Source organism: Kitasatospora sp. NPDC059795 (genome assembly GCF_042732175.1).
Lineage (GTDB): Bacteria > Actinomycetota > Actinomycetes > Streptomycetales > Streptomycetaceae > Kitasatospora.
This window is the reverse complement of sequence record NZ_JBHWID010000001.1, coordinates 2,078-228,177: the sequence shown is the minus strand read 5'-3', so window position 1 is coordinate 228,177 and position 226,100 is coordinate 2,078. Positions and strand designations below refer to the sequence as shown.

Genomic DNA, 226,100 nt, shown 5'->3' with positions numbered 1-226,100 from the left:
GGCCAGGGCGGCGGCGTCCCCCGCGGGTGCGCGGTGCGAGCGGGCGAGTCGCCGCACCAGCCGGTTGACGGGCAGGGTCGCGGCCACGGCGGCCACCAGGAGGATCGTGAAGAGCCGGTCGCTCGCGCGTCGCCGGTCCGCGTCCACCCGACCGTCCCGGCGCAGGTGGACTATCGGCTGACGGAGACCGGCGCGGGTCTGACCCATCTGGTGAAGGCGCTCGCCGACTGGTCGTCGGCCCATCGCGCGGTGATCGCGCAGGCCCGGCACGCCTACGACCTGGAGCACCCGGAGAACGAGCTCCGCCGGCCCGGGAGGGCGTCGACTTCCCACCCTCCCGGGCCGCTCGGTCGGACGTGGATCAGGCGGGGATCCGCCGGAGCGCGCCGCCCGCCGCCGGGACCTGGAGCGGGTCGGAGACGGACTTCGCGGTCATGCTCGGGAACTGCCCGCCGTAGCCGGCGGTGTTGAGCGCGACCACCCGGTAGGTGGACGCGTTCGTCGGCGAGGAGGTCATGTCGACGAAGGTGCGGTCCTGGTGGACGTTGGGCTGGTCCAGCGGCGAGGCGATCGTTCCGACGTCGGTCCAGGTCGTGCCGTCCGTGGAGCGTTGCACGGTGAACGAGGTCTCGGTGATCGAGTTGTCCCGCCACCGGAGTTGGACGCGTGCGCTGCCGCCCTGGCCGACCACGGAGGCGCTCAGCCCGTCGGCCCTGGCCGGGGGCAGGACCAGCGACTCGGGCCGCATCATGTCCATCTCCTCGTGGCTGAGGATGTGGCAGTGGATGACGTACTCCCAGCCGAAGTTGACCAGTTGGTTGGTGATCGGCGCGGTCCCGTTGCCCTGGGGGTCGACGTTGTTGAACATCGAGGTGTCACCGGCCGGCATCGCCGGGTCCAACAGCCGTACCGAGTTGGGCACTTCGAAGGGCGCGGTCGGCACCACCGGGCGCAGCGCGACGATGGTGTCCTCCAGTGGGCTCATCCGTACGGTGTCCTTCCAGCCGAGTTCGTTGGCGTCCGGCCGCAGGATGATGTTGTCCCAGGTGACCCGGTTGAGCACTTGGACGTCGTAGAGGTGGAAGTGCATCGGGTGGGTGTCCACGCCGTTGTGGGTGAACCGCCAGATCTGGGTGCCGTCGGCGGTCGAGCCGATCGGCGTGACCTTGGTGTCCGCTCTCGGCAGCGCGGTGCCGTCGATCAGTTCGGTCTGCGGGTTGATGTACGGGTAGAGGGTGACGTTCTGGGCGCCGGGTGTGGGTGGTTGGGCTTCGACGCCGAGGGTGGCCTGCATGCGGCCGTAGGCGTCGAAACCGGTGGCGTTCATCTCGTCGTGGATGGCCTTGGGTTGCAGCGTCAGCGTGCTCTTCGCGGCCGGGGCCTTGAGGGTGTTGAAGTTGAACGCGGTGGTGTCGTTGACCCGGACCAGTCCGTCGCAGGTGTTGACGGTGGTGTTGGCGGTGTTGCAGTTGCTGCCGTTCGCGAAGCCGGTGCCGTAGGCCGAGTTGTACGCGGCCTGCCCGACGATGATCGGGTTCTGGCCGGATTCGAAGACGCCGGAGCCGTCCGCGTGGTGGCGGAACGCGGCCTGGAGTTTGGCCAGGTTGAACGCGGGGGCGGGCTTGGTGTCGGCGACGGTGACCTGCATGACGGTGCGGGTGTTGGGGCCGTAGCCGGGCAGGATCTCGGGCGCTCCGGCGGGGGCGAGGTCGGGGGCGCCGGTGTAGTAGTCGTAGGAGGCAATCCGGGCGGGGTAGGCGGCGGGCGCGTCGTTGTAGAGGATCAGCGTCCTGCCGGCGAACTTCGAGAAGTCGACCAGCACGTCGGCCCGTTCGGCGGGGGCGAGGGTCAGCGAGTGCTTGTCCACGTTGCCGACGTCGAAGCGGGTCGGGTCGGTGATCCAGGTGGTCGGCTGCTGTCCGTCGATGACGGCGGGGGCGGGCAGGAAGCCGCCCTCGTTGGCGATCTGGATCCAACTCGGCCCGGCGGACGGGTTGTTGGCGTCCACGGGAGTGGGTGACACGTTGGGGTCGGTCTGTGCGGCCTTCAACTCGTCCGGTTTCAGGGCGACTTCGGTGGTGCCGTCGCCCTGCTTCGAATCGGCGGTGTACCACTGGAAGTTGAAGAAGCGGTCGTTGGCGGCGTTGAGCATCCGCAGCCGGTAGGTCTTGGGCTGGACGGTGGTCTTCGGGTAGGCGACGCCGTTGACGATCGGGGTGTCGTTGAACTGCTCCATGCCCATGGAGATGTTGGGGGTCCCGGGGATCTGCTCGGGCTCGCAGTAGGGCGCGGCCCGGTACTGCCAGGTGGTCGGGTCGTCCAGCTTGCAGTGCGGGTCGTGGTAGGGGTTGGGGATCGGCCCGTAGGTGGTGTCGCCGGCCGGTGGCCAGAACCACGGCCCGTACATCCAACGCCCGTACGAGCTCATGCCGGTGGGGTCGCCGGGGTTCTGCGCCGGCATGTAGACGTGGTGGTACCAGAAGCTGCCCTTTCCGCCCCAGCGTTGGGCGTCCCAGGTCGGGTCCTGGCCGTAGGAGACCCGGTCGCCGCCCGCGTCGAACTGGTCCTTGAGCTGGGCGTCGTCGGGCACGAAGGTGCGGTCCTGGACGAGCAGCGGGAGCGTCGACGAGGCGTCGGGGATGGTGCCGCTGCTGATCAGGGCCTTCTCGGTGTCGTCGGTGACGGTGTAGCCGGCGGCCTCGCCCGCGTAGACGTTCAGGCGGGTGATGCCGTAGGAGTGGTCGTGGTAGAACATCAGCCGCGCGCTCTGCTGGTTGGTGTAGTAGAACGTCGAGCAGCCGTCGTCGGCGGCGGCGCACAGCGTCGCTCCGGCGGGGTCGACCATGTCGGGCACGTTCTGCACGCCGACGCCCTGCGGCCAGTCGGTGTGCTCGCCGGCGGGGGTGATCCACTGGTGCGGGGTGCCGTCGCTGATCCACGGGGTGATGCCGCCGTGCAGGTGCAGGGTGGCGCGGTTGTCCGTGTAGCAGCCGGACTTGGCGTCGGTGCAGGACGGGTTGCGGACCTCGTCGGTGACGGTGGAGCTGTTGCCGGGCGCGGGCATCGTCATCGGTCCCATGCCGGCGCCCATGCCGGTGCTGTCGACCGGCAGGAACAGGTCGCCGGCGGCGCCGGTGGGCAGCAGGTTGCGGAACACGACCCGCACCGGCCGGTCCTTGGTGGCGGCGATCAGCGGGCCCATCCACTGCGGGGCGGCGACGCCGGTGTACGGCAGTTGCTGCCGGGTGCCGTCCATCAGTTCGTTGTACAGCGGGACTCGGCGGCCGGGCACCGCGTCGGTGGAGAGCTGGACGTAGCCGCGCACCAGGGTGGGCGGCAGGTCGGAGGAGAACCGGGTGCGGTACTGCACCAGGCCGATGACGTACTGGTCGGCCTGCCTGCCGTCGGTGGTGACGGTCTCGGGCACCGCCTCGGGGATGAACTTCGCGGCCGGATCGGTGCTCGGGTCGGCGACTTGCTGGACGTCCGGGCAGCCGGCGCCGTTCGCGCCCGGGTTGCAGGTGGTCGGCAGCCTGTCCTGGAACTTCTTCAGGCCGGGCGTCAGGTATCCGGCGCCGGGGCTGGTGACGGTGATCGAGCTGATCGCGCCGAGGTTGGTCACGGCGCTCGCCTCGGCGCCCGAACCTCCGTTGCCGGTGGGGTCGTTGACGGCGACGTCCGGGGTGGAGGCGTAGCCGGAGCCGGGGGTGTCGACGGTGAGCGCCAGCAGCTTCAGGCCGCTGGCGGCGGCGGCCGGGGTGGCGCCGGGGACCGGGTCGGCCAGGGTGCCGTTGCGGACGGTGACGCCGGGCGCGGCGGTGTAGCCGCTGCCGGGGTCGTCGACGATCACCTTGGCGATGCCGCCGCTCGGTGTCAGGTCGGCGGGGTCGACGTGGCCCTTGGCGACGGTGCCGTCCGACTGGGCGGGCAGGTCGAAGTCGACGGTCGGCATGGTGTAGCCGGCTCCGGCGTCGGTGACGGTCACGTTCGCCACCCCGCCGGAGGCGGTGGCCGCGGCGCCGCTCCCGCCGCCGCCGGTGACGGAGACCGCGAAGCCGCCGTAGCCGCTGCCGCCCGCGCGGACGGTGTACTCGACGACGCTGCGGGTCTGCTGGATGGCGGCGGTGGCGGTGGCGGCCGTGGTGCCGCCCTCGACGGTGACGGTGGTCGCGCCCTCGGCGTAGCCGTGGCCGGGCGTGGTCACCTCGATGCTCGCGATGCCGCCGGTGCGCGGGTCGACGGTGGCGGTGGCCTCCGCGCCGCTGCCGCCGCCGGCCGGCGCGACCTGCGCGCCGAAGGAGTACGTCCGGTCCTGCGTGGCGTAGCGCTCCCAGCCGGGGGCGCCGACGGTGAGGGTGGCGTCCTTGGCGGGGGCGGCTCCGGTCGGCGGGCTGGTGCTGTCGTCCGCGCCGGCCGGGTACACCAGGGTGTCGGTCGGGTGCTCCACGCCGGTGTCGACGGGGACGCCCTCGCCGTAGAAGGCGATCAGGTCGCCGGCCTGGACGGGTGTGTCCGGCATGTCGTAGGAGGTGACCTCGCCGCCGGCGCTGCCCGGCGCGGGCACCGTGCGCAGCCCGCTGTCGGCGATGACCGTGTACTGGTCGGCGGTGCCGGTCGGGTGCAGCACGTAGCCGTGGAACAGGCCGCCGGCGGAGCCGGTGGGGCTGCCGCCGGGGGTGGTCTGGTTCCAGGTCCGGAAGCCCTTGAGGGTGCCCTCGGGCAGCGGGGTGCCGGCCAACAGGACGAACACCGGGGCGAGTTGGCCGGGCGGGGTGGCGTAGTCGGTGGCGTAGGCCCGGGCGGCCAGTGGGTTGCCCACGGCCACGGTGCTGGTGCTGCTGTGGATGGCGACCTTGGCCCGGGACGTCGTGAGCGGGCTGTTCGCCCAGTTCGGCCAGGGGCCGAAGTAGTGCGGGACCCTGGCCTGGTCGGTCGGCCCGGCCGGGGTGGCGGCCGCCTGCTGGGGCTGCGTCGGCGGCAGTCCGAGCAGGGCCGCCGCCACCATGGCCCAGACTCCGGCCGTCGCGACGAGGTGCCGTCGGCCCCTCCTGGTGTGGCGCGTGAACACGCCGTCCCTCCTCCCTCTCGGCACCCGGCCGCGTCGCGCGGGTCCGTCCCTTCCGGTGCGGCGGGAGCGGCGGTCGTCACGGGGGGTGTGGACGGCCGTGCCGCCGGCCGGTCACGAGCTGCGGCGGTTGCGGGCCCCAGTGTGCGGACGGCCGCCGGGCGGGCCCGGGAAGATGACAGTCTTGTCATGAGGCCGTCATGACGCCCCATCAGCTCCGCAGACCGCACACAAAGTGCGATAATCGTGCGCAACTTGAGGTGGCGGCTCCGGGCCTTGAGGCGGCGGCTCCGGGCGGAGTCCGGGACGCGGGAAGGCAGCACCGAGCATGGCGCGACTGCTGGTCGTCGAGGACGAGGCACGCCTGCGGGCCTACCTGACCCGCACGCTGAGCACCGACGGCCACCTCGTCGACGGCGCCGGCACCGGCCCCGAAGCCGTCCGGCGCCTGCGCGAGGACGCCTACGACCTGATCGTGCTCGACCTGATGCTGCCCGGCTTCGACGGCTTCGAAGTGATGCGCCAGGCCTTCGAACTCCGCCCCGAACAGCGCATCCTGGTCCTCTCCGCCGTGGTGGACGTCGCCACCCGGGTGCGCTGCCTGCGCACCGGCGCCGTGGACTTCCTCGGCAAGCCGTTCGCCACCGCCGAGTTGATCGAACGGGTCCGCTCCCGGCTGCGCACCGCCCCCGTCGGCGCGCCCCAGCGCTGGCTGCGGGTCGGGAACGTCGCCCTCGACCTCGAACGGCAGGCGCTCGGCATCGACGGGCAGCAGATCCCGCTCTCCCACCGGGAGTTCATGCTGCTCGGCCACCTGATGCGACAGGCCGGACAGGTCTGCAGCCGGCACGAACTGCTGGCCGGCGTCTGGGGCTACAGCGACGACCTGGCCAGCAACGTCGTCGACGTGACGGTCCGCCGGATCCGCGGCAAGGCGCCGCGGCCGATCATCGAGACGGTGCGCAACGTCGGGTACGCGTTCAGTGCCTGCTGACCGCCGTGGACGCGACCGCGCGCTCTTCGCGGGCTGGGTGCTGTTCGTGGCCTGCACCCAGCTGGTGCTGCTCGTCGAACCCCGCCTGGAGACGGTGGCGTTCCACCTGGTGTGGATCAGCATGTCCATCGTCTACGGCTTCCAGTCCTGGTCCGCCCGCCGGACGGCCGCGGTGCTCACCACCGTCACCCTGGTCACCGGCGGCACCATGGCCGCCTACGCCTGGCACGGCCACCTCGGCTGGGACGAACTCGCCGAAGTCCCGCTGATGGCCCTGGTGTTCCTCGCCATGGCCTGGCACGTGCGCCGCCGCGCCGCCGCCCTCGCCGAACTCCGCGCCGCCGCCGAACGCGAACGCCGCGCCCAGCAGGACAAGGAGCTGTTCGTCCGCACCTGCTCGCACGAGATGCGCACCCCCCTCACCGTCGCCCGCTGCTACGCCGAACTCGTCCAGGGCGAACTGCCCGCCGGGGCCGGGCGGGAGGACCTCGACGTGGTCCTCGACGAACTCGACCGGCTCGCCCGGCTGTCCGGCCGGCTGCTGGTCCTCGCCGACGCCTACCACCCCGCCGAACCCGAGCACGGCCCCGTCGACCTCGACGCGCTGGTGCACCGCACCGTCCAGCGCTGGCGGCCCGCGACCGACCGCCACTGGCACCTGGACGCGCCCGCCGTCCGCATCGAGGGCGACGAATCCCGCCTGGAGGCCGCCCTCGACGCCCTGGTGGAGAACGCCGTCAAGTACACCGCCCCCGGCGACGCCATCACGCTGCGCTGCCGCACCGCCCGGCACGGCGCCGAACTCGACGTCGAGGACACCGGCATCGGCTTCGCCCACGCCCCCGCCACCGGCCTGGCCGGCACCGGCCTGGGGCTGGCCATCGTCCGCGCGGTCCTCGACGCCCACGCCGGCGAGCTCACCATCTCCCCCGCCCCGCACGGCGGTTCCCTGCTCCGCATGCGCCTGCCCGCGCCGCGCCCCGCCTGACCGGCCGCCGGACGGTGCGGGCGGCTCCGTCGGTGGCGGGGCGCGGGTGCGGACGGGTCGGGTCGGGCGGGTCAGTTCAGCGGGCGGCACAGCAGCGCGTCCGGCACGCCGCCGTGGTTCCACTTCCAGGTGTAGGCGACGCCCGCCAGGTACTCGTTGTCGGCGCACTGGCCCTTGTAGAAGCCGGGCGCCCAGTCGCTGCCGGTCGAACCGCCGCCGGCGGGCCGGTTGTCCCCGCTGTCGAACCACACGTTGCGCCCGGTCAGGGGCAGCGCGGTGGCGGCGGGCGCGCACAGCAGGGCGGACATCGCATTGCGGTTGACGCTGTAGCCGACGGCGAAGGTGTTGTCCGGGCACTGGAGCTTGTTGTAGCCGCTCGCCCAGTCCCCGTGGGTGACGTAGCGCTCGTCGGTGACGGTGGTCCAGGCGCCGGTGCCCTTGGCGGGCCGGCCGGCGTCGGTGCACAGGCCGCGGCTGTCGCTGCGGCCGAGGCCGGCCAGGCGCTGGGTGTCGGGGCAGGTGCCCTTGCGGTTGCCGGAGGACCAGTCGGGCCGGGCCAGCATGGTGGCGGACAGGTTGGCGTCGTAGTGGTCGAGGTTGAGCATGTTCCAGCGCGGGCCGTCGGCGACCGGTCCGCTGCGGGCGGGGGCGTCGATCAGCTTGTTCCAGTCGGCGGCGCGCCAGTCGCCGGTGTCCATGACGCCGAGCCGGGTGCCGTCCGCCGTGTAGTTGACCATCGCCCAGTTGTCCTGCGGCGTGCCGGTGGAGTCGCTCCAGCCGACCAGCGGCCAGATCGCGAAGTCGGTGTCGTTGCGCACCAGGATGTCGGTGAAGGTGTCGAACCAGGTGCGTTCGCGGGCGTCGGCGGGGCCGCGGCCGGCGGCGCCGAACTCGCTGATCCACACCGGTGCGGTGAAGTGCTGGCCGGTGCGGGTGACGAACAGCGCTTCCTCGTCGACGGCCTGGGCGAGCTGGTCGGGGGTGAGTTCCTCGTAGCGCGGGTCGTGGGTCTCGCCGGTGCCGGTGGCGCCGGTGTGCCTGGGGCCGGTGTAGCCGTAGAAGTGTGCGGAGTAGACGAGTTTGTCGGAGCGGATCAGGGTGTTGGACAGGGTGGCGACGGGGGTGAGCATCGGGCGCCAGTGCGAGGTCAGGTCGGTCGGGATGCCCTGCCAGTTGATGCCTTCCATGACGATCAGCAGGTCGGGGTCGGCCTGCAGGATCCGGTTGCCGGCGTCCTCCAGCGCCTGGTTGAGGTCGTGGTCGTCGCCCCAGCCCCAGTTGGCGTCGTTCCAGGTGTCGCGGCGGACCTCGTTGCGCAGGTCGGCGCCGACCACCCGCTTGTTGTCCTGGTACCGCTTGGCCAGGAACACCCAGTCGTCGATCCACTGCTGGGTGGACTGTCCGCTGTTCCAGCGTTCGTTGCCGTCCAGGCCGCAGCAGAACCGGTAGCTGGTGGTGTGGTTGTTGAGGATCACCGCGAAGCCGTCGGCGGTCAGCGCCGCGACGACGGCGTCCATCACCTGTAGCGGGGTCTTCCCCCGGAGCTGCGGGTTGGCCGCGACGGCCGCGTCCGGGACGGCGGCGGTGTCGTGGACGAGCGCGTTGGCGAACGGCAGGCGGACGCTGTTCAGGCCCATGGTGTGGAAGTCGGCCAGGATCCGGGCGATCGGGGTCCGGTCCAGGCCCAGCGGAATGTTGTTCGACAGCTGCCGGGCCTGGTGGTTCGCCGGGTCGCGGACGTCGCCGCTGCCCTGCCAAGTGCCTTGGGCCCCGGCCCAGTTGCCGGACTTGAGCTTGAACCGGTCGCCGTTCGCGTCGACGACGTACCGGCCCCGGGTGGACAGCGGGCCGGCCCAGGAGGCGGCGAGCTGCGGGCCGGTGAGGACGGGCGCCGCGGTCGGGCCGGCCGCAGTGGGAACGGTCGCGGCGGCCGCGGTGGGGGCGAGGGTGCCGAGCAGCAGGGCGCACGCCGCCACGAGGGCGGCGGACGCACACCGGAGCACGGTGGTGCGAGGTTTCACGGAACGCTCCTGACGAGGGGGGAGAGGTGCGTCTGTCCATAGGCGGTGCGTGGTGCGGGTGGTGACACCGAGTCAGTCCCTGAGGCGGCTGGAGGCGGTGTCCCCGACCATGTACCGCCGGGCGAGCAGAAACATGACAACCGTCGGTGTGACGGTGACCACAGCGCCGCCGGACAGCGGTACGACCTGACACGCGGCGCCGTTGCGCGTCCCGCCCGACCGGTGGCCGCCGCACGGTGTGGCGACCCGCCGGGTGGCCCTCTCCCACGGGAAGCTTGGGGGTCGTGCGCGCAGCGGTGTGCGGGCGGGTGGGAGGGAGAGCGGGGTGCGGACCGACCGCAGTGAGGACGGCGCGGGCTACGGGGTCGGCAGGGTGGGGCGGGCGGTGTCCTTGGGGGCCGCCGCCCTGATGTACTGCGTGATGGTCGGCCTCCAGTTCGCGCCGGACGGCTGGCAGACGCCGTCGGTGGTGGTCGCGGTGCCGGCCCTGGTGTCGATGGCCTTCCCGCCGCCGATGATCGTGGCCTCGGCGGTTCTCGCGATCGGCACCCGCTGGGCCTTCGTGCCGGGCGAACCGGGCCGGGTCGGCGCCGCGATCGGCACCACGGCGGTGATCGCCGTCATCGCCGCGCTGGGCGTCTATCTGGCGCACCGCCGCGAGCAGGCGGCCGCGCACCTGGTGGAGATCAATTCGGTCGCCGAGGCCGCGCAGCGGGCGATCCTGCGGCCGCCGCCGCCCGTGGTCGGCCCGTTCCGCATCGCCGCCGCGTACCGGGCCGCCGCGCAGTACGCCCGGGTCGGCGGCGACCTGTACGCGGTGACCGACACCGCGTTCGGCGTCCGCGCCCTGATCGGCGACGTCCGCGGCAAGGGCCTGGACGCCGTCGCCACCGCCGCCGTGATCCTCGGCTCGTTCCGCGAGGCCGCCCAGGACCACGCCCGGCTGACCGACCTCGCGGACCGGATGGACACCAGCCTGCGCCGCCACCTGACCGACTCGGAGGCGTTCGGAACGGCCTTCCTGGTCGAGATCGCCGCCGACGGAACCGCCCACGGCCTGTCCTGCGGGCACCCGCCGCCGCTGATCCTGCGCGGCGCCCGCGTCGCCGAACTCCCGGTCTCGCCGCGACCGCCGCTCGGCCTGGGCGGCCCGGGCGGACTCGGCGACGTGGACGACCTGCCGCTCGCCCCGGCCGTCCGCCTGTACCCGGGCGACACGCTGCTGCTGTACACCGACGGGCTCACCGAGGCCCGCGCCGCCGACGGCGCCTTCTACCCGCTGCTGCCCCGCCTGACCGCCCACCTGGAGTCGCACCCCGACGGCCCCGACCCCGCCGCCCTGCTGGAGTGGCTCCACCGCGACTCCCGGGCCTTCGCCACCGGCGGCGCCGACGACGACGCGGCCCTGCTCGCGCTGGCCTGGCCGCCCGGCGCCGCACATCCCAGAAACCTGGGATACCCCGGGTGCGCACCGCTCTGACAGGCTGGTCTGTCATGGACGCACACAGCGATGGTGCGTCGTGCGCATGAGGAGGTTTCGTGGTCGCCGGGCTGAATGGCCGCTCCGTCACCGTCCCCGCCACCCTGCACCCGGGGTTGCGGTTCCGCCTTCTGGGGCAGCTCGTCGCCGAGAGCGACGGCGGCCCGGTGCCCCTCGGGTCGCTCAAGCAGCGGGCCGTCCTGGCCGCGCTGCTCGGCCACCCCAACACCCTGCTCTCCACCGACCTGCTGACGGAGGCGGTCTGGGAGGACGAGCCGCCCCGCTCGGCCCGCAAGAACCTTCAGGTGTACGTCTCCGGGTTGCGCGGTGCGCTCGGCGCGGAGCGGCTGGCGCACCGACCCGGCGGCTACGAACTGCGGGTCTCGGACGGGGAGTTGGACACCCTGCGGTTCGACGCCCTGGTGCGCGAGGGCCGCGAGGCGGCCGCCGGGGACGCGGACGGGAAGGCCGCCCGGCTGCTCGGCGAGGCGTTGCGACTGTGGGACGGCCCGCCGCTGCCGGACCTGCGGCACTCCTCCGCGCTGCGGGCCGTCGCCGAGCGGCTCACCTGCCGCTACCTGGGGGCCGTCGAGGACTGGGCGGAGGTGGAGTTGCGGCTCGGCCACGCCGGCCAGGTCGCCAACACCCTCGCCGACCTGGCGGACCGTCACCCGCTGCGCGAACGCCTCCAGGCCGTCCACCTGCTGGCCCTGCACCGGGCCGGGCGGCGCGCCGAGGCGCTGGCCGCGTTCGGGCAGCTGCGCCGGCAGCTCTCCCGGGAGCTGGGCCTGTCGCCCGGTCCGGAGCTGGAGGCGTGTCACCGCGAACTGCTGGCCGACCGTCCGACGCCGCCCCCGCGGGTCGCCGCGCGCCACGGGCGCAGCGTGCTGCCGCCGGACACCACGGCGTTCACCGGGCGGGAGACGGAGTCGGCGGAGCTGGTCCGCGCGGTGCGCGGCGCCGGGCGGCCGGTGGTGCTGACCGGGCCGGTCGGTGTCGGGAAGACCGCGCTGGCGATCCGCGCCGCCCACGCGCTGCGCGACGACTTCCCCGACGGCCGTCTGTTCGTCCGCCTGCGGGACGCCGCCGGCCACGCCCGCGACCCGCAGGCCGTCGCCGCCGACCTGGCCCGGCTGCTGGCCGGCGACCCCGCCGGCGCCGATCCGGTCCACACACCGGCCCGTTGGCGCGAGTGGCTGGCCGAACACCGGGTCCTGGTCGTCCTGGACGGCGTCGCCGACGAACGCACCGCGCACGCCCTGCTCCCGCCGGGCGGCCCCGCGACCGTCCTGGTCACCGGCCGCACCCCGCTGCCCGGCCTCGGCGCCGCCCACCGCATCGACCTCGCCCCGTTCACCGTCCCGGAGGCGCTCGCCCTGCTGTCGCTGCTGGTCGGCGCGCACCGGGTGGACGCCGCCCCGGCCGCCGCCGAGCGCATCGTCACCGGGTGCGGCCTGCTGCCCTCGGCGGTCCGGCTGGCCGGCTACAAGCTGGCCGCGCTCCGCCACCTGCCACTGGACGAGTTCGCCGACCGCCTCGCCGACCCGCACCGCGCCCTCGACGAGCTCGCCGTCGGCGAGACCCGCCTGCGCGACCGCCTCGACACCCAGTGGCGCGCCCTCGCCCCCGACCAGCGCACCACCCTCGCCCGGCTCTCCCGCCACCCCTGGGCCGCCACCTTCGACCTCGCCCACGCCCGCCGCGCCCTCACCCTGGACGCCGCCCCCGCCCTGGACGCGCTCGAACGCCTCATCATGGCGGGCGTCCTGCTCTGCCCCGCCGAGGAGACCTCCGCCCACACCGCCCGCTACGCCCTCCCCCGCCTCACCCACCTGCACGCCCGCCTCCAGCCCGCCGCGGCCTGACGGGCTGTCGGCACGGCCGTTCGCGCTATGCGGCGTCGTCGTCGCCGGCGTTCAGTCGCCCGGCAATGTCCGGAATCATCGAATTCACCGGCGTCGATATCAGGCTCAGCGGATCAACGAAATTCGGATAGGCCCCGGCCGGGGATTCGACTTCCACGAACACCCTTCGCTCCGTGCAGGTGAACCGGTATCCGCCGTGGCCGTCCTTCTCCATGTACCAGGTCACGTTGTCGACGCTCGGCGATTCCGCACGCTGGTTCTCCGCGTCGTCGAGGCTCTCCGGCCGCGGCACTCCGCACCGCAGTACCGTGCGGGGAGAACTCCCCCAAGTGGCCACATTGGGGGACGGATCGGGGTCGGTCCGGGCATGGCCGAACAACTCCGTCGGCAGGGACTTCATGAGAGTCTCGCAGTACTTCGCGGCCTCGCCCCTCGGGCCGGGATCGCCCACCGGAGGCTGCCAGGTGGCGCTTGCGTTCACCGCGAGGACAACGACGCCGACGGCGAGAACGGACGGCAGGGCCAGCAATCGGACGGATTCCGGAAACCTGTCGAAGAAGCGACGAGAACGCTCTAAACGCATACGCATTGCTCGATGCTACTGACCCTTACAGACGAACCGCGCCCGGGTGTTCGGGCGCCTGTACCGCCCTTTAGGCGTTCCTGTACCGGCCCGCAACCGCCGCGGCCCACAGTGCTGTTGGCAGCCACGCGGAGGGGAGGGACGGACATGGAACTGTCGGAGATCCTCGGCCTGCGCCCCGAGCCCGCCGCCGGGCTGCTGCTCGCACTGACCCGCCGTTGCCCGCTGGCCTGCGCGCACTGCTCGACCGCCTCGTCGATGGACTCCCCCGACCATCCGGACCGCGCGCTCCGGTCCCAACTGCTGCGCTTCGTCCGGTCGTTCACGCCGGAGCAGCGACCGGACGTGGTGCTGCTGACCGGCGGCGAACCGCTGCTGCTGCCCGACCTGGCACACGCGCTGACCCGGGCCGCACAGGGCGCCGGGTCCCAAGTCGCCGTGCTGAGCGGGCTGTTCTTCGCGCGCGACGGCGGTCGGATCCCGCCGCCGATCCTGCGGACGATCACCGCGCTCGACCACTTCTCGGCCAGCCTGGACGCCCCGCACGAACGCGAGGTGCCGCGCGCGGCCGTATTCCGGGTGCTGGCACGGGTGTTGGACGCGGGCGTGCCCGTCAGTCTGCACCTGACCGGCGCCGGGCCGGACGATCCGTACCTGGCGGACGCGACGGCGGCGGTGCTCCGCGCGTTCGGCGAGCGGGTGCCGATGCTGGTCAACGAGGTGCGCGCGGTGGGGCGTTCCACCACCGGCCGGACGGCGACCGGGCCGGGCGGGCCGTGCGCCATGGCGGCGTGGCCGACCGTCGCGCCCGACGGGACGGTGCTGGCCTGCTGCAGCCAGCGGACCGTGGACCGGCGGCCCGTCCCGCCGCACCTGCGGCTCGGCCACATCGCCGAGGACGACTGGCCGACCGTCCGCCGCCGCACCCTGGACTCGCCGCGCCTGCGCCTGATCCGCGTCCTCGGCCCGGACCACCTGCGTGCCCGCGCCGGCGGCGGCCCCGCCGAGGGCGGCTACTGCGCCGGCTGCCGCGCCCTGCCCGAACAGCCCGGCCCGGACGACGCCGCCGCGGCGGGCGCGGCCGGCCGCCTGCTGGACCAGCTGTCCGCCGCCCGCCTCCGCGCCCAGGGCCCGATCGCCCTGCTGCGCCGCCACGGCTGCGCCCCGTACGCCCACCTCGCGCAACCCGGAGCCCCGGCATGAGCGCCACCGCACGGCGGGTGGCCGCGTGAGCACCCCGCCCTCCGGCACACCGGGCGCCGGGCCGCCGTCCCCGACTCACAGCTACCGCACGGCCGGTGACCTCATGAGCATCCCGTTCTCCCGCGCGCTGAACGCCCGGCTCGCCCTCGTCGCGCCCGCGTTGCACCGGGCCAGTGCGCGGCTGTGGCGGCCGGACGGCGACCTCACGGGGCGCTACCGGCGCTACCTGTGGGCGATGCACGCGGTGACGACCGCGTCCGTGCCGCTGCTGGAGCGGGCGGCGAGCGCCTGTTCGCGGTGGGACGACGGCTGGGCGCCGTCGTTGGCGGCGTACTTCGCGGGGCACGCGGAGGAGGAACGGGGCCACGACGCCTGGCTGTTGGCGGATCTGGTCGCGGCGGGCGAGCCGACCGGGGAGCCGAGGCCGCTGCCGCCGCCGCTGGTGGTGGAGCTGGCGGGGGCGCAGTACTACCGGATCGAGCACCGCCATCCGGCGACGCTGCTCGGCTACTTGGCCGTCCTGGAGGGCCATGCCCCGTCCCCGGTGCTGGCGGGGGTGCTGGCGGCCCGCACCGGCCTGCCGGAGGCCGCGTTCCGCACCCTGCGCGAGCATGCCGACCTGGACGCCGACCACGTCGCGGAGGTCGAACGGCAGCTCGACCGGCTGCCGTTGACGGCGGATCAGCGGACCGAGGTCGCCGTCAGCGCCCTGCACACCGCGGGCATCCTCGCCCGGCTCTTCGACCAGCTCGCCGCGGACCCCGGAGGACACCGATGACCGACCGCACCGAAGCACCCGGAACCGCCGGCCCCGACCGGGCGCTGGCCGCGCTGGCCGCCGCCGGGTTCGACCTGAGCGGCCTGACGGAGGAGCAGCACGCCGTGCTGCGTGCGCTCACCGACCAGGAGCTGGCGCTGCTGGCCGACCTGAAGGGCCGGCTGGAGGAGGCCGGGCCGGAGGTCCAGGGGCATGCGGAGGTGGCGGGCGGTGCTCTCTTCTGACGCGTTCGGACCGGGCCCGGCCGGCGACCGCTGCCCGGGCTGCCACCGTCCGCTGCCCGCCGACGCCCGGTTCTGCGCGGCGTGCGGCACGGCGCGCGCGGACCTCCGCCGGCCGACGACCGCCGGCCGCAAGATCGTCACGGTGCTCTTCTGCGACCTGGTCGGCTCCACCGCCCTGTCGGGGACGCTCGACCCGGAGGCCCTGCGCGGGGTGACGCTGCGGTACTTCGACGCGATGCGGGCGGCGATCGAGGAGCACGGCGGGACGGTCGAGAAGTTCGTCGGGGACGCGGTGATGGCGGTCTTCGGGGTGCCGTCGGTCCGCGAGGACGACGCCCGGCGGGCGGTGGCGGCGGCGCTCGGCATGCGGGCGGCGCTGCGGGCGCTGAACGCGGAGCTGGACGCCGAGCTGGGGCTGCGCCTCCAGGTGCGGATCGGCGTCAACACGGGCCGGGTGGTGACGGGTTCGGACGCGTCGGCGCGGCAGGCGCTGGTCTCCGGCGAGGTGGTGAACATCGCGGCGCGGCTGGAGCAGCACGCGGGCCCGGGCGAGGTGCTGCTCGGCCCGGACACGGTGCGGGCGGCGGGCGCGGGCGTGCGGAGCGTCGAGGTCGGGCCGCTGCGGCTGAAGGGCGTGGCGCGGGAGGTGCTCGCGCACCGGCTGCTCGGCCTGGACCGCGGCGACCCCGGGGACACTCGACCCGATCCGCCGTTCGTCGGCCGACGCCCCGAACTCGCGCTGCTGGAAACCGAGTTGGGGAAGGCCGCGGAGCGCCGAGAGGGCCGGCTGCTGGTGCTGGGCGGCGAGCCGGGGCAGGGCAAGACCCGGCTGCTGCGGCACTGGCTGGAGCGGGCCGGCGGGGTGCGGTTCGGTGCGGGCCGCTGCCGTCCGCCGGGCGAGCAGGCGGGTCTCCAGCCACTGGCCGACGCCGTCGCGTCGCTGCTGGAGAGGTCGCCGGGGCACCCGCACCCGCCCGGCCTGGACGTGTTGGCGCGGGGCCTGCTGGCCGACGGCACGCCGACGCCGTCGCCGGAGGACACCTGCGCGGCGCTGGCCGAGGTGCTGGGCGCGCTGGCCGGGCCCGCGCCGGTGGTGCTGGTGATCGACGACGCGCACCGGGCGGCCGCGCTGCTGCTGGAGCTGCTGGAGCGGGTGGTGGCCGCCCTGGCCGGCGCGCCGGTGCTGGTCGTCGTGGCGGGCCGGCCCGAGCTGCTGGACGTCCGGCCGGCGGGCGCGCACCGGGTGTCGACGCTCGGCGGGCTGCCCGACCGGGACGCGGAGGAGCTGGCGCGGGCACTCGCCGGGGAGGTGCCCGCGCACCTGCTGGAGCGGGCGGGCGGCAACCCGCTGCACCTGGAGCAGCTGCTCGCGGCCCCCGCGGACGCGGCGGGCGACGGGGTGCCGCTGTCGTTGCAGACCCTGATCGGGGCCCGGCTGGACGCGCTGGATCCGGCGGAGCGGCGGGCGGTGGACCTGGCGTGCGTGCTGGGCCGGGAGTTCGCCGCCGAGGAGTTGGCCGCGCTGGCCGACGACGGAGCGGACCTGTCGGCGGCGCTGCGGCGGCTGGGTCGGCACCGGCTGGTGGTGGCGGACGGGGCGGCGTTCCGGTTCGCCAGCGGCGTGGTGCAGGAGGTCGCGTACGAGTGCCTGTCGAAGCAGGGCCGGGCCGAGCGGCACGAGCGGGCGGCCGCGCTGCGTTCGGTGCGCGCGGGCGGCCCGGCGGCCGTCGGCGGACACCTGGAGCGCGCGCACCGCTTCCGGGCCGAACTGGGCCGGCCGGGCGAGCACACCGAGGAACTGCGCCGGGCGGCGGCCGCGGCGCTGGCGGAGGCGGGCGCGCGGGCGGCGGCCCGCACCGACCCGGGCTGGGCGGTGGACCTGCTGACCAGGGCCACCGGGCTGCTGCGCCCGGGCGAGGAGGGCCGGCTGCCGGCCGCCCGGCGGCTCGGCGAGGCGCTGCTGGCGCTGGGCCGGATCGAGCCGGGCCGGGCGCTGCTCGCCGAGGTCGCGGCGGGCGCGGACGACCCGGTGGAGGCGGCGCACGCCCGGCTCAGCCTGGCCGCGGTCGGCCAGCAGCAGGCGCCCGCGCCGGTGGCCCGGCAGACCCTGCCGGTGTTCGAGCGGGCGGGCGACCAGCTGGGCCAGGCGCGGGCCTGTCTGCGGCTCGCGCAGCAGGAGCAGGTCGACGGCCGGCACGCGGCGGCGACCCGGCTGCTGGCCCGGGCGCTGCGGCACGCCGAGCGGTCCGACGGCGAGCAGGAGCGGGCGTCGGCGCTGGGCGCGATCGGCGTGTCGCTGTGGCGCGGTCCGCTGCCGGCGGCCGCGGCGGTGGCGCGCTGCCGGGGGCTGCTGGCCGCGCAGGGCCCGGGGCGGCGGGCAGTGCCGGTGACGTTGAACTGTCCGCTGGCGGTGCTGCTGGCGCTCGGCGACGACGGGGTCGGGGCGGCGGCCTGCCTGGCGGAGGCCGGGCGCCATGCGGAGCGCCTGGGCTACGCGGAGGCGGCGGCGTTCCTGCCGCTGTTCGGCGCGACGGTGGCGGCGCTGGCCGGCCGGTCCCGGGAGGCGCTCGACCTGCTGGCCCAAGCGTCCACCGCCGCCAAGGAGTTGGGCGGCGGCGCACTGCTGAGCAGCGCACTGCTGGACACCGCGCGGCTGCGGCTGGACCTGGGCGAGCGGGCGCCGGCCCGGGCCGCGCTGGCGGCGCTGGAGGAGGAGCGGGCCCGGACCGGCGGACGGCTGTCGTTCGCGGCGTTGGCCGAACGCGACGGCCTGCGGGCCCGGCTGGCGGCCGCCCGCGGCGACCGGGACGGTGCCCTGGAACTGGCCCGCGGCGCGGTCGCGGAGGCCGCCCGGACGGACTCGCCGATCCTCCAGGGTCTGGCCGCCGCCGACCTGTCCCGCACCGCCGCGCTGCTCGGGCTGGACCGGGAACGTGCGCTGGCCGCCGACGCCGCCCGCAGCCGATTCGCGGCCAAGGGGCACCGTCCGGGCGTGCGGCTCGCCGACTCCCTGGCCGGCCGCCACCATTCCCCCAGAGAGGCGATCTCCTGATGACGACCGTGCCCGACGCCGCGCCCGACGCCGCGCCCCCGCGCGGTCTGACCTGGCGCCTGACCGACCGGACCGTCGAGGACGTCCGGCTGGAGGCCGATGCGCTGCCGGAGCGTCCGGCGCCGGGCGCGCTGGTCGGCGGCTCGGGCCGGGGGGTGCGGGTCTGCGTGGTGGACTCCGGAGTCGACGGCACCCATCCGCTGGTCGGCGCGGTGGCGGGCGCGCACGTGGTGCGCAAGGACGAGGACGGGACGATCCGGGTCGATCCGCTGAAGGCCGACGACCGGGGCGACCTGTGCGGCCACGGCACGGCCTGCGCGGGCATCGTCCGCCGGGTCGCGCCGGACTGCGAGATCCACAGCGTGCGGGTGCTCGGCGAGCGGTTCTCCGGCACCGGCGACGTGCTGCTGGCCGGGCTGCGCTGGGCGATCCGGGAAGGCTTCGAGGTGATCAACCTGAGCCTGTCGACCACCCGCACCCGCTTCTTCGAGGGCCTGCACACGCTGGCCGACGAGGCGTACTTCGGACGCAGCGTGATCGTCGCCTCCGCCCACAACACCCCCGTGGAGAGCTTCCCCTGGCGGTTCTCCTCGGTGGTGTCGGTGGGCAGCCACCTGGAGGAGGACCCCGATCTGCACCTGTACAACCCGGAGCCGCCGGTGGAGTTCTTCGGTCCGGGCGCCAACGTCGAGGTGGCCTGGCTCGGCGGCGGGACGGTGCGCAGCAGCGGCAACAGCTACGCGACGCCGTTCGTCGCGGGCCTGTGCGCGCGGATCCTGTCCGAGCGGCCGCGGCTGACCCCGTTCCAGCTCAAGCACGCCCTGTACCTGTCCGCAGCGAACGTCCACCTCGGCGGCGACCGGTGAGCGCCGGCCCGTACGTCGTGAGAAAGGGACCGTGGTCGAGATGACCCAGTCAACCGCCCCCGCCGCGCCGCCCACTGATCCGGTGGTGGCGGAACTCCTTCAGTCGGTGGTCGATGTGGCCCGCGCCATCTTCGGCGCGCAGGCCGGCTCGATCCTGCTGCTCGACCACCAGTCCTTCGAGCTGGTCTTCCAGGCGGTCTCCGGCCAGGGGCAGGAGTTCCTGATCGGCCGCCGCTTCCCGGCCGGTCAGGGCATCGCCGGCTGGGTGGCCGGCTCGGGCGAGCCGATGATCGTCGACGACCTGCGGCGCAGCGCGTCCTTCGACCGCACCGTCGCGGAGTCCACCGGGTACGTGCCGGACGCGCTGATGGCGGCCCCGCTGATCCACGGCGACCGGGTGCTGGGCGTCCTGGAGGTGCTGGACCCGGCCCCCGCGTCGGCCCGGGCCTCGCTGCCGGAGCTCGACCTGCTGGCGCTGTTCGCCCGCCAGGCGGCGGTGGCGCTGCGGGTGGCCGTGGACGGCTCAGCGGCGGCGGCCGACGCGGACGAACGCGACCGCGCGGTGCGGCTGCTGACGGAGGTGCAGCGGCTGATCGGCGACCACCCCGACCGGTGACGGCCGGTGGTCTGTACCGGCGAGCGGTGGTCTGTACCGGCGCTGAACCGGGCTCGTACCGGCTTTGAAGCGGACACAACTAGCTTTGTTCTCAAGGCAGTTGAGCCGCAGTTCCGCCAGCGAAGGAGACCACGATGAGCGTCGAGCAGACCCCCGAGGAGAACGCCGCCGAGACCGAGGCCGTTCTCTCGCTCCAGGAGACCGAGACCGGCGACGAGGTCGAGGCGCACGGGGCCAGCACCTACAGCATCTTTGCCTGCACCGGCACGGTCACCCCCACCAAGACCCAGGCCTGACCCTCACGGGGCCGGGTCCGCACCGACCTGGCGCGGACCCGGCCCCGGGCCCTCCCGGCGACCGCCGAGGAGACCGGCATGAGCATCAGCCCCGCCCTCCCGGACGCGGCCGAGACCGCCGCTGTGCTCTCCCTCCAGGAGACGCCGGCCGTCCACGACGGCGCCGAGGACCAGGACGCCTACACGAGCACCCTGAGCCTCGCCGCCTGCCACCCGACGACCGTGCCCCCGACGCGCACGGAGATCTGAGCCGGCCGGGCCGAACACCCGCTCCCGCCGAGCCCGGCGGGACCAGCCATCGGGAGACCGCCATGAGCACCAGCCCCACCGTCACGGACGCCGCCGAGACCGCCGCCGTGCTCTCCCTCCAGGAGACGCCCGTCGCCGAGGCCGGCCACGAGGGCCCGGAGCAGGCCTACAGCTCCTGGAGCGTCGTCACCTGCCACATCCGCCTGCCCGGGACGAACACCCAGCCCTGAGCCGTGCGGAGCCACCGCCGTGTCCCGCCGGGCCGATCGGGCCCGGCGGGACCACCCATCGGGAGACCACTGTGAGCACCGATCCGATCCGCGAGAACGACGCCGAGACCGAGGCCGTCCTCTCCCTCCAGGAGGCGCCCGCCGTCGGCGACGACGACGTCCAGGCGCACGACGCCATGAGCGCCACCAGCGTGGTGCTGTGCGGCCCGCCCACCCACCCGACCCACCCCACCGAATCCTGACCCGGAGGCCCGGATGAGCACCGACCGCACCCCCGAGAACGACGCCGCCGAGACCGAGGCCGTGCTCTCCCTCCAGGAGACCGAGACCGGTTCCGAGGTCGAGGCCCACGAGGCCAGCACCTGGACCATCGGCTGCAACATCACCGTCACCAAGACCATCAAGTCCGAGTAATGACGCACCCGACGGGAGGCCCCGCATGAGCACCGACCGCACCCCCGAGGACAGCAGCGCCGAGACCGAAGCCGTCCTCTCCCTCCAGGAGACGCCCACCGCCGACGACGACGTCGAGGCCCACGCCGTCAGCAACACCAGCGTGGTCATGTGCCCGACCACGCCCACCAACCCGACCCACCCCACCCTGTCCTGACACCGGGAGGCCGCAGATGAGCACCGACCGCACCCCCGAGAACGACGCCGCCGAGACCGAGGCCGTCCTCTCCCTCCAGGAGGCGCCCACCGCCGACGACGGGGCGGAGGTGGAGGCGCACGGGGCCAGCCTCTACAGCACGTGGAGCATCGCCTGCGTCGTCAAGCCGCCCGTCACCACCGCCAGCTGACACCCCGCACCCACCGGACAAGGAGCACGTTCATGGCCGAGGCGCTGGCGGAATTCGCCGTCGCGGACCGGGAGTACTACGAGCCGCTGGACACCGCCGCGCCGCAGGGCGACCCGTTCACGCCGGGTCGGCCCGCCGAGGGCTGGCGCGGGAAGGTGGGCGGGATCTGGACCATGTGGCGCCGGGAGGGGATGCCGGAACTGCCCGACGACGGCTGGAAGGTGCACGTCTCGGCGCGTCGGTCGCGGGCCGCCGCCGTGCTGGACACCGTCGCCGAGATCTGCTTCGCGCAGGACGTGGCCTTCAAGCACCTCGCCACCGACCACTGGTACTGGTGGCTGCACCGCAAGCACGCCTCACGGCCGCAGAGCGGCAAGTTCATCGCCGCGTACCCGGTGGACGCGAAGGCGGCCCGCCGGCTGATGGAGGCGCTGCGGGAGGCGCTGGACGGTGAGCAGGGTCCGCTGATCCTGACCGACCGGCGCTTCCCCGGCAGCGACACCGTGCAGTACCGGTACGGGGCGTACCTGGGCCGCGACGAGGTCGACGCGGACGGCACCCGCACCTCGCTGACCCGGGACGCCGACGGCAAGGCCGTACCGGACAAGCGCGGTGCCTCGTTCCACCTGCCGGACGGCTTCACCGACCCGTTCACCGCGGCCGCCCCCGACACCGTGCCCCGCCCCGAGGGGCCGGTCGTGCTGCGCGGCTTCGCGATCGAGGGCGCGATCGTCCACTCCAGCGGCGGCGGCACCTACGAGGGCCTGGAGGTCGCGACCGGCCGCAAGGTGTTCCTCAAGGAGGCCCGGCCGTTCCACGGCCTGGGCGACGGCGAGGACGACGCGGTCGCCCGGCTGCACCGGGAGTGGCGGACGCTGACCACCCTGCACGAGCTGGCACCGGGCCTCGCCCCGGAGCCGATCGCCCTGTTCACGGCCGGCGGGCACGAGTTCATGGTCACCGAATTCGTCGAGGGCAAGTCGCTGAACCGGATACCGCCGACCAGCCACCCCTTGATGAAGGCCGACAGCACCCCCGACAAGTACGCGGCCTACTACGCGCGCTGCGAGCGCATCCTCGCCTCCGTCGAGGCCGCGATGGAGCGCCTGCACGCCCTCGGCTGGACGTTCCAGGACGTCAGCCCGGCCAACGTCCTGGTCACGCCCGAGGACGACATCCGGTTGATCGACTTCGAGACCGCCTGCGGCCCCGACGACACACCCGACCAGATGGGCACGCCCGGGTTCGTCCCGCCGCAGCACATCGTCGACCGCGACGGCCGTACCGCCAAGGACGACTTCGGCGTCAGCGCACTCGCCCAGACCCTGGTGGGCTGCCTGCCGCTCACCGTCGGCCGCGCCCCCGACACGCTCACCCACTTCCACCACGACCTGGCCGAACTCGCCCCGGTCGCAGAGACGTTGTGGAAGCGCGCCACCCACTACCACCCGCCGAGCGAGTCCCCGGCGCTGCCGTCGCCGCAGGAGGTCGCCGCCGACCCGCTGCGCCACCTCGCCGACCTGCGCGAGGCCGTCGCGGCGGGGCTGCTGGCCGCCGCCGACCCCGAGCACCCGCAACGGACCTTCCCGACCGTCCCGCAGGGGTACGCCAGCAACACCCGGTGCGTGCTGTTCGGCGCGGCCGGCGTGCTGCACACCCTGAACCGCTGCGGCATCGCCGCCCCCGAGGGCGCGCTGGAACGGCTGCGCCGCGACGCGCTCGCCGACGCCGACCAGCTCGCCCCCGGCCTGTACGTCGGCCTGGCCGGGATCGCCTGGGTGCTCGCCGAACACGGGCTGCTGGACGAGGCCCGGAGCCTGCTGGACACCGCCGACGCGCACCCGCTGGTCGGGCAGAACGCCACCCTGCAGGGCGGCGCGGCCGGCCTGGCGATGGGCCACCTCGCGCTGTACCGCCGCACGGGCGACGGGCACCACGCCGAGCGCGCGCACGCCCTGCTGGCCGCCCAGCCGCACGGCGCGGACCTGGTGCCCGGGCTCGGCCGCGACGACGCCACCGGCCTGCTGCACGGCCGCGCCGGACTGGCCCTCGCGTACCAGCAGTTCGCCCGGGTCACCGGCGACACCTCGCTGCTCGCCCGGGGCGTGGAGCTGCTGCACGCCGAACTCGACCGGGCCACCGACCCGGACGCGGCGGGCCTGCTGTTCCCGGTCTCCACCGAGGACAAGCGCGCCATGCCGTACCTGTACTGCGGCTCGGCGGGCCTGGCGCACGTCGCCACCCGGTACCTGCGCGCCGGCGCCGACGAACGGCTGACCGAGACCCTGCCGCGCCTGCTCGCCCCGCTGCACGGCGGCCACACCGCGCTGCCCGCGCTGTACGCGGGCGCGGCCGGGTTCGCGTTCGTCCTCGCCGAGCACGCCCTGCTGACCGGCGACGAGGCCTCGCGTGCCGGGGCCGTCCGGGCCGCCCGGCAGCTGTACAAGCACGCGGTGCCGCACGACGACGGGTCGGTGCGCTTCCTCGGGTTCGGCCTGCTCCGCTTCAGCACCGAGCTGTGGACCGGCTCGGCCGGCATCCTGCTGGCGCTCGACCAGGTCCTCGCGCCGCGCACCGACCTGCTGTTCACCCTCGACGGACCTGCGGAGTGAACCGGTGGCCCGCGATCTGAAGCTGTACTGGTGGGGGCAGACCGCCTCCACCATGGGCTCCCTGTTCACCGCGGTCGCACTGCCCGTGGTCGCCGTCGTCCACCTGAACGCGTCCCCCGGCCAGCTCTCGCTGATCGGCGCGGCGGGCACCCTGCCGGCCCTGCTGTTCGGGCTGCCGGCCGGGGTGCTGGCCGACCGGATCCGGCGGCCCCGCCGCGCCCTGGTCCTGCTCGACGCCGTCTCCGCACTGGCGATCGCCGCGGTGGCCGCCGCCGTGGCGGGCGACGTGGTGTCGATCCCCTGGCTGATCGCCCTCGCGCTGGTGTCCGGCGGGGTGTCGGTGATCACCGAAGTGGTGTACTTCCTGCACCTCAACCAGCTCGTCGAGGCGGGCGAACTCACCAGGGCCCGGGCCCGGTTGCAGAGCGGCCAGCTCGGCGCGGGCCTGGTCGGCCGCCTGGTGGCCGGCCCGGCGATCGTCGCCTTCGGCACCGCGACGGCGCTGGCGATCGACGCCGTCAGCTACCTGCTCAGCGCGGCCGCGCTGCTGACGATGCGGCCTGTCGCCCCGCTGGACCGGCCACCGCACACGGGGCCGTCGACATTCCTGCGCGACGCGCTGGTCGGCGCCCAGGTCCTGTACCGCAACCGGTTCTACCGGGTGCTGATGCTGATGCTGTCCGTCCCGGTCTTCACCGGCGCCGGCAGCGGCGCACTCGGCGGGATCTACCTGCTGCACACCCTGCGCGTCCCGACCGGCGTGTTCGGCCTGGTCGGCATGGCGGCCGGACTGCTGGGCCTGCTCGGCTCGACGCTGGCCGGGCGGGTGCTCACCGCGCGGCGCGACCCCCGGCGGGTCGTCGTGCTGTGCTATCTCGCCGGCGCGCTGTGCGGACTGCTGTACCCCGCCGCCGGCGGTCCACTGCCGCTCGCCCTGGTGGTGACGGGCCTGGGCATCGGCGTGCCCGCCCTGTTCGGGGCCGTCGCCAACATCGCGCTCAGCCCCGTGCTGATGGCGGAGACCGGCGAGGACGCGCTCGGCCGGGTCACCGCGACGCTGCACGTCTACGTCGGCGCGCTCGGCCTGCTCGGCGCGCTCACCGGCGGTCTGCTGGGCGACCTGCTCGGCGTCCGGCCCGCGCTGTGGGCACTCGCGGGGACCGCCGCGGTCGGCGTCCTGCTGGTCGCCCCGCTCGCCCTGCGCGTCGTCCGCGACCGGCCACTGCCGGCCGAACCGACCGCACGCGAGGAGGCCGCCGCAGCCGCGCCGTGAGCATCCGGGCACGCACCGTCGCCACGAACCGAACACAGGTGCTAGCGTCCGGCTCATGGGATTACGCGGACCGCGGCGCGCCGCCGCGCGCGCAGCGATCGAGGGCCTGCGGGAGCTCACCGAACTCGGCCTGACCAGCAGTCAGATCTTCCGACGTGCCGACGAACTCCTGCGTCCCGCGCTGGAGTTCGACGCGGTGTGCTGGCACACCAACGACCCCTCCACCGGGCTGGTCAACTCGGTGCAGAGCGACGACCTCAACCTCGGCCAGTTCCAGGACGCGGTCCACCTGGAGGTGTGGGCGGACGACCTGGCCACCTTCCCGAAGATCCGCAACAGCGGGGTGTACGCCGAGACCCTCAGCCGGGCCAGCCGGGGCGTCCCGCAGCGCAGCATCCGCTTCCGCGAGCAGATCTCCCGGCACGGCTTCGGCGACGAACTGCGCGCGGTGTTCGACGCGGCGGGCGGCATGTGGGGCTGCGCGGCGTTCATGCGCGTCGAGGACCGCGGTCCGTTCCCGGCGCAGCAGCGCGAACTCGCCGACGCCGCAGCCAAGTTGCTCGGCCAGGCGCTGCGCGCCAGCCACATCCCGACGGCCGGGCCGCCGGGCGCCGACCCGACGCCGGCGGTGTTCCTGCTGGACCGGCACAACCGTCCGCGCGCGCTGTCCGGTCCGGCGGAGGAGCTGCTGTCCCGGCTCGCCGACCCGTCGCCGACCTCGCTGCGCGTCCCGACCGCGATCGCGATGGCCGCCGAGCACGCCCGCCGGGCCGCGCACGGCCTGCCCAGCCCGCACGTCCCGGTGCGGATCCGCACCCACGACGGCCACTGGTACCTGCTGCACGCCGCAGCCCTGCGCGACATGCTGCCCGCGGACCCGGCGGCCGACGAGGTCACCGTGGTCGCCACCCCCGCCTCGCCGGCGCACATCGTCCCGCTGCACCTGGCCGCTTACGGCCTCACCGCCCGGGAGCAGGAGGTCGCGCTACTGCTGATCCGCGGCGCCGACACCCGCGAGGTCGCCCAGCGGCTGGCGATGACGCCCTACACGGTGCAGGACCACCTGAAGTCGGTGTTCACCAAGACCGGGGTGGGCCGCCGCCAGGAGCTCACCGCGCTGATCATGCAGGCGCTCAACACTCCGGGCTGATCCCGCCCTCACCCCGGGCTGATCCCGCCCTCACTCCGGGCTGATCCCGCCCTCGTCCATCAGCCGGCGCAGCCACTCGCGCAGCAGGGCCGTCTCGGCGGCGGTGAACCGGTGCGGCAGCTCGGGCAGCGCGGCGTCCAGGGCGATGGCCAGGGCGGCGGGGGTGAGCGTGTCGGGCGCGGGGGCCGGGCGGCCGGTGATCGCGGCGAGGACGGTCTCGCGGGTGCAGCCGGACAGCGCGAGGTCGCGAGTGGCGGGCGGTTCGGCGATCAGGGTCAGGGTGACGCCGCGGGCGGTGGCCCGGATCATCTGCCCGGCCAGCTCCACCGGCAGGCGCAGCCTGCCCTCCCGGGCGGCGCGTTCCAGCATGCCGGTGAGCACCCGGGCGGACCGTTCGGCGGCCTCGACGGCCTCGCCGGAACGGGTGGCGCTGTACATCAGGGCGTAGAACGACGGGTGGGTCAGGCCGAACTCGACGTGCAGGTCCCAGCCGCGGCGCAGGTCGTCGACCGGGTCGGAGCCGGGCGGGCGAGCGGTCTTCTCGGCGAGGTAGCGCTCGAAGGCGTGGTTCACCACGGCGTCGATCAGGCCCTGCTTGTCGCCGAACAGCCGGTACAGGGTGGGGGCCTGCACGCCGGCGGCCGCCCCTACGGCCCGGGTGGACATGGCCTCGGCGCCGCCCTCGGCGAGGAGTTCGGCGGCGGCGGCGAGGATGCGCTCGCGGGGGTCGGCGGAGGTCTCTGCACTCATGCGAAGCAACGCTACCGGATCCTTGTTAGCAGTGGATTATCAGTGCTATGTTCCTCTCGTTACCACCGCTAACCACGAGCGAACGGGAAACCCCTCATGGACACGCGCATCCTCGGCACCGACGGACCAGTCGTCTCCGCCCTCGGCCTCGGCCTGATGGGCATGTCGGACGCCTACGGCGCGGCCGACGACACCGAATCGGTCGCCACCGTGCACGCCGCGCTCGACGCCGGCGTCACCCTGCTCGACACCGGCGACTTCTACGGCATGGGCCACAACGAACTGCTGCTGCGCGACGCCCTGCGCGGCCGCGACCGCGACAACGCCGTGATCAGCGTCAAGTTCGGCGTCCAGCGCGACGCCTCCGGCGGCTTCCTCGGAATCGACGCCCGCCCCGCCGCCGTCAAAGCCTCGCTGGCGTACTCGCTGCGCCGCCTCGGCGTCGACCACATCGACGTCTACCGCCCGGCCCGCCTCGACCCGGCCGTCCCGATCGAGGAGACCGTCGGCGCGATCGCCGAACTGGTGCAGGCCGGCCTGGTCCGCCACATCGGCCTGTCCGAGGTCGGCGCGGAGACCCTGCGCCGCGCCCACGCCGTCCACCCGATCGCCGACCTGCAGATCGAGTACTCGCTGATGTCGCGCGGCATCGAGTCCGAAATCCTGCCCGTCGCCCGCGAGTTGGGCATCGGCATCACCGCCTACGGGGTGCTCTCGCGCGGTCTGCTGTCCGGCCACTGGAGCCGTCAGCGGGCCGTCGGCGAACGCGACTTCCGCAACTTCAACCCGCGCTTCCAGGGCGAGAACCTCGACCACAACCTGGCCCTGGTCGAGGCGCTGCGGGCCGTCGCCGACGCCAAGGGCGCCACCGTCGCCCAGGTCGCCATCGCCTGGGTCGCCGCCCAGGGCAAGGACGTCGTCCCGCTGGTCGGCGCCCGCCGCCGCGACCGCCTCGCCGAAGCCCTCGCCGCCGAGACCCTCCACCTCACCCCCGCCGACCTCGCCGCCGTCGAACGGGCCGTCCCCGCCGACTCCGCCGCCGGCTCCCGCTACGCCGCCCCGTTCATGGCCCAGCTCGACAGCGAGCGCTGACCGGACCCGCGGCGGATCCCATGGCCGCCATAACAGCGAAGGGTATTCGGTTGATCAACTACCGCCCGTCCTCTAGTAATTGCCTGTGATGCGAGGCGAGACGATCGGGCTGCGGGCCCGGCACGACGATGACATTCCGGTACTCCACTCCGAGCTGTACGAGGACGTGGCCACCCGGTCGCGCGCCGACTCCCGCCCCTGGCGGCCCCTGTCCGCCGCCCACTCGCCGTTCGTGGTGGCGGGGCCGGAGGACGACGTGGCGTGGTTCTCCGTCGAGGAGCTGGCGTCGGGCGAGCTGGCCGGCGAGGCGGTGCTCTGGGGCATCGACACCCACAACCGCTCCGCCCACCTCGGGCTGGCCCTGCGCCCCGCCTTCCGCGGCCGCGGGCTCGCCTCCGACGCGGTGCGCACCCTCTGCGCATACGGCTTCGCCGTCCGGGGCCTGCAACGCCTGCAACTGGAGACCCTCACCGACAACGCCCCGATGCTGGCCGCGGCAACCGGTGCCGGATTCCTCCGCGAGGGAACACTGCGCAGGGCCGCCTGGACATACGACGGCTGGGCCGATCAGGCCGTCCTCGGCCTCCTGGTGGACGACTGGGAACCCCGCGAGAAGCAGCCCGCCCGGTAACGGAACGGCCCCACGTCGCCCCGGTCGCACTGGGTGACTCGGCTGTGCGGGTGGGCCTTTCGAGAGGTCGGCCGAGCATCGTCGACAACTACCCGATGTCCCAGTTCCTCTGACGCACCGGAGGAGAAGGACACCCCGGTGCTCCCAGCGCGTTGGCGGTGACCGGTGACCGAGTGCGCCCGCCCCCGACAGTGGCGGGCGCGCCCCGGGTGGTGCTGCTGCTACGCCCCAGGGGTGGTGCTGTCGGGACGGAAGGCGGTGGCGGCGGTCGTGCGCTGTGCGGTGAGCAGGACGGCCACAAGGGTGCCGGCCTCGGTGATCCGACCGTCGCCGCACATCGTCACTGCCTCCACCAGGGGGATCCACCGCAGTTCCATGTCGGCCTCACTGGCCTCCCGCTGGTGCTCGCCGGCGGTCAGGCCCGTGGCGAGGTAGAGGTGTTCACGGGTCTGCGCCCCGGCGGGCATCCGCCACATCGACGTCAGCAGCTCGACCTCGGCGGCCTGGAGCCCGGCCTCCTCCTTGAGTTCCCGCAGCGCGGCCGCCCCCGGGTCCTCGCCCTTCCCGCACCCGCCGCCGGGGCACATCAGCAGCCGCTCACCGCACACGTGGACGTTCTCCTCCACCAGCACGATCCTGCCCTGGTCGTCGAGGGCCAGCACGCGCACCCCGTCGACCGACTCGGTGTACTCGTACGTCCCCAGGCTGCCGTCCGCGCGCCGGACTTCGTCGCGGCGCACCACCAGTCGGCGTCCCCTGTACACGACGGTCGACGATTCCGTGGTCCAACCCTCGATCATGCCGCCCTCTCCTCCCAATCACGGCCGAACTGCCGCAGCAGAAGGGCCGGGGACATCGGCGTTCCGGAACGGCGCGGCAAGCGGTGCGCCGAGGCCGTACCAGGACGCAGTCTCCTCCAACCAGCAGCCGCCGACGAGGTGTTCGACCGCGGCGAGGCCAGGACGGACAATGCCGCCCGGGCCTCTCTCCACCGTGACAGTGGGTGCCGGGCCAACGAGGCTGGTGTCCCGATCGAAGATCCGGACGCTGCCTCAGGTGCCGGCCTGCTACTGGGGGCTGGCTCCCGGCATGTGGGTGTCCACCGTGACAACCACCTCGTCGTCCATCCCGACCATCGTGCCGACGTCAGGCGTGATCTTCACGATGATGTAGTCCCGGCTCACCGACAGGTCGTCATCAAGGACATCGTGCCCGTCCGGCGCCACCGCCGTCGTGACGTTGAAACAGTCCAGTTCGCCCATCACCGAGAACATGACCTTGTTGCCGATCGCTCGGGCCGGGATCGGCTGCGGCCACACCCTTTTCGGGCAGGGGATCAGCCGTTCATCAACGGACGGGCTGCTGCCGGGTGTTGCCGGCCCACCGGCGGCGGCCGTGGAGTCCGACCGGAGCCCTCACCCTCCGCAGGCCACCCGTTCCACGAGAGCGCCACGACCGACAACCCGGCCTCATCTGGCGCACTCTCACCTGCCCGGCGTCTCAACGTTGGTACCGTCCTGCTGAATGCCACCAGTTGGGCATCCCACCGTCATCGAAGCGCACCCCAGCAGCGCAGTCCGTCGGCGCAGAGGAGAAGACCGCTTGGCCCGCAACAAGGACGACGTCGGCCGGTTCCTCTACTGGTCGGACCGGCGGCTCCGCGGCATCGCCCGCGACAACGGCGTCACCCTCGGCCGCTGGAAACTCACCTCGGTGAGTCCACCGTCAACGGTCGGCCCGGTGCCGCTCCCCCAGACGTCGTTCAGCGCGCCCGCACAGGAGACGGACCGGCGCGACATGACGATCCGAATCCGCAAGGCCCTCAAGGCGCGAACCGTGGTGAGGTTCGACTCGCCGCCTCCTACCGACTTCGCCGAAGGGGTTGGCCGGGTCGAGTTCGCGCGCTTCATCGGCGGCTCCGCACAGGACAAGGGGGTGCTGCTGCACACGCACACCTCCAGCCCCGACGGGCGACGGGTCGACGTGATCCTGTTCGGCAGCCTCGACAACACCCCCGACTTCCGCACCACCGATGCGGCAGAGGTCGGATGGACATCGTCAGCGTGGATGGCGGTCTCCCAGTTCATGGAGGGCCTCCACCCCGACAGAGTCGGCTTCTGGGGTGACACGGAGGAGGCCGCCTTCGAAGTTCTGAAGATCGCTCTGCACCAAGGATGCACGGGCCCCGACAGTGAGCATGCCGGCCGGCCGTGGACGCGCGGATTCACTCTCGGCCGGGCTGAGAACTGCGAATGGTTCGCAGAGATCTACGCCGACGTCGTCCTGGACCACGACAGGTGGGCACGGCAGCTTCAAAGGGAGGGCCTGGACGGCCCGGAGCGAATCCTCATCGGCGCACCCGTGTGGGCTCGAACCGCGAGTCCACAAGCCCTTGTGCGGTACACCGAACTGCGTGCACGAGGAGAGCACTCGCGGCGGCGCTGGTCCCTGCCGTTCCTTCGCCGGGCCCGGACCGAAGTGGAACCGACCACCGTCCTACCAGAAGCCATCCCGACCGGTGCCGAGCCTTCCACCACACCCGAACAGGTCAACTGACCAGGCGCAGCAGGCCCGCAGGGCACTCGAAGAAGGCAACTCCCCGCGACGTAGCCACCTCAGCGGACGCCGCCCGTTCGCACCGGAGCTTCGATCTGCGCCATGAGCAGCAGCAACAACTAGGCGATCGCCCGTACTTGGCCATGTGCGGCCACGAGGGCCCGGTCGATACTCGCTCAGGTTCCAGTGTCGTTGCATCACCCCAGTTCAGCGGATGCAATGGACTTCGAGATCCGTGAAGACCGGACGGATCAGGGGCCGGTGAAACTGAGTGGGGAGCGAGCGGCGGGAGAGAAGGGTTTCCAAGCGGCTGTCGGCCTCGGCTCGGACTTCAGGCCCGCCCCGGACTCTCGCACCGCTCGACTGCTGCCCGTCCACTGAGGGGCAGCACCCGAGGGACGACATTCGTCACCCACCGCAGGTTGGCCTGGTCAATCTGGCGTCGGTAGGACGGTTCCTCGGCCAGGCCCAGGATGTAAGCGGCTACTGTTCGAAGTCGGGCCAGGCCACTGCCGTTTCGACGTCGACGCCATAGTCCACATCGGGCACGTCCCAGCCGTACAGCGCCCGGAACTGGCTGTAGAACCACTCGGCCCCGGCCGGCTCGTCGGCCAGCGCGGCGGCCGGGTCGGCCCACAGCTTGCGCACCTGCTCCTGGACCTTCTCGTCCAACTCCCAGCTGTCGAGCCGGATGCGGCCCTGTTCGTCGAGGACGAGGGGCTTCTCGCCGGTCAGTTGGGACCACAGGTCGACGGCCTGGTCGGCGGTGCTGTGCCAGCCGTCGGCGCCGAGGACGTTGTGCAGCAGCGAGGTGTACAAGGCGATGGACGGGATGGCGGTGGACGCCTGCGTGACGGCCGCGCCGGCGACCACGGTGAACGCCCGCCCCGCACCGTCGGCGAGGACGCCGTCGGCCAGGGTGCGCGCGGTGGCCTCCAGGTGTTCCTTGGCGGCACCGATGGTGCCCTGCCGGTAGACGGGGGCGGTGATGTCGGATCCGACATACGACAGCGCGACGGTGGTGAAGCCGTCGCCGAGCAGGCCGCGCGCGGCCAGCGCCTCGACCCACAGCTGCCAGTCCTCGCCACCCATCACCTTTGCTGTGGCGCGCTGTTCGTCCTCGCTCGCCGGGGTGAGCTGGACGGTGCCGACGGTCGCCACGTCGTCCGGGAAGACGAGGGACGCGGCTTCGTAGGGCTCGCCGATCGGCTTGATGACGGAGTGGTGGACCTCGCCGGTGGCGGGGTCGGTGCGGCGGGGCGCGGCCAGGCTGTAGATCAAGTAGTCGACCGGGCCGAACCGCTCGGCGACCAGGTCGAGCGCCTGCTCCTTCGCCTCGGCGGAGAACGCGTCGGCGTTGAGGAACACGAAGTCCGCGTCGGCGTCCAACTGAGCAGTGGCCGCGGTGCGATACCAGCCGGCGGTCCCGGTGCGGCGTTCGGTCGGCGCGCCCTCGTAGGCGACGCCCACGCCGCGGATGCCGTGTCGGCGCAGGCCGGCCAGCAGGATCGACATGCCGTAGCCCGCGCTGGAGCCCAGCAGCAGCACCACCGGGGCGCGGCCTTCGAGGGTGCCCGCAGGGATCGACTCCCAGGTGCGCTTCACGACTTCGGCGCAGCCGGCCGGATGGGAGTTGACGATCAGGTAGCCGCGCTGCTTGGGGGTGATCTGCTGGAGGCTCACTCGGGGTCCGTTCCGGTGGGGTGGCCGAGGCGGGCGAGGAGGTCGCGCAGGTCGGCGACGGTGGCCAGGCGGCCGACTTCCTCGTCCGGGACGGTCACGGTCAGCTGCTGTTCCAGGTGCACGACGAGTTCGTGCAGCGCGAGGCTGTCGATGCCGAGGTCGTGCTCCAGGTGCCCGTCTTCGGGGAGCGTATCCGGGTCGGCGCCCGCCGCCCGTGCGAGCGCGCCACGGAGGATCGGCGCGGTGCTTGTGGGTGTCGTCATTGCGGTGGTGTCCCTTCGTGGGCTACCGGACGGAGGCCGGGCTCAGGCGGCGCAGCAGGTCTTTGGGCGGGATGACCGGCAGGGGCTTCGCGGGCGGCAGGCCGCGCTCGGTGTGGAAGCGGTCGGAGAGCAGGCCGCAGGAGTCACAGAACCCGCCGCAGGTGGTGTTCTCGGTGAATTCGGCGGCGACCGCGCCATGCAGGCCCTTGAGACCGCCGCCGGCGGCGATGAACTGCAAGTACTCGGAGTCGTTGGCGCGTTCGACGATCCTGCGCAACGGCGTGGTGAGGATGTTCCCGAAGCCGAGGGATTCCGGGACGTCGAAGCTGGCGCAGGCGTACCAGCGGCCGTCCTGCTTGAGCAGCGCGGACGGCAAGATGTACGTGCCGACGGTCGGCGCGAAGCAGTCGAAGCAGGCGTCCATCCACCGCTTCACCGTGGTGTGGCCGGGCCGGTCGGCCTTCTTCTGCTCGGCCAGCCGGTCGTTGTTGAGGTAGACCCGCATCGTGGAGTGGACGCGGTCGTGCGGGAAGTCGCCGTACGCCTTCTCGTAGACCTCGATCAGTTGGTAGATCCGGTGGGTGCGGTCGGCCGGGTCGGCGAGGGAGGACACGGCGACGTTCAGCTCGCGGTCGCTGTACTGGGTGACGGCGTGGCGGAGGATCCGGGCGACGTACTCCAGCGGCATGGTCTGCTCGCCGACCGACAGCATGATCAGCGGCACGATCAGCTCGTTGTCGAGGAGCCCTGCCTTCTCCAGCCGATCGAAGGTCCGCTCGCACCGGCGCGGCGCTCCCCACACCCCGTTGGTGGTCAGCTTCGAGATGTCGATGCGGCGGGCCCGCAGCGCGGAGATCAGCGGGGTGAGGGCGTGGATCGCGACGAACGGCTCGCCGCCGGTGATCGCCGCCGTCGGCAGGCCGATCGAGTCGAACTGGTCGACGATGTGGGCGCGCTGGTCGGGGGTCAGCGTGACGCCCTGCGCCAGCGGCAGCGCGCCCATCCCGCAGGACGGGCACGTGTCGTTGCACTTCGTCGTGATCTCCAGCTCGATCCGCAGCGGCCGGTACCGCAGACCGGTCAGGCCGGCGACGGCGAACCGCCGCTCGATCACCTCGAAGACGTCCGCGCGCTTCGGCGCGTACTTCCCGAGGAACGGCACCACCGGGCCACGCCCGGTGATGAACGTGTGAGCCCCCTCCTTGATCACGATGCCACCCCCGGGACGAACGGCTCGACGGCGACGAGGCGCTCGACCAACTGGACGCCCTCGCGGTATCGAGGCTTACCGGCGCGCATTGGACAGCACGCTGGCCAGTACTACTGCCAGCGCCACCCAGCTTGAGGTCCTTGACGAGCAGGTCATGGACCTCCGGCAGGTCTACGTCTTCGCGCCTCCGGCCGAGATGTTGCTCCGGCTCCTGCGCACACTCGAAGATGTCCGTCTGCTGTCCGACGAACGGCAGCCGGCAGCCGTCCAGGTTCGCCTCTCGGAGATGATCGCGGTGCTCGCCGCCCTCGTTGCCGACGCACTGATGAAGTTGGGCCGTCTCGACCAGGGCCGCATGTGGTACGGCACTGCGCGAACCGCAGCAGACGACGCCGGCGGGATCGAACTGCGTTCCCGCGTCCGGGTCCAGGCCGCGATGCTTCCGTACTACTACGGACCACTCGAACGGGCGGCGAGCCTGGCCAGGGACGCCCGGCTGCTGAACCGCGGCCGGGCAACGTCCACCGGGGCGTTCGCTGCCGCCGCCGAGGCGCGGGCCTTGGCGCGGCTGGGCGATGCCGAAGGGGCGCGTGCCGCCGTCCGGCAGGCGATCGACCTGTTCGAGCGTGCCCCGAGCAGCACTGCTGACGACGCGTGGGCGTTCCCCCGACGTCGGCTCCTGCTGTACCTATCAGGTGCTTTCACCGCCTTGGGCGAGGTGCAGGAGGCACTCCGTGTACAGCAGGAAGCCTTGGCGCTGTACCCCGACCGTACCGGCATCGACCCCGCGCTCCTCCGGCTCGAAGAAGCGATGTGCTTGGTTCACCAGCGGAACGCCTCCGAGGCGTGCGAGCTTGCCAGCAGCACCTACCTGGCGGTACCCGAGGAGCTTCGAACGGAGATCCTTGACGTACGCACCATGGAGGTGATCCGGATAATGCCTGCGCAGATCCGCGAGACCCGTGCTGCTCGACAGCTCGGTGAACTTCTCGCTCTGCCCACCGGCCGGATGTGACAGGACCGGCCTCGGCCCGTCAGCCTTACGGGCATGACGACTGTTCCGGAAACCCGGATCGGCGGATTCGCCGAGTCCGAGGCGTGCGCCGTCCTCGAAACCGCCTGCCGACACGTTGGAGTCGACGCCTCCGATGCCAAGCTGCTGCGTGGCCACACCAACGCCGTCTACCTGCTGGAATCCGCTGGAGCGGTCGTCAAGATCGCCCGAGCGGGAACCGAAGTCGACGATGTCCGCCGGACCGTGGCGCTCGTAAAGTGGCTGATGGCCATGGAGTTCCCGACCGTTGAGCTGTTGCCCGTGGAGCAGCCCGTCCTGATCGGTCGGCACGCTGTCACGTTCTGGCGGTACCTTCCCCAACTCCAGCAAGCCGTACCGGCCGCCTACCTTGCCGACCCGCTACGCACCCTCCATCAACTCCCGCTCCCTCCCTTCGAAGTCCGCCCGCTCGACACCGTCGCAGCCATCCGGCGATCCATCGCCGCTACTGCTGAGCTGCCGGCAAGTGATCTGAACTTCCTCAGCACACACGTGTCCACGCTCGAAACCGCGCTTTCCCAGGTCCGGTACGTGCTCGAACCCGGGCTTCTGCAAGGTGATCCACAGCATCGGAACGCGCTGCACCGCCACGGCGCGGCGGTGTTGTGCGACTGGGACACCGCGTGCTTCGGCCCACCCGAACTCGACCTTGTGACGGTGGAGATCCATTGCAGGAGATTCGGGTACGGCCGGTCCCACTACGAGGAATTCGCGGACAGGTACGGCTACGACGTGACCAAGTGGGACGGCTACCCGGTCCTTCGTGACCTCCGTGAGCTGCGGATGGTGACGACGAACGCGAAACGTGCCCCGGCCGGAAGCGAGACCCTTTCGGAGGTCCGGCGGAGGATTGACGGAATCCGGGAAGCGGACGCCGAGATGCGATGGAACATTCTGTAGCGGATGCCTTGCACAGGTCGCTGACTCCCTGCCTCGGCTGCCTGCCCTGGGAATAGTTGCTCCTGTGTAAGGGTCAGGCGTGCACCGCACGAGCGGAGGAACGCCACGGCCTGCTCCGCGGTGAAGGCATGACGGCCGTCGCCGAAGGGGAATTCCGCCACCGTACGCCACCCGTGCTGCCGGGTCCGGCTGGTGCGGCTGGCCCGGCTCGTGATGCCGATCTTCAAAGCGTTCAGCTCGTCGGGTTCGGCAACGTACAGTACAGCGCCGGCCCCGGTCAGCCCGCCGCCTGTTCGCCGTTGGGCGGCCGGCAGTGGCGGCCGGCCATCTCAGGCCCCGACCAGGGCGCGAAGGTCCTCCGAGGCGCCCCAGCCGTAGGTGGAGAACCCGCGCCCGTCGCCGGCGAGGTAGGCGGTGAGGGCGGCGTGCGAGGTGGGGAACATCGGGGTGGGCAGCGCGGCGGCGTCCATCCACAGGACGGCGAGGTGCTTGTCCGGCTCCGTGTTCGTCAGCTCGCCCTGCCATGAGGTCGCGGCGAAGACCGAGAGGAGGAACGGGCCCTTGCCGTCCCACCCGGCCTTGACCTGGATGGTGTGGACCAGCCGCAGGTCCTCGGGGGCGACGACCAGGCCCGACTCTTCGTGCAGCTCGCGGGCGGCGGCCTCGTCCAGGCGCTCGCCCTCCTCGACCTTGCCGCCGGGGACGGTCCAGGCGGGCACCGTGGACCAGGAATCGTTGGCGTAGTGGATGCAGGCGACCTTGCCCGCTTTCTCATCGTGGACGATGACGCACACGGCTTGGCGCAGGGACTGCACGGGGACTCCAACCGGTAGTGACGAAGGGGGTGTTCACGCGACGGGGTTCGGGTGGCGCAGCAGGTCGAGCACGGTGCGGGCGTAGCCGAGGACCTCCTCGTCCCGGTGGTGGTCCAGGGCCCGGCGCAGGGCGGCGGGCAGTCGATCGCGGCTCACGCCCGGCACGCCGAGCGCTCCTCGGCGCCGAGTTCATGCCCGTACCCGGAGGCGAACACCGCATGCAGGTCGGGTCGGTGCAGGGTGAGCTGCATCGTGACCCGCATGAGGTCGCGGCGCACCGGCTCCTCGACCTGGCTGCGCTCGAAGTCGATCACCCCGACCACCAGGCAGCCGTTGCCGTCGCCGCGCACGATCCAGTTCCGCGGGCCGAAGTCGCCATGGCAGTAGACGGGCCCGGTACGCGGAGGCTCGGTCCGAGCGGCCTCCGCCAGGGCCGCGATGTCCTCGTTGGTGAGCTGGGCGTCGCGGGCACGGGCGAGTGCCCGCTCGCGCTCCTGGGACCAGGGCAGGCGCTCGCCGACGGGGGCGCCGGTCGTCGGCTGCGCGTGGATACGGGCCGCCAGTTGCCCGGCCTGCCGGTACACCTCCCGCTCCTCGGCGGTGGTGAGGCCGGTGTGGATGGCCGGGGTGCCGGGCAGTGCGGTGGTGACGATGAGCAGCGATCGCGCGTCCTCGGCCAGCAGGGAGGGAGCCCGGCCGGCACCGAGGGCCGGTGCGAGACGCCGGTATCCGGCGGTTTCCCGCTGGTGGAAGAGCGGATTCTTGTGGCGCTTGGCGAACAGCCGGCGCCCGTCGGCACCGAGGACCTCCCAGACGACCGGGTGGCCCGCACGGGCCAGGGACCGCACGCCCACCGGCTCGTAGTGGCCCGCGGTCGCGCGCAGCAGCTGGTCGACGTCGTCCGGAAGGGCGGCGGGGGCACTCACGCGGCCCACCCGACGGTGGACAGGGTGTTGCCGCGGGTGATCTCGGCGACCGCGTGGACGGTGTAGGGCACGGTGTCGGCCGGTAGTGAGTCGAGCGGCCAGGCGCGCAGTTCCTCGCACTTGTGCGGCTCGGCGTTGTGCACGTGGCCGCCGTAGCGGGTGGGGCGGAAGAACAGCTGGAGGCGGCTTCGGCCGTCGTCCGGGTCGAGGTGGTGCAGTGTGTGGACGAGGACGAGGTCCTCCTCGTCGATGCGGATGCCCAGCTCTTCGTCGGCCTCGCGGCACATTGAGCCGGTCACCGTCTCCCCAGTCTTCATGTGCCCGGCCGGCAGGTGCCACTGTCCGGCGGCGTAGCTGGTGTTGCGCCGCCGGCCGAGCAGGATGCTGCCGTGCTCGACAAGGACGAGGTGGACGCCGACGACGAGCGTCAGCGGGTCCTCGTCGGCGGCCGGGCGCAGGGCGTGGTCGTGGGTGTTCACGCGTTCCTCCCGGCCGGGGGCCGGATCCGGGTGCTGAAGGTCGGGGCTGTTCACGAGGCTCCTTCGGGCGCGGCTGCATTCGAGCACGTGAAGTTCCCATCGACTCCCGAGCGCATCAAGTGCACTGTCAGGTGGTCGAGTTGGATGGCTTCACGTGCGGGGAGGCGACTGATGATGGTGCTGTTCGAATGCGGCGCTCAAGCGGATTTCCACCAGGCGATCCCGGGTCGAACGGGGACATTTCGATCACCTTCCCGGCGCGGTCCAGCGATTCCTCCAGTCGGTCGCGGAGGGGACCGGGCAGGGCACCGGAGTCCAGTGCGCAGGCGGCGAGCGCCCGTTCGAGCGCCTTACGCAGACCCGGTTCGAGGTGGCTGCGGGTGCCGTCGTGGGTGAGGAGGTCACGCAGTACGTAGCCGTCGCCGGATTCACCCGTTCGGCTGGTCAGGTGGGCGAGGAGGTTTCGGGCGGCGGGCGTGTCGGGGTCGGCCGCGTCGATGGCGGTCAGCGTGAGGCGGGTGGTGAAGACGGCCATCCCCTCGTCGGGTTCGAAGGCGAGGCAGTGGTCGATCGCGCGCCCGGCGGCGCGCTGGTTGCCGGAACGGCAGAGCGCGGTGAGCACGGTGGTGACGGCGTTCTCCCACGGGTCGCCCGGTTCGGTTTCCTCCAGCAGCGCGAGGGCACCGGGCAGGTCGCCGGTGGTGGCGCGGGCGAGGACGGCGACCTGGCGGCCGTCGAGGATGCGTTGGCCGATGCCGTGGTGTTCCTCGATGTGGCGCAGGGCTTCGCTCCAGTGGCCGGCGGCGGTGAGGGCGCGGGTGCCGTCGGCGATCACGACCCGCCACAGCCAGGCTCGTACCTCGGCGCGCTGCTGGTCGGTCTCGGTCAGGTCGGCCGGGACGGTGATGCCGTCGAGGTCGGCCCAGGTGGCACTGGTGACGGCGCGGTAGAGGTCGAGGAGAAGCTGGTGGCCGTGCTGGTGTCGGCCGGCGCGGATGTGGAGGCGGGCAAGGTTGACGGTCGGCTCCAGACCGCGGATGGCGCTCATCGCCGTCAGCGGTCCTCGGGGCAGGTAGAGGTGGGCATGGCGGTGGCACAGTTCGCGGGCATACTCGGGCAGGCCGATATCGGAGGCGAGGAGCGCTGCCTGGTTGAAGACGGTGGATGCCCGGCCCGGATCCGCCTGCCGGGAGGCCGTGTCGGCCAGCTCGCGGAGCCGGCCGACACGGGCATTCAAGGGCAGGCACGCGGGCCGGATCCTGGCGACCAGCGGGAAGCGCCGGGCGATCGGTCCGGTCGGGTGCACGGCGGCTACTCCCAGGTGACGGTGATCGGGTGGTTCGGGCGCTCCACGACGAAGCGGCCGGCCGCCGGGTCGGCGTCGCCGGGGGCGTCGGGGAGGGCGATGCACAGGGTCCGGTCGCGGAAGCCGATGTTCCAGACGCGGATCTGCTCGGCCACGAGGTCGGCGAGCGCGGCGCCGTCGGGGCCGTGGCCGATCACGCCGGTCTCGTAGGTCTTGCGGCCCTCGGCGGTGGGCTCGCCCGGGCGCAGGGTGAGGTAGGCGAGGGAGCCGTCCTGGACCGTGGCCATGGAGCCCCAGCCGAACATCGGGGTGACGATGCCGCGCTCGCGCGCGGAGCCGGTGACGCTCATCCGCATCAGGGAGTTGGGCAGGGTCAGGGCCAGCCACAGGTCCTGGTACTCGTACGTGGTGCCGGCGAGGATGGTCACCCCGGTCCAGGCCTCGTGGCGCCCGCTGTCGAGGACACCGAGCAGCAGCGAGGCGTCGACCGCCGCGTCCTGGTCCTTGTGGACCTGGAGGGCGACGTCGCCCTCGGCGGTGAGCTGGACGGTTCGGCGGGCGTCGTCCATGCTGCCGCGCAGCGGCATGAAGACAGCGAGCTGGTCGTCGACCGACACCCAGCCGTCCTCGCCGCGCTCGAACGCGATCACCCGGCTGGCGGTGCCGCGAAGCCGCAGCGGCAGGACGATCCGGCCGGTGGGCTTGACCCGCTCCAGCCACGGGGTGGGCATCTCGCTGGTGCTGACCGTGGCGATCAGCCGGTCGAACGGGGCCGCGGCCGGGTGGCCGAGTGCGCCGTCGCCGAGAACCGCGTCGACGTTGGTGATGCCGGCGTCGGCGAGGTGCTTGCGGGCGCCGTCGACGAGGTCCTCGTCCACGTCCACCGCCACGACGTGTCCGTCCGGGCCGACGATGCGGCCCAGGTAGGCGGCGTTGACGCCGGTGCCGGCGCCGGCCTCGAAGATGCTCTCGCCGGGGCGGGCGTCGAGCTGTTCCAGCATCAGGGCGACAATTCCCGGCTGGGAGGCGGCGCTGATCCGGGTGCCGGAGCCGTCGGCCTTGGTGTAGGTGGGGTTGTCCGCGTATGCGGCCTCCAGGGGGAAGCCGGGCAGGAAGTGCTCGCGGGGCACGGCGCGGAAGGCGTTCTCCACCGTGGCGGTGCGGATGACGCCCTGTTCGAGCAGCCGGTCGGTGAGGGCGGCGCGCAGCTCCTCGGCGGTCGGTGCGGCGGAAGCGGTGTCGCTGCTGAGCGTAGTCATGTGGGTGACCCCAGGAGTGGTGCGGATGGTGGACATCGCGGGCGCGGGACCCTCGTCGGAGTGGAAGACGGCGTCCAACGCCCTTGCGGCCATGGCGGCTTGATGGTCGACCGGCAGGCCGGCGCGGTTGGCATGGAAGAGGAGGTGGTGCGCGAGGACCGCTCGCAGTCCGCGGGTGAGGTGGCCGTCGCGGGCGAGGCGGGCGAGGTCCTGGCCGACCTGTTCGAAGGCGTGGACCCAGCCGTCGTGGTGGGCGAGCGGGGTGGTGTCGCGGGTGAGGGCCCAGGTGTCGAGGCGCATCAGGTGGCGCATCGCGGCGGTCAGGGTGGCCGCACGGTCGGGTGTCACGGGCTTCGGGGCGTCGCGGAGCATCGCAAACTGGGCCCAGACGTCGCCCTGTTCATACCAGTCGAGTCCGGCCGCGCGGAGCATGGCGGAGACGAGGACGACGACGGTCTCGGTGCGGCCGAGGGCGGGCGGGTTCGGTTCGGCGGCGCGGGCCAGCAGGTGGCGGCTGTCGGCGTGGAAGAGGCGGTGGGCGATCTCCATGGCCTCGGTGCCGCCGAACGCCTTGGTTTCGCTCTCGTAGATCACGGTGGCCCAGCCGGTGAGGAGGCCTTGCTTGGCGAGGGTGTCCAGCAGGAAGGTAACGACGGGTATGGGGGCGGCGGCCCGGTAGCGCAGTCGCAGCCCCTTCTTGCGCATGTACCACCAGCCGTCCAGTTCGCCGTTGACCTGGGCGAAGGTGAGCACGGGGGCCAGGTGGTGGGCGGCGGCCTGTTCGACGGTGGCGGGGTCGGCGAAGGTGAGGTCGTGCTGGATCCAGCCGGTGGTCATCGGATCGGTCCTCGGTCGGGTGGTCAGGAGGTGAGCAGGCAGGCGTCCCAGCGGGTCGCGGGGGTGGCGCCGGTGGCGGGGGCGAGCAGGGCCAGGGCGGTGCCGGCGGCGCCTTCCAGGAAGGCCGGGCCCGCGGTTGCCACGAGGTGGTGGGCCTGTTCGTCGGGGTCGGCGTGCGGCGGGTGGGTGGTGTCCAGGAGCAGGGTGGCGGCCGAGCGCAGCCGGCCGGCGTTGCGCAGGGAGGCGTCGGCGGCGGCGCGGTGGGCGATGTGGGCGAGCCCGGCGTAGCCGTGGCAGACGGACATATCGGTGGTCGCGGTAAGCGCCTTCGGGTCCACCAGGGCGGTGGCCAGGGTGTTTTCGGCGTCGTGGCGTAGGTGCGGGTCGTCGAGGGCGAGGGCGGCGAACTGCTGGGCGCGGGCGATGCCGGCGGTGCCGTAGCACCAGCTCGGCCGCTGCCGGGGAAGCGGTCTACGGTCCGGGCCGGTCAGGTGTGCGGGGGTGATCCAGTACAGCCAGGCGTGGCTGTCGCGCCAGCGCTCCAGCCAGGCCAGGACGGTGCGGATCGCCTCACGCTGGCCGTCGACTTCGATGCCGCGTCGCAGTGCGAGGGCGAGGAGTGCGAGCGGTCCGGCGATGCCGTGGGCGAGTCCGTTGTTGGCGTGCCCGCCGGGGAACCGTTCGTCCATCTCGTTGGATGGACCGGCGAGGGTCCACCAGCCCGGCAGGACCTTCCCCTGCCGCGTGACGTTCTCGGTCAGCCGGACCAGACAGGTCAGGACCCGCCGGATCGCCTCGCCGTCTCGGGATCGGCGCAGCAGGATTGAGCCGATGCCGGCCAGCCCCCGGATCGTGTCGAACTCGGCGAGCCGTGGCAGGTTGCCGCGCTCGGTCCGGTTCTCGGCCTGCTCGCAGCGGCGCACCGCGTCGGCGGCCACGGTCTGGTCGAGGTGGTCGAGGGCGCGCTGGTAGGAGCCGGGGCGGGCCTGGGCGGCGCAGGTGAGGGCGTGGGCGAGCGCCGGGGCGCCGTAGTAGAGGTAGCTGTCCGTCCCGCTGGTGACCGGTGCGCCGGCGGCGACCGTCAGCCATGCACGTACCGGCTCCCACGGGCCGAGGCCCATGGCGGCGCGCTCGATGTGCAGCAGGGCGATGCCCGGGGCGCCGTGGGCGAGGGACTGGCGCCACTGTGGGCGCGACGACCAGGCTGCGGGGGCAGCTGCCGGGTCGGTGAGGAGCTCGGCGATCCGCTCGGACAGCCGAAGGGCCGGGTGCAGGCTGGTCATCGGTCACCGTCCCGGGCCAGACACGCGAGGGCCGCGGCGCGGGCCAGGTACAGGACCTGGGCCTCGTCGTCGAAGTCGATGCGGTGCGCGCGTACGTACGAGCTGTGAAGCAGTGAGCCGAGGACGTCGTCTGCGTCCACCCCGGTGGTGTGGGGGCCGGGGAAGAAGCGGCGGTAGGCGTCGAGGGCCTCATGGCGCTCCGCCCAGGCGTCGATGACGGCGGCGCCGCCGGGTTCGTCGCGCAGTGCGGCCCAGCGGTCGGTGGGGTCTGCGAGGCGGACCGCCTCGGCGAACACCGGCCGGGCGACGGGCGTCGGGGGCTTGGCTGGGACGTTGGCGACCAGCCAGCGCAGCCCCGCGCTGGCCGAGCCGGTGAAGCCGGCCACGATGGCGACCGCCTGCGCGGCGAGCAGCGCGTGCCAGCGGGGGCGGACGGGCTGGGACAACTGGGCGAGCACAGCGGTGGAGTCGGAGCGGAAGACCTGCTCGGCGGCGGCCCAGGCCGGGCCCTTGCCCCACCGGCCGGTCTCCGCGTAGGAGGTCGGGTACACGACCTCGGACAGCAGCCCGGCCTGGTGGAGTTCGGCGGTCCAGGCGCTGATCACGGCGGCGGTGGGGCCGAAGGCGTCCGGGTCGGGCAGGGCGATGCGGATCCGCAGGTGCTGGCGTGGGTCGCGGAAGCGGACGAACCACCACTTCGGCCGGCCGAGGCGCTGCAGGAGGTCGGGCAGGTGGTGGGCGAGAACGGTGTCCTGGCGTTCCAGGTCGCCGTAGAGGGAGGCGAGGAGTACCTGGGAGGTGCCGGGGGCGTCGCCGTGGCCGCGTCGCAGGATTCGGGCCGGGGTGGGCTTGGGCAGGCGTGGCCAGGCCGGGGCCCGGGTGGCCGTGACTGGGATGGCGACCTCGTGGGCTCGGCCGTCGGCCCAGCCCAGGTCGGCCGGGTCGGGGCGCTCGACGAGGACGGCGTGCGGGGCGGAGCGCAGGTGCTCGCGCAGCAGGACGCGGTGACCGGGACGGTCGAGGTCCAGGGGCAGGCCCTGGCTGTCGGCGGCCAGCGTGACGTGCCGGGTGACGCGGCGCCGCACCAGCCACGCCGAGAGCATCTCGTCCCACTTCGCGAAGTCGCTGGCGCGGGGAGGGAGTTCGTCGGCGGTCAGCCGCCAGGAGGCCGCGGAGATGATGACGCGGCCGTGCCGTAGCCGGGGCCGGAACGGCAGCGCGCCGAGGCTCCCCCAGGAGAAGTGGGTGACCTGGGCGGCGTGGGCGCGGGACAGCTCGGTGATCAGCCGGGCCAGCGGCGGGGTGTGGGTGCGCAGGTTCAGGGCGTGGGTCGCGGAGGCCTCGATCCGTGCCCCGAGCACCGGAGCGGCCAGATACATCCGCCGCCCGTCGCAGCCCACCGCCAGGTCCTCGGGACCGAGGACGCCGTCGGCCGCCCGGCGGTGTTCGGCGAGGCTGATCACCAGCTGGCCGGTCTCCATACTGCGGGCGACGTGCCCGGTGGCCGCGTCCAGCGGCGGATACGAAAGCTGCGCGGTGAGGGCGTGTTCGTCCATGGTCGGCAGGTTCGTCAGCAGGTCGGTGAACGCTGCCCGGTGTGCGGGTTCGAGGAGGTGGAGGAAGCGGCCGACCGAGACGCCGGCGGCGCGGGACGCGGAGACGACCTCCAGGCGGAAGGCGCCTCGGTCGAGGGCCTGCTGGGTGGGGGCGTGGATGCGGGCGAGGATTTCCAGGTGCGGGGGCCAGCGCGGTTCGTCGGGGCTGAGATCGAGCGAGCGGAGAACGGCGTCGTCGAGCAGGACTTCGCGCTCACCGTCGAGCGCGGCTTGCTGGGCGAGGGCGGCGAGACGTTCGTCGCGTTCGTCGAAGCGCGGTCGGTCGGCTGCCGGGGCGCCCGGGTAGCCGTCGGGCCAGCCGATCCCGCTGTCCGCCACCATGTCGAGCAGCGGCACCAGCGCGCCGCGGCCGTAGCGCTCGTAGAAGCGTTGATGGTAGGCCCGCCAGGCGGCGGTCCCCTTGCGAGCCGGGCTGAGACGGGTCAGGAGGTGGGCGGCGCGGGCGGCCTCGTCGGCGACGGTCTGGGGGAGGACGATGTCGGCGTCCAGCCGCAGGTCGACGGCCGACCCCGCAGAGTCGGTGCCCGTGGTGAGCAGGTTGTCCAGGACCGCGGTGACGCCCGGCAGTTCGGCGGCGGCCGTGGCGTCCAGGGCGGTGCGCAGGTGGGTGACAGGATCGGGGTCGGTGGCCGGCGCGTGCAGGTTGGTGATCAGGGCGCGGTGGGCGACGAGCTCGGCCAGGACCGCGGTGACCTGCTCGCCGGACGCGGCAGGAAACTCGGTGCGGACCTTGTCGGCGAGGTCGCGGAAGCGGACCGGGTGGCGGGCGGCCTCCAGGGCGATTACGACGGGGTGGGTGCGGCGCAGGGTCGTTTCGGCGGCTGCGGTGCCGAGACCTGGCCGGACGAGTGGGCGGTGCGGAACGACGAGGCGCTCGCCACGTATCTGGACGGTGTTGTTCGCGACCACGTCCAGCAAGTCCAGTAGGCCGGGGAGATGCTCCAGCTGTGCGGTCGCCTCGGTGAGTCGGTCCGCCGGGACCGTGCGTGCCACGCGGTGTCCGCAGCCCCATCGCAGAGTGGATGTCGAGGCGAAGGAGGCACCTTGCACGCCGGCGAAGTAGCCGTACGGGGTGGGGCGGCCGGCCGCGCGCAGCACGTAGCGGGCGGTGGAGAGTGCGGCGCGCCGCACCTCGCGGGGTGCGGCGCCGGCGGCGGTGGTGAGCTGCCGGACCTGCTGCGCGAGGACAGGGCTGGCCTGTTCGAGGGCCACGGCGAGAAGCTCGTCCGCCCATGCCTCGCGCAGCCACTGCATCTGACGGGCGGGCAGGCCTGCCTCGTCGAGGTCCGGCCAGGCGGGCACCGCGGGGGCGGGGTTCGCGACGGCGCGCACGAGGGCCACGTCGGCGGCGCGGTACGGGGAAGCGGCTGGGCGCATGGCTGGCGGACCTCGGGTAAGGGCGGGGGCGGAAGGGGACAGGGTGGAGGCCGGTGCCGCAGGAGGCTTTCCTGCGGCACCGGCCGGGTGTGTCAGTGCAGGCCGGTGGTGCAGGCGCCGCAGGTGCTGCCGCAGCCGTCGTCGGTCAGGACCTGCAGGCTGGCCGCGTCGGTGGTCTCGACGGTGTGGACGTCGAGGTCGAACTCGTCGCCGATGGCGGCCGTGGCGGCCTTGGTCTCGGCCGTGATCGTCTGGGCCATGAGTTCCTCCTGTGGGTTCTCCCTGTGAGGGACCTGGCGTCGGGGCGCGGGATGCGCCGCGTATCACCAGGAGTCGGTGGGTCCGGGGCCGATCGCAGGGCCGATCGGTGGGCTTGTGGGCGGGCAGCCGCCCGGCCGTTGTCGCCGTCAGCCGCGACCCGCCGGTGCGGGGGCGGGCCAGGGGGCCGGGAATCCTGGGTCCAGGCCGAGCGAGCGGTGAGCCTGCCCGAGTGCCCGGAGCAGGAGCCGTTCCCCGGTGAAGCCGGTACGGCCGTGCAGGAGACGGTGGTTGTCCAGCACGAGGCCTTGTCCGCAGGCCAGGCGCATGCGGACGGTGTGGTGCTCGACGGCGCGGTGCAGGGTGGGCAGGTGAGCTTCGGCCTCCGGTGAGAACCGGGCCAGCTCGTCCTGGCGCAGCCGCAAGCGCCATCGGCCCTCGGGCAGCTGTTCCAGGACGGCGGCGAAGTGTCCGTTCGATCCGCCGAAGTACGCGGCTCGCGGCGCCGAGAGGGCCTCCAGAGCCGCCGGGTGGAATGTGGCCAGTTCGGCGAGTACGGCGCGGCCGTCCACCACCTGGCTCTCGCCGCCCTCCTCGGCCGCCCGCGCGCAGGCCAGCAGCATCAGCCGCGGGGGTCCCGGCAGTTGGGCGCACTCGGTGTGCAGCGCGAGGTCGCCGCGTCCGAGGCCGGCGAATCCCACCCGGCCCGCGTGGCGGCCGGTGTCGCGGATGACGGTCAACCCGTCCGGATCGGCGTCGCGATGGTGCCACAGCGCGGACATCAACAAGGCGGCCGTGTCGAGCACATCGCTGCGACCGCCGAGGCGGCCGAGCCGCACCAGGCCGTGCTCGCGCAGCACGGACGCGGCCCGCTCCAACTCGCCGGTGATCAGGGCGCCGAGGGTGAACTCTTCGTCCGCGGTGGGCAGCGCGGTGCGGGAAGACGGCATGGAGGATCCCCCTTGTGAGAACGGGCGGATGGGAGAGGACACACTGTGGCGGGTGCACCCGCCACGAGTGAAGTGACAGATTGTCAAAGCCCGATCGCTGCACCGTGCGAGCGCTCGGCGGCAGTCGGCTGCTACGTTCGACGGGCCCGTGCCCCTCCGTGCGCCGTGGAAGTAGAAATGACCGGACCCTCTGAACTGCCCTATGTCCCGCCGACTTTCCCGATCTCGATCAAGGGCGTCGTCCTCGACCCACAGCAGCGGGTGCTGCTGCTGAAGAACGAACGCCAGGAGTGGGAGCTGCCCGGCGGAAAGCTGGAAGGCCTGGAGACCCCCGAACAGCGGGTCGAGACCGAGATCCGCGAGGAGAGCGGCTGGACGGCCACAGCCGGCCCCCTGCTGGACGTGTGGATGTACGAGCCCATCCCCGGCCGTAAGGTCTTCATCGTCGCCTACGGCTGCACAGCCACCGACGCCCACCGGCCACCGGTCGTCAGCCACGAGCACAAGGAAGCCGCGCTCTTCCATCGCGACGAGGTGCACGACCTGGTCATGCCCCAGGGCTACAAGGACTCCATCGCCCGCTGGTACGAGCTCCAGGACCGGGCCTGACCGGTGGCACGCCGAGACCCGCACGGCGGGATCCGCTGGCACTGGACCACCCCACGCGCCCAGGACATTCTGCGTCGCCGCAGCCTGCCCGAGATCCTCGCCTTCCACCGGCAGTTGAACGGGCTCCCGCAGGAGGAACTCGGCACCCTCCTCGGCTACTCCACCAGCTACATCTCCCGAGTGGAGACCGGAAACCGCTCCATCACCGATATCGGCGCGCTGCGGCACATCGCTCAGTGCCTCGGCCTGCCACCCCACGTCTTCGGCATCACCGACGACGCCGACGGAGACCACCACGCCATGATCCAGTTCGGTGAGAGCGTCCTGCGCCTGGCCGAGATCGCCCGCCAAGCCGGACAGGCCGCCGCCGCTGTCGACGAACTCTGGCCCCTCGTCGCCCGCCTCGAAGCCCGCGCCGCAGACGGACACACCGACAGCGACGTCCTGCGGCTGCTCGCCCGCGCCCGCGTCGGCCTCGGCGTCGCCCTCGGCCACGTTCTACCCGAAGAACGTCTCGCCACCGCAGCCCGCTGGACCGGCAAAGGCCTCGCCATCGCCCGCCGACTCGACGATCCGACCCTGCAGGCCCACGCCCTGCGCCACCACGGCAACGAGCTGCGCAAAGCCGGCCTGCACCACGCCGCCCTGGAACGCCTCGGCCGCGCCCGCGACCTCTCCCGCACCCCCGACGACCGTGCCGCAGCCGTCATCCTGCTCGCCCGCGCCGCTGGAACCGCCGGCGCAACGACCGTGTTCGACGACGCAGTCGCCGAGAGCCGACGCCTCCTCGACACCGCCAACGCCACCCCGCTGTTCTCCGAATTCACCCTCCACGAAGTGCAACTGCGCGGCCTCGCCGCGACCGGCCGGGTGCCGCGTGCCGTCGACCTCCTCGAACGCGCACCCACCCCAGGGCTGCAGACCAGCCCGCAGTGGCGCATCATCTCCGCAATCACCGCAGGCCAAGTCCTGCTGCGCCGCGGCGACCGGGACGCCGCCGGCGAACAGATGCGCGCGGCCCTGCACGGCGCCGAACTTCACCGCCTGCCGCATCAGGTCCAGCGGGTCATCCGCGCCAGCGACAGTCTTCCCAACATCCGTGAGCAGGCGCAGGGCGCTCTTGATCGGCTCCGGGCGGACATAGCGGCCTGACGCAGTGCGCCCGTGACGGGGGTTCCCCTGGAGAGAGTGGAGGTAGCCCGGCGGTGCCGGGCTACCAGTTGAGGCGGGGTGCTGGCGTTCCCACACCAGCCACACGATGGAGACGGTGCCACGGGTTCGGAAGCTCCCGAATAGCTCGGACCGCATCGAGCCAATCTTGTCTGTTGCCTACGAGGCGAGTTGGCTGGCTGGGCATCCTATGAACTCGTAACACGATCATGAGGGCAGGTTGTTGAGGCGTCGCCAGCAGATGAATGCGCAGGCAAGCGACACGAAGGCGTTGTGGAGGTCGAGGCGTCCTTCCCACCGGACGGCGAGGCGCTTGAACTGGTGGAGTTGGACGAAGGCCTGCTCGACAACGTAGCGGAGCTTGTCGAGGCCGATGATGTCGCGTTCTCCCCTGCGCCGTGCTGGCCGGCAGCGTGTACCGCGCGGTTCGGTCGACACGGTCGTATTCCTCGTCGATGCCGACCCCACTCCTCACTGCCGCCTTCAGCGACGGTGGGTAACCGGGGACGGTGGGTTCTGCGATACCGCCGGTCGGGTGATCCCCCGAGGTCAGGGTGGTGGGAGCGATAGGAGATCATGTCGCGACCGGTTGCATGGTCGCCCACCAGGGTTTCGCACGGTACAGCAGAGACGAGGCAAGGACATGAAGGTCGCGTTCGGGTGGAAGCTGCACGGGGACGGCCGCGCCCCGCAGCCCGGGGCGGTGGTGAAGCCGGACGAGCGACTGTCGTGGGGGCGCACGATCGGGCTGGGCGCGCAGCATGTCGTGGCTATGTTCGGGGCTACTTTCGTGGCCCCGATCCTTATGGGACTGGACCCGAACCTGGCGGTGATGGTCTCCGGTGTCGCGACGATCTTCTTCCTGCTGGTGACCAGCGGCCGGATCCCGTCCTACCTGGGCTCCAGCCTGTCGTTCGTCGGTGTGGCGGCCGTGATCAAGGCGCAGGGCGGGGACGCGGCGACGCTGACCGGTTCGCTGCTGGTGGTCGGTGCGGTGCTGGCGGCGTGCGGTGCGGTGGTGCAGGGCTTCGGCTCGAAGGTGATCCACGCGGTGCTGCCGCCGATCGTCACCGGCGCGGTGGTCATGCTGATCGGTTTCAACCTGGCGCCGGTCGCGGCCGGCACGTACTGGCCGCAGGACCAGTGGGTGGCGCTGCTGACGATGTTCTTCACGGGGCTGGCCCTGGTGGTGCTGCGCGGGTTCTGGTCGCGGATCGCGATCTTCCTGGGTCTGGTCTTCGGCTACGTGGTGTCGTTCCTGTTCGACCGGGTCTTCGGCCAGATCCACTCGCCGGTGGGCGGCGGCGCGGCCGTCGACCACTGGCGGCTGGACTTCTCGGGTGTCGGCAAGGCGGACTGGATCGGCCTGCCGTCGCTGCACGCCCCGAGCTTCTCGCTGTCCGCGATCCTGGTGGCGCTGCCCGTGGTGGTCGCGCTGATCGCCGAGAACGCCGGTCACGTGAAGGCGGTCTCCGAGATGACCGGTGACAGGCTGGACGACAAGATGGGCACCGCGATCATGGCGGACGGTGCGGCGACCGTGCTGTCCACGGCGGTCGGCGGCCCGGCGACCACCACGTACGCGGAGAACATCGGCGTCATGGCGGCGACCCGCGTCTACTCGACGGCGGCGTACTGGTGCGCGGCCGGCTTCGCGATCCTGTTCGGCCTCTGCCCGAAGTTCGGCGCGGTGATCGCGGCCATCCCGGGCGGTGTGCTCGGCGGCATCACGGTGGTGCTGTACGGCATGATCGGCCTGCTCGGCGCGCAGATCTGGATCCACAACAAGGTGGACCTGACCAACCCGCTGAACCTCGTCCCGGTCGCGGCGGGCGTCATCGTCGGCATCGGCAACGTCAACCTGAAGATCACCGACAACTTCGAGCTCGGCGGCATCGCCCTGGGCACCCTGATCGTCCTGACCGGCTACCACGCCCTGCGGGCGATGGCCCCGGAGCACCTCAAGCACCCCGGCCCGGCCAACGGCCCGCTGCTCGACGAGGGCACCAGCACCTACGACGACAGCAGGCCCGAGAGCTGAGCCGACGCCCGCCCGTCGAACCCCACCCGTTGAACCCTGCCCGTCGAACCCTGCCCGTCGAACCCTGCCGGACGCAGCGTGCTGGAGCACCTGCGGTCGGCGGCGTTCGACAAAAAACGCGGCCGAACTCCGCGCCGCCCAGGTAATGGGTGCCCGGGCTCCGGGCGCGGTCAGCCCGCCAGGCCCGAGTCCCTCGCCAGCAGGGCGGCCTGGACCCGATTGCTGACGCCGAGCGCCGTCAGAATCCGGCTGACGTGCGCCTTCACGGTGCTCTCCCGCATCGCCAGCCGCTGCGCGATGTCGGCGTTGGCCCGCCCCTCCGCGAGCAGCGCCAGCACTTCGCGTTCGCGCGGGGTCAGCCGCTCCCACCGCGCCCGGGCGGCGCTCGCCGCCGTGCGGCCGGTGGCGTGGTACCGGTCGATGACGCGGCGCGCGGCGGCCGGGTGCAGCATCGCCGAGCCGGCCGCGACCAGGTGGACGGCCCGCAGGATCTCCGCCGGATCGGTGTCCTTGAGCAGAAACCCGTCCGCACCGGCCGCGAGCGCGTCGTAGACGTACCGGTCGAGGTCGAAGGTCGTCAGCGTGATCACCCGCGGCGGCTCCGGCAGCGCGCGCAGCCGGGCGGTGGCGGTGATCCCGTCCATCCGCGGCATCCGGACGTCGACCAACGCGACGTCGATGCGGAAAGCGCTTGCCCGCTCGATCGCCTGAATTCCGTCCGCGGCCTGCGCCACCACCTCGATCCCGGGATCCCCGTCGAGCAGGTCCGTCAGCCCGAGACGCACCAACGCGTCGTCGTCGACCACCAGCGTGCGAATCATGCGCGACCGTCCTTCGGAGCCGGGTGCGGAAGCCTGGCCGCGAGCCGCCAGGAGCCGGTGCCGGCCGGGCCGGCGTCGAGGTGGCCGCCGAGGGCGGTCACGCGTTCGCGGAGGCCGACCAGGCCGTAGCCGGAGTCGACGGCGACGGTCGCGGCGGTGCCCGCGCCGTTGGTGACTTCCACCAGGGTGGCGGGCGGCCGGTAGTCGACCCGGACGTCCACCGGGGAACCGTCCGCGTGCTTGCGGGCGTTGGTCAGCGCCTCCTGGACGATCCGGTACGCCGCCAGCCGGTGCGTGGTCGGCGCGTCCGCCGCCCGCCCGGTGACGGTCAGCGCGACCTGCTGCCCGGCGTCCCGGGCGTCCGCCACCAGCGCGGCGACCTCGCGAACGGCCGGCGCGTCGGCGGGCGCCGCCTGCGGATCGTGGAGCGCGCCGAGCACCTCGCGCAGGTCGGTGAGCGCCTCGACCGAGGTGGCCCGAAGAATGGCCAGCCGATCGGCGACCGGGCCGGGCAGCGTCGCGCCCCGGGTGGCGAGGACTCCGGTGTGCAGCGCGATCAGGCTGAGCCGGTGGGCGAGGACGTCGTGCATCTCGGCGGCGATCCGGGACCTCTCGGCGGCCCGCGCCGCGTCCTCGCGCAGCCGGGTCTCCACCCGCAGTTGCTCGACCTGCCCGGCCAGGGTCTGCACCAGCCGCCGTCGGTTGCCCTGCCACAGGCCCAGCACCAGCCCGAACAGCAGCACCGTCAGCGTGGACAGCCACCGCTGCCCGACCCACACCGACGCGGCCCGCACCCCCGCCAGGTTCCCCACCAGCGCGAGCCCCGCGCACAGCAGCGCGAACCGGGTGCGGCGGGCGACCGCCAGGTCGAACATCACCACGCCCAGCAGCAGATCCACCAGCCAGCCCCAGCACGCCGTGACCCCCACCGCCAGCAACGGCGCGACCGACAACCGCAGTTGAGGCACCGTCAACGACATCGCACACAGCACCGCCGCCACCGTGACCGCCAACTGCTCCCGCCCGTCCCACAGTTGCCCGCTGTTGCGGTGGATCGCCGAGACCAGGAACGCCAGTACCAGCGCCCGCCCCAAGGTCGCCCACACCGGGCTCCGCCACCACGTCACGCCGTCCATGCTAGGCGGCCTTCCCGGCCCACGAAATCGACGAACGGCCGTACCCACCCCCGACTTTGGTAGGTGCACACGGCCGCCGGACGACGGATCCACGGGGCTCGCGCGCTTCCTAGCGTCGAAGCCATGACCGAGCAGACCACTCCCCCGCCGCGGCCCCGGGCCGACGGTTGGACGTTCCTCCGCGAAGCCGTCCGCGACCTGCGCACCACCGGCGCGGTCGCCCCCAGCAGCCGGGCCCTCGCCCAGGCACTGACCGCCCCGGTGCGGGCCCGCGCCCCGCACCCGATCGACGTCCTGGAGGCCGGCGCGGGCACCGGCGCCGTCACCCGCGTCCTGCTGCCCCAACTGCCGCGCGGCGCAAGGCTGGACGTGGTGGAGGCCAATCCGCGCTTCGCCGCCGGGCTGCGCGACCTGGTGGCCGCGCAGCACTGCGAGGACCGCGTGACGGTGCACCGGGCGTACGTGGAGGAGCTGGCCACCGACCGCCGCTACGACGTGATCGTCTCCGGCCTGCCGCTGACCAACTTCACGCCCGCCCAGGTCGACCGCATCATGGCCCGCTACCTCGAACTGCTGCACCCGGGCGGCACGTTGACCTGGTTCTCTTACCTGGGCACCCGCCGTGCCCGGGCCCTGTTCGCCACCCGCGCGGAACTGCACCGCCACGCGGCAGCCGAACGCGCCCTCGCCACCCACCTCCGCGCCGGCCGCACCGCCTCCCGCACGGTCTGGGCGAACCTCCCCCCGGCCCGCGCCTGGCAGCTCCACCCCACGGCCGGCTAGGCCGCCAGCAGCGGACCGAGTTCGGCGGCCCACTCCGGGTGGAGCGAGACCTTCTCGTCGTGCAGGGCGAGGATCTCCCGGCCGAGCGTGGGAGTCATGTCGTCGGACAGATCCGGGCCGATGGCGATCCTGGCCAGGTGCGGCATGATCAGGTCGGCGATTCCGCGCGCAGTGGGCATGGGTGAATCCGTCGGCGCGGTCCAGGTTCGCGCCGGACTCGGGGTCGCGATTCGCCGGCTCTCGCGCGCCTACCATGACGAAGAAGCGGGCGCAGTACGGCAGTTGGCCGGCGCCGAGGCGGGACGGTTCCCCGATCTGGCGGCGAGCGTGCGCGAGCGCACGATCCTGCGCATCCGGTCCGCACTCGCCGACCGTCTGGCCCGCCTGGCGCTCGCCGGCCGCCTGCGCCCATGCGACCCGGAGCTCGCCGCCGAGCACCTCCTCGCCCTGCTCACCGGCCCACTGGAGTACCGGCCCGACGCCGACCCGGCCGCGATCGCGGACGCGGCCGTCGAGGTCTTCCTCCGCGCCTACGGTTCGGACCGCGCCTGAAGGATCACAGCTGCTGCCAGGGCGTTGACCCGGGGCACGACCTCCTCGCCGACCCGGTACGCCTCCTCCAGGTGCGGGTAGCCGGACAGGACGAACTCGTCGATGCCCAGCGCGTGGTACTCGGCGAGCCGGGCGGCGACCTCGTCGTGCGAGCCGACCAGTGCGGTGCCCGCGCCCTCCCGGACCAGCCCGATCCCGGCCCACAGGTTGGGTGCGACCACCAACTCCCGTCCGGTGCCGGTGCCGTGGCCGTGCAGGGCGGCCATCCGGGCCTGGCCGGTGGAGTCCATGGCGGCGAACCGGGCCTGACTGGCCCGCACCGCCGCCGGGTCGATCCCGGCGAGAATCCGGTCGGCCTCCGCCCAGGCCTGCTCCGCGGTGTCCCGGCTGATCACGTGCAGCCGCAGCCCGTACCGCAGGGTGCGGCCCTGTGCGGCGGCCAGGGCGCGCAGCCGTCCGATCCGTTCGCCGATCGCCAATGGCGGTTCGCCCCAAAGGAGTTGGACGTCGGCCTGCCGCGCGGCGACCTGTTCGGCGGCCGGCGACGCGCCGCCGAAGTACAGCGGGACGGGGTGCTCGACCGCCGGATCGACCAGCTGCGCGCCCTCCACCCGCAGGTGCTCGCCCCGGTGGTCGACCCGTCCGCCGTCGAGCAACTCCCGCAGCACAGCCATCAGTTCGTCGGTCCGGGCGTAGCGCTCGTCGTGCGCGAGGTGGTCGCCGTAGGCGCGCTGCTCGACGGGGTCGCCGCCGGTGACCACGTTCAGCCGGATCCGTCCGTCGGCGAACCGCCGGAACGCGTCGGCCTGTTGGGCGATCAGGGTGGGGCTGGCCAGGCCGGCCCGGAACGCGATCAGGAACCCGATCCGGCTGGTGTGCCGGGTGAGCGCGGAGGCCAGGATCCACGGGTCGACGCAGCCCAGTCCGACGGGGGCGAGCAGCGAGACGAACCCGGCCTGCTCGGCGGCCTGCGCGACCTGCGCGAGGTAGCCGACGTCGGCGGGCCGCCGGGTCGCGGCGCCGGTGCGGCCCTGTACGGCGGTGACGCCGCCGGGGTCGCGGCCGTCCCCGCCGGTGGGCAGGAACCAGTGGAACACGGGGGCACGGTCGGACAACGGATCGATCCTCTTCTGGTGCCGAAGGAGACGGAGCGCAGCGCCGTGGAACGTCACACGGCGGGCGGGGAGAAACGGAGAAACGAGGAAACGGGGAAACGGGGAAGCGGGCGAAGCGGGAGAGCGGGGGCTCAGGAGCGGCGACAGGCAGCGGAGCACACCCGGAGGAGGTCGATGTGACCCCGGGTGGTCAGGAGGATTCGCTGCGGCACGCCGGGAAGCTACCACGTTTCCGCAGGACACGGCGGACCTGTCCGGCCAGACCCCTTGACCCCGGCCGGTACGCCGCTATCGTCTCCCTCGGCATCCGGTCTAGACCTATGACCGCCTCCCGGCACGCCCCACCGCCCGCCGGGAGGGACCGCCCTGACCCCACATCAGGAAAGGCACCGCAATGAAGGCAAACAGAAAGGTGACCGCGGCGATCGGCGCGCTGGTCGCCCCGCTGCTCGGTCTGACCTTGTCGGCCGGCACCGCCAGCGCCCACGGCTGGGTCACCGACCCGGCCAGCCGCCAGGCGCAGTGCGCCAACGGCGTCGTGGTCTGCGGGCAGATCAAGTACGAACCGCAGAGCGTCGAGGGCCCGAAGGGCCTGTTCAGCTGTAGCGGCGGCCACTCCGAGTACGCGGAGCTGGACGACGACTCCAAGGGCTGGCAGGTCACCAACGTCTCGTCCACCCAGACCTTCAGCTGGCACCTGACGGCCCGCCACGCCACCGCGAACTGGCAGTACTTCATCGGCAGCCAGCTGATCGGCCAGTTCTCCGGCAACAACACGCAGCCCCCGGCGGACGTCAGCCACCAGATCAACTTCGGCTCCTACACGGGCCGGCAGAAGGTCCTCGCGGTGTGGAACGTCTCCGACACCAACAACGCGTTCTACGCCTGCATCGACGTCAACATCGGCGGCACCGGCGGCGGCAACCCCGGTGGCGGCAACGGCAGTTGCACGGCCGCGGCGTGGGACCCGGCGCGGGTCTACAACAGCGGCGACGGCGCCTCCTACGGCAACCACAACTGGCGCGCCAAGTGGTGGACCCAGGGCGAGCAGCCCGGCTCCACCGGCCAGTGGGGCGTCTGGGAGGACCTCGGCGCCTGCAAGTAGCGCCCCGGCAGCGCATGTACCACCGGCAGTTCTCACTACCGGCCGTGCTCACCACCGGCAGTGCTGACCACCGGCACTGATCGCCCCCGGCAGTGACCGACGCCCGCCCGGCGGCCCCCTGTGGGGGAGGGTCCCGGGCGGGCGTCAGGTCAGCCGCGCAGCTTGGCCGTCAGGTTGGCCCACCAGCCGCGCCGCTGTGCAGGCACGGCGGGCGCGCCCTCGGCAGGGACGTGCGGCGCGAACGCCGGGGTGGAGATCACGGGCGCGCTGGCCGTGGTCGTCGGGTCCTGCGGCTGGAGCGCCGTACGCGGCGTGAAGCGCGCCGGCAGCCCGGTCAGGTGCCGCGACATCCAGTTGCCGCGCCAGTCCAAGTCCTCTTCCTCGACGGCGAGTTGGAGGTCGGGAAGCCGGGTGAGCAGGATGTCGATACCGGTCTCGGCGATCGCCCGTCCGATCTCCTGCCCGGGGCACTCGTGCGGCCCGCTGCCGAACGCCAGGTGCGAACGGTTGCCGAACAGCGGCTTGTTGAGGTCGGGCCGCACCGCCGGGTCGGCGTTGCCGGCGGCCAGGCCGATCAGCAGCATGTCGCCGGCCTTGATGTGGCGGCCGCCGAGTTCGGTGTCGCCGGTCGCCCAGCGTCCGGGGACGAGCATGAACGGCGGGGAGTCCCAGAGGACTTGGTCGAGCGCGTCCGGCAGGGTCATCTGGCCGCCGGACAGGTGGGCGCGGAAGCGGCGGTCGGTGAGGACCATCTTCAGCGTCTCGGAGATCAGGTTGATGGTGGTCTCGTTGGCGGCCAGCAGCACCGAGCGCAGGTGCTGGAGCACCTCGTCCTCGCTCAGCCCGGAGGGGTGCTGCATCAGCCGGGTGACGAGGTCGGCGCCGGGGTCGGCGCGCTTGCGCTCCATGGTGCGGCGCAGCGATTCGACGACGTACTCGTTGGAGGCGACGGCGGTCTCGGTGCCGCGGACCAGGTCGCGGGCGGCGGCCACCAGTCGCGGGCCGTACTCCTCGGGCATGCCGACGAGTTGGGTCATCACCAGCATCGGCAGGTGCTCGGCGAACTGGGAGACCAGCTCGACCTGGCCGGCGGCGCCGAACTCGGCGATCAGCTGGTCGGCGAAGCGGGTGACGTAGCGTCGCATGCCGCGCCGGTCGAAGCTGTTGAGGCCGTCGGTGACGGCGGTGCGCAGCCGGCGGTGTTCCTCGCCGTCGACGAAGGAGCAGGTCGGCTGCCAGGCGATGACGGGCAGCACCGGGGAGTCGGGGGAGACCCGGCCCTCCCGGAACTCGGTCCAGCGCCGGGAGTCGCGGGAGAACCGGGACGGGGTGCGCATGGCGGTGAGGTTGGCGGAGTAGCCGAGCACCAGCCAGGCCGGCAGGTCGCCGTGCAGCAGGACGGGCGCGACCTCGCCGTGTTCGGCGCGCAGCTTCTCGTACAGGCCGGCCGGGTCGGCCTCTGCCTCGGGCCCGAACAGCCGCCGCAGGTCGTCCTGGTGGAGGGGGGTCGCGCCGTGGGCCGGGCAGCCGGGCGGAGGGACGGCGCCGTTGTACGTGCGCTCTTCGGGGATCACTGAGGTCTCCGGGGGAGAAAGGTCGGGGCGGTGAGGGGGCGTCAGCCGACGGGCTGCGCGGCGAGTTCGTACAGGTAGCGCATCAGGGCCATCAGCACGTCGCGGCTGGAGTCCCGCAGGCGGGCGTCGCACTCGACGATCGGCACGTGCGGCGGCAGGTCGAGCGCGCCGCGCAGTTCGTCGAGCGAGTGCAGCGGGGACTCGGGGAAGGAGTTGACGGCGACGACGAACGGCACGCCGCGGTCCTCCAGCCGGCCGAGGACGTCGAAGCTGACTTCCAGGCGTCGGGTGTCGACCAGCACGACCGCGCCGAGCGCGCCTTCGAACAGGCCGTTCCACAGGAACCAGAAGCGTTCCTGGCCGGGGGTGCCGAAGACGTACAGCACGAGTTGGTCGCTGATGGTGATCCGGCCGAAGTCCATCGCGACGGTGGTGGAGCTCTTGCGTTCCACCCCGGCCAGGTCGTCGATGCCGACGCCCGCCTCGGTCATGGTCTCCTCGGTGGTCAGCGGGCGGATCTCGCTGACCGAGCCGACCAGGGTGGTCTTGCCGACTCCGAAGCCGCCCACGACGACGACCTTGACGGCCGCGGCCACCGTGGCCGGGAGCAGTTCGGCCTCGCCCGGCCCGCGCACCGGCTCAGAGCCGCTGAAGTCCATGGATCACTGCCTCCAACAGGGAAAGGTCGGGAAGGGCGGCCTGCGGGATGGGTGCGCGGGCCTCGATCTTGTGCGCGGCGATCAGGTCGGTCAGCAGGACGATGACCAGGCTGTTCGGTAGGCGCAGGTAGGCCGAGATCTCGGCCACCGACAGCGGCGAGCCGCAGATCCGCAGGATCGCGGCGTGCTCGGGCTGCATGGTGGGTTCGGGCCGGGAGCGGGCGATGATCAGCGTGACCAGGTCGAAGCCCGCAGCGTCCTGCTGCCGGTCCCGGCCCCGGGTGATCACGAAGAACCGCTCGGGGCCGCCCTCTTCCCAGTCCTGGTTTGTCATCGGGTGCCCCGACTCACGCGAGCTGTTCGCCGGTACGGGCGGGTGTGGTGAGGTGCTCGCCGATCCGCGCGACCAGGTCGCGCATCCGCTGGCCGACCAGTCCGGCGTCCACGCCCTCGTCCGCGAGCACCGCGAGGAAGGCCCGGGAGCCGGCGGCCATCAGGTAGAAGAAGCCGCCGCCGACCTCGATCACCACCAGCCGCATCCGGCCGTCGCCGTGCGGGAACTCGTTGCCGACCGCGTGCGCCAGGCTCTGCAGTCCGGCGCAGGCCGCGGCCAGCCGGTCGGCGGTGTCCGGGTCGGTGCCGTGCTGGGCCAGCCGCAGGCCGTCGGCCGACAGGACGATGGCGTGCCGTGCGTGCGGGACGCTCTCCGCGAGGTCCCTGAGCATCCAGTCCATGTTGGTCCGTTGCTGAATCACTTCTCGCCTTTCCCTGCTGAGTCTTCACTGGCGTGGCGGCCGTCCGCCGGGTCACCGGGCGTGCTGCCGTTGACGCCTTCGGTGAACGCGGCCAGCCACAGGCCGGGCTGGACCGGCTCGGCGGCGGCGGGTACGGGGGCCTGCCGCGACCGGGGGGCGGGTGCGCCCGGGCCGCCGCCGCGCAGCTGCGCGCCGTGGCGGCGGCGCTGCGGCAGGCCGGTGGAAGTGCGCTCGGTCACTACCGGGTAGTCGTCCTCGGCCGGGGACGGCGCGGGCACCCGCGGGGCGGCGCCGCCGGCGGGCGGGAAGGCCGCGGCGGCGGCGAATCCGCCGGCCGGCGTGTGGGTGGCGACCGGCTCGTCGGCCGGCGGGGTCCACGCCGCGTTCTCCGGGTGCATGGGTTGCTTCTGGTCCGCCATCGGGTGTCCGGTGGCCATCCGGCCGATGCCGTGCGCGCGGCTGGGCGCGGGCGCGGTGGTGATGTAGCGCTGCGGGACGATCAGCACGGCCCGCACGCCGCCGTACGCGGACGGGCGCAGCGAGACCTGGAAGCCGTAGGCGCGGGACAGTCGGCCGACCACCGCGAGGCCGAGCCGCGGGGTCTCGCCGAGGTCGTTGAGGTCGATGCCGGACTGCGCCTCTTCGAGCATCCGTTCGGCGCGGGCGCGGCCCTCCTCGCCGAGGCTGAGGCCGCCGTCCTCGATCTCGATCGCGATGCCGGTCTGCACCTCGACGGCGGTGAGGTGGACGTCGGTCTGCGGCGGCGAGTAGCGGGTGGCGTTGTCGAGGAGTTCGGCGAGCGCGTGGATCAGCGGTTCGACGGCGGAGCCGACGACGGCGACCTCGGACACCGGGTGCAGTTCGACCCGGCGGAAGTCGAGGATTCGGGAGATGCCGCCGCGCAGCACGCTGTACAGCGGGACGGGCCGGCTCCACTGGCGGCCGGGGCGGGCGCCGCCGAGGACGGCGATGGAGTCGGCGAGGCGGCCGATCAGCGCGTTGCCGTGGTCGAGGATCAGCAGGTCGTCGAAGACGGCGGGCAGGTCGCCGTGCCGGTCCTCCATCTGCCGCAGGTCGACGGCCTGGCGGTGGACGATCGCCTGCACGCGGCGGGCGATGTTCACGAACGCGCGCTGGGCGGCCTCGCGCATCGCCTCCTCGTTGTCGACGGCGTCGAGGGTGGCGCGCAGCACGGCGTGCCGGGCCTCGTGGAAGTCCTCGCCGGCGTTGGCCAGGTGGCGCTGTTCGTAGGAGCGGAGCACGTCGGTGATGAACTCGCCGCGCTGGAGCCGCTCGACGGCCTCGGGCAGTTCGTTCTTGGCGAGGTCGAGCATGCCGGCCTGCTGGCGGGCCAGCCGGGTGCGCAGCTCCTCCTCCCGGCGGACGCCCTCCGCGCGGGCGTCTTCCAGGGCGCGGCCCCGGCGGGCCGCCGAGAGGCCGGCCGCCGCCACGGCCGCGGTGCCGACCAGACCGCACAGCAGGATTCCCACGATCGTCTGCCCGGAACCGGCCGAGGCGGCCAGGGCCACCGTCGCGCCGATCACGACCGCGGGCAGCAGGCCGACGAGTACGGCTGCGGGCAGCCGGTTTCCTGGCGACGATCCGGGTCGAAGCATCGGTGTCCTCATACGTCAAAGGGATGGGAACGCGGTCCGGGCAGTGCGGCGGGGCCCGGGCGCGAAGCAGCATAGCCGGTGCACGACAGCTCCGACTGTTCGTCAGCATCCTTTTCCACCAGCCGAGTTGTGCTGGTGGGAGGAGGTGTCGAACAGTCGGCGGAACTCGCCGTGCTCCCCTCGCCGGGGCTCTTAGGCTTGTCGCACCGCGCACTCCGCAGCAGCCTCCCGCCCCGGATTCACCCGGACGAGCGGCAGTCGCGGCGATCCCCCGGCACCGGCCCTCGGGCGGTGCTAAGGCCTGCGGGCCTCGTTCGGGGACCGACAACGACACGGCCCGCACCTCCGACGAGGAGGAACGAGCCCTGTCCGGCATATTACTGACGGATGATCAATTCGTCATATTCATGCTGGTTGTTCACCTGATGCCCGCACCGCATCCGGCCGATCTTCACCGACTCTCCGCCCAGCCGTGGGCCGCACCTCATCACCGGTTCATCCCGCCGGGTAGGCAGCCGGGCGACCGGCCCGCCGCACCCGAGGAGATCGCGATGACCGACCAACTCCCCTTCCCCGAGCGCCCACTGCCGGCCCGCCGGACTCTGCTGCGGGCCGGCCTGGTCGCCGGTTCCGCCACCGCCCTGACCTCGGTCGCCGACCGGGCGCACGCCGACTCCGACACCACCCTCACCCTCACCGGCCGGCTACCCACCGGGGCACCGGACTTCCTCCACCTCCCCTTCGACGTCCCGCGCGGTGTACGGGAGATCGCGGTCTCCTACAGCTACGACCGGCCCGCCGTCCCGCCCGGCACCCCCGGCAACTCCTGCGACATCGGCATCTTCGACGAACGCGGCACCGCCCTCGGCGGCGACGGCTTCCGCGGCTGGTCGGGCGGCTTCCGCACCGAGTTCAGCCTCTCCCGCGAGACCGCCACGCCCGGCTACCTGCCCGGACCGATCAACCCCGGCACCTGGCACGTCGTCCTCGGCCCCTACCAGATCGCCCCCGCCGGACTCGCCTACACCGTCCAGGTCACGCTTCGCTTCGGCGCCCCGGGCCCCGCCTTCACCCCCGCCTACCCGCCGGAACGCGCCCGCGGCCGCGGCCGGGCCTGGTACCGGGGCGACTGCCACCTGCACACCGTCCACTCCGACGGCCGCCGCCTGCCCGCCGAGGTCGCCGCCGGAGCCCGCGCCGCCGGCCTCGACTTCATCGTCTCCACCGACCACAACACCTCGTCCTCGCACGCCGTTTGGGGGCCGCTGGCCGGACCCGACCTGCTGATCGTCCCCGGCGAGGAGGTCACCACCCGCAACGGCCACTGGCTGGCCCTCGGCCTCGCCCCGGGCCAGTTCGTCGACTGGCGCTACCGGGCCCGCGACAACCGGTTCCCGCACTTCGCCCGCCAGGTCCACCGAGCGGGCGGCCTGGTGATCGCCGCCCACCCCTACTGCCCCTACGTCGCCTGCCAGTGGAAGTTCGGCTACCAGGACGCCGACGGCGTCGAGGTCTGGAACGGCCCCTGGACGTACGACGACGAATCCGCCGTCGACACCTGGGACGCCGCCCTCGCCACCGCCCTCCGCGACGGCCGCGACTGGCTGCCCGCCCTCGGCAACAGCGACGCCCACAGCGCCCCGCAGGTCATCGGCTCCCCGCACAACGTCGTCCGCGCCGACGACCTCAACCGCACCGCCGTCCTCGCCGCACTCCGCGCCGGGCACAGCTGGCTCGCCGAATCCGCCGCCGTCCAACTGGAGTTCACCGCCACCGGCCACGGCCGCCGGGCCGACATCGGCGAACGCCTCACCGTCCCCGCCGACGCCCCCGTCGACCTCGCCCTCACCGTCTCCGGCGTCCCGAACGGCACCGCCCGCCTGATCACCGACGAGGGCCAACTCCACCAGTCCCCCCTCCCCGCCGACGGCGCCCCCGCCACCGTCACCTGGCGCACCACCGCCTCCCTCGCCACCTACGTCCGCGCCGAAATCCGCCACCCCAGGCCCGACGGCACCCCCGGCAAGGGCAACGCCATGGGCCCCGACCTCCCCTGGGGACCGATGGCCGCTCTCACCAACCCGATTGTTCTGCACGGTTCCTGACGATTCGTCACTTCCCGAATGGTCGAAGGCCCGCCGTCTTCCCGACGGCGGGCCGCCGGCGTACCGTCACGGCGAAGGCACCCGCCTCCACCCGCCGCCACCCGACCCAGGGAGCGCACCATGCCTCGTACCGACATCCGCGCCGCCCTCCACGACCTCGTCTTCTCCCCCGAGCTCGACCTGAACGAGGCCGCCGAGCGCCACATCACCCCCGACTACGTCCAGCACACCGACGGCAACCCCCTCGACCGCGACGCCTTCCTCGCCCACATCACCCACCTCCGCGAATCCGTGGCCTCCGGGGTGATCGAGGTGCACCAGGAACTCTTCGACGGCGACCAGTACGCCGACCGCCACACCGCCACCATCTCCATGAAGGACGGCTCCACCCTCCGCATGGAGGTCCACCTCTTCGGCGAGTTCGCCGCAGACGGGCGCTTCCGCCGCGTCGACGAGACCACCCTGGTCCTCGGACCTCCCGCCGACGCGCACTGACCCCCGCCACCGGACCCCACGACGGGGTCCGGTGAGCGCCGTGGAAGTCCGGACGACAGCACCGCTCCCGGCGCTACGTCAGCTCCAGCACCTTCCGGCCGCAGCGCAGGAACACCCGCCGCTGCGCACTGGCCCGCGCCAGCTCGTGGGTGCCGAGCAGGACGAGCAGGCGCTCGTCGGCGTCGGCGCGGGACAGCGGGACGGTGTGCTGCCGGCCGTCGGTGTGCTCCACCACCAGTTTCAGCCCGCCTGCCTCGGCGACCCGGCGGACCTGGTTGAGGCTGGGGAGTTCGGCCGTGACCTTCGCCAGCAGCTCGGCGGCCGTCGCCGCGCCGTGCCGGGCCGCGTCCACCGCGGGCAGCGGGCCGGCGTCGGAGAAGCGGCGTTGGGAGAAGCGGGCCCGGAAGGCGTCGCGGGCGGCGAGCGCGGCCGGGACGCCGTGCACGGCAGCGGTGACGGCGGCCGCCAGCAGGGTCTTCACCGCCATCGGGTGGCGGCGGCCGTCGGCGGCCTGGGCGAGCAGCAACTCGACCTCCTCGTCGAGGAGTTCGGTGAGCAGCCGGAGGTAGTCCGGCAGCAGTCGGTCCGCGCAGGCCATCAGGCGGCCGAACATCTCCTCGGCGGGGAAGGCCAGTCCGACGTAGTTGTTCTTCGACTTGCTCATCTTGGCGCCGGTGCCGTCGGTGCCCTCGATCAGGCCCGTCGCCAGCACCACCTCCGGCTCCTGACCGTGGACGGTCTGCACCCGGCGGCACATCTGGAGGTTCAACAGCTGGTCCAGGCCGCCGAGTTCGATGTCGGCGACCAGCTCGACGGAGTCCAGCGCCATCACCACCGAGTACACCAGCTCGGCCAGCGTCAGCCCGCTGCCCTCGGCCAGCCTGGTCCGGAAGTCCTCCCGCTGGAGCGCCGCCGAGGCCGGCAGCCGGGACAGCACGCCGAGGAAGTCGGGCAACTGCATCGCCCCCAACCACTCGCCGTTGAACCGGAATTCGGCCCGCTCGAAATCGAAGAACGGCCCGACCTGCGCACGGTAGGTCGCGACGTTGCGGGTCACGTCCTCGGCGGTCAGCGGCGGCCGCTCCGCACTGCGCCCGGACGGGTCGCCGATCCGCGCCGTCACGTCGCCCACCAGGAACACCACCCGGTGGCCCATCCGCTGCAACCGGCTGGCCAGGATCATCGGCACCGCATGCCCGAGATGCACCTCGGCGCCCGTCGGGTCGATGCCGTACTTGACCGTCAACACCCGGCCCTGCGCGAGCAGTTCACCCAACTGCCGCTCCCCCGGCAGCACGGCCGCCGCCCGCGACCCCAGCAGCGCGGCCTGCCGCGCCGGATCCAGCCCCGCGAGATCGGCGACCTGCCGCTCCGCCAGCACCTCCAACAGCCGGCCGAGCGCCGGTCCTTCCCTCAACTCACTTGCTTCTTCGAGCAGTTCACTCAGCACAACAACACTGCGGTCGAATGCGGTGGCAGCCATGGCCATCCTCTCGGGCGTACAGGAACAACGGACGTCGAACACACCCGCCCAGCACGCGAGGCACCACCAAAACAACGACGACCGCACCTGCACCCAGGCAGGCGGACATCACCACAGGTCGTCAACAATCCGGAGGCCCGGCCGCCGCTACTTCAGGCAGGCCGGAGGGCGGTGGGGACCGCCACTAATATCGCTTCACCACGCGAAACCTCCGGGAACAGGAACGGCAGAACTCCTCAGCCCCACCGTGACCGCCCATTCTGCCCCATCTTTTCCCCCACCCGCACCGGATTTATCCGCTCCCGCCCCCGCCCGATCCGATCTCCCAAGCCCGGCACGGCAGTTGGCGACACAGATCACCCATCGCCCCGGCCGCCGCCCGATCCCCGGCGCGCTGTCCGCCGCCCACCGCCCACCGCCCTCCGCACCCGCACCCGCAGCCCGACTCGAAGAGTCCGCGCGTCGCGGTCGGGCAGGGGTCTGGAGAGCTGCCATCGTGGGCACATCATCTCTTTGTCGGATCGTCACCGAGGGAGGATGGATGTCCATGACCGCACCTGTGCTGACGGTGGATCAGGTGGTCGACCGGATGGTGGGAATCGCCACGGGGTTGCCCCTCACCGACGGAGTGGCCGTCTTCAACGCGATGTACCTGACCGTGACCCGCCTGGTCCGCGACCATCTCGCCGTCGCCTACTTCGACGACCCGGCGACCATGGCGGAGCTCGACGCCGTGTTCGCCGCCCGCTACCTCGCCGCCGTCGACGACGACCGCACCGGACGGCGCCCGGCGGCATGCTGGCGGCCGCTGTTCGAACTGCGGGCCGCGCCGCACGTGCATCCGCTGCAGTTCGCGCTGGCAGGAATGAACGCCCACATCGAGAACGACCTGCCGCTCGCCGTCCTGGACACCTGCCGCCAGACCGGCCGCACGCCGGAGCGGCTGCACGCCGACTACCTGCGGATCAACACCCTGCTCGCCCAGGTGGAGGCCCAGGTCCGCGCCACCCTGCTGCCCCTGGGAGCGGCCGACCCCCTCCTGCACATCGTCGGCGTGTGGAGCATCGACCACGCCCGCGACGCCGCCTGGGCCTCCGTCCTCGCCCTCTGGGAACTCCACCGCCTACCCCCCGCCTACCACGCAGTCACCGACGCCCTCTCGGGTTCGGTCGGCATGGTCAGCCGCGCCCTGCTCACCCCGCTGCCCCTCGACTAGAACTCCGCACAACGTCCCGGGCGGCCGATCGCCGAGGCGGGAGACGGAGCGAGCGGGCTCCCCGGGGTGGGGGGCCCGCTCGGGTGGGGGGGTCAGGCCCAGCTGGAGTGCAGGGGCTTGCCCTCGGCGTAGCCGGCGGCGCTCTGGAGGCCGATGATCGCGTTCTGGTGGAACTCCTCGAGGTCGGCCGCGCCGGCGTAGGTGCAGGAGGAGCGGACGCCCGCGACGATCGAGTCGATGAGGTCCTCGACGCCGGGGCGGGTCGGGTCGACGAACATCCGGGAGTGCGAGATGCCCTCCTCGAACAGGACCTTGCGGGCCCGGTCGTAGGAGGACTCCTCGGCGGTGCGGTTGCGCACGGCGCGGGCCGAGGCCATGCCGAAGCTCTCCTTGTAGTGGCGGCCGTCGGCGGTGGTCTGGAGGTCGCCGGGCGATTCCAGGGTGCCGGCGAACCAGGAGCCGATCATCACGTTGGACGCGCCGGCGGCCAGTGCCATCGCGACGTCGCGCGGGTGCCGGACGCCGCCGTCGGCCCAGACGTGCTTGCCCAGGCGGCGGGCCTCGGCCGCGCATTCGAGGACGGCGGAGAACTGCGGCCGGCCGACGCCGGTCATCATCCGGGTGGTGCACATCGCGCCGGGGCCGACGCCGACCTTGAGGATGTCCGCGCCGGCCTCGACCAGGTCGCGGACGCCGGCGGCGGAGACCACGTTGCCGGCCACGATCGGGACCTGCGGGTCGAGGGCGCGCACCGCGCGCAGCGCGCTGATCATCGACTCCTGGTGGCCGTGCGCGGTGTCCACCACGAGGACGTCCGCGCCGGCCTCCAGCAGGGCCTTGGCGCGGCCGGCGACGTCGCCGTTGATGCCGACGGTGGCGGCGATCCGCAGCCGGCCGGAGGCGTCGACGGCGGGGGTGTAGAGGGTGGCGCGCAGCGCGTTCTTGCGGGTGAGGATGCCGACCAGGGTGCCGTCGGCGGCAACCACGGGGGCGAGCTTGCGGTGCGCCTCGTTGAGGCGGTCGAACGCGGTGCGCGGGTCGATGTCCTCGTCGAGCAGCAGCAGGTCGCGGGACATCACGTCGGACAGGCCGGTGAACCGGTCGACGCCCTGGCAGTCGCCCTCGGTGACCACGCCGACGGGCTTTCCGCCGTCGACGACGACCAGCGCGCCGTGGGCGCGCTTGGGCAGCAGCGCCAGGGCGTCGGCGACGGTGTCGCCGGGGGCGAGGGTCAGCGCGGTGTCGTGCACCAGGTGGCGCTGCTTGACCCAGCCGATCACCTCGGTGACGACCTCGATCGGGATGTCCTGCGGGATGGCGACCATGCCGCCGCGGCGGGCGACGGTCTCGGCCATCCGGCGGCCGGCGATCGCGGTCATGTTGGCGACCACCAGCGGGATGGTGGTGCCGGTGCCGTCGTGGGCGGAGAGGTCGACGCCCTGCCGGGAGCCCACGGCGGAACGGCTGGGGACCATGAAGACATCGTCGTACGTCAGGTCGTACGCAGGCTTGAGGTCGTTCAGGAAGCGCATGAAGGGGCTCTCTGGGTCGGGAGGAACGTTTCACCGGGGGCGCGGTGTACGGCGGTGCCGTGCGGCACGTTCCGGGCGCGCCGCACCCAGGGTTCAATCCTCACGGATTCCCCCGCCCGGAGCCAGCTCACGCGGGAATCCTGAAGATCGACACAAGCGGACGCCCGCCCTTCCACAAGCGGCTTGGAGGAAGCTACAAGATCGTCGAGGCGAGTCGGCGGCCCTCCGCCAGGAAGGACGTGGTCGCGGAGAGATCGCCCAGCTCGGCGAGGGTGCGGGCGGCCCCGAACGGGGCGTTCCAGAACCCGCCGGAGCGCGGCGCGGGCGGGCCGACGTACACGTACGGCTCGGCCAGGAAGGAATCGCCCGGTGACAGCCCGTAGTTGACGCCGTCCACGGTGACCGCCAGGTCGAAGTGCTCGGGCCACAGCACCGGGTCGGCCTGCGCGAACAGCGCCCGCAGCGCGGCGTCGCCGTGCGCGAAGCAGGCGGCGACGGCGTCCGCGCCCGCCGCGTCCAGCTCCAGCGGCTGGTCGAGGGGCACGCCCGAGCCGTCCGGGTAGAGGCCCTCGGGGCGGCCGGGGACGATCCCGGCGGCCGCGCCGAGCTCCGCGCAGCTCATCCCGGGGAGGTCCAATGCCCGTCCCGCGCTGAGAAGTTGGGCGCTGCGGACGCGCAGCCGGGGCTCGAAGCGGGTGGCGAACCCGCCGGGGTAGGCGCGCAGTCGGACGGTGCCGGCGACCCGGTACTGCGGGCCGGCCAGCAGGTGTTCGGCCACCGCGTGCAGCGCGGTGCGGGCCTTGGCGAACCGCTGCGCATCCATACCGCCATCCTCGCGCGCGGCGCGGGCGCGGTCCAGGGGCCACCGCCCCGGAGGCGGAGACCTCAGGTTCCCTTGAGGTTCCCCTCAGGCTCCGAGGTAGCGCAGCACGGCCAGCACCCGGCGGCTGTAGCCGGCCGTGCGGGGCAGCTCCAGCTTGTCGAACAGCGAGTTGAGGTACTTCTCGACGGCGCTCAGCGACAGGTGCAGCCGCTCGGCGATCGCGGTGTTGGTGTGGCCCTCGGCGAGCGCCTCCAGGACGGTGCGCTCGCGCGGGGTGAGCCGGGCCAGCGGGTCGGCGTGCTCGGTGCGCACCACCAGGCGGCGCACCACCTCGGGGTCGATCACCGTGCCGCCGGAGCCGACCCGGGCGAGCGCGTCCAGGAACTCGTCCACCTCGGCGACGCGGTCCTTGAGCAGGTAGCCGACCCGTTCCGCGCCGGACGCCAACAGCTGGGCGGCGTAACCGCGTTCGATGTGCTGGGAGAGCACCAGCACGCCGACCTCGGGCCGGCTGCCGCGGATCCGCACGGCGGCCCGCACGCCCTCGTCGGTGTGCGTGGGCGGCATCCGGATGTCGACCACCACGACGTCCGGCGGGTCGGCGTCGACGGCGGCGAGCAGCGCCTCGGCGTCGCCGACGGCGGCCAGCACCTGGTGGCCCTCCTCGGCGAGCAGCCGGACCAGGCCCTCCCGCAGCAGGGTCGAGTCCTCGGCAACGATCACCCGCATGGCAGCTCCGCAGTGACGACGGTGGGGCCCCCGGCGGGGCTGTGGACGTGCAGGGTCCCGTCGAGCGCGGCGACCCGGCCGCGCAGCCCGGACAGGCCGCCGCCCGCCGGGTCCGCGCCGCCCCGCCCGTCGTCCTCGACCCGGACGGTGAGCCGCGCACCGTCCCGGTCCACGGCGACCTCGATCGCGGCGGCGGCGGAGTGCTTGGCGGCGTTGGTGACGCACTCGGAGACCACGAACCAGGCGGCGGTGAGCACCGGCCCGGGCAGTGTTCCGGGCGCCCGGTGGCGGACCCGCAGCGGGATCGGGCAGCGTTCGGCGAGGCCGGCCAGCGCCTCGTCCAGGCCGAGGGTGTCCAGCGCGGACGGGTACACCCGCCAGGCGACCTCGCGCAGTTCGGTGAGCACCTCGGCAGCCTCCCGGTGGGCCTGGCGCAGCAGGTCGTCGGTGCGCTGCGGGTCGCCGCCGCGCCGGGCCCGGCCGAGCAGCAACCGCAGGGCGACCAGGCGTTGTTGGACGCCGTCGTGCAGGTCGCGTTCGATCCGGCGGCGTTCGGCGTCCACGGCGTGCAGCACGGCGGCCCGGCTGTCGGCGAGCTCGGCGATCCGGTGGCGCAGCAGTTCCGCCTCGGACGGGCCGAAGCAGTCCCGGGCCAGCCGGGCGTCCAGGTCGGCCAGCGAGGCCAGGCCCTGCACGGCGAGGAACAACAGGACGCCGCCGAGCAGCACTTGGCCGAGCAGGTCGGCAACACTCAACGTGCCGCGCAGCGCGCCGGCCGCGAGCAGCACCACCAGGACGCCGCCGAAGCCGATCAGTCCGAGCACCAGCCCCGAGACCAGCCCGGCGCCGCTGCGACGGGCCAGGTAGCGCAGCAACTCCCGTTCGCCGGCACGGTAGTGGGCCGGGAACCGGTCGCCGAACCACACCGCCCGCCGGGCCCGCTCCAGGCCGGCCAGCCGTGCGGCCCCGCCGTGGAACACCCTCCGCGCCTGCGGCCACGGCCCCAGCACCGCGCCGACCAGCACCAGGTACAACGCGGCGACGGGCGCGGTCAGCACCCCGAGCAACCCGCCGACGGCCCGGCGCGGCACGGGAACGGCCTCCACCACGATCGCTTCCTCCCCCATGGAACAAGATCCTACTGTCCGTCATGATCGGCTTTCCGTCGACGACTTGAGGCCACGCCGGACGGTCGGTTGGCCTGCCAGGCCGGAGACGGCTGCGCAGATCCGCACCCGGCGGTGCGACGAGGACTGCCCGCCCGCCGTCGTCGCCCGGCCCTGCACCGCCGTCCGCCCGGCCTGCCCCGATCACCCCGCCGTCCCCGGGCCCGGTGCCCGCCGCGGGCCCGGCGCCCGGCCGGTCAGCGGGCGCGGCGGTGGCGGGCGTCGCGGCCGCGCAGGCGGAGGCCGAGGTAGCCGGCGATCGCGATCAGGGCGAGGACCAGGACCACCTTGGAGAAGATGCCGACGTAGCCCTCGACCACGTCCCAGCGGTCGCCGAGCACGTAGCCGGCCATCACCAGCACGGTGTTCCAGGCCAGGCTGCCGACGGCGGTGAGGGCGGTGAAGCGGGGCAGGGCCATCCGTTCGACGCCGGCCGGGACGGAGATCAGGCTGCGGAAGATCGGGATCATTCGGCCGAGCAGCACCGCCTTGGTGCCGTGCCGGGCGAACCAGGCCTCGGTCCGTTCGAGGTCGGAGGTCTTGACCAGGGGCAGCCGGGCCCAGATGGCGTGCATCCGGTCGCGGCCGAAGACCGCGCCGAGCAGGTACAGGGCGAGCGCGCCCGCCACCGAGCCGGCCGTCGTCCAGCCGAGGGCGGAGAACAGGCTGAGGGTGCCGCGTCCGGCCGCGAAGCCGGTCAGCGGCAGGATCACCTCGCTGGGCAGCGGCGGGAAGAGGTTCTCCAGGGCGATGGCGAGGCCGGCGCCGGGTCCGCCGAGGGTGTCGACGAGGCCCGCCGCCCAGCCGGCGACGCCGCCGGTGGGGGCCTGTTCGGCTGCCAGGGAAACGATCTGCATGGCCGGGTTCTCCTTGAACGACGGGTGCTCCCGGGCCGCTCGCCCGGGGTCGTCACTCATCCTGGAATCCGCAGCTCAGCGGCGGTACGCGGTTTCCCACCCAGCCCGATTACGGGTTTCCGCACCCCGGCAGTCTTCGAACCGGCCCCGCCTCCGAGGGCTTCGGCCGCCCAACGGCTGCCTTGTCTCCGCACCTCGACGCTGGCTGCGCGGCGTCCGACAGGAGTGTCCGGGCGAGCGGCCATCATGGTCGGCGGCCATGAAGCGGAGGCATCGGGCGGTCTACTATCCCGCTGGAGGACACGTGTCTGACGGTCTGCCATGGGGTGGGTGGAGGAACGACTTTGGCCAACAACGGCGGCTATGGCGGGACAAGCGACCGACCGAAGATCGCAGTGATCGGTGGGACTCCCCCGGCAGGCGCTGACGACCGGTGGCCACAGACCGAAGAAGAGGTCACCCGAGTCGGCGAGGAACTCGGAGCGGCCCTCGCCGCCGCCGGCTGCGACCTCGTGGTCTACTCCAGCAACTCCCGTTTCATCGAGAGTTCCACCGTGGCGGGCTACCTCGCCAATGGTGCTGTACCGAGCGGCTCGATTCATGTCCGCCCGGCGTTCGGGAGTGACCGCGGCCGCTTCCCGCACACGCCGGGGCAGGAGGACGCCTTCGATGTCCGACACGAGGCGGGTACGGACTGGGAAGTCGCCTTCTACCGGTCGTTGCGCGAGGTGGACGGGGTGGTCCTGGTCGGTGGCGGGCGCACGACCCTGATCACGGCGATGGTGGCGATGGCCTTCGACATCCCGCTGGCACCCGTTGCCGCCTTCGGGGGCGGGGGCCGGAAGGCATGGGAGACCCTGGGCCGAGTTCGCAACCAGGTGGACGAGGACGAGATCTCGGCTCTGGGCGGGGAGTGGCACAGGAATTCGGCGACCCGAGTGGTGGCGACGCTCCTCAGCCAGCGCGAACGCTACCGCACGGCTGCCTTGGAGCAGGAACGACTGACCCGCCGCGCTTCGATGAGATCGGGCATCGGCCTGGCCTTCGGCGCGCTCCTCCTGCTGGCCGGCCTCGCAACGATTCCGCTGTCCTACGCGATCGGGTCGAACGCCGCGACCAACCTCGCCGCGTTGATCGCTGGATCACTACTGACGGCCACCGCCGGCGCCCTGACCCGCACCGCGGTGGATCGCGGCCACGACTGGGCGCGCGCCTCGGCGCTGGGAATGTCGGCCGGCGCCATCGCGGTGCTGTTGTTCGTGACTGCGCAGCTCGCCACCTCACCCGATCTGCTCACTACGGAAGGGGCCCGAAGGCTTCTGTTCTTCGTACTCTCGGTCGGTTTCATCGCGGGCTACACCTTCGACGCGGTATATGCCAAGTTGAGACAGCAGGACGTGGTGGACACTTCCGGAATCAAAGCGACCCCCGCCCCCGGCGAAGATGGCAGTAATGATGTCTGAACCCGCCCGAATGCGTCGTCCCAGCATTTTCCTGAGCCACCGGTACCGCTCACCCGAAGTCAATCTTTTCTTCTGGAGGCTCATCAGTGAGGTGCAGGAGACATCCTTTCGGGTCGACGAAGGACTGACCTTCACCAGCCCCACCCGACTGGAAAGAATGATTCGTGATGCCGATGCGTTCGTCGGCATCTACCCCCTTCCGGGCGGTATGCAGGAAAACTGGGATCTGGAATCGTTGCGAAAGGAGGCACGGTACTTCCTCCTGGAGTTGGGCATTGCTGCCCGCAGCCACCGCCCCGCCATCGTTTTCTGCGACCACCGGTACGGCCCGGTGCTTCGCTGCCCACCCGACATCTGGGTGATCGAGTACGATCCGCAGGAAATCACCGACGCCGAGGACTCCTCACTGAAAGCCAGGGCTGCCGAGGCATTCCGCACATTCATGTCCCGGCTGCACTCCAGCATCGCCGCCAGGAACGCGACCCGTTCCTCCTACCGGAAACGCTCGGTCGGCCTGCTGCTCCCACCTGGGACCCGATCGGAGGTGGGCTCGCTGCTGGAAAACTCACTCCACGCCGCCGCTTGGGAGCCGGTGAACCTGCCGTGGCCACCACGATTCGATCTGGCGTTCACCGCCCGACTTCGTGAGGTCGACTGGAGCGTGGTGGGCATGGACGAGCCGACCGCCGTCGCGGCGTCCGCCTTCGTGCTGGGCAGCGGAGTGCCGTCGCTCCACATTGGCCGCGAGTCGGCCGAGCCGGCGCCGGAGGCAGAGCTGGAAGTGCACGATGCGCGGGAGGAGCGCCATCCGAGGACCGTTCTGCGCTGGAGCGATCCGGCCAGACTGGTCCGTTCCTTCGAAGAAACCCTGCACGTCATCGGACGTCAGCCTCGACTCATTCATGACGCGGAACAGGCCGAAGGGTACTTCCAGGCGGCAAAACTCCGGAAGGAGCAGGTATTTCTCAGCTACGCCCGCGAGGACAGTGAGATCGCAGCCGTCTTCAGCAAGATTCTTCGAGGCACGTTCCAGGAGGTCTTCGACTACCGCCGGGCCGGTTCGATCCAGGCTGGGTCGAACTGGATGGAAGAACTCATCGGAAGTCTCGCCAAGAGCGCCGTCGGCGTCCTTCTCCTGTCACCCGACTATGTGGAGAGTAAATACTGTCTGCTGGAGGCGCAACGACTTTACCGGGCACAGATCGAGGGGTCGGCTCGACTGTTTCCGGTTCGGCTACGGCCGACCGAGCTACCAGAAATACTGCAGAGCCTTCAGTATCACAGGCTCGAACCGCAGACCGAGACCGAGGTCGAAGCCGCGGTCTCGAAACTGATCACCCAGCTCTAGTCATGCCCGGCGGACACTCCCGCACCTGCCGGAACAGCCGAAACGGCCCGCCGGATGAACCGGCGGACCGTCACGAAAGGAACAGCTGATTTAGTAGCCGCGCCAGTAGGCGCCGTAGCCGCGGGCGGCGGCCATGTTGTCCATGGAGCCGTAGCGGGCGTCGCAGTAGCGCGAGCTGGCGATCAGGTTGTCGACGGGGTTCCGGATGTCGGTGTGACCGGGCAGCGCGTAGGCGCGGAAGGTCGGCTGGATCATCTGGGTCAGGCCGATGGACGGGGTGCCGTTCTTGGCGTTGATGTCCCAGTTGTTGATCGCGTTCGGGTTGCCGGAGGACTCGGCGATCGCCGCGGCGCGCATCGCCTTCGCGGACGGGACGGGCTTGCCGGCGGCGCCCAGCACGTCGCGGGCCTCGGCGATCCAGCCGTCCAGGTTGTTGGCGTAGGTCGGCTTCGCGGGCTCCGGCGCGGGCTCGGGCTGCGGCGCGGGAGCGGGCGCGGGGGCCGGCTCGGGCTGCGGCTGCTGCTCGGGCTGGGGCTGCTCGGCGGGCTGCTGCTCCTGCTGCGGCTGCTGCTCCTGCGGCTGCTCGGCGGGCTGCTGCTGGTCCTGCTGCGGCTGCTGCTCGGCGTTCTGGCCGTCGGTGGCGACCGCGGCGGTCTCGGCGCGGGCGGGGGAACCGGCGAACGCCTGGGTGGCGGGCAGCAGGGCGCCGACGGCGATCGCACCGGCCAGGCCCACGCCGAGGAAGGCGTCGGGCATCCGGTGGTGGCCCATCCGGACGTGGCGGATCTGCGGCAGTCGGCCGAGGTTGTGCTTGATGCGTCGCATGTCGGGTACCTCCGAGAGTCGTGTTCCAGGTCACGCCGAACCCGGGTCGGGCAAGGGGGGACCGCCGCAGCACTGCGGGGTTTCCATCGGCCCAGGACGGCCGGCCCGGCGGCTCGTGCTCACCGGGGGCGCTGCGCCGCGTTGGATTCGCGGTCTGCTGCGCCGTGAGGCCCCGTGAGCATCGGAACGGCTCGGGGCACAACCACGAGACTGCCGGAGCCCCAACCCGGCGGCAAACACCCCGAAATGGGGCACATCGAGCCCCCCGACCGGCCCGCTGCCCTTGTGCGCCAAGGAAATCGGCCCTCCGCAGGGGCGGTTGTTCCCAGTCGCCTATGAGCGACCTCACAGGCTGCTCCCAGGAAGCGTCAACCCCGCCCGGCGGCAGGGAATTTGGGGCCGCGCCCAAGTGCCCCAAGGCCTCCGGGCCTCCCCCGGGTCGCCCGCGGCCCGTCTCGGCCCGCGCCGCCCTGTGACCCCGGCCACCGACCGTCCGCTGTGACCCGGCTCTCGCCCCGGCGACCCACCGCAGCCGCCCCGCCACCCGCCGCGCCCGGCCTGTGACCGGGGCCACCGGGCGGCCGACCGGACGGGCTGTGACCGGGGCCACCGGCGACCCCGCTGAACGACCGTTCGGGCACGCCTGGTTGACTGCGGCGGGAGGTCGGGGTGGAAGCGTTGGTCGCGGCGTTCGCGCCGATCTGGGTGTTGACGGCGGTCGGCTGGCTGGCCGCGCGGACGGGGCTGCTGGGCGCGGACGCCGAGGCGGTGCTCGGCCGGTTCGTGTTCCACGTGTCGATGCCGGCCGCGCTGTTCACGGTGGTCGCCCGCACCGATCTGGCGGGGTTCGCCAACACCTCGATGCTGGCGTTCGCCGCCGGCACCCTGGTCACCTCCCTGCTGGCCGTGCTCGCGGGCCGCCGGCTGCTGCGCCGCACGCCCGCCGAGCGGACGGTGGCGGTGATGGCGGCGGGCTACGTGAACTCCGGCAACCTCGGCATCCCGGTGGCCGCGCAGGTGCTCGGCGACGCGTCCTTCGTCGCGCCGGTGCTGCTGTTCCAGGTGCTGCTGGTGACCCCGGTCATGCTGGCCCTGCTGGACTCGGCCACCGGCTCCGCGGCCCGCCCGGCCGAGCGGCTGGGCCGGCTGGCGCTGCTGCCGCTGCGCAACCCGGTGATCCTCGGCGCGGGCCTGGGCGCGGTGTTCTCGGCAACCCACTGGCGGCTGCCCGACCCGCTGGCGCACTCGGTGGACCTGCTGGGCGGCGCGGCCGTCCCGGCGGCGCTGGTCACCCTCGGCCTCTCCCTGTACTCCCCGCCCGGTGCGGCGGCGCAGCGCCCGGACCGGGCCGAGCTGGCCGTCACGGTGCTGTTGAAGACCGCCGTCCAGCCGCTGGCCGCGCTGGCGGTGGGCGCGCTGCTGCTGCACCTGCCGGGGCCGCAGCTGCTGGCGGTGGTGCTGCTGTCGGCGCTGCCGACGGCGCAGAACGTGTACGTGTACGCCCGGCTGTACGGCGCGGCGCCGGTGCTGGCGCGGTCCTCGGTGCTGGTCTCGACGGTGCTGTCGATGCTCGGCCTGTCGGTGATCGCCTGGGCGCTGGGCGGGCATTGAGCGCCGGGCGCCTGTGCGGCAGGTCACAGGCTTCGCCCCGGCCGGGCCCGCTCACGTAGAGTTCGCGCGGTACCGATGGGGAGATTGAGGAAGCATCCGCAGTGACGAACGCGCAGACCGAGCCGGGCAGCACCCCGGTCGAGGACGACATCGACTACGGCAAGGGCATCGACCCCGAGCGCCTTGAGCTGTGCCTGAGCGTCATCGCCGAGCTGGACGAGATCCACGTGGACCACCCGGACGCGATCCGGATCCGGATGGCCGTCGGCGGGATCTTCCGCACCCTGAAGCAGCGCCGCCGCCAGGAGACCCGGGCCCGCAAGACCGCCAACGACCGTGCGGTGACGTCCCGGACGGCGACCGGCGCGCCGGGCCGGATCGACGACGAGACGGCGGGTGTGTTCGGCCTCAGCACGGAGACCACCTCCGAGCTGGCGGGCATCCTGGAGCGCGCCCGCTCCTGCTACATGTGCAAGCAGCGGTACACCGAGGTGGACGCGTTCTACCACCAGCTGTGCCGCAACTGCGCGGCGCTCAGCCGACAGCGGCGGACCGCCCGCGCCGACCTGACCGGCAAGCGCGCGCTGCTGACCGGCGGCCGCGCCAAGATCGGCATGTACATCGCGCTGTGCCTGCTGCGTGACGGCGCGCACACCACCATCACCACCCGCTTCCCGAACGACGCGATCCGCCGCTTCTCGGCGATGCCGGACAGCGCCGAGTGGATCCACCGCCTGAAGGTCGTCGGCATCGACCTGCGCGACCCGGCGCAGGTGATGGCGCTGGCGGACGAGGTCGCCGCGGACGGCCCGCTGGACATCCTGATCAACAACGCGGCGCAGACCGTGCGCCGCTCCCCCGGCGCGTACCGGGAGCTGATCGCCGCCGAGTCGGCGCCGCTGCCCGCGGGCGCACTGCCCGCGTCCACGGTGATCGGCCGGTTCGGCTCGGGCGCGGTGGACGTGCCGGCGCTGCCCGGGCAGAGCCGCGGCGAGCAGCCCGCGGTGAGCGCCGAGGAGGTCACCTCGCTGGCGCTGGTGACGGGTTCGGCCTCGCCGGAGCGGATCGCGGCGGGCACCGCGATCGACGCCGGCGGCCTGGTGCCGGACCTGGCGGACACCAACAGCTGGGTGCAGACCGTCTCCGAGGTCGGCCCGATCGAGCTGCTGGAGGTGCAACTGTGCAACTCCACCGCCCCGTTCATCCTGATCAGCCAGCTCCGGCCGGCCCTGGCCGCGTCCAAGGCGCGCCGCAAGTACGTGGTCAACGTGTCCGCGATGGAGGGCGTGTTCGACCGCGGCTACAAGGGCGCCGGCCACCCGCACACCAACATGGCCAAGGCCGCGCTGAACATGCTGACCCGCACCAGCGCGCAGGAGATGTTCGAGAGCGACGGCATCCTGATGACCGCCGTCGACACCGGCTGGATCACCGACGAGCGCCCGCACCCGGACAAGATGCGCCTGCACGAGGAGGGCTTCCACGCCCCGCTCGACCTGGTGGACGGCGCGGCCCGGGTGTACGACCCGATCGTCCGCGGTGAGCTGGGCGAGGACCTGTACGGTTGCTTCCTGAAGGACTACCAGAAGGGCAAGTGGTGACGGACGCTCAACTCCCGTTCGGCCCGCACCCGTTGCCGCCGCTGGTCGGCGCGGGCGTGATCGTGCCGACCGGGGACGGGCGGGTGCTGATCGGGCGGCGCACCACGGCCGGCGAGTCGCCGACCTGGAGCCTGCCCGGCGGCAAGGTCGACCACCCCGGCGAGTCGTTCGAGCAGGCCGCGGCCCGGGAGTTGGCCGAGGAGACCGGCATCGTGCTGCCCGCCGAGCAGATGCGGGTGCTGGCGGTGCTGCTCGACCACGAGCTCGGCCGCACCCGGGTGACGGCGGCGGTGCTGGCCCCGCCGAGCCTGGCCGAGGCGCTGGTCACCGAGCCGCACGCGTGCGCCGGCTGGGAGCGCTTCCCGGTGGACGCCCTGCCGGAGCCGATGTTCTACCCCTCCGCCCAGGTGCTGGCGGCCTGGCTGCCGGACCACCGCGCCCCCGACGGCACCTGGCACTACCCGGCGGCCGCCCCGCAGCACTGACGGCCCCTCGGTTCGGACCCGGATCGTCCGGATGCGTATTGTGCGGTTTTCCGCGCCGGCCCGTCGCCCCCTCCGGGCGGCGGGCCGGTGCCGTATCCCGCCCCCCGGCCCGCCCCGATCCGCCGCCCGGCGCGGACGGTTCGTCCACCCGCACACCCAAGGCGACCTGCTCGGAAGGCCGTTGACGGCTCCCCGACGCCCGAACCGGGCCTGACGGCCCGTCGGGAGGGCCGCGTCGGGCGGGTGCTACGGGCAGGTACCGATTCGCCGACGGTGCGGCAAACACTGAGGTTTGCGAGGTGGTCGGCGGCGTGCGGTATGTGTATCGTCGCAATGCGCTATCAGGGACTTACCGCGGGCAGCATCATGGGGGCGGGCAAATGGCGGTGCAACTTCCATCGGGGCTCAGTGGCCTAATCGGCCTTCTGGGCGTGCGTTTCCCCGGTGCCAACGAAGACGAACTGAACCGACTGGCAAGCCAGCTGGAGAAGTTCGCCGGTGCTCTGGACTCCGCCCAGATGGCGGCCGACAAGGCACTGACGATGCTCCACGAGGTCTACAAGGGCGCCTCGGCCGACCGGCTGTCGGAGCTGTGGAGCACCATCACCAAGTACTCCAAGGTGATCGTCGAGGCGTGCCAGACCATCGCCAAGGTGCTGCGCGCCGCGGCCGTGATCATCGAGGTGGCCAAGACCTCGTCGATCGTCCAGCTCTTCTCCATCCAGGCGAGCCTGGCGGCGGCGTCCTCCACCGGCCCGTGGAGCACCGCGGCGGTGCTGCGGCTCGGCCGCGAACTGATGAACCGGCTGCTGTCCGAGGCGGTCTCCAAGCTCGGCCACGCCCTGCTGCAGCCGATCGAGGACATGATCGTCAAGGCGGCGCAGCACATCGTGCCGACGCCGGCCAACAACTCCAACGGCCAGGGCTTCGACGTCGACGTCGCCCAGGTCGCGCAGTGCGCGGCCGACCTGCGGCGCGGCGCGGACGACATCGAGTCGCACGGCACGGACTTCAAGCGGATCGTGTCGGGCCTGAAGATGGGCGAGTCCGGCGACCCGTTCGGCAAGCTGGTGATCCAGGTCGCGGAGAAGATCCTGCAGACCATCGCCGAGGACGTCCTCAAGCGCATCCTCGGCTCGTTCCGCGACACCGCCGGCAAGATGGACAAGCTGGCCGGCAACCTCAGCGACAACGAGGACGCCAACCAGATGTCGCTGAACAGCATCTCCTCGCTGGTGTCGAACCCGCTCAGCCCGAACATGAGCAGCGGCACCGGCACCGGTCTCACCTCGACCGGCGGCTCGCGGTCCGGCGGCTCCTCGGACGCCGGACTCGGCGCGTTCGCCGCGCTGATGCCCAAGCTCGGCCCGGTCGGCAGCGGGGGCTCGCGCGGCGGCAGCGGCAGCGGGATCGACACGCTGGGCCTGAAGGGGCCGAACCTGAAGAACATCGGCTCCTCGTCCGGCGGCCACGGCGGCGGGGGCGGCGACTCGTCCGGCTCGGGCGGCGGCGTCGGCGCGGGCGGCTTCGCCACCCGACTCGCCATGCCCGGCGGCAGCGCCGGTGGCAAGAACGGCAGCACCCGGCTGGGCACCAGCCTGGAGGGCGGCCACGACGGCCCGGTCGGCGGCGGCACCGGTTCCGGCAGCGGCAGCGGCAGCACCGGCACCTCCACGGCGGGCGTGGCCCGTCCGATGCCCGCCGGCATGATGGGCGGCGGCATGCACATGGCCGGCGGCGGCAGCTACGGCCCCGTCGGTGGCAGCGGCATCCGCGGCGCCCAGCGTCGCGTCGCCCAGGCCGGCGGCTCGGGCGACGGCACCGGCGGCACCGGCGGCGGCGAGAACCCCGCCGACGGCGTGATCGCCGACGTGAACGCCACCGTGATGGGAGCCCACCCCGCCCTGCAGCTCGGCCGCGTCGCCCCCGTCCGGCGCGAGCCCGGCGAGGAGCGCGCCGAACGCGACGACCGGTACGACGACGACTTCGACGCCGACCTGTCCGACCTCCCGGAGTTCACCGAGTTCTCCGACCCCACCTGACCCCGCACCCCCAAAGGGCCCCGCGCCCGGGCACACCCGCCCGGGCCCGGGGCCCTTCGGCATGCCCAGCGAGCCCGACGGGCAAGGCAGTCGACACCCCGGCTGTTCCGTCTCCTGCCCGACCCAAGGCCCCTCCGAGGGCAGTTCGCCAGGCAGCCAGAGCAGTTCCCCATCGCCCTCCGCCACGGCCAGCGAGCCCGGCAGGTAATGGAATCCACGCCCCGGCCGCACCGCCCCGCCAGGGGCAGAAGGCCCGACGGGAGGCGATCGACCGCCCGACACCGCCCCCGCCGAACACAAGACGCCCGGCAGGCAAGACAGTTGGTGCGCCAGCTGCACCGCCCCCTACCCTGGCCAAGGCCCCTCCGGGGGGGCGGTGAGCCAGGTCAGTTGCCCACCGCCTTCCGCCAGGGGCAGCGAGCCTGGCGGGCAGGGCAGTTGGTGCGCTTTCCACGCCACCCCAACCAGGCAAGAAGCCCGACGGTAGGCAGTCGACGGCCCGCTGACACCGCCTCCCGCCCAGAGTAAGAAGCCCGGCGCGCCAGGCAGTTGAAGCCCCGGCCGCACCGCCGCCCACCCGAGCCGAGGCCCCTCCGACACACCCAGCCCCGCCGGGGGTGGTGAGCCAGGGCAGTGGCCCATCGCCTTTCGCTTGGGGCAAGAGGTCCGACGGGGGCGGCTGATGGCCCGGCGGCACTGCCTCGCGCCGAAGGCAAGTAGCCCGGCGGGCAAGGCAGTCGACGCCCCGGCCGCACCACCCCCGCCAAGGGCAGAAGGCCCGGCGGGAGGCGGTCGACTGCCCGAAACCGCCTCCGGCCGGAGTCAAGAGGTCCGACGGGCAAGGCAGTTGGTGCGCCGGCCGCACCACCCCGCCAGGGGCAAAGCGCCCGACGGGAAGCGGTCGACGGCTCGCCGACACCACCTTCCGCCGACGGCAAGGAGCCCGGCGGGAAGGGGAGTTGGCGTGCCGCGGCCGGGCTGGCCGCCGGTCGGCCGTCGGGGTGGGGTTATGCCCGTGCGTCGGTGGCCAGGGCCTGGGCGAGCGGGAGGTTGGGCTGCGGGTGGGTGACCAGGTGGACGGCTGCTGCGAGTGCGCCGCCGACCAGGGGGGCGAGCAGGAACAGCCAGAGCTGGGAGAGTGCGTCGCCGCCTGCGAACAGGGCGGGGCCGAGGCTGCGTGCCGGGTTGACCGAGGTGCCGGTGAGCGGGATGCCGACCAGGTGGACGACGGCCAGGGCGATGCCGATCGGCAGTCCGTCGAAGCCGACCGCGGCCAGGCGGTGGGTGACCGCCAGGACGACGTAGACCAGCAGGAAGGTGAGGACGACCTCGGTCAGGAACGCGCCGCCGGCGTTGATGTGCACCTGGGAGCGCTCGCCCCAGCCGTTGGTGCCGAGCTTGCCGTGGGTCTCCAGCCCGGGTATCTGCTTGGCCAGCAGCAGGACGAGCCCCGCGCCGGCGATGCCGCCGAGCACCTGGGCGATCCAGTACGACACCGCGGTGCGACCGTCGATCCGGCGGGCCAGCAGGAAGCCGAGCGTCACCGCCGGGTTGACGTGGCAACCGGAGATCGGTCCGAGCGCGTACGCCAGCGCGAGCAGGACGAAGCCGAAGGCCAGCGCGATGCCGACCGTGCCGATCGCGTCCCCCGCGAGCACCGCGGCGCCCACTGCCAGCAGAACCAGCAGCAGCGTCCCGAGGAACTCGCCGATCACCGCCCGCCTGTCCGTTCCACCCATGTGTCTGCTCCTCCTGGACGTCAGGGCAGGCGGTCCGGTGCCGCCCACGTCCGGCCAACCATGGTCGACCGTTCGAGGGACCGCATGTCGGCCGAACGGCAGAGCGCCGTATTTACGGCGCGTCCGCCTGCCGAATTACTCCGAACGGATGAAACGGTACGAAACTGCAAGGCTTAATGCAAAACGTAGGTAAAACGGACAGACGGGGCAGCTCGGACGACGATCAGCCAGCGAAGCGTCGAACCATCAGCACGACCCTCCCCCACCACGACGCCACACCCGAGCCTGCCAGGCGCAGCACACTTGGGAGACGCGGGAGTTGACTGATCGTTTCGCCCGGGCCACTTCCCTTGAATTGACCGTGAACGGTAAACTTTCGCTCTTGGTGGTGTGGACCACGAACGAAGGCGGCGGCTAGGGTCGTTCACAGCTCGCCCCCTCGAACCTGCGACGGGAAATGTCCGTGACCGACACTCTGGCGGCACCCGATGCCGACGGCTCTCGCTACGAGGCCGATCGGCTCGACGCGACCGCTGCCTGGGTGGCCCGGCACCGGCCGCCCGGGAGCGGGGCGCTGGCCGAACTCGGCGCGCGCGACGGGGCGTTGACCGGCCGGCTGCTCAGGGCGGGGTACACCGTGCACGCCGCCGAACCCGATCCGGCGTTGCGTCAGCGACTGCTCTCGGCGTTCGGCCGCCGCACCCGCCTGCGGCTGAGCGCGGCGGACCTCGCCGCCCCGCCCCCGGTGCGCCGACGCTTCGGGGCGGTGCTGCTGATCGAGGCCCTGAAGGCGGGCCACGACCTGGAGTTGCTGCACGCCCTGCGCACCGACCTGCTGTTCGTCGCGCTCGCCCCGCCCACGCTGGACGGGTGCCTGCGGCCCTGGCTGTCCACTCAGCAGGGCTGGCTGCTGGTCGAGGAGATCGATCTCGCGGCCGCCTGCCGCCCGGCCCCGGGCAGTCGCGGCGTCCTGCTCCGTCGCGCCGGCTGAACCCCCGCCGCGCTCCCCCCGAAACCGGCCGAACCCGCCACCGGCCGAACCCGCCGCCGCACGACCCCGCCGCCCACCGACTACGCTGCCACCGTGTCGATCTCCGGAACCGCCTCCTACGCCGATCTCGCCGCCACGCTCCCCCAACCCGTCTTCCGCGCAGTCGAGTTGGCCGAACGCCTCGGCTTCGGCCAGTCCTGCCGCCCCGAGCACGGCCGTCTGCTCCAGGCGCTGGCCGCCGGCGCCGCAGGCCGGATCGGCGAGACGGGCACCGGCTGCGGCGTCGGCCTGGGCTGGCTGCTGGCGGGCCGACGGCCGGGGGTGCGGGTGGTGAGCGTCGAGCGCGAGGCCGAACGGGTCGCGGCGGTAAGGGAGTTGTTCGCCGACGTCCCCGACCTGGAGATCGTCCACGGAGACTGGACGGCCATCGGCGCGCACGGCCCGTTCGACCTGCTGGTCCTGGACGGCGGCGGCAACGGCAAACAGTCCGCGCCCGCCGACCCGGACGCCCTGCTGACGCCCGGCGGCACCCTGGTGGTCGACGACCTGACGCCCCTCACCGCCTGGCCGCCGACCCACCTGGGCCGCCCGGACACCGGCCGCACCGCCTGGTACGACCACCCGTCGCTACTCACCACCGAGGTCCGGCTCGCCCCGGACCTGGCCACCCTCCTCGCCACCCGCCGACCCTGACGGTCCGTCAGTACCCGACGGCCTCCCGCAGCAGCAGCACGATGCCCTCGGTGAACCGGGTCGGCGCGTTGAACACCACCAGCTGGCTGACGGTGCTGGGCACGCCGTACGCGGCCTCGGTGCGGGCGGTCTCCAGCGGGAGGGCGTGCTCCTCCAGGCGGCGTATCGCGGCGGGCAGGTCGGGGACGATCTTCTGCGCGCCGACGATCCAGATCGCCCGGGCCGCGCCGCCGGTGTACGCGGGAAGCTGGCTGCCGCTGCCGGAGGCGACCACCAGGGAGCCGGTCTCGGTGAGTGCGACGGCGCTGCCGATGACCACGTCGGGGGTGGCGAGCAGGTGCCGGATCTCGTCGGCCTCGGCCTCCCGGTCCATGATCAGTACCTCCGGTTTGACGGCCCCGGGGTAGCGGTCGCTGTTGAGGTCGTCGTCGATGCCGGACAGCCGGAGCGTCTCGCTGGCCGTGGTGTACACGCTCGCGTCCTCGGCGACCAGTTCGCGGACCCGGGCCCGGGCGGCGTCGAGGTCCGCGAGGATCTCCACGCCGAAGCCGCGGTCGGCGAGCGCGTCGGCCGCCCGCTCCAGCCGCTCCGCGGAGGCCGGCTCGGTGTACGTCGCGCCCTGCTTCCCGCCCTGCACCCCTCCCTGTTCCCCCTGTTCCCCGCCCTGCGCCCCGGGAGCGGAGCCGCCGAGCGGGCTTGCGTCCAGGTAGCGCAGCTCGTAGACCCGTTCGGCAAACCGCCAGCCGTCCGCCGTGCGGTGGTAACGGTCGTGGTAGACGGCGTAGTTGAGTCCCTGCATGCCGTTGCGCAGGCGGGCGATCTCGTGCATGTGGGCGCGACCGGTGGCGGTGTCGCCGTCGACGGTGATCGCGCCGGGGTGGGTGTTCTGCACGAAGAACTCCCACTGCTCCTGGAGCTTCTCGCCGCCGATCCGGATCTCCTCGGGACCGGTCAGCTCGATCGGGATGTTGGGCATCCGCAGCACCCCGTCCGGGGTGAACAGCGCGGCGAGACGGGCGCGGTCGCGCATCGTCGCGGCGTCGGTGAACTCGGCCTGGAGCGCCTGGATCTCCACTCGGTCGGCGATCGCCTGGAACGTGGTCATCGGATTCTCCGTTCGTCTTCCGGATCAGTGCCGGTGCCAGTACGACAAAACGACCGCGCGAGACGTGAGGCGGCGGACGCGACGTCACATTCCGGCCCGCTGTCCGGTCGTACTGAGCAGAACCGCCCGCACCGACAAGGAGACGGACCCGGCATGAACAAGACCCACGGCAACGGCCTCACCAACAGACTCACCAACGACCTCGACACCGGCCTCGACACCGGCCCGGACGACGCGATCATGGGCGAGCGCCGCCGGCTGACCAACCTGGCGTACCGGCTGCTGGGTTCGCTGGCCGACGCCGAGGACGTCGTGCAGGAGACGTACGCCCGCTGGTACGCGCAGTCCGAGCAGCAGCGGGCCGCGATCGAGTCGCCCGGCGGGTGGTTGACGACGGTGGCGGGGCGGATCTGCCTCAACCAGCTGGGTTCCGCGCGGGCCCGCCGGGAGCGCTACGTCGGCCCGTGGATCCCGGAGCCGCTGCCCGCGCACCAGGAGGGCGGCGGCGCTGCCGACCCGGCGGACCGGATCACCCTGGACGAGTCGGTGCACATGGCGTTCCTGGTCGTCCTGGAGTCGATGACCCCTGCGGAGCGGGTCGCGTTCGTGCTGCACGACGTGTTCCAGTACCCGTTCGCCGAGGTGGCGGAGGTGCTGGGCCGCTCCTCGGCGGCCTGCCGCCAACTCGCCACCTCCGCTCGCCGCCGGATCCGCGCCGCGCCCGCGCCCACCACCGCGGCGAGCACCCAGGCGGGCATCGTCCGGGACTTCAAGCGGGCCTGGGAGGCGAAGGACGTCAAGGGCCTGATGGACCTGCTCGACCCGGACGCCACCGTGATCGCCGACGGCGGCGGCCTGGTCGGCGCCCTGCTGGAACCGCTCAGCGGCCGCGACAGCATCGTCGCCGCCTACCTCCACCTCACCCGCTTCGGCCCCGCCACCACCTTCCTGGAACGCACCGTCAACGGCCAGCCCGGCCTGATCGCCCAGGTCGACGGCGTCACCGTCACGGTCTTCGCCTTCCGCATCGTCGACGGCCGCATCACCCACATCTGGGGCGTCCGCAACCCGGAGAAGCTCCGCCCCTGGACGGAGGAGGACGACACGACGCGGGCCTGACGCCCCGGCAGGAGCCGGGCCCGGGCCGTCAGCGGCCGATGTGCAGCACGCAGATGTCGTCGCGGCGTGGGCGCGGGACGACCAGGGCCTGCTGGACGGCGTCCAGCAGGCGGGCGGGGTCGGTGCAGGCGGTGGCGGCGCGGGCGAGGCGGGCGAGGCCCTTGTCGAGGGTCTCGCCGGGGGACTCGACCAGGCCGTCGGTGTAGAGCAGCAGGTGGTCGCCGGGCTCCAGGCGCAGCGTGGACTGCGCGTAGTCGGAGCCGGTGGTCGCCCCGAGCAGGATGCCGTTGGGGGAGGTCAGGTAGCGGGGTTTGCCGTCGCGCAGCAGCAGGGGCGGCGGGTGGCCGGCCTGGACCCAGCTCAGCTCCGAGGTGGCGGGGTCGTAGCGGGCCATGATCATGGTGGCGGTGCCGAAGCCCCGGTCGGAGGTGTGCAGCAGCAGCGCGTTGAGGCGGGCCAGGATGGTCGGCAGCGGGGTGCCGGTGATCGCCATGCCCTTGGCGGTGAACCGCAGTTGGGCCATGGTGGCGACGGCGGCCAGGCCGTGGCCGGCCACGTCGCCGATCACCAGCAGGGCGCTGCCATCCGGGAGTTCGATCGCGCTGTACCAGTCGCCGCCGACGTTCAGGCCCTTCTGGAGCGGCTGGTAGGTGACGTCCACGGCGAGGTCCGCGAGCCGCAGCGACTGTTCGGGCAGCGGCAGCAGGGCGTGCTGGAGGTCGGCGGCCAGGCGGCGTTCGGCGGCCAGTTGGCTGCGCTGGGCGAGCGCCGTCCGCTCGTGTTCGAGGAGTTGCTGTTCGGCCCGGACGACGGCGGTGCGGTCCTGGAAGAAGCCGTGCACCTCGACGGGTTCGCCGTAGGTGTCGTTACCGCGTTCCGCGACGAGTCGGGCGTGCCTCAACTGCCCGTCCGGCGTGGGGAGTCGGAAGGCGTGGTCGACGGCCAGGCCGGCTTCGACGAGAAGTCGCAGCGCCTCGCCGAGCGCGGGCGCGTCCTCGGGGACGACGTGCCGGGGAAGGTCCTGGAGGGCGATCGGGCCCAGCGAACGGTCCCGGTCGAAGATCGCGTGGACCTGCTCCGACCAGGTGCTGGTGCTCCGCGCCAAGTCCCAGTCGGCCCAGCCGAGTTGTGCCAGCCGCTGCATGACGGCCAGCCGCCACCGGTCCCGTTCGCCGCCGTCCGTCCGGGTCCAGGAGGCCGTCACGCCTCCGCCCGTCGCGGCCGCCCGCACCGCGAGCAGGGACAGCGTTCCGTGCGCCACCCCCTCGTACCGGGCGCCGGTGGTCAGCGCGGCCACGCAGCCGTCCCACACCTCGCTGCCGACCACCCACGGGTACGTCTCCAGCACGCGCAGGCCGACGAGGTCCCGTCCCCGGCGGCCCGCGCCGTCGGTGGCCTCGGGCGACGCGGCCGCGATCCGGAAGTCGGCGACCTCGCCGTCCGACCCGAACTCCGCCAGCAGGAACACCGCCGAGCCGGGCAGGCCGTCCAGCACCTCCTGCACGGGCGCGGTCGGCGGCCGACGCCCCGCCGCGAACGCCGGTTCGACGGCCACACCCTGTCCTGGCACGGCCAGTTCTGCGCGGTCGGTCATACGACGAGCATGGCATGACGTGGCATCCGGGTGGCGTTCCCGCGCTACACGCCTGTCCGTCCGTCCAACAGTTCGCACAGGATGTCCAGGTGCCCGTTGTGGCGGGCGGTCTCCTCGATCAGGTGCAGCAGCACCCACCGCAGGTCCACGTGCAGCCCGCCGCGCCCCGGCCGCACGGCCTTCGCGTCCAGCTCGCGCTCGGCCACCAACTTCCGGTACCGGACGGCCTGTTCCTCGTACTCGGCGAGCAACTGCTCCAGCGGCACGTCGACGGCCGTCCGCATCTCCGGGTCCGGGTCCTCCTCGGTGGCACCGGCCAGCGGCCCGGTCTGCTCCGCGCCGAGGAACACCACCTCCAGCCACCAGTTCTCCACCCACCTCAGGTGGCTGATCAGCCCGCACACCGTCATCAACGGCGAGCCGGGCAGCGGCGACCGCCGCGCGTCCTCGGCGGAGATCCCCTCGCACTTGGCCCGCGCCGTGGCCCGCGTGTAGTCGAGGAAGGTGGTCAGCTGTGTGCGCTCGTCCCAGGTGGGAGGCGTATCGGTTCGCTCGGTCATCGCGCGCAGTCTTCCCCACCCCCGACCCCCCGTCGATCGGGTTTCCACCCCGCCCCCGACACCGTCAACCCACCGCCCCAACAACCACCCCCGAGTGGGCGCGTCGCCCAAGGACACGCTGACGTACCGGCCGCACCTCCCCGCCACGCCCCAACCGTCAACCCGCCACCCACAGAACCACCTGTGAGTGGGCGCGCCGACCAAGCCCGACGTCCCGTCAGCGCCCTCGGGCCGGTGCCAGTGCCGCCGGAACGGCGCCGAGCAGGGCGGCGCGCGGCGGCCAGGGAGCTGCGCGACGACGCCCCGGACCTGCTGGACCGCGCCCGCGCCCTCGGTCCGACCGCGCCCCTCACCGCCGAAGCCCGGCTCCCGGACGTCCCTGCCGCCGCGGGCCGGACGGTGTACCGGATCGTCCAGGAGTCGCCAACCGACATCACCCGGCACCGCTCCGACGCCCGGCGTCGGGCTGCTCGGCGGTGGCGGGTTCCGCACGCTCCTCGACCCGGAGGAAAACATCGAGGTGGCGGCCGACGCCGCCGATCAGGCCCCGGCGGGGTGCGCGCGGTCGTCCTCACCTCCTACGGCCTGGACGAGCACGTCCTCCACGCGCTGCGGGCGCGCCCGGCCACCCGTCCCCGCCCGCTCACCGCGAAGACCCGCGTCAACCGGGCGATGACCACGCACCACGCCCCCGACCGCCCCCGACCGCCCCCAACTCGCCGTCCTCGCCCACGAGTCGGGCCCGGCCACGCCGCTCCGCCGCTGCCCCTGCGGCTCCCGGTGTCGACGTGTCTTCCGAGCTCTTCCGTCATCGGCGATCGGCGGACAGAAGCTGTCCGGGTCTGCTCAAATGGTTCCCTCGATCGGCCCGGCGCTCTGTCCGGCCTTACTTCGTGCGGGGGACCACGTTGGCAGCGAGGGCTTTGGTGCATGGCGCGCCGGCGCTGCTGCCGGTGATCCCGGCCGTGGTGGATTTCGCGGGCTGGCAGGGCGAGTTGGACGCCCTGCGGGTCCCGCACCCGGCCCGGGCGCTGCTGCCGCCCGGACGCCTGGACGCGCCTCCGGAGTTCCGGGTGCTGGACGGCCTGTGGTTCCCGGCGCGCGGGCACCGCTGGCGGCGGGCGGACCCCGGCTACCTCGCCGAACTCGCCGACGACTGGCGGCAGTCGGCCGATCCCCGGGCCCGCACGGTGCTGGCCCTGCTGCGCCGTGCCGAGCAGGCCCTGCAACTGGACCCGATGGGGCTGCGCCGGCTGACGCTCTACCAACTGACCGAACTGGCGCTGACGGAGGGCGGATCGGCCGAGGAGACCCTGCGCCGGCTCGGCGTCCACCCGGCGGAGGCGGCGGCGCTGGCCGTGGCGACGACGGTGCGGCCGAGGGTGGACCGGACGGCGGCCGAAGCGCTGTGGGACGCCTGGGCTGGGCGCCGCCTGGACGAGGTGGGCGCCCTGCTGTCGCGACTTCCCGGCACGCCCAGCGGCGACCAGGTACTGGACGCGATACGCCACCACCACCGGAGCGAACTCGCCGACCGGGACGCGCTGTTGGGCGAGGCCGCAGTGCACGCCCAACACGGTGAGCGGGCCGCGGCGGTACGGTGCTGCCTGCGCGCGGCCAGGATCGACCGCACCGACCGGCGGCCCCTGCTGGAGCTGGTCCGGATCGCCGAGGCCGACGAACAGCCGCCGGGCCGCTCCCGGCTCCGGGCCGAACCGACCGCCACCGGAGTCGAGTTGCGGTGGAGTCCGTTCTCCCGCCGCCGCCCGGGCGGCGCACCGGTCGAATACCAGGTGTTCCGGCTGGACGCGACGGCTCTGCCGCCGGGGTCCCGTCCCGCCGATCCGGTCCGGCTCGGCACCACCGAACGCCCCGAACTGCTGGACGCCGCCGTGCCGTTCGGACACCGCGTGCGGTACGCGGTGGTGCCGGTGGCGGCAGACCTCCCGGTCGGCGCGGCCGTGCTCGGCCCGCCCGTCGTGGTGGCCCCTCCCCCGACGGGGCTGCGGCTCGACCCCGGGCGGAACGCGGTGGCGGTCTCCTGGACGGCTCCGGCGTCGGCCGAGGAGGTCCGGGTGACCCGCACCGGCCCGGCCCGGGCCGAGTGGACGCATCCGGCGGGCCCCGGCACGCTGTCCGACCTGGGCGTCGAACCCGGCGTCCACCGGTACGCGCTCACCGCCGGGTACCGGGCGGCGGACGGCGCCCGGGTGTGGTCGGCGGAGGTGGCGGCGACCGCGGTGGTGGAGCGCCACCCGGATCCGGTCGCCTCGGTGCGGCTGACGCCGGGGCCGGACGGGGCGGTGACGGTGGAGTGGCCGGCGCCCGCGCACGGCAGGTCGATGCTGACCGCCTGGGGCGACGACGGGCCGCTGCCGGCGCCCGGCGACGAGCTGCCCACCGGCCTCGGACTGTCGCCGGTGACCGCCGCCGACGAGGTCGAGGACGGGTTTCTGCGGGCCGAACTCGCTGTCGCTCCGGGCACGTTGAGCCGCTGCCTGCTGGTCACCGTGCTGGGCGGGCGGGCCGTGGCGGGCCCGGGCGTGGTGGTCGACGCGGTCGGCGCCGTCGAGCGGGCGACGGCCGGGCGGACGCCCGACGGCCGGGTCCGGCTGGCGTTCGTCTGGCCCGATCCGGCCGTGCAGACCGAGATCGGCTGGTCGCAGGGCGGCGAACGGCACCGCCGGGTGGTGGCCCGCAGCAGCTACCTGCGGGAGGGCCTGGTGCTGCCCGTCGACCGGCGGCCCTGCCGGATCGTCCTCACTCCGGTGGGCCGGGCCTCGGCCGACCTGGTGCTGAGCACGCCCGCCGAACTGGCGGTGCCGCCGCACCTGCGGATCGCCTGGCGGCTGGAACGCCCGGCCCGGCTGGGCCGTCGCCGCCCGTGGCAGCTGCGCCTGCACGCCGACCTGCCGACCGCACCGGACAGCGGCCCCGCCCCGACCGGCAGGCCCGCCCCGACCGACCGGCCTGCACCGACGAACCGGCCCACCCCGACCGACGGTCCCACCCCGGACGACCGACCCCCGTGGCCGTGCCCCGACTTCGTCCTGGTGGCCGCCCCCGGCGCGGTGCGCCCGCTGCGCCCCGAGCAGGGCGAGGAGCTGCTCCGGGTGCCCGGCGCCGCACTGCTCGACGGCCTGCCGCACCGCGCCGAGCTCGACCCGCGCCGGATCGTCCGGCCCGCGGTGCTGCGCGGCTTCCTGGTCGGCCCGCACGCCGGGGCGGCCGAGCTGCAGGATCCCGACCCCGACTCGCTGGTGGTGCGTTGAGATGACGGACGTGGTCTGCCCGTACTGCTTCACCCGGGACCGGTCGTCCCGGCTGCTGTTCCGCTGCCTGGCGCAGAGTTCCCGGGTCCGCGGCGCCGCGCCGTGCGGCGCGGAGTACGACGAGGTGTGGGCGGCGTTCGCCAACCCCGGCGGCAGCCGGCACACCGCGATGCGCGGTCCGCTGTTCGCCGCGCCCCGCCGGGTCGGACGCCCGCCGCGGCTGCGCGAGGAGTGCCCGGCCTGCGGGGTGACGACGCCGATCCGGGTCTGCCGGAGCTGTCACAGCGACCTGCCGAACGACTACGGCGACCAGCCGACCCGGATCATCGCGCTGGTCGGCCCGAAGACGGCGGGCAAGAGCACCGCGATGACCGTTCTGCTGCACGAACTGCGCGGCGCGGCGGGCCGCCCGTTCCGGGCCACCCTGACGCCGATGGGCGCGGCCACCCAGAGCCGGTTCAAGGAGCTGGAGGACGACCTCTACGACAGCCTGCGGCTGCCCGCGCCGACCCAGAGCGCCGCGATGAGCTTCAACGACCCGCTGATCTTCCGTCTCAGCCTGGAACGCGACGGCCTGGCCCGGCGGGGCAGCCGCGCCACCACCCTGGTGTTCTTCGACGCGGCCGGCGAGAACCTCGCCAGCGCCGAGGCGATGGACCGCTACACCGCCTACCTGGCCGCCGCCGACGGCATCATCCTGATGATCGACCCGCTCCAACTGCGGTCCGTCCGCGAGTCGTTGGCGGACCGCGGCTGTCGGCTGCCGGACCTGGAGGCGCCGCCGGACCAGATCGCGGCCGACCTGGCGTCCCAGCTGCGCGGCCACCGCCGCCGCGACCGGCACGGCCTGGTGTCCACCCCGCTCGCGGTGGCGCTGACCAAGAGCGACGAGCTGCTCGGGCAGCTGCACCCCGGCTCGCCGATCGCCCGGGCCGCCCGGCACGGCGCCGGGGAGCTGGACGAGGCGGACCGGATCGCAGTGCACGACGAGGTCCGGGCGCTGCTCGCGGAGTGGGACGGCGGCGCACTGCACGCCCAACTGTCCGCCGACTTCCGGACGTTCTCGCTGTTCGCGCTGTCCGCACTGGGCGCGCCGCCGCCGGACGACGCACCCGCGGACGCTCCCGGACGGGGCCCGCAGCCGCTGCGGGTGGCCGACCCCCTGCTGTGGCTGCTCGGCCGGCACGGGGTACTGAAGGTCAGGCGGCCGAAGTCCGGCGCACAGGAGGCACAGTGACACTCCGTCAACTCCACTACACGTCCGCGCCGCCCGGCCCGGACGGCTCCGGTTTCCGGTTCACCTCGGTCAGCGCGGGCGTCGGCCCGGAGGTGCTGCGGCTCGCCGAGCCGGTGCTCGGCTACGAGCCGCCCAGGGACGCGCCGCTGCGCCCCACCGACGCCGAACTCGCGGACTTCCCGGTGGCGTTCGCGCACACCCGACTGCCGGACGGCAGCGGCCTGGTCAGCCGCACGGTGTACACCGGGGTGGACTACACCGGCCGGTACGGCAACTTCCACGCGCACGCCGTGCACCTGGCGCCCGGCGAGTTCCTGCCGCATCCCGAGCGGCCCGAGCAGCCGCTGCGGCCGATCGAGCTCTGGGAGTCGCCGTCCTGGCGGCAGGAGTCGCCGGTCGGCCGCATCCCGGACGAACTCCCGTTCCTGACGCAGGGGTTCACGTTCGGGAGGGAGGTGCTGTGCCGGTTCGCCGCGGCCCGCGCGGACGCTCTGGCGCCGTTCCTGGCCGACGTCCGCGCCCTGTTCGCGGACCCGCCCGGCCCCCAGGTGGTCCTGGTCGAGCGCGATCCGCAGGCGGTGGCCCAGTGGGTGGCGCTGGCCACCGGCGCGCTGCCCGCCCGGCACGCCGCGGAGCTGACCTTCCTCACCTACACCCGCCGCCCGTACCGCTGCGGACAGTCGATCCTCGGAATCCGGCCGGACGCCGAATTCTCCTTCGGCCCGGTCGAGTTGCAGCACCACTACCGGGTGCGACACGGGCTCGGCGGGCCGTCCAGCCCGGCCGCCGACGACCCGTGGGCCGAGCTGGCGGCGGCGGTCTGGACGGCCGGGCGGGTCGAGCTGTTCGCCCGGGCGGCCGGGCCGGAGGGGGAGTTCGCGACCGGGCGGCTGGCCGCGCTGGCGCTGGCCGCCGGCGTCCCGGTCGGCCCGGCGGCGGCCCGCGAGGCCGCCGACTGGGTCTGCGCCCGTCCCACCGACCGCGCCTTCCTCCGCTCCCCCGACCCGGGCACCGGGTTCTGGGACGCCTTCACCGCCGGGCTGCTCGCCGCCGACGCCGTCGGCCCGGACGTGCTGCGCCGCCTGGCGGGCGCGCTACAGGCCGCCGGACTCGGCGCGGCGGCCGTCGGCACGCTGGCCGCGACCGCGCTCCGGGCGGCGGTCCTCGACCGGTCCGACGAGCTGGCCGCCCCCGCGCTGCCCACCGACCCGCAGGCCCGGCGGGACCTGGCCGAGTCCCTCCTGCCGCTGCTCGTCGCCGAGTTGGGCGACCCGGGGACCGGCCCGGCCCGGCTGCTCGGCCTGCTGGACCTGGCCGGGCGACTCGGCGTCGACCCGCAGGTGCCCGCCGGATCGCTCGCCGAGCGGCTCACCGACACCCTGATCGGCGCGGACCCGCGCCTGGCCGAGCGGACGCTGCGGCTGTTCGACGGGCCGGGCGGCGCGGAGCTGCGCGCCGCCGTCCTGGACCGGCTGAACGACCTGGCCCGGGAGGACGATCCGGCTCCGCTGGCCGCCGCCGTCGGCTCCCGGCTGCCGCTCTCCGACGCCGAGTCGAGGGACCATCCGCATCTGGCGGCCGTGCGGCGGGCCGGCCGGGAGCACGCGAGGCTGTCCGGCTACCGCCTGCTGACCGCGCTGCTCGACGACGCGCTCGGCGACGGCACCGCGCCGACCTCGGCCGCCGCCGGGAGCCGCCCGGAGGGCGACCCGCTGCTGCTGCGCACCGTGTTCCGGCTCGGCTGGCCGGGCGACTCCCCGCCGAGCGTCGTCGACGCCCGTCAGGTGCTGCGGGTCTGCCGCCACCGCCGGTTCCCGCCCGACCTGCTGCCCCGCTCCGGACTCGGCCTCGGCCTCGCCCGGGCCGCCCTGACGGCCGCCGCCGACGACCCGCACGCGCCCTCGCTCGCCGAGGAACTGCTCACCGGGTTCGCCGACCGCGGCCTGCCGCCCCACGAACGGGCCGCACTGGAGGCCCTGCACCTGGCCGGCGAGCTCCGGGCCGGTCGCGTGGAGCGCGGATTCACCCGGCAGGCCGTCGAACTGGCCCTGCGGGCAGAGCCGTTGGAGTCCCCCGTGGCCGCCCGGCTGAACCTCGCCCTCGCCGATCTGCTGCTCGGCGGGCGCAGCGGCCTGACCCGCGAACGCGCCTCCGGGGTGGCGGAGGTGCTGCTGTTCGAGGAGGTCGGCACGCTGGCCCGCACCGCCGGCCCGGCCGCCCTCGCCGCGTACCGGGCGCAGGCGGCCGGCCCGGTCGTGCGCCGCAGCCTCGACAGCGACGCGCGCTACCCGGCGGCGTGCTTCGTCGCGTGGTCCTCGTTCCCGGACGCCGGTGCCGGCTGGGACCGGATCAGGACCGAGCTCCTCGAACAGGTCCTGCGCCCCGTCCTGCGGGAGCTGCCCGCCGACGCCCGCGACCGCATCGGATCGCTGGTCGCCGCGGCGCCGTTCCGCGCCCCCGGGGACCTCACCTGGGCCACCCACTGGGCGCACTGGCACCGCGGCCGGACCTCGAACCTGGTCGGCCGCCTGCTCGGCCGCGGCCGAGCAGGCACGTCCCGGCGCGGCTCGTCCGAGCTGACGCCGCCGCACGACGACGGGAGACAGCGGTGATCCAGGTCGGGCAGGTGGTGCAGTGGGCCGGCCTGGCGCTCGGCGGCTTCGTCGCGGCGACGGCGGCGCTGACGGTGCTGCGCACGGGGCCGGAGTTCTACGGGGTGGCGGCGTTGACGGCAGGTCGGGCCCTCGGGCCGTGGCAGCCCGGCCCGGACGACGTGCGGGTGCCGCTGCCGGGCGGGTCGGGCGAGCCGGCCCACCGCTCGTACTGGTGGCGGCAGGTGTGGGTGGACGCCGGGCACGCGCTGCTGGTCGGGGCGGCGGCCGGCTGGGAGCGACTCGGCGAGGACTGGCTCGCGGAGCGCGCCTGGCGGATGATGCTGGGCCGCCGACCCTCGGGCGGGTCCGTGAAGAACGGGCTGGGCCGCAAGCTGCTCCGGCTGGTCGGTGCGGGCGTCGCCCTGGGCGCGGTGCTCGGTGCGGTGCTGGCGGCGGCGGTGGCGCTGGTGCTGGCGGCGCTGTTCGGCCTGCTGCTGGGCGTGTCCTGCCTGGGCGCGGGGGCGCTCGCCGGAACCCTGAACGGCCTGGGCCGCACAGTGCCGCGGCTCCGTGGGATTCGGCCGCACTGCCCGTACCCGGGCTGCTGGGAGGCCGTCCCGCTGCCGGTGTACCGGTGCCCGAACTGCCCGCGCACCCATCGGGCGCTGCGCCCGGGCCGGTACGGGGTGCTGCGCCGGGTCTGCCAGTGCGGGGTCCGGGTGCCGCTCGCGCTGTTCGGGGGCCGGCCCGGGCTGGAGGCCTACTGTCCGCACTGCGACCGGCAGTTGCCGGACGTGCTGGGCCGTGCGCCGCTGGTGCACCTGCCGTTGCTGGGGGCGGACTCGGCCGGCAAGACGATGTTCCTGATGGCGGCCGTCGGCGGGCTGCGGGCGCTGTCCGGACCCGGTGTCGCCGTCGAGTTCGGGACGGCCGAGGACCGCGACCGGTACGAGCACGCGGAGCGTCAACTGCTCGGCGGGGCCTGGGTGAACTCCACCACGGACCCGCTGCCGCAGGCCTTCCTGCTGCTGGTGTCGCGGGGGCGTCGACGGCGGCTGGTGTACCTGTACGACCCGATGGGCGAGACCGTCCGCAACGAGGCGTCGCTGCGCGACCAGCGGTACCTGGCGTACGCGGACGCCCTGGTGCTGGTGTGCGACGTGCTGGCCGAACCGGAGGTCCGCCGGTCGCTGACCGCGGACGACGCGGCGCTCGCCGGTGCGGCCCGCCCGGCCCGCGAGGGGCCCGGCGACACGGCCGGGCGGCTGGTCGGCGAGTTCGGGCCGCGCCCGCGGCGGCGGCGCACCCCGGTGGCCGTGGTGGTGACCAAGCGGGACGTGCTGGACGGCCTGTCGGCGCTGCCCGCCGCACCGCACGGTGACGTGCGGGAGTGGCTGGGCCGGATCGGCCTGGCGCACCTGGTGCAGTTGCTGGCCAACGAGTTCGGCGACCACCGGGCCTGGGCGGTGAGCGCCCGGGCCGCGACCTCGCCCGGCGCCGGACCGGAGCAGTCCCGGCCGGCCGCCGAACCCCTGCTGTGGCTGCTGGCCCGACGCGGCCTGCGGCTGACCGACGGACCCCGGACGATCGGAGGAAAGACATGACGCGACCTCACCCCGCCGGCCCGGAGCCAGTGCCGCGGCAGGCAGCCTTTGTCGCGACGGGGCGAAGGTCGCCTGCCGCGGCACTGGTGCCGCGGTGAGGCTTCCGGAGCACGTCGCACGGCAGCGGCGGGTGGTGGCGGCGCTGTTCGCCGTCGCCGCCGTCGCGGCAGGTCTCGGCGCGATCGGCGCGCTGTGGCTGCTCGGCGCCCGACTGCGCTGAGCGGCCGGTTCATTCGTTCCGGGGCGCCGCGTCCGCGCCGGCCCGGACCTTCACCAGGGAGCGAACACCATGAGTGACATGCCCGGCGGGCCGATGGCCACCCGCCCGGTCCACTTCTTCTGGATTCTGGACTGCTCGTACTCCATGGAACTGGAAGGGAAGATCGCCAGCCTGAACTGGGCGATCCAGGAGGCGCTGCCGGAGATGCAGGCGGTGGCCGACGACAATCCGTCCGCCGAGCTGCTGGTCCGGGTCCTGGCGTTCTCCTCCACGGCGCGCTGGCTGCAGCCCACGCCGACCCCGATCGACCAGTTCCGCTGGCAGCCGGTGCAGACCGACGGCGCGACCAACCTCGGCGAGGCCCTGAAGCTGGTGGCCCGCGAGTTGGAGGTGCCGCCGATGCCGCAGCGGGCCCTCAAGCCGGTGCTGGCGCTGGTCTCGGACGGGCAGCCCACCGACGACTGGCGGGCCGGGCTGCGCGCGGTGGACGCCACCCCGTGGGGCCGGCGGGCGGTCCGGGTGGCGATCGCGATCGGCAAGGACGCCGACCGGGCGCAGCTGAAGGAGTTCCTGGGCAATCCGGAGCTCGAACCGTTGGACGCGGACTCCCCCAAGAAGCTTGCGGCGGCGATCCGTTGGGCGTCCACGGTGGCGTTGAAGGCGGCCTCGACACCGCTCGCCCAGGCCGACTCGGCGGAGGGCGGGTACGGCCCGTACTCGCCGCCGCCGGTGGCCGCGGACGACGATGACGACGACGTCTGGTGAGCCCGATGGCACCTGAGCACGGTCCGGGCGGCGATCGGGGCGGGCCGGCCCCGGGCCGCATCCGGCTGGCCGACCTGGAGATCCGGGGGCCGCGCAAGGCCCGCTGTCAGGACCGGGCCACCGCGGAGGAGTTGCCGGGCGGCCCGGACGGCGGCCCGGCGGGCGTGCTGCTCGCGGTGGCCGACGGCCACGGCTCGGCCGTCCACAGCCGCAGCCACCTGGGCGCGGAGTTCGCCGTCGAGGTGTTCCTCCGGCTGGCCCGCCGGTTCGCCGCGACCGCGCTGGCCGAGGAGGCGGCGCTGCCGGCGCTGCGGGCCGAGGCGCAGCAGCGGCTGCCGTGGAACCTGGTCCGGGAGTGGGAGGACCGGTGCGCGCGGCACCTGCGCGCGGAGCCGTTGGACGGCTTCCCGGAGTTGTCCCCGGGCCGGCTGCCGGACCGCGGGCAGTTGGCGGCGTACGGCACCACGCTGCTGGGCGCGGCGCTGCTGCCGGGCCTGCTGGTGGCCTGGCAGCTCGGCGACGGCGAGGTGGCGCTGGTCGACCGCCCGGGCGAGCGGGTGCTGCTGCCGCTCGCCCCGGTCGCGCCCGAACTCGGCGACGAGACCGACTCGTTGTGCAGCAAGGACGCGGCCCGGCTGATCCGTACGCACTGGGCGCCGATCGTCGGCGCGGCCGAGCCGCCGGGCCTGCTGCTGCTGTCCACCGACGGCCTGTCGAAGAGCTTCGCGGAGGCGTCGGGCTTCGACCGGTTCGCCGCGGGCCTGTACCAGCGGTTGCGGGACGACGGCCACGAGGCGGTCGTCGGGCAGCTCGGCGGCTGGCTGGAGCGGGCGGCCTCGTTCTCCGGCGACGACACCTCGGTGGCGTTCGCCTGGCACGACCTGCGCCGGCCGTCCGCTCCCGAACCTCCCGCCGTCCCGGACGCCCCGGACGCCCCGGACGCCCCGGACGCCCCGCCGGACAGCGTGTACCGCCAGGACCCGACCGCCACCCCGGAGGAACCCTCATGAGCAACGGGATGCTCGATCCCGGCACCGTCCTGCACACCGAGGACGGCGATGCCGTCACGGTGCTCGAACTGCTCGGCTCGGGCGGCCAGGGCGAGGTGTACCGGGTGCGCACCGACCGCGGCGAGTACGCGCTGAAGTGGTACTTCCCGACCTCCGGCACCGAGCAGCAGCGCAGGATCGTCGAGGACCTGGTCTCCCGGGACCTGGACGATCCGCGTTTCCTGTGGCCGCAGCAGCTGGTGGAGGACGGGCCGGGCGGCGCGTTCGGCTACCTGATGGGCCTGCTCCCGGGCCGCTTCCAGAAGCTGCCCCAGCTGTTCAGCCGCAAAGTGCCGTTCACCGTACGGGCGTTGCTGATGTCCGGGGTGCACATGGTGGAGGGCTACAAGGTCTTGCACTCGCAGGGCGTCGCCTACCGGGACATCTCCTGGGGCAACGTGCTCATCGACCCGGCCGACGGCTCGATCCTGATCTGCGACAACGACAACGCCGTTCCGGAGACGGCGGCGGCCGGCATCAGCGGCACCATGAAGTTCATGGCCCCCGAACTGATCCGCCGCGAGCCGGGGGCACGGCCGTCCACCCAGACCGACCTGCACTCGCTGGCGGTGCTGCTGTTCATGCTCCTGATGAACCACCACCCGCTGGAAGGGCGGCTGGAGTTGGCGATCCGCTGCCTGGACGAGGCCGCCGAGCGGCGGCTGTACGGGGAGCGGCCGGTGTTCGTCTTCGACCCGGCGGACGAGTCCAACCGGCCGGACGAGTACGACCAGGCCGGGGTACGGGCGAACTGGTCGGTGACGCCGCCGGTGCTGCGCCGGCTGTTCGAGCAGAGCTTCACCGAGGGGCTGCACGACCCGGGCCGCCGGGTCCGGGAGTCGCAGTGGCGGGACGCGCTCGGCCAGGTGCTGGACACCGTGGTGGACTGCGCGTCCTGCGGGCGGGCCAACATGACCGAGCCGACCAGCACCAAGGCCCGGGCCTGCTGGAGCTGCAAGGCTCAACTGGTGCTGCCGGCCCGGCTGGTGGTGACCACCTCGGGCCCGCGGGTGACCCGCACCGTCCGGCTGGGCCGCACCGCCCGGCTGTTCCGGCACCACCTGGTCGCGGAGCCGCCCCGGCACGACTTCACCGACACCGCGCTGATCGCCCGGATCGGCGAGAACCCGAAGCGGCCCGGGCAGTTCGGCCTCACCAACGTCTCCGCCCGGGAGTGGACCGGCCGCCGCACCGACGGCCGCCAGGTGCAGGTGCCGCCGCAGAAGACGGTGCCGCTGCTGAACGGGCTCCGGCTCGACCTCGGCGACGGCGTCGAGGCCGAGGTCCACACCGACTGACCGCCGACCGGACCGGCCCGAGGACGGTCACAGGCCGAGGGCGCGCACCAGGCCCTCGGCCGCGGTGGCGGCCGCGCCGCCGGCGGTCACGCCGCGGACGATCAGCTCCAGCCAGCCGCGCAGCCGGCCGGGTTCGGCGGTGCGGCCCTCGTCCTCGGCCTGCGCCAGTTCGCCGTGCACCGCGTCGGCGGTCGGCGCCAGCTCGGGCGCCTCGCTCTGCACCAACTGGGCGAGCTGCGCGGCGAGTTCACGCACCGCCGGGGCCTGGTCGGCGGCCGGTCCGGCGTAGTTGTTCTGGACGTTTCCGGTGCCGCCGATCACGGACTGGCTGATCGGGGCGTTGAAGGTGAACTGGTCGCCGCCGGACACGGGCGCTCCCTCGGGGTTCGGTCTTCGGTCTTCGGTCTTCGGTCTTCGGTCAAGGACTGGGCGCGCCGGGCGGGTTGGTCCCGCCCGCGCTGCTGCCGCCGCCGGGCGGGGCGACGTAGTTGTTCTGCACGTTGCCGGCGCCGCCGACGAAGGCGTTCTGGATCGCGCCGTTGAAGATGGTGGTCTGGTGGGTGAAGATCTGCTGCTGCTGTCGGGCGGTCAGGTCGACGGTGTCGACGTGGTGGACCGCCAGGAAGTGCTCGGTGGCATCCAGCACGGCCTGCACCATCAGCTTGAAGTAGGTGGCGGAGTCCCGGCGTTCGGAGAATTCCACCCGCGGCCAGTACGAGGCCCGCTCGCGCAGGCTGTTGGTGGTGCCGTAGTCGATGGTGCCGTAGTTCTTGCGGATCTCCCGCCGGGTCTTCTCCAGGCGGCGGGCCCGGGCCGCCGCGTCCGCGACCCGCCCGAGCAGCGCGCCCACCGAGCCGAACAGCAGCCGCGGCGTGGCGTGCAGGGCGTCCTCCAGTGCCCGCATCCGCAGCCGGACCGGGCCCGCCACCTGACGATCGGGCAGGTCGAACCGCGGCCCGAGCGGCGGCAGGACGTAGGCGTTGACGTTCCAGGTGAGGGAGGTGCGGGTCAGCTGGGCGCGCAGGTGCATGGAGACCGCCACCCGGCCGCCGTCGCCGATCAGCCGCAGGCACAGGTAGGTCTCCAGCCCGGTGGTGGGTCCGGCCGCGCCGGCCTTCACCCACTGGCTGTCGACCACGGTCAGCGGCCGACCGGTCGGGTCGGGCAGCGCCCAGGGCAGGTTCTCCAGGAAGGTGCCGCGGGCGTAGAGCCGGTTGCGCACCGAAATCCCGTCCAGGCCACTGTCCTTGATGATCCATCGGGCGACCTGGTCGTGGATGTCGGCGGCGTCGAACGCGACCGGCTTGAGCGGGTTCCCTGCCGGGTCCTTGGCCGGGCGGGCGATGTTGATCGGCTCCCAGACCTGTTCGTAGATCCGCCAGCCGCTGCCGACGAACGGGTTCACCCCGGCGACGTCCTCGTGGTAGACCACCAGGTTGGCCCGCTTGAGCAGTTCCAGCCGCTGCTCCAACTCGGGCTCCACGGGCGGGGCCTGTCCGGCCGCCTTGCCCGCGCCGTCGCCGAGTTCACGGGCGATCCGCCAGGACGTCCACAGTTCCCGGTACACCGCCGTCAGCGCGGCCAGCAGCACCACCGGGACCGCCGCCGCGGCCACCGCCGCCACGGCCTCCTGACCGTTCGCCAGGCTCCACCCGGCGAGCACCAGCAGCGCCAGCAGCGCGGCCAGCAGGCCCGCCAGCACCCGGTCGCGCCGCAGCACCCGCGCCTCGGCCTGCCGGGCGTGCCGGACCACGGCGACGACGTTGACCCCGACGGGCAGCCCGACCGCCCGGATGCCGTCCTCCGCGTACTCGGCGAGCACCTCCCGCGCGAACCGCGGATCCAGCTGCGCCGTCCGGCACATGCGCCGACTGACCAGGTCCGTACGGTACTTGGGCAACGCGGGCAGCGGACCGATCGGCATCCACCCTCCCCCGGTGAGACGCACCGCGCGAACCCGCGCGTGGGGGCGAGTGTATGCCCCGCCCGGTCGGCCCGGCAGGGCTTCCGGCGGAATCGGTCCGGTGCCCGCGGGGCCCTTGTCAGGACGCCGCGGCGCCGCGGCTCGCCCCCGTCCCCGCCGCCCGGCTCCGCCGCCCGTGCCCGCCCGCGGGCCGCGATGCTCAGCCGAGTCGGGCGACGCCCGCGTAGCAACCCGCCTGGGCGTCGGTGGTGCCCGCGGCAGCTGCGTCCGGGTTCCACCGGGGGCTGGCGACGACGCCCGGGGTGAGCAGCCGCCAGTCCTGGAACAGCGCGGTGACCTCCTCGCGGGTGCGGGCCTGCAGGTCGGTGCCGGAGTTGCGGTAGACCTTCTCCATCCGGGCGGTCGCCTCGGGGTCGAAGTCCGCGGTGAAGTGGCTGATCACCAGGTAACTGCCCGGCGCGAGGCGCGAGATGAACGCGTCGACCACGTCGGCGGCGTTCTGGCCCGGCCGGTCGGCGATGAAGTGCAGCACCGCGACCATGCTGAGCGCTATCGGCCGCTCCAGGTCGAGGGTCCGCGCGGCGGCCTCCAGGATGGTCCGGGCGTCGCGGACGTCGCCCTGGACGTAGTCGGTGCGGCCCTGCGCGGTGCCGTCGAGCAGCGCCTCGGCGTGGGTGAGGACGATCGGGTCGTTGTCCGCGTAGACCACGCGGGCGCCCGCGTTGACGCCCTGCGCGACCTCGTGCAGGTTCGGCGAGGTCGGGATGCCGGTGCCGATGTCGAGGAACTGGTCGATGCCGAGTTCGGCGATGGCCCTGGTGGCGCGGCGCATGAAGGCCCGGTTCGCGTGCGCGGCCAGCCGCGCGTTGGGGAAGGCGTCGAGCGCGCGGCCGGCGGCCTCCCGGTCGGCGGGGAAGTTGGTCACGCCGCCCAGGTAGTAGTCGTACATGCGGGCCGAATGGGCCTGGTGGATGTTCAGGTTGATGCCGATCTGCGGCGTCTGCTGAGCGATCTCGTCAGCCATCGCGCGTCCCCCCTGGTCGCCGAGCGGTGTTCGTCTGCCCCGTGCGCGGGGGTGGCGCACCGTGGCGCTCCCCTGCGCGCAGCTCATCAGATCATGCCCGTGGAACGGCCGTGCAACCAGCCTGGTCGCGCCCTGCGGACTCCATGCCCGCCCGGGCCGCCGCCAACCCCTCTCGGGGCCCGCCGACCGGGTCCCGTCGCACTCGGCACCCCTACTGGCCGCAATGGTTCCGTTTCCGTGCTCCGAATGTTCGTGGAGTTCCGTTTTCACCACAGGGATCCCGATACGCTGAAATGGTGGTGTGAGGGGGGTGACAATCCCCAGGGCAGGGCGGACAGGGCAGGGCATCGGCGTCTGGCGCGAAGGGGGCGCGGGCCGGGATCCGATCGGTGCGGGAGCGCAGTGCTCCCGCTGGGAGGGGCGAGGGTGGACCCGGAGTTCCGATTGGCGGTACCGCAGCGGCGTGATCAGTTGACCTTCGACGCGTTCTGCGAGACGCACGAACAGGCGTGGCTCGCGGCGGCGCTGGCCTGCCGGCTCTCCGAGGAGCAGGCGCACGCGGTGGTCGACGCGGTCCGCGACTGGCTGTGGGGCGACTGGCAGATGCTGCTGCGCGAACCGGCCCCGGCGGCGTCGGCGTGGCGGGTCCTCAAGGAGGAGATCGCCAGGGCCGGCCTGGCCGCGAAGGCCCCCGACAGCCCGCCCGACCTCCAGGACCAGTGGCGGGCGGCGATCCGCACGGCCATCCACCGAATGTGCCTGAGCAGGGAGTTCGACCCGGACGTGCACGGCACGTACGAGGCCCTGCTGTCCCTGCCCGAACGCCAGCAGGACGTGATCATCCTCCGCTACGCGCTGGACCTGCGGGACGAGACGGTCGCCGAGTACCTGGACTCCACGGTGGTGACGGTGCGCTCGCACGCCCGCCACGCCACCGACCGTCTGAAGGAGAAGCTCGCCCGGAGGAACGTGTGAGCCCGAGATCCACCGCGGCGCACGTGGCGCACGTGGCACTGGAGCGCGACCGCGAGGCCGCCCCCGCGCCGCTGCGGCTGGCGCACCGTCAGGCCCGGCACGAACTCGCCATGCTGAGTTCGCTGATCCTGGCCAACCCGGCGTCGGCGAGCTCGCTGGCCAAACTCGTCGACAGCGAGGTCGAACGCCCGGACGGCGCGCTGGTCCTGGGCGTTCTGCTGCACCTCGCCGACTACCAGGAGGGGGCGCGCTTCTGGTGGGAGTTCGCGGCCGGCGGCGGCAGCCACCTGGCCGCGTCCTGCCTCTGGTTCTGGCACCAGTCGCGGGGCGAGCCCAAGGACGCGAACTTCTGGCGCCTCCAGGCCGAGTCCCTCGCCGAACTCCCGCAGCCGGAATGGAAGTTGCGCTCCCCCGACCGCCCACTGGTGCCGCACAGCGTCCGCGCGGAGATACTCGCCCTCTGCAAGCAGGGCCTGCCGCCGCGGCTCCCGCCCCGGCTGGCCGCCGTCCTCAAGTCGCTGCCCGTGGAGGACGACAACGGCGACTGGCCCGAGATCCCGCACTGGAGCCCGGACGTCGTCCACCACCTCCGCACCGCCGCCGAGGAACCCCACCGCTGACCCCCCGCCCCAGGGGGGGCCGGCGGGGCCGCGGGTCAGGCGCGGGCGGCGTCGGCAGCGTCGGCAGCGTCGGAGTCGACCGCGGCAGGATCGGAGTCGACCGCAGCAGCGTCGGCGGCGATGCCCTTCAGCACCGCCTCCATGCCCTCGCGCAGGATCGCGAGCCGGGCGTCGACGAGCGCCTCCTCCTGCTCCGGGTTCTGCTCCACGAAGCGGTGCAGCGGCGTGCGCAGGTTGCCCATCCGCATGCTGTGCCGCACCCGGGTGCCCTCGCCGTCCGCCGTCACCTCGTAGTGCCAGCGCGCGAACGCGTCGCCCTCGGCGGTGGCGGTGTCCGGCAGGACCTCCCAGGCGAACCGCTCCAGCGGTGTGAACTCGATGATCCGGTTGACGGTCTGCCACTTGGTGCCGTCCGGGCGGGCGTTATGTCCGGCGAAGTGGGCGCCCACGGCGGGCCCCTCGGCGCCGTCGAGCCACTCGGTGCGCTGGAGTTCCGGGCTGAACCGGGGAGAGGTGGAGATGTCCGCCACCAGGTCCCACACCCGCTGCGGCGGGGCCGGGATCGTCGCCTCGACCACCACGCCGAACTCGTCGGAGAGTCGCACTGTCGCCTCGTTCCTGTGTCGTGCCGATCGGCCCGGCTCACACCGGGCCCGTGTTCCCCACCAGAGTGTCATGTCCCTACGAAACGCCCGGAGTTGGGGTCTACCGCCGAGTAGCCACGGCACCTGCGCGCGCCGCCGGGCAGGCCGCTCGACTGCCCGGCGCCCGATTGCCCCCACCCCCGACGCAAGAACCACCGGGGTCCCGGACACAGACAGGGTGAAGGCCGAGGACGGGGGAGATCGTTGAGTGCTGAGAGGTTCAGCGCACTGTACGACGAGCACCACACGGCGGTGCTGCGCTACGCCCGCCGCCGGGCGGGCGCCGACAGCGCGGACGACCTGGCGGCCGAGGTGTTCGTCGTGGCGTGGCGGCGCTGGCCGGAGGTGCCGGCCGAGCCGCTGCCGTGGCTGTACGGGGTGGCCCGCAACGTCGTGGCCAACCACCTCCGCGGGCAGGGCCGCGCCGAACGGCTGGCCGCCCGGTGGGAGGCCGAGCCCCTGACGCCGGTGCCCGACGTCGCCGAGGAGGTGGCCGCGCGCGACGGCGCGTACGCCGCATGGGCGCGCCTCGGGGAACGCGACCGCGAGGTACTGGCCCTGATCGCCTGGGAGGGGCTCGGCGTCCGGCAGGCGGCCGAGTCCCTCGGCTGCAACCCGGCGAGTTTCTCCGTGCAGTTGTTCCGGGCCCGTCGCCGACTTCGCGCGGCGCTCAACGACCCTGCGCCGTCCGATGCCGATTCCGTCAGCCCGACCGTCCTGGAGGTGAGCCGTGCGAGCGGTTGAGAGTGTGCGAGCACTGCTGGCCGACAGCGACCCCGCTGCCGACCTCGTGGCGGACCCCGCCCGACGCCGACGGGACCTTCGGAACATCCTGGCCGACCCGGCCGGCGGCGCGCCGCCCATCGCCCCGACTCCAAGCCGCAGGCGGGTACTCGTCCCGCTCGGGGTGCTGGCGACGGGGGCCGCGGCCGTGCTCGCCTTCGGACTCCTTCCCGGCGGCACCACCGGCAACGCCCAGGCCGCCACCCCACCGCCGCTGCACTACCGGGCGCCGGCGACGACGAATCCCGCGCCCCAACTCCTTGAGGACATCGCGCAGCACACGGCGACACTGTCCGAGCCGGACGGCCCCGACACCGTCCTGGAGTGGCGCGAGTGGAACCTGTTCACCCGGATCGACGGCGACACCGCGACCTCCCGGGTCGTGACCGAGACCCACAAGGCCCTGCTGCACCCCGACGGCTCCGGCACCGACGTCCGCGCCTTCGAAGGGGAGAAGCCGAGGACCCAGCAACTCCACCGGGGCCTCTACCCCGATCCCCTCCCGACGGACCCGGCCGCCCTGCGCGAGACACTCCGCCGATCCACCCCCGCGGTCGACAACCCCTCCGGCGCGGCCGAGGCGATCCGCAGCGTGCTCCGCGCCCAGGCACTGGACCCGGCGCAGCGCGCGGCCCTGCTCCGGCTGATCGCCGCGATTCCCGGCCTGCGCCACGACGGGACGGTCGTCGACCGGGCCGGCCGGCCGGGCGAGGCGTTCTCCGCCGAGTCGGCCGGCAGCGGCCTGCCGACGCGCTACACGTTCATCGTCGACCCGACCACCGGCAGGGTCCTCGGCGACGAGGCCATGCTCACCACCTCGGCCGGCAAGCTGAACGTCCCGGTGCCGTCGGTGATCGGCTACACCGCCTACCTGGCCGCGTACCGGAAGTGAGCGGCGTCGACGGGACCGGCTACTTGGCGTCGATCTCGGCGATCAGGTTCTCGACCAGGGCCTTGATCTCGTCGCGGATCGGGCGGACGGCTTCGACGCCCTGGCCGGCCGGGTCGTCGAGCTTCCAGTCGAGGTACGTCTTGCCGGGGAAGTACGGGCAGGCGTCGCCGCAGCCCATGGTGATGACGTAGTCGGACGCCTGGACGGCCTCGGCGGTGAGGATCTTCGGCTTCTGGTCGGAGATGTCGACGCCGACCTCGGCCATCGCCGCGACGGCCGCCGGGTTGACCTGGTCGCCGGGCATCGAGCCGGCGGAACGGACCTCGACGCGGTCGCCCGCGAGGTGCTGGAGGAATCCGGCGGCCATCTGGGAGCGGCCGGCGTTGTGGACACAGACGAACAGCACGGAGGCTGCGGGGGAGGCGGTCATCTCGCTCTTCCTCGGAGACGGGGCACGGCACGGCACGACAGGGCAGGGCGGGGGCGGTCGATCCTGCGGTGCGGCATTGCGGCAGTTGTGGTGTCCGCAGACCGACTGCGTTGCGGACACCCGACAGCCTGCGCGGAGCGGCCGCCGACGCCGCCAAACGTATCACCAGATGATGATGTCAGTCGATAGTGATGCGAATGCGGCAACAGCCCCGCCTGCGGGGTGGACGGTCGGCGGCGTCGCACGCTCCTCCACGACGGACGCTCCGCTCCGAACGCGGGGAGCGAGGGGCCGTCGGGGCCGTCGGGGCCGCTCGCACGAGGGCCGTCACCAGCGCCGACGGCGTCGCCCTAGGATTCAAGGCATGGACGTGACCACGCTGCCGCAGGGAGAGCCCACACCGATGACGCCGCGACGAACCCGCTGGCAGGAGGCGGGAAACAGCGGAGGCTTCGGCAAGCGGTTCGCCGAGCTGATCGCCGCCGGCGAGGACGTCGACGGCGAGGCCCGGCTCGCCGACACGCTCCTGCCGCGCGGCGCGCGGGTGCTCGACGCCGGCGCCGGTATGGGCCGGGTGTCCGCCGCACTCCTGAACCGGGGGCACGACGTGGTCGCGATCGAGCCCGACGCGGCACTGGTCCGGCAGGCCCGGGAGACCTACCCCGGGCTGCCGATCGAGGAGCGCGACATCCTCGACCTCGGCCCCGACGACGGCCCGTTCGACCTGGTCGTCTGCGTGGGCAACGTCATGCTCTACCTGGCCGAGGGCACCGAACGCGACGCCCTGCGCGCGATGCGCGCCGCACTCGGAGACAACGGCCGGATCCTGGTCGGCTTCCACCTCCAGGACCAGCCGGCGCACGCCCGCACCTACACCCCGGCGGAGTTCGAGGCGGACCTGACCGCAGCCGGCCTGCGCGTCGACCTGCGGGCCGGCACCTACCAGCTGCACCCCGCGAACGACGCCTACAGCGTCTGGATCCTCAGCCGCGCCCAGCACTGACCCCACCCCCGGGGTCAGCACCTCGGACTGCCGCGGCCACATCGAGGCGTGCCGCGACCGCGTTGAGGCGTGCCACGGCCGCATCGAGGCGCGCCGCGACCGCGTCGAGGCGTGCCGCGATGCGGGATTCGGCGGCAGGCTTGGAACCGCCGCGAACATCGACTAACGTATCACCGCATGGTGATGTCAGCAGTTGGTGATGTGAACGGCGCGGTGGACGTGCTGAAGGCCGTGGCCGACCCGCTGAGGATGCGGATCCTCACGCTGCTCGCCCGCGAGGCCCTGTGCACCAGTCACCTGGTCGAGGAGACCGGCGCGAAGCAGACCAACCTGTCCAACCACCTCAAGATCCTCCGCGAGGCCGGACTGGTCGACACCGAGCCCTGCGGCCGCTTCACCTACTACAAGCTCCGCCCCGACGCCCTGGAGTCCCTCGCGGGCCTGCTCGGCGATCTCGCCGCCACCGCCCGCGCCACCGCGTGCGCCGATACCAAGAGGTCCTGCCCGTGACCCCGACCAGGACCACCGCCCCCTCGCAGACAGGCGAGGCCGGGCTGGTCGGCAAGCTCTCCTTTCTCGACCGCTACCTCGCGGTGTGGATCCTGCTCGCCATGGCTCTCGGACTCGGTCTCGGCCGCCTGATCCCCGGCCTGAACGACGCCCTCGCCAAGGTCGAGGTCGGCGGGGTCTCGCTGCCGATCGGCCTCGGCCTGCTGGTCATGATGTACCCGGTGCTGGCGAAGGTCCGCTACGACCGCCTGCACACCGTCACCGGTGACCGGAAGCTGATGGCCTCCTCCCTGGTGATCAACTGGGTGCTCGGCCCGGCCGTGATGTTCGCCCTGGCCTGGATCTTCCTGCCCGACCTGCCCGAGTACCGCACCGGTCTGATCATCGTCGGCCTGGCCCGCTGCATCGCCATGGTGATCATCTGGAACGACCTGGCCTGCGGCGACCGCGAGGCCGCCGCCGTCCTGGTCGCCCTCAACTCGGTCTTCCAGGTCGTCATGTTCGGCGTGCTGGGCTGGTTCTACCTCGACGTCCTGCCCGGCTGGCTGGGCCTGCATCAGGACGGCCTGCACTTCTCCGTCGCGAAGATCGTCGTCAATGTGTTGATCTTTCTCGGGATCCCGCTGCTCGCCGGGTTCCTGACCCGTCGCCTCGGTGAGAAGAAGCTCGGCCGCGAACGCTACGAGTCGAAGTTCCTGCCGAAGATCGGCCCCTGGGCGCTCTACGGCCTGCTGTTCACGATCGTGATCCTGTTCGCCCTCCAGGGGAGGACGATCACCTCGCAGCCGCTGGACGTCGCCCGGATCGCCCTTCCGCTGCTCGCCTACTTCGCGATCATGTGGTTCGGCACCTTCGCGCTCGGCAAGGGTCTCGGCCTCGCCTACGACCGCACCGCCACGCTCGCCTTCACCGCCGCCGGCAACAACTTCGAACTCGCCATCGCCGTGGCCATCGCGACCTTCGGCGTCACCTCCGGCCAGGCCCTGTCCGGCGTCGTCGGCCCGCTCATCGAGGTCCCCGTCCTGATCGCCCTGGTCTACGTCTCCCTCGCCTGGCGCAGGAAGTTCACCGCCCGCAGCGCCTCCGCGGTCGAGCAGTAGGAGTGGACCGCCCCGACCACGACCGGGCGTCGGCGTTCGACGCCGACTCCCGGCGGCGCGTCCAGGTACTGGTGATCGGCGGCGGCCAGGCCGGACTCGCCGCCGGCTACTACCTGCGCCGCGCCGGACTCGACTTCGCGATCCTCGACGCCAACCCCGCGCCCGGCGGCGCATGGCAGCACTACTGGGACAGCCTGCGCCTGTTCTCCCCCGCCGAATACTCCTCCCTCCCGGGCCGACCGATGCCCCACCAGACAGGTGCGCCGTACCCGAACGCCCGGCACGTGGCCGCCTACCTCGCCGCGTACGAGGACCGCTACCACCTGCCCGTCCACCGCCCGGTGCACGTGACGGGCATCGAACGCTCCCCCGACCACCTGACCATCCACACCAGCGCCGATACCTGGCACGCGCAGGCGGTGGTCTTCGCCACCGGATCGTGGCAGCGCCCCTTCGTCCCCGCCGTCCCCGGACGCGAACTGTTCACCGGCCACCAGCTCCACACCACCGGCTACCGCAGAGCAGCGGACTTCGCCGGGCAGCGCGTCGTCGTGGTCGGCGGCGGCAACTCGGGCGCGCAGATCGCCGCCGACCTCACCGCCGTCACCGAGACCCGCTGGGTCACCCGCCGCCCGCCGCACTTCCTGCCGGACTCCGTCGACGGACGCGCGCTCTTCGAACTCGCCACCCACCAGGTCCGCGCCCACGCCGCCGGCGACACCCACACCGGCGTCGCCTCGCTCGGCGACATCGTCGCCACCGCACCCGTCCGCGCCGCCCGCGACAGCGGACTGCTCGCCGCGCACCCGATGTTCGACCGCCTGTCCCCGACCGGGCCGGTCTGGACGGACGGCAGCACCTGGGACTGCGACACGATCATCTGGTGCACGGGCTTCCGCCCCGACCTGGCCGCCACCCGCGCCCTCGAAGACCCCCGCATCCACCTGCTCGGCTACGGCAATTGGACCGGCCCCGCCTCCGCCACCCTCGTCGGCGTCGGCCGCACCGCCCGCACCGCCGTCGAGCAGATCCGCACACTCCTCGGTTGAGTCCCATGAAAAGCCCCCGACGATCGGCGTCGGGTAGCATGTGCGGCTGCGAAGGGGAGTAGCCCCGCGAACCGGTCATCGACATGCTGGAACCCGCTGCCGGGTTCCCGGTGGCCGGGCCCGCCGTCGGTGATGGTGGTGGGCGGGCGAGACCTTCGGCCCATTGTCGACGACTGTTGCGCGTCGGCGGGCCGAAGTCGTGCTGCCCCCGTGCCGCTCGCCTCTCGGGTTCCCGCCGGTGCGGGAAGGCCTGACGAGTTTCGTGATTCATTTCGTTCTGCTCATCGTGTGCGCGGTGGCGATCTACCTCTCGTGCGAGTGGTTCGTCAACGCGGTGGAGTGGCTGGGTGAGCGCCTCAACGTGGGAAAGATGGCGGTCGGCACGATCCTGGCCGCGTTCGGCACGGCGCTGCCCGAGTCGGTGGTCACCCTGGTCGCCGCGACCACCGGCGGCACCGCCGAGGCGAAGAACCTCGCGGTCGGCGCCGCGATGGGCGGCCCCCTCGCGCTGGCCACCGTCGCCTACGGCGTCACCGGCGCGGCGCTGCTGATCAAGCGCCGCCGTGACCGCGCCGCCTCCGCGGTCGCCGCGGCCGCGGTGCCGGCGCCCCTTGAGGCGCTGGGCACCGAGGAGGAGATGAAGCACCTGGCCAAGGACCAGAGTTGGTTCCTGCCGATCTTCTTCGTCAAGGTCTCGCTCGGTCTGGTCGCGTTCGCCTTCAAGCCCGCGCTCGGCGTGCTGTTCTTCGCCGCGTACGCCGCCTACTTCTGGCGCGAGATCCGCTCCAGCCGCGAGGACGCGGCAGCCGGGGACGGAGACGAGGAGGAGTTGGAGGCGCTGAAGCTCCAGCCGAAGAAGGCCTCGCCCGACACCTGGGCGGTCGTCGTCCAGACCCTCGCCACCCTCGTGGTGATCTTCTTCGCCGCACACTGGTTCGTCGCCCAGCTCGACGTGATCGGCCCGATGCTCGGCCTGTCCGCGACCGTCACCGCGCTGCTGCTGTCGCCGATCGCCACGGAGCTGCCCGAGATCATGAACGCGATCATCTGGGTCCGCCAGGGCAAGGTGAAGCTCGCGCTGGCCAACATCTCCGGCGCGATGATGATCCAGGCGACCGTCCCGAGCGGCATCGGCCTGCTGTTCACCAGCTGGCACTTCGACGGCCCGCTGATCTGGGCGGGCCTGATCACCATGGCCGCGATCGTCTACCTCCTGCTGACCATGCGCGCCCACCGCCTCACCCCCGCCCGCCTGGCCGTCGCCGCCGGCTTCTACGCCGTCTTCGCCATCGGCCTGATCCCCCTCCTCGCCTGACCGACCGACCGCGCCTGCCCCGTCCCCTCCCCCGCCATGACACGCCGAACGGGCCGGTGCGTACGCCGCACCGGCCCGTCGAGGCGGTTCAGGCAGGTCAGTCGTGCCTGGCGTGGCGCCTGCGACTGACGAACACGACGGCCGCGCCCGCGCCGACCAGCCCGGCGCCGCCCGAGAACACCCAGCGGAGGCCCGAACTACCCGTGTAGGCAGGCGATCGCCGAGGCGGACGCCGACACGCTCGGGCTCGGCGACGGCGGCGACGGCGGCGACGGGAAGTACACGCCGGCGTCGATCGTGTGGTCGACCTCGCCCGCGTTCGCCGGCGCCATCACCGGCTCCGTCGACTTCCGGACGAAAACCGGCTACGGGGTGGTGCACGGCAGCGAATGCGACTCGTCCAGCGACGGGCCGATCCAGTGGACGCCCACCGCCGTCCTGGTCCGCCCCATGACCGACGCCCCGGCGACCGCGCCGGCCACCCCACCCACGTCCGGCTGGTCCACCCGCCCGCTCCGGACCTCCGGCAACGCCCTGGACACCTCCCTGTCCATCGCCCTCGACCTGGGCAGCGACCCCCTACACCCCCGCCCCACCGGCCCCAACCCCACAACCGGGCCACCGCCCGGGACAGCGCCGGCCGCTGGAGTGGTGGGTTGTCGAGTGCCGGCTCGCGGCCGTCCCCTGCGGACGTCCGGCCCCACTCGGTTCCGGTCGGTTCCGGCCGACCCTGCGGGGTCAGTGCGTGTCGTCGTGGGCGAGTCCGTGGTCGGGCGCGCTCATGTCGCCGGTGCGCGGGGTGCCGTCGGCGAGTGCGTAGCGCAGGTACACAGTGCCTGCGGGAGCGGCCACGGGCGGGCTCAGGAGGGTGAGGTTGGTGGGCACCGCACCGCCGTCGAACACCTTCTTGCCGACGCCGAGGACGATCGGGTGCACCCACAGGTCGAGGCGGTCGAAGAGCTTCTCCCGCAGGAGGGTCTGCACCAGGTCCAGGCTTCCGACGACCTTCACGTGCTGGTGCCGGTCGCGGATCTGGCGTACCTCCCGGGCCAGGTCCGCTCCGAGTCGAGTGGATCCGGCCCAGGGGAGGTCGGGCGTGCCACGGGAGGCCACGTACTTCGGGACGCTGTTGAAGAGTTCGGCAATCTCGCCGTTGTTCTGGTGCGGCCAGTAGGCGGCGAAGATGTCGTAGGTGCGCCGGCCGAGCAGGAGGGCGTCGGTGCCCTCGTACGCGGAGCTGATCTGCGCCCCGGTGACGTCGTCGATCAGGGGCGCCTGCCAGCCGCCGAACGGGAATCCCGACGGGTCCTCGTCGGGACCGCCCGGCGACTGCCCGACGAGGTCGAGGGTGGCGAACAATTCGATGTGGATCAGGCCCATGGTCTGCGCTCCCGGTGAGAGGTTCTGGTCGCCCTCGTCGAGATGTAGACCCGGCGGAACCGGAAAGCTCAGCGCCACGCCGACACCCGCTTCTCTGCCCTGACGGGCTTCTCCAGGACGTCGCAGCTCTCTCACGAACTGTTCGCGAACGCGAGCTGTGGCACCGACCGACTCCCTACCCCCACGGCATCCGTTCCGATCGTGATCATGCTGCCGCACCTGGGGTCATCCGCCTGGCCAGGGAACGGATGTCACCGAGCAGACCGGCCGGCTCCCGGTCGAGGTCCAGCGCGTGCTGGTGGATGACGATGCCCGCGTGCCGCACTCGGTGGCCGGCGTGCGGGGCGTTGCCCTTGGCGTACACAAGATGTCCCTCCCGCAGGCCGAGTGCCGTGCAGTAGGCCAGCGCCTGGTAGAGGTCGCCGTCGGGGTAGCCACCGGGCTTCTCGGCCTTGTACTTGGCGTCGGCCACGGCCTGTGGTCCGCCCTCCGGGCCGTACAGGACGAAGTCGGGCTTCATCCGGATCTCACCGGCCTCGTCGAGGTGGTGCGGGTCCTGGAACCGGCAGGTGCGGTCCGTGCCGCGGAATGCCTCACGCAGGGCGACCGTCACGAAGTCCTCGAAGAGCTTGTTCATGTTGAACAGGAATCCGTCGATGCGCAGTTCACCGGCCGCGTGCTCGGGTGACGATCCGTCGAGGATCACGCGGGCCAGGTGGAGCGCGTGCTGGTAGCGGGCGTTGAGGCGGCTGGCCTGCCAGGCGGGAAGCGCCTGACCACGAATCAGCGGGGAGACCTCCGCGAGGCGCACCCGCTGGTGAAGCAGGCGGCGGCGCACGTCCTGGGGCACGCCGGGCAGGCGGAGCAGGCGCTCGACCGCGGCCCGCAGGATGCGGTTCTCCGCGATGTCGGTGGTGAAGTCGTCGTACGCGATCTCCACGGGCAGGGCGGCACCGAACCGACGGCGTATCTGCTCGGCCTCGCGGATCCGGCCTCGGACTACAAGGGCGCTGTCCTCAACCGTGCGGTAGCCCTGGAGGAGGCCTTGGCGCAGCGCCCGGTCCATCTGGCGCTCCACTGCGTGGGCGAGGGCCGGCAGGAGTTCGTCGTGGTCGCCGATCTCGACGTCCCCGTCCCTCCAGCCGCGCGGGTCGAGGCTGTACCCGATGAGGAAGAAGAGGCGGGCGATCGGCACCTTGGGAGTGATCCGCAGGGCGACAGGATCGCCGCCCGGCACCGCCAGGCACACCGCGCCGACCTTACTGCCGGCCCGCAGTATCCAGTGCCCCGTCCGGTAGGGGTCGGGGGCGGCGGTGTCGAGGATGCGGGAGGCAGCGACGGCCCGGCCGGCCGCGTCCGAGAGAGGAACGGACACCGCCGGAGCGTGCTCGATCAGGTGGAGGACGGTCACGACTCGGCCGGGGACTGGTCGCCCCACACGATGTCGCCCGGCTGCACGGCGAACCTGGAGCGCTTCGCGGCCACTTCGGCCTGAAGCGCTGCGAGCCCGTAGCGCTTCTCGATGTCGACACCCTCGCCGTAGTGGTACTCCTCCAGCAAGGGGAGGATCTTGGTCCGCCAGGTGCGGTCCAGACCGCCGGCGCGGTAGACGCCCGGCTTCATCAGGTACGAGGGGCCGATCCGGAAGTCCGCGTCGTCGATCCGGGCGTTCAGTGCGTCCAGAAGGTCAGCCGGCTCGCTGTCACGCTCCTGCGCCGCGAGCCAGCGTCGGAGCAGACCGCTGGTCGGCTCCGTCCGCGGCGACAGCTCGACGAACGCGAACCGGCGCCGCATCGCCGCGTCGACCAGGGCGATGGAACGGTCGGCGGTGTTCATGGTGCCGATGATGAACAGGTTCGGCGGGAGGGCGAAGTCGTCGCCGGAGTACGTGAGCCGGACGGCCTTGTTGCGGTACTCCAGAAGGAAGTACAGCTCACCGAAGACCTTCGCCAGGTTGGCCCGGTTGATCTCATCGATGATCAGGAAGTGGGGAACGTGCCGGTTGCCCTCGCGGGAGGCGAGGTCGGCGAGTTCGCGCAGCGGGCCGGCGGTGAGGCGGAAAGCGACCTCGCGGGACTCCGGGTCCTCCTTGGGACGGAAGCCCTCGAAGAAGTCCTCGTAGGCGTAGGAGGGATGGAACTGGACCAACTTGACCTGCTCGGGGCCGCCGCCCAGGAACTCCGCGAGCTTCTGTGCGAGGTACGTCTTGCCCGTTCCCGGCGGCCCGTAGAACACCAACTGGCGTTCGTCCCAGAGGAGGTCTCGGACGTCCTGGAGCCACTCCGCCTCGTGGACGAGCAGGTCCTCGGCGAGTTCGGGGGTGGGCTCGGGCAGGGCGAGTTCGCGCCTCGCCACGAGGATCTCCGCACTGGGATCACGCTCTGTGGCCTCGGCTTCCTCCTCCAACTCCTGGTCGCTCAGCCCGAATCCCTTGATCAAGCCCTGCACGGAGGTGAGATCCACGACATCGTGCTGAACCGAAAGCTTCTGCTGGAGCTCCTCGGGCAGGTCGGAATAGGAGAACCCCTCGCTCTGCCAGTCCACCGGACGCCGCAGGTTGGACCGCCCGTCCTCCGAGGACGTCTGCTCCACCGGCCCGGTCACCTCGCCGACGTACAGCAACCCACCGGAAATGGTGCACACGGTGTCGCCGGGCTTGATCCGGGAGAGGAAGGCGTGCAGCTCCTCGACAAGATCCTGCTTCTGGCTGTACGTCGCCGTGGACTCGTAGTCCTCCCGAACGAACGCACTCAACTGCTCCTTGCTCGTGCCCTGCCCGACGCCCTGCCGCAACCGGGACGCGGCGAGGGTGACCCGCCCTTCGGGACGCCAGAGTCGCTGGACGAGATCGAGGCCCGCGACGTTGGACCCGCGGACCAGCCAGGCACGGTTGGGCCCGGCCCAGACACCCGACATGAATTCCGACAACGGCCGGTTGTCCTCCGTCCGCCACCGCGTCCAACCGTTGGCCGCGCGGCCCATCAGGATCTCGGCAGCAGCGGACGGCGAGCCGCATTCCACGTCCTCGACCAGTTCGAGGTGCCCGGGCCAGCGGTCGGAGGGCCGCAACCTCCCGTCATCGACCAGCTGAGTCCGAAGGCGGTTCGAGGACACATTCCGTACCGAGAAGGACGGCACCACGCTTCCCCGGGCCGGCGCCCCCGCGTACACCAAGAACTTCTGACTCCCGTTGCTGCCTTTCTCCGACAGCAGCCGACCCCGCGCCACAGGGCCACCGTTGGGCAGACGCAGCCGAAACTCCTGGTACTCGTCCTGCACGGACCGCTCCCGCCCCTCGTTCTCTGAGATCCTGTACGCACAATAGGCCCCACCGCTGACAGACAGGCCTACGGACCATGAGGTCGGACGACTTCCGAGCGGTCGCATCGCGGTGAGTCGACTGCACCAACGAGTCCTGCGAGCGTCGCCCGATCGATGTGGTCGGACTCCACACCCGGGACGACGGACGGCTCACCGAACAGGAGATCACCCAGGTCGAGCCGTTGCCAGACCCCGCCACCATCGGCCCGAACGCTGGCACTCCACCCCGACAACGGCTTGCGGGACACCCTGACCAAGCACCCCAGGCCCTGAACGACGACGAAGTCCCCCTGGTCGCGCCCGAAATACTCAGCCTTCGTACCTCGCTCGGCTTCCACCGCGCGACACCTGTTCTGCGCCACGGCCACGAGCACGTCCGCCCCGCGGGCTGCCAGATCGTCCGCGAGTGCCACGATCTCGCCGGCTGCGGGCTCGTCCCACTTGCAGGGGGTCTGCTCTTCGTCGCGTTCAAGCTCGGCGACGGCCGACGAACGACGCCGTGGCCGGAGGGACCTGAGGGGACAGCGACGACGCGCGCAAAAGAGTTCACGCAGCGTCGGTCCGGTCGAGATTCGGCGACATCACGCATCCCTGCACGAAGACCTGTTGAGACGTCGCTGATTCTGGCGGCCTCAGCGCGTCCTCCCCCGCGCCTTCAGCGGGAGGGCGGGGAGTTCCGGGGCGCGCAGCCTGGCCCCGGCGTAGCCGTGCACCTCGCCGAAGCGGGTGTTCTGTTCCCAGTCGGTGCGGGCCTGGGTGATCTCCTCGCCGGACCGGCCGATGAAGTTCCACCACATGACGAGGCGTTCGTCGAAGGGGGTGCCGCCGAGGAGGAGGACGGCGGCGTCGGTGCGGGCGCGGAGGGGGAGGTCGTGGCGGCCGCAGCCGAGGTAGAGGATCGAGCCGGGTTCGAGGGGGACGCCGTCGATCTCGGTGCTGCCGGACATGGCGAGGGCGGCGTATTCGAAGGACTCCTCGACGGGGAGGCGGTGGGCGGCGCCCTCGCGGAGGGTGAGGTCGGCGCCGGTGAGGGGCGTGTAGGTGGTGCCGGGGGAGGTCGCGCCGTCGAGGGTGCCGAGGATGAGGTGGGCGTCGAGGCCGTTCGCGGTGACGACGGGCAGTTCGGGGTGGTGTTCGAAGGCGGGCGCGGTGTGCCGGTGCGCGTCGGGCAGCGCGACCCAGAGTTGGGCGCCGTGCAGCAGGGGGGCGTGGTCGCGCGGCGACTCCTCGGAGTGCGAGATGGCCCGCCCGGAGGTCATCAGGCCGAGTTCGCGGGGGCGGACGGTCCGCAGGCTGCCGAGGCTGTCGCGGTGCAGGATGCTGCCCTCGTGCAGCCAACTGACGGTCTGCAGGCCCATGTGCGGGTGCGGCGGCACCTGCATGCCGGGTTCGTCGGCGATGTCGTCGGGCCCGTAGTGGTCGACGAAGCACCAGGCGCCGACCATCCGCCGCCCGAGGTTCGGCAGCAGCCGTCGCACCACCGTGGACTCCCCGAGCGGCACTTGACGGCCGGTCAGCAGATCCTTGACGGGTCCGGTCGTGGCCTGCTGCCCGCACACCGCGGGGGCGGGCTTGAGATCGAGGTTGCTCATGGCGGCCAGTATCGGCCGCCACCCCCCGCTCCCCCGGTCAGCGACGGCCCGACACGACGACACGGCGGGACGACCGGACGACGAGACGACGGGACGACGACACCCCGCGCCGAAGACCGAGCACCGGACCCGGGATCCGGCCGCCGACGGCCGCCGGTCAGCGTGCCCCGAGCAGCGCCACCGTGTCCGGCATGACGCGCCGCCAGAAGCCGCCGGTGTGCTCGCCGCGCGGGAAGTGGGCCTGGACGCCGCGGGTGCCGGTGAGTCTGCGGGCGGCGGGGCAGAACGGGTCCTCGGTGCCGCACCAGACGCCGAGCCGGTCGAACTCGCCGATCTCGCCGAGGTGTTGCAGGGGTTCGTGCGCGCGCCAGTCGGCCTGGTCGACGTAGGCGTCGACGGTGCGGGCGTCGCCCCAGCTGCGGAACAGCGCGGGGCTGAGCAGCGCGAGCGCGGACAGCCGCCCCCGGTGCGCGCGGGCGTACTGGAGCGCGCCGGAGCCGCCCATCGAGATGCCCAGGACGCGGCTGGGTTCGGGGAGTCGGCGGGCGGCGAGCCAGCCGGGCAGTTCGTCGGTGAGCATCGCCATCGGGTCGTCGGCGGGGCTGCGGGCGTGCCAGTAGCCGTCGCCGCCGTCGACGGCGACCACCCGGAACGGCGGGACGCCGTCGGCGACCGCGGCCGCCAGGAACTGCGGCAGGCCGAGGTCGACGAACGAGGTCGCGCCGCTGCCGCGGCCGTGCAGGGCCAGGCAGACCGGCAGTTCGGCCCGGTCCGCGCCGGGCGGGTCCATGACGACGATCTGCAGGTCGCGGCTGCGGGCCCGGGAGTGCTCGGTCTCGATCCGCACCTTCCCGGGCGCGAACTCCGGCACCGTGCCGTCTCGTCCCGTCATGCCGAGCGCACGGCGCAGACGGGCGCCGCCGGGCAGCACGTCCTCGACCATCGCCCCGCCGACCCCGCCCGCGCCGAGCACCGTGACGGCCAGCGCCCCGAGCAACCGCCGTCGCCCGAGGCTCGGCACGGCCGTCCCCCCGACGTCGACCGCCGCCGCCCCGGCGTCGTCCACCGTGCCGTCAACTTCCGTTCCCGCCCGCACCTTTGCCCGCCCCCTGGTCCAGCTCCACCGACAACGCGACGCCCGACGCGACGCCCAACGCGACGCCCGACTCAACGCCCAACGCGGCACCCATCTCGACGCCCGACGCGACGCCCGACGCGACGCCCGACGCAACGCCCGACGCAGCACGGGACGCCCGCCACGGGCGCCCCGGTTTCACTCCCCCCGGAGCGGTCAGTGCCGGTCAGTGCCGGCAGCCCCACCCGGCCGCCGCCGTCGCCGCGTCCGCCTGCGCACGCAGCGCGCGCACCGCCTCCGCCGGGTCGTCCGCGTTGTAGACGGCCGAGCCGGCCACGAAGACGTCCGCGCCGGCCTCCGCGCAGGCCTCGATGGTGGACGGGGCGACGCCGCCGTCGACCTGGAGCCACAGGTCGAGGCCGTGCTTGTCGATCAGCTGCCGGGTGCGGCGGATCTTGGGCAGCATGATGTCGAGGAAGGCCTGCCCGCCGAAGCCGGGCTCGACCGTCATGATGAGCAGCATGTCGAGCTCGGGGAGCAGGTCCTCGTAGGGCTCGATCGGGGTGGCGGGCTTGAGCGCCATCGACGCGCGGGCGCCCTTGGCGCGGATCTCGCGGGCGAGGCGGACGGGCGCGGCGGCGGCCTCCACGTGGAAGGTGACGGAGCCGGCGCCGGCCTCCACGTACTGCGGGGCCCAGCGGTCGGGCTGTTCGATCATCAGGTGGCAGTCGAGCGGGGTGCTGGTGGCCCGGGCGAGGGACTCGACGATCGGGACGCCGAGTGTGAGGTTGGGGACGAAGTGGTTGTCCATCACGTCGACGTGCAGCCAGTCCGCGCCGCGCACCGCCTCGGCCTCCTCGGCGAGGCGGGCGAAGTCCGCGGACAGGATGCTGGGGTTGATCTGCGCCATGACCGACTGCCTTCGTGCGAGGGGTGGAGCGCCGCGGGTCCGGGCACTGGTCACATCATCCCGTGCCGCGCGGCCGTCCCTCGCACGCCGGGCCCCCGGGTGACCGTCATCACACCGCGGCCGGGGTTACCGGGGCCGCCGCGGTGGCCATCAGCACCTGGACGGCCACCGGCACCCACCGCACCGTCCCCACGCACTGCACCATCCCTACCCACCGCACCGCACCATCCCCGCCCGCCGCACCGCACCGTCCCCACCCACCCGGCCGCCCCACCCGCTGCGGCCGTCCCCCCGTGGAGGTCCCCGATGTCCGCTCCCGTCCACCCAGCCCGCGCCCTGTGGCTGCTCTTCGAACCGGTGTACGCCGTCGCCTTCCTCCAGCCCGAGAGCCGGACGGCCTTCGAGGCGGCCGGGCTGGACAACGGCTGGCGCGGCTACTTCGCCGCCCGCTCGGCCCCGTTGGGCGCGGTGGACGCGCCTCCGGTGGTCGCCGCGTTCTTCAGCTTCGCGCCGCAGATGGTGGAGCAGGCGCTGCCGCAGGCGTGGACGCACGCGAGCCCGGCGCAGGTGCTGGCGGCCCGCTCGGCGGGTGCGACGGGGGCGCTGGCCCGGCTGCTGGAGCCGGTCGCCCCCGAGCGGGTCGAGGCCGCGGCGACCGCGCTGGAGGCGGTGACGGCCCGACTGGACTGCGCCGGCCGGGTGTTGGCGGCCGCCAACGCCGCGCTCCCGCGGGCCGCGGACCACTACGGGCGGCTGTGGCAGGCCGCGAACCTGCTGCGCGAGCACCGCGGTGACGGCCACGTGGCGGCGCTGGTCGCGGCGGGGCTGGACGGCTGCGAGGCGCCGGTGCTGCACTGCGCGGTGCACGCCGACCGCGCCGTGCTCCAGCCGATGCGCGGCTGGAGCGACCAGGAGTGGGACGCCGCCGCCGCGCGGCTGGTCGAGCGGGGCTGGCTGACGGCGCAGGGGGCGGTCACCGACCTCGGCCGCACCCGGCACGGGGCGATCGAGGCCGCCACCGACCGGGCCGCGGGCCGCCCGTGGGAGGGCCTGTCGGACGCCGAACTCACTCGCCTGGAAGCCGACTTGAGGCCGATCGCGGCGATCTGCCGGGAGCGCATGCCGATCAACCCGCTGGCCATGCCTCCCGTGGAGCGGTGACCGGTTCGCCCAACTGTTCACGCGCCCGAAACATCTTCCCTTCCCGCCGTCGACCCGCTCTGGCAGGCTCACCGAGCAGTGGGACCCGCAGCTCGACCCTCACCGAAAGGCGTCCGATGACCCAGGTCGTCCACCCCGCACGTGCCCTGTGGTGGCTTTTCGAACCCGTCCACGCGCTCACCTACTTCTCCCCCGAGGCCCGTGCCGCGTACGAGGCGGCGGGCCTGCGCGGCTACTGGCGCGGCTACTTCGGCGGACGCTCGGCCCCGCTGGGGGCGGTGGACGCGGCGCCGGTGGTCGCCGCGTTCTTCAACTTCGCGCCGCAGATGGTGGAACGGGCGCTGCCGGAACTCTGGGACCGGGCCACGCCCGAACAGGCCCTGCAGGCCCGGGTGGAGGGCGCGACGGGCACGCTCGGGCGGGTGCTGGCGGACGTGAAGCCGGATCTGATCGACCGTTCGGTCGAGCTGCTGGAGCGCGCCGTCGAGGGCCTGGACTGCGCGGGCCGGGTGCTGGCCGCCGCCAACGCCGCACTCCCCCGCCAGAACGAGCGCCTCGCCCGCCTGTGGCAGGCCACCACGGTGCTGCGCGAGCACCGCGGCGACGGGCACGTGGCGGCGCTGGTCGCCGAGGGGCTGGACGGCTGCGAGGCGCTGGTGGTGCGCTGCGCGCTGGACACCCGCCGGGAGACCCTGCAACCGCACCGGGGCTGGACGGACACCGAGTGGGACGAGGCCACCGCCCGCCTCGTCGAACGTCAATGGCTGGCCCCGGACGGCACGTTGACCCCCGAGGGCCGCCGCCGCCACCTCGCCCTGGAGGCCGCCACCGACCTGGCCGCGTCCCGGGTCTGGACGCACTTCCACCGCACCGAGCTCGACGAACTCGCCGACGCGCTCCGCCCGATCTCCACGGCCTGTCGCGCCGACCTGCCCCCGACCACCCCGATCGGCCTCCCGAACGCCTCCTGACGCCCCTCCCGGAAGCAGCCCCGAGCCGCCCGCCGCCGTCAGTACGGCGGCGGGCCGAGCAGCACGCCGCGGCCGGCGTAGAACCGTTCGAGGTCGCCCCAGGGGACGCGGGCGGCGCGCTGGGAGCCGTCGGGAAAGCCGGACGGGTTGTGGATGTACAGCGCGTCGTCGTCCGCGCCGACGGCCAGCACCAGGTGGCCGCCGGGGCGGGGCACCTCGGGCGCGAGGGTCCGGATCGCGGGGTGGACGGAGATCATCGGCAGTACGCCCCGGGCGAGTTCCTCCGGCAGCCGGTCGACGGGCAGCGGGCTGACCGCCTGCGCGTCCAGGCCCCAGCGGGCCCGCACGTAGGACGCGAACGGGGAGTGGATCAGCCCGTCGAGCCGCCCGTCGGGGTGCCGGATGTACGCGCCCGCCAGCTCGCACTCCTCGGCCAGCCGGACCTGCGCCGGGGCGATGCCCCACCAGTGGTCGAGGGCCATCCGCAGGCAGGCCATTCCGCACAGCCGCCAGGACCAGTACTCGTACTCGGACTCGTCCGCCGCGCCCGACCGTTCCCACAGCGGGTCGTCTGCGGCCCGCAGGGTTCCGTCCAGGATGTCGGGCACGAGTTCGGGCGACTCCCACTGGGAGTAGTAGGGCACCGCATGGCTGATCGGCTTCACCCGGTCATCCTGACGTACTTTCATCCCGTTCCCGCGCACCCTCGCCCGCGACACCGCGAACCCCCCTCCCACCTGCGGCGATGCCCCCTCCTCGGCAGACTTGAACACGTTCAACTTCTCTGGCAGGGTGGGCCCGTCACCACTCGGAGGGGAACGAACCATGCACCGCCACCACGCCCGGACGGCAGTCCTCGCGGCCGCCGCCCTGCTGCTGACCGCCTGCGCCGGCGTCACGCAGTACTACGAAGGCACCGGGCTGCACGACGCCACCACCGCCGAGGCCGTCGGCAGCTGGGACGGCGAGCAGCAGGCCCACCTGACGCTCCAGCAGGACGGCAGCGCACTGATCGAGCGCCTGGACGGCAAGGAGTGGGACTACGACCACGGCTGGCGGCTCTCCGGCACCGGCCGCTGGGAACTCGTCGACCGGGACGCGGGCCAGCAGCTCGTCGTCGACCTCACCACCCGCACCGGTACCGACGCCCGCACCGACAACCGCCCCGGCGTCACCCCCGACCCGTCGGCCAACGCCGCCCCCACGACCTACCGCTGGCGCTTCTACGTCAAGCGCGGCCAGCAGCAGCAGCTCGAACTGTTCACCTTCGTCGGCGACCCGGACACCGGCAACACCTACCTGCTCACCCGGAGCCCGAACCAGGACCCCACGCCCGCCCCCGCGACCGCCCCCGCGACCGTGCAATGATCGTCGCTCCCCAGCGAACGGAGCACGCCGTGAACGACGCACCGCAGGCCTCTCCCCCGGCGCCGACCCGGCAGGACACCGGAGGCGTCGTCAGCCTGTGGAAGGCCGGCCTCACCGCCGTCCCGGACCACGTGTGGCAGCACACCGACGCCGAGGTGCTGATCCTCGCCGACAACGAGCTGACCGAAATCCCGGACGCCATCGGCGACTTCACCGCGCTGCGCACCCTCGACCTGGGCCACAACGCGCTCACCGCCGCCCCCGACCGGCTCGGCGACCTCACCTGCCTGAGCGGGTTCCTCTACCTGCACGACAACCGGCTCACCCGTCTGCCGGCCACCCTCGGCCGCCTCCACCGCCTGCGCTACCTGAACGTCGGCGACAACCCGATCACCGAACTCCCGGACACCATCGGCGAGTTGACCTCCCTCCAGGAACTCCGGGCGCAGCGCTGCCAATTGACGCGCCTCCCGGAGACGATCGGCGGACTCTCCCGGCTCCGCGAACTCCTCCTCGAAGGCAACTCCCTCACCGCGCTGCCCGATTCACTCGCCGCCCTGCGCGAACTGCGCCGCCTGGAACTGCGCGACAACGCCCTGACGAGCCTCCCCCGCACCCTCGCCGCCCTCCCGCTGCTGCGCGAACTCGACCTGCGCGCCAACCCGTTGGGCCCGCTGCCGGACTGGCTGACCGAGCTCCCCGCCCTGGAGAAGCTCGACCTCCGCTGGACGCCCGCACCGGACCGGCGGCTGGTGGAGACGCTGGAGCGCCGCGGCTGCACCGTCTGGTACTGAGCCCCCGAGCCCGCACCCCCGAACCCCCGAACCCCCGACCGCGTGGATCGGGGGCCCGTCCGGCGTCACCAGGCGTAGTGCTCCGGCGCGGTGCGGTGGCCGGGGAAGATCTCGTCCAGCCGCGCCAGCGTCTTGGCGTCCAGCTCGACGTCCAACGACCGCACGGCGGCGGTCAGTTGCTCCTCGGTGCGCGGTCCGACGATCGGCGCGGTGACGGCGGGCCGGGTGCGCAGCCAGGCGAGGGCGACGTCGCCGGGCTGGTGGCCGAGCTCGTCGCACAGGTCCTCGTAGGCCTGGATCTGCTCGCGCCGCTCGTTGAGGGTGTCGACGGCCCGGCCCTGGGTGCGGCGGACTCCTTCGCGTTCCTTGCGCAGCACGCCGCCCAGCAGTCCGCCGTGCAGCGGCGACCAGGCGATCAGGCCGAGGCCGTAGTGCTGGGCGGCGGGGACGACCTCCAGCTCGACGGTGCGTTCGATCAGGTTGTAGAGCGACTGCTCGCTGGTCAGGCCGAGGAAGTGGCGGGCCCGGGCGGTCTCCTGGGCCTGCGCGAGGTGCCAGCCGGCGAAGTTGGACGACCCGACGTAGATGATCTTGCCCTGGAGGGTGAGCACCTCCAGCGCCTGCCAGATCTCGTCCCACGGCGTGGCCCGGTCGATGTGGTGCATCTGGTAGAGGTCGATGTGGTCGGTCTGCAGGCGGCGCAGGCTGGCGTCCACGGCGCGGCGGATGTTGAGCGCGGAGAGCCGGCCTTCGTTGGGCCAGTCGCCCATGGCGCCGTAGAGCTTGGTGGCGATCACCGTCTTCTCGCGCCGGCCGCCGCCCTTGGCGAACCAGTTGCCGATGATCGTCTCGGTGAGGCCCCTGTTCTCGCCCCAGCCGTAGACGTTGGCGGTGTCGAAGAAGTTGATGCCGTGCCCGTGCGCGGCGTCCATGATCCGGTGCGCGTCGGCCTCTTCGGTGTGCACGCCGAAGTTCATGGTGCCCAGGCACAGCGGCGAGACGGACAGGCCGGTACGGCCGAGGTGGGTGTACTCCATGCCCCAACCCTCTGCCGCACCGGCCCGGTTGTCCAGCACACCTTGCGCCGGATTGACGCCGCGTCAGCGCCCGGAGCGGGCGAAGTTCCGCACGGCGAGCGGCACGGCGACGGCCAGCAGCAGCGCGCACCAGCCGAACGTGGCGGCCACCGGGTGCTGGACGGGCCAGGCGTCGCCGGGCGCGGACGGGTTGCCGAACAGCTGCCGGCAGGCCTCCACCACGGCGCTGACCGGGTTCCAGTCGGCGATCGCGGCCAGCCAGCCGGGCATCCCGCCGGTCGGCACGAACGCGCTGGTGAGCATCGAGAACGGGATGGTGAGGACGGCGAGTTGACCGGCCGTCTCCTCCTTGCCGACGGCCAGCCCGAGCGCGGTGCCCAGCCAGCCGCAGGCGAACCGGAACAGCAGCAACAGCCCGAACGCCCCGAGCGCCGGCCCCAGCCCGTGCCGGATCCGCCACCCCGCCGCCAGCCCGACCAGCCCGGTCGGCACCAGCACCACGGCCGCCACCAGCAGGTCCGCCGCCGTCTGCCCGGTGAGCAGGCCCAGCCGCGACACCGACATCGACCGCAGCCGGTCGGTGACGCCCCGCCCGGCGTCCCGCGCGCCGCCGACCATGGCGGGCATCACCGCGTTCAGCGCGACCATCGCGAACAGCCCCGGCATCAGGAACTCCCGGTAGCCGCCGCCCGGCACGTCCATCGCGCTGCCGAACACGTACCCGAACACCCCGACCATGGCGACCGGCACCAGCAGCGAGGAGAGCAGCAGCCCGGGCGAGTGCCGGTAGACCAGCAGAATCCGCCGGGCCGAGGCAGCCGCGTCCACCGGCATCGTCATCAGTGCGCTCATGCCGCCAGTTCCTCCTTCACCCCGGCGGTCAGCGCCAGGAACACGTCGTCCAGCGAGGGAGTGCGCAGCGCCACGTCCAGTGCGACCACCCCGGCGGCGTCCAACTCCCGTACCAGGCGCGGAAGATTCAAGTCCCGGGCCGGCTCGGACACCGCGCCGACCCGCCCCCGCCCGGCGTCGACGGCCGGCGCCCCGCCGGTGAGCACGGCCAGCACGGCGCCGGCCCGTTCCAGGTCGGCGCCCTCGGGCAGGGTGACCTCCACCCGCGTGCCGATCGCGGCCTTCAGCCGCTGCGGGGTGTCGTCGGCGACGGCCCGGCCCCGGTCCACCACGGTGATCCGGTCGGCCAGCCGGTCGGCCTCGTCCAGGTACTGGGTGGTCAGCAGCACGGTCGAGCCCTGTGCGGCCAACTCCCGTACCGCCGACCAGATCTCCCGTCGGCTGCGCGGGTCGAGCCCGGTGGTCGGCTCGTCCAGGAACAGCACCCGCGGCCGGGTGATCAGGCTCGCCGCCAGGTCCAACCGCCGCCGCATCCCGCCCGAGTAGCCGCGCACCAGCCGATCCGCGGCCTCCTCCAACCCGAACTCCCCGAGCAGCTCCGCCGCCCGCGCCCGCGCCCTCGCCGCCCCCACGTGGTGCAGCCTGCCCAGCAGTTCGAGGTTCTCGCGGCCGGTGATCCCCTCCTCGACCGCCGCGTACTGCCCGGCCAGCCCGATGACCCGCCGCACCGCCGCCGCCTCCCCCCGCACCTCGTGCCCGCACACCCGGGCCTCTCCCCGATCCGGGCGCACCAGCGTCGCCAGGATCCGCACCAACGTGGTCTTCCCCGCCCCGTTCGGGCCGAGCAGACCGCACACCGTCCCTTCCGGGACGTCGAGTTCGAGCCCGTCCAGCGCGCGCGTGGCGCCGAACGTCTTGCAGAGGCCGCGAACGGCAATGACCGGGTCGCTCATGGCAGGCCCTTTCTGAGTACAGCGTACGTAGTAGCGCTGCGCACGAGACTACTGGGTACGCCGTACGGAGAAAAGGGCTCCGGGCATGCGAAGGGGGATCCGCCGCACGCGACGGATCCCCCACTGCCCCGACGGGGCGTCAGTCCGGGATGCGGTCCGAGGTGTCCCCCGGGCCCGACGAACGCGCCGGGTCGCCGTGCACCAGCAGGTCGCCGCCGTTCGCGGCACGCGGCGTGAGCGTGAAGGAGACCCGGTGGGTGCGGCCCCGGGACGCGCCGGCCTCGACCTCCGCACCGACCGCGAAGATCTTGAACCCGCCCTTCGCCTTGGTGTCGGCCCGCAGCTCGACCTCGAACTCCATCTCCACCGGCCCCACCGCGAACACCAGATCCGGGTGCTCGCCCCCGGCCCGGGCCGCCGCCAGCAGCTCGTCCCGCACCGCCGCCACCGCATCCACCAGCGGAATGTCCATACCCAGCCCCTTGTTTCCGACGTTCTGCCGTCTCGGCGTGCACCACCGTAGGCCACCGCCCCGATCCACCGCCCGACCCGCCCGCCACCTGCGTAGACTGACCGCCGAGGTGATCCCACGATGTCGTCCGGCGAGGAATCCGAGCTGATCTGGCTGCGCCCGGAGCACTCCGGCCGCGGCCCCCGACCGGCCCACACCCGGGCGTCGATCGCCCGCGCGGCAGTGGACATCGCCGACCGCGAGGGCCTGGACGCGGTGTCGATGCGCAAGGTCGCGGCCGAACTCGGCGCCGGCACCATGTCGTTGTACAACTACGTGCCGAAGAAGGAACACCTCTTCGACCTGATGCTCGACCTGCTGGCCGGCGAGTACGACCTCCCGGAGCAGCCCAGCGGCGACTGGCGGGCCGATCTCACCCTGCTCGCCCACCAGTTGCGGGCCGTCCTCGCCCGCCACACCTGGGCCACCACCCTGATCACCCACCGCCCCGGCCTCGGCCCCAACGGCCTGCGGGTGACCGAGTACCACCTCGCCGCCCTCGCCGAGACCCCCCTCGACGGCCCCGCGAAAATGGAAGCCTTCTCCCAACTGACCGGCTACGTCTGCCAGTTCACCGACTGGCAGCAACGCTCCGCCGCCGCCGGCCACCGCTGGCTCACCGACCTGGTCCGCTACCTCCAGACCGCCACCGCCACCGGCCAGTACCCCCACCTGGCCGCCGCCCTCACCCAGAGCGCCGCCCCACCCGCCCCGGACACCACCTTCGAACGCGGCCTGCAACGCCTGCTCACGGCCCTCGTAGCGGCCTGACGGAACGCCAACGCGAGCAGACGGTCGCGAAACCAGGGGCGCGGGGAACTGCGCGAAGCGGAAGGCGCTCAACCGCAAGATCGCGACGCACGACAATGACCTGCACGTGATCGCGACCTGGCCGGCGTTCACTCCCTGCCCGCGCAGTCCTCCCCAGCCCTGCCCGCGCAGTCCTCCCCAGCCCTGGCGGGCCGGGAGCTACCCCCTACGCGCCCCTGGTTTCGCGCCCAGCGCCGTCAGGCCGTACGCCGCAGCAGCGCCAGGTACATCGCGTCCGTCCCGTGCAGGTGCGGCCACAGCTGGACGTCGGGCCCCTCGCCGAGCTCCGGAACGCCCGGCAGCAGCGGGCGGGCATCGATCCACTCCACGTCCTCGCGGCCGCGCAGCACGTCGTCGACCACGGCCCGGGTCTCCGCCAGGTGCGGCGAGCACGTCGCGTAGCCGACCACGCCGCCGACCCGCGCCGCGTCCAGCGCCGAACGCAGCAACTCCCGCTGCAGCGGCCCGAATCCGGCGATGTCCTCCGGGCGGCGACGCCACCGCGCCTCCGGCCGGCGACGCAGCGCGCCCAGGCCCGAGCACGGCACGTCGACCAGCACCCGGTCGAACGCGCCCTGCTGCCAGGCGCCCTGCGTGCCGTCCGCCGTGATGACCGCGTACGGCCCGGGGTTGCCGTTCAGCGCGCGGGCCACCAGCCGGGCGCGGTGCGGCTGCTTCTCGGAGGCGACCAGCGCCGCGTCCCGCTCCGCGGCGAGCGCGCCGAGCAGTGCGGCCTTGCCGCCGGGGCCGGCGCAGCCGTCCAGCCAGAGCCGGTCGGGACCGTCCACGGGCGCGTTGGCGAGGGCCAGCGCGACCAGCTGGCTGCCCTCGTCCTGGACGCCGGCCCGGTTCTCGCGGACCGCGTCCAGCCCGGCGGGGTCGCCGCCCTCGGCGAGCCGCAGCGCGAACGGCGACCAGCGGCCGTCCTCGGCCTCCGGCAGCGCCTCGCGCAGTTCGGCGACGTCCGAGCGGCCGGGGCGGGCGACCAGCGTCACCTCGGGGCGGGCGTTGTCGGCGGCCAGCAGCCGTTCCATCGCGGCCCGCCCCGCGTCCTCCGGCTGCCAGCGGCCGAGCGCGTCCCACAGCGAGGAGACCACCCAGCGCGGGTGCGAGTGCACGACGGCGAGGTGGTCCTCGGCGTCGTCCTCGTACGGCGGCGCGACCTGCGCGACCCAGCCGTCCAGGTCCTGGGCGCTGATCTTGCGCAGCACCGCGTTGACGAACTTCGCCCGGCCGTCGCCGAGCACCACGCGGGCCAGTTCGACGGTCGCGGAGACCGCCGCGTGGGTGGGGATGCGGGTGCCGAGCAGCTGGTGCGCGCCGAGCGAGAGGACGTCCAGCACCGGCGGGTCGACCTCGCGCAGCGGCCGGTCCACGCACGCCGCGATGATCGCGTCGTACGTCCCCTGGCCGCGCAGCGTGCCGTAGACCAGCTCGGTGGCGAGCGCGGCGTCGCGGCGCTCCATGCCCTTGCGCTCGGCCTCGCGCAGCAGCGACGGCAGGATCAGGTTCGCGTACGCGTCCCGCTCGTCGACGGCGCGCAGCGCACGGAACGCGACGATCCGGGCCGGGTCCTTCTTGGGGCGACGGTGCGGACGGGGGGCGCGCTTGGCGCCGGCGGGGGTGCTCAACGGGTGCCTCGAAACAAAGTGCTGCGGATCAGGTCCGACCCGACGACGGCGGCCGGGTCTCACCCCGAAGTCTAGGACGAGACCCCCCCGAACCCGTCATCCCCCGGACGCCGGACGCCGGACGCCAGGCACCCTCGAAGCCCCCGAACCCCGTCAGCCCTCGAAGCGCTCCCCGGACTCGATCCGCGCGCCCCGCGCCCAGTCCGCCGCCGGCATCGCCTTCTTGCCCTGCGGCCGGACCTCCCCGAGCTCCACCTCGTGGCTCCCGGTGCCCACCCGCACGCTGTTCTTGCTCACCGCCAACTCGCCGGGGGCGAGCGCGACTTCACCCGTCAGCAGGCGCACCGGGCCGGTCACCTTGAGTCGCTCGCCGCGGAACGTGGTCCACGCCCCGGGCGCGGGCGCGCAGCCGCGCACCACCCGGTCGACCCGCAGCGCGGGGTGGCTCCACTCGATCCGGGCGTCCTCGACGGTGATCTTCGGCGCCAACGACACCCCGTCCACCGGCTGCGGCTCGGGCCGGGCGGTCCCGTCCTCGATCGCGTCCATGGTGCGCACCAGCAGCTCCGCGCCCGCGACCGCGAGCCGGCCCAGCAGGTCGCCGCTGGTGTCGGTGGGCTTCACCGTCTCGGTGAGGACGCCGAACACCGGGCCGTCGTCCAGGCCCTGCTGGATCCGGAAGGTGGACGCGCCGGTCACCTCGTCGCCCGCCATGATCGAGTGCTGGACGGGGGCCGCGCCGCGCCACGCGGGCAGCAGCGAGAAGTGCAGGTTCACCCAGCCGTGCACCGGAATCTCCAGCGCACCGGGCCGGATCAGCGCGCCGTACGCCACCACCGGGCAGCAGTCGGGGGCGAGCTCGGCCAGCCGGGCCATGAACTCGGGCTCGCTCGGACGGGCCGGCTTCAGCACCTCGATGCCCGCCTCCTCGGCGCGCTGCGCGACGGGGCTGGCCACCAGCTTGCGCCCCCGCCCGGACGGCGCGTCGGGGCGGGTCACCACGGCGACCACCTCGTGCCGGGAGGCCAGCAGGGCGTCCAGGGCGGGAACGGCGACCTCGGGGGTACCGGCGAAGACGAGACGCACGGGCATGGGCCTTTCTTGAAGTCCAACTGATCAGCAGGAAGTCACGCTGATCAGAACATCGGATTGCCAGAGAATGATCGTCGGTTCATCGGCCCCTCCGACAATCCCGCCGAAACACGGCGCACGGAAGAACGGTTCGCCACCGAGCTCATCAGCGAATGACACCGAACGTGGAATGCGGAGAGATCTTCACCGTCGGCGCCGGAGTCCCGTCCCAGTCCGCCTCCCGGATCGCCTTCATCGCCGCCTTCCGGGTCTCCCGGTCCAACCGGTCGATGAAGATGATCCCGTCCAGGTGGTCCGTCTCGTGCTGGATGCACCGCGCCAACAGCTCGGTGCCCTCCACCGTCACCGGATCCCCGTGCATGTTGAAGCCCTTCGCCACCACGCCGAACGCCCGCTTGGTGTCGAACCGCAGCCCCGGCAGCGACAGACAGCCCTCGGGGCCGTCCTGCTCCTCCTCCGTCAACGACAGGTCCGGGTTGATCAGATGACCCACCACACCGTCCACGTTGTACGTGAACACCCGCAACGAGACGCCCAGTTGAGGTGCCGCGAGGCCCGCTCCGGGCGCCTCCAGCATGGTGTCCGTGAGGTCCTTCACCAGCCTCCGCAGCTCCTTGTCGAAGGTGACCACCGGCTTCGCGGTGGACCGCAGCACCGGGTCACCGAAGATCCGGATCGGCTGAACTGCCAAGACTGCGACTCCCTCTTGCGGGTGGAAACAACGACCTACCGGGAAGTCTATGCAATCCCGGCCACCCGTTCGGAGCGGCCGCCGACAAATCCCGACTCGCACTCCGGGCGTGACCCAACGACCCGACGTGCGTTGGTCAATGCGAATTGACCGGGACGCGCGAGCGCCCCGAGCACGCGACCCGATCCGAGAGGTGGCAACGAGGCCATGGCCGAGCAGATCAACCACGACGCCCGGGCCAGGGCGTCCCTGCACCTGCTGGTACGAGACATCGAACGGGTCCGACGCCAGGTCGACGCCCTCCGCACGCTCACCGCCCAGTTGGGCAACGTCTACCGCCCCCGCCGCCCCAGCACCTCCGCCGGCTTCGTCGTCTACGGCCGCGCCCCCGCCCCCACCGTCCGCCTCGCCCAGGAACTGCGCGAAAGCGTCGAAACCCTGGTCGCCGCCGCCGTCGAGTTCGACCGCGCCCTCGGCTTCTCCTGGGACTCCGTCGGCTCCGCGCTCGGCGTCACCAAGCAGGCCGTCCACCGCCGCTACGGCGTCCGCCGCCCCACCACCGAACTCCTCCCCGCCCCCCGCGAAACCGAGACGGCGCCTCCGGCGCCCCCCACCCCGCGCCCCCCCATCCCCCAGGCCCGCCAAGCCAGCCCCCTGATGCCCCAGCGCACCAGGTAACAGAGCGCACAACCCAACCAGGGGCGCGGGGAACTGCGCGAAGGGGAACGCACCCGACCGCGAGATCGCGACGCAGCACAGCGACCTGCACGTGGACGCGACCTCACGGACCCGTCGGCGCTTGTCGCGCAGTTCCCCGCGCCCCTGTTCCCGCACCCCTCCGCCTTCGCGCAGCAGGTCTCACCCAATATCCGTCGGGTCCACCCGAATCCGCACGGTCTCCGCCCCCCGCAACGCCAACCGGGCAATCTGCGCCGCCTTGAGCGCCGAAGCCAACGCCGCCCCCTGCCCGGGAGCCACCCGCACCAGCGCCCGCTCGGCGGTCGTCTCCCCCTTCGGCCCCCCGTACACCGGCACCGGCCCCAGCACGTCCGCCCCCTCCGGCAGCCGCAGCAGCCCCAACAGGTCCTCGACCGCCTGCGCGGGCCCCGTCACCGCGGCCATCCGCGACACCGGCGGGAAGCGCAGCTCCTCCCGCTCGTCGAGTTCCATCCCGGCGTGCCCGGCGGGATCCCATCGCACCAGCGCCTGCACCGGCCGCGCCGCCGGCTCCGCGACCACCACCACCGTCCCGCCCTCCCCGGCCGGACGGACCAGCGAGGCCGCGGTCAGCCACCGCCGCACCGTCTCCTCCCCGGCCCGCAGGTCGGGCCGGTTCAGCAGCGCCCACCCGTCCAGCAGCAGCGCCGCCGCATAACCCGGCCCGTCCGCCACCGGCTCCGCGCCCGGCGTCGAGATCACCAGGGCGGGCGAGGAAGGCACGGTCGCCAGCACCGCGTCGCGCCCGGACGTCCGCACCGGCACCCGCGGGAACGCCTTCCCGAGCTCCTCCGCCGTCCGCCGCACGCCCACCACCTGCGCCCGGAGCCGGAACGACCCGCACTCCAGGCAGTGCCAGTCCCGTTCCTCCGTCCCGCACCACGTGCACACCAGCGCGGCGTCCGCCGCCGGGGACTCCAACGGGCCGCCGCACGCCCGGCACCGCACCGGCTCCCGGCAGCGCCCGCACGCCAGCCGGGGCGCGTAACCCCGCCGCGGGACCTGAATCAGCACCGGCCCGCGCGAAAGCGCCTCCCGCGCCGTCTCCCACGCCACCGAGGGCAGCCGCGCCGCCTGCGCCGCCGCATCCCGCGCCTGATCGTGCTCGGTGACGGTCCGCACCCGCGGCGCGACGCCCCGAACCACCTCACGCGGCGCCGCCAACGGACGCGCCCACCCGCTGCGCACCAGCTGCGCGGCCTCGACCGTCATCGAGACCCCGCCCAGCAGCATCGCCGCGCCCTCCTCCGCGGCCCGCAGCGACGCCACCTCCCGGACGTGCGGATACGGCGCGTTGGGATCGCTGTGGCTGCTGTCGCCGTCCGACCACACCACCACCAGGCCCAGGTCGCGGACGGGCGCGAACACCGCCGCCCGCGTCCCGATCGCGGCGTGCACCGAACCCCGGCTCACGGACAGCCACCGCCGGTACCGCTCCTGCGGCCCGGCCTCCGCGGCCAGCACCGCATGCCGGCCCTCGCCGAGCACGCTCCGCAGCGCCGCGTCGACCCGCGCGACCGACCGCCCGTCCGGCAGCACCACCAGCGCACCGCGCCCGGAGGACAGCGTCGCCGCCACCGCCCGCGCGATCTCGAACGGCCACTCCGGCCCGGGCAGCGCCGTCCATACGGCACGCGGCGCGTGCCCGCCCGCCAGCGAGGCCAGGAAGTCCGCCCCGTGCGCGTACCGCTCCCAGCTCCCCGCCGCCGGCGCCCCGGGCGGCGGCAGCGGCCGCGGCGACGGCTCGCCCTCCGCCCCGGCGTGCCGCGGCGGGACCGCCAGCTGAAGCACGTCCGCCAGGGTCCCCGCGTAGCGGTCGGCCACCGCCCGGCACAGCCGCAGCAGCTTCGGCGTCAGCACCTGCTCGGGCGACAGCACCCGCGCCAGCGGCGCCAGCGGGCCCGCGTAGTCGGAGTCGTCCCGCCGCTCGACGATGAACCCGTCGTGCAACGCGCCGCCCTCACGCCGCCCGTGTGCCCCGACCCGCCCCCCGAACCGCACCCGCACCCGGACGCCGGGCCGGGCGTCCTCGGACATCGCCTCGGGCACCGCGTAGTCGAAGTACTGGTCGAGGCTCAGCACGCCCTTGTCGACCAGCACCCGGGCCACCGGCTTCCGCTCCGCCAGGACGACCCCGCGCGCGGCCCTCGGCTTCGCCCGGCGCACCGTCTCCCGGATGAACGCCAACTGCTCCCCGGCCCCGTCCGTGCTGCTCACGCCCCAAATCTATCCGAGGCCACCGACACAACGACGAAGCCGCCCGTCGAGGGGATTCCCCTCGACGGGCGGCTTCGGAAGAGCCGGGAGTCCGGTCAGCCGGCGACAGCGGCCTTCAGCGCGTCCACCCGGTCCGTGCGCTCCCAGGTGAAGTCCGGCAGCTCACGGCCGAAGTGGCCGTACGCGGCGGTCTGCGCGTAGATCGGGCGCAGCAGGTCCAGGTCGCGGATGATCGCGGCCGGCCGCAGGTCGAAGACCTTGCTGACGGCTTCCTGGATCTTCAGCACCGGCACCGACTCGGTGCCGAAGGTCTCCACGAACAGGCCCACCGGCTCGGCCTTGCCGATCGCGTACGCGACCTGCACCTCGGCGCGGCTGGCCAGGCCGGCCGCGACGATGTTCTTGGCCACCCAGCGCATCGCGTACGCGGCGGAGCGGTCGACCTTGGACGGGTCCTTGCCGGAGAACGCGCCGCCACCGTGGCGGGCCATGCCGCCGTAGGTGTCGATGATGATCTTGCGGCCGGTGAGGCCGGCGTCGCCCATCGGGCCGCCGATCTCGAAGCGACCGGTCGGGTTGACCAGCAGGCGGTAGCCCTCGGTGTTGAGCTTGATGCCCTGGTCGGCGAGCGCCTTGAGCTCCGGCTCGACGACGAACTCGCGGATGTCGGGGGTGAGCAGCGACTCCAGGTCGATGTCCGAGGCGTGCTGCGAGGAGACCACGACGGTGTCGAGGCGGACGGCGCGGTCGCCGTCGTACTCGATGGTGACCTGGGTCTTGCCGTCGGGGCGCAGGTACGGGATGGTCCCGTTCTTGCGGACCTCGGTCAGCCGGCGCGAGAGGCGGTGCGCCAGGGTGATCGGCAGCGGCATCAGCTCGGGGGTGTCGTCGCAGGCGTAGCCGAACATCAGGCCCTGGTCGCCGGCGCCCTGCCGGTCCAGCTCGTCCTCGATGTCGCCCTCGACGCGGTGCTCGTGGGCGGTGTCGACGCCCTGCGCGATGTCCGGGGACTGCGCGCCGATGGAGACCGAAACTCCGCAGGAGGCCCCGTCGAAGCCCTTCTTCGACGAGTCGTAGCCGATCTCCAGGATCTTCTCGCGAACGAGCTGGGCGATCGGCGCGTACGTCTTGGTGGTGACCTCACCGGCGATGTGCACCAGGCCGGTGGTGATCAGGGTCTCCACGGCGACGCGCGAGGTCGGGTCGTCCTTGAGGAGGGCGTCCAGAATGGTGTCGCTGATCTGGTCAGCGATCTTGTCGGGGTGGCCCTCGGTGACGGACTCCGAGGTGAACAGGCGGCGAGACACAGCGCTCCCTGGGGTTGCAGCGGCTGCTGACTGAATGCACTCGGAAGTCCCGAGGCATCCGGAAAGACTTGATTCCTGATGTGGAGTGTAACGGTCGGCTACCGATCACGGACACTCTCTGTGGACCTCGAACATGTCCGGGATACGGATCACACCCGGATGAAACCGGCGGAAACGTTCCCGGAACACTCCGAGCCCGTCCCAACTCGTGGGACGACCCGGGGCGTTGTGGGACCGAACCGGCGAATCAGGCGGCCGGGTCGGCGAGTCGGGCGGCGACCTGGTCCCAGATCGCGTCGGCCAGCATCTCCTTCGGACCGTCCGCGATGTGGACCTCGGAGCCGTCGGCGCCGAGCAGCACCGCGCTGTTGGTGTCCTGGCCGAACGCCTTGCCGTCGCCGACCTCGTTGACCACCAGCAGGTCGCAGCCCTTGCGGGCGAGCTTGGCGCGGCCGTTGGCGAGCACGTCGTCGGTCTCGGCGGCGAAGCCGACCACCAACTGCCCGGGGCGCGCCCGGTCGGCGGAGATCTCGGCCAGCACGTCGGGGTTGCGGACCAGCACGATCGGCGCGGGCTCGACCCCGTCCACCTTCTTGATCTTGCCGGTGGCGTACTCGGCGGGACGGAAGTCGGCGACGGCGGCGGCCATCACCACCGCGTCGGCCTCGGCGGCGGCCTTCAGCACGGCGTCGCGCAGCTGCAACGCGGTGCCGACCCGGACCACGTCCACGCCGGCCGGGTCGGGCAGCGCGGTGTTCGCGGCGACGAGGGTGACCCGGGCCCCGCGGGCGGCGGCGGTCGCGGCCAGCGCGTAACCCTGCTTGCCGGACGAGCGGTTGCCGAGGAAGCGCACCGGGTCCAGCGGCTCCCGGGTGCCGCCCGCCGAGACCACCACGTGGCGGCCGGCCAGGTCCTGCTCCAGCGAACCGCGGGCCAGCACCCGCCGGCAGGCGGCGAAGATCTCGCCGGGGTCGGGCAGTCGGCCCTTGCCGGTGTCCACGCCGGTCAGCCGGCCCACGGCGGGCTCGATGACGATCGCGCCGCGCCGGCGCAGCGTGGCCACGTTCTCCCGGGTGGCGGGGTGCTCCCACATCTCGGTGTGCATCGCGGGCGCGAACACCACCGGACAGCGGGCGGTCAGCAGGGTGTTGGTGAGCAGGTCGTCGGCCAGGCCGTGCGCGGCCTTGGCGAGCAGGTCCGCGGTGGCGGGGGCGACCACCACCAGGTCCGCCTGCTGTCCGATCCGCACGTGCGGGACGTCGTGCACCCGCTCCCAGGTCTCGGTGGCGGCGGGCCGCCCGGAGAGCGCCGCCCAGGTCGCCTCGCCGACGAAGTGCAGCGCGGCGGCGGTCGGCACCACCTGCACCTGGTGCCCGGACTCGGTGAACCGGCGCAGCAGTTCGCAGGCCTTGTAGGCGGCGATCCCGCCGCTGACGCCGAGGACGACACGGGGCGCGGTCATGGCGGTCGATTCTCCTAACGACGGGTCAACCCGCCCACCTTACGACCCGCCGCCGCACCCCTGCGACGTGTCGCCGCGCACACGCCCGTACGCTCCTGCACCCACCCGAACACGCCGAAGGCCCGCCCGATGCACAGGGCATCGGACGGGCCTTCGAACGGAATGCGGGGGCTCAGACGCTCTCGACCGGCTCCGCGGTGAGCAGGCCGGCGTTGATCTCGCGGAGCGAGATCGACAGCGGCTTCTCGTGCACGTGGGTGTCGACCAGCGGGCCGACGTACTCCAGCAGGCCCTCGCCGAGCTGGGAGTAGTACGCGTTGATCTGGCGGGCGCGCTTGGCCGCGTAGATCACCAGGCTGTACTTGGAGTCGGTGGCCTCAAGCAGCTCGTCGATCGGCGGGTTGATGATGCCCTCGGGCGCGGTCATCGAAGAGGACACGCTAAACCTTCCGAAGTGGTTTTCAGATACCGGTTGGATCCGGTATGGATCGGCTGGATGCAGCCGATCCGGTCAGGCTACACCGAGCAAGGCTAGCAGTTCGGCCGCTACCTGCTCGACGGAGGTGTTGACAAGCGTCGTGTCGAACTCCGCCTCGGCGGCCAGCTCGATCCGGGCCGCTGCCAGCCGCTCGTCGATGACGTCCTGCGACTCGGTGCCGCGGCCGGCGAGCCGGCGGACCAGTTCGTCCCAGCTCGGCGGGGCCAGGAAGACCAGTTGGGCCTCCGGCATCGACTCCTTGACCTGCCGGGCGCCCTGGAGGTCGATCTCCAGCAGCACCGGCTCGCCCTTGTCGAGCTTGTCGACGACCGCCTGGCGCGGGGTCCCGTACCGGTTGCCGGCGAAGACCGCCCACTCCAGCAGTTCGCCATTGGCGACCAGCTTGTCGAACTGCTCGTTGTCGACGAAGTGGTACTGCACACCGTCGCGCTCACCGGGTCGCGGGTGGCGGGTCGTCGCCGACACCGACAGCCAGACCTCGGGGAACTGCTTCCTCATATGAGCGACGACCGTGCTCTTGCCGACCCCTGAGGGGCCGGAGAGCACGGTCAGCCGCGGACGCTCACTCATGTACCGATTATCCCGGATCGCGGAGGTTTCTCCGACACCGGCCTCCGTTCAGGAGGCGGCGCCGCCGAACTCCCGCTCCAGGGACGCGATCTGGTTCGTACCGAGACCCCGCACACGACGGCTCTCGGAGATGCCGAGGCGCTCCATGATCTGCTTGGCGCGGACCTTGCCGACACCCGGCAGGGACTCCAGCAGCGCGGAGACCTTCATCTTGCCGATGACCTCGTCGTCGGACTTGCCGGCCTTGATGACGTCGTGCAGCGAGGCGCCCGAGTGCTTCAGCCGGTTCTTGACGTCGGCACGCTTCCGGCGAGCCTCGGCGGCCTTGGCGAGCGCGGCGGTGCGCTGTTCGGGAGTAAGGGGCGGAAGAGCCACGCCGTTCACCTCAGGTGTGGATGGAAGGGATGAGCCATGACTGGGTTGTGCCCGGACGCCACAGGCTCTGACCTGCGACGGTGGCCGGAACCACCGCCAACTGGCGTCCTACCGCCGGACACTACCCAACTTGGGCCGCCGCGTCAGGAAAAGAACACGAAAAGTCCAGGTCAGCAGGGGCCGACCCGGGACTTTTCCGGGCAAATCAGCCGAGTTGACCGCTCTTGATTCACGCGTTTGTGACGGCCCTCACATCATCGACGAACACCTGCGCGGCCTGTCGCAGCGCCGCCACCGACGGTCCGTGCTTCAGCACGTCACGGCTCACGCTGGGCACCACGTTGCGCACCTGGTCGCCGAAGACCCGCGGCAGGTCCTGCGCGGTGGCGCCCTGCGCGCCCACGCCGGGGGCCAGCAGCGGGCCGTTGATCGCCAGGTCCACGCCAGCGTCCGCGAGGGTCGCGCCGACCACCGCGCCGAACGAACCCAGCGGCGCCGCACCGGAGTTCTCCGCCGCGAGCCGCCGCAGCACGGCCTGCGCGACGCTCTCGCCGTCCGCGCCGATCGCGCGCTGCACCTCGTGGCCCTCGGGGTTGGAGGTCAGCGCCAGTGCGAACAGGCCGCAGCCGTTGGCGTGCGCCAGGTCGACGGCCGGCTGCAGCGAGCCGAAGCCCAGGTACGGGCTGACGGTGAGCGCGTCGGAGAACAGCGGGCTGTCCGGGGAGAGGAAGGTCTCCGCGTAGGCGGCCATGGTGGAGCCGATGTCGCCGCGCTTGGCGTCCATCAGCACCAGCGCGCCGGCCTCCCGGGCCTCGGCGACGGTGCGCTCCAGCACCGCGATGCCGCGGCTGCCGAAGCGCTCGAAGAACGCCGACTGCGGCTTCAGCACGGCGACCCGGTCGGCCAGCGCCTCGACCACCGTGCGGGAGAAGCTCTCCAGGCCCGCCAGGTCGTCGTTCAGGCCCCAGGCGGTGAGCAGCGAGCCGTGCGGGTCGATGCCGACGCAGAGCTGGCCGCGGGTGTCGAGGGCGGTCCGCAGGCGGGTGCCGAACGGCGTGGTGTCAGTCATCGGTGTCTTTCCTCGTCTCAAGAATGTGGTCGCCGGCCCAACAGGCCCTAGCGGATGCCCTTGCCGACGGCCTCGCCGATCGACGCGTAGCCGGCGGCGCGCAGGCGCGCGGACAGGCCCTTGTGGACCTTGCGCATCCAGAACGGGCCTTCGTAGATGAACGCGGAGTAGCCCTGGACCAGGTCGGCGCCGGCCAGGATGCGCTGCCAGGCGTCCTCGGCGGTCTCGATGCCGCCGACCGAGACGATGGTGAGCCGGCCGTCGGTGCGCTTGCGGAGCCGCTCCAGCACCTCCAGCGAACGGGCCTTCAGCGGGGCGCCGGACAGGCCGCCCATGCCGATCTCCTCGATCCGCGCGGCCGGCGTCCTCAGACCCTCGCGGCCGATGGTGGTGTTGGTGGCGATGATGCCGTCCAGGCCGAGGTGCAGCGCCATGTCGGCGATCTCGTCGATGTCCTCGTCGGCGAGGTCGGGGGCGATCTTCACCAGCAGCGGCACGTGGTGCGTCGTCACCTCGTCGGCGGCCTTGCGGACGTCCCACAGCAGCGGGCCGAGGATCTGCACGGCCTGCAGGTTGCGCAGTCCGGGGGTGTTCGGCGACGAGACGTTGACGACCAGGTAGTCGGCGTACGGCGCCAGCGCCTTGGCCGACTTCAGGTAGTCCGCGGTGGCCTCGTCCTCGGGGACGACCTTGGTCTTGCCGATGTTGACGCCGATCACCGGGGTGCTGCTGGTGTGCGGGCGGGCGGCGAGGCGGGCGGCGACCCGGTCGGCGCCCTGGTTGTTGAAGCCCATCCGGTTGATCAGCGCCCGGTCCTCGACCAGCCGGAACAGCCGCGGCGCGGGGTTGCCGGGCTGGGCCTCGCCGGTGACGGTGCCGATCTCGACGTAGTCGAAGCCGAGCATCGACAGGCCGTCGATGCCGATGCCGTTCTTGTCGAAGCCCGCGCCGAGGCCGAACGGGCCGGGCAGGTCGAGGCCGAGCGCGGCGGTGCGCAGCTTGGGGTCGCGCGGCGCGAGGACGGCGCGCACCAGGGAGCGCAGGCCGGGCACCGAGTTCGCCAGCCGGATCCAGAAGAACGCCAGGTGGTGGGCCTTCTCCGGGTCCATCTTCTTGAACAGCAGGTTGAACAGCAGCTTGTACACGTGGCGCCTCCGACGGCTGGCTGGGCTCGGGCATGGACGTGGGGGGCACCCGACGTGCGGTGCCCCCCACGGTTGTCGACCTACTTGCGGCCGGAGTTGATCAGCGCCGCGTGCTCCTGGAGCGACATCACGCCGACCTCGCCGCGGTGCAGCGCGTCGATGCCCTGCACGGCCGCGCCCATCGCCTGCACGGTGGTCAGGCAGGGGACGCCGCGGGAGACCGCGGCGGTGCGGATCTCGTAGCCGTCCATCCGGCCGCCGGTGCCGTACGGGGTGTTGATGATGAGGTCGATGCCGCCCTCGTGGATCAGCTGGACGATGGTCTTCTCGCCGCCCGCGCCCTCGCCCTCGGAGTGCTTGCGCACCACGGTGGCGGGGATGCCGGCGCGCTGCAGGACCTCGGCGGTGCCGGTGGTGGCGAGCAGTTCGAAGCCGAGCTCGACCAGCGCGCGGGCCGGGAAGACCAGGTTGCGCTTGTCGCGGTTGGCGACCGAGACGAACACCTTGCCGCTGGTGGGCAGGGCGCCGTAAGCGCCGGTCTGGGACTTCGCGTAGGCGGTGCCGAAGACCCGGTCGATGCCCATGACCTCGCCGGTGGAGCGCATCTCCGGGCCGAGCACGGTGTCCACGCCGCGGCCGTGCACGTCGCGGAAGCGCGACCACGGCATCACGGCCTCCTTGACGGAGATCGGCGCGTCGGTGGGCAGCGTGCCGCCGTCGCCCTCCCGGGGCAGCAGGCCCTCGGCGCGCAGCTCGGCGATGGTCGCGCCGAGCGAGATCCGGGCGGCGGCCTTGGCCAGCGGCACGGCGGTCGCCTTGGAGGTGAACGGCACGGTGCGGGAGGCGCGCGGGTTGGCCTCCAGCACGTACAGGATGTCGCCGGACAGCGCGAACTGGATGTTGATCAGTCCGCGGACGCCAACTCCCTTGGCGATGCCCTCGGTTGCGGAGCGCAGCCGCTTGATGTCGAACCCGCCGAGGGTGATCGGCGGCAGCGCGCACGCGGAGTCGCCGGAGTGGATGCCGGCCTCCTCGATGTGCTCCATGACGCCGCCGAGGTACAGCTCCTCGCCGTCGTACAGCGCGTCCACGTCGATCTCGACCGCGTCGTCCAGGAAGCGGTCGATCAGCACCGGGTGCTCGGAGATCAGACCGGCGTGCCGCTCCAGGTAGGACGCGAGCGAGGCCTCGTCGTAGACGATCTCCATGCCGCGGCCGCCGAGCACGTAGGACGGGCGGGCCAGGACGGGGTAGCCGATCTCGTCGGCGATGGCCTTGGCCTCGTCGAAGGAGAAGGCGGTGCCGTGCTTGGGCGCGGGCAGGCCCGCCTCCTTCAGCACCCGGCCGAACGCGCCGCGCTCCTCGGCGAGGTGGATCGCCTCGGGCGAGGTGCCGACCACCGGCACGCCGTTGTCCTTGAGCGCCTGCGCCAGGCCAAGCGGGGTCTGGCCGCCGAGCTGCACGATGACGCCGGCCAGCGGACCGGCCTGCTGCTCGGCGTGGACGATCTCCAGCACGTCCTCCAGGGTGAGCGGCTCGAAGTACAGCCGGTCGGAGGTGTCGTAGTCGGTGGAGACGGTCTCCGGGTTGCAGTTGACCATCACGGTCTCGTACCCGGCCTCGGCCAGCGCGAAGGACGCGTGCACGCAGGAGTAGTCGAACTCGATGCCCTGGCCGATGCGGTTCGGGCCGGAGCCCAGGATGATCACGGCGGGCTTGGTGCGCGGCGCGACCTCGTTCTCCTCGTCGTAGGACGAGTAGAAGTACGGGGTCTTGGCGGCGAACTCGGCGGCGCAGGTGTCGACGGTCTTGAACACCGGGCGGATGCCGAGCGCGTGCCGCACCTCGCGGACCACGTCGGCCTTCAGGCCGCGGATCTCGCCGATCTGCTGGTCGGAGAAGCCGTGCCGCTTGGCGTGGCGCAGCAGCTCCGGGTCGAGCTTGTCGCCCTCGGCGAGCTCGACGGCGATCTCGTGGATCAGGAAGAGCTGGTCGACGAACCACGGGTCGATCCTGGTGGCGTCGAACACCTCCTCGGGGGTGGCGCCGGCCCGGATCGCCTGCATGACGGTGTTGATCCGGCCGTCGGTCGGAACGACCGCCTTGGCCAGCAGCTCGTCCTTGTCGCCCGGCTCGCCGACGAAGGCGAACTGCGAGCCCTTCTTCTCCAGCGAGCGCAGCGCCTTGTTCAGCGCCTCGGGGAAGTTGCGGCCCATGGCCATGGCCTCGCCGACCGACTTCATGGTGGTGGTCAGCGTGGCGTCCGCGGACGGGAACTTCTCGAACGCGAACCGCGGCACCTTGACGACCACGTAGTCGAGCGTCGGCTCGAAGGAGGCCGGGGTCTGCTCGGTGATGTCGTTGGGGATCTCGTCCAGCGTGTAGCCGACGGCCAGCTTGGCGGCGATCTTGGCGATCGGGAAGCCGGTGGCCTTCGAGGCGAGCGCGGAGGAGCGCGACACGCGCGGGTTCATCTCGATGACGATGACCCGGCCGTCGACGGGGTCGACGGCGAACTGGATGTTGCAGCCGCCGGTGTCGACGCCGACCTCGCGGATCACGGCGATGCCGATGTCGCGCAGGATCTGGTACTCGCGGTCGGTGAGGGTCATCGCCGGGGCGACGGTGATCGAGTCACCGGTGTGCACGCCCATCGGGTCGAAGTTCTCGATCGAGCAGACCACGACGACGTTGTCGTTCTTGTCGCGCATCAGCTCCAGCTCGTACTCCTTCCAGCCGAGGATGGACTCCTCCAGGAGCACCTCGGTGGTCGGCGAGAGGGTCAGGCCCTGGCCGGCGATCCGGCGCAGGTCCTCCTCGTCGTGCGCGAAGCCGGAGCCGGCGCCGCCCATGGTGAAGGACGGGCGGACCACGACCGGGTAGCCGCCGAGGGTCTCGACGCCGGCGAGCACGTCCTCCATGGAGTGGCAGATCACCGAGCGGGCGGACTCGCCGTGGCCGATCTTGGCGTTGACGGCCTCGACCACGCCCTTGAACAGCTCGCGGTCCTCGCCCTTGTTGATCGCCTCGACGTCGGCGCCGATCAGCTCGACGTCGTACTTGTCGAGGGTGCCGGCCTTGTGCAGCGAGATCGCGGTGTTCAGCGCGGTCTGGCCGCCGAGGGTCGGCAGCAGCGCGTCGGGGCGCTCCTTGGCGATGATCTTCTCGACGAACTCCGGGGTGATCGGCTCGACGTAGGTGGCGTCGGCGATCTCCGGGTCGGTCATGATGGTGGCCGGGTTGGAGTTGACCAGGATGACCCGCAGGCCCTCCGCCTTGAGCACCCGGCAGGCCTGCGTACCCGAGTAGTCGAACTCCGCCGCCTGGCCGATGACGATGGGGCCGGAGCCGATCACCAGGACGGACTTGATGTCGGTGCGCTTAGGCACGCTGGGCCTCCATAGAACTCACGCTGTGCTTGTTGTCGTCTCGCATGAGCTCGACGAACCGATCGAAGAGGTAGGCGGCGTCGTGCGGGCCGGCAGCCGCTTCGGGGTGGTACTGCACGCTGAAGGCGGGGACGTCGAGTGCCTGAAGGCCCTCGACCACGTCGTCGTTGAGGCAGACGTGGGAGACCTCGACCCGCCCGAAGGGGGTGTCGCTCACCTTGTCCAGCGGCGCGTTCACGGCGAAGCCGTGGTTGTGGGCGGTCACCTCGACCTTGCCGGTGGTGCGGTCCTGCACCGGCTGGTTGATGCCGCGGTGGCCGTACTTGAGCTTGTAGGTGCCGAACCCGAGGGCCCGGCCGAGGATCTGGTTGCCGAAGCAGATGCCGAAGAACGGGGTCTTCTTGGCCAGCACCTCGCGCAGCACCTCGACCTGCCGGTCGGCGGTGGCCGGGTCGCCCGGGCCGTTGGAGAAGAACACGCCGTCGGGCTGGACGGCGTAGATGTCCTCGGCGGTGGCGTTGGCGGGCAGCACGTGCACCTCGATGCCGCGCTCGGCCATCCGGTGCGGGGTCATGCCCTTGATGCCGAGGTCGACGGCGGCGACGGTGAACTTCTTCGCGCCGATCGCGGGGACGACGTAGGCCTCCTTGGTGGCGACCTCGGCGCACAGGTCGGCGCCCTTCATCTCCGGGGCCTGCTGCACCTTGGCGAGCAGCGCCGCCTGGTCCTCGACGGCCGGGCCGGAGAAGATGCCGACGCGCATCGCGCCGCGCTCGCGCAGGTGGCGGGTGAGCGCACGGGTGTCGATCCCGCTGATGCCGACCACGCCCTGGCGCTCCAGCTCCTCGTCCAGCGAGCGCTTCGAGCGCCAGTTGGACGCGACCCGGGAGGGGTCGCGGACCACGTAGCCGGCCACCCAGATCTGCTGCGACTCGTCGTCCTCGTCGTTCCAGCCGGTGTTGCCGATCTGCGGGGCCGTCATCACGACCACCTGGCGGTGGTACGACGGGTCGGTCAGGGTCTCCTGGTAGCCGGACATGCCGGTGTTGAAGACCGCCTCGCCGAAGGTCTCGCCGACCGCGCCGTAGGCCTGGCCGCGGAAGGTCCGCCCGTCCTCCAGGACGAGCACGGCAGGCACTCGCTCCCGCCTGGTGCGCTGCGTGGTGGGGGCAGGTGCGGTCATGTCGCGGCCTCTTCCGTCTTCTTCGTCTTCGTACGTGTTACCAGTGCCTCGACGGCCTCGACCCAGGCGTCGTGATCGGCGGCGGAGTCCAACCGGAAACCGCTTTCCAACTCACCGCTGCCGTGCGTCCAGCCGACCACCAGCAGGCCCGAGGGGACCACCTTTCCGGCGATGCCGGAGTCGGTGCGGGCGCCGGTGAGGGCTTCGGCGGGGATCCACAGGTCGTCCGCGCCGGTGCGGCGGGCCAGCAGGCCCTGCTCGGTGAGGGTGAGGTCGGCCAGGCTGCGGGTGCCCAGGCCGTGTGCCACGACCCGGTCCAGCCAGTTCCCGGCGGTGGTGGAGCCGTGGTACCGGCCGGGGCCGGCCAGCAGGGCCTCGCCCGACTGCTCCGGCGCCGCGGGCAGTTCCGGCAGGTCGGACTGCAAGGTCCGGCGCCAGTTCCAGCCCTGTCGCATCAGCCAGTAGACCAGCGCGACCAGGATCAGCAGGCCGACCGTCGCACCGATGTACCCGGGCCAGTCGGTCACCCGGCCCTTCTCGGCGGCGAGCAGCATCAGTGCTCGACCAGTTCGCCGGCGAGGACGGTGGCCTCACCGCGGAGGAAGGTGGCGTGCACCCGTCCGGGCAGGTCCATGCCCCTGTACGGGCTGTTGCGGGAGCGCGTGGCGAAGGTCTCGGGGTTCACGACTCCACGGTACGCGGGATCGAAGAGCACCAGGTTGGCGGGCTCACCCACCGAGATCGGACGGCCGTGGCCGGCCAGTCGGCCGATCCGCGCCGGGCGGTGCGACATGCGGTCCGCGACGCCCTCCCAGTTCAGCAGGCCGGTGTCGACCATGGTCTGCTGCACGACCGACAGCGCGGTCTCCAGGCCGACCATGCCCATCGCGGCGACCGCCCACTCGCACTCCTTGTCCTCCGCCGGGTGCGGGGCGTGGTCGGTGGCGACGGCGTCGATGGTGCCGTCGGCCAGCGCGGCGCGCAGCGCCTCCACGTCGGCGGCGGTGCGCAGCGGCGGGTTGACCTTGTACACCGGGTCGTAGCTGCGGACGAGTTCGTCGGTGAGCAGCAGGTGGTGCGGGGTGACCTCGGCGGTGACGTTCCAGCCCTTGCCCTTGGCCCAGCGGACGATCTCCACCGAGCCGGCCGTGGACAGGTGGCAGATGTGCACCCGGGAGCCGACGTGCGCGGCCAGCAGCACGTCCCGGGCGATGATCGACTCCTCGGCGACGGCGGGCCAGCCGCCGAGGCCGAGCTCGCCGGAGACCAGGCCCTCGTTCATCTGGGCGCCGGCGGTCAGCCGCGGCTCCTGGGCGTGCTGGGCGACGACGCCGTCGAAGGCCTTCACGTACTCCAGCGCGCGGCGCATGATCACCGCGTCGTCCACGCACTTGCCGTCGTCGGAGAAGACCCGCACGCCGGCGGCGGAGTCGTGCATCGCGCCGAGCTCGGCGAGCTGCTTGCCCTCCAGGCCGACGGTGACGGCGCCGACCGGCTGCACGTCGCAGTAGCCGTACTCCTGGCCGAGGCGCCAGACCTGCTCGACCACGCCGGCGGTGTCGGCGACCGGGAAGGTGTTGGCCATCGCGTGCACGGCGGTGTAGCCGCCCATCGCGGCGGACCGGGTGCCGGTCAGCACGGTCTCGGCGTCCTCGCGGCCGGGCTCGCGCAGGTGGGTGTGCAGGTCGACCAGGCCGGGCAGGGCGACCAGGCCGGTGGCGTCGAGCTCGATGTCCGCCCGGACGTCGAGGTTCTCGCCGATCGCGGCGAAGACGCCGTCGACGAGGTGGATGTCCTGGGGGGCGCCGCCGAGGATCTGGGCGTTGCGGATCAGGTAGGTGGTCACTGGGCGGCCTCCAGGGCTTCGGTGGTGCGGGGTGCGTCGGCCATGGTGGCTCCGCCGAGCAGCAGGTACAGGACGGCCATCCGGACCGAGACGCCGTTGGCGACCTGCTCGACCACGGTGCAGCGCGGCGAGTCGGCGACGTCGGCGGTGATCTCCATGCCGCGGACCATCGGCCCGGGGTGCATCACGATGGCGTGCTCCGGCATGGTGGCGAGGCGCAGCCCGTCCAGGCCGTAGCGGCGCGAGTACTCGCGCTCGGTGGGGAAGAACGCGGCATTCATCCGCTCGCGCTGCACCCGCAGCATCATCACGGCGTCGACCTTCGGCAGCACCGCGTCCAGGTCGTAGGACACCTGGCAGGGCCAGGTCTCGATGCCGATCGGCAGCAGCGTCGGCGGGGCGACGAAGGTGACCTCCGCGCCGAGCGTGGTCAGCAGGTGCACGTTGGAGCGGGCGACCCGGCTGTGCAGGATGTCGCCGACGATGGCGACCTTGCGGCCGGCCAGGTCCCGGCCGAGGCCGGGGTTGAGGTGGCGACGCATGGTGAACGCGTCGAGCAGCGCCTGGGTGGGGTGCTCGTGGGTGCCGTCGCCGGCGTTGATGACGCTGCCGTGCAGCCAGTCGGAGCCGGCCAGCCGGGCGGCGGCGCCGGACGCGTGGTGGCGAATCACCACGGCGTCGGCGCCCATCGCCTGGAGGGTCAGAGCGGTGTCCTTGAGGCTTTCGCCCTTGGAGACCGAGGAGCCCTTGGCGGAGAAGTTGATGACGTCCGCGGACAGCCGCTTCTCGGCGACCTCGAAGGAGGTCTTGGTGCGGGTGGAGTCCTCGAAGAACAGGTTGACGACGGTGCGGCCGCGCAGCGTGGGGAGCTTCTTGACGGCCCGTCCGGAGAGCTGGGCGAGCTCCTCGGCGGTGTCCAGGATCAGCAGCGCGTCGTCGCGGCTGAGGTCGGCGGCGGAGACGAGGTGGCGCTTCACGCGAGTTACTCCGGGAGCTGAGGGTCGGCGGCGAGGGCCTGGGAGGAGCGGGCGGCGTAGTCGCGGTCGCCGAGCAGGACGGCGTCGCGGCCGTCGGTCTCGGAGAGCTGGACCTGCACGGCCTCGCGCAGCGAGGTGGGCAGGTTCTTGCCCACGTAGTCGGCGCGGATCGGGAGTTCGCGGTGTCCGCGGTCGACCAGCACGGCCAGCTGCACGGCGCGCGGGCGGCCGATGTCGCCGAGCGCGTCGAGGGCGGCCCGGATGGTGCGGCCGGAGAACAGCACGTCGTCGACCAGGATCACCAGCTTGCCGTCGATGCCGTCGGCGGGGATCTCGGTGTGCTCCAGGGCCCGGGCGGGCTTCAGCCGCAGGTCGTCCCGGTACATGGTGATGTCCAGCGTGCCGAACGGGATCTCCCGGCCGGTGATCTGGGTGAGCTTGGCGCGCAGCCGGCGGGCCAGGTGGACGCCGCGGGTGTGGATGCCGAGCAGCACGACGTCCTCGGCGCCCTTGGCGCGTTCCACGATCTCGTGGGCGATCCGGGTGACGACCCGGGCGACGTCGGTGGCGTCCAGCACCTGGTGCGGGGCGCGGGGAGCAGAACTGGGTGTGGTCATGCCGAAGCGGACCTCCTTCCCCGCCTCACTGGACGGGCCTTAAAGGATGTCGGGAAGTGGTTTCCGGCCGCAGCCAGAACCTCGCTCATCGTAGCAGTGCGCTGATCTCGGCCCGTTCGACACGCGTTCGCACGAGTGCCCCATTCGGCTTGACGCGCAACCCTCACTCTACGTAACCTCACAGGGAGTTACGAACGTGCTCCGCAGTGAGCCTCGTCGCTCCCATTTCAGCGCACGCGAAATCTCGTCCGGGGAGATCCATGTCCAGCGACTACGCGAAGCAGCTCGGGGCCAAGCTCCGGGCGATCCGCACTCAGCAGGGTCTCTCCCTGCACGGCGTCGAGGAGAAGTCCACCGGCCGCTGGAAGGCTGTCGTGGTCGGCTCCTACGAGCGCGGCGACCGTGCCGTCACGGTGCAGCGCCTCGCCGAGCTGGCCGATTTCTACGGCGTCCCGGTCCAGGAGCTGCTGCCCGGCGGCACCCCGGGCGGCGCGGCCGAGCCGCCGCCGCGCCTGGTGCTCGACCTCGAGCGTCTGACGCAGGTCCCGTCGGAGAAGGCCGGCCCGCTGCAGCGCTACGCCGCGACCATCCAGTCGCAGCGCGGCGACTACAACGGCAAGGTCCTCTCGATCCGCCAGGACGACCTGCGCACGCTGGCCGTGATCTACGACCAGTCCCCCTCGATCCTCACCGAGCAGCTGATCAGCTGGGGCGTGCTGAACCCGGACGCGCGTCGTGCCGTCCGCGAGGAAGACGCCGGCTGATCCTCCGGCTTCTGAAGAAACGTCACAGCGGGGCGGGGGGGGGGGGGGGGGCCCCCCCCCCCCCCCCGGGGCGGCGCCCCCCCCCCGCGCCGCGGGGTCACCCCGGGGGGGGGGGGGGCCCCGGGCCCGGCGGGGCGTCCTCCTGTAGCCAGCGGCGGGTCTTCCTGGTTTTTTACCCACGTCTCGGCGGGGGGGGGGGGGGGGGCCGCCCCCCCCCCCCCCGCCCCGCTGTCGCATGCTCAGACCACGGTGCCGAGGCTGAACCCGGGGCCGGCCGGGACGCCGTCGACGGCGAGTTCGGCCGGCGTCCAGTCGAAGCCGGTGCTGCGCCAGGCCCAGGCGACCTGCTGGTACTCGCCGCAGACCGCGCCGGAGCCCTGGGTGCCGTGCAGAACGGCGGCGCCGGGCAGTTCGCCGTAGAGGCCGGCGCAGAGCACGGCGGTGATCAGGTCGAGGTCCTCGTCGTGGATCCGGACCGCGCCGTCCTCCCAGTGCAGCACCCGGGCGTGCGCCTCCAGCGGCCCGCCGGGGGCGTCGACCGCGATCCGGAACTCGTACGCCCCGCAGCCGGCGCCGACCAGCATCCGCCGGAACACCTCGGAGGCCTGCTGGTACGTCCAGCGCACCCGCGGGTCGGCGGCGGCCGTGGCCGCCTCGCACAGCGCGCCGTCCATCACCAGGTCCGCGTGGCGCAGCGTCAGGCCGCCCTCGCGGGCGCGGACCAGGCGGGGCACGAAGTCGGCGAGGTCCTCGCCGCGGTAGGTGACCAGCTGGGTCTGCAGCGGCGGGTTGACCAGGTAGCCGTCCCGGGCGGCCTGTTCGCCGGGGTCGACGCCGTGCAGCAGGCAGTAGTCCGCGAAGTCGTCCGGGTGGAACATCCGGGCGCGGACGGTCGCGTACCCGTCGACCGCCTCGGCGAGCAGGTCGCCGGTCTCGCGCAGGTAGGTGTCGTAGTCCGGTGCGTCGGTGAGCTGCCACTCCCGGGCGCGGGCGAAGTCGGCCTCGTCGGTCAGGATCCCGGTGACGAAGGCCTCGTCGCTGCGGCGCGAGGGCTCGGCACCGCAACGGCGCGGCCTGCGGCTGTTCCTGGACATCGGTGGCTCCCGGGGATCTCGGTCGAGCAACTGCTGACCGGTCTTCTCCCCTCCCACGCCCGCCCCACACGCACAGGCTGTCACAAGTCTGCAACTGACCGTCAGGTCCCGGCCGCCCGGCCCGGGAGGCCGATCCCCGCTCCGGGGCGCAGTGTTTTGACCAGTGACCTGCGGGGCTGTGCCACGGCGAGCCCCGGCTCACGACCGGGCGCGGCACTGGGGACGGGACCGGGAGCGGAAACCAGTCGAAGGAGCGGTTTCACGTGAAGGCTGCACGCTACTACGACCGCGGTGACATCCGTATCGAGGACATCGCGGAGCCCCCCGTCCGACCGGGCACGGTGGGCATCGACGTCGCGTACTGCGGGATCTGCGGCACCGACCTGCACGAGTACCTCGACGGGCCGATCTTCGTCCCGCCCGCCGGTCATCCGCACCCGGTCTCCGGCGAGAGCGCGCCCGTGACGCTCGGCCACGAGATGTCCGGCGTCGTGTACGCGGTGGGCGAGGGCGTCGACGACCTGAAGCCGGGCGACCGGGTCGTCGTCGAGCCCTACATCCTGCGTCCCGACGTCGACACCGGCGAGAACAATCCGGTCTACCACCTGTCGCCCGACATGAACTTCATCGGCCTGGGCGGCCGCGGCGGCGGGCTCGCCGAGAAGATCGTCGTCGAGCGCCGGTGGGTGCACCCGGTCGGCGACCTCCCGCTGGACCAGGCGGCCCTGATCGAGCCGCTGTCGGTCGGGTACCACGCGTTCCAGCGCTCGGGCGCGAAGGCCGGCGACTTCGCCCTGGTCGGCGGCGCCGGGCCGATCGGGCTGCTCACCTGCGCGGTGCTCAAGGCGATGGGCGTCGAGGTCGCGGTCTCCGAACTGAGCTCGCTGCGCCGGCAGAAGGCGCTGGACGCCAAGGCGGCCGACCACGTCATCGACCCGGCCGCTGCCGACGTTCCCGAGGAGGTCCGGCGCCTCACCGGCGGCCGGGGCGCGGACGTCGCGTTCGAGGCGACGTCCGTCAACGCCGTCCTCGACACGCTGTTCGACGCGATCAAGCCGGGCGGGGTGATCACCGTCATCTCGATCTGGGGCAGGCCGGCGTCGCTCGACATGCAGAAGCTCGTCCTCAAGGAGGTCGACCTGCGCGGCACCATCGCCTACGTCAACTCCCATCCGCAGACCATCAAACTGGTGCAGGAGGGGCGCATCGACCTGGCGCCGTTCATCACCAGGACCATCGGGCTGGACCGTCTCGTCTCCGAGGGCTTCGAGACCCTCATCCACCACAACGAGACGGCCGTCAAGATCCTGGTCGACCCCCGCCGTTGACCGGCCGTCGACCGACCCGGCCCCGCGTGCGCTAGCCGAGCGGACGCGGGGTCTTGGCGAGCTGGCGGGACTGGGCGACCAGGCGGCCGTCGGCGTCCCAGATCTCGCAGTCCTCCTCGAAGTAGCCGCCGGCCACGTTGCGGGTGGCGTGCGTCACGCGCAGCCAGCCGTCGGCGGGCAGGGCGCGCAGGTGGACGGTGAGGTCGATGGTGGGGGCCCAGCCGGGGCGGCCGAGGTCGAAGGTGACCGGGGGCAGCGCGTCGGCGGTGAGCAGCAGCGAGAGCGGGTCGGCGGGGCGGCCGTCGGCGAGCTTGAACCAGCCCTGGATGCGGCCCTCCTTGGACGGTTCGCCGAGCGCCCAGCCGACGGTGGCCGGGTCGAGGCGCAGATCCATCCGCTCCAACAGGGCGGCCTGGGCGATGAGTTCCTTGGGCGCGTGCTCGATGCCCACGCAGTGCTCGGGGGCGGGCAGCACGGGCGGGACGGCGGTGGTGGCGACCTCGGCGTCCAGGGCGGCGAGGTCGGTGAAGGCGGCGGTGATCCGCAGCCGCTCCTCGCCGTCCTGGGAGAGGATCGCGCTGCCGGTGGCGAGGCTGCGGCCGCGGCGCATGATCTCGGTGCGGACGGTGGCGGGGCCGGGACGGGACGGCGAGACGAAGGTGCCGCTGACGGTGAGCGGGTGCGGGTGGCCCGGGCCGGCCTCCAGCGCGAGGGCGTGCGCGGCGAAGGCGAGCAGCAGTCCGCCGTTGACGCCGCCGCCGATCTGCCAGCCCGCGCCGAGTTCGCCGTCGTAGCGGCCGGGTTCGTCGGGGTGCGGGGTGAGCGCGATGCCCCGGTCGAACTCGCTGGTGGTCTCCGGCATGGCTGAGGCCCTTCTGCGCAGACGCAAAAACACATTACTTGCCGGTAGCTTACGCGCGAAGGCCGCCGGACCAACAGGTCCGACGGCCTTCGAACAGGTACTGCGGGGCTCAGCGACGAATGGTCGGCTTGAGCTCCAGGAAGCGGGCGAGCAGGCCGTTCACGAAGGCCGGCGACTCGTCCGTCGAGTACTCCTTGGCGATCTCCACGGCCTCGTCCAGGACGACCGCGTCAGGGGTGCCGTCCTCCCAGATCAGCTCGTACGTGCCGAGTCGGAGAACGTTGCGGTCGGCGATCGGCATCCGGTCGAGCGTCCAGCCCACCGCGTAGGTGGAGATCAGGTCGTCGATGGTGCGCGCGTGCTGCGCGTAGCCCTCGACCAGCTGCATGGTGTACTCCGCGACCTGCGGAATGCCCTCGTCCGGACGGGGGTCGCGCGAGCGCGCGACCCAGTCGGCGAGCACCCGCTCGGGGGACACGCCGCGGTGGTCCGCCTCGAACAGGATCTGAAAGGCCCGGGTGCGGGCCTTGGTGCGAGCAGAGGCCACGATTACTTGACCCGGCCGAGGTAGCTGCCGTCGCGGGTGTCGACCTTGACCTTCTCGCCCGTGGTGACGAACAGCGGCACCTGGATCTCGGCGCCGGTCTCCAGGGTGGCGGGCTTGGTGCCACCGGTGGAGCGGTCGCCCTGCAGGCCCGGCTCGGTCTCGGAGATGACCAGCTCGACCGCGGCGGGGAGCTCGATGTACAGCGGGACGCCGTCGTTCTGCGCGACCAGGGCCTCGAAGCCCTCCAGCAGGTACTTGGCGGCGTCGCCGACGGTGGCGGAGTCGACCGGGACCTGGTCGTAGGTGTCCATGTCCATGAAGATGAACGCGTCGCCGTCGCGGTACGAGTACTGCATGGTCCGCTTGTCGACGTTGGCGGTCTCGACCTTGATGCCCGCGTTGAAGGTCTTCTCGACGACCTTGCCGGTGAGGACCTCCTTCAGCTTGGTGCGAACGAAGGCCGGGCCCTTGCCGGGCTTGACGTGCTGGAACTCGACGACGGACCAGAGCTTGCCGCCGTCCAGCTTGAGGACCATGCCGTTCTTGAGATCGTTCGTGGTAGCCACGGGCGCACTTACTCCTGATATGTCCGCTGTCAAAGAACACCAAGCAGTGCGCCGCCGCGACCCTTCGGGCCTACAGCGCGAGGAGCTCCTTGGTGGTGATGGTGAGCAGCTCGGGCCCGCCCTCCTCGGGAGGTCGCACCACGAGCGTGTCCTCGATCCGGACCCCGCCGCGACCCGGGAGATGCACTCCTGGACCGACAGTGACCGGCACGCGGTTGTCCAGTTTACCCATGTCGGCGGGCCCGAGGCGCGGTGCCTCCCTGTTCTCCAGGCCGATGCCGTGTCCCAGCGGGTGGACGGAGTGCTCGGCGTGCCCCGCCGCCTGCAGGATCGAGCGGGCCGCGTCGTCCGGCACGTGCTGCTCGACGCCCGGTCCGAGCGCCTCCCGACCGGCCCGTTGGGCGCGGAAGACCAGGCGGTGCAGCTCGACCTGCCAGGACGCGGGGGCGGCCCCGATCACGAAGGTGCGGGCGGTGGAGATGCCGTAGCCGCGGTACTGCGCGCCCAGCGCGACGGTGAGGAAGTCGCCCTCCTCGACCCGCCGGTCGGTGGGCTGGTGGCGCTCCAGGCCGGAGTGGCTGCCGGTGCCGACGGAGACCGGGAAGGCGGCCCGGTCGGCGCCGTGGTCGATCATCCGGCGTTCCAGTTCCATCGCCAGGTGGCGTTCGGTGCGGCCGACCAGGATCGATTCGAGCAGTTCGCCGAGCGCCTGGTCGGCGATCTCGGCGGCGATCCGCAGGTCGGCGAGCTCGTGCTCGTCCTTGACCACCCGCAGCCGCTCGACCGTCCGGTCCAGGTCGAGCAGCCGGGCGGGGGCGACCGCGCGGGCCACGGCGCGGTGGCGGGCCACCGTCAGGTCGTGCTCCTCGACGGCGAGGTCCTGCACCCGCAGCCGGGCGGCGGCCTCGGCGGCGGCGAACGCGGCGTCCGTCTCGGCGGGCACCGGCAGCCGGGTGACCTCCTCGTCCACCTCGCGCTCCACCGCCTCCTCGGGCGGCACGTCCTCCGGCAGCGCGAGCACCGCCCGTTCCCGGGTGAGCAGCAGGACGGAGCCGCACGGTGGGCAGCCGGTGAGGTAGCGGACGTTGGCGGCGCGGGTGATCAGCGCGGCGTCGGCACCGGAGGCGCTGCAGTACTCGCGGAGGCGTTCGCGTCGGGCGGCGTGCGCGTCGGACATGCTCCGAGCGTACGAACCGGGCCCCGGGGCCGCCCGTCGGGACGGGCCCGATCGGTGGCGGGAATGCGGCGGGCCCGGGCCGTGTTGTGGCCACATGAAAACGGCAATCGTTGCCGGGATTGGAAGGTTCGAGATGGCGCGCAGCGAGCTGCGACCGGTGATCACGCTCCGGTCCACGGCGGGCACGGGCTTCAGCTACGTCACCCGCAAGAACCGGCGGACCACCCCCGATCGGATCGTGCTGCGGAAGTTCGACCCGGTGGCGGGGCGGCACGTGGAGTTCCGCGAGGCCCGCTGACCACCCACACGTTCGAAGGCTTGCAGAAGGAGGAGCAGATGAAGCAGGGAGTGCACCCCGAGTACCGTCCGGTGGTGTTCCGGGACAGGACGGGCGGCCTGTCGTTCCTGACCGGCTCCACCGCGTCGAGCGGTCGGACGGTCGAGTGGACGGACGGGCGGACGTACCCGGTGGTGGACGTCGAGACGTCCTCCGCGAGCCACCCGTTCTACACCGGCAAGGCCCGCCTGCTGGACACCGCGGGCCGAGTGGAGCTGTACCGCCGCAGGTACGGCCTCTGACGCCAAGATGCCGAAGGGCCCCGGGAGTTGACGAGACTCCCGGGGCCCTTCGGCGTGCTCATCGGCCGGCCGGCGGGGGGACGGAGACCACCAGGGTGAGCCGGCAGTCGACGGCGCCCTCGTTGCGGTAGCTGTGCGCGACGCCGGCCTCGTAGGAGGCGGTGGAGCCGGCCCGGATGCGGTGGGCGCGGCCGTCGAGCATCAGGGTGAGTTCGCCCTCGTCGATCCGGGCGATCTCGACGGTCCCGGGCGGGTGCGGGTCGGAGGCGTGGGTCTCGCCGGGGCGCAGGTGCCAGCTCCACAGTTCCAGCGGGCCGGGGGCCTCGATGCCGTTGAGCAGGACGCCGCTGCCGCCGTCCGGGCCGCTCCACAGCCGGACGGCCTCCTCGGCGGGGACGATCCGCACCACTGAGGTCTCGTCGTAGTCGAGCAGCCGGGCGATCGAGACGCCGAGGGCGTCGGCGAGCCGGACCACGGTGCCGACGCTGGGGTTGGTGCGGGCCTGCTCGATCTGGACCACCATGCCGCGGCTGACGCCGGAGCGGGCCGCGAGGGCGTCCAGGGTGTGGCCGCGTTCGGTGCGCAGCCGTTTGAGGTTGCGGGCGAGGGCCTGGGTGACGAGATCGGGTTCCGGCACGCTTGAGTCCAATATTTTAGTTGGGTCGGTTCATTGGGTTGAACTATGCTGCGACCGCACAACAGATCCATCGACTGTACTGCGGAGTCCACCATGCTGACCTCTCCCCCGCTCTCGTGAGCGCCGCCTTCGCACTGCTCGCCAGCCTGCTCTGGGGCGTCGCCGACTACGGCGGCGGGGCGATCACCCGCCGGCTGCCCGCGCTCGGCGTCGTGGTGCTCTCGCAGACCGCGGCGGCCCTGGTCCTGGTGGTGGCCGTCACCGCCACCGGCGGCTGGGCGGACGCCGGACCCGGGCTCTGGTACGCCGTCGCCGCCGGCGTGATCGGGCCGGTCGCGCTGCTCGCCTTCTACCGGGCACTGGCGCTCGGGCCGATGGGCGTGGTCTCGCCGCTGGCCACCGTGGGCGTGCTGGTGCCGATCGGGGTGGGCCTGTTCCTCGGCGAACGGCCGGGCGCAGTCCAGGGGTTGGGGATCCTGGTGGCGATCGCCGGGGTCGCGCTGGCGGGCGGCCCGCAGCGCGGCGGGGCGGCCGTGAGCCGCCGGGTGCTCGTCCTCACCCTCTCCGCCGCGTTCGCGTTCGGCGCGGTGCTCGCGCTGATCGCGCACGCCGGCACCGGCGGCGGACTGCTGCTGGCGCTGTGCGTGCAACGACTGACCAACGCGGTGGTCGGCGTCGGCATGCTGGCCGCCGCCGCCCGCCGGGAGCCGCTCGAACTGCGCGGCGCGGCCCGCTCGTTGCCCTCGCTGACCGCCGTCGGCGTCGCCGACGTCGCCGCGAACGGCCTGTACGCCGCCGCCAGCCACCTGGGTTCGGTCGCGGTGGCGGCGGTGCTGGCCTCGCTCTACCCCGTGGTGACGGCGCTGATGGCGCGCGGCCTGCTCAAGGAGCGCCTGCTGCGGGTCCAGCTGGTCGGCGCGGGGCTGGCCGTCGCCGGAACGCTGATCCTTGCGGCAGGTTGACGCCGGATCAGGCCGCCCCGGCCCCGGCGAAGGCCTTGGAGCGCCGGGCGATCCGCCAGTAGCCGATCGCCGCCGCCCACACCACCACGAACAGGCCGACGATCACGAAGCCCACGTTGTCCAGGCCCAGTCCGGCGATCCAGCCGGACACCGGATCGTCCAGGCCGAACTTGTCGTGCAGCACCGCGACCAGCTCGATGGTGCCGATCACGAAGGCCACCGCGATCGACAGCCCCGTGATGGTCAGGTTGTAGTACACCTTGCGGACGGGGTTGGAGAACGCCCACTGGTAGGCGAAGTTCATGAACGTGCCGTCCAGCGTGTCGAACAGGCTCATCCCCGCCGCGAACAGCAGCGGCAGGCAGACGATCGCGTACCAGGGCAGGCCGGACGCCGCGCCCGAGCCCGCCATCACCATCAGCGTGACCTCGGTGGCCGTGTCGAAGCCCAGGCCCAGCACCATGCCCACCGGGAACATCTGACCGGGCCGGGTGATCGAACGGGTCGCCCGGCCCAGCACCCGGGCCAGGAAGCCCCGGGAGTCCAGGTGCTTCTCCAGCTCGGCCTCGTCGTACTCGCCGGCCCGCATCGCCCGGAACACCCTCAGGATGCCCAGCAGGGCCACCAGGTTGAGCGCCGCGATCAGGTAGAGGAACGCGCCCGAGGCGGTGGTGCCGACGGTGCCCAGCACCTGATGGGTCGTCGAACCCTCGTCCATCAGCGTGCCCGCCAGCGCCGCGCCGCCGGCCACCAGCGCGGCCATCAGCACCACCATCGAGGAGTGCCCGAGGGCGAACCAGAAGCCCACCGAGACCGGCCGGCGGCCGTCCGCCATCAGCTTGCGGGTGGTGTTGTCGATCACCGCGATGTGGTCGGCGTCGAAGGCGTGCCGCATGCCCAGGGTGTACGCCGTGACACCCAGGCCCACACCGAACACCTGGGTGCCGACCTGGTACTTCTCCGGCACCACCAGCAGCAGCAGCGTCCCGAACGCCACCACGTGCAGCAGCAGGATCACCGCCATCAGGCCGACGGTGCGCAGGGTGTCCTCCCGCCGCCAGCGGAAGGACGGCAGGGGGGAGCCCGGAACGTTTCCGGGCATGGTCGAATCGGACGCGGTCATCCGCGCATCACGCTCCAGCACCTCGTGGATCACTTCGTGAGATGCCGTGGCCGGTCTCCTGGCTGACGGGGTGTTCGGCGTCGGCGCCCGGCCTTCCCGGCCGCGAACGGCCAGTGGCACGAGGTGGGAGCCGACGACTCCCCGATCACAGTGGCGAGGGCCGCTCCGGACTCCTGTGACGAGCACAGTGCACCGGCTTCCCGAACACCACGGCCCGCCCACCGTAGATGCGCTCCCCCTTCGGCGGCAAGACGGCACCGTCGCGCAGGTGTCGAAGATCACCCCGCCCGGCGGGCCGACCGCCCGTCAGGCCATCCAGAAGAACACGCAGGTCATCCGCTTCTCCTCCAGCGTCCGGCCGTAGTACTCGGTCGCGGTGTGCATCAGGTTGGCGGTGTACAGCAGCAGCCGGTTGTAGCGGTGCGGGACGGCCAGGTCCTCGGTGAACGAGTCCGGCGGGACGAACCGGGTGCCGAGCGCGTCCACCAGGTTGTTGTGCGGCGCCACCACGGTGTTCCCGCCGAGCCGGCCGCCCGGCAGGCTCTGCCGGTAGAAGCTCGTCCCGCACCGCTTCGGCACGTTCGGGTTCAGGTACAGCACGGCCGCGTACCGGCACAGCGAACGCGAGTCGGTGTGCGGCCGCGGCTCGCACTCCCCCTCCCCCACCACCTGCACGCAGTTGTGGTTGAACGTCCCGCCCTCGGCCTCGCCCAGCGCCCACACCCTCGGCACCCCGACGGTCTCCCGCACCACCGTCTCGACCTGCGCCAACTCGTCCGGCTCCAGCCCCGGCATCCCCCGCAACCCCGGCCACGACTCCGGCTTGTGCGGGTACCCCTCGTCCCAGTCGGTACGCGCCAGATGCCGGGCACGCACCGCGTCCGGATCCGGGAGGACGTCGTCCAGCACCCAGTAGTCCCGACCCCTGGTCGGTTTGCGGTACGGCAGGACCGGAAGGGCCGGAGTCGGACGCGGACCCTGAAACGGCTGTACGGGCATGGACCCGACAATAGGAGCGCACCCGGGGGCCCTCGCCCAAGCCCCGGTCAACCTTCCGTCAAGGCTTCCTCCGGTGACGGAGCGTCAGCGCATTTGCCTGGAACTGGTCGTCGGCCTCCCAAGTACACAGCGGGCGCGCGTATCTCGTCAGCAGGTCGCCGAGTAGCGACCCCGGCCCTCCGGGCACTCGCCGACGCCTGTCTCGACTGCAGTACGAACTTCTGAACATACCCGCTGCCGCCACGCCAACGCACTATGCTCCCCCACTCGACCGTCACGAATCTCACACGACCCGACAGGTTTGAACGGAGTCACCTGCATGGCCTACCGCCAGTCCGGACAGCGCAGCACCGCCGACCCCTTGAAGCCGCTACTGGAGTCCTGGCAGAAGTCCCTCATCGACCTGGGCTTTCGAAACCGCCTGGTGCACTACCGGCGCGGCAGCAAGCAGGCAGGTACAGACATCATTGCCCCGGAACTGACGCAGGTGCTGGAAACACTGCCCAAGGGATGCCTGTTCGCCCCGGTGCTGGAGTCTCTCTCCGGTGGCGGATCACAGCCCGAACTGCCTGGACACACCGGTGTGCAACTCTCGAAGCCGACCGGCGGTCGGCCTGTCGACACTCCCAGTTCCCGCGCTGGTGGTGGCAGCACCCGGCTCGGTCTTCGCACCAGTAAAACGACCCAGGCCGAGCAGGACAGGCACCTCAAACGCCTGGCCACCGTCGCGCAGGAGAAGTACAACGACTTCGGACTCTGGGTTCTGCACCTCGGCGTCGGTTTCCTCCACTGGCGTCCGGCCGCCGACGCTGAACCTGTGGCCTCACCTCTGCTGTTGATACCTGTGCGGCTGCGCAAGTGGAAGGGCGACTCCTTCCTCCTGGAGCTCAACGGAGACGAGGAGTTGAGCTTCAACCCCGCGCTGGCCGTCAAGATGGAGGAGATGGGCATCGAGTGGCCCGCTCCCGAGCAGATCGAGCCCACCGACGCGATGGTTCTGCTGGACCAGGTTCGGCGGACCGTCTCGGACCGCGCCGGATGGCAGGTCAGTGAGCGCATCGTCCTGGACGCCTTCAACTCCAGCAAGGAGGTGATGTACCGAGATCTTCGGGACAACATGCACCGGATCCTGGCCAGCCCGCTGGTGCGCACCCTGGGTCTGGGCGCCGACACGGCAGGCACCGTGGACGCGTTCGACTTCGATCCGGTGCCACTCGACCTGATCGACCAGAAGCAGCCACCGGAACAGGCTCCACTCGTGCTGGATGCCGACTCCTCCCAACGTCAATGCATCGCCGCCGCGGTCGAGGGGCGCAGCTTCGTCATGGACGGCCCACCCGGCACGGGCAAAAGTCAGACCATCACCAACATCATCGCGGGCCTCCTGGAGAAGGGCCGCAGTGTCCTGTTCGTCAGCGAGAAAGCAGCTGCACTCGACGTGGTGCGCAACCGCCTTGAGCAGATCGGCCTGGACGACTACGTCCTTGCGCTGCACAGCAATACCGCCAACCGCAAGCAAGTGGCCCAGGATCTCGGCCGATCGCTCACCGCGCCCCGCAGGTCCTTCCCGACCTCGCGCCGCGATGAACTCCTCACCGCCCAGGAGCTGCGCCGAGAGCTCTCGGGCTACGCCATGGCGATGAACGAACACCACGACGGCATGAACCGTTCCCTGCACGACATCCTGGGCCGTGTCTCGCTGCTGCACTCGCTGCCGCAGCTCGCCCCGGAGCCGGAGTTCGACACCGCCGGCCTCACGGAGGAACGCCTTCGCGGCATCCTCGACAGCGCGCGCTGGGTGTCCCGCTCCTGGCGACCCGCAGTGGAGGGAGAGTCGTTCGTCTGGCGTCAGCTGAGCGGAACCGGCGGCGAGCTGGATTCCCTCGCAAGAGCCTTGGAAGACTTCGCTGCCCTGCGCAACGCCCTGGTGCAGCACACGTCATTGATAGAAGCCATGGGTTGGGACGGCCTCTACGACGCCGAATGCCTGATGAATGCGATACGACTGGGTGCCCACAGGCCTGTTGTCCCCATCGCCTGGTTGGAGACCGAGCCAACCGCTCTCACCGATGGCATCCGAACGTTCGAACGTCGGCTGGACGCAGTAGAGGCCGCCGAGCAGGCGGCGCACGACCTGCTCGGACCGCAATGGGCCGAACTTGCGAGGCCGGCCGCACCGGTTTCTCCCGAGCCCGGGCCGAAGGAGCAGGCACTGGGTGAACTCTCTCCGCCGGGTATGAGGCTGTCCGATGCCACCGCTCCGCAGGTCAGTGCGCTTGCGGACCGGATGGCCGCCGACGCGCAGAACCTGGAACAGGTACGGCAGCAACTGGCCCGCACCGCCCGCGTGTACGGCATCCCCGCGCCGGAGAGCTGCGCACAGGGCCTGCGCCTGACCCGTCTGACCGAGCTGTCTCTGCCGGAGCAGACGGACAAGCCTCCCGCGAGATGGCTCACCCCGGTGGGCGCAGCCCAGGCCCGCACTGCCCTGGATCAACTGTCCGACACGATCGCCAATCTGCGGGCGACGCGTGACAGAGCCAGCCGGCGGTTCACCGAACGAACCCTGGAGGAGTCCACGCTTGCGGATGTAGCCCAGCGCTTCGCCACCGTGCACCGTTCGCTCACCGCGCGCCTGTCCTCCGTGTACCGGGCCGACCGTCGCACCGTCCGGGGCCTACTCCCCGAAGGCGCCAAGTGCACGAAGGTCGTCATCGCTGCGCTTCCGGATGCGGTCGCCTGGCAACAGGCCCAACAACGGCTGGATCACGAGAGCCGCCGGGCAGGAGACCTCCTCGGCCACTTCTGGCAGGGCGAGGAGACTGATTTCGCCGCGGCGGAGAAAGCACTCGGCCATGCGGAGCAGGCCGCCGAACTGGCCCCACTGGTACTGGATCCCGAGGCGTTCCGCTCCCAACTCGCTCATGGCGGCGAGCCCCGCACGACGGCCCGCGAGGCAGCTCAGAGCGCAGGCGAGGCGCTCTCCACATGGCGCGACTCGCTGGTGTTTCCCCCTCACCTCGGCGCACCCTGCGAGTTGGAGGACGGCCCGTTGGCCGACGCCGCCCGCTGGAGCGGTGCGCACGTGACGCCGCTGCGAGAAGCCGCGCAGCTGCTCGAAACGGTCCGCGCCGTCTCCGGACGAGACGGCCGTACCCTGGCGGAGGCACGCTCCGCGATCGTGGCCGCTCTGGCCGCACGGGTCGCCGGTGACGAGTTCGCCGCCCACTCCGCGCAGGACGGTGCCCTTCTCGGTGTGCTGTACGCAGGTCGTGATACACAACGCGCTGCGCTGGACCAAGCCTCGGTCTGGCTGCGGCAGTTGCGGAAGAGCTGTCTGCTCGATGACGAAGCTTTCCCTTCCGAGGCGGCCCAGATCCTCCATCGGACGCTTCCGGACCCGGAGTTGGAAGAAGCCAAGGGGTACTGGGACCGCTCCTGCGCCAGGCTTGCCGGATTGTTCGACGAGCCGCGACGACGTGAACTGCGCGCCGCCCTGTCCGTGACGGCCTCGGCCGGACAGCTCCTTGCGCTGCTGGACGGCGACCGCGGCGGACCTGACGAGTGGGCGGCCTACCAGCGCGGCCAACAAGCGCTGGAGAAAGCCGGCCTGGGTGACCTGACATTCCGTGCCGTCCGGGCCGGAATCATGCCTGAGGACTTCCCGCAGGTTGTCGAGAAGTCTGTGCTGCACTCCTGGATCGACCGTGTGCTCCAGAAGGATCCCCGTCTGGTGTGGAACCGGGCTGAGGACCGCGACGACAAGGTTGCCGCCTTCCGCGACATCGACCTGTCTCTGGCCGAGCATGCCCGGAACCGGGTGGCACGGACCTGCGATCTGAATCGGCCTGCTGTGCTGAGCAGCCCCGGTACAAGGCTGATCCAACACGAAGGCAAGAAGAAAATCCGGCACAAGCCCGTGCATGTGCTCCTTCGCGAAGCCGGCGCTGAGGCACTGCGCGTCAAGCCTTGCTTCATGATGAGCCCCCTGACGGTCAGCCGGTTCCTGCCGCCCGACTTCACCTTCGATGTCGTGATCTTCGACGAGGCATCCCAGGTGCTGCCCCAGGACGCAATCAACTGCGTCTACCGGGCCAAGTCCCTGATCGTCGCCGGAGACGAGAACCAGCTGCCGCCCACCACATTCTTCACAGCCGGCGAGGACGAAGAGGACGACCCGTACGCCGAGGACGAGATTCCCCGGTACGAGTCCCTGCTCTCCCTCGCCAAGGGCAACGGGATGCTCAAGGAACTCTCGCTACGCTGGCACTATCGGAGTCGGCACGAACACCTGATTGCCTTCAGCAATAGGCAGTTCTACCGGGGCTCGATGACCACCTTCCCCGGGGCATTCGCCGAAGGTCCTGACGTGGGCGTGGCCTTCTTCACGGCCGAACAAGGCGTGTACCGCTCGGGTGCGGCGGCCCGCAACAACCCTGGTGAAGCCGCCGCGGTGGCCCGACGCGTCATCCACCACTTCCGTACCCGCCCCGGGCGGTCACTGGGTGTCGTCGCGCTCTCCCAGTCCCAGGCCGACGTGATCCGAGAGGCGGTCGAGCAGGAACGTCGGCGGAACCCCGGTCTGGACGAGCATTTCTCAGACGACCGGTTGGACGGATTCTTCGTCAAGAACCTCGAAGCGGTACAGGGGGACGAACGCGATGTGATCATCATGTCAGTTGGCTACGGCCCTGATGAGAACGGCAGACTCAACCAGAACTTCGGGCCTATCAACCGCAAGGACGGCTGGCGGCGCCTCAACGTCGCTGTCACCCGCGCCCGGTACCGGGTCGAGGTGATGGCTTCCTTCGAACCCGAGGCACTCAGGCCGTCCGAGAGCGCGAGCTTCGAACACTTCGCCCGGTACCTCAAATACGCAAAGCACGGGCCGGTCGCACTCGCTCAGGACAGCACCGACACCGACGCCGAACCCGAGAGCCCCTTCGAGGAATCGGTGTTGGAGGTATTGCGCGGCTGGGGCTACATCGTTCAGCCCCAGGTAGGTGTCGCCGGCTACCGCATCGACCTGGGAGTGCGTGACCCGCTGCGGCCCGGACGCTATGCCCTCGGCATCGAGTGCGACGGTGCCATGTACCACTCCTCCAAAACCGCCCGTGACCGGGACCGGCTGCGGGAATCCATGCTCGGCAGTCTCGGCTGGACACTGCATCGAATCTGGGGCACCGACTGGTACCGCAACCGGGCGGCGGCGGAGACCCGACTGCGAACCGCCGTCGAGCAAGCCGTCACCCGAGGTGTCGACGCTGCTCTGCGGCCCGTCATCGTGGCGGAGACCACCAGAACCGCAACAGACACAATCCCCCCGGCGCCCGCACCCACGCCACAGCAGTCCTCGCCCGGCTCCGAGCTTCCGGGCCCGAATGCCCTCCCGAGCTCCACGGAACAGCGCATCCGCCACGAATTGGAGCAGCTGCGCACACAGCTGGAGCAGCAGTCCGATCCGGCCGGCCACAACTCGCGTCCCCGGGCCCGCACCGACCAGCAGCGCAGGCAGCGCGAACTCACGGAACAACTGGAGGAACGCGCCGCCCTACTCAAGGCCTACTTGACCGGCGACCGCAAGGCTGTAACAGGTGCGGTGTGCCCCGGCCGACTGGTTCAGGTCGACTTCGACGGGGAGCAGGAGACGTACGAAATCACTTCGCAGGAACCGCACACCGCCGGCATCGAGAAGCTCAGCCCCTTCACCCCGCTCGGGCACGCTCTCGCCGGCCGCGCGGCAGGCAGCCACATCGAGTACGAGCGCGACGGGTGCCGCGTCGCCGTAGTCCTGCTGGCCGTGAGTGACTGACGGCACTTCAGTTCGTCCAGCCGGGCGGCCTCCGACACAGCAGGCTGCCCGGCAGAACGTTTCGGCCCGGACCTCGGCGCGTCCCAGCGTTGCCGATGTCAGATCGGAGGTGTCCCACAGCCGCCCCGGTCTTCTGGGTGCCGCGTCAGGACTGCTGGCAGCGCGGGCACCAGAACAGGTTGCGGGACGCCAACTCCTCCGTCCGCACCGGGGTTTCACAGACCAGACACGGCTGGTCCTGCCGCCGGTACACGTACACCTCGCCGCCGTGGTCGTCCACCCGCGGCGGACGCCCCATCGCCTCCGGCGTGTGCTCCGGCCGGACGGTGTCGATCCGGCCCGCCGCGACGCCGTCGTGCATCAGCGCCACCAGATCCGCCCAGATCGCGTCCCACTCGGCCCGGCTCAGATCCCGGCCCGCCCGGTGCGGGCTGATCCCCAGCCGGAACAGCACCTCCGCCCGGTAGACGTTCCCGACGCCCGCCAGCACCTTCTGGTCCATCAGCAGCGCGGCCACCGTCGTCCCGCTCCGCGAGATCCGCGACCACGCCGCGTCCCCGGCCTCCCCCGCCCGCAACGGATCCGGCCCCAGCCGCCGGTGCAGCGCCGCCTTCTCCGCGGGCGTCACCACCTCGCACGCCGTCGGCCCCCGCAGATCCGCGAACCCCTCCTCGTTCGCCATCCGCAACCGCACCTGCCCCACCGGCTCCGGCGGCTCCCCCACCCCGAACTCGTACTTCCCGTACAACCCCAGGTGCACATGCAGCCACGACTCGCCGAACCCCAGGAACAGGTGCTTCCCGTGCGCCTCCGCCACGTCCAACACCCGCCCGTCCAACAGCGCCGCCCCCTCCGCGAAGCGCCCCTGCGGCGAAGAAACCCTGACCGCCCGCCCCCCGAACAGCTCCCCGTTCAGCCCGGCCAACCGATGCACCACATGCCCCTCGGGCACCCGCGTCAACTCCTCGATCGATCTCGTCCAACACCCCTATTCTCCCCGCCCGCACCGACACATCGGCAGAGCCGAAAGTCCAGGAAGAGAGCCACAGGAGCACCGGCAACGATCGAGTTCGCCACCCAGCGGGGCCCCGCGCAGCGAAGGGTGTCGGCCGGCGGAACGTTACGGCAGGGCGGTCAGGCCTGGTGGAGGCGGGAGAGGATCGCCTGGTCGAGGGCGGCGGCCGTCTCGGGGACGGTGAGGTTGGAGTTGTCGATGATGGGGAGGCCGGAGGTGCGCCAGCCGGCCATGCGGCCGTGGATGCGGGCGACTTCGTCGTCGGAGAGGCGGCGGTTGCCGGAGCGTTCGGCGTTGCGGGCGAGGACGCGGTCGAGGCCGGGGAGGAGGACGACGGGGATCATGCCGGGGCCGATGTGGCGTTTCCAGCCGCCGAGGCCGATCGCGGGGCGGTCGGGGAAGACGGCGTCGTCGATGATGCAGGAGATGCCGTTGGCGAGGTAGTTGCGGCAGGCGAAACCGCAGGTGCGGCGGGCGAGCCGGTACTGGGCCTCGGAGGCGGTGTTCCAGCCGGACTGCGGGTTGGCGAAGCCGGCCTGGACCCATTCGCGGACGTCGTCGAGGCTGATGTGCGCGGTGGGGGTGGGCCGGCGTTCGGCCCAGTAGCGGGCGACGGTGGTCTTGCCGGCGCCGGCCGCGCCGATCAGCAGGACGGCGATCGGGCCGGTGGGCAGGGGCGCGGGCAGTGCGGGCATCGGCGGCGGCACGGCGGGGAGTTGGACGGTGCCGCCGCTGGGGAGCAGGAAGTGCCCGGTGCCGCCGGGGGCGACGGGCCCGACGGCCTTGAGCGGGACGGTCGGCCGATCGGGTCGGCCCGGGATCGGGCCGAGGGTGGGGATGGCCTGGGTGGTGGCGGGCAGTGCCGGTGCGGGGTACGGCGGTTGAGGGACCGTCGGATACGGCGGCGTCCCCGGACGGGGCGGCACCTGACCCCCCGGCTGGTGGCTCTGCGCGTACTGGCTCACCGTCACCTCCCTGCGCCGAATGTACACGTCGGCCCGGTGGCGGGCACAAGTCCGCGACCGGGCCGGCGAGGGGTTTCAGCGGGTGGTGAGCTGCTCGGCGAGGGCCCGCAGGGCGAGTTCGTACGAGCCGAGGCCGAAGCCCGCGATGGTGCCGGAGGCGACCGCGGCGATCACCGAGGTGTGCCGGAAGGTCTCGCGGGTGTAGGGGTTGGAGATGTGCACCTCGATGAGGGGGGCGGTGCGCTGCGCGGCGGCGTCCCGCATCGCGTACGAGTAGTGGGTGAACGCACCGGGGTTGATCACCACCGGGGTCTTGGCGTCCGCCGCCTCGTGCAGCCAACCGACCATCTCCGCCTCGGAGTTGGTCTCCCGCACCTCGACCGAGAGCCCGAGCTCCGCGCCCAGCGCGGCACACCGCGCGACCAGGCCCGCGTACGAGGTGGACCCGTACACGTCGGGCTCGCGGGAGCCCAGCCGGCCCAGGTTGGGGCCGTTGAGCACCAGCACCGGCACGGGGGCGGTCATCCGGAGACCTCCGCGTACGCGGCGACCAGCAGCGACGGGTCGGGGCCCTCCAGCACGGAGGTCTTGGCGAGGCCGTCCAGGACGATGAAGCGCAGCAGGTCGCCGCGCGACTTCTTGTCGATCTTCATGGCGTCCAGCAGCTTCGGCCAGGCGTCCGCCCGGTAGCTGAGCGGCAGGCCGACCGAGGCCAGCACGGTGCGGTGCCGGTCGGCGGTGGCGTCGTCCAACCGCCCGGCCAGACGGCCGAGTTCGGCGGCGAAGACCATGCCGATGGAGATCGCCGCGCCGTGCCGCCACTTGTAGCGCTCGTTGCGTTCGATGGCGTGGCCGAGGGTGTGGCCGTAGTTGAGGATCTCGCGGCGGCCGGACTCCTTGAGGTCGCCGGAGACCACGTCGGCCTTGACCTGGATGGCGCGCCGGATCAGCTCCAGGGTGTGCGGCCCGGCGGGGCTGGTCGCGGCGGCGGGGTCCTGCTCGATCAGGTCGAGGATGACCGGGTCGGCGATGAAGCCGGCCTTGATCACCTCGGCGAGGCCGGAGACGTAGTCGTGCTTGCCGAGGGTCTCCAGGGTGCCGAGGTCGGCCAGCACGCCCGCGGGCGGGTGGAAGGCGCCGACCATGTTCTTGCCCTCGGCGATGTTGATGCCGGTCTTGCCGCCGACCGCGGCGTCGACCATGCCGAGCAGCGTGGTGGGCACCGAGATCCAGCGCACTCCGCGCAGCCAGGTGGCGGCGACGAAGCCGGCCAGGTCGGTGGTCGAGCCGCCGCCCAGGCCGATGATCACATCGCTGCGGGTGAAGCCGGTCTGGCCGAGCACCGACCAGCAGTACGCGGCGACCTCGACGCTCTTGGCGTCCTCGGCGTTCGGCACCTGCAGGACGATCGCCTCGTAGCCCTGCTCGGCCAGGTCCTCGCGGATCGCCTCGCCGGTGGCCTCCAGCGCCTCCGGGTGGATGACCGCCACCCGCTTGGCCTTCGGGCCGATCAGCGGGGCGAGTTCGCCGAGCAGCCGGTGCCCGATCAGCACCTCGTACGGGTCGTGGCCGTCGCTGCCCGCGACCTGAATCCGGACGATCTCGTCAGTCATGGGGGTTCTTCAGCTCCAGTGCTTCGAGTACGGCGTCGGCGACCTGCTCGGGGGTGCGGCCCTGGGTGTCGACCACGGCGGTGGCGACCTCCAGGTACAGCGGGCGGCGGGCCTCCATCAGCTCGCGCCAGCGGGCCCGGGGGTTGACCGCGAGCAGCGGGCGGGGGGCGTCCAGGCCGACCCGCTTGACCGCGTCGGCGAGGGCGACCTCCAGGAACACCACCGGCAGGGGCGCGAGCACCTCGCGGGTGGCGGAGGCCATCACGGCGCCGCCGCCGAGCGCCAGCACGCCGGAGAAGTCCGCGGCGGCGGCGGCGACGGCCGCCCGCTCCAGCTGCCGGAAGTGCGGCTCGCCGTCGTCGACGAAGATCTCCGGGATGGGCTTGCCGGCCGTCCGCTCGATGTCCTCGTCGGTGTCGCGGAACGGCAGGCCGAGGCGCTCCGCGAGGACCCGCCCGACGGTGGACTTGCCACTGCCGGGCGGGCCGACCAGCACCACCGCGGGGCTGGTCATCGGACGATCAGGTTGTCGAGGTAGGACTGCACGTTGCGGCGGGTCTCGGAGACGTTGTCGCCGCCGAACTTCTCCGCCACCGCGTCGGCCAGCACCAGCGCCACCATCGCCTCGGCGACGATGCCGGCCGCCGGGACGGCGCACACGTCGGACCGCTGGTGGTGCGCCTTCGCGGGCTCGCCGGTGCGCACGTCCAGCGTCTGCAGGGCGCGCGGGACGGTCGCGATCGGCTTCATCGCGGCGCGGACGCGCAGCACCTCGCCGGTGGACAGGCCGCCCTCGGTGCCGCCGGAGCGGCCGGAGGCGCGCTTCACGCCGTCGGGGGTCGGCAGGATCTCGTCGTGCGCCTGCGAGCCGGGGACGCGGGCCAGGCCGAAGCCGTCGCCGACCTCGACGCCCTTGATCGCCTGGATGCCCATCAGCGCGGCGGCCAGTCGGGCGTCCAGCCGGCGGTCCCAGTGGACGTGCGAGCCGAGGCCGACCGGCACGCCGTACGCCAGCACCTCGACGACGCCGCCGAGGGTGTCGCCGTCCTTGTGGGCCTGGTCGATCTCGGCGACCATCGCCTTCGACGCGTCGGCGTCCAGGCAGCGCACCGGGTCCTCGTCGAGGCGGGCCTCGTCGGAGGGCAGCGGCAGCACCCCGGCGGGGGCCTTGGCGGCGGCCAGCTCGACCACGTGGCTGACGATCTCGATGCCGCAGGTCTCCTTCAGGTAGGAGCGGGCCACGACGCCGAGCGCGACCCGGGCGGCGGTCTCCCGGGCGCTGGCGCGCTCCAGGATCGGCCGGGCCTCGTCGATCGAGTACTTCTGCATGCCGGCCAGGTCGGCGTGGCCCGGACGGGGGCGGGTCAGCGGCTCGTTGCGGGCCAGGCCCGCGAGCACCTCGGGGTCGACCGGGTCGGCCGACATGACCTGCTCCCACTTCGGCCACTCGGTGTTGCCGACCATGATCGCCACCGGCGAGCCCATGGTCTCGCCGTGCCGGACACCGCCGAGGAAGGTCACCTCGTCCTGCTCGAACTTCATCCGCGCGCCGCGACCATAGCCGAGCCGCCGGCGGGCCAGCGCGTCGGCCACCATCGCAGTGGTGACCGGCACTCCGGCCGGCAGGCCCTCCAGCGTCGCGACCAGAGCGGGGCCGTGCGACTCCCCCGCCGTCAGCCAGCGCAAGCTACCCACCGAAAAGCTCCTTCGTCAGCGGCCCGCTCGCCGTGCACGGCGGCCGGTCCGGCGTCTCGTCCTGCCCCCGCTGCGAAGCGCGGCGGGGCAAGCACCGATCCTTTCACGTCCGGACGGCCGTCGTGGGCACGGTCCGCGTGACGGACACCGAACGTCCGCGATCGCCGCGCCGAAGCCGCAGCTCACGACCCCGGGCAGCTCACGACCCCGGGCAGCTCACGACGCCGGGCAGCTCAGGACGCCAGCGCCGCCTCGCCCGCGGCCCGCATCGCCGCCAGCGGGCCGCGTTCGACGCCGGTGAACCGCTCGAACTGGAGCACCGCCTGGTGCACCAGCAGGTCCAGCCCGCCGAGCACGGTGCCGCCGCGCTCCAGGCAGGCGGCGGCCAGCGCGGTCGGCCACGGGTGGTACAGCACGTCGAACAGCACCCCGGGCGTGCCGGTCAGCTGCGCGGCGAAGGCGTCGGTGGCACCGACCGGCGTGGTGGAGACGGTCAGCGGCCCGGCCAGCGCCTGCGCCCCGTCCGCCCAGTCGGCGGTGCGCACCGCCACCCCGAGCTTCTCCCCCAACTCCCGCATCTCGGCGGCCCGTTCGGCACTGCGCACGTACACCGTCAGCGGCCCGTCGCAGAGCTGCCCGAGCGCGGCCAGCGCGGACGAGGCGGTGGCCCCGGCGCCCAGCACCGCCGCCGACTCCACCCGCCCGACACCCCGCTCGCGCAGCGCGTTGACCAGCCCGGGCACGTCGGTGTTGTCGCCGTGCCGCCGCCCGTCCGGCCCGAACACCACGGTGTTGACGGCGTCCACGGACCGCGCGGTGTCGCTGACGGTGTCCAGCAGCGGCAGGATCGCCCGCTTCAACGGCATGGTCAGCGACAGGCCCGCCCATGCGGCGTCCAGGTCGGTGACGAACGCCTCCAACCCTGCCTCGTCGATCTCGTACCGGTCGTAGCTCCACCCGTCCATCCCGAGCGCGGCATAGCCCGCCCGGTGCAGCGCGGGCGAGAGCGAGTGGGCGATCGGCGAGCCGAGCACGGCGGCGCGGTGCGGGGTGGTCACGGGACGGCCTTTCGGGAGACGGGGGGACGGCACAGCCGGACGTCGATCGGATCCTCGGACGCGAACCCGAAGCCGTGCCGCTCGTACAGCCGGCGGGCGGGGCTGCCCTGCAGCACGACCAGCCGCACGGCCTGCCCGGCGGCGTCGACGTCGTCGAGCGCGGAGCGCAGCACGGCGGTGCCGAGGCCCCGGCCGTGCAACGCCGGGTCGAGGTAGAAGTGTTCCAGCACCACCGTGTCGGGCCGGTCCTCGTCCGGGCGCACCGCCAGGCAGCCGGCCGGCGACGGAAAGCCCGGCACCTCCACCACCGCGGTGTGCGCAGCCCGGTACGCGTCGCGCATCCGCTGCCGCACCCGGTGCTCGTCCCAACGGCCGAGCCGTTCCAGGTCGGGACGCATCGCCGCCGCCCGCAGCTCGACCAGCGGTTCCAGGTCGGCGTCGGTGGCCGGACGCAGCACCCAGTCCCGGACGCTCACGCGGCGCCCCGGCGGGTCCGGGCCGTCCAGCGGCCCTCGCTGTGGCCGATCCGGATCGGGTGGCGGAAGCAGTCGGAGACCAGCTCGGTGGTGAGCACCTCACCGGCCGGGCCGGCCGCGGTGGCCAGTCCGTCCCGCAGCAGCAGCGCGTGGCTGGTGGTCTCCGGCAGCTCCTCCAGGTGGTGGGTGACCAGCACCGACGCCACCTCGGGGAAGCGCCGGCGCAGCCCGTCCAGGCTCTCCAGCAACTGCTCGCGCGCGGTCAGGTCCAGCCCGGTGGCGGGCTCGTCGAGCAGCAGCAGCCGGGGTTCCGGCATCAGCGCCCGGGCGATCAGCACCCGCCCGCGCTCGCCCTGCGACAGCGTCGTCCAGGCGCTCTCGGCACGGTGCGCGACACCCAGCGCGTGGATCAACTCCTCGGCGTGGTCGAGCTGTTCGGCCGTCGGCTTGCGGAACGGGTCCGGCTCGATCGACTGTGTGACGCCGGTCAGCACCACCTGACGCACCGTCAACGGCGAACGCAGCGGATGCCGCGGATTCACATGCCCGAGATGCGCCCGCAACTCCCGCACATCCACCCGCCCGAGCTGCCGCCCCAGCACCTTCACACTGCCCGCCGTCGGATGCTCCACCGCCCCCAACAGCGACAACAACGTACTCTTCCCCGCCCCGTTCGCCCCGAGCACCGCCCAGTGCTCCCCGGCCCGAACGGTCAACGACACGTCCTTCAGCAAGTACCGCCCACCGCGGACCACATCGACGTGGGCGGCTTCCAACAGGGCCGGCTCAGAGGGCTGCAAGGTCTCCATCCGCATCACGCTACTCGCCACCCCCGGCCACCCCGCAAAGCCGTCCCGCCCACCGGACGCCCTGCGCCCCGGTCGGCCGGTGGGCCGGGAGTGGGCAACCGGAACGAGGCGGTCGACGGCAGCGGGTGCCGGTAGTACCGACACGGCGGCGCGGCCGGTCGCACCGACCGGCCGCGCCCACGACTCACTTGCAGACGACCTGCTTCGAGTCGTACTGCTTGCCCCGCGAGATGCACCAGTTCTCGGTGTTCTTCGCGTGCTCCTCGCCGGTCGCGGCGAACTTCGTCTCCGACGGCGAGATCGCCAGCCAGTACACCCAGTCGCCCGGGGTCGGGTTGAGGACCGCCCTGATCGCGTTCTCGCTCGGGTTGGAGATCGGCGTGGGCGGCAGGCCGGGATTCATGTTGGTGTTGTACTTCAGCGAGCGGTCGTTGATCTCCGCGTAGCTCAGCTCCTTGCGGCCCAACTGGTACTGCAGCGTGGTGTCCAGGCCGAGCTTGTGCCCGGTGACGTTGGTGGTCAGGCGGTTGGAAATGGCCCGGGCCATCTTGCCGAAGTCGTGGTCGTTGTTGCCCTCGGCCTGCAGGATCGACGCCTCGGTGATCACCTCGTAGGCGTTCTTCAGGCCGATCTTCTGCGCGGCCTCGTCCAGCTTGAGCTCGTTGTAGCGCTGGACGGCGTTCCCCACCATCTGCTTGAGCAGGTCCTCGGGCTTCATGCCGTCGGTGATGGAGTACCGGGTCGGGTACAGGAAGCCCTCGGGGTTGTTGTTGGCGTAGGCGGGCAGGCCGAGGTTGCCGGCCTGGTCCTTGGCCACCTTGGCGGTGGTGCCCTTCTCCAGCTTCAGCTTCTCGTCGATCTTGGTGTAGATGTCCGCGGCGATCATGCCCTCCGGCATGATCAGCACGTTGCCGCCGTTCGACTCCACCAGTTCCTTGACGGCCGCGTCGGCGGACATCTCGTGCTTCATGGTGTAGATGCCGGGCTGGATGCCACGCGCCTTCGGATTCTTGTCGTACGCGACGGTGAACGCCTTGATGCTCTTCACCACGCCGGCGTCCCTCAACACCTTCGCGATGTCGCCGCCGACCGCGCCGGAGGCGACGGTGATGTTGACGGAGCCGCTGCCGTCGCCGTTGAAGTCCGGCGGCGGGCCGAAGCGCTTCTGGTACTGGCCGTAGCCCCACCAGCCCGCGCCGCCGGTCGCGCCGAGCAGCACCAGGGCGACCACCAGGCAGGCGCCGCTGTTGCGGCGGCCCGACTTCTTGCCCTTCTCCTTGCGCTTGCGCTCGGCCTCGCGGGAGTTGTCCTGCTCGGAGAGGAACGAGCTGCGCTCCTCCTCGGCGTACTCGTCCTCGGCCCACGCCTCGGGCTCGTCCGCGCGCTGGTCGACCTCCGCGGCGGCCGACGCCGCCCCCGGGTTGTCGAGCGCGGCGGCCTCGGCCTCCCAGTCGATGCCGTCCGGACCGGGCCCGGCGGGACGCGCCTGCGGTGCGGGCTGCTGCTGCACCGGCCGCGGTGCGGCCTGCTGCGGCATGCCCTGCACCGGCTGCTGCATCCCCTGCATGCCCTGCGGCATCGGCTGCGACTGCGACTGCGACACACCCTGCTGCACGAACTGCTGCTGACCGCCCTGGGTCGCCCCGCGCTGCTGCGGATACCCCTGGCCGCCCATCGGCATCTGCGCCTGCTGCGGCGGCATCGCCTGCGGCATGCCCTGCTGCTGCATTCCCTGCTGCGGCATCGGCTGCCCGGGCGCGAAGCCCTGCTGCTGCCCGAACTGGTCCTGCCCGAACTGCTGTTGGCCGCCCTGCGTCATCCCGGGCCGGACCATGCCCTGCTGCTGCGGATACCCCTGCGGCTGCTGCTGGACGAACCCCTGCTGCTGCGGGTAGCCCTGGCCGCCCATCGGCATCTGCTGCTGAGGAACCTGCTGCTGCGGCACCTGCTGCTGGGGCATCTGCTGCTGCGGCCCCCCCTGCAAAGGCATCCCCTGCTGCGGCACGCCCTGTTGTGGCATGCCCGGCTGCTGCACATACCCCTGCGGGTACTGCTGCTGACCGAATTCCTGCTGCTGCCCGAGGTCCTGCTGCTGACCGTACTGCGGGGGCTGCTGCTGCTCGCCGGGGAACCACGCCTGGTCGCCCTGGGCACCGTAGCGCCCGCTCTGATCAGTCATCGATCCCCTTACCGCGTCCAGGGTGTCCGTCGAACCGGCGTGCTAGCGACGCCCGTGCTGGGAGACGTTACCGTACCGCAGCGTAGCCAACGGGCGTCACTCCCTGTTGTTCAGGGAACGACAGGTGACGGGTCGGAGGGGGTCGGCGACGGGTTCTGTGCGCGATGTGCGTTGAACTCGTCGACGTTCTTTCGCTGTTGGTCGGAGCTGTCGGTGAACCGGGTGTCGCCGGGTTGGACGGTCACGAAGTACAGCCAGTCACCGTCGGCGGGGTGGATCGCGGCACGCAGCGCGTCCCGGCCGGGGTTGCCGATGGGGGTGGGCGGCAGGCCGGGGTGGGCGTAGGTGTTGAACGGGGAGTCGAGCCTGGTGTCGTCCACGGTGGTGGTGAGGGTGGAGCGGCCGAGCGCGTAGTTGATGGTGGAGTCGAGTTGCAGCGGCATGTTCTTCGCGAGCCGGTTGTAGACGACGCGCGCGACCTTGGCCATGTCCTCGGGGTTGTCGGCCTCGGCCTGGGCGAGGCTGGCGACGGCGAGCAGCCCGTACGGGGAGATGTTGTTGTTGGCGGCGGCGTCCTTGACGGCGTCGCCGTCGAGCTGGGTGTCGGCCTCTTTCACCATCTCCTGGAGCAGGGTGAGCGGGGTGCTGTCGCCGGTGACGGGGTAGGTCGCGGGGAACAGGTAGCCCTCCGGGTGGCCGTCCGCGGAGGCGGGGAGGCCGAGGTCGGCGAGGTGCTGTTCGGCGATGCCCTTGGTGGTGCCGGCGGCCAGGCCGAGCCGGGTGTCGATGGCGGTGTAGACCTGGGTGGTGCGCCAGCCCTCGGGGATGGTCAGGGCGTTGGCGTTGGACGGGTCGAGCAGCATGTTGAGGGCGGCGACCGCCGGCATCTTCTCCTTGAGGGTGTAGGTGCCGGGGTGGATCCGGTCGCCGGCCGGGCTCTTGGCCGCAGCCTCGGTGAACGCCCGGACGGAGGCGACGACGTGCTTGGCGGTCAGCGTCCGGCCGATCTGGGTGATGCTGGCGCCCTGGGCGACCGACACCTGCACCCGACCGGTGCCGACGCCGACGAAGTCGGGGGCGGGCTTCTTGCCCTCGGGCCAGACCAGGAACAGCGCGACCGCGGCGGCCGCCAGCACGCCGAACAGGCCGGCCACGCTGAGGCAGCAGGCGGCGCCGGTGCGCAGCCGTCCCGGGTCGGGCGGTTCGACGCCGTACGGCAGGCCGGGCGGGGCGGCCTCGGGTTCGAGCACGGGGGCGCCGAGGTGGCCGGGGGTCAGTCCGGGCGCGGTGTACGGGTCGGTCACGGCGGGCCTCCGGCGGCGGGCATGCGATCGGGGCCCGTGGGGTGGCGCGGGCGCACGGGGCCCCCTAGGGGAACGAGAAACGGCCGGGGAGGGCCCCCGGTCGGCACACTGACCCGGGGGGGGGGCGGTGCACCGTTCGGTCTCAAGCGCGGCCTGGAGGATGACCACGGCCGCGGCCTGGTCGATCACCGAGCGGCCCTTCTTGGAGGACCGGCCGGAGGCGCGCAGCCCGGCGGCGGCGGTGACGGTGGTCATCCGCTCGTCGACCAGCCGCACGCCGACCGGGTAGACCAGCATGGCCAGTCGGCCCGCGTAGGCGCGGACCTTGGCGGCGGCCGGGCCTTCCTTGCCGTTCAGCGAGCGCGGCAGTCCGACCACGACCTCGATCGCGTCGTACTCCTCGACGATCGCCTTGAGCCGGGCCTGCGAGCGGCCCCCGGCGGGGACGGTCTCCACGGGCGTGGCGATCAGCCCGTCGGGGTCGCAGACCGCGACCCCGATCCGGGCGTCGCCCACATCGACGGCGATCCGCCGGCCCCGCCGGAAGACCTTCTCTTCGACGAAGCCCTCACTCACGCGCGCTCGGCCACCAGTGCCCGAACGGCCTCGATCGCCTCGCCGACCGCGGCCGGGTTGCTGCCGCCGCCCTGCGCCACGTCGTCCTTGCCGCCACCGCCGCCGCCGAGCGTCTTCGCCGCGGCGCGGACCAGTTCGCCGGCCTTGATGCCGCGGGCCCGGGCGTCCTCGCTGGTGGCGATGACGGTCAGCGGGCGATCGTTCGCGACGGTGAACGCGGCGACCACGGACGGGCGGTTGCCGAGCCGGGCGCGGATGTCCAGCACCAGCTTGCGCAGCTCGTCCGCACCGGTGCCGTCGCCGACCCGGGCGGCGACCAGGGCCACGCCCCGGACGTCCTCCGCGCCCTCGGCGAGGCCCGCGGCGGCCTGCAGCACCTTCTCGGCGCGGAACTTCTCGATCTCCTTCTCGGCGTCCTTGAGCTTGGCGAGCATGCCGGAGATCTTCTCCGGCAGCTCCTCCGGACGGCCCTTGACCAGCTCGGTGAGCTGGGCGACCACGGTGTGCTCGCGCGCCAGGAACTTGTACGCGTCGGCGCCGACCAGCGCCTCCACACGGCGCACGCCGGAGCCGATCGAGGACTCGCCGAGCAGCTTCACCAGGCCCAGCTGGGCGGTGTTGGCGACGTGCGTGCCGCCGCACAGCTCCTTGGAGAAGTCGCCGATGGTGACCACGCGGACGGCGTCGCCGTACTTCTCGCCGAACATCGCGATGGCGCCCTGCTTGCGGGCCTGGTCCATCGTCATGACCTCGGCGGTGACGTCGAGTTCGCGGGTCAGCACGTCGTTGATCTTCTGCTCGACGTCGACCAGCACGCTGCCGGGCACGGCGGCGGGCGAGCCGAAGTCGAAGCGGAAGCGGCCCGGCGCGTTCTCCGAGCCGGCCTGGGCGGCCGTCGGGCCGAGCGCGTCGCGCAGCGCCTGGTGGGTCAGGTGGGTCGCCGAGTGGGCGCGGGCGATGGCCCGGCGGCGCTCGGTGTCGATGGTGGCGTACGCGGCGGCGCCGAGCACGACCTCGCCGAACAGCACCCCGCCGGAGTGCACGATGACGCCCGGCACCGGCTGCTGCACGTCGCGGATCTCGACGACCGCGCCGGAGTCCAGGCGAATCCGGCCGTGGTCGGCGAGCTGGCCGCCGCCCTCGGCGTAGAACGGGGTGCGGTCGAGGATCAGCTCGACCTCGTCGCCCTCGCCGGCGGCCGGCGACGGGACGCCGTCCACCAGCAGACCGACCACGGTGGCCTCGCCCTCGGTGAGGGTGTAGCCGGTGAAGACGGAGGCGCCGGCGCTGTCGGCGACCTCGCGGTACGCGGCGACGTCGGCGTGGCCCATCTTCTTCGCCTTGGCGTCGGCCTTGGCGCGGTCGCGCTGCTCCTGCATCAGGCGGCGGAAGCCGGCCTCGTCGACCTGGAGGCCCTGCTCCTCGGCCATCTCCAGGGTGAGGTCGATCGGGAAGCCGTAGGTGTCGTGCAGCTTGAACGCCTGCTCGCCGGAGAGCACCACGCTGCCGCCGGCCTTGGTCTCGGTGACCGCGGCGTCCAGCAGGTTGGTGCCGGAGCGCAGGGTCTGCAGGAAGGCGTTCTCCTCGGCGACCACGACCGTCTCGATGCGCTTGCGGTCGTTCTCCAGCTCCGGGTACTGCGGGGCCATCGCCTTGATCGAGATGTCGATCAGGTCCTTGGCGACCGGCCCGGTCGCGCCCAGCAGGCGCATGTTGCGGATCGCGCGGCGCAGGATGCGGCGCAGCACGTAGCCGCGGCCCTCGTTGCCGGGGGTGACGCCGTCGCCGACCAGCATCAGCGCGGTGCGGAAGTGGTCGGTGACCACGCGCAGCGAGACGTCCGCCTTGTGGTCGGCGCCGTAGGTGTGGCCGGTGAGCTCGGCGGCGCGGTCGAGGATCATCCGGCTGGTGTCGATCTCGAAGAGGTTGTCGACGTCCTGCAGGACGGCGGCGAGGCGCTCCAGGCCGAGGCCGGTGTCGATGTTCTTGCTCGGCAGGTCGCCGAGGATCTCGAACCCGTCCTTGCCGTCGCCGTGGCCGCGCTCGTACTGCATGAAGACCAGGTTCCAGATCTCCAGGTAGCGCTCGCCGTTGACCGCCGGGCCGCCCTCCTCGCCGTACGCGGGGCCGCGGTCGTAGTTGATCTCCGAGCACGGGCCGCACGGGCCGGGGACGCCCATGGACCAGAAGTTGTCCTTCATGCCCAGGCGCTGGATCCGCTCGGACGGCACGCCGATGACGTCCCGCCAGATCTTCTCGGCCTCGTCGTCGTCCTGGTAGACGGTGATCCAGAGCTTCTCGGGCTCCAGGCCGTAGCCGCCGTCCGCGACGGAGCCGGTGAGCAGCTCCCAGGCGAACGTGATGGCGCCTTCCTTGAAGTAGTCGCCGAACGAGAAGTTGCCGCACATCTGGAAGAACGAGCCGTGCCGGGTGGTCTTCCCGACCTCTTCGATGTCCAGGGTGCGGACGCACTTCTGCACGCTGGTGGCGCGCGAGAACTGCGGCTTGACCTCGCCGAGGAAGTACGGCTTGAAGGGCACCATGCCGGCGTTGACGAGCAGCAGGGTGGGGTCGTCGGCGACCAGCGAGGCCGACGGTACGACGGTGTGGCCGCGCTCCTCGAAGAAGCGCAGCCAGCGGCGGCGGATCTCTGCCGACTCCATCAGTGGGGGTCCTTCCGATCGGTCGTGCTGCCCGGCAGCTCGCGCTGACGGGTCTTGGCAACGATGGTCTGGGGGGTGGTGCGGCGCGTGCCGCGAGACGTGGGCAGGGCGGCGGCCGGGGAGCCCGGGGCCGCCGAGATAGCTCGGTCCCCGCCGGAGCCGGCCGCGCCGCTGAGCGTGCGGCGGCGGGGCGGTTCGACGACCGCGGTGCCGTCCAGGCCGAGGTCGGCGCGCAGCTGCTGCTCGCGCTCGGCCATGCCGGACTTCACGTCGCGGGCGAACTGCCGGGCGGCGTCGCCGAGTTGGAGGGCGCCGCGGGCGGCGGTGCCGGACAGCGAGTCGGGCGTGAGGCGGTGCACCGCCTCGTTGGCCTTGTTCATGGCCCACACGGTCGCGCCTGCGCCGACCGCCATCCAGAAGATCCTGCGCACCATCGCGGTCAGCCCCTCACGGCCCGGCGGACCCGGGACAGCAGACCGCCGCGCGGCGCGGTCGCCGCACGCACCTCGGCCCGGATCAGCCGGGCCAGCTCCTCGCGCTCGCCGCCCTGCGGCGGCACCGCGAGGCCCGTCTGCTGCCGGTTCACGGCCCGGCGCACGCCGTAGCTGAACGCGGCCAGCTTCACCAGCGGCCCGCCGACGGTGGCGGCCACCGTGGAGGACAGCGCCTTGGCGTCGGCCGCGGCGTCCTGCACGTTGGCGGTGATCTCGTCGACCCGCTCCAGCTGCTCGTGCGCGCTGCGGACGGCGGCGTTCGCGTCCTGCAGCAGCGGCACGGCCTGTTCGGTGACGGCGGCGACCAGGACGGTGGCCTCCCGCAGCACCTTCGACAGCCGGACCAGGACCACGGCGAGCAGGGTGACCAGGACCGCCCAGAAGACGGCGACCAGCAGCCCGGCCAGCTCTCCCACGGACACCTTCGCGCGCTCCCTCGCCTGTGAGTTTCCCGTATCGAAAACCTCGGTAGTGAACCCTACCGTGACTGCCGGTCGCTCCCCGACCGGATATGTCGCCCGCCGCTCGACCCCGGGAACCGGTCGGATGTGCGAACACGGCGCGTAACCTACCGTCCGGTCACCTCGTTGGGGAGTTGGCTCGCTGGGCGCGGGCCCACCGGAGGAACGGGTTCACAGCGACGGGGGCGTCTCTTGGACAGCATGGCGGCAGCGTCTCGCGGGCCGGGCCGACTGCCCGCCGAGGTCACCGGCTTCGTCGGCCGGTCCGCCGAACTCGACGCCCTGGCCGAGCTGTTGGGCCGCTCCCGGCTGGTCACCGTGACCGGCCCGGGCGGGGTCGGCAAGTCCCGGCTGGCGCTGCGGGCCGCCTCCCGGCTGGCCGTCGGCTTCCCCGACGGCGTCCACCTCGCCGAACTCGGCCCGGTCCGGGACGCCGCGGCCCTCGGCCCCGCCGTCCTGGCCGCGCTGGGACCCGCCGACGACGCCGCCCGGCCGACGCTGGCCGGACGGCTCGCCGGCCGCCGCCTGCTGCTGGTGCTGGACGGCTGCGAGCACCTGGTCGACGCCTGCGCCGAACTGGTCGACGCCCTGCTGCGCGCCGCGCCCGGCCTGCGGGTGCTGGCCACCTCCCGGCAGTCGCTGCGCGCGGCCGGCGAGCACCTGCTGCCGCTGGCCCCGCTGCCGGTCGACCCGCCGGAGGGCCGGGCCGACTCGGACGCGATGCTGCTGTTCGCCGACCGCGCCGCCGCCGTCCGTCCGGGCTTCCGCCTGGACGGCGCCGACCGCGCCGAGGTGTCCCTGCTCTGCCGCCGCCTGGACGGTCTCCCGCTGGCCCTGGAACTGGCCGCCGGCCGCCTGCGCGCACTCTCCGTCGAACAGCTGCTGGCCCGCCTCGACGACCGCTTCCGGCTGCTCACCGGCGGCGGCCGGACCTCCCCCGCCCGGCACCGGACGATGCGCACCGCGATCGGCTGGAGCCACGAACTCTGCACCATGCAGGAACGTTTACTCTGGTCGCGCCTGTCGGTCTTCGCCGGCGGCTTCGACCTGGACGCCGCCGAGTACGTGTGCGGCGGCGAGGGCCTGGACCTCGACGACGTCCTCGAACTCCTCGACTCGCTGGTCGACAAGTCCGTCCTGGCACGCCTCGACGGCGAACCCGCCCGGTTCCGGATGCTCGACACCCTGCGCGACTACGGCGCCCACTGGCTGCGGGCCGGCCACGACCACCGCCGGCTGCTGCGCCGCCACCGCGACTGGTACCTGTCCGTCGCCGCCTGGGGCGAGGTCGAATGGTTCGGCCCCGGGCAGGCCGAGACCGCCGAACGCACCCGGCTCGCCCACCCCGACCTGCGCGCCGCCCTGGAGTTCTCGCTCACCGAACCCGGCGAACAGCAGCTCGCCCTCACCCTGGCCGGCACCCTCTGGTACTTCTGGGCCGGCGCCGGCCGCCTCCGCGAGGGCCGCCGCTGGCTGGACCGCGCCCTCGCCCTCGCCCCCGAACCCACCGACGCCCGCGCCAAGGCCCTCTGGGTCACCGGCCACCTCGCCACCCTCCAGGGCGACCCGGCCCGGGCCCGCACCGCCCTCGCCGAGTCCCACCGCCAGGCCCTCGCCACCGGCGACCGGCGGGCCCTCGCCCACGCCGTCCACCGCCAGGGCTGCGCCGCCCTGATCGGCGACGACCCGGCCGGCGCCGCCGCCCTCCTCGAACAGGCCCTGCGGCACTACACCGCCCTCGGCGACCTCGACTCCCACGTCCTGCTCGCCATGGCCGACCTCGCCCTCGCCCACCTCGTCCTCGACGACCGGCCGAACAGCGCCGCCTGGGCCCAACGCGCCCGCGAACACTGCGAACAGCACGGCGAGCAGTGGGCCCACGGCTACTGCCTGTACGCGATGGCCCGGGTCTGCCACCGGTCCGGCGAACCCCTCGCCGCCCGCGGCCTCGCCCGCGAGTCGCTCCGCCTCACCCACCCGCTGCGCGACCCGCTCGGCATCGCCCTCGCCATGGACCTGCTCGCCCTGCTCGCCACCGAGGACCCCGACCCCGACCCGTACGAGGCCCGCGTCCTCCAGGGCGCCGCCCACCGCCTCCGGACGGCCGCCGGCACCCCCTTCACCGGCTCCCGCACCCTGCACGGCCCCCACCACACCTGCACCCGCCGCACCCGCGCAGCCCTCACCGACCACCAGTACGACGAAGCCTTCCGCCTCGGCGCCCGGCTCGACCTGGACACCGCCGTCCACCGCGCCCTCGGCTCCTGAACCGACCGCGGGCGCCCGAAACCGGCCCGGAAAACGGGAAACGCCCCCGCGGTCCGAGGACCGAGGGGGCGTTCCGCTCGCGGGTCAGCGCGAGTAGTACTCGACGACCAGCTGCTCGTCGCAGACGACCGGAACCTCGCGGCGCTGCGGCGCGCGGTCCAGACGGAAGGCCAGGGCCTTCAGGTTGACCTCGAGGTACTTCGGGGTCTGGCCCTCGCCGGCGTTGCCACCCTCGCGAGCCACCTGGAAGGGGACCTTCTCCTTGGACTTTTCCTTCACCGTGACGACGTAGCCCGGCTTCATCTGGAACGACGGCTTGTTGACCTTCGAGCCGTTGACCTCGATGTGACCGTGCACGACCATCTGGCGGGCCTGGTAGATGGTGCGGGCGATGCCCGAACGCAGGACCAGGGCGTCGAGGCGGACCTCCAGCAGGGCGACGAGCGCCTCACCGGTCTTGCCCTCGACCTTCTTGGCGGCCTCGAAGGCACGCGCCATCTGCTTCTCGCTGAGGTCGTACTGCGCGCGCAGACGCTGCTTCTCGGTCAGACGGACCTTGTAGTCAGAGTTCTGCTTGCGGCCACGGCCGTGCTGGCCGGGCGGGTACGGGCGGGCCTCGAAGTACTTGACGGACTTCGGGGTCAGCGGAACGCCGAGAGCACGGGCGATCTTGACCTTGGGGCGCTTCTGGTTCGCCATGTTTCCTTTTCCTGTTCAGATACGGCTTTCACCAGGTGTTGACGGAGGACGCTTCTCGCGGTCCGGAGAAAAACCGTCCGTCGCCGGATGGTCAGCCGCTCTCCGCGACCGGGCACTATGTGCTTGCACACGAGAGGCCCGCCGACCCGCAAAGGTGGTGGGCTGCCCGCGACACCGAAGGCCGGTGCGCGCCGCTCCTGGAGAACTCCCTTGCGGGAGGCCTCCGTTGGTTGCCCCGCTGGTGCGGCCGGTCGTTCCTCGCGGAACCCCGGACCCGGGACACACTGCGGACAGTCTACAGGCAGTTCATTCGCCCTTGAGCCGGGCCCTGGTCCACTCCGCGATCTCCGCGTACCGGGCCTCGCCCCCGCGCCTGGTCGGCCGGTAGTACTCCTTGCCGTGCACCGCGTCCGGCGCGTACTGCTGCGCGGCGATGCCCTCCGGCAGGTCGTGCGGGTACTGGTAGCCCTTCCCGTGGCCGAGCTTCTTCGCCCCGCCGTAGTGCGCGTCCCGCAGGTGCGCCGGCACCGCGCCCGCCAGCCCCTGCCGGACGTCCGCCAGCGCGGCGTCGATCGCCAGGTACGCGGCGTTCGACTTCGGCGCCAGCGCCAGCGCGATCGCCGCCTGCGACAGGATGATCCGCGCCTCCGGGAACCCGATCAGCGCGACCGCCTGCGCCGCCGCCACCGCCGTCGACAGCGCCGTCGGGTCGGCCAGGCCGATGTCCTCGCTGGCCGAGATCATCAGCCGCCGGGCGATGAACCGCGGGTCCTCCCCCGCCTCGATCATCCGCGCCAGGTAGTGCAGCGTGGCGTCCACGTCACTGCCCCGGATCGACTTGATCAGCGCGCTCGCCACGTCGTAGTGCTGGTCGCCGTCCCGGTCGTACCGCACCGCCGCCTGGTTCACCGCCGTCTCGGTCGCCGCGAGCGTCAGCACGCGCTCGCCCTGCTCCAGCGCCGCCCCCGCCGCCGCCTCCAGCATGGTCAGCGCCCGCCGGGCGTCGCCCCCGGCCATCCGCACCAGGTGGTCCTCGGCCTCCTCGCCCAGCTCCACGCTCCCGCCGAGCCCCCGCTCGTCGACGGTCGCCCGGCGCAGCAGCGTCCGGATGTCCTCGTCGGTCAGCGACTCCAGCGTCAGCAGCAGCGAACGCGACAGCAGCGGCGAGATGATCGAGAAGTACGGGTTCTCGGTGGTCGCCGCGATCAGCGTCACCCAGCGGTTCTCCACGGCGGGCAGCAGCGAGTCCTGCTGCGCCTTCGAGAACCGGTGGATCTCGTCCAGAAACAGCACCGTCTCCCGCCCGGTCATCCCGACCGCCCGCCGGGCGCCGTCGATCACCGCGCGGACTTCCTTCACGCCGTGGCTGATCGCCGAGAGTTCGACGAACCGCCCCTCCACCGCCCGGCTGATCACATGCGCCAGCGTGGTCTTCCCCGTCCCCGGCGGCCCCCACAGGATCACCGAGCTCGTCGCGGCCGGCCCCTTCGCCCCCGCGACCAGCCTGCGCAGCGGCGACCCGTCCTTCAACAGCTGCTGCTGCCCGGCCACTTCGTCCAGGGTCCGCGGCCGCATCCGCACCGCGAGCGGGGCGCGCCCCGGCTCGGTGCTCTGGCGTTCCTCGGCTGCATGCGTGAAAAGGTCGGGCTCGTCCACGGAACGCAACCCTATGCGAAACGGGCGCGAAGACAGCGGCCGCCGGTTCGCTACGTCGCGAGCAGCGTCGCCGCGTGGTCGAACACGTACTTCTGGAGGTCCCGCGGCGGCCGCTGGTACCCCCGCGGCTCCGGCCGCGGCGGCAGCGTGATCGCCGGTCGGACCACCTCGTGGTACGGGACGGTCGAGAGCAGGTGCGCGATCATGTTGAGCCGGGCCCGCCGCTTGTCGTCGCTGTCGACCACGTTCCACGGCGATTCCGGGATGTCGGTGTAGACGAACATCTCGTCCTTCGCCCGCGAGTAGTCCTCCCACCGGGTGATCGACTCGACGTCCATCGACGAGAGCTTCCACTGCCGCATCGGATCGTCCAGCCGGTCCCGGAAGCGCCGTTCCTGTTCGACGTCGCTGACCGAGAACCAGTACTTCCGCAGCAGGATCCCCGCCTCGATGAGCATCCGCTCGAACGTGGGGCACTGGTGCAGGAACTGCCAGTACTCCTCGTCCGTGCAGAAGCCCATCACCTTCTCCACGCCCGCCCGGTTGTACCAGGAGCGGTCGAAGAGGACCATCTCCCCCGCCGCCGGGAGCTGCTCGACGTAGCGCTGGAAGTACCACTGCCCGCGCTGGCGTTCGGTCGGGGCGGGGAGCGCCGCGATCCTCGCGGTGCGCGGGTTCAGGTACTCGGTGACGCGCTTGATCACCCCGCCCTTGCCGGCGGCGTCCCGGCCTTCGAAGATCACGACCATCCGGACGCCCTCGACGCGCACCCATTCCTGCATCTTGACCAGCTCCTGCTGGAGCCGGAGCAGTTCGGGTTCGTAGATCCGCTTGGGCATGCGCTGGACGCGCTTGGCGCCGCCGCCCTTCTTGCCGCGCTTGGGGTCCGCCACTTCGCACACCTTCCGATCACCGTACAGATGATGATCACTCAGGCTAGTGGCCGCCGGTGGTCCCCGCAGGTCGGCCGGCGGCCACGACGGCCTGTCCGGCGTCAGAGTTCGGTGAACGGCGCGGGGTAGCGGCACACGCCGTGCGGGACGCCGTCCGCGCCGGGCAGCGGGAGCGCCTGGAAGTACGTGTCGGGGACGTCGAACGGGCCGGTGATGCGGTGCCCGGAGGCGGGCGCGAAGCCGAACCGGCCGTAGTAGCCGGGGTCGCCGAGGACCACCACGACGCGCTCGCCGGCCTCCGCGGCGGCGGTCAGCGCCGCGCGCACCACGACGGTGCCGACGCCCTTGCGCTGCCATTCGGGGGCGACCGCGACGGGTGCGAGGGCGAGCCCCTTGCCGTTGCCGATCCGCAGCCGGGTGAGCAGGGCGTGGCCGATGACGACCTCGCGGTCGTCGACGGCGACCACGGAGAGTTCCGGCAGGAAGGCGGGGTCGCGGCGCAGCGCGTCCACCAGGTCCGCCTCTTCGGGGCCTGGGAAGGCCGCCATGTGGACGCGCCGGGTCTCGGCGGTGTCGGTGGGGAGTTCGACTCTGGTTCGTACGGTCATCCTTGACCCTTCTTGCGCCCTGCACCCCGTTGTGCAGCGATCCGGCCCCGGGCGGTGCGAGCCTACTCCTGGTAGGCGCGCACCGACCGGGGCCGGAACGAATCGTGATCTACCGTCAGTTACTGACGGGTTGTCAGGCGGTGGTCTCGGCCTCCGCCTTGGCCGCGTCCTCCGCCTTCGCCGCGTCCTTGGACTTCGGCTTGGCGTCCACGCCGGCCTCCCGGCGCTGGGCCGGGGTGATCGGGGTGGGGGCGCCGGTCAGCGGGTCGCCACCGGTGGACGTCTTCGGGAAGGCGATGACGTCCCGGATGGTGTCGTAGCCGCCGAGCAGGGTGACCACGCGGTCCAGGCCGAGCGCGATGCCGCCGTGCGGCGGCGGGCCGTAGTTGAAGGCGTCCAGCAGGAAGCCGAACTGCGAGGCCGCCTCCTCCTCGGAGAGGCCGATCGCGTCGAACGCCCGCTTCTGCACGTCGCGCTGGTGGATACGGATCGAACCGCCGCCCAGCTCCGAGCCGTTGAGCACCAGGTCGTACGCGTTGGAGAGCGCGCTGCCCGGGTCGGTGTCGAAGGTGGCGAGCGACTCGGCGGTCGGCGCGGTGAACGGGTGGTGCACCGCGTGCCAGCCCTGGAACTCGCCCTTGTCGTCCTCGATGGGCTCGAACATCGGGAAGTCCACGACCCAGAGGAAGGCCCACTGGGACTCGTCGATCAGCTTGCAGCGGCGGCCGATCTCCAGGCGGGCCGCGCCGAGCAGCTCCTGCGAGGCGGTCTTCTTTCCGGCCGCGAAGAACACCGCGTCGCCGGGCTTGGCGCCGGCGGCGGCGGCCAGGCCGGCCAGGTGCTCCTCGGACAGGTTCTTGGCGACCGGGCCGCGCAGCTCGCCGGTCTCGGCGTCCACCAGGACGTACGCGAGGCCGCGGGCGCCGCGGGCCTTCGCCCAGTCCTGCCAGGCGTCGAGCTGCTTGCGGGGCTGCGAGGCGCCGCCGGGCATGACGACCGCGCCGACGTACGGGGCCTGGAAGACCCGGAACTCGGTGCCCTTGAAGTACTCGGTGAGGTCGGTGAGTTCCTGGCCGAAGCGGACGTCCGGCTTGTCGGAGCCGTAGCGGGACATCGCGTCCGCGTACGTCATCCGCGGCAGCGGGTTGGGGATCTCGTACCCGTGCACCTCGCGCCAGATCGCGGCGATGATCTTCTCGCCGAGCGCCAGGATGTCCTCCTGGTCGACGAACGAGGCCTCGATGTCCAGCTGCGTGAACTCCGGCTGCCGGTCGGCGCGGAAGTCCTCGTCGCGGAAGCAGCGGGCGATCTGGTAGTAGCGCTCCATGCCGGCGACCATCAGCAGCTGCTTGAACAGCTGCGGGGACTGCGGCAGCGCGTACCAGTGGCCGGGCTGGAGGCGGACCGGGACCAGGAAGTCGCGGGCGCCCTCGGGGGTGGAGCGGGTCAGGTACGGCGTCTCGATGTCGAGGTAGTCGTTCTCCTCCATCACCGTGCGGATGATGTGGTTGACCTTCGAGCGCAGCCGCAGCGCGCGGGCCGGGCCCTCGCGGCGCAGGTCGAGGTAGCGGTAGCGGAGCCGCACCTCCTCGTTGACCGAACCGGGCTCGTACTCCGCGACCTGGAACGGCAGCGGCGCGGCCTCGGACAGCACCTCGATGGACTCGACGACGACCTCGACGGCGCCGGTCGGGATGTCCGGGTTCTCGTTGCCCTCGGGGCGGACCCGGACGTCGCCGATCACCTTCACGCAGTACTCGGAGCGCAGCCCGTGCACCGACTCCAGGTCGCGGACCACGACCTGCACGGTGCCGGAGGCGTCGCGCAGGTCGATGAAGGCCACGCCGCCGTGGTCACGGCGGCGGGCCACCCAGCCGGCCAGGGTGACGGTGGTGCCGGCGTGCTCCGGTCGGAGCGTGCCCGCGTCGTGCGTGCGGATCACAGCTGCTTCTCCTTCAGGGTGGTGACGAGCGCGTCGAGAGCGACGGGGGTCTGCTCGCCGGTGGTCATGTCCTTGAGCTGGACCACGCCGTCGGCGAGGTCCCGGTCGCCGGCGATCACGGCGAACCGGGCGCCGGATCGGTCCGCCGACTTCATGGCGTTCTTGATGCCCTTGACGCCGAACGCGAGGTCGGTGGCCACACCGGCCCGGCGCAGCTCCACCGTGGTGGAGAACAGGATGTTCTTCGCCTCTTCGCTCAGTGCGACGGCGTACACCTCGGTGGTCGCGGGCAGGTCGAGGGCGATGCCCTCCGCCTCCAGCGCCAGGAAGGTGCGGTCCACGCCGAGTGCCCAGCCGACCGAGGGCAGGGCCGGTCCGCCGATCATCTCGGACAGGCCGTCGTACCGGCCGCCGCCGCCGATCGCGGACTGGGCGCCGAGGCCGTTGTGCACGAACTCGAAGGTGGTGCGGGTGTAGTAGTCGAGGCCGCGCACCAGCTTCGGGTCGTCGACGAACGCGATCCCGGCCGACGTGAGCAGTTCCCGGACCTTCTCGTCGTACGCCTTGCAGTCCTCGCAGAGGAAGTCCCGCAGCATGGGGGCGTCGGTGAGCTGGGCCTGCACCGACTCGCGCTTGTCGTCCAGCACGCGCAGCGGGTTGATCTCGGCGCGCCGGCGGGTGTCCTCGTCCAGGTCGAGACCGGACAGGAACTCGATCAGCGCGGCGCGGTAGACCGGGCGGCACTGCTTGTCGCCGAGGCTGTTGAGCAGCAGCGAGTAGTTCGACAGCCCGAGCGAGCGGAACGCGTCGTCGGCGAGGATGATCAGCTCGGCGTCCAGCGCCGGGTCCTCCGCGCCGATGGCCTCCGCGCCGACCTGCGAGAACTGGCGGTACCGGCCCTTCTGCGCCCGCTCGTAGCGGTAGTAGTTGCCCGAGTACCAGAGCTTGACCGGCAGGTTCCCCTGCTTGTGCAGGTTCGCCTGGAGGGCGGCGCGCAGCACGGAGGCGGTGCCCTCGGGGCGCAGCGCGAGCTCGTCGCCGCCGCGGGTGGTCAGGTTGTACATCTCCTTGGTGACGATGTCGGTGGACTCGCCGACGCCGCGGGAGAAGAGCTTCACGTCCTCGAAGACCGGGGTCTCGATGTAGCCGTAGCCGGCCCGGCGCGCGGGGGCGGCGATCGCCTCGCGGATCGCCAGGAAGGTCGCCGAACTGGGCGGCAGCAGGTCGTAGGTGCCCTTGGGGGCGGTGAAGGTGCTCAACTTCTCTTCCGTCACATTCCTCGTCGCGGGAAGGCCGGGGCGCCGACCGCCCCCGCTGCCTGCTGGAGGTAGGGGTTGGTGGCGCGCTCTCGGCCGATGGTGGTCTGGGAGCCGTGGCCGGAGAGCACCACGGTCGCGTCGTCGAGGGGCAGGCACACCCGGGCCAGCGAGCGCATGATCGCTCCGCTGTCTCCGCCCGGGAGGTCGGTACGCCCGATGGAGCCGGCGAACAGCAGGTCGCCCGAGAACAGCACCGGAGGGATGTCCGCTGCGGCGGGCGTCCTGAACGTCACCGACCCCTTGGTATGGCCGGGCGCATGGTCGACGGTGAGCTGCAGGCCGGCCAGTTCGAGCACGGCGCCGTCGGTCAACTCGCGGACGTCGTCCGGTTCTCCGACGGTGAGGGAGCCCATCAGCTGCTGGCCGAGGGAGCGGCCGAGGGCCTTCTCGGGGTCGGCCATCATGTACCGGTCCTCGGGGTGGATCCAGGCCGGGACGCCGGTGGCGCCGCAGACCGGGACCACCGAGGCGACGTGGTCGATGTGCCCGTGGGTGAGCAGGACCGCGACCGGCTTGAGGCGGTGCTCGCGGATCAACTCCTCGACGCCGCTTGCCGCTTCGTGCCCGGGGTCGACGATCACGCACTCCTCGCCGGCGGCGGGAGCGACCAGGTAGCAGTTGGTGCCCCAGGCTCCGGCAGGGAATCCGGCGACGAACACGCGAGTCCTTCGTTTCATGCGGTGGCGGTCTTCTTTCCCCCGCAGCCTACCGGCGGCACGGGGCAGCGGGCGAACCGGTTCCCGCGCGCGTTCAGGCCTTTCTCATGTGGCGTTGATCCCGAGCTGACGCGCAGGGTCCCTACACTTGGCCGCCGACGGGTGCGAGGATGCGCACACGACAACGACAACTCCCCAGGTCCCACAGCGCAGTAGGAGACACACCCGGTGGTCAGCAGCGAACAGCGTCGGCGGGAACTCGCCCGCGAGAAGTACAAGCGCCAGATGGACGCGCGCGTCGAGGCGGCGGCGAAGCGCAGGAAGCGCAACACGCTGGTCGGCGGGATCGCGGCCGTGGTGGCGCTGGCGGGCATCGGCGCGTTGGCGACCGGCTGCTCGTTCTCGGACGACAAGAAGGACGACAAGAAGGCCGCCGCCGCGCCGACCCCGTCCCCGTCGAAGAGCGGCAAGTACGCGGCCGAGCCGCCGATGTCGATCGACGCCAAGGCGCCGTACACGGCGACGATGGACACCTCGGCGGGCAAGGTGACCTTCACGCTGGACGCGGCGAAGGCCCCGCACACCGTCAACTCCTTCGTGTTCCTGGCCGGTGACCACTTCTGGGACAACACCAAGTGCCACCGCCTCACCACCGAGGGCATCTTCGTGCTGCAGTGCGGCGACCCGACGGGCACCGGCTCCGGCGGCCCGGGCTACGAGATCCCCGACGAGAACCTGACCGGCGCGACCTACCCGGCGGGCACCGTGGCGATGGCCAACGCCGGCCCGAACACCAACGGCAGCCAGTTCTTCCTGGTCTACAAGGACACCCAGCTGCCGCCCAACTACACGCCGTTCGGCAAGATCACCGGCGGCCTGGACGTGCTGCAGAAGGTCGCCGCCGCCGGCGTGACGCCCGGCGCGACCGGCAGCACGACGGACGGCGCCCCGGCCACCCCGGTCAACGTCGCGGGCATCACCGCCGCCAAGGGCTGACCCGCCGCGAAAATCGACCAGTGCCGGATGCGGACAGCACCGGCGCTGGTCGCCTATGTTGCTGTTGTATAGGGTGCCCAGACCGTCGGCCGTCACCCTCGGCACGACAACGACGGCTCGGGACGGCGGGCTTCACCGGTCCGCCGCACATCAACTGTGGACGACGCCAACGCCCGTGGGCGCGGTGTCATGTGGAGGAGGCGCTGTGAGCAGCGATCCGTGGGGCCGTGTCGACGAGCAGGGGAACGTCTACGTGAGGACGGCCGACGGCGAACGCCAGGTCGGCTCCTGGCAGGCCGGCTCCCCCGAGGAGGCCCTCGCCTACTTCGAGCGCAAGTTCCAGGGCCTGGAGGCGGAGACCGCGCTCCTGGAGCACCGGGTCCGCAAGACCGACCTGGCCGCCAAGGAGGCGCAGACCGCGCTGGAGCACCTGCGCGCGCAGGTCACCGAGGCGCACGCGGTCGGCGACCTGGACGCGCTGGCCAAGCGCCTGGACACGCTGGCCGGGGAGATCGAGACCCGCCAGACCGAGCGCAAGGCCGCCCGGGCCAAGGCCCAGGAGGAGACCCGCGCCGCCAAGGAGGCGCTGGTCGCCGAGGCCGAGCAGCTCGCCGAGTCCAACCAGTGGCGGGAGGCCGGCGACCGGCTGCGCGCCCTGGTCGACAGCTGGAAGGCGCTGCCGCGCCTGGACCGCAAGAGCGACGACGAGCTGTGGCACCGTTTCTCGCACGCCCGCTCGGTGTTCTCGAAGCACCGCAAGGCGCACTTCGCGGCGCTGGACTCGGAGCGCGACCACGCCCGCGCGGTCAAGGAGAAGCTGGTCGCCGAGGCCGAGCAGCTCGCCGACTCCACCGACTGGGGCCCGACCGCGGCCGCCTACCGGGATCTGATGACCCGCTGGAAGGCCGCCGGCCGCGCCCAGCGCGAGGCGGAGGAGGAGCTGTGGGCCCGCTTCCGCAGCGCCCAGGACGTCTTCTTCCAGGCCCGGTCCGCCACGTTCTCCGAGCGTGACGCCGAGCAGGCCGAGAACCAGAAGGCCAAGGAGGAGCTGCTGGTCGAGGCCGAGGCGATCCTGCCGATCACCGACCTGAGGGCCGCCAAGGCCGCGCTGCGCGAGGTCTCGGAGCGCTGGGAGGCGATCGGTCACGTGCCGCGCGACGCCCGTCCGAAGCTGGACGGTCGGCTGGGCACGGTGGAGCGCGCCGTCCGCGAGGCCGAGGAGGCCGAGTGGCAGCGTTCCAACCCGGAGGCCCGCGCCCGCGCCACCGGCATGACCGCGCTGCTGCAGTCCGCCGTCGACAAGCTGCAGTCCGACCTGGACAAGGCCCGCGCGACCGGCAACGCGTCGAGGGCCGCCAAGCTGGAGGCCGAGCTGGCGGGCCGTCAGGCGCTGCTCGACCAGGCGCAGAAGTCTCTGCAGGAGTTCACCTCCTGACGTGACGTCAGCGAAGGGCCCGGTCGCCGTGGAGGCGGCCGGGCCCTTCGTCGTCCGGGCGCTCAGACCGTGGTCGGGCTGGCCTCGGGCTGGATCTGGTCGATGTCCACGCTCTGGTCCGGGCCGGGGGTGGCGGACGGCACGGGGGTGCCGAAGTCGCTGAAGTCGACGGTTCCCGCCTCCTGTTCCAGTCGCAGCGGCACCGGCTGCCCGTCGGTGGCCACGTACAGGGTGACGGTGGTGCCGCCGTCGGTGGTGCGGCTGAGGGCGACGGCCGGGCGGCCCTGGACGGTGCTGGTGGCGCCCTTGGTCAGGTCCTCGGCGGCGGCGAGCTGGTCGGCGAGCGAGCCGAGGTCGCACAGGCCGGTGACCTCGCCGAAGTCGGGGTCGTCGCTGGTGGTCTTCAGGTACCGGTCGCCGACCGCGTCCGCCATCGCGGAGCCGCCGTGGTTCTGCCAGAACGCCTGGTCGGGTTTGATCCACAGCTGCTGGCCGGCCTTGACCACCTGGAGGCCGCCGACGTCGCTCTCACTGAGCGTGCCGGTGCAGTTGCCGTCGAGGTCCAGGCGCAGGTCCATGGTGATCGGCGCTCCGCCGCCGGCGACCGTGCCGACCGCCCGGACCGAGCGGGCGTCCCGGAGCGCCTGGGCGGAGCGTTGCAGGATCTCGGCGGGCGGTTGGGCCGCCGCGCCGTTGTCGGGGCCGGGGCCGGGCGCGGAGCTTGCGGCGGTCGTGGTGGCGGCCGCCCGGGTGCCTGCGGCGCCCGGGCCGGCGGAGTGGCCGGAGCCGCCGCAGCCGGCCGTCAGGGCCACCACGGCCGCCGCCGCGCCCGCCACTGCCGTCATCGTCCGAGTCGTGTGCACGGTGCCTCCGGATATCAGCGGGCCGCCCCCACCCGGCCAGTGTCGGCGGGGTGGGGGCGGCCTGCACCCGGAAGTGCTACTTGTTGCGCGCGGAGGTGACCCGGTACACGTCGTAGACGCCTTCGACGCCGCGCACCGCCTTCAGCACGTGGCCGAGGTGCTTGGGGTCGCCCATCTCGAAGGTGAACCGGCTCATCGCGACCCGGTCGCGGGAGGTCTGCACCGCCGCGGACAGGATGTTGACGTGCTGGTCGGAGAGCACCCGGGTGACGTCGGACAGCAGCCGGGAGCGGTCCAGCGCCTCGACCTGGATGGCCACCAGGAAGACCGAGGACTGGGTGGCCGCCCACTCCACGTCGATGATCCGCTCGGGCTGCTGCTGCAGGGACTCCACGTTGACGCAGTCCGCGCGGTGCACCGAGACGCCGTTGCCGCGGGTGACGAAGCCGACGATCGGGTCGCCGGGCACCGGCGTGCAGCAGCGCGCCAGCTTCACCCACAGGTCGTCGACGCCCTTGACGATGATGCCCGGGTCGCCCTTGGCCCGGCGGCGCATCGAGCGCGGCTGGTGCGACGGCGTGGCGGTCTCGGCGAGGTCCTCGACCGCGCCGTCCTCGCCGCCCATCGCCTGGACCAGCTTCTGCACGATCGCCGCCGCGGCGACGTGGCCCTCGCCGATCGCCGCGTACAGCGAGGAGATGTCCGGGTAGCGCATCTCGTGGGCGAGCGTGACCAGCGAGTCCCCGGTGAGGATCCGCTGGATCGGCAGGCCCTGCTTGCGCATCGCCCGGGCGATCGCCTCCTTGCCCTGCTCGATCGCCTCCTCGCGGCGCTCCTTGGAGAACCAGGCGCGGATCTTGTTGCGGGCCCGCGGCGACTTGACGAAGCTCAGCCAGTCCCGGGACGGGCCGGCGTTCTCCGCCTTGGAGGTGAACACCTCGACGGTGTCGCCGTTCTCCAGCGTCGACTCCAGCGGCACCAGGCGGCCGTTCACCCGGGCGCCGATGCACCGGTAGCCGACCTCGGTGTGCACCGCGAACGCGAAGTCCACCGGGGTGGCCTTCGCGGGCAGCGCTATCACGTCGCCCTTCGGGGTGAAGACGAAGACCTCGTTGCTGGACAGGTCGAAGCGCAGCGACTCCAGGAACTCGCTCGGGTCCTCGGTCTCCTTCTGCCAGTCCAGCAGCTGCCGCAGCCAGGCCATCTCGTTGACCGCGTCGGCCTTGTCGTGCTGCCGCTTGTGCGTCGGGGTGTCGGTGCGCACCTTGGACGCGCCGGCCACCGCCCGCTGCTTGTACTTCCAGTGCGCGGCGATGCCGTACTCGGCGCGGCGGTGCATGTCGAAGGTGCGGATCTGCAGTTCGACGGGCTTGCCGCCCGGACCGATCACCGTGGTGTGCAGCGACTGGTACATGTTGAACTTGGGCATCGCGATGTAGTCCTTGAACCGCCCCGGCACCGGGTTCCACCGCGCGTGGATGGTGCCCAGCGCCGCGTAGCAGTCGCGGACGGTGTCGACCAGGACCCGGATGCCCACCAGGTCGTAGATCTCGGCGAAGTCCCGGCCCCGGACGATCATCTTCTGGTAGACCGAGTAGTAGTGCTTCGGCCGGCCCGTCACCTGCGCGGTGATCCGCGCCCCGCGCAGGTCGCCCTGCACCTGGTCGATGACGGTCGCCAGGTACTCGTCGCGCTTCGGGGCGCGCTCGGCCACCAGCCGGACGATCTCGTCGTACATCTTGGGGTAGAGGATGGCGAACGCCAGGTCCTCCAGCTCCCACTTGATGGTGTTCATGCCCAGCCGGTGCGCCAGCGGGGCGTAGATCTCCAGCGTCTCGCGGGCCTTCTTCTCCTGCTTCTCCCGCTTCAGGTAGCGCATGGTGCGCATGTTGTGCAGGCGGTCGGCGAGCTTGATCACCAGGACCCGCGGGTCCTTGGCCATCGCGACGACCATCTTGCGGACGGTCTCCGCCTGCGCCGCCTCGCCGAACTTGACCCGGTCCAGCTTGGTGACGCCGTCGACCAGCAGCGCCACCGAGTCGCCGAAGTCGTGCCGCAGCGTCTCCAGGCCGTAGTCGGTGTCCTCGACGGTGTCGTGCAGCAGGCCCGCCATCAGCGTCGGCGCGTCCATGCCCAGCTCGGCCAGGATGGTCGCCACCGCCAGCGGGTGGGTGATGTACGGGTCGCCGCTCTTGCGCTTCTGCCCGCGGTGCCACTTCTCGGCCACCGCGTACGCGCGCTCGATGTCCTTGAGCAGGGCCGGGTCGGCCTTGGGGTCATTGGCCCGGATGGTCCGGAACAGCGGCTCCAGCACCGGGTTGACCATCGAACTGCGCTGTCCGCCCAGCCGAGCGAGGCGAGCGCGCATCCCGCCGGGCGAAGGGCGGGAACTGGCAGTCGCAGCCGTGGGCACAACCTCGTCGGGCAAGGACACTCCTACGTGCGGACGGATCAACCTTCATCGTACCGGCGCTACCACGGGCTTCCGCGTTCGGCCGACCCCCTGGGCCGGACCGGCCCTAGCAAAAGCCGCCCGGGAACGGAATCTGTTCCCGGGCGGCTCCGAAGCGGTCGGTCGTTCAGACCACGACCAGGGTGTCCAGCGGCGCACCGTGCAGGTGCGAGGCGAGCTTCTCACGCCCCGTCAGGAAGCCGAGCTCCATCAGCACCACGACGCCCACCAGCTCGGCGCCGGCCTCCTGGACCAGGTCCAGCGAGGCGGCGATGGTGCCGCCGGTGGCCAGCACGTCGTCCACCACCAGCACCTTCTCGCCGGGCTCGAACGCGTCGCACTGCACCTCCAGCGTCGCCGACCCGTACTCCAGGTCGTACGAGCGGGAGAACACGTCGCCGGGCAGCTTGCCCTTCTTGCGGATCGGGACGAACCCGAGTCCGGCGGCGAACGCCGCGGGCGCGGCCAGGACGAACCCCCGTGCCTCCAGGCCGACCACCTTGGTGGCGCCGAGTTCCTTCGCCCGCTCGGCCAGCGCCCGGGTCAGCGCGCCGAACGCCTCGGCGTCGGCCAGCAGGGGGGCGATGTCCTTGAACAGGACGCCCGGCTTCGGGTAGTCCTGCACGTCCCGGATCCGGCTGTTGAGCAGCTCGGTCAGGGCGGGGTCGGTGGTGGAGGTCACGGGGGTTCCTTGATTAGGCGGGGTTCAGCGCTTGCCGGACGGCCGGCCCTTGCCCCGGGCACGGCCGGTCGGCTGGTTGCGCTGTCCGACCATACCTGCCGCGAGCTCCTCGTCGATCATCACGTCCTCGCCGCGGGCCTCGGCCTCCTCGGCCGCCTTGGCCTCGGACGCCCGGCGCTGCATGACCCGCTTGACCAGGGCCTTCATCTCCGGGGTCTGCTCCTTGAGCTGCGCGAGCAGCGGGGTGGCGACGCAGATCGAGGAGTAGGCGCCGGCGGCGAGGCCGATGAACAGGGCCAGCGAGATGTCGTTGAGGGTGCCCGCGCCCAGCAGGCCGCCACCGATGAACAGCAGCGCCGAGACCGGCAGCAGCGCCACGACCGTGGTGTTGATGGAACGCACCAGGGTCTGGTTGAGGCCGTGGTTGGCGGCCTCGCTGTAGGTGCGGCGGGACTGCTTGGTGAGGCCCCGGGTGTTCTCCTTCACGGTGTCGAAGACGACGACCGTGTCGTAGAGCGAGTAGCCGAGGATGGTCAGGAAGCCGATCACGGTGCCCGGGGTGACCTCGAAGCCGACCAGGGCGTAGACGCCGATGGTGATCAGCAGGTCGTGGATCAGCGCGACCAGCGCGGCCACCGCCATCCGCCACTCGAAGGCGATCGCCAGGTAGACGGTCACCAGCACCATGAAGATGATCAGGCCGGTCAACGCCTTCTTGGAGATGTCGGCACCCCAGGAGGGGCCGATCACCTGGGCGTTGATGTCCTTCTCCTCGACGCCGACGGCCTGCGAGAACTCCTTGGTGAAGGTCGTCGCCGACACCGACTCCTCGGCGCTGATCTGGACCCGGACGTCGCCCTTGTCCGTGGTCTGCACCAGCGCGGTGTTGGAGCCGGTGATCTTGTTGGCGGCGTCCTTGGCCTGCGAGACCGTCAGCCCGGGCTTGTGCACGGTGTAGACCGAGCCGCCCTTGAACTCGATGCCCAGGTGCAGGCCCATGGCCAGGCCGATCGCGGCCACCAGGACGATCACCGCGGAGATCGAGTACCAGAGCTTCCGCCTGCCGACGAAGTCGAACGAGACCTCGCCCTGGTAGAGGCGGTGACCGATGTTGCGGAGCGACATGGGTCAGACCTCCTGGGTCTGCTGGGAGGGAGCGGGACGGCGGCGGGAGCCGCGAATCGGCGGACGGGCGCCGAGCCGCTTCGGGTCCAGGCCGGACCAGGGGTGACCGCTGGAGAAGAACTTGGTGCGGGCCAGCAGCGTGATCAGCGGCTTGGTGAACAGGAAGATCACCACGACGTCGAGCAGGGTGGTCAGACCCAGGGTGAAGGCGAAGCCCTGCACCTTGCCGACCGACACCAGGTACAGCACCGCGGCACACAGGAAGGACACGAAGTCCGACACCAGGATGGTGCGCCGGGCCCGCGGCCAGGCACGCTGCACGGCGGGCCGCAGCTGGGCGCCCTCGCGGACCTCGTCCCGGATGCGCTCGAAGTACACGATGAACGAGTCGGCGGTGATACCGATCGCGACGATCGCGCCGCAGACCGCGGGCAGGTTCAGCGCGAAGCCGACGCCGGCGCCCAGCAGGCTCATGATCGACCAGGTCAGGATCGCGGAGACCACCAGACCGGCGATCGAGATCAGGCCCAGACCGCGGTAGTAGATCAGCGAGTAGAGGACCACCAGCACCATGCCGATCAGACCGGCGATCAGGCCGGCCTTCAGCTGGTCGGAGCCGAGCTGCGGGGAGACGGTGGTGACGTCGCTCTTCACGAAGTCCAGCGGGAGCGCGCCGTAGCTGAGCACGTTGCCCAGCGACTTGGCGTCGTCCTGGGTGAAGGTGCCGGAGATGACCGCGCTGCCGCCGGTGATCGACTCGGACACGTACGGGTGCGAGACGACCTGGCCGTCCAGCACGATGGCGAACTGGTTGCCCGGGGTCGGCTGGGTGGCCAGCTTGCCGGTGGTGTCCGCGAAGGCCTTGGAGCCGGCGTCGTTGAACGACAGGTCGACCATCCAGCCCTTGGCGCTCTGGGTGTCGTACACGGCCTGCGCCTTGGAGACGTCCTGGCCGTTCACGGCGACACCGCCGAGCGCGAACTTGTACCAGAGGCCCTGCTCCGCGTCGTACGAGCAGGCCACGGTCGGCGCGTTCGGGTCGGTGGGCTGGTAGTTCTTCCGCTGCTCCTTGACCGAGCAGTCCAGCGCGGTGAACTGCTGCTGGAGCCCGGCCGGGACGGCGCCCTGGGTCAGGGCGGCGGCCACGTCGGCCGGGTTGGCCGCCGGGGTGCTGGCACCGGCGCTCGGGGCGGCCGAGCCGGAGGCGGCGGGGGCCGAGGCGGAGCCGCTCGCGGGGGTGGTCGGGTCGGCCTGCAGGGCGCCGGACACGGCACGGCCGGCCTTGCTGGCCGAGGAGCTCGGCGAGGCCGGCGCGGAGGCGCTGCCCGAGGCGGACGGGCTGGCCGAGCCGCTGGGGGCCGTCGACGGCTCGCCGCTCTGCTGCGGCTGGGCGCTCACGCCGCTCGGCGCGGTGGCCAGGACCGGGCGGAAGTACAGCTTCGCGGTGTCACCGACCTTGTCGATGGACTCCTGCGTGTTACCACCGTCGGGGATGTTGACGATGATGTTGCTGTTGCCCTGGGTCTGGACCTCGGCCTCGGAGACACCCATGCCGTTGACGCGCTTCTGGATGATGCCGACCGCGGTGTCGAGATTTGCCTTGTTGATCGCGGAAGGATCGTCCGACTTGGCGGTCAGCGTGACGCTGGTGCCACCGGCGAGGTCGATACCGAGACGCGGCTTGGTGTTGCCCGTCCCGAACATGAGGGCCACCAGGCCGACGGTGACCACCAGGATGAGCGCCAGCGCCCGCCCCGGGTATCCGTCGCGCGACCGCGACTTGGGTGTTGCCACCTTGTTCGTTTCTCCCTGTCCATGCCGCCCGGCGGCCGGCCCCGGGCCCCCACGCACGGCGGGGGCCCGGACAAGACGGACGCACGGCGGCCCAAGAGGTCCTGTGGGCTTGCGGCGGATGCCGCTGGTCGGGGAAGAAAGGCCCCCCCGGCCGTACTACTTGCTCTCGGGAGCCTCGGCGTCGGCCTTCGCACCGTCCTTGGACAGGCTCAGCGGCTTCTCGTCGCCGTCCGTGCCCTCGGCGGCCTCGACAGCGTCCCCCTCCGACTCGTCCTCGGCCGGACGGCCGTTGATGATCGCGTCGTACTCGAGCGGCTCCAGGACCGCCGCGATGGCGCCCTTGGTGAAGTGGGCCACCACGCCGGGAGCGAGCTCCAGCTCGACGGTCTCGTCGTTGACCGCCTTGATCGTCGCGTACATGCCGCCGATGGTGCGAACACCCGAGCCCGGCTGCATCGAGCTCTGCACGTTCTGCATCTGGTCCTGCCGCTTCTTCTGCGAACGGAACAGCAGCAGCATCAGCAGCAGCGGAAGAACGAAGAGAATGAGTTTCACAGCCAGGGTCCTTTGTCGGCCACCGGTCGGGGCGGCCAGTGCGTGTACGTCGGCCCGTCGGGCGAGAGGGGCGGTCCGGCGGAGTCTAGGCGACCCGCACTGAACGGACAACGCCAAGCATGCCAGTGTGCCGCCGAAAGTGGCGAGCCTTGGCATGGACATAAACCGCCGATAAGGCGGCGCGGTTATGCCTGGCCGCCCGCCCACAGCTCGGACTGCGCCCCGCGCGGCGCCCGCGCCGACTGCGGCGGAACGAGCCCGAGGTGCTGCCACGCCGCCGCCGTCGCGATCCGCCCGCGCGGGGTACGCGCGAGCAGGCCTTCCCTTACCAGGAACGGCTCGGCGACCTCCTCGACCGTCTCGGCCTCCTCCCCGACCGCGACCGCGAGCGTGGACAGGCCGACCGGTCCGCCGCCGAAAAGCTTCAGCAGCGCCTCCAGCACCGCGCGGTCCAGTCGGTCCAGACCGCGCGCGTCCACCTCGTACACCTCGAGCGCCCGGGTGGCGATCTCCCGGGTGACCATGCCGTCGTGGCGGACCTGCGCAAAATCCCTCACCCGGCGCAACAGCCGGTTGGCGATGCGCGGAGTGCCGCGCGAGCGCCCCGCGATCTCCGCCGCGCCGGCCGGGTCGATCTCCACGTCCAGCAGGCCCGCCGAGCGGTGCACCACCCGCTCCAGCTCGGCGGGCGCGTAGAACTCCATGTGCCCGGTGAAGCCGAACCGGTCGCGCAGCGGCGGCGGCAGCAGGCCGGCCCGGGTGGTCGCCCCGACCAGCGTGAACGGCGGCAGCTCCAGCGGGATCGCGGTCGCCCCCGGGCCCTTGCCGACGATCACGTCGACCCGGAAGTCCTCCATCGCCATGTAGAGCATCTCCTCGGCGGGCCGGGACATCCGGTGGATCTCGTCGAGGAACAGCACCTCGCCCTCGGTCAGCGAGGACAGGATCGCCGCCAGGTCGCCCGCGTGCTGGATCGCCGGGCCGGAGGTGATCCGGATCGGCGCGTTCAGCTCCGCCGCGATGATCATCGACAGCGTGGTCTTGCCCAGCCCGGGCGGGCCGCTCAGCAGCACGTGGTCCGGCGCCGCGCCGCGCTGACGGGCCGCCTGCAGCACCAGCGAGAGCTGCTCGCGGACCCGCTCCTGGCCGATGAACTCCTCCAGCAGCCGCGGCCGCAGCGCCGCCTCCACCGCCTGGTCCTCGCCGTCGGCGGACGCCGTCACCAGGCGGTCGGCGGGCTCGGACTCGTACGGATTCATCGGAAAACGGCTCCCATTGTCGACTTGGTGACAGATCGTCGGATTGCTTCGGCGATGCTCAGCGGGCCCGGTTCAGCCCGCGCAGCGCGAGGCGCAGCAGCGCGCCCACGTCCGGAGTGGCCTGCGCCTCGGCGTCCGGCGTCACCCTGGACACCGCCTCGTCCGCCTCCCGCGGAGCGTAGCCCAGGCCCACCAGCGCCGAATGCAGCTGCTCGTGCCAGGGCGCGGGCCCGGTGGCCACCGGCTTCTGCGCCGGCACCGTGCCGTGCGGGGCGCCCAGCTTGTCCTTGTACTCCAGCAGCAGCTTCGCGGCCTTCGCCTTGCCGATGCCCGGCACCGCGATCAGCGCCTTCTCGTCGCCGCCGGCCACCGCGACCCGCAACGCCTCCGGCGAGTGCACCCCGAGGATCGCCTGCGCCAGCTTCGGCCCGACCCCCGGCGCCGCCTGCAGCACCTCGAACGTCGCCCGCTCGTCGTCGTCCGCGAACCCGAACAGCGTCAACGAGTCCTCCCGCACCACGAGCGACGTCGCCAACCGCGCGACCTCCCCCACCCGCAGCCCCGCCAGGGTGGACGACGTGCACTGCACCGCCATCCCCACCCCCCCGACCTCCACCACGGCCACCCCGGCCCCCAGCACGGCAACGGGCCCCTGCACAAAGGCGATCACGGTGAAGTCGTTTCCTCTCGGGGGTTGAACTTTTCGGGACCTGCGACGGTTCGCCCCGTCAGGGGCGCGGGGTGCTGCGCGAGCGACCGGGCACTCTGCCGTACGCCGCCCGGGGCGCGGCTGCCTGCTGCTCGGGCGGCTCCCCGGACTGGGTGCCGTGCCAACTGCCGCCACTCGCGTGAGCCTTGATCGCCGCCGTCAGGCGGTTGGTCGTGCCGCCGCGCCAGATGTGGCAGATGGCGAGCGCCAGCGCGTCCGCCGCGTCGGCGGGCTTGGGCGGGGCGTCGAGCCGGAGGAGGCGGGTGACCATGGCCGTGACCTGCGCCTTGTCGGCGCGCCCCGAGCCGGTGACCGCCGCCTTGACCTCGCTGGGGGTGTGCAGGGTGACCGGGATGCCCCGACGGGTCGCGCAGAGCACGGCGACGGCCGAGGCCTGCGCGGTGCCCATCACCGTGCGGACGTTGTGCTGCGCGAACACCCGCTCCACGGCGACGAGTTCGGGCGAGTAGCGGTCGAGCCACTCCTCCAGCCCCTGCTCGACGGCGAGCAGTCGCGGCCCGAGTTCGTCCCCCGGCGGCGTCCGCACCACGCCCACGCCGAGCATCGTCAACTGCCGCCCGGGCAGCCCGTCGACGACTCCGACGCCGCACCTGGTCAGCCCAGGGTCCACACCCAGCACTCGCACGAGCCCTGCCCCACCTCTCTCCGACCCGGGAAGGCTACCCCCGGCCACCGACAACCGTCCCCGGACACGCCTCCGCCCGGTGGCCGCGAGCAGCCACCGGGCGGAAGAGCCAGGAGAACGGGCGGACTCAGGCGTCCAGTTCGGCCATGATCTCGTCCGAGACGTCGAAGTTGGCGAAGACGTTCTGCACGTCGTCGCTGTCCTCCAGCGCGTCGATCAGCTTGAAGATCTTGCGGGCGCCGTCGGCGTCCAGCTCGACCTGCATGCTGGGGACGAAGTTGGCGTCGGCGGAGTCGTAGTCGACGCCCGCGTCGACCAGCGCGGTGCGGACGGCGACCATGTCGGTGGCCTCGGAGATGACCTCGAAGGCCTCGCCCAGGTCGTTGACCTCTTCGGCGCCGGCGTCCAGCACGATGTCGAGGACCTTGTCCTCGTCCACGCCGTCGGCCTTGGGGACGATCACGACGCCCTTGCGGTTGAACAGGTAGGACACCGAGCCCGGGTCGGCCATGTTGCCGCCGTTGCGGGTCATCGCGACGCGGACGTCGGAGGCCGCGCGGTTGCGGTTGTCGGTGAGGCACTCGATCAGGACGGCCACGCCGTTCGGGCCGTAGCCCTCGTACATGATCGTCGAGTAGTCGGCGCCACCGGCCTCCGCACCGGAGCCGCGCTTGACGGCCCGGTTGATGTTGTCGATCGGGACGGAGCTCTTCTTCGCCTTCTGGATGGCGTCGTAGAGCGTCGGGTTGCCCGCGGGGTCGCCGCCGCCGGTGCGCGCCGCCACCTCGATGTTCTTGATCATCTTGGCGAAGAGCTTGCCGCGCTTGGCGTCGATCGCGGCCTTCTTGTGCTTGGTGGTAGCCCACTTAGAGTGGCCGGACATCGCCAGCTCCTTTTCGTCGCCAATGGGAAATGAACAGGGGAGATCTTACCGGTGCCGCACTGCGAGGTGGCACACGGTCACAACGCCGCGCCTAGCGAGCGGAGGCCGCCTCGACCATCCGCACGAAGTACTCGTGGACGCGGTGGTCGCCGGTCAGTTCCGGGTGGAAGGAGGTGGCCAGCAGGTTGCCCTGGCGGACGGCCACGATCCGGGCGTCCGGGCCGTCGGCGGCGGGCACCTCGGCCAGCACCTCGACGCCCGCGCCGACCGACTCGACCCAGGGGGCGCGGATGAACACGCCGGTGACCGGCTCGCCGGTCATGCCGGCGAACGGGATGGCGGTCTCGAAGGACTCGTTCTGGCGGCCGAAGGCGTTCCGGCGGACCGTCATGTCGATGCCGCCGACGGTCTCCTGGTCGTCCCGCCCGTCGAGGATCTTGTCGGCCAGCATGATCATGCCCGCGCAGGTGCCGTAGACCGGCATGCCGGCCCGGACGCGCTCGCGCAGCGGGTCCATCAGGCCGAACAGGACCGCCAGCTTGGAGATGGTGGTGGACTCGCCGCCCGGCATCACCAGGGCGTCGACCTCGGCGAGTTCCTCGGGGCGGCGGACCGGCCGGGCCAGCGCGTCGGCGGCGGCCAGCGCCACCAGGTGCTCACGGACGTCGCCCTGCAGGGCGAGGACACCGATGGTGGGGGTGCTCACGGTCTGTCACTACCTCTTCGTTCTCGAACCTGTGATCCGGGACTCCACGCAGCGGCCCGCCGTACCCGGAAGCACGGCGGGCCGGACGCGCGGGGTGATTACCAGCCGCGGTTGGCGTAGCGCTCGGACTCCGGGAGGGTGTCGCAGTTGATGCCGACCATGGCCTCGCCCAGGTTGCGGGAGGCGTCGGCGATGATCTTCGGGTCGTCGAAGAAGGTGGTGGCCTTCACGATGGCGGCGGCGCGCTTGGCCGGGTCGCCCGACTTGAAGATGCCGGAGCCGACGAAGACGCCCTCGGCGCCCAGCTGGCGCATCAGCGCGGCGTCGGCCGGGGTGGCCACGCCACCGGCGGAGAACAGCACGACCGGCAGCTTGCCGAGCTCGGCGACCTCGCGGACCAGCTCGTACGGGGCGCGCAGCTCCTTGGCGGCGGCGTACAGCTCGTTGTTGTCGAAGCCGCGCAGCTTGGCGATCTCGTTCTTGATCTGGCGCAGGTGACGGACGGCCTCGACGACGTTGCCGGTGCCGGCCTCGCCCTTGGAGCGGATCATGGCCGCGCCCTCGGCGATGCGGCGCAGGGCCTCGCCCAGGTTGGTGGCACCGCAGACGAAGGGGGTGGTGAAGGCCCACTTGTCGGAGTGGTTGATCTCGTCGGCCGGGGTCAGGACCTCGGACTCGTCGATGTAGTCGACGCCGAGCGACTGCAGGACCTGGGCCTCGACGAAGTGGCCGATGCGGGACTTGGCCATCACCGGGATGGAGACCGCGTCGATGATCTCCTCGATCATGTTCGGGTCGGACATCCGGGCCACGCCGCCGTCCTTGCGGATGTCGGCGGGCACCCGCTCCAGCGCCATGACGGCCACCGCGCCGGCGTCCTCGGCGATCTTCGCCTGCTCGGCGTTGACCACGTCCATGATCACACCGCCCTTGAGCTGCTCGGCCATGCCGCGCTTGACCCGGGCGGTACCGATCTGCGGCTGGTCTGCGGTGGTGGGGGTGGTGGACACGTAAGACCTCACTCAGAGATGAACCGGTGCTATCGACCTATCGTAGGCCTGGAAGGGTCCGGACCCATACGCCACATGGTCCAGCGCCCTTCACGGCATACGACAATCAGGCCAGCGCACAGCGGGCGGGCAACAGTCGGCGGAAAGCCGCGCCCAGCCTACGCGGGCGCGCCTTCCGGGGTGAGGGCGGTAGGGGGCTCGTCGTCCATCTCGAACGCCATGGGGAACGGCGCCCGTCCCGCCAGTCGGAAGTACCGCACCAACCGGTGCTCGCGCACCGCGCGGGCCGCCCGCACCGCGTCGTTGTGGAAGCGCCGCGCCATCGGCACCCGGCGCACCGCCTCCACCAGGTCGCGCACCGCGTCCTCGCCGCCGGGGGCCGCCCGCAGCGCCGCGACCTGCGCCGGCTCGTCCAGCACGGCGCGCAGCGCGAGGCTCAGTTCGCTCTCCGCCACCTCGCGCTGCTCGTCCTGCGCCTGCCGGGCCGCGTGCGCGGCCTCCAGCAGCAGGATCGACGCGGCCGGGTCCAGCAGCGAGGAGGTGGCCAGCTCCACCGCCACCGACGCCCGGCGCAGCAGCTGGGCGTCCAGCGAGGCCCGGGCGGCGTCGATCCGGGCGTGCAGCCGGTCGAGCCTGCCCGCCGTCCAGCTGAGGTAGACGGCGAACAGCACGACGGCCGCGAGGGCCCAGATCCAGGTAGTCACGGGGCGTTACGGTACCGGCTCAGCCGCCGAAGACCGCCGAGCGGTAGGAGTCGCGGTCGGTCTCGGTGACCGACACCGCGGCCTGCACCGCCCCCGGCTCGGCCCCCAGGTACTCCGGCAGCGCGGCCACCGCGGCCTCGGCGAGCGCCGCCTTGGCGTGCGGCGAGCGGCCGGGGAAGATCTCGAAATCGATCGCCACCAGCGCGAACGTCTCGGCGTCCGCGCCGACCACCGCCTCCTCGGTGCGCCGGAAACGCGTCTTGCAGGCCTCCGGCTTGGCGTCGATCAGCTTGACCGCAAGCCGGTTCAGGGCCAGCCCGAACCCTCGCCGGTCGAAGCAGTCGGCGAGCCGGTCGGTGTAGTCGACGGTGATCAGCGGCATGGTGGTACCTCTCGCGAGCAGGGTGGTTCAGCGACCAAGACGCGTACGCCAGCCGGACGGTTCGGCCTCGGCGACCGGTGGACGGCCGTCGGTGACCGTCTCGTACACCGACAGCACCTCCGCACCGACGGTCTCCCAGTCGAAACGCCGCACGTGCCGGGAGGCGGCCTCGCGCAGCGCCAGCAGCCGTTCGGGGCTGCCGAGCAGTTTCACCGCGGCGGCGGCCAGCGCGCCCGCGTCCTCGACCGGGAACAGCTCGCCGGCCGCGCCGCCGTCCAGCACCTGGCGGAACGCGTCCAGGTCGCTGGCCAGCACCGGCGCGCCCGCCGACATCGCCTCGACAAGGATGATGCCGAACGACTCGCCGCCGGTGTTCGGCGCGACGTACAGGTCGACGCTGCGCAGCAGGCGCGCCTTGTCGCGGTCGGAGACCATGCCGAGGAACTCGACCTGGGCCCGCACCTCGGCGGGCAGGCCCGCCACCGCCTCCTCCTCGTCGCCCTTGCCGGCCACCAGCAGCCGCACGCCCGGGCGCTCGGCGAGGATCCGCGGCAGCGCCGCCAGCAGCGTCGGCAGGCCCTTGCGGGGCTCGTTGATCCGGCCGATGAAGCCAATGGTGCCCGGCCCGCCGTCGGCGGCGCCGCCCTGCCACTTCGGATCCGGCTCGGCGTCCGCGAAGAACCGCACGTCCACGCCGTTCGGGATCACCACCGCGTCGCCGCCCAGGTGCTCCACCAGGGTCCGCCGGGCGTACTCGGACACCGCGATCCGGCCGGACATCTTCTCCAGGCCCGGCTGCAGGATCGGCGACGCCGCGATCATCGCCCGCGAGCGCGGGTTCGAGGTGTGGAACGTCCCCACCATCGGCCCGGACGCCGCCCAGGCCGCCAGCATCGACAGCGACGGCGAGTTCGGCTCGTGCACGTGCAGCACGTCGAACCGGCCCTCGCGCAGCCACCGCCGCACCCGGGCCGCCGACAGGATGCCGAAGCTCAGCCGCGCCACCGACCCGTTGTACGGCACCGCGACGGCCCGCCCCGCGGAGACCACGTACGGCGGCAGCGCCTCCTCGTCCTCCGCCGGAGCCAGCACCGACACCTCGTGACCGAGGCGGATCAGGTGCTCCGCCAAGTCCCGGATGTGGAACTGCACACCGCCCGGCACGTCCCAGTCGTACGGGCACACCACGCCGATCCTCAACGCTCGGCCCTCCGCGGCGTCAGGTCCGCCAGCCACAGCTTCTGCAGCATGTGCCAGTCCACCGAGTGCTCCCGGATCGACTCCGCCCACACATCGGCCATCGCCTGCGTCATCGCCGCGGCCTGCTCCTGCCGCGTCCCCTCGCCGGACGGCACCACCTCCGGGTGCACCTCCGCACGCAGCATCGGCCCGTCGTACCAGAGCGTCACCGGGAACAGCGCCGCACCCGTACGCTGCGCGAGCGCCGCGGGGCCGGCCGGCATCCGGGTCGGCTCGCCGAAGAAGTCCACCTGGATCCCGGCCTCCGACAGGTCCCGGTCACCGACCAGGCACACCAACTTGCCCTCGCGCAGCCGCCGCGCCAGCGTCCCCACCACCGACACACTGGAGCCGGTCAGCGCCAGCACCTCCATGCCGAGGCTCTCCCGGTACGCCACGAACCGGTCGAACAGCGACTCCGGCTTCAACCGCTCGGCGACCGTGGTGAACGGGAAGCCGCCCGCCGACGCGATCCACGCGCCCGCCAGGTCCCAGTTCGCCATGTGCGGCAGCGCCAGCACCGCGCCGCGCCCCGCCGCCATCGCCTCGTTCAGCTGATCCAGGTTCTTCACCGTTATCGCCTGCGAGACCCGCTCCCGGCTCCAGGTCGGCAGCCGGAACGACTCCATCCAGTACCGCAGGTACGAGCGCATCCCGGCCCGGGACAACTCCCGCAGCCGTATCGCGTCCGCATCCGGATGCACCCGCGCCAGGTTGGCCTCCAGCTGCCGCACCCCCTTGCCCTGCCGTCGCCACGCCACGTCGGCGATGGTGTTGAACAGGCCGCGGGCCGCCGGCTCCGGCAGGTGCCTCAGCCCCGCCCAACCGGCCGCATAGGCCGCGTCGACCAACCGCTCCTTCACTTGACCCCCTCGGCGGCGCCCGCCGCCTCCAGCTCCGCGGACTCGCGGCGCACCGTCAGCATCCGCTGCGCCACCGTCACCAGGCTGCCCGCCGCGACCACCCACAGGGCGATCGGCAGCAGCCACTCGATGTACGGCACTCCGAACTTGTGCAGGCCCGCGAAACCGGCCGCCACCAGGCTGATCACCAGCCGCTCGGCGCGTTCCACCAGCCCCGACACGTTCACCGGGAAGCCCAGCGACTCACCGCGCGCCTTGGTGTACGACACCACCTGGCCGCTCGCCAGACAGAAGATCGACACCGCGCACAGGATGTCGTTGTCGCCCTTGCCGGCGTACCACATCGCCAGGCCGCCGAAGATCGCCGCGTCGGCGACCCGGTCGAGCGTGGAGTCCAGGAACGCGCCCCACTTGCTGGACCTGCCCGCCTGGCGGGCCATGTTGCCGTCCACCAGGTCGGAGAAGATGAACAGGGTGATGGTGATCGTGCCCCAGAAGAACTCCCCGCGCGGGAAGAACACCAGGGCGCCCGCCACCGAGCCGGCCGTTCCGATCAGCGTGACCGCATCCGGACTGACACCCCATCGCAGCAGCATCGCCGCGAACGGGGTGAGGACACGTGTGAAGAAGCCACGCGCGTACTTGTTGAGCATGGCTTTCCGGTCCGCTCCGCTCCTCGGATGGCGCCCGCGAGCCGCTGGCCCGGCGGGCGGCCGCGCGGATGGCCCCGCCCGGCTGGACAATGGTATCCACGCTGATCGAGCGGCAGGAGGCCAGCCATGCCGGACCGGACAGCCCACACCCCCGCCACACCCGCCGACCGACCCGGCCGGCTCCGCAACCTCGCCCTGGTCGGGGCGGGCGGAGCCGGCAAAACCACCCTCGCGGAAGCCCTCGCCGTCACCGCCGGCGCCCTGACCAGGCCCGGAACCGTCCCCGACGGCACCACCGCCGCCGACTGGGAGGACATCGAGCACCAACAGCAGCGCTCCGTGCAGTTCGCGCTCCTCCCGCTCTCCTGGCAGGACCTCACCGTCAATCTGCTCGACGCCCCCGGCTACGCCGACTTCGCCGGCGAACTCCAGGCCGCGCTGCGCGCCGCCGAAGCCGCCGTCTTCGTCCACTCCGCCGCCGACGAGACCGTCCCCCGCCCCGTCCGGGCGCTCTGGCAGCAGTGCGAGGACGCCCACCTCCCCCGCGCCCTCGCGCTCACCCACCTGAACACCGCCCGGGTCCGCCTCGACGACGTCCTGCGGATGCTCCAGGACACCTTCGGCACCCCCGACACCGTGCGCCTGCTGCACCACCCCGACCTGCGCGACGGCCACCTGCACGGCTCCACCGACCTGCTCACCGGCCGCGTCTACGGCAAACCCGACGACCCCGGCGACCTGGACGCCGAACGCGCCCGCCTGGTCGAGGCCCTGGCCGGCGAGGACGACACCCTGCTGGAGCGCTACCTCGACGGCGCCGACCTCGACACCGCCGCACTCACCGCGGGCCTGCGCCGCGAGTTCCTCGCCGGCACCCTGCACCCCGTCCTCGCCACCGCCCCCGACGGCACCGGCTGCGACGCCCTGCTCGACCTGGTCGCCGCCGCCTTCCCGTCCCCCGCCGACCGCGCCGACGGCCTCCCCGCCGCCGACCCCGACGGGCCGTTCACCGCCCAGGTCGTCCAGACCGGCGAGGACCCCTACCAGGGCCGCCTCAGCCTGCTGCGGATCTTCACCGGCACGCTGCGCCCCGACACCACCGCCCACCTGCCCGACGGCGAGAACGAACACCTCACCGCGCTGCACAGCCCCTTCGGCCACCAACTGCGGCCCGTCCCGCAGGCCGTCGCCGGCGACCTCGTCACCGTCGCGAAGCTCACCACCGCCCGAACCGGCGACACCCTGTCCACCGACCACACCGTGCTGCCGCTCTGGCCGCTGCCCGAGGCCCTGCTGCCGACGGCCGTCCAGGCCCGCTCCAAGGCCGACGAGGACAAGCTCTCCCAGGCCCTCGGCCGGATCGCCGCCCAGGACCCGGCGCTGCGCGTCGAACAGAACCCCGACACCCACCAGCTCGTCCTGTGGTGCACCGGCGAGGCCCACCTCGCCGTCACCCTCGACCGGCTCGCCACCCGGCACGGCGTCCACGTCGAGACCGTCCCCTACGAGGTCGCGCTCCGGGAGACCTTCGCCGCCCCCGCCAGCGGCCACGGCCGGCACGTCAAACAGTCCGGCGGGCACGGCCAGTACGCGATCTGCGACCTCACCGTCGAGCCGCTGCCCGGCGGCGGCTTCGAGTTCGTCGACCGGGTCGTCGGCGGCGCCGTCCCGCGCAACTTCGTCCCGTCCGTCGAGAAGGGCGTCCGCGCCCAGCTCGACCGCGGCCTGCACGGCCACCCGATGACCGACGTCCGGGTCACCCTCACCGACGGCAAGGCGCACTCCGTCGACTCCTCCGACGCGGCCTTCCAGACCGCCGCCGCCCTCGCCCTCAAGGAAGCCGCCGACCACACCGACGTCCGGGTCCTGGAACCCGTGGACGAAGTCCGGGTGCTGCTGCCCGACGAGTACCAGGGCGCCGTCCTCACCGACCTGTCCGCCCGCCGGGGCCACGTCCTCGGCACCGAGATCGGCGGGCCCGGCCTGAGCGTGGTCCGCGCCGAAGTCCCCGAACTCGAACTGACCCGCTACCCGCTCGACCTGCGCTCGCTGTCGCACGGAACCGGCCAGTTCACCCGCAGCTACCTGCGCCACTCCCCGATGCCCACGCACCTCGCCGCGCAGTACGCCACGACGGGGTGACGGACCTCACGAACGGCGCGGCAGCGCACACGCCTTGGTGCCCCCGGGCATCTGGTGCCGGTGCCGCGCCACCCACCGGTACGCGACGCCCGCGAGCGGCCGCACCGGCGCCAGCGCCAACAGGCCGCCCGCCCACGCCCACAGCCCGCCCGAGCGCATCAACAGCCGCGCCACGGCCTGCGCGCCGCCGTACACCGTGCGGTCCGGCGTGATCCACAGCACCTCGCGGGTCGCCCGCTCCTCCGTGGCCCGACCTCCCGTGAACTCCTCCAGCGCCGCCATGTCCGCGAACTGGAAGGCCACCGCCTCCCACCCCGCCGAGGACAGACTCTGCCGCGGGTAGCGCTCCGCCCACCGCACACAGCTCGAACAGAACGCGCAGTCACCGTCGAAAACCAGCACCGGGCCCGGTGCGAAGCCACTCGTCATGCCGCGATCCTCCACCCCCTTCACGCCGGCGGGCAAACCCGGGTGCGTCGAAGTCCCCACGACGGGGCAACATGTCCCCGAAACCGCCGCGCACGGCCGAGATGTGACCAAGGATCAGCTGTTGATCCGCACGGGCGGGCCGCCGCACGGTACCCTGCGGCAGACCATCAGGGGAGGAGGAGCTGCTCAGGTGACTCAGCTCGACATGACGCCGGGCGCACAGGTACCACGGACTGACGTCAGTCATCAGACCGCGGTCACCCAGGCGTTCTCCTCTGCGGCTTACCGCACCGGCGACTACAACGAACTGGAAGCGCTCGCCGGAGTGAGCGTCAAGAAGGGCAAGTTCGCGCTGTTCCGGCCCAGCGCCGGCGAGGCGTTCAGCCGTGCCCTGATCGACCGCACCCTCGGCGGCGGCCGCAAGCCCATCGTGCCCTCGCACGGCACCGACGTCCGCATGATCGTCGAACACTGCCTCGCCGCCCAGGACCTGCGCGAGGCCCGGGACCGCCGGCTCTCCACCCTCAGCGTGGTCTGCGGCCTGCTCTTCCTGCCCGGCACGCTGGTCTGGCTCGCCGCGTACCAGGCCCGCGCCTGGCTCGGCACCAAGAAGTCCGCCGCCAAGGACGGCCTGATCGGCACCCTGGCGCTGCTCGCCGCCGCCGCGCTCACCCTGTTCCTGGCCGTCCGCCCGCCGGTCCACGGCCTGCTCGGCCTGTACTGCCGGGTGGTGATGATCGGCCCCGTCGTCGGCTGGTACCTCGCCCGGCGCACCGTCATCACCTCCGTCATGCAGCAGCGCGCCCGCTGGGGAGACCTGGTCGGCGGCAGCGCCGTCGCCGCGGTCGTCCCCAAGGCCGTCCCCAAGGACGACCTCGACAAGAAGGCCAACGACCTCAAGGCCGGCCTCGACCGCCTCACCCGCGAGCAGAACACCAACGTCCAGCACTACGCCGGCCCCAAGGGCATCCTCGGCATCGGCGCCCGCTGGGCCGAGTGGTCGCTGCGCGAGGACCTCCGCCCCGCCGAGGGCCACCCCGACTTCCGCAGCTTCCACGTCTGGGACCTCGCCCGCCGGATCGCGGACCGCCTCGGCGCCCTCAGCGGCTCCGAGGTCCCCAACGGCGGTCTGCCCAAGCCGCAGATCAACCACTGGGTGGTGCTCGACACCGGCGAGGGCGCCGACGAGATCGGCCGCCCCTCCGGCGCCGAGATGGACGGCGACCGGATGCGCGACTTCGCCGTCGCCGAACTCGCCAACAAGCAGAGCGTCGGCACCGACACCCGGCACCGAATCGCCGTCCAATTCGTCCTGCACAAGGGCCAGTTGGTCACCACCGTGGTGGTCAGCATCATGGTCCTCTCGCACAGCCTGCAGGTCACCGCGACGGCGCACGCGCTCGGCCCGATCGCCGGCTACTTCGGCTCCAAGCCCAAGAACCCCGAGAAGGACGTCGCCAAGACCCTCCGGTTCTGGGAGACCCGCTCCGTCCCGCTCCCGATCGTCACCGACGACGAGATCGTCCGGCAGGCCGTCCGCGCCCCGCTCCACAAGATCCCCAGCCTGCAGAAGTGGCTCGGCGGCTCCATCGGCCTCCCCGAACCGCTCTGCCTGCGCCAGGCCTGGGCCGACCCCGCCTGGAACAGCCGCTTCAAGTCCGACGACGTGCTGTACATCCCCACCCCCGTGGTCGGCCTGATCCACGCCGCCGTGGTCGAGTTCCTCGACGAGCACGACGTCGCCACCGACCGGATCGCCGGCCGCTCCAACTCGATCCGCGCCGAGATGCAGGGCGCCCGCCCGTTCCGCGCCGACAAGTACGACGCCGGCTGATCCCCCGTTCCACAGACGGCAGGGGCCGTGCGGGAGTTGCTCCCGCACGGCCCCTGCCGTTTGTCCGTCACCGCATCAAACCGGCCACACCTCGGCCAGCACCTTCCGGGTGTCCGCCAGCAGCTGCGGCAGCACCTTGGTGTGCCCCACCACCGGCATGAAGTTGGTGTCCCCGCCCCAGCGCGGCACCACGTGCTGGTGCAGGTGCGCCGCGATCCCGGCGCCCGCCGCCGCGCCCTGGTTCATCCCGATGTTGAACCCGTGCGCGCCCGACGCCGCCCGCAGCGCCGTCATCGCCTTCTTGGTGAACTCCCCCAGCTCCGCCGTCTCCGGCCCGTCCAGCTCGGTGTAGTCCGCGACGTGCCGGTACGGCACCACCATCAAGTGCCCGCCGTTGTACGGGTACAGGTTCAGCACCGCGAACACCGACTCGCCGCGCTGCACGATCAGCCCGTCCTCGTCGCTCAGCTTCGGGATCGAACAGAACGGACAACCGTCGTCCGGAGCCGGGCCGGTGGGCTTGTTCTCGCCCTGGATGTACGCCATCCGATGAGGTGTCCACAGGCGACGGAAGCCGTCCGGCTCCCCCACGCCCCGCTGCAGTTCCGGCTCACTCGTCATGCTCGCCAGCATAAGCGTCACAGCTCGTGAACCAAGCAGTGCGGGGCAGACTCCCGAAGGAGACTGCCCCGCACTCACATCCGACGACCGGGCGTCAGACCTGCACCCGGCTGCGCACCGCCTCGACGATCTCCGCGATCGCCTGGTCACGCGGCACGCCGTTCTTCTGCTCGCCGTTGCGGTAGCGGAACGACACCGCGCCGGCCTCGACGTCGTCGTTGCCCGCGATCAGCATGTACGGCACGCGCGACTTCTGGGCGTTGCGGATCTTCTTCTGCATCCGGTCGTCCGAGGTGTCGACGTCCACCCGGATCCCGTGCTTCTTCAACTCGGCCGCCACGTCCAGCAGGTACGGCACGTGCTCGTCGGTGATCGGGATGCCGGTCACGGTGACCGGGGCCAGCCACGGCGGCATGGCGCCCGCGTAGTGCTCCAGCAGCACCGCGAAGAAGCGCTCGATCGAGCCGAACAGCGCGCGGTGGATCATCACCGGCCGCTGCCGCGAGCCGTCCGCCGAGGTGTACTCGAGCTCGAAACGCTCCGGCAGGTTGAAGTCCAACTGGATGGTCGACATCTGCCAGGTACGGCCGATCGCGTCCCGCGCCTGCACGGAGATCTTCGGACCGTAGAAGGCCGCGCCACCCGGGTCCGGCACCAGCGGCAGACCCTGCTTCTCGGCCACGGCGGCCAGCACCGCGGTCGCTTCCTCCCACGCGTCGTCGCTGCCGACGAACTTCTCCGGGTCCTTGGTGGACAGCTCCAGGTAGAAGTCGTTCAGACCGTAGTCGCGCAGCAGGTCCAGCACGAAGGTCAGCGTGCGGTCCAGCTCGTCGGCCATCTGCTCGCGGGTGCAGTAGATGTGCGCGTCGTCCTGCGTGAAGCCGCGGGCGCGGGTCAGGCCGTGCACCACGCCGGACTTCTCGTACCGGTACACGGTGCCGAACTCGAACAGGCGCAGCGGCAGTTCACGGTACGAGCGGCCGCGCGCGTCGAAGATCAGGTTGTGCATCGGGCAGTTCATGGGCTTGAGGTAGTAGTCCGTGCCCTCGTCGAGCTGCATGGGGGGGTACATGCCGTCGGCGTACCAGTCGAGGTGGCCGCTGGTCTCGAACAGCTTCCCCTTGGTGGCGTGCGGGGTGTAGACGAACTCGTAGCCCTCTTCCTCGTGCCGCTTGCGCGAGTAGTCCTCCATGGTGCGGCGGATGATGCCGCCCTTGGGGTGGAAGACGGCGAGGCCGGAGCCGATCTGCTCGGGGACGGAGAACAGGTCGAGTTCGGTGCCGAGCTTGCGGTGGTCGCGCTTGGCGGCCTCCACCAGGAAGTCGAGGTGGGCCTTCAGCTCTTCCTTGGTGGGCCACGCGGTGCCGTAGAGGCGCTGCAGCATGGGGTTGCGCTCGCTGCCGCGCCAGTACGCGGCGGCGGAGCGCATCAGCTTGAACGCCGGGATGTGCCGGGTGCTGGGCAGGTGCGGGCCGCGGCAGAGGTCGCCCCAGCAGACCTCGCCGGTCTTCGGGTCGACGTTGTCGTAGATGGTGAGTTCGCCGGCGCCGACCTCGACGTCGGCGCCCTCGCCGGCGGTGGCGGCGGAGCCCTTGAGGCCGATCAGCTCCAGCTTGTAGGGCTCCTTGGCGAGCTCCTCGCGGGCGGCCTCGTCGGTGACCACGCGGCGGGAGAACTTCTGCCCCCGCTTGATGATCTCCTGCATGCGCTTCTCGATGGTCTTGAGGTCGTCCGGGTGGAACGGCTTCTCGACGTCGAAGTCGTAGTAGAAGCCGTCGCGGACGGGCGGGCCGATGCCGAGCTTGGCCTCCGGGAAGACCTGCTGGACGGCCTGGGCCATCACGTGCGCGGTGGAGTGGCGCAGGATGTCGAGGCCGTCGGGGCTGGAGATCTCGACGGGCTCGACCTCGTCGCCGTCCTGGACGGCGTAGGCGAGGTCCTTGAGCTGGCCGCCGACGCGGGCGGCGATCACGGCGCGGTCGTCGGCGAAGAGCTCGGCGGCCGTAGTGCCCGTGGTCACCACGCGCTCTTCCCGATCGGGTTCGCGGTTGATGATGATCCGGACGTCCGTCACCGGTCTCTCCTGACGTTCTGGCTATGGGGTGCAGCACGACCGCTGCGTTGTGCATGGTACCGAGCCGGGCCAGGTCCCTGTCGCCAAGGCCCGTGGCGGCCCCGGTGATCGTCCGGTCACTTTCTGCCACAAAAGGTCGCCGGTCGGGATTGACCGTGCGTCAACTGCGGTATCACTTGGGCACGGTGCGGCGCTCCACCGGTCCTCGGTGGGAGCGCCGTCCGGCAAGGGTTCGCGCGGCGTCCGAGGAGGCGTCATGCAACAGCTCCGTTCCTGGTTCCACGGTCCGCTGGCGTCCTTCGACACCGAGACCACGGGTGTGGACGTCGAGCAGGACAGGATCGTCTCGGCCGCCCTGGTGGTGCAGTCCGCCCCGGGCGGGGCGGCGGCCGTCCGCAACTGGCTGGCAAACCCCGGCGTGCCCATTCCGGAGCAGGCCCGGGCGGTGCACGGCATTTCCGACGACCGGGTGCGCGCGCACGGCCGTCCGCCGCGCACGGTGGCGGTGGAGGTGGCGCTCGCGCTGGCCGAGCAGTCCCGCGCGGGGGTGCCGCTGGTGGTGATGAACGCCCCCTACGACCTGACGCTGCTGGACCGGGAGTTGCGCCGGCACGGGGCGGGTTCGCTGACGGAGGTGCTGGGCGGCGCGGAGCTGCTGGTGCTGGACCCGCGGGTGCTGGACAAGCAGATGGACCGCTACCGCAAGGGCCGGCGCACCCTGACCGACCTGTGCGGGCACTACGGGGTCTCGCTGGTGGGCGCGCACGACGCGGCGGCGGACGCGCTGGCGGCACTGGAGTTGGTGCGGGCGGTGGCGTCGCAGCACCCGGAGCGCCTCGGCGGGCTGTCCCCGGCGGAGCTGCACCTGCGGCAGGCGATCTGGCACGCGGCGCAGGCGCGCGGCCTGGAGCGCTGGTTCGAACGGGCGGGCACCCCGGAGCGGGTGGACACGGCGTGGCCGCTGCGGCCGGCCCGCTGCCGGTGCGGCGAACGCCTGGAGCCGGGCCACGCCTGCGAGTTGGCGGCCTGACGATCCGCCGGGAGCAGACAACGAGGAAGGCCCCGACCTGATGGTCGGGGCCTTCCTCGTTGTGCTCGGTGGGCGATACTGGGATCGAACCAGTGACCCCTTCGGTGTGAACGAAGTGCTCTCCCGCTGAGCTAATCGCCCGGGCAACGAGATGAACAGTAGCACCACTTGGGCCCGGGCATCCAATCCGTTCCCCGACGGCCCCCCAGATCCCGCGCCGGGCACGCCCGTTGAATAGCTCCCGTGCGGGGCAGGCCCGTTGAATGTCCGTCAGAACTCGCACCGGGAACGCGGAAAAGGCGTAGGGCTCCGACCTGATAAACAAGTCGGAGCCCTACGCCTTTGCATTCCGGTGGGCGATACTGGGATCGAACCAGTGACCCCTTCGGTGTGAACGAAGTGCTCTCCCGCTGAGCTAATCGCCCGGGTGCAGAAAGAACATTACCCCATCTGCGCGGGTGCTCCGACCACTCCCGCCCGTCGCCGACCCGGCCCGCACCCCGGTCGGGCCGACGGTCCCGACCTGCGGCGGTCGGACGGGACGGCCGGAGAGGTCGCGGACGGGACGGGCCTGCGGGCGGCAGCTTCGTGCGTTCCTCCAGTCGCCCGGCCGCCGGTCCGGTGCGACCGCCGGTAATCCCTGCGACCGCCGGGCCGACCGGCGGACGGACGGGCCGTTCGGGGGATTCCGCAATGCGCCGGAAGGGGTACGACTCGCACCGGAATCGGGACAGACGGGTTTACACCGGGCTTTCAGGTGGGATGGTCCGTTCGCCGACGTGCGATTCCCCGAGCGCACACTGAGCGAAAGGCCCTGGCGCTTATGAACACCACGGTCAGCTGCGAGCTGCACCTGCGCCTCATCGTGTCCAGCGAGTCCTCACTGCCCGTCCCCGCGGGCCTGCGCTACGACACTGCCGACCCCTATGCCGTGCATGCGACGTTCCACACCGGAGCAGACGAGACCGTGGAGTGGGTGTTCGCCCGCGACCTCCTCGCGGAGGGGCTGCACCGACCGACCGGTACCGGCGACGTCCGGGTGTGGCCGTCCCGCAGCCACGGACAAGGCGTGGTTTGCATCGCCCTGAGCTCTCCGGAAGGAGAGGCACTGCTGGAGGCCCCGGCCCGGGCGCTTGAGTCCTTTCTCAAGCGGACGGACGCCGCGGTTCCGCCCGGCACCGAACACCGTCACTTCGACCTCGACCGGGAGCTGTCGCACATCCTCGCCGAAAGCTGAACCCGAACGAGTCACAGCCCGCCGTCGCGCGGCGGCGGGATCGCCTCGATGCGCACCGTCCTACTCGGGGGCACGGTCGCAGTTCAGTGCCGCCCGCGGCGGCCTCGGGGCCCGGCCCCGGGCGTCCCCTTCCAGTGGAGGGAACGCCCGGGGTCAAGGCCTGCCCGGGCGGCCTCCGCGTCGCGTCCGGGCCCGGACGACGGTCCGGGCCGGTAGAGTCGGGCCCCGCGTTGACCGACGCGGCGGTCCTCGGACCGCCGCCGCGTGAGGAGTCCCCACGTGCTGATCACCCATGACACCGAGTGCGCACTGAGCATTCTGGTGGAGCTGCTGAACACCGCGCCGGAGGCCTGCGGCAGCGAGCAGTTGCCCGATGTGACGGCACTGGGCGCCTTCGTGGTCGGGCAGGAGATCAGTGAGATCGACTCGCTCGGTCCGGCCGACCTGGCCGCCGTGCACGAGTTGCGCGACCGGCTGCGCGAGGTGTTCTCGGCCGAGACCGTCGAGCAGGCCGCGGAGCTGGTCAACGCGCTGGTCGCCGAGGCCGGCACCACGCCGCGGCTGACCAACCACGACCACCACGGCTGGCACATCCACTACTTCGCGCCGCACGCCGCGATCGGCCGACACCTGGCCGCCGAGCTCGGGATGGCGCTGGCGTTCATCGTGATGGCCGGCGAGCTGGAGCGGCTGCGCCGCTGCGAGGCGCCGGACTGCGCCCGGGTCTTCGTCGACCTGTCCCGCAACCGTTCCCGCCGCTACTGCGACAGCCGCACCTGCGGCAACCGGCTGCACGTGGCCGCGTACCGGGCCCGGCAGCGCTCGGCGGAGGCCGGGGCGGTGGCGGCGGCCGGGCGCTGAGCGCGGCGCACGGCCCGGTCGGGCCCAGGCGGCGGACCTGGGAGACTTGGGGCATGAGCGATTCCCCCCTGCCCCGCGTCGAGTTCTGGTGCGACCTGCTGTGCCCCGACTGCCGTACCGCGCTGGCGGACGTGCGCACGCTGCGCGCCCGCTACGGTGCCGCGCTGACCGTCGAGCTGCGGCACTTCCCGCTGGAGAAGCACAAGTTCGCGTACCCGGCGGCGGAGGCGGCCTCCGAGGCGTTCGAGCAGGGGCGCGGCTGGGAGTTCGTCGAGGCGCTGCTGGCCCGGCTGGAGGACGTGGAGCGCGACGGGGCGAAGGCGCTGGTGGAGATCGCCGGGGCGGCCGGGCTGGACGCGGACGAGGTCGACACGGCGCTGATCGACGGCCGGCACATGCTGCTGGTGGACTCGGACGTGGCCGAGGGCCGGGCGATCGGCGTCACGGGCACGCCGACGTACGTGGTGGCCGGCAAGCGGCTGGACGGCGGGCAGTCCCAGGACGGGCTGCTGGAGCGCATCGTCGAGCTGCTGGGCGGCTGACCGCCCCGGCGTCGGTGACGGCGGGGCGGTCGGGTCGTTCGGGGCGGTCCGGCCGTTCGGGCCGTTCGGGTCAGAGCAGTGGCTTGCTGAGCCTGCGCAGGGTGACCCGGTAGCCGAGCGACTCGTAGAGGGCGATCGCCACGTCGTTGTCGGAGAACACGTTGAGGCCGAGGTCGTGGACGCCGGCGGTGAGGCACTCCCGTTCGGCGACCCGCATCAGGGTGCGGCCGTGGCCTCGGCCGCGCTGGTCGGGGGCGACCTCGACCAGCATCACCCAGGCCAGCGGGCGGCCGTCCGGCAGGCGGTCCTGGCGGAGGGCGACCCAGACGCAGCCGAGGACGTTTCCGTCGGCGTCGACGAGTCGGCGCAGCGCGGTGTCGGGGGTGTCGGGGCCGGCGGGCAGGGCGCGTCGGTGGTCGTTCTCGGACTTCGCGGTGGCCTCGTCGGGGCCGAGGCCGGAGTCGATCAGCTCCTGCCGGTAGTTGGCGACCGCCTCCCGCTCCCAGTGCGGGTACTCGTCGGGGCCGATCCGGCGGTCCGTCAACTCCGGTGGCAGTTGCGGGAGTTCGGTGAGCGGCTTGGCCATGTTGCGCATCCGCTCGGTGTAGCCGAGGGCGTGGGCGAGGCGCAGGCCGGCTTCCGCCTCGGCCGGGACCGTGACGTCGACCCGGGTGCATCCCCAGGAGCGCAGCACCTCCTCGGCGGCGAGCGCGGCGACGGTTCCCCGGCCGCGGCGCCGTCCTTCGCTGACTTCGAGCTCGCTGATCTCGCCCGGGCAGAAGCCGTCCCTGGGCCATGCGGTCGTTCGCAGGCCGCCCACCGGGTGTCCGTTCACCATGATGTGCCAGCGCCGCGTCCGCCCGTCGTTGGCCGCGGCCTCCTCGGCCCCGTCCGGCCGCAACGTGGTTGTCATATCGGCCCCCTTCCCGCTCGCTGTCCGGTTCTACCGCTCTTCGACGGGGTCGTTGTCCTGGGCGGCGTGCTCGGCGAAGATCTCCATCGCCTTGCGGGTGACCGGGCCGATGCCGGGGAGGGTGCGGGCGTCGACGCGGGTGACGGCCTGGACGTCGCGGAGGGTGGAGGTCAGGAAGACCTCCTCGGCATCGGCGAGGGCTTCGAGGGGGACGTCGGTCTCCTCGGCGCCCGTCCAGTCGACGACGAGTTGCCGGGTGATGCCGGCCAGGCAGCCGGAGGCGAGGGTGGGGGTGATCAGGCGGCCGTCGAGGACCAGGAAGACGTTGGAGCCGGTGCCTTCGCAGAGCCGGCCGGCGGTGTTGGCGAAGAGGGCTTCGCCGGCGTCCGCACGGTGGGCGGCGGCGAGGGCGACGACGTTCTCGGCGTAGGAGGTGGTCTTCAGGCCGGTGACGGCGGAGTGTTCGTTGCGGCGCCAGGGGACGGTGACGACGGCGGTGGTGTCGGGGCGGCGCTCGGCGGTGCCGAGGGCGACCACCAGGGTGGGGGCGCTGTCGCCGCGTTCGGAGCCGAGCGGGGCGCGGCCGCCGGTGAAGGTGATGCGCAGGCGGCCGAGCGGCATGGGCTTGGCGGCGAGCACGGCGGCGCAGGCTTCGCGGACCAGGTCGTGGTCGGGGTCGGGGAGGCCGAGGCCGCGGGCGGAGCGGGTGAGGCGGTCGAGGTGGCGGGTGAGGGCGAAGAGTTCGCCGTGCTCGGCCTTGACGGTTTCGAACACGCCGTCGCCGACGGTGAGTCCGTGGTCGAGGACGGAGAGTGCGGCGTCGTCCTCGGCGGTGAGGGTTCCGTTGACCCAGATCATCGGCGCTGTGCTCCTTGCGGTCAGGCGGGGGTGCCCGTGGAGGCTATCGCCACCAGCCTGGCGGCCTTGAGCTCGGTTTCCCGCCATTCGCCGTCCGGGTCGGAGCCCCAGGTGATTCCGGCGCCGGCGCCGAATTTGAGGACGGGCCGGCCGGTGTCCCGTTCGATCCAGAACGAGCGGATGCCGACGGCGAGTTCGGCCTCGCCGCGGTCGGCGTCGACCCAGCCGATGGCGCCGCAGTAGGGGCCGCGGGGGGCGGTCTCCAGTTCGCGGATGATGCGCAGTGCGCTGCTCTTGGGGGCGCCGGTGACGGAGCCGGGCGGGAAGGTGGCGTCGAACAGCTGCGGCCAGCCGACGTCGGCGTGCAGGCGTCCTTCGACGGTGGAGACGAGGTGGACCAGGCCGGGGTGCTTCTCGACGGCGCACAGGTCGGGGACGGTGACGGTGCCGGTGTCGCAGACCTGGCCGAGGTCGTTGCGGACCAGGTCGACGATCATCACGTTCTCGGCGTAGTCCTTTTCGAGCAGGTCGTGCTCGGTGCGGCCGGTGCCCTTGATCGGGCCGGAGCGGACGGTGCGGCCGTGGCGGCTCAGGTACAGCTCGGGCGAGGCGGTGGCGATTTCGACGCCGTGCTCGGGGAGCCGAATCGTTCCTGCGTACGGCGCGGGGTTGTGGGCGGCGAGCAGTCCGGTGAGGGCGTCGACGTCGGTGCGTTCGGGGTCGGGCAGCGGTGCGCTCAACACCCGGCAGAGGTTGGCCTGGTAGACCTCGCCGGCGGCGATGTACTCGCGGATGCGGCGCACTCCGGCGCGGTAGGCGTCCGCGTCGAGGGAGCTGTGCCAGCTGTCCTGGTCCGGGCCGCGCCAGTTGTGGGTGGCGGGCGGCGCGGGGTCGGGGCGGACGTCGTCGAACCGGGCGCAGGTGAGGCGGCCTTCGAAGTCGAGGGCGACGGCCCAGAATCCGCCGCGGTCGAGCGCGGCGGGGTCGTGGGCGACTTCGCGCAGTCCGGTGGCGAGCCGGCCGGCGAAGCGGGCCATCGGCTGGTGGGGGCTGAGCGGTGCGGTGCGGCCGGACACGGGTTCTCCTGCGCGGATTGCGGTGCTGCCCGTTGCGCCCGCGCGAGCGCGGGCGTGGGCGCCGGGGGTTCGCCCCGGTACCGAAAAGTCTAGGTCGGAGGCCTGCGGGAACGGTCCGCGCGGACCGGGCGGTTGGGCATCCGGCGGCCATCCCCGCGCCACGCTGCGGGAACGGATTTTTCAGCTGGGCCCGGAATCCGCTAGAGTTCAACACGTCGCCAGGGAGCGCGGCCGGAAAAACCGGAAGAGCTTCCAGGAAGACAGGCGGACGTGGCTCAGTTGGTAGAGCATCACCTTGCCAAGGTGAGGGTCGCGAGTTCGAATCTCGTCGTCCGCTCGATGGAGAACAGGTAGGATCGTTCTTCAGATGTTGCCTGGTGGAGTGGCCGAGAGGCGAGGCAACGGCCTGCAAAGCCGTGTACACGGGTTCAAATCCCGTCTCCACCTCCAAGAGGCGCCTCCGGTTTCGACCGGAGGCCCTCCCCGCGCGATTAGCTCAGCGGGAGAGCACTACCTTGACACGGTAGGGGTCACTGGTTCAATCCCAGTATCGCGCACTGGTCTTCGGATCTCGGTCTACGGATCGTCCTGCGCGATTAGCTCAGCGGGAGAGCACTACCTTGACACGGTAGGGGTCACTGGTTCAATCCCAGTATCGCGCACACAGGCAGGGCCTCTTCGAGCCCCTGGCACACCCCCGCGCGATTAGCTCAGCGGGAGAGCACTACCTTGACACGGTAGGGGTCACTGGTTCAATCCCAGTATCGCGCACTGGTCTTCGGATCTCGGT

General features: G+C 72.5%; 208 protein-coding genes, 7 tRNA genes, 2 pseudogenes and 1 riboswitch (1 of these 218 cut by a window edge). Of the genes and pseudogenes, 88 read left to right on the top strand and 129 right to left on the bottom strand.

All coding sequences use genetic code 11. The features are described from left to right. Positions 1 to 207, bottom strand: the 5' portion of a protein-coding gene (locus ACFV4P_RS01100) for a hypothetical protein (RefSeq protein WP_380467126.1). It extends 63 nt beyond the left edge of the window; the window shows 207 of its 270 coding nt (coding positions 1-207); its start codon is at positions 205 to 207; its stop codon lies off the left edge, out of view. Here ACFV4P_RS01100 and ACFV4P_RS01095 point away from each other — a divergent pair. Continuing rightward, positions 142 to 306, top strand: a pseudogene (locus ACFV4P_RS01095) (winged helix-turn-helix transcriptional regulator); the annotation flags it as partial. The gene ACFV4P_RS01100 and the pseudogene ACFV4P_RS01095 sit on opposite strands and share 66 nt — an antisense overlap. Positions 307 to 361: 55 nt before the next feature. Here the strand turns inward: ACFV4P_RS01095 and ACFV4P_RS01090 are convergent. After that, complete coding sequence (locus ACFV4P_RS01090) at positions 362 to 5,068, bottom strand: multicopper oxidase domain-containing protein (RefSeq protein ID WP_380465953.1); 4,707 nt, start codon at positions 5,066 to 5,068, stop codon at positions 362 to 364. 325 nt (positions 5,069 to 5,393) lie between these two features. Between ACFV4P_RS01090 and ACFV4P_RS01085 the strand changes: the two genes are divergently transcribed. Continuing rightward, positions 5,394 to 6,059, top strand: a complete 666-nt coding sequence (locus ACFV4P_RS01085; RefSeq protein WP_380465951.1) for a response regulator transcription factor — start codon at positions 5,394 to 5,396, stop codon at positions 6,057 to 6,059. Further along, a complete protein-coding gene (locus tag ACFV4P_RS01080) occupies positions 6,049 to 7,047 on the top strand; it encodes a sensor histidine kinase (RefSeq protein ID WP_380465949.1) in 999 nt (332 codons plus the stop codon). The genes ACFV4P_RS01085 and ACFV4P_RS01080 overlap by 11 nt, the downstream gene beginning before the upstream one ends. A 71-nt stretch (positions 7,048 to 7,118) precedes the next feature. Here ACFV4P_RS01080 and ACFV4P_RS01075 read toward each other — a convergent pair whose 3' ends face one another. Next, entirely contained in the window at positions 7,119 to 9,068 is a 1,950-nt protein-coding gene (locus tag ACFV4P_RS01075; RefSeq protein WP_380465947.1) for a glycoside hydrolase family 5 protein, read from the bottom strand. A 325-nt stretch (positions 9,069 to 9,393) separates the two neighbouring features. Here ACFV4P_RS01075 and ACFV4P_RS01070 point away from each other — a divergent pair, with 325 nt between their 5' ends. Next, on the top strand, positions 9,394 to 10,548 hold the full coding sequence (locus tag ACFV4P_RS01070) for a PP2C family protein-serine/threonine phosphatase (RefSeq protein ID WP_380465946.1): 1,155 nt from the start codon (positions 9,394 to 9,396) through the stop codon (positions 10,546 to 10,548). Positions 10,549 to 10,607: 59 nt separating this feature from the next. Further along, positions 10,608 to 12,413 (top strand): BTAD domain-containing putative transcriptional regulator, encoded by a 1,806-nt coding sequence (locus tag ACFV4P_RS01065; protein ID WP_380465944.1) that lies wholly within the window; start codon positions 10,608 to 10,610, stop codon positions 12,411 to 12,413. Positions 12,414 to 12,438: 25 nt separating this feature from the next. Here the strand turns inward: ACFV4P_RS01065 and ACFV4P_RS01060 are convergent, their stop codons facing one another. Then, positions 12,439 to 13,002, bottom strand: coding sequence for a DUF3515 domain-containing protein (locus tag ACFV4P_RS01060; protein WP_380465942.1), 564 nt, complete (start codon positions 13,000 to 13,002; stop codon positions 12,439 to 12,441). 141 nt (positions 13,003 to 13,143) lie between these two features. Between ACFV4P_RS01060 and ACFV4P_RS01055 the strand changes: the two genes are divergently transcribed. The 16 genes from ACFV4P_RS01055 (at position 13,144) to ACFV4P_RS00980 (ending at position 26,345) form a co-directional block, all read left to right on the top strand. After that, the gene (locus tag ACFV4P_RS01055; RefSeq protein ID WP_380465940.1) at positions 13,144 to 14,199 is read left to right on the top strand and encodes a radical SAM protein; all 1,056 of its coding nucleotides are present in this window, start codon (positions 13,144 to 13,146) and stop codon (positions 14,197 to 14,199) included. Positions 14,200 to 14,302: 103 nt separating this feature from the next. Beyond that, the gene (locus ACFV4P_RS01050) at positions 14,303 to 14,977 is read left to right on the top strand and encodes an iron-containing redox enzyme family protein (RefSeq protein ID WP_380465938.1); all 675 of its coding nucleotides are present in this window, start codon (positions 14,303 to 14,305) and stop codon (positions 14,975 to 14,977) included. Continuing rightward, positions 14,974 to 15,201: an aroma-sacti cluster domain-containing protein gene (locus ACFV4P_RS01045; protein ID WP_380465936.1), complete on the top strand. Its 228-nt coding sequence runs from the start codon at positions 14,974 to 14,976 to the stop codon at positions 15,199 to 15,201. The genes ACFV4P_RS01050 and ACFV4P_RS01045 overlap by 4 nt, the downstream gene beginning before the upstream one ends. Next, positions 15,188 to 18,253 (top strand): adenylate/guanylate cyclase domain-containing protein, encoded by a 3,066-nt coding sequence (locus ACFV4P_RS01040; RefSeq protein ID WP_380465934.1) that lies wholly within the window; start codon positions 15,188 to 15,190, stop codon positions 18,251 to 18,253. Before ACFV4P_RS01045 ends, ACFV4P_RS01040 begins: the two co-directional genes overlap by 14 nt. Further along, positions 18,253 to 19,119: a S8 family serine peptidase gene (locus ACFV4P_RS01035; RefSeq protein WP_380465932.1), complete on the top strand. Its 867-nt coding sequence runs from the start codon at positions 18,253 to 18,255 to the stop codon at positions 19,117 to 19,119. Before ACFV4P_RS01040 ends, ACFV4P_RS01035 begins: the two co-directional genes overlap by 1 nt. Before the next feature lie 40 nt (positions 19,120 to 19,159). Continuing rightward, entirely contained in the window at positions 19,160 to 19,735 is a 576-nt protein-coding gene (locus ACFV4P_RS01030; protein WP_380465930.1) for a GAF domain-containing protein, read from the top strand. A gap of 134 nt (positions 19,736 to 19,869) precedes the next feature. Beyond that, complete coding sequence (locus ACFV4P_RS01025) at positions 19,870 to 20,031, top strand: hypothetical protein (protein WP_380465928.1); 162 nt, start codon at positions 19,870 to 19,872, stop codon at positions 20,029 to 20,031. Positions 20,032 to 20,109: 78 nt separating this feature from the next. Beyond that, a complete protein-coding gene (locus tag ACFV4P_RS01020) occupies positions 20,110 to 20,280 on the top strand; it encodes a hypothetical protein (RefSeq protein ID WP_380465926.1) in 171 nt (56 codons plus the stop codon). A 62-nt stretch (positions 20,281 to 20,342) separates the two neighbouring features. Next, positions 20,343 to 20,510: a hypothetical protein gene (locus ACFV4P_RS01015; RefSeq protein WP_158071954.1), complete on the top strand. Its 168-nt coding sequence runs from the start codon at positions 20,343 to 20,345 to the stop codon at positions 20,508 to 20,510. Positions 20,511 to 20,581: 71 nt separating this feature from the next. Beyond that, positions 20,582 to 20,752, top strand: coding sequence for a hypothetical protein (locus ACFV4P_RS01010; RefSeq protein WP_380465924.1), 171 nt, complete (start codon positions 20,582 to 20,584; stop codon positions 20,750 to 20,752). Positions 20,753 to 20,765: 13 nt separating this feature from the next. After that, entirely contained in the window at positions 20,766 to 20,924 is a 159-nt protein-coding gene (locus ACFV4P_RS01005) for a hypothetical protein (RefSeq protein WP_380465922.1), read from the top strand. Positions 20,925 to 20,949: 25 nt separating this feature from the next. Beyond that, positions 20,950 to 21,120 (top strand): hypothetical protein, encoded by a 171-nt coding sequence (locus ACFV4P_RS01000; RefSeq protein ID WP_380465920.1) that lies wholly within the window; start codon positions 20,950 to 20,952, stop codon positions 21,118 to 21,120. A gap of 16 nt (positions 21,121 to 21,136) precedes the next feature. Further along, on the top strand, positions 21,137 to 21,310 hold the full coding sequence (locus tag ACFV4P_RS00995; RefSeq protein WP_380465918.1) for a hypothetical protein: 174 nt from the start codon (positions 21,137 to 21,139) through the stop codon (positions 21,308 to 21,310). A gap of 32 nt (positions 21,311 to 21,342) precedes the next feature. Continuing rightward, a complete protein-coding gene (lanKC, locus tag ACFV4P_RS00990) occupies positions 21,343 to 23,922 on the top strand; it encodes a class III lanthionine synthetase LanKC (protein WP_380465916.1) in 2,580 nt (859 codons plus the stop codon). Between the two features lie 4 nt (positions 23,923 to 23,926). After that, positions 23,927 to 25,195 (top strand): MFS transporter, encoded by a 1,269-nt coding sequence (locus ACFV4P_RS00985; RefSeq protein WP_380465914.1) that lies wholly within the window; start codon positions 23,927 to 23,929, stop codon positions 25,193 to 25,195. A 55-nt stretch (positions 25,196 to 25,250) separates the two neighbouring features. Beyond that, positions 25,251 to 26,345, top strand: coding sequence for a LuxR C-terminal-related transcriptional regulator (locus ACFV4P_RS00980; protein ID WP_380465912.1), 1,095 nt, complete (start codon positions 25,251 to 25,253; stop codon positions 26,343 to 26,345). A gap of 30 nt (positions 26,346 to 26,375) precedes the next feature. On the opposite strand, the gene ACFV4P_RS00975 is transcribed toward ACFV4P_RS00980, so the two are convergent. Beyond that, positions 26,376 to 27,095, bottom strand: coding sequence for a TetR/AcrR family transcriptional regulator (locus tag ACFV4P_RS00975; protein WP_380465910.1), 720 nt, complete (start codon positions 27,093 to 27,095; stop codon positions 26,376 to 26,378). 96 nt (positions 27,096 to 27,191) lie between these two features. On the opposite strand from ACFV4P_RS00975, the gene ACFV4P_RS00970 reads away from it, so the two are divergent. Both ACFV4P_RS00970 and ACFV4P_RS00965 read left to right on the top strand, forming a co-directional pair. Then, positions 27,192 to 28,187: an aldo/keto reductase gene (locus ACFV4P_RS00970; RefSeq protein WP_380465908.1), complete on the top strand. Its 996-nt coding sequence runs from the start codon at positions 27,192 to 27,194 to the stop codon at positions 28,185 to 28,187. Between the two features lie 88 nt (positions 28,188 to 28,275). Beyond that, a complete protein-coding gene (locus ACFV4P_RS00965) occupies positions 28,276 to 28,818 on the top strand; it encodes a GNAT family N-acetyltransferase (protein WP_380465906.1) in 543 nt (180 codons plus the stop codon). A gap of 221 nt (positions 28,819 to 29,039) precedes the next feature. On the opposite strand, the gene ACFV4P_RS00960 is transcribed toward ACFV4P_RS00965, so the two are convergent. Both ACFV4P_RS00960 and ACFV4P_RS00955 read right to left on the bottom strand, forming a co-directional pair. Then, positions 29,040 to 29,618 carry an NUDIX domain-containing protein gene (locus ACFV4P_RS00960; RefSeq protein ID WP_380465904.1) on the bottom strand — a complete coding sequence of 193 codons (579 nt, stop codon included), beginning with the start codon at positions 29,616 to 29,618 and terminating at the stop codon, positions 29,040 to 29,042. A gap of 267 nt (positions 29,619 to 29,885) precedes the next feature. Continuing rightward, complete coding sequence (locus tag ACFV4P_RS00955; protein WP_380465902.1) at positions 29,886 to 30,080, bottom strand: hypothetical protein; 195 nt, start codon at positions 30,078 to 30,080, stop codon at positions 29,886 to 29,888. A gap of 340 nt (positions 30,081 to 30,420) precedes the next feature. Here ACFV4P_RS00955 and ACFV4P_RS00950 point away from each other — a divergent pair, with 340 nt between their 5' ends. Continuing rightward, positions 30,421 to 31,374 carry a hypothetical protein gene (locus tag ACFV4P_RS00950; RefSeq protein ID WP_380465900.1) on the top strand — a complete coding sequence of 318 codons (954 nt, stop codon included), beginning with the start codon at positions 30,421 to 30,423 and terminating at the stop codon, positions 31,372 to 31,374. Positions 31,375 to 31,857: 483 nt separating this feature from the next. Here ACFV4P_RS00950 and ACFV4P_RS00945 read toward each other — a convergent pair whose 3' ends face one another. From ACFV4P_RS00945 to ACFV4P_RS00935, 3 genes are read right to left on the bottom strand one after another with little or no spacing between them, the layout of a single operon-like run. After that, positions 31,858 to 33,057, bottom strand: coding sequence for an enoyl-[acyl-carrier-protein] reductase FabV (locus tag ACFV4P_RS00945; RefSeq protein ID WP_380465898.1), 1,200 nt, complete (start codon positions 33,055 to 33,057; stop codon positions 31,858 to 31,860). Beyond that, positions 33,054 to 33,320: an acyl carrier protein gene (locus ACFV4P_RS00940; RefSeq protein ID WP_380465896.1), complete on the bottom strand. Its 267-nt coding sequence runs from the start codon at positions 33,318 to 33,320 to the stop codon at positions 33,054 to 33,056. The genes ACFV4P_RS00945 and ACFV4P_RS00940 overlap by 4 nt, the downstream gene beginning before the upstream one ends. Before the next feature lie 22 nt (positions 33,321 to 33,342). Then, positions 33,343 to 34,530: a hypothetical protein gene (locus tag ACFV4P_RS00935; protein WP_380465894.1), complete on the bottom strand. Its 1,188-nt coding sequence runs from the start codon at positions 34,528 to 34,530 to the stop codon at positions 33,343 to 33,345. 88 nt (positions 34,531 to 34,618) lie between these two features. Between ACFV4P_RS00935 and ACFV4P_RS00930 the strand changes: the two genes are divergently transcribed. Then, positions 34,619 to 35,545 carry a tol-pal system YbgF family protein gene (locus tag ACFV4P_RS00930; RefSeq protein WP_380465892.1) on the top strand — a complete coding sequence of 309 codons (927 nt, stop codon included), beginning with the start codon at positions 34,619 to 34,621 and terminating at the stop codon, positions 35,543 to 35,545. Positions 35,546 to 35,578: 33 nt separating this feature from the next. After that, positions 35,579 to 36,484, top strand: a complete 906-nt coding sequence (locus tag ACFV4P_RS00925; RefSeq protein WP_380465890.1) for a phosphotransferase family protein — start codon at positions 35,579 to 35,581, stop codon at positions 36,482 to 36,484. A gap of 329 nt (positions 36,485 to 36,813) precedes the next feature. Here ACFV4P_RS00925 and ACFV4P_RS00920 read toward each other — a convergent pair whose 3' ends face one another. The 10 genes from ACFV4P_RS00920 to ACFV4P_RS00875 form a co-directional block, all read right to left on the bottom strand. Then, on the bottom strand, positions 36,814 to 37,299 hold the full coding sequence (locus tag ACFV4P_RS00920; protein ID WP_380465888.1) for an NUDIX domain-containing protein: 486 nt from the start codon (positions 37,297 to 37,299) through the stop codon (positions 36,814 to 36,816). A gap of 33 nt (positions 37,300 to 37,332) precedes the next feature. Beyond that, positions 37,333 to 37,455: a hypothetical protein gene (locus ACFV4P_RS00915; RefSeq protein WP_380465886.1), complete on the bottom strand. Its 123-nt coding sequence runs from the start codon at positions 37,453 to 37,455 to the stop codon at positions 37,333 to 37,335. Beyond that, complete coding sequence (locus ACFV4P_RS00910; RefSeq protein WP_380465885.1) at positions 37,452 to 38,225, bottom strand: aminoglycoside phosphotransferase family protein; 774 nt, start codon at positions 38,223 to 38,225, stop codon at positions 37,452 to 37,454. Before ACFV4P_RS00910 ends, ACFV4P_RS00915 begins: the two co-directional genes overlap by 4 nt. Beyond that, on the bottom strand, positions 38,222 to 38,758 hold the full coding sequence (locus ACFV4P_RS00905) for an NUDIX domain-containing protein (RefSeq protein WP_380465883.1): 537 nt from the start codon (positions 38,756 to 38,758) through the stop codon (positions 38,222 to 38,224). Before ACFV4P_RS00905 ends, ACFV4P_RS00910 begins: the two co-directional genes overlap by 4 nt. 73 nt (positions 38,759 to 38,831) lie before the next feature. Then, positions 38,832 to 40,010, bottom strand: a complete 1,179-nt coding sequence (locus tag ACFV4P_RS00900) for a hypothetical protein (RefSeq protein WP_380465881.1) — start codon at positions 40,008 to 40,010, stop codon at positions 38,832 to 38,834. A gap of 5 nt (positions 40,011 to 40,015) precedes the next feature. Then, positions 40,016 to 42,106: a methyltransferase, FxLD system gene (gene fxlM / locus ACFV4P_RS00895; RefSeq protein WP_380465879.1), complete on the bottom strand. Its 2,091-nt coding sequence runs from the start codon at positions 42,104 to 42,106 to the stop codon at positions 40,016 to 40,018. 23 nt (positions 42,107 to 42,129) lie between these two features. Next, complete coding sequence (locus ACFV4P_RS00890; protein WP_380465877.1) at positions 42,130 to 43,389, bottom strand: lanthionine synthetase C family protein; 1,260 nt, start codon at positions 43,387 to 43,389, stop codon at positions 42,130 to 42,132. After that, positions 43,386 to 46,382 (bottom strand): lantibiotic dehydratase, encoded by a 2,997-nt coding sequence (locus tag ACFV4P_RS00885; protein WP_380465875.1) that lies wholly within the window; start codon positions 46,380 to 46,382, stop codon positions 43,386 to 43,388. Before ACFV4P_RS00885 ends, ACFV4P_RS00890 begins: the two co-directional genes overlap by 4 nt. A 92-nt stretch (positions 46,383 to 46,474) precedes the next feature. After that, the gene (locus tag ACFV4P_RS00880) at positions 46,475 to 46,642 is read right to left on the bottom strand and encodes an FxLD family lanthipeptide (protein WP_380465873.1); all 168 of its coding nucleotides are present in this window, start codon (positions 46,640 to 46,642) and stop codon (positions 46,475 to 46,477) included. Between the two features lie 147 nt (positions 46,643 to 46,789). After that, positions 46,790 to 47,590 (bottom strand): TauD/TfdA family dioxygenase, encoded by an 801-nt coding sequence (locus tag ACFV4P_RS00875; protein ID WP_380465871.1) that lies wholly within the window; start codon positions 47,588 to 47,590, stop codon positions 46,790 to 46,792. 177 nt (positions 47,591 to 47,767) lie between these two features. On the opposite strand from ACFV4P_RS00875, the gene ACFV4P_RS00870 reads away from it, so the two are divergent. Together ACFV4P_RS00870 and ACFV4P_RS00865 are read left to right on the top strand one after the other, a co-directional pair. After that, positions 47,768 to 48,199, top strand: coding sequence for an NUDIX domain-containing protein (locus tag ACFV4P_RS00870; RefSeq protein ID WP_380465869.1), 432 nt, complete (start codon positions 47,768 to 47,770; stop codon positions 48,197 to 48,199). Between the two features lie 3 nt (positions 48,200 to 48,202). Continuing rightward, positions 48,203 to 49,351, top strand: a complete 1,149-nt coding sequence (locus ACFV4P_RS00865; RefSeq protein WP_380465867.1) for a helix-turn-helix domain-containing protein — start codon at positions 48,203 to 48,205, stop codon at positions 49,349 to 49,351. Positions 49,352 to 49,576: 225 nt separating this feature from the next. Here ACFV4P_RS00865 and ACFV4P_RS00860 read toward each other — a convergent pair whose 3' ends face one another. Beyond that, on the bottom strand, positions 49,577 to 49,807 hold the full coding sequence (locus tag ACFV4P_RS00860; RefSeq protein ID WP_380465865.1) for a hypothetical protein: 231 nt from the start codon (positions 49,805 to 49,807) through the stop codon (positions 49,577 to 49,579). 205 nt (positions 49,808 to 50,012) lie between these two features. On the opposite strand from ACFV4P_RS00860, the gene ACFV4P_RS00855 reads away from it, so the two are divergent. Next, complete coding sequence (locus ACFV4P_RS00855) at positions 50,013 to 51,410, top strand: uracil-xanthine permease family protein (protein ID WP_380465863.1); 1,398 nt, start codon at positions 50,013 to 50,015, stop codon at positions 51,408 to 51,410. A gap of 170 nt (positions 51,411 to 51,580) precedes the next feature. Here the strand turns inward: ACFV4P_RS00855 and ACFV4P_RS00850 are convergent, their stop codons facing one another. Together ACFV4P_RS00850 and ACFV4P_RS00845 are read right to left on the bottom strand one after the other, a co-directional pair. After that, the gene (locus ACFV4P_RS00850) at positions 51,581 to 52,231 is read right to left on the bottom strand and encodes a response regulator (RefSeq protein ID WP_380465861.1); all 651 of its coding nucleotides are present in this window, start codon (positions 52,229 to 52,231) and stop codon (positions 51,581 to 51,583) included. Then, positions 52,228 to 53,358: a sensor histidine kinase gene (locus ACFV4P_RS00845; protein WP_380465859.1), complete on the bottom strand. Its 1,131-nt coding sequence runs from the start codon at positions 53,356 to 53,358 to the stop codon at positions 52,228 to 52,230. Before ACFV4P_RS00845 ends, ACFV4P_RS00850 begins: the two co-directional genes overlap by 4 nt. Before the next feature lie 132 nt (positions 53,359 to 53,490). On the opposite strand from ACFV4P_RS00845, the gene ACFV4P_RS00840 reads away from it, so the two are divergent. Then, entirely contained in the window at positions 53,491 to 54,150 is a 660-nt protein-coding gene (locus tag ACFV4P_RS00840; RefSeq protein WP_380465857.1) for a class I SAM-dependent methyltransferase, read from the top strand. On the opposite strand, the gene ACFV4P_RS00835 is transcribed toward ACFV4P_RS00840, so the two are convergent. Continuing rightward, a complete protein-coding gene (locus ACFV4P_RS00835) occupies positions 54,147 to 54,329 on the bottom strand; it encodes a hypothetical protein (RefSeq protein ID WP_380465855.1) in 183 nt (60 codons plus the stop codon). The genes ACFV4P_RS00840 and ACFV4P_RS00835 overlap by 4 nt on opposite strands. On the opposite strand from ACFV4P_RS00835, the gene ACFV4P_RS00830 reads away from it, so the two are divergent. Next, on the top strand, positions 54,328 to 54,702 hold the full coding sequence (locus tag ACFV4P_RS00830) for a TetR/AcrR family transcriptional regulator C-terminal domain-containing protein (protein ID WP_380465853.1): 375 nt from the start codon (positions 54,328 to 54,330) through the stop codon (positions 54,700 to 54,702). The two genes, ACFV4P_RS00835 and ACFV4P_RS00830, sit on opposite strands and share 2 nt — an antisense overlap. Here the strand turns inward: ACFV4P_RS00830 and ACFV4P_RS00825 are convergent. Continuing rightward, positions 54,681 to 55,817: an LLM class flavin-dependent oxidoreductase gene (locus ACFV4P_RS00825; protein ID WP_380465851.1), complete on the bottom strand. Its 1,137-nt coding sequence runs from the start codon at positions 55,815 to 55,817 to the stop codon at positions 54,681 to 54,683. The genes ACFV4P_RS00830 and ACFV4P_RS00825 overlap by 22 nt on opposite strands. Positions 55,818 to 56,211: 394 nt before the next feature. Between ACFV4P_RS00825 and ACFV4P_RS00820 the strand changes: the two genes are divergently transcribed. Then, positions 56,212 to 56,922, top strand: a complete 711-nt coding sequence (locus ACFV4P_RS00820) for a lytic polysaccharide monooxygenase (protein ID WP_380465849.1) — start codon at positions 56,212 to 56,214, stop codon at positions 56,920 to 56,922. 149 nt (positions 56,923 to 57,071) lie between these two features. Here ACFV4P_RS00820 and ACFV4P_RS00815 read toward each other — a convergent pair whose 3' ends face one another. The 5 genes from ACFV4P_RS00815 to ACFV4P_RS00795 are packed head-to-tail and all read right to left on the bottom strand — an operon-like array spanning position 57,072 to position 61,526. Continuing rightward, positions 57,072 to 58,496, bottom strand: coding sequence for a cytochrome P450 (locus tag ACFV4P_RS00815; RefSeq protein ID WP_380465847.1), 1,425 nt, complete (start codon positions 58,494 to 58,496; stop codon positions 57,072 to 57,074). A gap of 41 nt (positions 58,497 to 58,537) precedes the next feature. Beyond that, a complete protein-coding gene (locus ACFV4P_RS00810) occupies positions 58,538 to 59,155 on the bottom strand; it encodes an ATP/GTP-binding protein (RefSeq protein WP_380465845.1) in 618 nt (205 codons plus the stop codon). After that, entirely contained in the window at positions 59,136 to 59,489 is a 354-nt protein-coding gene (locus ACFV4P_RS00805; RefSeq protein ID WP_073816659.1) for a DUF742 domain-containing protein, read from the bottom strand. Before ACFV4P_RS00805 ends, ACFV4P_RS00810 begins: the two co-directional genes overlap by 20 nt. Positions 59,490 to 59,502: 13 nt before the next feature. Then, positions 59,503 to 59,910, bottom strand: a complete 408-nt coding sequence (locus ACFV4P_RS00800) for a roadblock/LC7 domain-containing protein (RefSeq protein ID WP_073816661.1) — start codon at positions 59,908 to 59,910, stop codon at positions 59,503 to 59,505. Beyond that, positions 59,907 to 61,526 carry an ATP-binding protein gene (locus tag ACFV4P_RS00795; RefSeq protein WP_380465843.1) on the bottom strand — a complete coding sequence of 540 codons (1,620 nt, stop codon included), beginning with the start codon at positions 61,524 to 61,526 and terminating at the stop codon, positions 59,907 to 59,909. The genes ACFV4P_RS00800 and ACFV4P_RS00795 overlap by 4 nt, the downstream gene beginning before the upstream one ends. A 551-nt stretch (positions 61,527 to 62,077) precedes the next feature. Here ACFV4P_RS00795 and ACFV4P_RS00790 point away from each other — a divergent pair. Both ACFV4P_RS00790 and ACFV4P_RS00785 read left to right on the top strand, forming a co-directional pair. Further along, on the top strand, positions 62,078 to 63,631 hold the full coding sequence (locus tag ACFV4P_RS00790; protein WP_380465841.1) for a CehA/McbA family metallohydrolase: 1,554 nt from the start codon (positions 62,078 to 62,080) through the stop codon (positions 63,629 to 63,631). Between the two features lie 120 nt (positions 63,632 to 63,751). Beyond that, on the top strand, positions 63,752 to 64,126 hold the full coding sequence (locus tag ACFV4P_RS00785; RefSeq protein ID WP_073816670.1) for a nuclear transport factor 2 family protein: 375 nt from the start codon (positions 63,752 to 63,754) through the stop codon (positions 64,124 to 64,126). 73 nt (positions 64,127 to 64,199) lie between these two features. On the opposite strand, the gene tyrS is transcribed toward ACFV4P_RS00785, so the two are convergent. Further along, positions 64,200 to 65,609, bottom strand: coding sequence for a tyrosine--tRNA ligase (gene tyrS, locus ACFV4P_RS00780; RefSeq protein WP_380465839.1), 1,410 nt, complete (start codon positions 65,607 to 65,609; stop codon positions 64,200 to 64,202). Positions 65,610 to 66,156: 547 nt separating this feature from the next. Between tyrS and ACFV4P_RS00775 the strand changes: the two genes are divergently transcribed. Beyond that, the gene (locus ACFV4P_RS00775; RefSeq protein ID WP_380465837.1) at positions 66,157 to 66,825 is read left to right on the top strand and encodes a DUF5995 family protein; all 669 of its coding nucleotides are present in this window, start codon (positions 66,157 to 66,159) and stop codon (positions 66,823 to 66,825) included. 92 nt (positions 66,826 to 66,917) lie between these two features. Here ACFV4P_RS00775 and ACFV4P_RS00770 read toward each other — a convergent pair whose 3' ends face one another. The 5 genes from ACFV4P_RS00770 to ACFV4P_RS00750 form a co-directional block, all read right to left on the bottom strand. After that, complete coding sequence (locus ACFV4P_RS00770) at positions 66,918 to 68,357, bottom strand: GuaB1 family IMP dehydrogenase-related protein (protein ID WP_380465835.1); 1,440 nt, start codon at positions 68,355 to 68,357, stop codon at positions 66,918 to 66,920. A gap of 193 nt (positions 68,358 to 68,550) precedes the next feature. Then, positions 68,551 to 69,180 carry a hypothetical protein gene (locus tag ACFV4P_RS00765; protein WP_380465833.1) on the bottom strand — a complete coding sequence of 210 codons (630 nt, stop codon included), beginning with the start codon at positions 69,178 to 69,180 and terminating at the stop codon, positions 68,551 to 68,553. Positions 69,181 to 69,264: 84 nt separating this feature from the next. Continuing rightward, positions 69,265 to 69,909, bottom strand: a complete 645-nt coding sequence (locus ACFV4P_RS00760; protein ID WP_073816680.1) for a response regulator transcription factor — start codon at positions 69,907 to 69,909, stop codon at positions 69,265 to 69,267. Further along, positions 69,900 to 71,036 carry a sensor histidine kinase gene (locus ACFV4P_RS00755; RefSeq protein ID WP_380465831.1) on the bottom strand — a complete coding sequence of 379 codons (1,137 nt, stop codon included), beginning with the start codon at positions 71,034 to 71,036 and terminating at the stop codon, positions 69,900 to 69,902. The genes ACFV4P_RS00760 and ACFV4P_RS00755 overlap by 10 nt, the downstream gene beginning before the upstream one ends. A 236-nt stretch (positions 71,037 to 71,272) precedes the next feature. After that, positions 71,273 to 71,932 carry a DedA family protein gene (locus ACFV4P_RS00750; RefSeq protein WP_380465829.1) on the bottom strand — a complete coding sequence of 220 codons (660 nt, stop codon included), beginning with the start codon at positions 71,930 to 71,932 and terminating at the stop codon, positions 71,273 to 71,275. 344 nt (positions 71,933 to 72,276) lie between these two features. Between ACFV4P_RS00750 and ACFV4P_RS00745 the strand changes: the two genes are divergently transcribed. Further along, positions 72,277 to 73,395, top strand: a complete 1,119-nt coding sequence (locus ACFV4P_RS00745) for a hypothetical protein (protein WP_380465827.1) — start codon at positions 72,277 to 72,279, stop codon at positions 73,393 to 73,395. Then, positions 73,385 to 74,743 (top strand): toll/interleukin-1 receptor domain-containing protein, encoded by a 1,359-nt coding sequence (locus ACFV4P_RS00740; RefSeq protein ID WP_380465825.1) that lies wholly within the window; start codon positions 73,385 to 73,387, stop codon positions 74,741 to 74,743. The genes ACFV4P_RS00745 and ACFV4P_RS00740 overlap by 11 nt, the downstream gene beginning before the upstream one ends. Positions 74,744 to 74,833: 90 nt before the next feature. Here the strand turns inward: ACFV4P_RS00740 and ACFV4P_RS00735 are convergent, their stop codons facing one another. Further along, positions 74,834 to 75,568 (bottom strand): transglycosylase SLT domain-containing protein, encoded by a 735-nt coding sequence (locus ACFV4P_RS00735; RefSeq protein ID WP_380465823.1) that lies wholly within the window; start codon positions 75,566 to 75,568, stop codon positions 74,834 to 74,836. Positions 75,569 to 76,237: 669 nt separating this feature from the next. Here ACFV4P_RS00735 and ACFV4P_RS00730 point away from each other — a divergent pair. The 4 genes from ACFV4P_RS00730 (at position 76,238) to ACFV4P_RS00715 (ending at position 81,307) form a co-directional block, all read left to right on the top strand. Further along, positions 76,238 to 77,179 (top strand): AEC family transporter, encoded by a 942-nt coding sequence (locus ACFV4P_RS00730; RefSeq protein WP_380465821.1) that lies wholly within the window; start codon positions 76,238 to 76,240, stop codon positions 77,177 to 77,179. 101 nt (positions 77,180 to 77,280) lie between these two features. Further along, positions 77,281 to 78,780, top strand: a complete 1,500-nt coding sequence (locus ACFV4P_RS00725) for an SDR family NAD(P)-dependent oxidoreductase (protein WP_380465819.1) — start codon at positions 77,281 to 77,283, stop codon at positions 78,778 to 78,780. Continuing rightward, the gene (locus tag ACFV4P_RS00720) at positions 78,777 to 79,265 is read left to right on the top strand and encodes an NUDIX hydrolase (RefSeq protein WP_380465817.1); all 489 of its coding nucleotides are present in this window, start codon (positions 78,777 to 78,779) and stop codon (positions 79,263 to 79,265) included. The genes ACFV4P_RS00725 and ACFV4P_RS00720 overlap by 4 nt, the downstream gene beginning before the upstream one ends. Positions 79,266 to 79,696: 431 nt before the next feature. Continuing rightward, positions 79,697 to 81,307, top strand: a complete 1,611-nt coding sequence (locus ACFV4P_RS00715) for a hypothetical protein (RefSeq protein WP_380465815.1) — start codon at positions 79,697 to 79,699, stop codon at positions 81,305 to 81,307. A 1,007-nt stretch (positions 81,308 to 82,314) separates the two neighbouring features. Here ACFV4P_RS00715 and ACFV4P_RS00710 read toward each other — a convergent pair. Further along, a complete protein-coding gene (locus ACFV4P_RS00710; RefSeq protein ID WP_380465813.1) occupies positions 82,315 to 83,046 on the bottom strand; it encodes an MIP family channel protein in 732 nt (243 codons plus the stop codon). Positions 83,047 to 83,509: 463 nt separating this feature from the next. On the opposite strand from ACFV4P_RS00710, the gene ACFV4P_RS00705 reads away from it, so the two are divergent. Both ACFV4P_RS00705 and ACFV4P_RS00700 read left to right on the top strand, forming a co-directional pair. Continuing rightward, a complete protein-coding gene (locus tag ACFV4P_RS00705; RefSeq protein WP_380465811.1) occupies positions 83,510 to 84,037 on the top strand; it encodes a hypothetical protein in 528 nt (175 codons plus the stop codon). A 93-nt stretch (positions 84,038 to 84,130) separates the two neighbouring features. Continuing rightward, the gene (locus ACFV4P_RS00700) at positions 84,131 to 84,730 is read left to right on the top strand and encodes an O-methyltransferase (RefSeq protein WP_380465809.1); all 600 of its coding nucleotides are present in this window, start codon (positions 84,131 to 84,133) and stop codon (positions 84,728 to 84,730) included. 7 nt (positions 84,731 to 84,737) lie between these two features. Here the strand turns inward: ACFV4P_RS00700 and ACFV4P_RS00695 are convergent, their stop codons facing one another. Next, complete coding sequence (locus ACFV4P_RS00695; protein ID WP_380465807.1) at positions 84,738 to 85,835, bottom strand: LUD domain-containing protein; 1,098 nt, start codon at positions 85,833 to 85,835, stop codon at positions 84,738 to 84,740. 153 nt (positions 85,836 to 85,988) lie between these two features. Between ACFV4P_RS00695 and sigJ the strand changes: the two genes are divergently transcribed. Continuing rightward, the gene (gene sigJ, locus ACFV4P_RS00690) at positions 85,989 to 86,954 is read left to right on the top strand and encodes an RNA polymerase sigma factor SigJ (RefSeq protein WP_380465805.1); all 966 of its coding nucleotides are present in this window, start codon (positions 85,989 to 85,991) and stop codon (positions 86,952 to 86,954) included. A 28-nt stretch (positions 86,955 to 86,982) separates the two neighbouring features. Here sigJ and ACFV4P_RS00685 read toward each other — a convergent pair whose 3' ends face one another. After that, a complete protein-coding gene (locus ACFV4P_RS00685; RefSeq protein ID WP_380465803.1) occupies positions 86,983 to 88,548 on the bottom strand; it encodes a PP2C family protein-serine/threonine phosphatase in 1,566 nt (521 codons plus the stop codon). Between the two features lie 44 nt (positions 88,549 to 88,592). Continuing rightward, complete coding sequence (locus tag ACFV4P_RS00680) at positions 88,593 to 89,108, bottom strand: DinB family protein (RefSeq protein WP_380465801.1); 516 nt, start codon at positions 89,106 to 89,108, stop codon at positions 88,593 to 88,595. 926 nt (positions 89,109 to 90,034) lie between these two features. Between ACFV4P_RS00680 and ACFV4P_RS00675 the strand changes: the two genes are divergently transcribed. The 8 genes from ACFV4P_RS00675 (at position 90,035) to ACFV4P_RS00640 (ending at position 101,147) form a co-directional block, all read left to right on the top strand. After that, positions 90,035 to 92,380 carry a hypothetical protein gene (locus ACFV4P_RS00675; RefSeq protein ID WP_380465799.1) on the top strand — a complete coding sequence of 782 codons (2,346 nt, stop codon included), beginning with the start codon at positions 90,035 to 90,037 and terminating at the stop codon, positions 92,378 to 92,380. 1 nt (position 92,381) lies between these two features. Beyond that, positions 92,382 to 93,617, top strand: coding sequence for a hypothetical protein (locus tag ACFV4P_RS00670; protein ID WP_380465797.1), 1,236 nt, complete (start codon positions 92,382 to 92,384; stop codon positions 93,615 to 93,617). Beyond that, positions 93,614 to 96,229, top strand: coding sequence for a GTPase-associated protein 1-related protein (locus ACFV4P_RS00665; protein WP_380465795.1), 2,616 nt, complete (start codon positions 93,614 to 93,616; stop codon positions 96,227 to 96,229). Before ACFV4P_RS00670 ends, ACFV4P_RS00665 begins: the two co-directional genes overlap by 4 nt. After that, complete coding sequence (locus tag ACFV4P_RS00660) at positions 96,226 to 97,815, top strand: hypothetical protein (protein ID WP_380465793.1); 1,590 nt, start codon at positions 96,226 to 96,228, stop codon at positions 97,813 to 97,815. The genes ACFV4P_RS00665 and ACFV4P_RS00660 overlap by 4 nt, the downstream gene beginning before the upstream one ends. Positions 97,816 to 97,909: 94 nt before the next feature. After that, a complete protein-coding gene (locus tag ACFV4P_RS00655; RefSeq protein ID WP_380465791.1) occupies positions 97,910 to 98,035 on the top strand; it encodes a hypothetical protein in 126 nt (41 codons plus the stop codon). A gap of 93 nt (positions 98,036 to 98,128) precedes the next feature. Next, positions 98,129 to 98,800 (top strand): VWA domain-containing protein, encoded by a 672-nt coding sequence (locus ACFV4P_RS00650; RefSeq protein ID WP_380467097.1) that lies wholly within the window; start codon positions 98,129 to 98,131, stop codon positions 98,798 to 98,800. 5 nt (positions 98,801 to 98,805) lie between these two features. Then, the gene (locus ACFV4P_RS00645; RefSeq protein ID WP_380465789.1) at positions 98,806 to 99,810 is read left to right on the top strand and encodes a protein phosphatase 2C domain-containing protein; all 1,005 of its coding nucleotides are present in this window, start codon (positions 98,806 to 98,808) and stop codon (positions 99,808 to 99,810) included. Continuing rightward, positions 99,807 to 101,147 (top strand): protein kinase, encoded by a 1,341-nt coding sequence (locus tag ACFV4P_RS00640; protein WP_380465787.1) that lies wholly within the window; start codon positions 99,807 to 99,809, stop codon positions 101,145 to 101,147. Before ACFV4P_RS00645 ends, ACFV4P_RS00640 begins: the two co-directional genes overlap by 4 nt. Before the next feature lie 27 nt (positions 101,148 to 101,174). Here ACFV4P_RS00640 and ACFV4P_RS00635 read toward each other — a convergent pair whose 3' ends face one another. The 3 genes from ACFV4P_RS00635 to ACFV4P_RS00625 all read right to left on the bottom strand — a co-directional run bounded on the left by ACFV4P_RS00635 (position 101,175) and on the right by ACFV4P_RS00625 (position 104,095). Further along, a complete protein-coding gene (locus ACFV4P_RS00635; protein WP_380465785.1) occupies positions 101,175 to 101,516 on the bottom strand; it encodes a hypothetical protein in 342 nt (113 codons plus the stop codon). A gap of 49 nt (positions 101,517 to 101,565) precedes the next feature. Continuing rightward, positions 101,566 to 103,071, bottom strand: coding sequence for a hypothetical protein (locus ACFV4P_RS00630; protein ID WP_380465783.1), 1,506 nt, complete (start codon positions 103,069 to 103,071; stop codon positions 101,566 to 101,568). A gap of 199 nt (positions 103,072 to 103,270) precedes the next feature. Then, a complete protein-coding gene (locus ACFV4P_RS00625) occupies positions 103,271 to 104,095 on the bottom strand; it encodes an SAM-dependent methyltransferase (protein WP_380465781.1) in 825 nt (274 codons plus the stop codon). Between the two features lie 444 nt (positions 104,096 to 104,539). Here ACFV4P_RS00625 and ACFV4P_RS00620 point away from each other — a divergent pair, with 444 nt between their 5' ends. Next, positions 104,540 to 105,070 (top strand): RNA polymerase sigma factor, encoded by a 531-nt coding sequence (locus ACFV4P_RS00620; protein ID WP_380465779.1) that lies wholly within the window; start codon positions 104,540 to 104,542, stop codon positions 105,068 to 105,070. After that, positions 105,067 to 105,690 carry a hypothetical protein gene (locus ACFV4P_RS00615; protein WP_143200439.1) on the top strand — a complete coding sequence of 208 codons (624 nt, stop codon included), beginning with the start codon at positions 105,067 to 105,069 and terminating at the stop codon, positions 105,688 to 105,690. The genes ACFV4P_RS00620 and ACFV4P_RS00615 overlap by 4 nt, the downstream gene beginning before the upstream one ends. Before the next feature lie 35 nt (positions 105,691 to 105,725). On the opposite strand, the gene ACFV4P_RS00610 is transcribed toward ACFV4P_RS00615, so the two are convergent. Further along, positions 105,726 to 106,295, bottom strand: a complete 570-nt coding sequence (locus ACFV4P_RS00610) for an SRPBCC family protein (protein WP_380465777.1) — start codon at positions 106,293 to 106,295, stop codon at positions 105,726 to 105,728. A 243-nt stretch (positions 106,296 to 106,538) separates the two neighbouring features. Here ACFV4P_RS00610 and ACFV4P_RS00605 point away from each other — a divergent pair, with 243 nt between their 5' ends. After that, on the top strand, positions 106,539 to 107,078 hold the full coding sequence (locus ACFV4P_RS00605) for an RNA polymerase sigma factor (protein WP_380465775.1): 540 nt from the start codon (positions 106,539 to 106,541) through the stop codon (positions 107,076 to 107,078). Between the two features lie 4 nt (positions 107,079 to 107,082). Beyond that, entirely contained in the window at positions 107,083 to 108,009 is a 927-nt protein-coding gene (locus ACFV4P_RS00600) for a CU044_5270 family protein (protein ID WP_380465774.1), read from the top strand. 19 nt (positions 108,010 to 108,028) lie between these two features. On the opposite strand, the gene ACFV4P_RS00595 is transcribed toward ACFV4P_RS00600, so the two are convergent. Next, positions 108,029 to 108,439 carry an arsenate reductase ArsC gene (locus ACFV4P_RS00595; protein ID WP_380465772.1) on the bottom strand — a complete coding sequence of 137 codons (411 nt, stop codon included), beginning with the start codon at positions 108,437 to 108,439 and terminating at the stop codon, positions 108,029 to 108,031. Positions 108,440 to 108,803: 364 nt separating this feature from the next. Here ACFV4P_RS00595 and ACFV4P_RS00590 point away from each other — a divergent pair, with 364 nt between their 5' ends. The 5 genes from ACFV4P_RS00590 (at position 108,804) to ACFV4P_RS00570 (ending at position 113,416) form a co-directional block, all read left to right on the top strand. Then, positions 108,804 to 109,442 carry a class I SAM-dependent methyltransferase gene (locus tag ACFV4P_RS00590; RefSeq protein ID WP_380465770.1) on the top strand — a complete coding sequence of 213 codons (639 nt, stop codon included), beginning with the start codon at positions 108,804 to 108,806 and terminating at the stop codon, positions 109,440 to 109,442. Positions 109,443 to 109,619: 177 nt separating this feature from the next. Continuing rightward, complete coding sequence (locus tag ACFV4P_RS00585; RefSeq protein WP_241844634.1) at positions 109,620 to 109,952, top strand: helix-turn-helix transcriptional regulator; 333 nt, start codon at positions 109,620 to 109,622, stop codon at positions 109,950 to 109,952. Next, positions 109,949 to 111,052 carry an ACR3 family arsenite efflux transporter gene (arsB, locus tag ACFV4P_RS00580; protein WP_380465768.1) on the top strand — a complete coding sequence of 368 codons (1,104 nt, stop codon included), beginning with the start codon at positions 109,949 to 109,951 and terminating at the stop codon, positions 111,050 to 111,052. The genes ACFV4P_RS00585 and arsB overlap by 4 nt, the downstream gene beginning before the upstream one ends. 2 nt (positions 111,053 to 111,054) lie before the next feature. Then, positions 111,055 to 112,101, top strand: a complete 1,047-nt coding sequence (locus ACFV4P_RS00575) for an ArsO family NAD(P)H-dependent flavin-containing monooxygenase (protein WP_380465766.1) — start codon at positions 111,055 to 111,057, stop codon at positions 112,099 to 112,101. A gap of 238 nt (positions 112,102 to 112,339) precedes the next feature. Beyond that, positions 112,340 to 113,416, top strand: coding sequence for a sodium:calcium antiporter (locus ACFV4P_RS00570; RefSeq protein WP_380465764.1), 1,077 nt, complete (start codon positions 112,340 to 112,342; stop codon positions 113,414 to 113,416). 197 nt (positions 113,417 to 113,613) lie between these two features. On the opposite strand, the gene ACFV4P_RS00565 is transcribed toward ACFV4P_RS00570, so the two are convergent. Further along, on the bottom strand, positions 113,614 to 113,748 hold the full coding sequence (locus ACFV4P_RS00565; protein WP_380465763.1) for a hypothetical protein: 135 nt from the start codon (positions 113,746 to 113,748) through the stop codon (positions 113,614 to 113,616). Between ACFV4P_RS00565 and ACFV4P_RS00560 the strand changes: the two are divergent. Continuing rightward, positions 113,723 to 113,992, top strand: a pseudogene (locus tag ACFV4P_RS00560) (hypothetical protein); the annotation flags it as partial. The gene ACFV4P_RS00565 and the pseudogene ACFV4P_RS00560 overlap by 26 nt on opposite strands. 162 nt (positions 113,993 to 114,154) lie before the next feature. Here ACFV4P_RS00560 and ACFV4P_RS00555 read toward each other — a convergent pair. The 6 genes from ACFV4P_RS00555 to rpe all read right to left on the bottom strand — a co-directional run bounded on the left by ACFV4P_RS00555 (position 114,155) and on the right by rpe (position 121,694). Next, positions 114,155 to 114,796 (bottom strand): dihydrofolate reductase family protein, encoded by a 642-nt coding sequence (locus tag ACFV4P_RS00555; RefSeq protein WP_380465761.1) that lies wholly within the window; start codon positions 114,794 to 114,796, stop codon positions 114,155 to 114,157. 205 nt (positions 114,797 to 115,001) lie between these two features. After that, the gene (locus ACFV4P_RS00550; protein WP_380465759.1) at positions 115,002 to 116,171 is read right to left on the bottom strand and encodes an McrC family protein; all 1,170 of its coding nucleotides are present in this window, start codon (positions 116,169 to 116,171) and stop codon (positions 115,002 to 115,004) included. Positions 116,172 to 116,203: 32 nt separating this feature from the next. Next, on the bottom strand, positions 116,204 to 118,075 hold the full coding sequence (locus ACFV4P_RS00545) for a DUF4357 domain-containing protein (protein WP_380465757.1): 1,872 nt from the start codon (positions 118,073 to 118,075) through the stop codon (positions 116,204 to 116,206). Positions 118,076 to 118,749: 674 nt separating this feature from the next. Next, positions 118,750 to 119,709 carry a pirin family protein gene (locus tag ACFV4P_RS00540; RefSeq protein ID WP_380465755.1) on the bottom strand — a complete coding sequence of 320 codons (960 nt, stop codon included), beginning with the start codon at positions 119,707 to 119,709 and terminating at the stop codon, positions 118,750 to 118,752. A 157-nt stretch (positions 119,710 to 119,866) separates the two neighbouring features. Next, complete coding sequence (locus tag ACFV4P_RS00535) at positions 119,867 to 120,775, bottom strand: alpha/beta hydrolase (protein WP_380465753.1); 909 nt, start codon at positions 120,773 to 120,775, stop codon at positions 119,867 to 119,869. A gap of 235 nt (positions 120,776 to 121,010) precedes the next feature. After that, positions 121,011 to 121,694, bottom strand: coding sequence for a ribulose-phosphate 3-epimerase (gene rpe, locus ACFV4P_RS00530; protein WP_073816754.1), 684 nt, complete (start codon positions 121,692 to 121,694; stop codon positions 121,011 to 121,013). Between the two features lie 306 nt (positions 121,695 to 122,000). On the opposite strand from rpe, the gene ACFV4P_RS00525 reads away from it, so the two are divergent. Further along, positions 122,001 to 122,855 (top strand): hypothetical protein, encoded by an 855-nt coding sequence (locus tag ACFV4P_RS00525; protein WP_380465751.1) that lies wholly within the window; start codon positions 122,001 to 122,003, stop codon positions 122,853 to 122,855. Between the two features lie 116 nt (positions 122,856 to 122,971). Continuing rightward, entirely contained in the window at positions 122,972 to 123,826 is an 855-nt protein-coding gene (locus ACFV4P_RS00520) for a hypothetical protein (RefSeq protein ID WP_380465749.1), read from the top strand. 38 nt (positions 123,827 to 123,864) lie between these two features. Here the strand turns inward: ACFV4P_RS00520 and ACFV4P_RS00515 are convergent, their stop codons facing one another. After that, on the bottom strand, positions 123,865 to 124,515 hold the full coding sequence (locus ACFV4P_RS00515) for a C39 family peptidase (protein WP_073816762.1): 651 nt from the start codon (positions 124,513 to 124,515) through the stop codon (positions 123,865 to 123,867). A 136-nt stretch (positions 124,516 to 124,651) separates the two neighbouring features. On the opposite strand from ACFV4P_RS00515, the gene ACFV4P_RS00510 reads away from it, so the two are divergent. Then, positions 124,652 to 125,194 carry a hypothetical protein gene (locus ACFV4P_RS00510; RefSeq protein WP_380465747.1) on the top strand — a complete coding sequence of 181 codons (543 nt, stop codon included), beginning with the start codon at positions 124,652 to 124,654 and terminating at the stop codon, positions 125,192 to 125,194. A gap of 29 nt (positions 125,195 to 125,223) precedes the next feature. Then, positions 125,224 to 125,988, top strand: a complete 765-nt coding sequence (locus ACFV4P_RS00505) for a leucine-rich repeat domain-containing protein (protein WP_380465745.1) — start codon at positions 125,224 to 125,226, stop codon at positions 125,986 to 125,988. A gap of 65 nt (positions 125,989 to 126,053) precedes the next feature. Here the strand turns inward: ACFV4P_RS00505 and ACFV4P_RS00500 are convergent, their stop codons facing one another. The 4 genes from ACFV4P_RS00500 to ACFV4P_RS00485 all read right to left on the bottom strand — a co-directional run bounded on the left by ACFV4P_RS00500 (position 126,054) and on the right by ACFV4P_RS00485 (position 129,302). Then, positions 126,054 to 127,025 carry an aldo/keto reductase gene (locus ACFV4P_RS00500; RefSeq protein WP_380465743.1) on the bottom strand — a complete coding sequence of 324 codons (972 nt, stop codon included), beginning with the start codon at positions 127,023 to 127,025 and terminating at the stop codon, positions 126,054 to 126,056. Positions 127,026 to 127,088: 63 nt separating this feature from the next. Continuing rightward, on the bottom strand, positions 127,089 to 127,877 hold the full coding sequence (locus ACFV4P_RS00495; protein ID WP_380465742.1) for an ABC transporter permease: 789 nt from the start codon (positions 127,875 to 127,877) through the stop codon (positions 127,089 to 127,091). Continuing rightward, complete coding sequence (locus ACFV4P_RS00490) at positions 127,874 to 128,830, bottom strand: ATP-binding cassette domain-containing protein (RefSeq protein ID WP_380465740.1); 957 nt, start codon at positions 128,828 to 128,830, stop codon at positions 127,874 to 127,876. Before ACFV4P_RS00490 ends, ACFV4P_RS00495 begins: the two co-directional genes overlap by 4 nt. A gap of 139 nt (positions 128,831 to 128,969) precedes the next feature. Further along, positions 128,970 to 129,302, bottom strand: coding sequence for a trypco2 family protein (locus ACFV4P_RS00485; protein ID WP_380465738.1), 333 nt, complete (start codon positions 129,300 to 129,302; stop codon positions 128,970 to 128,972). 120 nt (positions 129,303 to 129,422) lie between these two features. Between ACFV4P_RS00485 and ACFV4P_RS00480 the strand changes: the two genes are divergently transcribed. Further along, positions 129,423 to 130,112, top strand: coding sequence for a TetR/AcrR family transcriptional regulator (locus tag ACFV4P_RS00480; protein WP_380465736.1), 690 nt, complete (start codon positions 129,423 to 129,425; stop codon positions 130,110 to 130,112). Positions 130,113 to 130,348: 236 nt separating this feature from the next. Here the strand turns inward: ACFV4P_RS00480 and ACFV4P_RS00475 are convergent, their stop codons facing one another. The 3 genes from ACFV4P_RS00475 to def form a co-directional block, all read right to left on the bottom strand. Further along, complete coding sequence (locus tag ACFV4P_RS00475; RefSeq protein WP_380465734.1) at positions 130,349 to 131,782, bottom strand: RsmB/NOP family class I SAM-dependent RNA methyltransferase; 1,434 nt, start codon at positions 131,780 to 131,782, stop codon at positions 130,349 to 130,351. Positions 131,783 to 131,935: 153 nt separating this feature from the next. Further along, the gene (gene fmt, locus ACFV4P_RS00470; RefSeq protein ID WP_380467095.1) at positions 131,936 to 132,868 is read right to left on the bottom strand and encodes a methionyl-tRNA formyltransferase; all 933 of its coding nucleotides are present in this window, start codon (positions 132,866 to 132,868) and stop codon (positions 131,936 to 131,938) included. A 151-nt stretch (positions 132,869 to 133,019) separates the two neighbouring features. Then, positions 133,020 to 133,565, bottom strand: coding sequence for a peptide deformylase (def, locus tag ACFV4P_RS00465; protein ID WP_380465732.1), 546 nt, complete (start codon positions 133,563 to 133,565; stop codon positions 133,020 to 133,022). Positions 133,566 to 133,772: 207 nt separating this feature from the next. On the opposite strand from def, the gene ACFV4P_RS00460 reads away from it, so the two are divergent. Beyond that, complete coding sequence (locus ACFV4P_RS00460; protein ID WP_380465730.1) at positions 133,773 to 134,243, top strand: hypothetical protein; 471 nt, start codon at positions 133,773 to 133,775, stop codon at positions 134,241 to 134,243. Between the two features lie 180 nt (positions 134,244 to 134,423). Here ACFV4P_RS00460 and ACFV4P_RS00455 read toward each other — a convergent pair whose 3' ends face one another. The 14 genes from ACFV4P_RS00455 to pyrR all read right to left on the bottom strand — a co-directional run bounded on the left by ACFV4P_RS00455 (position 134,424) and on the right by pyrR (position 150,938). Beyond that, a complete protein-coding gene (locus tag ACFV4P_RS00455) occupies positions 134,424 to 136,499 on the bottom strand; it encodes a primosomal protein N' (RefSeq protein ID WP_380465728.1) in 2,076 nt (691 codons plus the stop codon). 95 nt (positions 136,500 to 136,594) lie between these two features. Then, a complete protein-coding gene (metK, locus tag ACFV4P_RS00450) occupies positions 136,595 to 137,806 on the bottom strand; it encodes a methionine adenosyltransferase (protein ID WP_073816796.1) in 1,212 nt (403 codons plus the stop codon). A 247-nt stretch (positions 137,807 to 138,053) separates the two neighbouring features. Beyond that, entirely contained in the window at positions 138,054 to 139,268 is a 1,215-nt protein-coding gene (coaBC, locus tag ACFV4P_RS00445; protein ID WP_380465726.1) for a bifunctional phosphopantothenoylcysteine decarboxylase/phosphopantothenate--cysteine ligase CoaBC, read from the bottom strand. A 172-nt stretch (positions 139,269 to 139,440) separates the two neighbouring features. Then, positions 139,441 to 139,707: a DNA-directed RNA polymerase subunit omega gene (gene rpoZ / locus ACFV4P_RS00440; RefSeq protein ID WP_380465724.1), complete on the bottom strand. Its 267-nt coding sequence runs from the start codon at positions 139,705 to 139,707 to the stop codon at positions 139,441 to 139,443. Positions 139,708 to 139,779: 72 nt separating this feature from the next. Beyond that, positions 139,780 to 140,337: a guanylate kinase gene (gmk, locus tag ACFV4P_RS00435; protein WP_073816806.1), complete on the bottom strand. Its 558-nt coding sequence runs from the start codon at positions 140,335 to 140,337 to the stop codon at positions 139,780 to 139,782. A gap of 48 nt (positions 140,338 to 140,385) precedes the next feature. After that, positions 140,386 to 140,712, bottom strand: a complete 327-nt coding sequence (mihF, locus tag ACFV4P_RS00430; protein ID WP_030459182.1) for an integration host factor, actinobacterial type — start codon at positions 140,710 to 140,712, stop codon at positions 140,386 to 140,388. A gap of 229 nt (positions 140,713 to 140,941) precedes the next feature. Next, entirely contained in the window at positions 140,942 to 141,781 is an 840-nt protein-coding gene (gene pyrF, locus ACFV4P_RS00425) for an orotidine-5'-phosphate decarboxylase (protein ID WP_073816809.1), read from the bottom strand. Between the two features lie 47 nt (positions 141,782 to 141,828). Next, complete coding sequence (locus ACFV4P_RS00420) at positions 141,829 to 142,926, bottom strand: quinone-dependent dihydroorotate dehydrogenase (RefSeq protein WP_380465721.1); 1,098 nt, start codon at positions 142,924 to 142,926, stop codon at positions 141,829 to 141,831. Between the two features lie 80 nt (positions 142,927 to 143,006). Beyond that, a complete protein-coding gene (carB, locus tag ACFV4P_RS00415; protein ID WP_380465719.1) occupies positions 143,007 to 146,315 on the bottom strand; it encodes a carbamoyl-phosphate synthase large subunit in 3,309 nt (1,102 codons plus the stop codon). Continuing rightward, complete coding sequence (gene carA, locus ACFV4P_RS00410) at positions 146,308 to 147,498, bottom strand: glutamine-hydrolyzing carbamoyl-phosphate synthase small subunit (protein WP_380465717.1); 1,191 nt, start codon at positions 147,496 to 147,498, stop codon at positions 146,308 to 146,310. Before carA ends, carB begins: the two co-directional genes overlap by 8 nt. Then, complete coding sequence (locus ACFV4P_RS00405; protein ID WP_380465715.1) at positions 147,495 to 148,052, bottom strand: hypothetical protein; 558 nt, start codon at positions 148,050 to 148,052, stop codon at positions 147,495 to 147,497. Before ACFV4P_RS00405 ends, carA begins: the two co-directional genes overlap by 4 nt. Continuing rightward, on the bottom strand, positions 148,052 to 149,344 hold the full coding sequence (locus tag ACFV4P_RS00400; protein ID WP_073816823.1) for a dihydroorotase: 1,293 nt from the start codon (positions 149,342 to 149,344) through the stop codon (positions 148,052 to 148,054). The genes ACFV4P_RS00405 and ACFV4P_RS00400 overlap by 1 nt, the downstream gene beginning before the upstream one ends. After that, entirely contained in the window at positions 149,341 to 150,321 is a 981-nt protein-coding gene (locus ACFV4P_RS00395) for an aspartate carbamoyltransferase catalytic subunit (RefSeq protein ID WP_073816826.1), read from the bottom strand. Before ACFV4P_RS00395 ends, ACFV4P_RS00400 begins: the two co-directional genes overlap by 4 nt. Positions 150,322 to 150,326: 5 nt before the next feature. Then, a complete protein-coding gene (gene pyrR / locus ACFV4P_RS00390; RefSeq protein WP_073816829.1) occupies positions 150,327 to 150,938 on the bottom strand; it encodes a bifunctional pyr operon transcriptional regulator/uracil phosphoribosyltransferase PyrR in 612 nt (203 codons plus the stop codon). A 260-nt stretch (positions 150,939 to 151,198) separates the two neighbouring features. Here pyrR and ACFV4P_RS00385 point away from each other — a divergent pair, with 260 nt between their 5' ends. After that, positions 151,199 to 151,702 carry a transcriptional regulator gene (locus ACFV4P_RS00385; protein WP_380465712.1) on the top strand — a complete coding sequence of 168 codons (504 nt, stop codon included), beginning with the start codon at positions 151,199 to 151,201 and terminating at the stop codon, positions 151,700 to 151,702. A 239-nt stretch (positions 151,703 to 151,941) separates the two neighbouring features. On the opposite strand, the gene ACFV4P_RS00380 is transcribed toward ACFV4P_RS00385, so the two are convergent. Further along, on the bottom strand, positions 151,942 to 152,796 hold the full coding sequence (locus tag ACFV4P_RS00380) for a hypothetical protein (protein WP_380465711.1): 855 nt from the start codon (positions 152,794 to 152,796) through the stop codon (positions 151,942 to 151,944). Positions 152,797 to 153,059: 263 nt separating this feature from the next. Between ACFV4P_RS00380 and ACFV4P_RS00375 the strand changes: the two genes are divergently transcribed. Beyond that, positions 153,060 to 154,124 carry a 2,3-butanediol dehydrogenase gene (locus ACFV4P_RS00375; RefSeq protein WP_380465709.1) on the top strand — a complete coding sequence of 355 codons (1,065 nt, stop codon included), beginning with the start codon at positions 153,060 to 153,062 and terminating at the stop codon, positions 154,122 to 154,124. A gap of 31 nt (positions 154,125 to 154,155) precedes the next feature. On the opposite strand, the gene ACFV4P_RS00370 is transcribed toward ACFV4P_RS00375, so the two are convergent. The 4 genes from ACFV4P_RS00370 to ACFV4P_RS00355 all read right to left on the bottom strand — a co-directional run bounded on the left by ACFV4P_RS00370 (position 154,156) and on the right by ACFV4P_RS00355 (position 157,276). After that, positions 154,156 to 154,986, bottom strand: a complete 831-nt coding sequence (locus ACFV4P_RS00370) for a thioesterase family protein (protein WP_073816837.1) — start codon at positions 154,984 to 154,986, stop codon at positions 154,156 to 154,158. A gap of 109 nt (positions 154,987 to 155,095) precedes the next feature. Beyond that, positions 155,096 to 155,533: a transcription antitermination factor NusB gene (nusB, locus tag ACFV4P_RS00365; RefSeq protein ID WP_043908514.1), complete on the bottom strand. Its 438-nt coding sequence runs from the start codon at positions 155,531 to 155,533 to the stop codon at positions 155,096 to 155,098. A gap of 2 nt (positions 155,534 to 155,535) precedes the next feature. After that, positions 155,536 to 156,099, bottom strand: a complete 564-nt coding sequence (gene efp / locus ACFV4P_RS00360; RefSeq protein WP_380465707.1) for an elongation factor P — start codon at positions 156,097 to 156,099, stop codon at positions 155,536 to 155,538. A 70-nt stretch (positions 156,100 to 156,169) separates the two neighbouring features. Beyond that, entirely contained in the window at positions 156,170 to 157,276 is a 1,107-nt protein-coding gene (locus ACFV4P_RS00355; protein ID WP_073816846.1) for an aminopeptidase P family protein, read from the bottom strand. Positions 157,277 to 157,409: 133 nt separating this feature from the next. Between ACFV4P_RS00355 and rpmG the strand changes: the two genes are divergently transcribed. Then, entirely contained in the window at positions 157,410 to 157,574 is a 165-nt protein-coding gene (rpmG, locus tag ACFV4P_RS00350) for a 50S ribosomal protein L33 (protein WP_073816850.1), read from the top strand. 38 nt (positions 157,575 to 157,612) lie between these two features. Beyond that, on the top strand, positions 157,613 to 157,855 hold the full coding sequence (locus ACFV4P_RS00345; protein ID WP_380465704.1) for a type B 50S ribosomal protein L31: 243 nt from the start codon (positions 157,613 to 157,615) through the stop codon (positions 157,853 to 157,855). Positions 157,856 to 157,913: 58 nt separating this feature from the next. On the opposite strand, the gene ACFV4P_RS00340 is transcribed toward ACFV4P_RS00345, so the two are convergent. Next, positions 157,914 to 158,492, bottom strand: coding sequence for an XRE family transcriptional regulator (locus tag ACFV4P_RS00340; protein ID WP_380465702.1), 579 nt, complete (start codon positions 158,490 to 158,492; stop codon positions 157,914 to 157,916). Between the two features lie 116 nt (positions 158,493 to 158,608). Between ACFV4P_RS00340 and ACFV4P_RS00335 the strand changes: the two genes are divergently transcribed. Then, positions 158,609 to 159,454: an EamA family transporter gene (locus ACFV4P_RS00335; protein ID WP_380465700.1), complete on the top strand. Its 846-nt coding sequence runs from the start codon at positions 158,609 to 158,611 to the stop codon at positions 159,452 to 159,454. Positions 159,455 to 159,461: 7 nt separating this feature from the next. Here the strand turns inward: ACFV4P_RS00335 and ACFV4P_RS00330 are convergent, their stop codons facing one another. Both ACFV4P_RS00330 and ACFV4P_RS00325 read right to left on the bottom strand, forming a co-directional pair. Next, positions 159,462 to 160,556 (bottom strand): HoxN/HupN/NixA family nickel/cobalt transporter, encoded by a 1,095-nt coding sequence (locus tag ACFV4P_RS00330; RefSeq protein ID WP_073816933.1) that lies wholly within the window; start codon positions 160,554 to 160,556, stop codon positions 159,462 to 159,464. 51 nt (positions 160,557 to 160,607) lie between these two features. Beyond that, positions 160,608 to 160,804: riboswitch (cobalamin riboswitch) on the bottom strand. Positions 160,805 to 160,883: 79 nt separating this feature from the next. Continuing rightward, a complete protein-coding gene (locus ACFV4P_RS00325; RefSeq protein ID WP_380465698.1) occupies positions 160,884 to 161,576 on the bottom strand; it encodes a DUF6445 family protein in 693 nt (230 codons plus the stop codon). A gap of 319 nt (positions 161,577 to 161,895) precedes the next feature. Between ACFV4P_RS00325 and ACFV4P_RS00320 the strand changes: the two genes are divergently transcribed. Beyond that, a complete protein-coding gene (locus ACFV4P_RS00320) occupies positions 161,896 to 167,388 on the top strand; it encodes a DUF4011 domain-containing protein (RefSeq protein WP_380465696.1) in 5,493 nt (1,830 codons plus the stop codon). 145 nt (positions 167,389 to 167,533) lie between these two features. Here ACFV4P_RS00320 and ACFV4P_RS00315 read toward each other — a convergent pair whose 3' ends face one another. The 14 genes from ACFV4P_RS00315 to ACFV4P_RS00250 form a co-directional block, all read right to left on the bottom strand. After that, positions 167,534 to 168,340: an Fpg/Nei family DNA glycosylase gene (locus ACFV4P_RS00315; RefSeq protein WP_380465694.1), complete on the bottom strand. Its 807-nt coding sequence runs from the start codon at positions 168,338 to 168,340 to the stop codon at positions 167,534 to 167,536. Between the two features lie 182 nt (positions 168,341 to 168,522). Then, positions 168,523 to 169,368, bottom strand: a complete 846-nt coding sequence (locus ACFV4P_RS00310; RefSeq protein ID WP_380465692.1) for an AAA family ATPase — start codon at positions 169,366 to 169,368, stop codon at positions 168,523 to 168,525. Positions 169,369 to 169,443: 75 nt separating this feature from the next. Then, positions 169,444 to 169,893, bottom strand: coding sequence for a type II 3-dehydroquinate dehydratase (gene aroQ, locus ACFV4P_RS00305; RefSeq protein WP_380465690.1), 450 nt, complete (start codon positions 169,891 to 169,893; stop codon positions 169,444 to 169,446). Then, positions 169,890 to 170,981 carry a 3-dehydroquinate synthase gene (gene aroB, locus ACFV4P_RS00300; protein WP_380465688.1) on the bottom strand — a complete coding sequence of 364 codons (1,092 nt, stop codon included), beginning with the start codon at positions 170,979 to 170,981 and terminating at the stop codon, positions 169,890 to 169,892. Before aroB ends, aroQ begins: the two co-directional genes overlap by 4 nt. Further along, a complete protein-coding gene (locus ACFV4P_RS00295; protein WP_380465686.1) occupies positions 170,974 to 171,495 on the bottom strand; it encodes a shikimate kinase in 522 nt (173 codons plus the stop codon). The genes aroB and ACFV4P_RS00295 overlap by 8 nt, the downstream gene beginning before the upstream one ends. After that, positions 171,492 to 172,676 carry a chorismate synthase gene (aroC, locus tag ACFV4P_RS00290; RefSeq protein ID WP_143200454.1) on the bottom strand — a complete coding sequence of 395 codons (1,185 nt, stop codon included), beginning with the start codon at positions 172,674 to 172,676 and terminating at the stop codon, positions 171,492 to 171,494. Before aroC ends, ACFV4P_RS00295 begins: the two co-directional genes overlap by 4 nt. Before the next feature lie 233 nt (positions 172,677 to 172,909). Continuing rightward, positions 172,910 to 173,734, bottom strand: coding sequence for a shikimate dehydrogenase (locus ACFV4P_RS00285; protein WP_380465684.1), 825 nt, complete (start codon positions 173,732 to 173,734; stop codon positions 172,910 to 172,912). Next, entirely contained in the window at positions 173,731 to 174,210 is a 480-nt protein-coding gene (locus ACFV4P_RS00280; protein WP_380465682.1) for a GNAT family N-acetyltransferase, read from the bottom strand. Before ACFV4P_RS00280 ends, ACFV4P_RS00285 begins: the two co-directional genes overlap by 4 nt. Further along, complete coding sequence (locus ACFV4P_RS00275; protein ID WP_380465680.1) at positions 174,207 to 175,019, bottom strand: ABC transporter ATP-binding protein; 813 nt, start codon at positions 175,017 to 175,019, stop codon at positions 174,207 to 174,209. Before ACFV4P_RS00275 ends, ACFV4P_RS00280 begins: the two co-directional genes overlap by 4 nt. A gap of 184 nt (positions 175,020 to 175,203) precedes the next feature. Next, entirely contained in the window at positions 175,204 to 177,198 is a 1,995-nt protein-coding gene (mltG, locus tag ACFV4P_RS00270; RefSeq protein WP_380465678.1) for an endolytic transglycosylase MltG, read from the bottom strand. Between the two features lie 110 nt (positions 177,199 to 177,308). Continuing rightward, on the bottom strand, positions 177,309 to 179,078 hold the full coding sequence (mltG, locus tag ACFV4P_RS00265) for an endolytic transglycosylase MltG (RefSeq protein WP_380465676.1): 1,770 nt from the start codon (positions 179,076 to 179,078) through the stop codon (positions 177,309 to 177,311). Continuing rightward, complete coding sequence (gene alaS / locus ACFV4P_RS00260) at positions 179,075 to 181,741, bottom strand: alanine--tRNA ligase (RefSeq protein ID WP_380465674.1); 2,667 nt, start codon at positions 181,739 to 181,741, stop codon at positions 179,075 to 179,077. Before alaS ends, mltG (ACFV4P_RS00265) begins: the two co-directional genes overlap by 4 nt. Beyond that, positions 181,741 to 182,175, bottom strand: a complete 435-nt coding sequence (locus ACFV4P_RS00255) for a DUF6167 family protein (protein ID WP_380465672.1) — start codon at positions 182,173 to 182,175, stop codon at positions 181,741 to 181,743. Before ACFV4P_RS00255 ends, alaS begins: the two co-directional genes overlap by 1 nt. A gap of 5 nt (positions 182,176 to 182,180) precedes the next feature. Next, a complete protein-coding gene (locus ACFV4P_RS00250; protein WP_073816974.1) occupies positions 182,181 to 182,657 on the bottom strand; it encodes a DUF948 domain-containing protein in 477 nt (158 codons plus the stop codon). 240 nt (positions 182,658 to 182,897) lie between these two features. Here ACFV4P_RS00250 and ACFV4P_RS00245 point away from each other — a divergent pair, with 240 nt between their 5' ends. Then, on the top strand, positions 182,898 to 184,964 hold the full coding sequence (locus ACFV4P_RS00245; protein WP_380465670.1) for an ATP-binding protein: 2,067 nt from the start codon (positions 182,898 to 182,900) through the stop codon (positions 184,962 to 184,964). A gap of 84 nt (positions 184,965 to 185,048) precedes the next feature. Here the strand turns inward: ACFV4P_RS00245 and rpsD are convergent, their stop codons facing one another. The 7 genes from rpsD to ACFV4P_RS00210 all read right to left on the bottom strand — a co-directional run bounded on the left by rpsD (position 185,049) and on the right by ACFV4P_RS00210 (position 192,740). Continuing rightward, on the bottom strand, positions 185,049 to 185,663 hold the full coding sequence (gene rpsD / locus ACFV4P_RS00240; protein ID WP_035860039.1) for a 30S ribosomal protein S4: 615 nt from the start codon (positions 185,661 to 185,663) through the stop codon (positions 185,049 to 185,051). A 306-nt stretch (positions 185,664 to 185,969) separates the two neighbouring features. After that, positions 185,970 to 187,319 (bottom strand): replication-associated recombination protein A, encoded by a 1,350-nt coding sequence (locus tag ACFV4P_RS00235; RefSeq protein WP_380465667.1) that lies wholly within the window; start codon positions 187,317 to 187,319, stop codon positions 185,970 to 185,972. Between the two features lie 50 nt (positions 187,320 to 187,369). After that, a complete protein-coding gene (gene ppk2 / locus ACFV4P_RS00230; RefSeq protein WP_380467093.1) occupies positions 187,370 to 188,158 on the bottom strand; it encodes a polyphosphate kinase 2 in 789 nt (262 codons plus the stop codon). A gap of 155 nt (positions 188,159 to 188,313) precedes the next feature. Beyond that, positions 188,314 to 188,820: a GNAT family N-acetyltransferase gene (locus ACFV4P_RS00225; RefSeq protein WP_380465665.1), complete on the bottom strand. Its 507-nt coding sequence runs from the start codon at positions 188,818 to 188,820 to the stop codon at positions 188,314 to 188,316. Positions 188,821 to 188,953: 133 nt separating this feature from the next. Next, positions 188,954 to 190,762, bottom strand: a complete 1,809-nt coding sequence (aspS, locus tag ACFV4P_RS00220) for an aspartate--tRNA ligase (protein WP_380465663.1) — start codon at positions 190,760 to 190,762, stop codon at positions 188,954 to 188,956. Continuing rightward, positions 190,759 to 192,021 carry a histidine--tRNA ligase gene (gene hisS, locus ACFV4P_RS00215; protein WP_380465661.1) on the bottom strand — a complete coding sequence of 421 codons (1,263 nt, stop codon included), beginning with the start codon at positions 192,019 to 192,021 and terminating at the stop codon, positions 190,759 to 190,761. The genes aspS and hisS overlap by 4 nt, the downstream gene beginning before the upstream one ends. 11 nt (positions 192,022 to 192,032) lie before the next feature. Beyond that, positions 192,033 to 192,740, bottom strand: a complete 708-nt coding sequence (locus ACFV4P_RS00210; RefSeq protein WP_380465659.1) for an MBL fold metallo-hydrolase — start codon at positions 192,738 to 192,740, stop codon at positions 192,033 to 192,035. 225 nt (positions 192,741 to 192,965) lie between these two features. On the opposite strand from ACFV4P_RS00210, the gene ACFV4P_RS00205 reads away from it, so the two are divergent. After that, positions 192,966 to 193,733, top strand: coding sequence for a peptidylprolyl isomerase (locus tag ACFV4P_RS00205; protein ID WP_380465657.1), 768 nt, complete (start codon positions 192,966 to 192,968; stop codon positions 193,731 to 193,733). Between the two features lie 205 nt (positions 193,734 to 193,938). Further along, entirely contained in the window at positions 193,939 to 195,168 is a 1,230-nt protein-coding gene (locus ACFV4P_RS00200; RefSeq protein WP_380465655.1) for a DUF349 domain-containing protein, read from the top strand. Positions 195,169 to 195,230: 62 nt separating this feature from the next. On the opposite strand, the gene ACFV4P_RS00195 is transcribed toward ACFV4P_RS00200, so the two are convergent. From ACFV4P_RS00195 to pgsA, 17 genes are all read right to left on the bottom strand, one after another. Further along, positions 195,231 to 196,013, bottom strand: coding sequence for a hypothetical protein (locus ACFV4P_RS00195; protein ID WP_380465653.1), 783 nt, complete (start codon positions 196,011 to 196,013; stop codon positions 195,231 to 195,233). A 94-nt stretch (positions 196,014 to 196,107) separates the two neighbouring features. After that, positions 196,108 to 198,399 carry a bifunctional (p)ppGpp synthetase/guanosine-3',5'-bis(diphosphate) 3'-pyrophosphohydrolase gene (locus ACFV4P_RS00190; RefSeq protein ID WP_073816994.1) on the bottom strand — a complete coding sequence of 764 codons (2,292 nt, stop codon included), beginning with the start codon at positions 198,397 to 198,399 and terminating at the stop codon, positions 196,108 to 196,110. A 211-nt stretch (positions 198,400 to 198,610) separates the two neighbouring features. Further along, entirely contained in the window at positions 198,611 to 199,165 is a 555-nt protein-coding gene (locus ACFV4P_RS00185; protein ID WP_073816995.1) for an adenine phosphoribosyltransferase, read from the bottom strand. A gap of 24 nt (positions 199,166 to 199,189) precedes the next feature. Then, positions 199,190 to 200,290 carry a protein translocase subunit SecF gene (secF, locus tag ACFV4P_RS00180; RefSeq protein ID WP_380465650.1) on the bottom strand — a complete coding sequence of 367 codons (1,101 nt, stop codon included), beginning with the start codon at positions 200,288 to 200,290 and terminating at the stop codon, positions 199,190 to 199,192. A gap of 3 nt (positions 200,291 to 200,293) precedes the next feature. After that, positions 200,294 to 202,084: a protein translocase subunit SecD gene (secD, locus tag ACFV4P_RS00175; RefSeq protein WP_380465648.1), complete on the bottom strand. Its 1,791-nt coding sequence runs from the start codon at positions 202,082 to 202,084 to the stop codon at positions 200,294 to 200,296. Positions 202,085 to 202,240: 156 nt separating this feature from the next. Next, a complete protein-coding gene (gene yajC / locus ACFV4P_RS00170) occupies positions 202,241 to 202,639 on the bottom strand; it encodes a preprotein translocase subunit YajC (RefSeq protein ID WP_158071962.1) in 399 nt (132 codons plus the stop codon). Positions 202,640 to 202,824: 185 nt separating this feature from the next. Continuing rightward, a complete protein-coding gene (gene ruvB, locus ACFV4P_RS00165) occupies positions 202,825 to 203,898 on the bottom strand; it encodes a Holliday junction branch migration DNA helicase RuvB (protein WP_380465646.1) in 1,074 nt (357 codons plus the stop codon). Positions 203,899 to 203,956: 58 nt separating this feature from the next. Continuing rightward, the gene (gene ruvA, locus ACFV4P_RS00160) at positions 203,957 to 204,568 is read right to left on the bottom strand and encodes a Holliday junction branch migration protein RuvA (RefSeq protein ID WP_073817005.1); all 612 of its coding nucleotides are present in this window, start codon (positions 204,566 to 204,568) and stop codon (positions 203,957 to 203,959) included. Positions 204,569 to 204,626: 58 nt separating this feature from the next. Beyond that, positions 204,627 to 205,253, bottom strand: a complete 627-nt coding sequence (gene ruvC / locus ACFV4P_RS00155) for a crossover junction endodeoxyribonuclease RuvC (protein ID WP_073817007.1) — start codon at positions 205,251 to 205,253, stop codon at positions 204,627 to 204,629. Positions 205,254 to 205,380: 127 nt separating this feature from the next. Beyond that, positions 205,381 to 206,136: a YebC/PmpR family DNA-binding transcriptional regulator gene (locus tag ACFV4P_RS00150; protein WP_073817010.1), complete on the bottom strand. Its 756-nt coding sequence runs from the start codon at positions 206,134 to 206,136 to the stop codon at positions 205,381 to 205,383. Between the two features lie 91 nt (positions 206,137 to 206,227). After that, the gene (gene pdxT, locus ACFV4P_RS00145; protein ID WP_380465643.1) at positions 206,228 to 206,842 is read right to left on the bottom strand and encodes a pyridoxal 5'-phosphate synthase glutaminase subunit PdxT; all 615 of its coding nucleotides are present in this window, start codon (positions 206,840 to 206,842) and stop codon (positions 206,228 to 206,230) included. Positions 206,843 to 206,940: 98 nt separating this feature from the next. After that, positions 206,941 to 207,852 (bottom strand): pyridoxal 5'-phosphate synthase lyase subunit PdxS, encoded by a 912-nt coding sequence (pdxS, locus tag ACFV4P_RS00140; protein ID WP_073817016.1) that lies wholly within the window; start codon positions 207,850 to 207,852, stop codon positions 206,941 to 206,943. Between the two features lie 158 nt (positions 207,853 to 208,010). Then, on the bottom strand, positions 208,011 to 208,556 hold the full coding sequence (locus ACFV4P_RS00135) for a hypothetical protein (RefSeq protein WP_073817019.1): 546 nt from the start codon (positions 208,554 to 208,556) through the stop codon (positions 208,011 to 208,013). Positions 208,557 to 208,575: 19 nt separating this feature from the next. Next, positions 208,576 to 208,938, bottom strand: coding sequence for a hypothetical protein (locus tag ACFV4P_RS00130; protein WP_073817022.1), 363 nt, complete (start codon positions 208,936 to 208,938; stop codon positions 208,576 to 208,578). A gap of 27 nt (positions 208,939 to 208,965) precedes the next feature. Further along, complete coding sequence (locus ACFV4P_RS00125; RefSeq protein ID WP_073817024.1) at positions 208,966 to 210,138, bottom strand: glycosyltransferase family 4 protein; 1,173 nt, start codon at positions 210,136 to 210,138, stop codon at positions 208,966 to 208,968. Then, positions 210,135 to 211,040: a phosphatidylinositol mannoside acyltransferase gene (locus tag ACFV4P_RS00120; protein ID WP_380465640.1), complete on the bottom strand. Its 906-nt coding sequence runs from the start codon at positions 211,038 to 211,040 to the stop codon at positions 210,135 to 210,137. The genes ACFV4P_RS00125 and ACFV4P_RS00120 overlap by 4 nt, the downstream gene beginning before the upstream one ends. Then, positions 211,037 to 211,693, bottom strand: coding sequence for a phosphatidylinositol phosphate synthase (pgsA, locus tag ACFV4P_RS00115; RefSeq protein WP_035860123.1), 657 nt, complete (start codon positions 211,691 to 211,693; stop codon positions 211,037 to 211,039). Before pgsA ends, ACFV4P_RS00120 begins: the two co-directional genes overlap by 4 nt. A 126-nt stretch (positions 211,694 to 211,819) precedes the next feature. Here pgsA and ACFV4P_RS00110 point away from each other — a divergent pair, with 126 nt between their 5' ends. Further along, positions 211,820 to 213,835 carry an elongation factor G gene (locus ACFV4P_RS00110; RefSeq protein ID WP_380465637.1) on the top strand — a complete coding sequence of 672 codons (2,016 nt, stop codon included), beginning with the start codon at positions 211,820 to 211,822 and terminating at the stop codon, positions 213,833 to 213,835. Between the two features lie 6 nt (positions 213,836 to 213,841). On the opposite strand, the gene ACFV4P_RS00105 is transcribed toward ACFV4P_RS00110, so the two are convergent. After that, positions 213,842 to 214,264, bottom strand: coding sequence for a thiol-disulfide oxidoreductase DCC family protein (locus tag ACFV4P_RS00105; protein ID WP_380465635.1), 423 nt, complete (start codon positions 214,262 to 214,264; stop codon positions 213,842 to 213,844). A 190-nt stretch (positions 214,265 to 214,454) separates the two neighbouring features. Here ACFV4P_RS00105 and ACFV4P_RS00100 point away from each other — a divergent pair, with 190 nt between their 5' ends. Continuing rightward, the gene (locus ACFV4P_RS00100; RefSeq protein ID WP_380465633.1) at positions 214,455 to 216,098 is read left to right on the top strand and encodes a hypothetical protein; all 1,644 of its coding nucleotides are present in this window, start codon (positions 214,455 to 214,457) and stop codon (positions 216,096 to 216,098) included. A 75-nt stretch (positions 216,099 to 216,173) separates the two neighbouring features. Here the strand turns inward: ACFV4P_RS00100 and ACFV4P_RS00095 are convergent, their stop codons facing one another. Continuing rightward, on the bottom strand, positions 216,174 to 216,731 hold the full coding sequence (locus ACFV4P_RS00095; RefSeq protein WP_073817038.1) for an HIT domain-containing protein: 558 nt from the start codon (positions 216,729 to 216,731) through the stop codon (positions 216,174 to 216,176). Positions 216,732 to 216,813: 82 nt separating this feature from the next. After that, positions 216,814 to 218,793 (bottom strand): threonine--tRNA ligase, encoded by a 1,980-nt coding sequence (thrS, locus tag ACFV4P_RS00090; RefSeq protein WP_380465631.1) that lies wholly within the window; start codon positions 218,791 to 218,793, stop codon positions 216,814 to 216,816. Positions 218,794 to 219,049: 256 nt separating this feature from the next. On the opposite strand from thrS, the gene ACFV4P_RS00085 reads away from it, so the two are divergent. Next, complete coding sequence (locus ACFV4P_RS00085; RefSeq protein ID WP_380465629.1) at positions 219,050 to 219,823, top strand: 3'-5' exonuclease; 774 nt, start codon at positions 219,050 to 219,052, stop codon at positions 219,821 to 219,823. A gap of 69 nt (positions 219,824 to 219,892) precedes the next feature. Here ACFV4P_RS00085 and ACFV4P_RS00080 read toward each other — a convergent pair. Continuing rightward, positions 219,893 to 219,964: transfer RNA gene (locus ACFV4P_RS00080), tRNA-Val, on the bottom strand. A gap of 212 nt (positions 219,965 to 220,176) precedes the next feature. After that, positions 220,177 to 220,248 (bottom strand) — tRNA-Val (locus ACFV4P_RS00075). A 398-nt stretch (positions 220,249 to 220,646) separates the two neighbouring features. On the opposite strand from ACFV4P_RS00075, the gene ACFV4P_RS00070 reads away from it, so the two are divergent. From ACFV4P_RS00070 to ACFV4P_RS00060, 3 genes are all read left to right on the top strand, one after another. After that, the gene (locus tag ACFV4P_RS00070; RefSeq protein WP_030056266.1) at positions 220,647 to 221,060 is read left to right on the top strand and encodes an SsgA family sporulation/cell division regulator; all 414 of its coding nucleotides are present in this window, start codon (positions 220,647 to 220,649) and stop codon (positions 221,058 to 221,060) included. Positions 221,061 to 221,339: 279 nt separating this feature from the next. Next, a complete protein-coding gene (locus ACFV4P_RS00065; RefSeq protein WP_380465627.1) occupies positions 221,340 to 221,921 on the top strand; it encodes a CGNR zinc finger domain-containing protein in 582 nt (193 codons plus the stop codon). 53 nt (positions 221,922 to 221,974) lie between these two features. Continuing rightward, a complete protein-coding gene (locus tag ACFV4P_RS00060) occupies positions 221,975 to 222,463 on the top strand; it encodes a DsbA family protein (protein WP_380465625.1) in 489 nt (162 codons plus the stop codon). Between the two features lie 70 nt (positions 222,464 to 222,533). On the opposite strand, the gene ACFV4P_RS00055 is transcribed toward ACFV4P_RS00060, so the two are convergent. The 3 genes from ACFV4P_RS00055 to ACFV4P_RS00045 are packed head-to-tail and all read right to left on the bottom strand — an operon-like array spanning position 222,534 to position 225,271. Then, positions 222,534 to 223,376: a GNAT family N-acetyltransferase gene (locus ACFV4P_RS00055; protein WP_380465624.1), complete on the bottom strand. Its 843-nt coding sequence runs from the start codon at positions 223,374 to 223,376 to the stop codon at positions 222,534 to 222,536. Positions 223,377 to 223,406: 30 nt separating this feature from the next. After that, positions 223,407 to 224,234: an aminotransferase class IV gene (locus ACFV4P_RS00050; protein ID WP_380465622.1), complete on the bottom strand. Its 828-nt coding sequence runs from the start codon at positions 224,232 to 224,234 to the stop codon at positions 223,407 to 223,409. A gap of 20 nt (positions 224,235 to 224,254) precedes the next feature. Further along, positions 224,255 to 225,271, bottom strand: coding sequence for a chorismate-binding protein (locus ACFV4P_RS00045; protein ID WP_380467091.1), 1,017 nt, complete (start codon positions 225,269 to 225,271; stop codon positions 224,255 to 224,257). Positions 225,272 to 225,574: 303 nt separating this feature from the next. Here ACFV4P_RS00045 and ACFV4P_RS00040 point away from each other — a divergent pair. The 5 genes from ACFV4P_RS00040 to ACFV4P_RS00020 all read left to right on the top strand — a co-directional run bounded on the left by ACFV4P_RS00040 (position 225,575) and on the right by ACFV4P_RS00020 (position 226,081). Next, a tRNA-Gly gene (locus ACFV4P_RS00040) sits at positions 225,575 to 225,647 on the top strand. Between the two features lie 39 nt (positions 225,648 to 225,686). Further along, a tRNA-Cys gene (locus ACFV4P_RS00035) sits at positions 225,687 to 225,760 on the top strand. 35 nt (positions 225,761 to 225,795) lie between these two features. Further along, positions 225,796 to 225,867, top strand: a tRNA-Val gene (locus tag ACFV4P_RS00030). A 33-nt stretch (positions 225,868 to 225,900) separates the two neighbouring features. After that, positions 225,901 to 225,972: transfer RNA gene (locus ACFV4P_RS00025), tRNA-Val, on the top strand. A gap of 37 nt (positions 225,973 to 226,009) precedes the next feature. Continuing rightward, positions 226,010 to 226,081: transfer RNA gene (locus ACFV4P_RS00020), tRNA-Val, on the top strand. Positions 226,082 to 226,100: the final 19 nt, after the last annotated feature.

What these genes read in the sequence shown, in the direction of transcription:
- ACFV4P_RS01085 (WP_380465951.1), top strand. Translation starts at nt 5,394, where the DNA reads ATGGCGCGACTGCTGGTCGTCGAGGACGAGGCACGCCTGCGGGCCTAC.
- ACFV4P_RS01060 (WP_380465942.1), bottom strand. Translation starts at nt 13,002, where the DNA reads ATGCGTATGCGTTTAGAGCGTTCTCGTCGCTTCTTCGACAGGTTTCCG.
- ACFV4P_RS01055 (WP_380465940.1), top strand. Translation starts at nt 13,144, where the DNA reads ATGGAACTGTCGGAGATCCTCGGCCTGCGCCCCGAGCCCGCCGCCGGG.
- ACFV4P_RS01050 (WP_380465938.1), top strand. Translation starts at nt 14,303, where the DNA reads ATGAGCATCCCGTTCTCCCGCGCGCTGAACGCCCGGCTCGCCCTCGTC.
- ACFV4P_RS01045 (WP_380465936.1), top strand. Translation starts at nt 14,974, where the DNA reads ATGACCGACCGCACCGAAGCACCCGGAACCGCCGGCCCCGACCGGGCG.
- ACFV4P_RS01035 (WP_380465932.1), top strand. Translation starts at nt 18,253, where the DNA reads ATGACGACCGTGCCCGACGCCGCGCCCGACGCCGCGCCCCCGCGCGGT.
- ACFV4P_RS01030 (WP_380465930.1), top strand. Translation starts at nt 19,160, where the DNA reads ATGACCCAGTCAACCGCCCCCGCCGCGCCGCCCACTGATCCGGTGGTG.
- ACFV4P_RS01025 (WP_380465928.1), top strand. Translation starts at nt 19,870, where the DNA reads ATGAGCGTCGAGCAGACCCCCGAGGAGAACGCCGCCGAGACCGAGGCC.
- ACFV4P_RS01020 (WP_380465926.1), top strand. Translation starts at nt 20,110, where the DNA reads ATGAGCATCAGCCCCGCCCTCCCGGACGCGGCCGAGACCGCCGCTGTG.
- ACFV4P_RS01015 (WP_158071954.1), top strand. Translation starts at nt 20,343, where the DNA reads ATGAGCACCAGCCCCACCGTCACGGACGCCGCCGAGACCGCCGCCGTG.
- ACFV4P_RS01005 (WP_380465922.1), top strand. Translation starts at nt 20,766, where the DNA reads ATGAGCACCGACCGCACCCCCGAGAACGACGCCGCCGAGACCGAGGCC.
- ACFV4P_RS01000 (WP_380465920.1), top strand. Translation starts at nt 20,950, where the DNA reads ATGAGCACCGACCGCACCCCCGAGGACAGCAGCGCCGAGACCGAAGCC.
- ACFV4P_RS00995 (WP_380465918.1), top strand. Translation starts at nt 21,137, where the DNA reads ATGAGCACCGACCGCACCCCCGAGAACGACGCCGCCGAGACCGAGGCC.
- lanKC (WP_380465916.1), top strand. Translation starts at nt 21,343, where the DNA reads ATGGCCGAGGCGCTGGCGGAATTCGCCGTCGCGGACCGGGAGTACTAC.
- ACFV4P_RS00980 (WP_380465912.1), top strand. Translation starts at nt 25,251, where the DNA reads ATGGGATTACGCGGACCGCGGCGCGCCGCCGCGCGCGCAGCGATCGAG.
- ACFV4P_RS00975 (WP_380465910.1), bottom strand. Translation starts at nt 27,095, where the DNA reads ATGAGTGCAGAGACCTCCGCCGACCCCCGCGAGCGCATCCTCGCCGCC.
- ACFV4P_RS00970 (WP_380465908.1), top strand. Translation starts at nt 27,192, where the DNA reads ATGGACACGCGCATCCTCGGCACCGACGGACCAGTCGTCTCCGCCCTC.
- ACFV4P_RS00965 (WP_380465906.1), top strand. Translation starts at nt 28,276, where the DNA reads ATGCGAGGCGAGACGATCGGGCTGCGGGCCCGGCACGACGATGACATT.
- ACFV4P_RS00960 (WP_380465904.1), bottom strand. Translation starts at nt 29,618, where the DNA reads ATGATCGAGGGTTGGACCACGGAATCGTCGACCGTCGTGTACAGGGGA.
- ACFV4P_RS00955 (WP_380465902.1), bottom strand. Translation starts at nt 30,080, where the DNA reads ATGGGCGAACTGGACTGTTTCAACGTCACGACGGCGGTGGCGCCGGAC.
- ACFV4P_RS00940 (WP_380465896.1), bottom strand. Translation starts at nt 33,320, where the DNA reads ATGACGACACCCACAAGCACCGCGCCGATCCTCCGTGGCGCGCTCGCA.
- ACFV4P_RS00925 (WP_380465890.1), top strand. Translation starts at nt 35,579, where the DNA reads ATGACGACTGTTCCGGAAACCCGGATCGGCGGATTCGCCGAGTCCGAG.
- fxlM (WP_380465879.1), bottom strand. Translation starts at nt 42,106, where the DNA reads ATGACCACCGGCTGGATCCAGCACGACCTCACCTTCGCCGACCCCGCC.
- ACFV4P_RS00890 (WP_380465877.1), bottom strand. Translation starts at nt 43,389, where the DNA reads ATGACCAGCCTGCACCCGGCCCTTCGGCTGTCCGAGCGGATCGCCGAG.
- ACFV4P_RS00885 (WP_380465875.1), bottom strand. Translation starts at nt 46,382, where the DNA reads ATGCGCCCAGCCGCTTCCCCGTACCGCGCCGCCGACGTGGCCCTCGTG.
- ACFV4P_RS00880 (WP_380465873.1), bottom strand. Translation starts at nt 46,642, where the DNA reads ATGGCCCAGACGATCACGGCCGAGACCAAGGCCGCCACGGCCGCCATC.
- ACFV4P_RS00875 (WP_380465871.1), bottom strand. Translation starts at nt 47,590, where the DNA reads ATGCCGTCTTCCCGCACCGCGCTGCCCACCGCGGACGAAGAGTTCACC.
- ACFV4P_RS00870 (WP_380465869.1), top strand. Translation starts at nt 47,768, where the DNA reads ATGACCGGACCCTCTGAACTGCCCTATGTCCCGCCGACTTTCCCGATC.
- ACFV4P_RS00855 (WP_380465863.1), top strand. Translation starts at nt 50,013, where the DNA reads ATGAAGGTCGCGTTCGGGTGGAAGCTGCACGGGGACGGCCGCGCCCCG.
- ACFV4P_RS00850 (WP_380465861.1), bottom strand. Translation starts at nt 52,231, where the DNA reads ATGATTCGCACGCTGGTGGTCGACGACGACGCGTTGGTGCGTCTCGGG.
- ACFV4P_RS00840 (WP_380465857.1), top strand. Translation starts at nt 53,491, where the DNA reads ATGACCGAGCAGACCACTCCCCCGCCGCGGCCCCGGGCCGACGGTTGG.
- ACFV4P_RS00830 (WP_380465853.1), top strand. Translation starts at nt 54,328, where the DNA reads ATGGGTGAATCCGTCGGCGCGGTCCAGGTTCGCGCCGGACTCGGGGTC.
- ACFV4P_RS00835 (WP_380465855.1), bottom strand. Translation starts at nt 54,329, where the DNA reads ATGCCCACTGCGCGCGGAATCGCCGACCTGATCATGCCGCACCTGGCC.
- ACFV4P_RS00820 (WP_380465849.1), top strand. Translation starts at nt 56,212, where the DNA reads ATGAAGGCAAACAGAAAGGTGACCGCGGCGATCGGCGCGCTGGTCGCC.
- ACFV4P_RS00810 (WP_380465845.1), bottom strand. Translation starts at nt 59,155, where the DNA reads ATGGACTTCAGCGGCTCTGAGCCGGTGCGCGGGCCGGGCGAGGCCGAA.
- ACFV4P_RS00805 (WP_073816659.1), bottom strand. Translation starts at nt 59,489, where the DNA reads ATGACAAACCAGGACTGGGAAGAGGGCGGCCCCGAGCGGTTCTTCGTG.
- ACFV4P_RS00795 (WP_380465843.1), bottom strand. Translation starts at nt 61,526, where the DNA reads ATGCTTCGACCCGGATCGTCGCCAGGAAACCGGCTGCCCGCAGCCGTA.
- ACFV4P_RS00790 (WP_380465841.1), top strand. Translation starts at nt 62,078, where the DNA reads ATGACCGACCAACTCCCCTTCCCCGAGCGCCCACTGCCGGCCCGCCGG.
- ACFV4P_RS00785 (WP_073816670.1), top strand. Translation starts at nt 63,752, where the DNA reads ATGCCTCGTACCGACATCCGCGCCGCCCTCCACGACCTCGTCTTCTCC.
- tyrS (WP_380465839.1), bottom strand. Translation starts at nt 65,609, where the DNA reads ATGGCTGCCACCGCATTCGACCGCAGTGTTGTTGTGCTGAGTGAACTG.
- ACFV4P_RS00775 (WP_380465837.1), top strand. Translation starts at nt 66,157, where the DNA reads ATGACCGCACCTGTGCTGACGGTGGATCAGGTGGTCGACCGGATGGTG.
- ACFV4P_RS00770 (WP_380465835.1), bottom strand. Translation starts at nt 68,357, where the DNA reads ATGCGCTTCCTGAACGACCTCAAGCCTGCGTACGACCTGACGTACGAC.
- ACFV4P_RS00765 (WP_380465833.1), bottom strand. Translation starts at nt 69,180, where the DNA reads ATGGATGCGCAGCGGTTCGCCAAGGCCCGCACCGCGCTGCACGCGGTG.
- ACFV4P_RS00760 (WP_073816680.1), bottom strand. Translation starts at nt 69,909, where the DNA reads ATGCGGGTGATCGTTGCCGAGGACTCGACCCTGCTGCGGGAGGGCCTG.
- ACFV4P_RS00755 (WP_380465831.1), bottom strand. Translation starts at nt 71,036, where the DNA reads ATGGGGGAGGAAGCGATCGTGGTGGAGGCCGTTCCCGTGCCGCGCCGG.
- ACFV4P_RS00750 (WP_380465829.1), bottom strand. Translation starts at nt 71,932, where the DNA reads ATGCAGATCGTTTCCCTGGCAGCCGAACAGGCCCCCACCGGCGGCGTC.
- ACFV4P_RS00740 (WP_380465825.1), top strand. Translation starts at nt 73,385, where the DNA reads ATGATGTCTGAACCCGCCCGAATGCGTCGTCCCAGCATTTTCCTGAGC.
- ACFV4P_RS00735 (WP_380465823.1), bottom strand. Translation starts at nt 75,568, where the DNA reads ATGCGACGCATCAAGCACAACCTCGGCCGACTGCCGCAGATCCGCCAC.
- ACFV4P_RS00710 (WP_380465813.1), bottom strand. Translation starts at nt 83,046, where the DNA reads ATGGGTGGAACGGACAGGCGGGCGGTGATCGGCGAGTTCCTCGGGACG.
- ACFV4P_RS00695 (WP_380465807.1), bottom strand. Translation starts at nt 85,835, where the DNA reads ATGACCACGTTCCAGGCGATCGCCGACCGAGTGGAGATCCAGGCGCTC.
- sigJ (WP_380465805.1), top strand. Translation starts at nt 85,989, where the DNA reads ATGAACAAGACCCACGGCAACGGCCTCACCAACAGACTCACCAACGAC.
- ACFV4P_RS00685 (WP_380465803.1), bottom strand. Translation starts at nt 88,548, where the DNA reads ATGACCGACCGCGCAGAACTGGCCGTGCCAGGACAGGGTGTGGCCGTC.
- ACFV4P_RS00680 (WP_380465801.1), bottom strand. Translation starts at nt 89,108, where the DNA reads ATGACCGAGCGAACCGATACGCCTCCCACCTGGGACGAGCGCACACAG.
- ACFV4P_RS00670 (WP_380465797.1), top strand. Translation starts at nt 92,382, where the DNA reads ATGACGGACGTGGTCTGCCCGTACTGCTTCACCCGGGACCGGTCGTCC.
- ACFV4P_RS00650 (WP_380467097.1), top strand. Translation starts at nt 98,129, where the DNA reads ATGGCCACCCGCCCGGTCCACTTCTTCTGGATTCTGGACTGCTCGTAC.
- ACFV4P_RS00645 (WP_380465789.1), top strand. Translation starts at nt 98,806, where the DNA reads ATGGCACCTGAGCACGGTCCGGGCGGCGATCGGGGCGGGCCGGCCCCG.
- ACFV4P_RS00640 (WP_380465787.1), top strand. Translation starts at nt 99,807, where the DNA reads ATGAGCAACGGGATGCTCGATCCCGGCACCGTCCTGCACACCGAGGAC.
- ACFV4P_RS00630 (WP_380465783.1), bottom strand. Translation starts at nt 103,071, where the DNA reads ATGCCGATCGGTCCGCTGCCCGCGTTGCCCAAGTACCGTACGGACCTG.
- ACFV4P_RS00625 (WP_380465781.1), bottom strand. Translation starts at nt 104,095, where the DNA reads ATGGCTGACGAGATCGCTCAGCAGACGCCGCAGATCGGCATCAACCTG.
- ACFV4P_RS00595 (WP_380465772.1), bottom strand. Translation starts at nt 108,439, where the DNA reads ATGACCGCCTCCCCCGCAGCCTCCGTGCTGTTCGTCTGTGTCCACAAC.
- ACFV4P_RS00590 (WP_380465770.1), top strand. Translation starts at nt 108,804, where the DNA reads ATGGACGTGACCACGCTGCCGCAGGGAGAGCCCACACCGATGACGCCG.
- ACFV4P_RS00585 (WP_241844634.1), top strand. Translation starts at nt 109,620, where the DNA reads ATGGTGATGTCAGCAGTTGGTGATGTGAACGGCGCGGTGGACGTGCTG.
- ACFV4P_RS00565 (WP_380465763.1), bottom strand. Translation starts at nt 113,748, where the DNA reads ATGGCGCCGGCGAACGCGGGCGAGGTCGACCACACGATCGACGCCGGC.
- ACFV4P_RS00555 (WP_380465761.1), bottom strand. Translation starts at nt 114,796, where the DNA reads ATGGGCCTGATCCACATCGAATTGTTCGCCACCCTCGACCTCGTCGGG.
- ACFV4P_RS00540 (WP_380465755.1), bottom strand. Translation starts at nt 119,709, where the DNA reads ATGAGCAACCTCGATCTCAAGCCCGCCCCCGCGGTGTGCGGGCAGCAG.
- rpe (WP_073816754.1), bottom strand. Translation starts at nt 121,694, where the DNA reads ATGGCGCAGATCAACCCCAGCATCCTGTCCGCGGACTTCGCCCGCCTC.
- ACFV4P_RS00525 (WP_380465751.1), top strand. Translation starts at nt 122,001, where the DNA reads ATGTCCGCTCCCGTCCACCCAGCCCGCGCCCTGTGGCTGCTCTTCGAA.
- ACFV4P_RS00520 (WP_380465749.1), top strand. Translation starts at nt 122,972, where the DNA reads ATGACCCAGGTCGTCCACCCCGCACGTGCCCTGTGGTGGCTTTTCGAA.
- ACFV4P_RS00515 (WP_073816762.1), bottom strand. Translation starts at nt 124,515, where the DNA reads ATGAAAGTACGTCAGGATGACCGGGTGAAGCCGATCAGCCATGCGGTG.
- ACFV4P_RS00510 (WP_380465747.1), top strand. Translation starts at nt 124,652, where the DNA reads ATGCACCGCCACCACGCCCGGACGGCAGTCCTCGCGGCCGCCGCCCTG.
- ACFV4P_RS00500 (WP_380465743.1), bottom strand. Translation starts at nt 127,025, where the DNA reads ATGGAGTACACCCACCTCGGCCGTACCGGCCTGTCCGTCTCGCCGCTG.
- ACFV4P_RS00495 (WP_380465742.1), bottom strand. Translation starts at nt 127,877, where the DNA reads ATGAGCGCACTGATGACGATGCCGGTGGACGCGGCTGCCTCGGCCCGG.
- ACFV4P_RS00490 (WP_380465740.1), bottom strand. Translation starts at nt 128,830, where the DNA reads ATGAGCGACCCGGTCATTGCCGTTCGCGGCCTCTGCAAGACGTTCGGC.
- ACFV4P_RS00485 (WP_380465738.1), bottom strand. Translation starts at nt 129,302, where the DNA reads ATGGACATTCCGCTGGTGGATGCGGTGGCGGCGGTGCGGGACGAGCTG.
- ACFV4P_RS00480 (WP_380465736.1), top strand. Translation starts at nt 129,423, where the DNA reads ATGTCGTCCGGCGAGGAATCCGAGCTGATCTGGCTGCGCCCGGAGCAC.
- ACFV4P_RS00460 (WP_380465730.1), top strand. Translation starts at nt 133,773, where the DNA reads ATGGCCGAGCAGATCAACCACGACGCCCGGGCCAGGGCGTCCCTGCAC.
- coaBC (WP_380465726.1), bottom strand. Translation starts at nt 139,268, where the DNA reads ATGACCGCGCCCCGTGTCGTCCTCGGCGTCAGCGGCGGGATCGCCGCC.
- gmk (WP_073816806.1), bottom strand. Translation starts at nt 140,337, where the DNA reads ATGAGTGAGCGTCCGCGGCTGACCGTGCTCTCCGGCCCCTCAGGGGTC.
- pyrF (WP_073816809.1), bottom strand. Translation starts at nt 141,781, where the DNA reads ATGACTGACACCACGCCGTTCGGCACCCGCCTGCGGACCGCCCTCGAC.
- carA (WP_380465717.1), bottom strand. Translation starts at nt 147,498, where the DNA reads ATGACCGCACCTGCCCCCACCACGCAGCGCACCAGGCGGGAGCGAGTG.
- ACFV4P_RS00405 (WP_380465715.1), bottom strand. Translation starts at nt 148,052, where the DNA reads ATGCTGCTCGCCGCCGAGAAGGGCCGGGTGACCGACTGGCCCGGGTAC.
- pyrR (WP_073816829.1), bottom strand. Translation starts at nt 150,938, where the DNA reads ATGACCACACCCAGTTCTGCTCCCCGCGCCCCGCACCAGGTGCTGGAC.
- ACFV4P_RS00385 (WP_380465712.1), top strand. Translation starts at nt 151,199, where the DNA reads ATGTCCAGCGACTACGCGAAGCAGCTCGGGGCCAAGCTCCGGGCGATC.
- ACFV4P_RS00380 (WP_380465711.1), bottom strand. Translation starts at nt 152,796, where the DNA reads ATGTCCAGGAACAGCCGCAGGCCGCGCCGTTGCGGTGCCGAGCCCTCG.
- ACFV4P_RS00370 (WP_073816837.1), bottom strand. Translation starts at nt 154,986, where the DNA reads ATGCCGGAGACCACCAGCGAGTTCGACCGGGGCATCGCGCTCACCCCG.
- ACFV4P_RS00355 (WP_073816846.1), bottom strand. Translation starts at nt 157,276, where the DNA reads ATGTCCGACGCGCACGCCGCCCGACGCGAACGCCTCCGCGAGTACTGC.
- rpmG (WP_073816850.1), top strand. Translation starts at nt 157,410, where the DNA reads ATGGCGCGCAGCGAGCTGCGACCGGTGATCACGCTCCGGTCCACGGCG.
- ACFV4P_RS00345 (WP_380465704.1), top strand. Translation starts at nt 157,613, where the DNA reads ATGAAGCAGGGAGTGCACCCCGAGTACCGTCCGGTGGTGTTCCGGGAC.
- ACFV4P_RS00330 (WP_073816933.1), bottom strand. Translation starts at nt 160,556, where the DNA reads ATGCCCGGAAACGTTCCGGGCTCCCCCCTGCCGTCCTTCCGCTGGCGG.
- ACFV4P_RS00325 (WP_380465698.1), bottom strand. Translation starts at nt 161,576, where the DNA reads ATGCCCGTACAGCCGTTTCAGGGTCCGCGTCCGACTCCGGCCCTTCCG.
- ACFV4P_RS00320 (WP_380465696.1), top strand. Translation starts at nt 161,896, where the DNA reads ATGGCCTACCGCCAGTCCGGACAGCGCAGCACCGCCGACCCCTTGAAG.
- aroQ (WP_380465690.1), bottom strand. Translation starts at nt 169,893, where the DNA reads ATGACCGCCCCCGTGCCGGTGCTGGTGCTCAACGGCCCCAACCTGGGC.
- aroB (WP_380465688.1), bottom strand. Translation starts at nt 170,981, where the DNA reads ATGACTGACGAGATCGTCCGGATTCAGGTCGCGGGCAGCGACGGCCAC.
- ACFV4P_RS00295 (WP_380465686.1), bottom strand. Translation starts at nt 171,495, where the DNA reads ATGACCAGCCCCGCGGTGGTGCTGGTCGGCCCGCCCGGCAGTGGCAAG.
- ACFV4P_RS00275 (WP_380465680.1), bottom strand. Translation starts at nt 175,019, where the DNA reads ATGGAGACCTTGCAGCCCTCTGAGCCGGCCCTGTTGGAAGCCGCCCAC.
- mltG (WP_380465678.1), bottom strand. Translation starts at nt 177,198, where the DNA reads ATGACTGATCAGAGCGGGCGCTACGGTGCCCAGGGCGACCAGGCGTGG.
- alaS (WP_380465674.1), bottom strand. Translation starts at nt 181,741, where the DNA reads ATGGAGTCGGCAGAGATCCGCCGCCGCTGGCTGCGCTTCTTCGAGGAG.
- ACFV4P_RS00255 (WP_380465672.1), bottom strand. Translation starts at nt 182,175, where the DNA reads ATGGTGCGCAGGATCTTCTGGATGGCGGTCGGCGCAGGCGCGACCGTG.
- ACFV4P_RS00245 (WP_380465670.1), top strand. Translation starts at nt 182,898, where the DNA reads ATGGCGGCAGCGTCTCGCGGGCCGGGCCGACTGCCCGCCGAGGTCACC.
- rpsD (WP_035860039.1), bottom strand. Translation starts at nt 185,663, where the DNA reads ATGGCGAACCAGAAGCGCCCCAAGGTCAAGATCGCCCGTGCTCTCGGC.
- ppk2 (WP_380467093.1), bottom strand. Translation starts at nt 188,158, where the DNA reads ATGCCCAAGCGGATCTACGAACCCGAACTGCTCCGGCTCCAGCAGGAG.
- ACFV4P_RS00225 (WP_380465665.1), bottom strand. Translation starts at nt 188,820, where the DNA reads ATGACCGTACGAACCAGAGTCGAACTCCCCACCGACACCGCCGAGACC.
- ACFV4P_RS00195 (WP_380465653.1), bottom strand. Translation starts at nt 196,013, where the DNA reads ATGACGGCAGTGGCGGGCGCGGCGGCGGCCGTGGTGGCCCTGACGGCC.
- ACFV4P_RS00190 (WP_073816994.1), bottom strand. Translation starts at nt 198,399, where the DNA reads ATGCGCGCTCGCCTCGCTCGGCTGGGCGGACAGCGCAGTTCGATGGTC.
- secF (WP_380465650.1), bottom strand. Translation starts at nt 200,290, where the DNA reads ATGTCGCTCCGCAACATCGGTCACCGCCTCTACCAGGGCGAGGTCTCG.
- ruvB (WP_380465646.1), bottom strand. Translation starts at nt 203,898, where the DNA reads ATGAATCCGTACGAGTCCGAGCCCGCCGACCGCCTGGTGACGGCGTCC.
- ACFV4P_RS00150 (WP_073817010.1), bottom strand. Translation starts at nt 206,136, where the DNA reads ATGTCCGGCCACTCTAAGTGGGCTACCACCAAGCACAAGAAGGCCGCG.
- ACFV4P_RS00130 (WP_073817022.1), bottom strand. Translation starts at nt 208,938, where the DNA reads ATGCCGCTGATCACCGTCGACTACACCGACCGGCTCGCCGACTGCTTC.
- pgsA (WP_035860123.1), bottom strand. Translation starts at nt 211,693, where the DNA reads ATGCTCAACAAGTACGCGCGTGGCTTCTTCACACGTGTCCTCACCCCG.
- ACFV4P_RS00110 (WP_380465637.1), top strand. Translation starts at nt 211,820, where the DNA reads ATGCCGGACCGGACAGCCCACACCCCCGCCACACCCGCCGACCGACCC.
- ACFV4P_RS00105 (WP_380465635.1), bottom strand. Translation starts at nt 214,264, where the DNA reads ATGACGAGTGGCTTCGCACCGGGCCCGGTGCTGGTTTTCGACGGTGAC.
- ACFV4P_RS00095 (WP_073817038.1), bottom strand. Translation starts at nt 216,731, where the DNA reads ATGCTGGCGAGCATGACGAGTGAGCCGGAACTGCAGCGGGGCGTGGGG.
- ACFV4P_RS00085 (WP_380465629.1), top strand. Translation starts at nt 219,050, where the DNA reads ATGCAACAGCTCCGTTCCTGGTTCCACGGTCCGCTGGCGTCCTTCGAC.
- ACFV4P_RS00070 (WP_030056266.1), top strand. Translation starts at nt 220,647, where the DNA reads ATGAACACCACGGTCAGCTGCGAGCTGCACCTGCGCCTCATCGTGTCC.
- ACFV4P_RS00060 (WP_380465625.1), top strand. Translation starts at nt 221,975, where the DNA reads ATGAGCGATTCCCCCCTGCCCCGCGTCGAGTTCTGGTGCGACCTGCTG.
- ACFV4P_RS00055 (WP_380465624.1), bottom strand. Translation starts at nt 223,376, where the DNA reads ATGACAACCACGTTGCGGCCGGACGGGGCCGAGGAGGCCGCGGCCAAC.
- ACFV4P_RS00050 (WP_380465622.1), bottom strand. Translation starts at nt 224,234, where the DNA reads ATGATCTGGGTCAACGGAACCCTCACCGCCGAGGACGACGCCGCACTC.
- ACFV4P_RS00045 (WP_380467091.1), bottom strand. Translation starts at nt 225,271, where the DNA reads ATGGCCCGCTTCGCCGGCCGGCTCGCCACCGGACTGCGCGAAGTCGCC.